Below are 227,951 nucleotides of genomic sequence, written 5' to 3'. Positions count from 1 at the left end.
TGCAGCGTGGCGGCCAGCGAGAAGACGGCCAGGGCGATCAGTGTCGGTTTTAATGCGGGAGAGGTACTGGTGCTGCGGTTCCGGCTAGTCATTGAATTTCCTTGTGATCTATTTGATTGGAAATGAAGCGCGCGTCCCAACGCGTTTTGATCATATGCGGATTCATTTCGCCCGGCGTACGCCGAGTACAAATAGTCAACTAGTTGATTGAGGAAATCTCAGGCGACCGTAGGCGCGCCCTGGTGCGCACGGGCGTCGCGTGGAATATCGATGACGAAGGTCGTGCCTTCCTGTGGGTTACTTGCAACAACGATGCTGCCGCCGTGGGCCTCGGCCACCTTGCGCGCAAACGGCAAGCCCACGCCCCAGCCCTGGGCCCGCTTGCCGCGCGCGGCGCGGCGGTACAGCTGGAAAATGCTTTCGCAGTCTTCCGGCGGGATGGGGTCGCCGTCGTTGTGCACGGCGATCTGCACGCGCTCAAGCTTGAGCGTGACTGCCAGCTTGACCGGCGCGCCGCGCCGGCCGTACTTGATGGCGTTGCCGACCAGGTTTTCCATGGCGCGGCGCAGCGTGTCGCGGCACCAGTGGCCGAACAGCGGCTCCTGCGGCAGTTCCAGCTGCACGCGCTGCGCTGCGTCGATGGCCCCGGCCACTTCGCGCGCCAGTTCGGCCAGGTCGAATTCGCCGATGCGCAAGGCCAGCTTGCCGCTGCCGCCGAACACAATCTTGTCGAGCAGCTCGCGGGTCATGGTGTCGATGCGCTGGGCGCTGCGCAAGATGGTCTGCGCCAGCTGGCGCACGTCGTCATCCCCGGCCATGCGCTCGATCAGCTCGGCCGCCATGCGCGCGTTCGACAGCGGCGTGCGCAGGTCGTGCGTAACGGAGGCCACGAACTGCTCGCGCAACGCCGCTTGCACCGCAGCAAAGGCGTTCGCGCTGTCCCGTATCATGTTGTCGATGCCGTTGGCGATCACGGCGCGCTGCCGCAGGTCCAGCGGCGTGTGCGCCCGCTCCATTTCGGCAAACAGCACCTGCTTGAATAGCTGCAACTCGTGGATCAGGGTGGTAATGTCGTACGGCGTCAGGCGCGCGCGCTCACCGCCGTGCTCGGTCGCCAGCGCGGTCAGGTCGCTCACGGCATGCGCTTGTTCGGACTCCGTCAGCAGTAGCGCCAGCGTATCGACGATGGCCGGCAAGGTGTTGCCCAGGATGGCCACATGCAACGCACCGGCCTTGGCCACCTCGCTGCGCACGGTGTCCATCCAGGCTTGCACCACCTGGTCCCGGCACGCCGTCATGGCGCGCGTAGCCGGGGCCAAGCCAGGCTGGCCAGGGTCCGTCGTGCCTGTCAGATTGGAACTCATGGCAGAAATATAGCGCAGCGTCCGGCGCGGCGACGCCCGTTTGGCGGCTTGCTGCAACGCACCACGCGGCAATTTTTGCCGCGATGAATTTGCAACGCCGGCGCAAGCTCGATTGACCGCCGTCCTGCTCAGGGGGATACTTGCATATCGGATAGCGCTGATGGCATAGGGACATGACCGAACTGCATGCTACGCTCAAGTGCGCGCACAAATTTTCGCTGAACTGGGGCTACCTCAATGCGATCGCCAGCGGCGTGTCCGCGATCGACCTGGGCGGGCTGGCGCTGCGCAATCTGCACGACGCGCGCCAGTTTGCGCTGGAATACGGCTTCGACCTGGCCCAGCCGGCCGCGCCCGCCGTCATTGCGCGCGCGCACCGGGAAGCGGTGGCCTTCATCGCCGGCACGTTTCTCGAGCCGGGCCAGGAAGCGCTGATACCGCCGGAGGTGCGCACCCCGGAAGATCCTTTGCAGCTGCTGGTGTATGCCTCGCGGCGCGGCCTGCAGGCGGACGCGCTGCGCATGTGGTCGTGCGCGGTGCTCAAAGTCATGCACGGCATTTTTTACATCGACAACAACCTGAAGCTGCGCCACTTCAACACCATCCGCGAGCAGGTGTTTGCTTCGCTGGACGAGGTGATACGCTGCGACGAGGGGCGCTACTTCCTCACCCACGGCGAGACCTGCTTGCCGCTGCTGCATTTCGACCGCAAGAACAACAAGGGCCGCAACAGCATCCTGCTCAAGCTGCTGCAAAAGGCGGCCTACCTGGCGGCCGACGTGTACGACCACCTGGGCGTACGCATGATCTTCAATACGCGTTTTGAATGCCTGCTGGCCCTGCAGACCTTGCAGCGCGCGCACCTGCTGTCGGTGACCAATGTCGATTCGCAGCGCACCCGCAACACGCTGCTGGACATGGAGGCGGCCAAGGAGGTGTTCTGCAAATACCGGCCCATGCTGGAACGCAGCGAGCGCTATCCGGCCGAGCTGCTGGCGCGCATGGACGCGGAGCTGATGGCGTGCTCGGAGCAGCAGACCCGCAGCGACAATCCGCACAGCGGCGAGGGCTTCAGCAGCATCCAGGTCACGGTGCGCAAGATGATCCACCTGCACGCCAACGACGCCGGCGGCAGCAGCCGCCCTATCTTCGCGGCGCAGGACGCGGCCGCGCAGGAATCGGCGGAGCCGGACTACGACGTGGGCTTTTTCTTCGAGTACGAAATCCAGCTGATGGACAAGGCCAGCTACGACCGCAGCCTGAGCGGCCCGGCCAGCCACGAGGCGTACAAGCGGCGCCAGGTGGAGACGGCGCGGCTGCGCGTGCTCGGGCGCGAGCTGCTGCGCTGGATGGAAGAACATAGCGGCGCCGCCGCCATCGCCTGACCGGACCGCCATGCTCCCGCCACCCCGCCGGCCCTGGATACCGCTGCTGCTTGCCATGGCGCTGGGCGGCGCCGCGCCGACGCCGGCCGGCGCCGGCCCGCTGCTGCTGCGCACCGCGGCGCAGGACAACAACACGCTGAAGTACGAACTAAACGCCAAGCACAAAGGCATTTGCGTCGACGTGATCAAGGCCATCGAGCAGGTGGCGCCGGGGCTGCGTTTCAGCGGCTGGACCCAGCCCATGTCGCTGCCGCGCATCGAGGCCGCGCTGGCGGAAGGCCAGCTGGACGTGTTCTGCGCGCTGATACGCACCAGCGCGCGCGAGGCCAGGCTCAACTTCATCGACATCCCGGTGTACACCGTGCGGCACAAGATCGCGGTGCGCGCCGACGACAAGGCCGCCATCAAAACGCTGGACGATATCCGCAAGCTGGGCACGGACAATGTGATCATCGTCTCCAGGGGCACGGCGCATGAGAGCATGCTGCTCGGCGAGCCGGGCCTGCACGTGGACGCCAGCAGCCGCGACACCGAAGTGAACCTGCGCAAGCTGCTCAACAAGCGCGGGCGCTTCTTCTACCACACCGAGAACGCGCTGCGGCGCTACATCGCGGACGAGCGCCTGACCGGCATGGTCAAGCTGCTGCCCACGGTGTTCAAGGAGGAGGCGCTGTACTTCGCGACCGCGCGCACGCTGGCGCCGGCCGCCGCCGAACAGCTGCGGCAGGCGCTGCAAACGCTGACGGACCGGGGCGAGCTGCAAAAGATCTACGCGAACTATAAGGAAAACTGAACCATGCTGAGCCGCCTGCGTCTCTGCCTGCGTCCATGCCTGCGCCTTGGCCCGCACCTGACCGGCTGCCTGCGCCTGCTGCCGCTGGCGGCGGCGCTCGGCCCGGCCGCGCCGGCGGGCGCCGCCGACACCGTGGCCGGCCGGCCCGCAGCGCTGGTGATGTGCTACGAGGACGTGGTGCAGCGGCCCTGGAGTTCGCCCGGCGCCACCGGCCTCAATTTCGAACTGCTGCGGCGGGTGGAGCGGCAGTTGGGCGAGCGCTTCGTGTATGCCGCCAAGCCCTGGCGGCGCTGCATCGAGGAGCTGCGCCTGGGCAGCGTGGACGCGGTGATCGCCACCGCCGACAGCAAAGCGCGCCGCAGCTTCGCCGCCTACCCGCTGCTGCCGGACGGCAGTGCCGACCCGGCGCGCGCCCTGTTCACGGACAGCGTCAACGTCTTCCTGCGCGCGGGAGGGCAAGGCAGCTGGGACGGGCACACGCTGGTGGCGCCCAACCAGGAAGTGGCCGTGCAGTCCGGCTATCTGGTGGGCGCCGTGCTGCGCGAACGCGGCTACCGTCCGCGCGAACTGGTGAAATCGGCCGACGACGGCTTGCGCCTGCTGCTGACCGGCATGTTCGACGTCGCCATCCTGCAAGGCATCGAAGCGAGCAGCCTGGCGCGCAGCGACCCGCGCTTCCAGGGCCACGTGGTGCAGGCCACGCCGCCGTACTGGGTGCTGTCCTTCCACCTGGCTTTCAACCGCGCCGCCTACCAGCGCAACCCGCGCCGCGCGGACGCCATCTGGAACGCCATCGCCGCGGTGCGCGGTTCGGCCGAATACCGCCAGCTGGCCGGCGAGGCCGGGGTCACGGCGCCCTGAGCGGGCTTGCCGGGCCGGCTGGTTTACTTTTTTTGCAACTCGCGCCGTGTTCTTGGATACAATGTAAATCCATGACCACTCCAACGCCACGGCCTTGATCGACGGCCGCCTCTCGCTGACCACGCCGGAAGGCACGCGCCTGCTGCTCACGCCTGCCGGACCGGCGCCGCGCGCCTGGGCCTGGGCGCTGGACACCACCTTGTGGCTTACCTTCATGGGACTGGCCACCTGGCTGCTGAGCGGACCGCGCATGGCGCAGGGCGTGCTGGCGGTGCTGGCCTTCCTCAGCTATTGGGGCTATCCCGTCATCTGCGAAGTGTATTTCCAGGGCCAGACCGTGGGCAAGCGCGCGCTCGGCCTGCAGGTGCGGCGCGACAACGGCCTGCCGGTGGGCTGGCGCGAATCGGCGCTGCGCAACCTGCTGCTGGCGGCCGACTTCCTGCCGCTGGCCTACGCCACCGGCCTGGCCTGCATGCTGTACGACCGCCAGTTCCGCCGCCTGGGCGACATCGTGGCCGGCACGCTGGTGGTGTACCGCGACCAGGCGCCGCCCCGGCCCGCCGTGCGCGAGGCGGCGCCGCTGCCGCTGCCCTTCCCGCTCACGTCCGTGCAGCAGCGCGCGCTGGCCGACCTGTTCGACCGCGAACAAGGCTTGCCGCCGGCGCGGTTGGAGGAACTGGGAAGCATCGCCGCGCCGCTCACCGGCGCCACCGGCGCGGCGTCGCTGGAACGCCTGCGCTCCTACGCGGCGGGGCTGAAGCAATGAGGCTGGAGCGATGAAGCAGACCCAGTTCGAACAGCAGCACGCGGCGCTGTGGGAAGCGGTCGACGCCATCCTGCAGAACCGCTCGGACGATGCGGCCGCCCTGCCGGCGCTGTACCGCCGCCTGTGCCAGTGCCTGGCCCTGGCCGGCCAGCGCGGCTACTCGCCGGCGCTGACGGACTACCTGCATGCGCAGGCTGCGGCCTGCCACCTGCGCCTGTACGGCAGCGTGGCCGAGCGTCCGCGCGCGCTGCTGCAGTGGATGCTGGTGGACTTCCCGCGCCGCGTGCGGGCCGAATGGCGCCTGCTGCTGGTGGCCGCGCTGGCCGTGTTCGGCGTGGCGCTGGCACTGGGCCTGCTGGTGTGGCAGCAGCCGCACTGGGCGCACAGCTTCATCGACCCGGCGCAGCTGGAAAAATACCGCCAGATGTACCGGCCGGGCCGCATCGATATCGGACGCGGGCAGGAAGGCGACCTGCAGATGTTCGGCCACTACATCTGGAACAATGTGTCGATCTGCTTCCGCACCTTTGCCGGCGGCGTGTTCGGCGGCCTGCCGTCGCTGCTCAGCCTGGCCTTCAACGGCATGCACATGGGCGTGATCGCCAGCTGGCTGAGCATGGACCCGCTGACGCGCACCAATTTCTGGTCCTTCGTGGTGACGCACTCCAGCTTCGAGATCACCGGCCTGGTGCTGGCCGGCCTGTCCGGCATGCGCCTCGGGCTGGCGCTGATCGCGCCGGGGCGTCTGAGCCGGCGCCACGCGCTGCACGCCACCAGCCGCGCCATGTTCCCGGTGATCGTGGGCGCCGCGCTACTGACCCTGCTGGCCGCTTTCGTGGAAGCCTTCTGGTCGGCCAGCGCGGCGGTGCCGCCGCAGGTGAAGTACGCGGTGGGCGGCGTGTGCTGGACGGCGGTGATCGCCTTCTTCCTGCTGGCGGGCCGCAGCGGGGGAGCACAGCATGCGAATTGACAAGCTGCAGATCGCGCTGCGTCCGCGCCCTGCGCCGCAGGCGCTGGACCTGGGCTTTGCCCTGCTGCGCGCGCACGCTGGCCCGGTGTACAAGGCGTGGCTGGCGCTGTGGCTTCCCTTGTGCGTGCTGTCCCTGGCGCTGATCAGGATTTCGCCCAACCTCGCGCCCTTGTGGATGCTGCTGCCGTGGTGGCTGCGGCCGCTGCTCGAGCGCGCGCCGCTGTACGTCTTGTCGCGCCATGTGTTCGGCGAGGACGTGACGTGGCGCCAGGCGCTGCGCGCGTGGCCACGCCAGCTGGGCGGCGGCTGGTTCCGGCTCATGACCTGGTGGCGGCTGTTCATGCCGGGACGCGGCCTGTACCAGCCGATCTGGCAACTGGAGCAGGCGCGCGGCGTCACCGCCAGCGAGCGGCGCCACGCCATCGGCCGCAACGGCACCGGCGCGGCAGCTTACCGTTTCGGCCTGGCCTGCGCGCACTTCGAGGCGGTACTCAATTTCGGGCTGGTGGCGCTGGTGGGGCTATTCCTCAGCGACGAACTGTCCATGAACCCCATGGCCTTCTTCTTCAAGGCCGGCAACGGCTTGTCGCTCGACCTGCTGGCCATGGCGGCGTATGCGGTCGCCGGCGGCATCGTCGGACCGGTCTACACCGCCTGCTGCTTCACGCTGTACCTGAACCGGCGCGCCACGCTGGAGGCCTGGGACATCGAAATTACGCTGCGGCAGATCCAGGCGCCAGCCGCGCGGCACCAGCCCCAGGCGGCGGCGCACTCGCCGGAGCTGGCACCGCAGTCCGCGCCGCAGTCCGCGCCGCAGCCCACGCCTCAGTCCGCGCCGGCCACGACGTCCACGCAGGCCGGCCGTGCCAGCGCGCTGTTGCTGGCCGTGCTGTCTTGCGCAGCGGCGGCGCTGGTGGCAGCGGCCGCCATGCTGGCGTCGCCGGCGCGTGCAGAGCCGCTGCAGGCAGCCTCCCCGCCGCCGACGCCGGCGTCCGGCGACCTGCAGTGCGCGCGTCCCAAGTTCCTGCCGGACCCGGTGGGCAAGCACGCGCCGCCCCGCAGTGCCGAACAAGCCGCGCTGCGCAAGGAACTCAGGCGGCTGTACGACAGCGACGACCTGCGCGGCTACAAGTGCGAGGAAAGCTGGCACCTCAAGGACTTCGACACGCCGCCGCGCGAAAAGCCCAAAAAGCTGCCCGACCTGAGCTTCCTGGCACTGGTTTTCAAGGTGCTGCTGATCGCTGGCGCCATCGGCCTGGTGGCGTGGCTGCTGTACCGCTACCGCGGCAGGTTCGCCTGGCTGCTGCCCACGCCCGCCATGGCGGCCGCCACCGAAATCGCCGGCCTGGACATCCGCGCCGAAAGCCTGCCCGAGGATGTGGCCGGCGCCGTGCGCGGCCTGTGGGAGCGAGGCGATCGGCGCGGCGCGCTGGCCTTGCTGTACCGCGCCACCTTGTCCCGCCTGGTGCAGCAGGACGGCTTGCAGCTGGCGCAAGGCGCGACCGAGGGCGACTGCCTGCGCACGGCCCGGCAAGCCGCGCTGCCGCCGGAGCGCTACCAGGTCGCCGCTACCGCCACCACGCTGTGGCTCAATGGCGCATACGGCGGCCGCTGGCCCGACAGCACCGCCTTGCTGGCCGCCTGCGCCGCTTGGCAGGCGCAGTTTGGGGGGCAATTCGGCGGACAGTTCGGTGGCCGGTCCGGCGAACAGTCCGGCGAACAGTCCGGTGCCCAGGTCGGCGGACAGTCCGGTGCCGAGGGCGCCGCAGCGGCACCCTCGTCTTCCGCCACGCCAGGAGCGTCCGCATGATGGCGCGGCGGCTGCTGATCGCGCTGGCCAGCGTGGCCGCTCTGGCGGGCTGCGTGTGGCTCTGGTACGCGGTCATGGAGCGTTCGCCCAACGCGGCGATCCATATCTCCCCGCTAGCCATCGACAACCCGATGCTGGCCGCCGGCACCTTGCTCCAGCAGCACGGCTACAAGGTGGAGGTCGAGAAGCGCCTGAGCGGCGCCGGCCTGGGCAGGCTGCCGGGCGGCATGCTGATCCTGGCCGACAATGGCGGCCAGATCGACCCGGTGCAGGCGGCGCAACTGCTGGACTGGGTCCGGCGCGGCAACACCCTGCTGCTGCAGCCCAAATGGGTGCCGCTGCAGCACGGCGGCGATGGCCAGGCGAGCCGCCTGAATCCGCGCGCGCGGCTCGCGCCGCTGACCGAACCCGACCCGCTGGGCGCGCGCTACGGCGTGGGCCTGAGCTACCGCAACAAGCTGCGCGCCAATTGCGACACCGTGAACGGCGCCGCAGCAGCCCTGCCGCCCGAAGACGACGAGGACAACGAGGACGACGGCGAGGAGGCCCAGCGCCCGGACGGCGCGGGTGGCAACGGCCGCGAACAGGACCTCCCGGCAGAAACCCGCGACGGCAGCGGAGCCGTCCCCGTCGCCCCGAAAGAGCTGCGCCAGCTCACCTGCGTCACCCTGCCCGGCGCCGCCTACCCGCTTTCGCTGGACACCGGCACCGAAGTGCTGCAGACCCTGCGCGCCGGCCGCCAGCCGCTGTGGAGCGATATCGACGCCATGTCCGTGCGCGTGTATGCGGAGGGGCGCGGCCATGTCGCCATGGTGTCGGACAACTACTTCAACAACCAGCGCCTGCCGCGCTTCGACCATGCCGAACTGCTACTCGGCCTGGCGCGCCTGAACCAGCAGGGCCGCAACGTGATGATGGTGCTGCACGCCGACGCCGCGCCGTGGTACGCCGTGCTGTGGCGCGCCGCATGGATGCCGTTGACCGCGCTAGCCTTGCTGCTTGCGCTGCTGCTGTGGCGCGCGGCCCTGCGCTTCGGCCCCATGCTGCCGGAACCGGCCACGGAACGCCGCTCGCTGATCGAGCACATCGAAGCGAGCGGCAACTGGCTGTGGCGCGCCAAGGGCGGCCGCGACGTGCTGCTGGCCGCCACGCGCCAGGAAACCCTGGCCCTGCTGCGGCGCCGCGCGCCGGAGCTGCATCCGCTGGGCGAGGACGAAAAGGCGGCCCGCCTGGCGCGCCTGTGCAACGTCCAGCTTATCGACATGCGCAGCGCGCTGCACGGCCCCGCCGCGTCCCAGCCGGCCGCGTTCACGCGCCAGATCCAGCTACTCCAACAAGTGAGAATCCACTATGAACGACAGTAACCCGCCGCTTCCCAACGACGACAACGGCAGCGCCATCGCCCCGGAACGCCTGCAGCAGGCACTCGACATCGCGCGCCGCATGGGCGAGGAAGTCCGCCGCGCCGTGGTGGGCCAGCAGGAGGTAATCGACCAGGTGCTGGCCTGCATGCTGGCCGGCGGCCACGTTCTGGTGGAGGGCGTGCCCGGGCTGGGCAAGACGCTGCTGGTGCGCGCGCTGGCCAAGACCTTCGCTGGCGAGTTCTCGCGCATCCAGTTCACGCCCGACCTGATGCCGGCCGACGTGATGGGCCACGCCGTGTTCGACCTGAAGAACCAGACCTTCAGCGTGCGCAAGGGGCCGGTATTCGCCAACCTGCTGCTGGCCGACGAGATCAACCGCGCCCCGGCCAAGACCCAGTCCGCGCTGCTGGAGGCGATGCAGGAAAGCCAGGTGACCATCGAGGGCGAGGCGCATGTGCTGGCGCCGCCGTTCATGGTGCTGGCCACACAGAACCCGCTGGAAAACGAGGGCACCTATCCGCTGCCCGAAGCGCAGCTGGACCGCTTCCTGATCAAGGTGCGCATCGCCTATCCGAGCGAGAGCGAGGAACAGGCCATGCTGCAGACGGTGACGCGCAACCGCGTCGGTGACGGCCTGGACGTGGCGGCCGTCGCCACGCTGGTCAAGCCGGAGACCGTGCTGGCGCTGCAGCAGCTGGTGGCGCGCATCCGCGTGGACGATAGCGTGGCCAACTACGCGGTGCGCCTGGTGCGCGCCACGCGCGACTGGCCCGGCATCGCCATCGGCGCCGGTCCGCGCGGCAGCATCGCGCTGGTGCGCATCGCGCGCGCGATGGCGCTGCTGGCCGGGCGCGACTACGTGACGCCGGACGACATCAAGCAGGCCAGCCTGCCGGTGCTGCGCCACCGCATCGCCATCTCGCCGGAAAGCGAACTCGATGGCCTGAACAGCGACCAGCTGCTGGCGGCCATGGTGCAGCAGATCGCCGCGCCGCGCGCATGACGCCGACGCGCCGCCTGCTGTGGCTGGTGCTGGCCTGGGCGGGCGCCGGCGCCATCTTTAGCGTGGCGCTGGCCTGGAGCGCCGCGTGGCCGGCCGCAGCACCGGCGTCCGCCGTGTCCGCCGTGTCCGCAACCTCCGCCGCGTCCGCCGTCCCTACCTGGCCCGGACCGGCGCTGGCGACGCTGCTGACCGGCGCCTGGTGGCTGGCCGGCGCCGCACTGCTGGCCGCCGCGCTGGCCGACGCCTGGCAGGCGCTGCGCGCGCCGCCGCTGCGGCTGGAGCGCCAGCTGCCCGGCGTGCTGCCGGTGGAGCTGTGGCAGGGCGTGACGCTGACCATGCACAACCTGGGCACCCGCCCGCTGCGCCTGGAGCTGTTCGACGACTACCCCGCCGCCTGGGCCATGGAAGGCATGCCGCACGCCTGCAGCGTGGACGGCGGCGCCGTCTGTCTCTGTGGCCTACCGCGTCAAGCCCGACCGGCGCGGCAACGCGGGCTTCGGCCAGCCGCACGTGCGCATCGCCACGCCGTGGGGCTTGTGGCAGCGCACGCGCCGCATCGGGCCGCAGCAGGAGGTGAAGGTATTCCCCGACTATTCTCGCCTGCTGGGCCAGACCCTGCAGGCCACCGACCGCCGCGCGCCGGCCACCGGCGCCATCCGCAAGCGGCGGCGCGGCGAAGGTACCGACTTCCGCCAGCTGCGCGAATACCGCCAGGGCGACAGCCTGCGCTCGATCGACTGGAAGGCCACGGCGCGCCAGCGCAAGCCCATTGCCCGCGAATACCAGGAGGAGCGCGACCAGCAGGTGGTGTTCCTGCTCGACTGCGGCCGCCGCATGCTGGCGCGCGAACAGGACGGCAGCGAACAGGGCAGCCATTTCGACCACGCGCTGCAGGCGGTGCTGACGCTAGGCTTCGTGGCGCAGAAACAGGGCGACGCGGTGGGCTTGATGTGCTTCGGCGGCGCGGGGACGGGCGCGGACGGGCGCTGGCTGGCGCCGGCCAAGGGCCGCGCCGGTTTCGACCGCCTGCTGGCGGGCGTGTATGATGTGCAGCCGGGTGAAACCGCGCCCGATTACACGCAGGCGGCGGGGGCGCTGATGAAGAAGCTGTCCAAACGCGCCTTCGTGGTGCTGATCACCAACCTGCGCGACGAGGACGACCTGGCCATGCGCAACGCCTGCGAGCTGCTCGGCACGCGCCACATGGTGCTGTGCGCCAGCCTGCGCGAGCAGGCGCTGGACCGCGCGGCGGCCGCGCCGGTGGCCGGCTTCCAGGACGCGCTGCGCCAGCCGGCCGCGATGCTGTACCTGCAGCAGCGGCGCGAAGCGATACGGCGCCTGGGCCTGCGCGCCAACGCGCTGGTGGACGTGGCGCCCGGCCAGCTGAGCGCCGCGCTGATCGGCCGCTACCTGGACATCAAGGAAAGCGGGCAGCTGTAAGGGGCCAGCTGTAAGCGGTCCGCGTCATCACAGGCCCTGGCTGCTCACGCCGCCCTGCGCCTTGATCTTGTACGACTGGTAGGCGGGAATGGTGACGGCGGCCATGATGCCGACGATAGACACGATGAACAGGATGGGGAACACCAGGCCGACCACCTTGATCATGGTGGTGTTGGGCGACGGCGCAGCGCCGAAATCGTTGGCGCCCTCGTCGCCGCGCGCGAAGATCAGGTACAGCGAGACGATGAAGTTCACCAGCGGCACCCACAGCAGCAGCGAGAACCAGCCGGAGCGGTTCACGTCGTTGAAGCGGCGCTTGGCCAGCACGAAGCTGAACACCAGCAGCGGCAGGTAGAACAGCGCGCTCAGGCCCACCAGCGCGTCCTGGTTCTGCGACAGGATGCCCGCCGCGCCCAGCAAGCCCATCAGGATGGTGACCGGCACCATGTTGAGGATGGATACAATGAACAGGTAGGCCATGTAGCGCAGGCGGCCGATGCGGCCGCGCCAGGCCCACAGCTTCGGCTCGTAAGTGTCCTTGCCGGACTCCAGGCCGGACAGGGCGGCGCCGGGCGCCAGATAGGGATTGGGGGTAGTCACGCTTGATGCTCCTGTAATGATTCAAAAAGAAGGGAAACTCTGTAATGGACCCGCAACAACTCGTCTACTTCATCAGCGCCCTGCTATCGCTGGGCGCCGCCTTGCTGATGGCGCTGGTCCTGTTCGACCGCCTGGCGCCGATGGCGGCCGCGCGCGCTGGCATCGCGCTGGAGCGGCTGCGCTCCGGCCTGCGCCTGCGCCAGGCCAGCGTGCCGGGCTTCAGCATGCCTTACCTGGAAGGCGGCAAAGGCGACACCCTGGTGCTGGTGCACGGCTTTGCCGGCGACAAGGACAACTTCACCCGCGTCGCGCGCTTCCTCACGCCGCACTACCGCGTGATCTGTCCCGACCTGCCCGGCTTCGGCGAGGCCGGGCGCGACCCGCAGGCCGGCTACGGCATGGCCGAACAGGCCGAACGCCTGCGCGCGCTGCTGGACCAGATCGCGCCCGGCAAGGTGCACCTGGGCGGCAATTCCATGGGCGGCTTCATCGCCGCGCAGTTCGCCGCCGCATATCCCGAGCGCGTGGCCAGCCTGTGGCTGCTGGACGCGGCCGGCACGCAGGCCTCGCACAGCTCGGCGCTGCTGCAGCAGTACGAGGCCAGCGGCGCCATGCCGCTGCTGGTGCGCGAGGAGCAGGAGTACGCCGCCCTGCTCGACGCCTGCACCCACGAGCGCCCTTTCCTGCCGCATTCCGTGCAGACCGCGCTGGGCCGGCGCGCGGCGGCCGACTTTGCGCTGCACACGGCCATCATGCGCCAGCTGGCCGACTCGCCGCTGCTGCAGCCGCAGCCGCAGTACGCGGCCATCCCCGCGCTGGTGGTGTGGGGCGAGCAGGACAGGATACTGCATCCGTCCGGCGCGGCCGCCTTCGCCGCCCTGTTCCCGCGCAGCCGCACGGTGATGATGCCGGGCGTGGGGCACCTGCCGATGGTGGAACAGCCCGGGCAGGCGGCGCGGGATTATCTGGCGTTCCGGCGCAGCCTACCGTGAGCGGCGGGTTGCGGCGCTGCGCGCCCAACCCGCCCTGCGTGCTTACTTGTCGGTGACGGTGAAGTCGCCGAATTCCTTGAGCTGGTCGGCGATGGCCTTCTGGTCGCCTACCACCACGACGGACTGGGTCTCGGGCGCGAAGTATTTCTTGCCCATCTCGCGCACTTGCTCGGCAGTGACCTTCTGGATCTTGGGCACGAAGCTGCCGAGGAATTCAGGCGGCAGGCCGACCAGCCAGTTCGACGCCAGGGTGGCGGCCACCGCACCCTGCAGCTGGTTGGTGATCAGGTAGGAGCCGGCCACGTAGCGCTTGTTCATGCTCATTTCCTCGTCGCTGGCCAGCTCGGTGCCCAGCTTGCGGTATTCCTTGAAGTATTCGCCCAGCGCGGCACCGGTCACTTCGTTGCGCACGTCCGCGCCGCCGACGATGGCGCCGCCGTTGCGGCTCATGCGCGCGCCGGCCGAGGCGCCGTAGGTGTAGCCCTTTTCTTCGCGCAGGTTGAGGTTGACGCGGCTGCTGAAGCCGCCGCCCAGGATGGTGCTGGCCAGGCGCAGCGGCACGTGCTCCTCCACGCTGGCGGCGGCGCCGGGACGGCCCAGGCGCAAGGTCGCCTGCACGCTGCCGGGGCGCTCGAGCAGCAGGCGCTGCGGCGGCATGGCGGCCGGCGCGGGCGGCGTTTCAGGCAAGGCCGGGCCGCTGGCCTTCCAGCTGCCGAAGGCCGACTCGGCCAGCTTCATGGCCTCCGTTTCCTTGATGCGGCCGGTGATCACCAGCAGGCTGCGCTCGGGACGGAAGCGCTTGGCATGCTCGGCGCGCAGCAGTGCGGCGTCGGTGCTGGCGATCGATTCGGCGGTGGCGGTGGTGCGGCTGTATGGGTGCTCGCCGTAGACCGCGCGCGAGATGGCGCGCTCGGCGCGGAAGCCGGGGCGCGCTTCGGCCGCCTTCAGCGCCTGAAGCGCGTTGGTCTTGGCCAGCTGCACTTCGGCGTCCGGGAAGGATGGTTCGCGCGCCACTTCGGCCAGCAGCGCGGCCATGGGCGCGGCGCTGCTGGCCAGCGCGTTGCCGAACACGGTGATGCCGTCGTTGGCGGCGGAGGCGCCCACGCTGCCGCCCATGCCCTGCGCCGCTTCGGCCACGGCGCGCGAGCTGCGCTTGGCGGTGCCTTCGTTGAGCAGGTTGGCCAGCAGGCTGGCGAAGGCGGGGTGCTGCGCGTCGTCGGCGGCGTAGCCGGCGCCGCGTACGGCCAGCACGTAGTCCACGCGCGGCAGGCCGGAACGCGGCACGACCCAGACTTCCAGGCCGTTGGAGAGCGTCTTCTTGGCGATCCTGGGCACGGGCAGCGGCTTGTCGGCGCCGTACGGCGGCACCTGGGAGGCGGCTGGCGAAGTGGCCGGCGCGGCGGAGGTCTGGGCATGCAGCAGCGGAGCGCACAGCGTGGAGATGGCCACGGCCAGTATCAGTTTCTTCATGATGTGGTCCTTATTTCGTGGCGGAGGCGGGAGCGGCGGCGGGAGCGGCCGGGGCCTCCTTCGGCGCCGGCTTGCGGTCGATCACGGTGCGGTTGGCCTTGGTCAGATAGGTGGCCGCCACGCGCTGGATGTCTTCCGATTTCACGCCCTCGATCCAACCGGGAATCTTGTTGACGACCTTGGCGTCGCCCCACAGCGTTTGCAGCTTGGCCAGCGTGTCGGCGCGGTTGATATAGCTTTCCAGCTTGTTGTACCAGTCGGCCAGCATGGCGGTCTTCACGCGCTGCAGGGTGGCCGCGTCCACGCCGTCCCTGGCCACCTTGGCGATCTCCTCGTCCATGGCGGCCAGCACGGCGTCGGCGCTGCTGGTGGGCTTGTACATGCTGAACACGGTAAACAGCGTCGGGCCGTCGTATTCCCACGGGCCGGTCAGGCCGTACAGCGGCGACAGGTTGAGCGCCAGCTCGCGGCCCTTGACCAGGCCCTGGTACAGCAGCGAGGCGTCGCCGCCGGCCAGCAGTTCGCCCAGCACCGCCATCGGCGCCTGGTCCTTGCTGCCGCGCGCCGGCATCTTCCAAGCCGCCGCCAGCGCCGGTACCTGCGCCAGCGCGTCGCTCTGCTCGACGCGCTTCTCGGCCGTGTTCAGGCCCTCGCTGAAATCGCCCGGGGCCGGCGTGGCGCGCTTCGGTATCGCGCCGAAGTATTTTTTGGCCAGCGCGTAGCCCTGCTGCGGCGTGACGTCGCCGGCGATGGCCAGCACCGCGTTGTTCGGGCCGTAGTAGTCGCGGTGGAAGGCGCGCACGTCGTCCAGGCTGGCGCCTTCCAGGTCCTGGAAGCTGCCGTACCCGTCGTGGTTGTTTTCCCATTTCTGGAACGCGTGCTGGCCGATGTCGATCCACATGAAGCCGCCGTACGGCTGGTTCTTCACGTTGACGCGGATTTCCTCCTTCACCACGTCCTGCTGGTTCTTCAGCGTTTTCTCGTTGAAGTCCAGCGTCTTCATGCGGTCCGCCTCCAGCCACAGGATGGCGTCCAGGGCGGAGGCCGGCGCGGTCTCGATGTAGTTGGTGAAGTCGGCGCGCGTGGAGCCGTTGTTGCGGCCGCCGCCGGTGGTGATGGTCTTGTCGAACACGCCCTTGGGCGCGTTGGGCGTGCCCTGGAACATCAGGTGTTCGAACAGGTGGGCAAAGCCGGTGCGGTTCTTCGGCTCCAGGCGCATGCCGACCCGGTACACCACGCTCACGCCCACGGTGGGCGAGCTGTGGTCTTCGGTGACGATGACGGTCAGGCCGTTGTCGAGCTTCTTGACGTGGACCGGCACGTCCCAGCGGTCGGCGCTGGCCGCGTGCGCGGACAGCGAGAGCGTGGCTGCGGCCAGCAGGGCGGGAATTTGGCGCATGCGCATAAAGTTGACCTTTCTTTTCAGGATGGAGCGATAGTGCCGCGCGGCTTTTTGCCGAACCAGCAATTTTGCCTGTTACGTAGCAAAAGATACTCACCAATTATTGCGAATGCCACTTTTTTTTTCGGCTAAGATGTATTCACATCCACAACGTTCGGAGCTGTGTCCATGAAACGACGGCTGATGCTGCAAACCCTGGGGGCCTCCCTGCTGCTGGCGCAATTGCCGGCCCGCGCCGCCGAACGCGGCACCGCCGACGAGGCCATGGCCATGGCGAAGAAAGCCATCGCCTACATCAAGGCGCACGGCAAGGAAAAGGCCTACGCCGAGATCAACGATCCGCACGGCCAGTTCACCGACCGCGACCTGTACGTGGTGGTGTATGACCTGAACGGCAAAAACCTGGCGCACGGCCAGAATGCGCGCATGATAGGCAAGGACCTGATCGACATCCGCGACGGCGACGGCAAGTACTACATGCGCGAGCGCATCGAGCTGGTGAAAACCAAGGGCAAGGGCTGGCAGGACTACAAATTCCTCGACCCGCTGACCAAGAAGATCGAGCCGAAATCGATGTATGTGGAGAAGGTGGACGACATCATCGTCGGCTGCGGCATCTACAAGCCGCAGTAGGGCCGCAGGGGGGCCCTCCCCCGCCCAAACCGTGACAGCATGCGGGTTTGCAGGTAACATGTCTGGTAAGCAACAACACCAAGAACAATCATGTTACTCGCCACGAAGGAGGGCTGCGATTGGCAGCGCTAAACGACGTCGCGCACTGGCGCGGCCAGATATTCAAGCGCATCCTGCAGTTTGTCCTGGGACTGGGCGTGGTCACGGCCGTGCCCAGCATCCTGCTCAGCATTTCCGAAAACCTGTGGTCGGTGGTGGTGCTGGACGTGGTGGCGCTGGTGTGGATCTTCGCCATCCTGCGTCTGCCCGGCATCTCCTACGGCACGCGCGTGCTCAACTTCCTGGCCGTCACCTTCCTCTTCGGCGTGGGGCTGCTGGTCAAGGTGGGGCCGGTGAGCCAGATCTACCTGATGGCCGTGCCGGTGCTGGCCGCGCTGCTGCTCGGCCTGCGCGCCGGCCTGTGGGCGCTGGGCATCGACACCGTGGCGCTGCTGGTGATCGGCTTCTACACCAACACCATCCCCGACCTGCAGGGACTGGAGCTGGCTTCCTTCCTCAAGTGGAGCGTGATCACCTCCAACTACCTGTTCATCACGGCGGTGCTGACCTTGTCGTGCGGCGTGCTGCTCAAGCGCCTGGAAAAATCCATCGGCGACCTGCGCGCTACCGCCGCCTCGCTGGAACAGGGGCAGCAGGAGCTGACCGCGCTGAACGCCGAGCTGCGCCTGACCGCGGCCGCCGTGGCGCGCCTGAACGACATGGTGAGCATCGCCGAAGTGGCCGGCACCGAGCAGCGCATCATCTTCGTCAACCGCGCCTTCGAGCGGCGCAGCGGCTACAACCGCGACGCCATGCTGGGCGGCAGCCTGCGCCTGCTGCAGGGGCCGGAGACCGCCACCGGCACGCTGGACCGCATCAACCAGGCCATGGCGCGCAGCGAGGCGGTGCGCGCCGAGCTGCTGAACTACACCCGCTACGGCGAGCCGTACTGGGTGGAGCGCGAGCTGGTGCCGATCTCGGACGAAGGCGGCAACAACACGCACTGGGTGGCGGTCGAGCGCGACATCACCGAGCGCAAGAAATCCGAGGACGACATCCACCGCCTGGCCTACTTCGACGTGCTGACCGGCCTGCCGAACCGGCGCCTGCTGATGGACCGCATCGACAAGCTGCTGGCCAGCTCCGAGCGCAACAGCCAGTACAGCGCGGTGATGTTCATCGACCTGGACAACTTCAAGTACATCAATGACGCGCGCGGCCACGCCACCGGCGACGCGCTGCTGAAGAACGCGGCGGCGCGCCTGGCGCAGCTGATGCGCAAGGCCGACACGGTGGCGCGCATCGGCGGCGACGAATTCGTGGTGCTGCTGGCGCACCTGAGCGGCGTGCACGCCACGGCGGCGCACTCGGCGCTGGTGGTGGCGGAGAAAATCCGCGCCACCATCGCGGAGGATTTCGTGATCGACGGCCAGACCTACAGCAGTTCGGCCAGCATCGGCGTGACCTTGCTGCCCAAGGGTGCGGCCGGCGCGGCGGGCGAACAGAACGCGCAGGACCTGCTGCGCGAGGCCGACATCGCCATGTACCGCGCCAAGGCGGACGGGCGCAACGGCATCGCGTTCTTCGAGGCGGCCATGCAGGCCGAGGTCGAGCAGCGCCTGAACCTGGAGCGCGACCTGGCGCAGGCGATCGAGAACCGCGAGCTGGCCATGCACTACCAGGCGCAGGTGGACTGCAACGGCGCCATCATCGGCGCCGAGCTGCTGATGCGCTGGCAGCGCGCGGACGGCAGCTGGGTGTCGCCGGCGCAGTTCATTCCGCTGGCCGAGGAATCGGGCCAGATCCTGACGCTGGGCGCCTGGGCCATGCGCCAGGCCTGCGACGCGGTGCTGCGGCTGACGGCGGCCGGGCACCGCGTGCCGCTATCGGTCAACGTCAGCCCGAGCCAGTTCCGCCAGCCGCAGTTCGTGGAACAGGTGCGCGCGCTGCTGGCCGAGACGGGCGCGCCGGCCGAACTCCTGATCTTCGAAGTGACCGAGGGGCTGCTGGTGGAAAAGCTGGAAGACACGGTGCTGCGCATGCGCCAGCTGGCCGCGCTGGGCATTCGCTTCTCGATCGACGATTTCGGCACCGGCTATTCCAGCCTGGCCTACCTGAAGAAGATGCCGCTGTACGAACTGAAGATCGACCGCAGCTTCATCCAGGACACGCCGACCGACGCCTCGGTGACGGCCATCGTGCAAACCATCCTGGCGATGGCGCACCACCTGGGCTTGAAGGTGGTGGCCGAAGGCGTGGAAACGCAGGCGCAGGCGGACTTCCTGATCAACAGCGACTGCCACGGCATGCAAGGCTACCTGTACGCCCGCCCCGCCCCGCTGGACGCGCTGTTGGCGCGGCTGGACGGCTAAGGAGACACGGAGATGGAATTACTGATCGTCGCGCTGATGGTGCTGGCAGGCGCCCTGGTGTACTCGTTGCGCGCCGCCGGCACCAAGCCGGTCAAGGGCAGCGATTTTTACGTGGTCTCGCGCGACGGGCGCGTGCTGCGCAACCGGGGGCCGCGAGTGAAGTGCCTGCGCGCGCTGGCCTTGCCGGAAGGGCTGCGCGTCACGCTGAGCAACGGCAGCCGCACCGGCCAGTTCTTCGTGCACGACCTGGTGGCCGAGGCGCACCTGCCCAACCCGAAAGGCCGCAGCAGCGTGCGCCACAAGGACGGCAACAAGCGCAACAACGCGGTGGCCAATCTGGAGTGGTGCTGAACCAGGCGATAGCCCCGCACGGACAAGCGGCTTAGCCCATCATTGCCGCATCCAACCCAGCCAATACCCACGGAAACAAAAGAACCCGCAACTAAGGCGGGTTCGGAACCAGGTCAGGTGTGGAACGGCACCCAGAACATCTTCACCTCCACGTTCAGCATGCCCGACTTCACGGTCGGGTCGTCGCTGCCGATGCGGATGGCTTCGTCCAGGTCGGCCGCCTTGAAGATGGTCATGCCGCCGTTCGCCAGCACGCCGTGCAGGCCGCCGGCCTTTTCCATGAAGGGGCCGCTGAGCACTGTGCGGCCCTCTTCCTGCAGCTTCAGCATATAGCCCACATGGTCCATGAACTCGGGCTGCTCGTTGTATTTCACGCCCTGTACCCAGTTCGGACCTGGCGACTGGAAGGCGACAAAGTAGTGCGGGCCGTTTTCGTCTATCATTTTTAACTCCGTATGCTTGGTTGTTCCGAGAACGCCTCGGGTAGGTACAAGATAGCGCCGCGCGGCACGCCGCGGTAGACGAGGCAGGGGCATACCAGCCATGCCTGGCCGGCATGCCCTGCTAGCGCAGGCCGAACGGCGTTTTCGCCAGCTGCTCCTCGACGAAGGCGATGAAGGCGCGCGCCTTCGGGCCGGCGTGCCGTCCGCCCGGCAGCACGGCCCACAGGTCCAGGCGGGGCATGTCCCAGTCCTCCAGCACCGCGCACACCTGGCCGCTTGCCAGCTCCTCCGCGAAGATCCACTCGGCCGCCACCGCCACGCCCAGGCCGGACAGCACCGCCGCGCGCACGCCCTCCAGCGCGCTGACGCGCAGGCGCGGCTTCAGCATCACCCTGCGCGAGCTGCCGTCCTTGTGGAAGGAGAATGCGTCGCCGCCCTCGGCGCGCGAAAACACGATGGAGGGATGGTCCGCCAACTCCTCCGGCAGCCCGGGCGTGCCGCGCCGCCGCAGGTAGTCCGGCGCGGCCACCACCACCCTGCGGCACTGGCCGATGCGGCGCGCGGTCAGCCCTGAGCTGGGCAGCTTGCCCATCCTGAAGGCCACTTCCACGCCCTCCTCGATCAGGCCCACGTTGCCGTCGTCCAGCAGCAGCTCGATTTCCAGGCCGGGTTGGCGGTCCAGGAAACCCGGCAGCTGCGGAATAATGTACTGGCGCATAAACGTCACCGTCCCGCCCACGCGCAGCTTCCCGGTCATGGCTTCGGGCTCGCCGTGCATGGCCTTCAGGGCCGCGTCGGCCTCGTTCAGCGTCCTCACGGCGTGCCGATAGAAGGTCTCGCCCGCGCCCGTGGGCGCCAGGCCGCGCGTCGAGCGCAGGAACAGCTTGGCCGCCAGCCGCTCCTCCAGCTGAGCAATCGACTTGGACAGCGTGGGCTGCCCCAGCCCCAGGCTCCTGGCGGCCATGCTGAAAGAGCCGGTCTCGTAGACGCGCACAAAGGTGCGCATGGCGCCGATCAGATCCATCGCCATTCCGATCCGGCATAAATGTTATTGCCGCCTGCTCCGTACCCACACAAAAACCTATCCACGATACTGGTCTCCCGCAAATCAAATGGAATACACAATGAAACTCTATGGTGACCCTGGCTCCGGCAGCACCCGCCGCGTTCTCGCCGCGCTGTACCACATCGGCGCCGAGTTCGACTTCGAGCAGATAGACCTGTTCAAGGGCGACAACCGCACGCCGGAATTCCTGGCGCTGAACCCGAACGGCACGATTCCCGTGCTGGTGGACGGCGGCACTGTGCTGTTCGAGGCATCCGCCATCAACTTCCACCTCGCCGAAAAATTCCGCTCCGACTTGCTGCCCGCCGTGGTGCACGCGGGCTTTATGGAGACCGATATCAACGCCCATATGCGCGACGCCATCAAGCCGTTGCTGCGGAACCTCTGCATCAAGCGCTTCGGCCGCCTGGACGAAGTGATCGCGCCCATCCTGTTCCTGGCCGGCCCGGCGGCGTCCTACATCACCGGCACCATCATCGACGCCGACGGCGGCTACAACGTCTGATCCTGGATGTCGAGCAGCACCTTGCCGCCGCGCTGGGCGTGCGCGATGGCGGCGGCGATGCGCGCCATCGGGTAGGTCGCGGCAACGGGCTGCTCCAGCTTGCCGGCGCGGATGAACTCCGCTGTTTCGCGCAGCAGGGTGTCCATCTGCGCGTCGTACTGCGGGCGCGCCTGGTAGAAAGCGTGCAGGCGCACGGCCTTGCGCAGCAGGGGCCGCAGGTCGGCCGGTATCGCCGGGTCGCCTCCCGAGAACGCATACGACACCAGCGCGCCGCCCTGCGACAAGCCGTCCAGCAGGCGCAGCGTGGATGCGCCGCTCACGCCATCCAGCGCCAGCCGCACCTGTCCGCTCTCGGTCAGCGCGCGCACCGTGGCCAGGCTGTCGTCCGTATCCAGCAGCACGATGTCGCCGCCAGCCGCCTGCACTTCGGCGATCGCCGATCCGCGGCGCACCAGGTTGATGGTCTTGATGCCGCGCGCCCGCGCGAACGCAATCACCGAGCGGCCCACGCCGGAGCTGGCGGCGTTCTGTATCACCCAGTCGCCCGGTTTCAGTTCGCCGTGCTCGCTCAGCAACAGCGCCGCCGTGGGCGGATTGATGCGCATCATGGCGGCCTGCTGCGGGCTGATACCATCCGGCAGCGCAAACAGGCCGGCGGCGGCTACCACCATGCGTTCGCGCCAGGTGTCGCTGTACAGCGGCGCCACCACGCGGTCGCCGGGCTTCAGGTGGACCACGCCCGCGCCCACGGCCAGCACCTTGGCCGAGCCTTCGTTGCCGACAGGGCTGGGCAGCTCGGGGCGGCGCGGGAAGGCGCCGCTGATCAGCAGCAGGTCATTGAAGTTCACAGGGGCGAACTCCATCCCCAGCAGGACTTCGCCCGCGCCCGGAGCGGCCGGTTCCGGCAGGTCGGCGAGGTGCAGATTGGTGTGGGGATTGCCGAAGGCAGTCAGCTGTATGGCGCGCATGGTGGTTCTCCGTATGGTTGCTTGGACGATTTGTCCATACGGAAGATAGGCGGCGCAGGCGGTACAGGGAAGACGGGCGGCCGGCATAGCTGCTATGCCCGCAAGGCATGCGCACCGGACTAGCGCACTTTCAGCAGCGGGGAGGCGGCAAACAGCTCCGCCAGATAGTCGACCAGCACGCGGGTCTTGCCGGCCAGGCGGCGGCTGCCGGGCCAGACGGCGTGGATGGGGAAGGGTTCGGGCGCGCAGTCCGCCAGCAGCGGCGCCAGGCGCCCGGCGGCCACGTCGCGCGCGTACAGCCAGGCCGCGTTGTGGCCTATGCCCAGGCCGGCCAGCACGGCGGCGCGTACATATTCGGCGTCGTTGCTGCGCAGCGGCCCTTGCGGGAAAAACTTCACGTCGCCGGTGGCGTCCGTGAACTCCCAAGGGCGTGGCGCGTCGCGCGCCATGAAGGCGATGCAGTGGTGCTGCCGCAGGTCCGCCACCGTGGCGGGCGTGCCGGAGCGCGCCAGGTAGGACGGCGCGGCAACGGTGAGGTAGCTCATGCTGCCGATGCGGCGCGCCATCATGGCGGAGTCGCTGAGCGGCCCCACGCGGATCGCCAGGTCCATGCCCTCTTCGACCAGGTTGACGTAGCGCTGGGAGACATGGAAGTCGATGCTGACGCCGGGGTAGCGCTCGAAGAAGGCCGGCAGGTGCGGCACGATCTCCATGCGGCCGAAGGCCGGCGACAGGGCCACCCGGACCACGCCGCTGGGCGCGGCGTCGCCCTGGCCGACGCTGCTCTCCAGGGCATCGACGCGCTCGACGATGTCGATGGCCGATTCGTAGAAAATCTGGCCGGCGTCGGTCAGGCTCAGCCCGCGCGAGGTGCGGCGCAGCAGCTGCGCGCCCAGCTTCGCCTCCAGGCCCGCCACCACCTTGCTCACCGTGGGCTGCGTGACTCCGGTGGCGCGCGCCACTTTGGAAAAATTCCCGGATTCGGCGACCCGGATGAACAGCCTCATGACATCGATACGGTCCATACGGGTGCGCCTTTCAGGGTATCACTGCTTGGTGTACTTGTTCAGCCAGTCCAGCACCGTATGGTGCCACAGCACGGAGTTGGCGGGCTTCAGCACCCAGTGGTTCTCGTCCGGGAACACCAGCAGCTTGCTGTCGATGCCCTGGCGCTGCAGCGCGGTGAAGGTGCCCAGCGCCTGCGCGGTCGGGATGCGGAAGTCCAGGTCGCCCTGCACCACCAGCATCGGGGTCTTCCACTTGGCCACGTGGTGCACCGGGTTGAACTTCTCGTGCGACTCGGCCGCCTTGTAGTACGGGCCGCCGTATTCCCACTCGGTGAACCAGATTTCCTCGGTCGAATAAGCCATGCCGCGGATGTCGAACACGCCGTCGTGGTTGACGATGCACTTGAAGCCGTCGGCCCAGTTACCCTCGATCCAGTTCATCATGTAGCCGCCGTAGGACGCGCCCAGCGCGCAGCTGCGTTCGCGGTCCAGCCACGGGAACTTGGCCACCGCCGCGTCCATGCCCTTCTTCAGGTCTTCCAGCGGCTTGCCGCCCCAGTCGCCGCTGATCGAATCGGTGAAGGCCTGGCCATAGCCGGTGGAGCCATGGAAGTCGATGAACACGGTGGCGTAGCCGGCGCCGGCGTACACCTGCGGGTTCCAGCGGTAGCTCCAGGAGTTGCCGAAGCTGCCTTGCGGGCCGCCGTGCACCAGGAAGGCGATCGGGTACTTCTGGCCCGGCTGCGCGTTCCACGGCTTCATCACGTGGCCGTACACGGTGTCGCCGTTGGCGCCCTTGAAGGAGAACTGCTCGTACTCGCCGAAGCGCACGTCGGCCAGCGCGGCCTCGTTCACGCTGGTCAGCTTTTCCGCTTTCGCGGCGGCGCCCAGCTTGAACTTGTACAGCTGCGCGCCCGAGGCCAGCGAGGCTTGCGCCATCACCACGGTGTCGCGCGCCACGCTGAAGGCGGACACATAGCCCGGGCCGCTGACGGCGCTGGCCTTGCCGCTGGCCGCGTCGATGCTGAACAGGCGGTGCTGGCCCACGTCGTCGGCGGTGGCCAGCAGGGTCTTGCCGTCCGGCGCCCAGCGGTAGTCGGCCACGGAGCGGTCCCACGCGCCGGTCAGCGCGCGCTTCTTGCCAGTGGCGACGTCCATCAGCACCAGGTGGAAGCGGTCGGCCTCGAAGGTCGGACGCTGCATGGCGGTGTAGGCCAGCGTTTTGCCGTCCGGCGAGAACTGGGCGCGGGTGTCCCAGGCCGGGTTGTCGGCGGTCAGGTTGCGCAGCTCGCCGCCAGTGGCCGGCACGCTGAACAGGTCGAAGTTGGTGGACCAGGCTTCGGTCTTGCCGGCCACCCGGGCCGAGAACACCACCGTCTTGCCGTCCGGGCTGAACTGGTATTCGTCGTGGTCGCCGAACGGTTTCGACGGCACGTCGCCGTCGATGGTCCCGCTCAGGCTCACCGGCGCGGCGCTGACCTTGCCGCTGCTGTCGATGGGCGCGCTGTACAGCACGTTGTTGCGGCCGTCGTTCCAGGTGTCCCAGTGGCGCACGAACAGGCGCTCGTAGACCTTGCCGGTGGCCTTGTTCTTCGCTTGCGCGTCCAGGCGCGCCTTGCTGCAGGCCAGGTCGGCGCAGTCGCGGAACACGGCCAGGCTCATGGCCAGGCGGTCGCCCTGCGGCGACAGGCGGAAGTTCTCCACGTCCACCGGCAGGTCGGTCACGCGCGCCGCTTCGCCGCCGGACAGCGGCAAGCGCCACACCTGGTTGCTGCCGCTGCGCGCGGACAGGAAGTAGACCGCGTCGCCGGACGGCGACCATTCAGGATCGGTGCTGCTGGCGTCGGCCTGGGTCAGGCGCACCGGCACGGGCTTGGCTGCGCGCAGGTCCAGCATCCACAGCTGGGTGTTGCCGCGGTTCTTGTCCATATTCGTGGCGCGCACCGTGTACACGACTTTCGACGCGTCCGGCGACAGCAGCGGGCTGCCGACGCGTTCCATTTTCACCAGGTCTTCCACGGTAAAGCCGCGCGGGGCGGCTTGTGCGTGCTGAGCACCGGACGCGGCAAGCGCGGCCGCCAATACCAGCAGACGTAATTTCATGCGGTTATCTCCGACATCGTTATAAAAAAGGCCAGCTTGTGGCTGGCAGTCGGACATGATACCAAGAATCGCGGACGAAAGAAGGCCGCCGGTCCCGTGGGAGCCGGCGGTAAAGGGAGACACCACGGGCGGCGGACACGCCCGCAGTTTGCTACAAAAGCTTAGCGCAGCGACACCAGCAGGTACTGCACCGGTTCGCCGGCGATGGCCGGGGTCTTGGCGATCAGCAGCTCGCCGCCCATCTGCCCGCTGTCCCTGGGTTCGAAGCGCATCTGCACGCTGCGGTCCAGCGCCACGAAGCTGTGCTGGGCGGTGCCGACGATTTCGGTGCGTTCGCCGTCGTCGAGCTGGGCAAACATGCGGCGGCCCTGGGAACTCAATTGCAGCACGCTACCGTTGCTCAAGTCGTAGGCGCCCTGGTAGGCGCCGAAGTCGATGGCGTAGCGGGGCATGCGCCGCGCCGGCACCTCGATGACCAAGGGCGCGTTGGCGGGGATTTTCACCGCGTCGAGCACTTGCGGCGACTGCTCGGTGGGGGCGGTTTGCTCGGTTTGCGCGACTGCGGCAGCGCCGCAGGCCAGGCCCAGCAATGCGAACAACAGCAGGTTCTTCATGATGGTCTCCTTGCAGGTCGCAGGGTGCGTTTGTACATCCCGCTAAGATTCAATATAGCGAGCTTTCGCGGCGCCGAGATAGTATTTTTCTCGCGCCCGCGCGCCGGGCATAGCGCCGCTGAATACCCGCGCCGGGCTTGCGCTACAATGGCAACCACACCCGTCCCACGCTCACATCACACCCATGAATATCGCCTTCGAAACGCCGGACCAGCCCGACATCATCGCCCTTATCGCCGACCTGGACGCCTACCAGTTGACGCTGTATCCGCCGGAAAGCGTGTACGCGCTGGATATGGCGTCGCTGAAGCAGCCCAACGTGCTGTTCGCCGTGGCGCGCGATGCGGACGGCGCGGCGGTGGGCTGCGGCGCGATGGTGGTGACGCCGGAATTCGCCGAGGTCAAGCGCATGTACGTGCGGCCGGAAGCGCGCGGCCAGGGCCTGGCCCGGCGCGTGCTGTCCATGCTGGAGCAGGCGGCGGCGCAGCGCGGCAGCACGCTGTACACGCTGGAGACCGGGCCGTCGCAGCCGGAAGCGATTGCGCTGTACGAACGGCTGGGCTACCAGCGCTGCGGTCCGTACGGCGACTACCGCGACGATCCGCTCAGCGTCTTCATGCGCAAGCAGGTGCGATGATGGCGCAGGACAGCCTGATCGAGTTGCGCGACCTGGCGCGCGCCTTCGCGGCGGAGCGGGACTGGGGGCAGTTTCATACGCCGAAGAACCTGGCGATGGCGCTGACGGTGGAGGCGGCCGAGCTGGCCGAGCACTTCCAGTGGCTGGCCACCGGCGCCGACCATGAACTGGACCAGCGCAAGCGCGACGGCATCCGCCACGAGCTGGCCGACGTGATGCTGTACCTGATCCAGCTGGCCGACAAGACCGGCGTGGACCTGCGCAGCGCGGTGCTGGAGAAGATGGAGCTGAACCGCGCCAAATACCCCGCCGAGCAGGTGCGCGGCGATATGCGCAAGTACAACGAATACTGAGTGCAGCGGCGGCGCAGCGGCGGGTTACGCGCTCTGCGCTAACCCGCCCTACGCCGGCGCCCCCGGATCGCCCGTAGGGCGGGTTAGCGCGACAGCGCGTAACCCGCCAACACCAGCCCCCCCGGCTCACCCGTACGGCGGGATAGCGCGACAGCGCGTAACCCGCCAACACCAGCGCCCCCCGGCTCACCCGTACGGCGGGTTAGCGCGGCGGCGCGTCACCCGCCAGCGCCTTGCGGATCTCTGCGTACACCAGCTTCCACGCCGGCGAGGTGGCGGCCACCTCGTCGTAATGGCTGGCGTTCGGCAGCACCACCACCTCGGCCGCATCGCCGGCCGCCTGCGCGCGGCGCGCGTAATCCTGCGCCACGCGCACCGGCGACACGTCGTCCAGCTCCCCCGTGACCAGCACCGTGCGCACGCCGGACGGCAGCAGCTCGGCCGGCGAGGTGTCGGCAAACACGTCCGGCCGCGCGGCGCTCGGCAGGCCGGCCAGCTGCACCATGTCGCGCTCGCAGCTGGTCTTGATCAGCCCCTCCTCGTTGCGCAAGTCCGCCAGCCCGCCCAGGCTGATCACCTGCGGGATGGCCTGCGGCGCGGCGCGCCACGCGGGGCTGGACTGCGGCAGCCGGTGGCGCGACGCGGCCCATTGCGCCAGGTGGCCGCCGGCCGAATGCCCGACGGCCACCACGCGCGCCAGGTCCAGCCCGTGCGCGCCCGCCTCCTGCCGCAGGCGGTCCACCGCCGTGGCCACGTCCTGGTACATGCCGGGATAGCCGCCGCCCTCCTCGTCCACGCGGCGGTACTCCACGTTCCACACGGCGATGCCGTTGCGGATCAAGTCCCCCGCCATGTTGTGCATCTGCGCGATGCCGCCGAAATGCACGGTCCAGCAGCCGCCGTGGATCAGGATCACCACCGGGAACGGCCCCGGCCCGGCAGGCTTGAACAGTTCCACGAACTGCGACGGCGCGCTGCCGTAGGCGATGCGCAGGTCCGGCGCGGGGCCGGACAGCGCCAGGTAATCCTGCAGCGTCATCGGGGCGGCGGCGTGGGCGCTGGTGCCGGCGGCGCCGGCCGCGCCGGCGATGGCGGCGGCGCACAGGGTCTTGCGGAGAGTGGTCAGCATGGGCGGTCCATAAAAAACGGGGCAAGGCGCAGCATACCGCGCCTTGCCCCCGCTGTCATGCCCGCTCAGAACTTGTAGCTGGCGCGCGCGTAGTAATAGCCGCCGTTGATGCCGAACGGCGAGAACGACGGGTACACCGTGACGGCCGAGTTGTCCAGGTTGGCGCGGTACACGGCCAGCAGCTGGGCGTTCACCTGGTCGGGATACTTGTTGAACAGGTTGTTGCCGCCCGCCGTCAAGGTCCAGCCGTTGCTCATGCGGTAGCTCACCTCCAGGTCCGTGATGGCGGTCACGCCGATCTCGGTCTTGTAGTAGGCCGCGCCGTCCGGCGTGCCCCATTCGGACGACTTGCCGTAGATCGCCTCGCGCAGGTTGACGCTCCACGCGCCCTTCTTCCACAAGGCGCCCAGGTTCAGGCGCGCCTTCGGCGACGCGGTCTCGATGTCCGAGATGGCGGTCTTGTCGAGCAGGGTTTGCGGCCGCAGCTGCACCGGCGCCTGGTTCACCTTGATGACCGTGACCTTGTTGTAGTTGGCCGCCGCCGACCAGTCCACGCGCCCGTAGTCGGCGTAGTTGCTGTTCAGCGTGGCCACGAACTCCAGGCCGCGCGAACGCGTGTTGACGGCGTTCGAGAAGATGTTGATGCCGGTCTGCACCACCGTCGGATCGAGCACATTGCCGTTGGCGAGGATGGCCGCCGTCACCGCCGGCGAATTGTCCGCGCCGCCCGAGCCGTACAGCGAGCCGCTGCCGACGATGCGGTCGCGGATCGTGATCTGGTAGGCGTCCAGCGTGAGCGCGACGTTGCTCGACGGGTTGAGCACCAGGCCGGCGCTGAAGTTGGTGGACTTCTCCGGCTTCAGGCCGTTTACGCCCACCAGGGCCGCGCCCGGCGAATTGGGCGCCAGCTGCACGAAGGCGCTGCGCGGCGACACATTGGTGGCCGAGTAGTACTGCTCGGCCAGCGTGGGCGCGCGGAAGCCGTTGCTGACCGTGCCGCGCAGCGCGAAGGCGGGCGTGAAATCGTAGCGGCCGGTGATCTTGCCCACCTTGGCGTTGCCGAAGTCGCTGAAGTGCTCGTAGCGCGCGGCCAGGTCCACCGTCAGCGCGTCCACCGGGAACACGATCAGGTTGGCGTACACCGCCTTGTTGTTGCGGTCATGCTTGCCGGCGTCGGTGAGCGAGAAGCCGGGATAGGACTGCGAGCCTTCCTTGTAGCGCGAGAACTCGTCGCCGGCCTGGATCTCGTAGCGGTCCACGCGGTGCTCCAGGCCGAGCGCGAAGGTGGCCGGCTTGGCGCCCACCAGGGCCAGCTCGCGGCTGAAGTCCAGGTTGTTGGTCCACTGGCTGGCGATGAAGGCGCCGGCCGAGAACACGGTGGGCGTGAAGCCCTTGTCCTGGTACAGCGACACGTTGGCCGAATCCTCGACGCCGATTTCGGCCTTGTCGCGGCCGTAGGTGGTGCTCAGCTCCCAGTTCCAGGCGCCGGCCAGCTTGCCCTTGGCGCCGGCGGTGAAGGCGTAGTCCTGGTCCTTGATGGTTTCCTTGGGACTGAAGCCGAGCGGATAGACCTGCGGCAGCCGGTCCGGCATGCGGTAGTTCTCGAAGGCGCGCGCCTCCTTGCGGCCCACGGTGCCGAAGGCGTACAGGGAAGTGTCGTCGTCGATCTCGTAGCCGGCGTTCAGGCCGAACACGGTCAGGTGGTATTGCGCGTCGCCGCTGATCTTGTTCAGGTTGGGGTAGCCGGGCGCTTGCAGCAGCGGCATCTTCTTGATGTTGGCCGCGTCCACCACGCGCGGATCGAGGCCGCCGCGGTTGCTGAAGTCGTGGTACTTCGATTCGGCGCTCAGGCTCACGAAGGCCTTGTCGAAGGGCGCGAAGCCGACGTTGCCCATGCCGTCGGCGGTCCTGCCGCCGCCGTCCGAGTAGCCGCCGCCGTTGACGTTGAAGGTGCCGCCCTTGCTGTTGGACTTGAGGATGATGTTGATGACCCCGGCAATGGCGTCGGTGCCGTACTGCGCGGCCGCGCCGTCCTGCAGCACCTCGATGTGGTCGATCATGGCCACCGGGATGTAGCTCAGGTCGGCCGCCGCGCCGCCCTGGAACGGCCCGCCCAGCACCGCCAGGTTGGAGGTGCCGTGGCGGCGCTTGCCGTTCACCAGCACCAGCGTATTGTTGGGGCTCAGGCCGCGCAGGCGCGCCGACAGCGTCAGGTTGGCGGTGTCGCCGCCGAAGGCCTGGGCCGTGAAGGACGGTAGGTTCTGCGCCAGCGCCTGCATCAGGTCGGGCTGGCCGGTGCGGGCCAGCGAGGCGTTGTCCAGCAGCTGGATGGGCGAGGCGCTGTTTTCCACTTTGAGGCCGCTGGCGCGGGTGCCGGTGACGATCACCGCGCCGGCCGACGAGGGCGTGACGGCGGCGCCGGCCACCGCTTCGGCCTGGCCGCCGCCGGCGCCTTCACCGGCCGCGAGCGACAGTCCCGAGTACAGCACCATGACGGCTGCTGCGCATGCTTTCAGTTTGGCCTTCTGCATAACGATACCCCTTCAATGTTGAGTGACTTTGTTGTGCTTTATTTTTTTGCGGCGACCACTTCGATTTCCACCAGCCAGCCCGGCACGTTCAGCGCGGCCACCTGCATCACGGCGCGCGCGGGCAGGTTGGGCTGGGAACCGCCGAAGTACTGGGTGTAGGCCTCCATGAAGCCCTTGATGTCGGCGCGCCCGCCCTTGGCCGGGTCGCCCACCAGGAAGACCTGCATCTTCACCACGTCGCCCATGGCCAGGTTCATGCCCTTGAGGATTTCGTCTATCTTCTTGAGCACGCCCATGGTCTGGGTGCGGGTGTCGCCGTAGGCGGCCAGCGAATCGGGCGCGGCGGCCTTGTCGACCACCGGCGGCACCTGGCCGCTGATGAAGTGGATGGTGGCGCCGGGCGGCAGGGTCACCGCCTGGGCGATCGGAAAGTCCGAACCGGGGATCTTGTGGCGGACGATGTCCTGCGCCTGCGCGGCGGCGTAGCCGGACAGCAGCGCCAGGACGGCGAAGGCGTTCGTTACGGTAGCTTTGTTCATGGTCTCTTTCAGTGTTTGTTGGACATCTGGCCGTTCGCGTATGGCGGCACGCCGAGGCGGCTGCGCAGCGTGCTCACTTCTTCTCCCTTCAGGGGCGGCGCCTGGTTGCCCCAGGTGCTGCGCGCGAAACTGAGCACGGCGGCGATCTCGTCGTCGCTCAGGCTGGCGCTGAAATCGGGCATGCCGCCGCGCCCCTGCAGCAGCACGGTGGCCACCTCCGGCGCCGGCCCCTGCACCAGCGGGTTGCCGGCCAGCGCGGGGAAGGCGCCGGGTATGCCCTTGCCGCTGGCCTGGTGGCAGGCGGCGCAGTTCTTCTGGAACAGCGCCTTGCCGTCGGCGCGCGCCGGCGGCGCCGCCAGCACGGCGGCGATCGACGCGGCCGCCGCCAGGCTTGCAATGGAAGGCTTCATGCGCTGGCCCTTTCATGGATCTTGGCCAGCTGCTGCCAGGCCGATTCGATGGCGCCGGCCTGCCAGCCGGTCAGGTAGCTCAGGTGTTCGCCGGCCAGCAGCACGCGGCCCTCGCCTTCCAGCAGCACCGGGTAGGCGTGCTTGCGGCTCTCCTCGTTCCAGTCGGCCCAGCCGCCCAGGTTGTACTGCACCCGGTGCCAGGCCACGGAGAAGGCGCTTTCGAACGACTCGCGGTAGGCCGGGAAAATCTTCTCCCCGGCCGCCACGGCGAATTCGGCGCGCTCGGCCGGCGTCATGGCGCTCACCTCGATGGCCGAAGTCTGGTAGTTGTAGTAGCCGAGCAGCACGCCCTTCTGCTTCTGCCAGTTCGACGACGGCAGCGAGATGGTGTTGATGCCCTTGATGTCGGTGAGCACGTGGCCGCCGTAGATCTGGTCGTCCTCCTCCCAGAAGCGGCGCTTCATCTGCAGGCCGATCTTGCCGACCGGCGCGTAGGCCACCTGCTTGATGGCGGCCTTGAACCTGGGCGAGAAGTCGGTCTCTATCATGCGCAGCACGGACAGCGGGATGGTGCACAGGCAGTAGTCGGCGTTCACGGTGGTGAACTTGCCGCTGGCGGTGTCCTTGTAGGTCACCGCCACGTGGTTTTCGCCGTGGCGTATGGTCTGCACCTCGGCGCGGTAGCGGATGGCTTTGCCGACGCGCTTTTCAAACGCCTTCGCGATCTGGTCCATGCCGCCCACCGGCTGGAACATGGTGTTCTGCATGGGGAAATCCTGCACGGCGCTGTAGATATGCCCACCTTCGATTCCAGCAGCTCCTTGAAGCCCAGCGGGTCTGACTCCTTGCCGGCGCCGGGCATCAGGCCCGCGCCCGGATTGACGGCGTAGCCGCGGCCGCTGCGCCCCTTGTAGCGCAGGTCGCCCGCGTCCAGCTGGCCCTCGTGCGCCAGGTAGTCCAGCAACAGGCGCTGGTCCTGCTCGGTGAGCGCCTGGTCGATCTGTTTCGCTTTGACCGACTTGGCCAGCAGCTCGGCCACGTGGCCGCGCATGTCGGCCTTGATCTGCGCCGGCCGCAGGCGCTGCTTCGACAGCGGGCCGCCGTTCTCCAGGTAGACGATGGAATGATCGTTGTCGTTGACCATCACTTCCAGCGGCACCTCGAACAGGCGCGTGTAGTGCAAGGTGGACTGGTGGTGCAGCGGAATGCGCCACGGGCCGTGGTTGATGTAGTGGCCCTGGTCGAACTGGCAGCGCTGCTCCTCGCCGCCCAGTTCCGTCAGCGCAAAGCCCTTGCGCGCCGTCTGGCAGCGCCCGCCGGCAAAGGCGCGCGCTTCCAGCACCTGGCACTGGTACCCCAGCTTGCCCAGCTCGAAGGCGGCGGTCATGCCGGCCAGGCCGGCGCCCAGGATCACCACCTTCTTGCCCTTGCCGCTGCCGCTCAGGGCCGGCGGCGCGGACATCGTCGATTCGATGCCCATGCCCCAGGCACTCATCGTGTTCAGCATCAGACCCGTGCCGCCGACCGCTGCGGCACGGTACAAAAAATCTCTCCTGCTTATCATCGGCAACCTCCTGGTAGTTGGAACTACCCTGTTGCCTTAGCAAACGCTGTGCCAATAAAACATAAATGTAATATTCATATGCAAAATAAAACAAAGATGCGGCGGCTGGGAAAAACAAAGTCGCTGCGGGCCGGCGCAGGCCCGCGCTGCGGCGCAGCGGCACGCGCCGCACGCGGCACCCAGCGGAGAAAGGAGACTTTTCGGCGCTTCAGCATTTTATTTTGCATTGCACCATTTCAGCCAACCATCGTCTCCCCCATAATGCAAAAGGCCGTGGCGGTATCAGCGCCACGGCCCTTGCATTGCCGCGTACTATTTTGATGCAACGCACCATGCGGATGCGCCGCGCAGGCGGCGGCTAGCCCGTCAGCGTCGCCACGATGCGCTCGAAACTGGCGTAGTGGCCATGCGGCGCGCTGTGTGGGCGGGCCGGGAAGTCGCCGGCGCGCAGCCGCGCCACCTCGGCCGACGACAGGCGCCGGTGCGCCACGCTGCGCTCGGCGATGTGGCAGGCGTGGAAGTGCATCGGCGCCTGCGGGTCCAGCAGGTAGACGGTGTCCAGGCTGGCGGTGTCGCACGCCACTTTCACGTGCCACTGGCCGCGCTGGGCGGCGCGCTCGAACCAGCGCCCTTCCTCGGCGCGCGCACAGCTGTAGTAAGTGCCGTTCAGGCAGATGCCCTCGGCCGTGACCACTGCGTCGTGCACCGGCAGCAGGCTGCAATGCACCAGCTCCTCGGCGTACTGGCGCAGCCCCGTGCCGCGCTGCGTCACGCCCCAGTCCCACAGTTGCTGCGGCGTGTGGCCGCCGTCCAGCGGCGCGTGATTGTAGGCCAGCACGCCGCTGATCGCCACGCGCGTGAACTGTTCCAGGTCCAGCACCGCGTCCAGGCGGCCGCAGGGCAGCGTCAGGCCGCCATCCCACTCGCCGCTGGCAGCTGCGGGACCGCCCGCCAGGCCGGCTGCGGGGGCTGCGACGGTGGCTGCGGGGCTGGCTGGGAGGCTGGCTGCGGGGCCGGCTGCGCAGGGCTGCAGCGCGAAGCGCTTGCCCAGCTCCGCGCTCCATGGCGACGGCGCTTCCTGCGGCGCCACCAGGCAGCGCACGTTGAAGTTGTTGAGCAGTGCGCCATCCGCGCCATCGTCCGCACTGCCCAGCAGCGCGGCGTCGGCGAACAGCAGCTCGGGCAGATGGCGCGACGGCCACGCGCCGGACGGGATATCCAGGCCGTGGCGCAGGCAATAGCGGCGCTTGTCGGCCGCGCTGTTGGCCAGTGCCATCAGCGCGTGCCGCCAGCTGGGCTGCTCCATGCTCACGTAGATGCCTGCCACCGCACTGCTGAAGATGTCCGTCACCACGTACAGATAAGGCTTGCCGGTGACCTGGCTGCGGTCCGCCCGCGACACCAGTTGCACGTCCGCCTGCATGGCCTCCACGCGGAAGGCGGCGCCCGGCCGGCCGGGCCGCGCGATGGCGCTGTCGGCCGCCAGCGCGGGTGCCATGCGCTGCGCTTCCATCAGGTGGTCCTGTTCCAGCCAGTAGCTGAACTGGCCGAAGGTGGGCAGCGCAGCGACCGGTTCATGGCGCTGCACCCGCAGCGTGCCCGGCGCGACGCTGCGCTCGCAGAAGAAGTCGCGCAGCATCTGGTCGAAGACGGCGCGGCGCGACAGCGGCGGATGCGTGACGGCGTGGCGCGCCACGGCAACGCGGAACACGGCCCGCATCTGCGCGTCCACGTTCACGCCCGGCGCGGCGCCCTCCTTGCGCGGCCGGCCGCGCTTGATGCCCTCGGATGCGGCGCGCGTCTTGCCGCGCCCGCCGGAGTTGGCGTAATCGGGCAGCAGCGCGTTCGGCGTCTGGCCGCGCTGCCAATAGCGGCGCAGGTAGCGGTAGATGGTGGGATGCGACACGCCGTGGCGCTGCGTGTACTCGGACACCAGCTGCCCGCGCCGGCGCGGCTCATAGATGGCCGGCTCCATGGCGGTAAGCTCGCGCACGATTTCCCAGGCGCGGGCGCGCAGCTGCAGGTGCTTCTCCGGCAGCAGGTCCTGGTTCACCACCACCATATAAGGGTCGTCCGGCAGGAGGCGCGCGCGGCCGGCGGCCAGGTCGGCCTCCAGCTCGGCCACGCGTGCCAGTTCCGCCTCGGCGCTAAGCGCCTGCACGTCGTACACATAGGCGGCGGTTCGCGCCGCGTCTATCCACAGTACGCGGATCGTTTTGCGATCCGGTCCCGTGTATTCAAGAAGGTCATTTCGTATTATCACGTCGCCCTCGCTGGCCAGGAAATAGTGCTGTAGAAGCAAATTCCAGGCCAGATGGCAAAAAACAGTGCTTGCGGGGCGTGGCGCCGCCGGCAGCGGCGACAGGTCCGCCCGGTGCCGTCTTGTTTTGGTGCGCAGCCGGCGCCGGCGCACCGCCGGCGTGCGCCGGCCCCAAGCTGTTTTTTCGGTTTTTACTAAAACCTGCTAACCACTACTACCTCGTGCTATTCGTCGATATTTCGTACTTTTTTTCGCGCAGCGGGAACTGAGCAGCGCTAAACGTGTCTAACAACATAAGCGAGGAGAAATTTTAGTAAACAATAGCGCGATGTAGTAAGCCTTAGCAGGAGTTAGCAGCGCTTAGTAAAATCCGATTTTTGGAGGCTCCCATGCCTGATCCTACAATGCCGGTCTTTATCCCCTTCAAGACGCTGGAAGCGCTGGGTGAACTCACCGGCAACTGGTGGTCCAATACCCTGGCCATGGAGCCGTTTATTCTCGAGGCGATAGAGAACTACATCAAGGCGCCGCCAGCCAGGCAGCAGCAACAGCAGCAACCGCCGGCGGCGCCGTCCGAGGCGGGATACCAATGGAAGCAGGTCTTCCTTCCGGAAGGAACCACGCTGCGCGCCTGCTTCGGCAAGCAGCCCTACTACGCCACGGTGGAAGGCGCGCAAATCAAGTATGGCGAGCACGCGGTGTCGCCGTCGTGCTTTGCCAATCTGTACGGCAGCGGCAATCGCAACGCGTGGAAAGCCGTCTGGCTACGCTTGCCTGGCAGCGATGAATGGTTGCTGGCCGATGTCTGCCGGTCCGCCCGGAAGGCGGCCATCGCGCGCTTGCTCGGCGACGCGGTGCCGGCCGGTCGCCCGGCGCAGGTGAAAGAAAAGCTGCCAGAGAAGCTGCCGCAGACGCGCGAAGACACACCACAGCTCCACAATCAGCATGCCGCCAGCTTCCCGCGCAGCGCGCTGACGACAAAGAAAAACAAGGGAAGTCAGCGCAGCTCCGGGCGAGGTCGCCGCCGTAAGCGCCGACAGTGAAACATCATCCCGGAAACCCGTGAGTAACCAAAAAAAGGGGCCTTGCGGCCCCTGGTGACTTACTTGAACTTATTGAACTTGCCCGGCTTGCGCAGCGGCTTGTCCATGCCCGGCACCTTCTTGGCCGGCGCCTTGCCCGGCGCGGCCTTCGGCGGCGTGTGCTTGGCCGATTCCGGCGGCATGGCGTCGGCGTGGCTGATGCGCAGCTGCTGGCCGCCCACCCACACTTTGCCCAGGTGCTGGAACACGTCGTCCGGCATGCCGTCCGGCAGTTCGAGCACGCTGTGGTCGTCGAAGATCTCGATGCGGCCGATGTACTTCGCCTCGATGCCCGCTTCGTTGGCGATGGCGCCGACGATGTTGGACGGCGTGGCCGCGTGCTTGCTGCCCACTTCGATGCGGAAGGCGCTCATCGGCAGCGTCACCTTGTGCTTGTCCTTCTTTTTCTTCTTCGGCGCGTCGTCGTCGAAGGCAGGTTCGCTGTCGTCGGCTTTCGGCGCCAGTTCCGGTTCAGGCTTGGCGGCCTTCTTCGGCGCAGGCGCGCGTTCGGCCGGGGCGGCGCGTTCGGCCGGCGCGGCGCGCGGCGCGGCCGGGGCGCGTGCCGGAGCCGGCGCGGCGGCTGCGGCCGGCGCCTGCTCGCCGTCGCGGCTCAGGCGGATGACCTGGCCGGCGATCTTCACTCCCTGCAGGTGGCTGATGGTGTCCTGCGCCAGGTCGCTCGGCATGTCGAGCACGCTGTAGTCGTCGTAGATCTCGATGCGGCCGATGAACTTGGAGTCGATGCCGCCTTCGTTGGCGATGGCGCCCACGATGTTGCCCGGCTTGACGCCGTGCTGGTAGCCCACTTCGATGCGGTAGGTCTGCATGCCCGGTTCCGGCTCGCGGATGACGCGCTCCTTTTTCGGGAAGGCGCGCTCGCCGCGGTCCGGACGGTCGGCGCGTTCAAAGCGGTCGCCACGGTCGAAGCGCTCGCGCTCCGGACGGTCGCCGCGCGCGGCCTGGGCCGCCGCAGCAGCCTGCGGGCTGTCGTGCCAGCCGGTTTCCTTCTTCTTGTCCAGCAGCAGCGACTTGCCGCCGCGCGCCATGCTGGCCAGTGCCGCCGCGATCTCGATCGCCGGCACGTTGTGTTCGCGCTCGTAGTCTTCGATCAGGCCCTGGAAGTGTTCCAGGCCGCCCTTGGCCAGCACTTCGGTGATCTCGTCCTTGAACTTGGCCACGCGCACGTCGTTTACCGCCTGCAGCGACGGCAGCTCCATCACCGACACCGGCTGGCGCGTGGCGCGCTCGATGGCCTTGAGCAGGTTGCGCTCGCGCGGGGTGATGAACAGGATGGCTTCGCCGCTGCGGCCGGCGCGGCCGGTACGGCCGATGCGGTGGGTGTAGCTCTCCGGATCGTGCGGCACGTCGTAGTTCACCACGTGGCTGATGCGCTCCACGTCCAGGCCGCGCGCGGCCACGTCGGTGGCCACAAGAATGTCAATCTTGCCATCCTTGAGCATGGAAATGGTGCGCTCGCGCGCGGCCTGCTGCATGTCGCCGTTGATGGCGGCAGCCGAGAAGCCTCTGGCGTTCAGGCGCTCGGCCAGTTCCTCGGTGCCCATCTTGGTGCGCGAGAAGATGATCATGCCGTCGAACGGCTCCGCCTCCAGGATGCGGGTCAGCGCGTCCAGCTTGTGCATGCCGCTCACCAGCCAGTAGCGCTGGCGGATGTTTTCGGCGGTGCCGGTCTTGGCGGCCATGGTCACTTCGGCCGGCTTGTTCAGGTAGGTGGTGGCGATGCGCTTGATCACCGACGGCATGGTGGCCGAGAACAGCGCGGTCTGGCGCGTGGCCGGCGTCTCCTTCAGGATGCGCTCGACGTCGTCGATGAAGCCCATGCGCAGCATTTCGTCCGCTTCGTCCAGCACCAGGGTTTTCAGCTTGGAGATGTCCAGCGAACCCTTGTCCAGGTGGTCGATCACGCGGCCCGGGGTGCCCACCACCACGTGCACGCCGCGCCGCAGCGCCGACAGCTGCGGGCCGTAGCTCTGGCCGCCGTAGATCGGCAGCACGTGGAAGCCGGGGATGTAGGCGGCGTAGCGCTGGAAGGCCTCGGCCACCTGGATCGCCAGTTCGCGGGTCGGCGCCAGCACCAGCGCCTGCGGCGCGGTCAGCTTGGTGTCGATCTGCGACAGGATGGGCAGCGCGAAGGCGGCGGTCTTGCCGGTACCGGTCTGGGCCTGGCCCAGCACGTCGCGGCCGCCCAGCAGATAAGGGATGGTCGCGGCCTGGATAGGCGACGGCGACTCGTAGCCGACCTCTTTCAGCGATTTGATCAGCGCGGGGCTGAGATTAAGGTCGGAAAATAGCGTAACTTCGGTATTCGGTGTTCCAGACATGGCGTCACTCACAAGTATGTTCGAATCGCCCAATGCGAAACAAAAGCGCTAGTTTACTCCCTCCGGGCCTAATAAGGCCAATTCGCACCGATTTCGGGCGAATCGGGCGCCCGGCTAGCGCCCGCGCGGCAGCGGGAAACTGCTCGACATTTCGGCAGCGGTGAAATGTTTCCGGGTGCGCGCCAGCAGCTCGCCGTCCCGGCTCAGCTGCTCCAGCATGGCCGCCAGCTGCGCCGCATCCTCCGGCGCGGTCTTGCGCGAGACGTAGACGCCGCTGGTGGAGGCCGGGATGCCGGCCAGCCGCGTATAGCGCACCCGCTGCCCGAGCGACGCGCGCAGCCCCAGCTCTTCCAGCGTGCCGGCAAAGGTAGTGGATGGCATGTAGGCATAGTTGGCGCGGCCGATCTCCATTTTGCGCACGACCGTCTGCGGGTCCTTCACGTATTCCAGCTTGCCTTGCTTGTCCAGGCGCGCCAGCAGCGCCAGGTAGGCCGGGCCGTAGTTATAGCTGCGCACCACGTTGAGGCGGATGCCGGCCCGCGCCAGCAGCTCGTCGGGGCTGCGCGGCGGATCGGGATCGGTTGAAATGAGCATCCATTCGGTGCCTATCATCGGGATGTAGCGGCCCCACACGTCGCGCTCGGGCACCTGCACCGCGCCCACCAGCAGGTCCGCGTCGCCCTGGCGCAGCATGGCTTCGGCGCGGGCGCGCGGCACCACGGGAAAGAAGAATTCACAGCCAACGCGGTGGCCGCGTTCGCGCAGCAGCTCGGGATAGACACCGCCCACTTCGCCGCTGACGGCGTTCACCGTCATCATCCGCCCCAGCGAGGACGCCGGCACCACGATGGGGCGCGAGCAGGCGGCGCCGGCGCGGCCGGGCAGCAGCGCGGCGGCGGCCAAGGCGGCGACGGCGAAAAGGGGCTTGCGGATCATCGGCGGAATGCTAACACGGCCCGTCCATGCGTGCAGGCGCATACCCGGTATAGCAACGGCCTGCGGTTCGGCGCCGCGCCCGCCCGGCATGATGGGCCTCCACAAAGGAGCCACCCATGAACATGAACACCATCTTCCGCCCCCCGTTCAGCGAAGAACAAGCTGCGGTGCTGGACCCGATCAACCAGTATTTCGCCGGCCACGCCAGCGACGACGCCAGCCATATGCGCGCCGCTTTCCTGCCCACCGCGCACATCGAGTCCATCCGCGAGGGAGTATTCACGTCCTGGCCGCTGAAGGTGTACTGCGAACGCTTCAAGGGTGCGCCGGCGGCCGACGAGGCCGAGCGCGAGCGCATCGTGGACTGGATCGACGTGCAGGGCAACGCGGCCTGCGCCCGCATCACGCTGGTGCACGGCGCCACCACCTTCACCGACTATTTCGTGCTGCTGAAGACGGAAGCGGGCTGGAAGATCGCCAACAAGGCCTTCCACGGCCAGCCCACCGGCCACTGACTCCCTTCCGCTCCCTGTTGTAAGATAGCCAGCCGGCGCCGCCCGCCATAGGAGGCGGCGCCGCCCCGACCTGTCAACCCGAACATGGAGCAGCAATGCCTCTGACCCCGCGCCTCACCACCCTCGCCATCGCCGCCGGCCTGACCCTGGCCGCCCACTCCGCCCAAGCCCAGCAAGCCACCGTGCGCGAAGCGCCGCTGCGCGCCCACCTGTCCTTTCTGGCAGACGACCTGCTCGAAGGGCGCGGTACCGGCCAGCGCGGCGGCGACCTGGCGGTGCGCTACCTGGAAACCCAGGCCGCGCTGATGGGACTGAAGCCCCTGGCCGACGGCAGCTACCGCCAGCCGGTGCGCTTCCAGGGCACCAAGCTGCTGCCGGGCAGCACCGTCACCTTCAACGCCGGCAGCGGCACGCGCCTGACGCCCATCCCCGGCCAGGGCATCGTGTACGGCACCGGCAGCGGCAAGGCCAGCGTGAACTTCGAGGCGCCGCTGGTGTTCGTCGGCTACGGCGTCAAGGCCGAGGAAGAGAACTGGGACGACTACAAGGGCGCGGACGTGAAGGGCAAGATCCTGGTCATGATGGTGAACGACCCGCAGCCCACCGCCGAGGAGCCGAACCGCTTCGCCGGCAAGGCCTACACCTACTACGGCCGCTGGCTGTACAAGTTCGAGGAAGCGGTGCGGCGCGGCGCGGCCGGCGTGCTGCTGATCCATACCACGCCGTCGGCGTCCTATCCGTGGTCGGTGCCGGCCAACGGCTTCAGCCACGAGCGCTTCCACCTGAACGGCGGCGGCAACAACATCGAAGGCTGGCTGCACGAAGACACCGCGCGCGACCTGGTGGGCGCTTCGGGCTTCGACCTGGACGAGCTGCGCCGCCGCGCCGAACGGCGCGACTTCCAGCCGGTGGACCTGAAAGCGACCGCGCGCGTGGAACTGCGCAGCGTGGTGCGCCAGGTGGAGCAGTTCAACGTGGCCGGCATCGTGCCGGGCACCGATCCCAAGCTGAAGGAACAGGCCGTGGTGTACTCGGCGCACTGGGACCACCTCGGCATCGACGAGGGCGTCAAGCGCGACGACAAGACCGACCACACCTACAACGGCGCCATCGACAACGCCTCCGGCGCGGCGGCGCTGCTGGCCATGGCGGCCGAAGCGGTCAAGCACCCGGCCCGGCGCACCCAGGTCTTCCTGTGGCCGGCCGCCGAGGAACAGGGCTTGCTGGGCAGCGCGGCCTACGTGGCCAACCCGGCCTGGCCGCTGGACAAGACCAGCGCGGACCTGAACCTGGACAGCATGAACTTCGCCGGCCGCACGAAGGACATCGGCGTGGCGGGCGCGGAGCGCAGCAGCCTGTACGAGACGGCGGGCCAGGTGGCAAAGAAGATGGGGCTGAAGCTGGCGCCGCTGATTCCCGACCTGTCGGGCGCCTACTTCCGCGCCGACCACTTCAATTTCGCCAAGGCGGGCGTGCCGGCGTTTAACGTGGGATCGGCCGTGTTCTCGGGCGACGGGCACTTTGAATTCAAGAAGAACCAGCAGGCGTCCAGCGACAAGCTGGTGGCGTTCAAGAAGGATTACCACCAGGTGAGCGACGAGTACCATGCGGACTGGGACCTGTCGGGCATGGTGCAGCAGGCGCAGTTCACGCTGAACCTGGGGTATGCGGTGGCCAATGCGCCTGCCATGGCGAGCTTCAAGAAGGGCGACGCGTTCGCCAAGGTCAAGCGCTAGCCGCGTCCTGGGCCGCGCACTCGGTCCGCACGCGCGCTTCCCATTCGTCGGGGTCGGGCGCGTACAGGCAGGCGGGCGGCGGCGGCGGGCCGTCGGCCGGGCCTGTGCGCTGGTACAGGAAGACGCTGGTCCAGGCCACGCTGTTGGACGGGAAGTGGTGCAGCAGCCGGAACGCCGGATGCGTCAGCGGGAAGGTGGTGCAGCTCACCAGGCAGCCCTGCGGCAGCTCGCGCGCCAGCTTGGCCGCCAGCGCGTCCATCAGCGGCGCGAAGCAGGTGCTGTAGATGAACACCAGGCTGGCGCGGCTGACGTCGGCCTCGAACATGTTTTGCTCGCGCAGCGCGATGCGCGCGTCCAGTTCCAGCAGATGGCGCAGCGTGGCGGCGTGGCCGCAGGGCAGCGCCAGCGGGGCATCCGGCTGCAATCCCGGCTGCAACCCCGGCTGCAACCCAGGCTGCAACCCAGGCTGCAACCCCGCCAGCAACTCGCCGGCGCGCGCCAGCAGCCGCGCGCGGCGCTCCGCGGCCATGGCGTGGCGGTAGCCCAGCAGCTCGACGCCGGTGCAGCGCGCGAACGGCAGGGCCAGCGCGGCCGACATCACCACTTTGCCCAGGCCGCTGCCCAGGTCGATCATCTCGCCGCCCGGCGTAACGTAGGGCGCAATGGCGTCAAAATAGTTTTCCAGCTCGTAGCGCTGGAATTCGCCGTAGATCAGGCTGCCGTCGTCCACCAGCCATTGCCGCAGTTCGGCCTCGCTCACCTGCTCCAGCTGCAAGGCGTCCGGCTGCGGCTGCGCTGGCTCGGGCGGCAGCATGCCGTGGCGCTGTATGCTGGCCGGCAGCGCGCCGATCACGTAGCGCAGATGCGGCTTCAGGCGGGCGATGAAATAGTCGCGCCGGGCCGGGTCGCGGAAGGCGCGCCGCAGCGCCAGGCCGATTTCGGCGAACCGCGCGAAGCGGCCGCTGTCGAGCAGCGCGCGCAGCGGCCGCACATGCAGCTCGCCCCCTTCCACGCTGTCGATCAGGGCCGCCAGCACGTCCCCCGGAGTGCCGCAGGCGCCGGCCGGCGCCGCCGCGCGGTTAGCGCGGTCCGCGCGGCGCCACTCCGGAGCATGCCGTCCGCTCACCGCCGCCTCAGAGGGTTTGGCCGGCCGCCTGGCCGGCCGCCGCATGCGCCTCGTTCTCCGCCAGCACCGCCTCGAAGGCGGCGGCGGGGACCGGGCGGCTGAAGTAGTAGCCCTGCATCTGGCGGCAGCCGTGCTGGCGCAGGAAGGCCATCTGCTCCAGCGTTTCCACCCCTTCCGAAATCACGTCCAGCTTCAGGTTGGCCGCCAGCGCGATGATGGTGGTGACGATGGCCGCGTCGTCCGGGTCCACCGTCAGGTCGCGCACAAAGGTCTGGTCTATCTTCAGCACGTCGATCTCGAAGCGCTTCAGGTGCGCCAGGCTGGAATAGCCCGTGCCGAAATCGTCGATGGCCAGCAGCACGCCCAGCTTCTTCACCTCGTGCATCACCGAGATGGCGTGCTCCACGTCGTTCATCACCTGGCTCTCGGTCAGCTCCAGCTCCAGGCACGAAGGCGGCAGGCCGGTTTCGGCCAGCACGGCCGCCACCGACTGCACGAAGTCCGGCTCGGCCATCTGGCGCGCCGACACGTTGACGGCGATGCGCAGCGCATCGCGCGCGCCGCCGGCCGCACCGGCGGCGCGCCAGGCCATCAGCTGCTGGCAGGCGGTGCGCAGCACCCACGCGCCCACCGGCAGGATCAAGCCGGTTTCCTCGGCCAGCGGAATGAAGCGGTTCGGCGCCACCATGCCCAGTTCCGGATGCTGCCAGCGTATCAGCGCTTCCATGCCGACGATGCGGCCGCTGGCCGTGTCCACCTGCGGCTGATAGTGCAGCACCAGCTCGCGCCGCTCCAGCGCCGTGCGCAGCGCGCCTTCAATCAGCATGCGCTCGCCCAGCTGCTCGTTCATGGCCGGCGTGTAGAACTGGTAGTTGTTGCCGCCCATTTCCTTGGCGCGGTACATGGCGATGTCGGCGCGCTCCATCAGCGCGCCCGGGTCGGCGCTGTCGGCCGGGTAGACCGCGATGCCGGCGCTGCAGGTGAAGAACAGCTCCTGGCCATCGATCAGCAGCGGCGCGGCCAGGCAGTCCAGCACGCGCTGCACTTGGTCGGCGCGCGGCGACAGCGCGCCCTGCTCCGGCAGCAGCATCAACGCGAACTCGTCGCCGCCGATACGCGCCACCGTGTCCACCGGGCGCAGCGCCAGCTGCAGCCGTTCCGCCACCGCCTGCAGCAGGCGGTCGCCGCCCTTGTGGCCGAGGCGGCTGTTGGTGAACTTGAAGCGGTCCAGGTCCAGCGACACCACCCACAGCGCATGGCCCTTGCGCTCGGAGTGCGTGATGGTCTGGCGCAGCCGGTCCAGCAGCAGCACGCGGTTCGGCAGCCCGGTCAGCGCGTCGTGCGTGGACTGGTGGTGCAGCTCGGTCTCGTAGGCCTTGATGGCGGTGATGTCGTGCATGAAGGAGACGAAATGCGTCACCTCGCCATGCTCGTCGCGCACCGGCGAAACGTAGACGTCGTTCCAGAACATGGTGCCGTCCTTGCGGTAGTGGCGCAGCACGGCGCGGCCTTCGCGCTGCTCGCGCACCGCCGCGATCACCTCGCTCACGCCCGGCTGGTCCACGTCCTCGCCGTGCAGCATGCGCGTGCTGCGGCCTATCATCTCGGCGCTGCTGTAGCCGGTGAGCCGCTCGAACGCCGGGTTGACGTAGGCGACCGTGTAGGCCGGCGCGCCCTCGGTGATGATGATGGCGTTGACGTTCGACTCGATGGCGCGGTCGTGCAGCCGCATGGTGCGGTTGACTTCCTTCAGCTCGGCGGTGCGCTGGTCGACGCGCTGCTGCACGTGGCGGTTGCGGCTGGCCAGCGAGTGCACATAGGCGGCGCCCAGCACGCTGACGATGGCGCCCAGCGCCAGCGTGAAGATGGAGGCCAGGTGGTCGCCGACCGGGGCGCCGGGCGGCTGGCTGGCCACCATCAGCCAGGTCTTGCCGGCCACGTCGAAAGGCTGCACCAGGCGCGCCGGCGCGGCCGGGTACAGCCAGCGCGGCAGCGTGTCCTGCGCCGGCGGCGGCTGCAGCGACTCGAACACCAGCGCACCCTCGTCCTGCTCGGCGCCGGCGTAGACGCGCAGGTTCAGGCCCATGCCGTCGCGCAGCCCGGCCGCCGCGTAGATTTTCTCTATCATGTCCGCAGGGCGCAGCACCATGGCCGTCTCGCCCACCAGGGCGGCACGGCGGGCGGCCGCGTCGGCCGGCTCGGCCCCGTAGCGGTACTCGGGCATGGAGACGATCACGCCCAGGCGCGGCTCCGGCCCCTGCGCCAGGCGCACCAGCTTGCCGGCGGTCGGCTGGCCGCTGTCGTAGGCTTGCTGGCGTGCACCGCCGTCCAGCACCGGATAGGCCGTGTCCAGGCCGAGCGCGTTCTGGTTGCCCGCCATCGGCTCGATGTATTCGATGACGCGGTAGCTGGCGCGCTCGCCGGCTACCGCCTGCTTGCCGTCGCGCATTTCCGTCAGCACGGTGCCGGGCACCACGGCGGCCAGCTCGGCCTCCAGCGCGGCGCGCTCGGCGTGGCTGATGATGCGCAGGTGGCTGATGCCCTGCACGTACGGGGCGCGCGCCAGGATGGGGCGGGTGTACAGGTGGAATTCCTTGCGGCTGACGTGCTCGCGGCTGGCGAACAGCTGGTTGACCGAGCCCAGGCCGGCGATGGCGCTGTCCACGCCCTGCTGCAGCACGAACAGGCGCGCGTGCGCGCGCTGCATGAAGGCGAGCGACACCTTGTCCTGCTCCAGCCGGCTCACGCCGGCGAACAGCAGGACCGTGCACCCCAGGCCGCACAGCAGGGCCAGCGCCATGGGGCGGTATTTCACCAACCTGCCTGGCAGCGGCTGGGCGGGAGCGGAATGGGAAGTGGGGGAAGCGCTAATCGGGTTCACCCGTGGTCGATGCCGGTAAAGCTGCAAGATTAGCATGGAATGCTGCGCCTGCGTCAGTGCTTCTGCGCTAGCATAGACGTTCTCCAACAGCTTTTTAAAGGGAACCGGCATGGACGGCACTTCCAAGTGGATCGAGATACAAGGCGACGACGGCGCCTTCGGCGCCTACCTGGCGCTGCCCCGCAAGCTCAGCGCCGGCGGCGGCGCGCCCGGCATCGTGCTGCTGCAGGAAATTTTCGGCGTCAATGAACACATCCGCGGCGTGGCCGAGCAGTACGCGGCCGACGGCTACGTGGTGCTGGCGCCGGACCTGTTCTGGCGCCAGGGCGCGCGCATCGAACTGGGCTACGACGACGCCGACTGGCAGCGCGCCGTCCGGCTCAAGCAGGCCAGCGACGTCAATCAGGCCCAGGCCGACATCCGCGCCACGGTGCAGGCCCTGCGCGCCCTGCCCGGCGTGGGCGCCAAGGTCGCCGCGCTCGGCTATTGCTACGGCGGCCTGCTGTCCTACCACGCGGCCGCCAACGGCGACGTGGACGCGGCCGTGGCCTACTACGGCGGCGGCATCCAGAACGCGCTCGACCGCGCCGACGCCATCCACGTGCCGCTGATGATGCACTTCGGCGCGCGCGACGCCCATATCCCGCTTGACGCGGTCAAGCACATCGCCGAGCGCTTCGACGACCGCGACAACGTCGAGGTGCACGTCTACACCGAGGCCGAGCACGGCTTCAACTGCAGCCACCGCGCCAGCTACCGCCAGCAGCCCGCCGCGCTGGCGCACGGCCACACGCTGGTGTTCCTGAGCGAGACCATCTAGCGTCTCTCTCCAATGGCGCATAGTATGCCGCCGCGCACGGCGGCATACTTCAGGCTATCGCTGAATGGAGAATCCACATGAGCACGCAAGCAACGACAGAACCGGTCCTGATCCTGATTAACGGCTGTTTCCACACGGTCGACAAATCCCAGCCCCAGGCCAGCGCGGTCGCCATCCAGGGCGGGCGCTTCCTGGCCGTGGGCGACGCCGACGAGGTGATGCGCCACCGCACCCCCACCAGCCAGGTGATCGACCTGAACGGCCGCAGCGTCGTGCCCGGCCTGAACGATTCGCACCTGCACCTGATCCGCGGCGGCCTGAATTACAACCTGGAGCTGCGCTGGGAAGGCGTGCCCTCGCTGGCCGACGCGCTGCGCATGCTCAAGGAACAGGCGCTGCGCACGCCCAGCCCGCAGTGGGTGCGCGTGGTGGGCGGCTGGAACGAATTCCAGTTCGCCGAAAAGCGCATGCCGACGCTGGACGAGATCAACGCGGCCGCGCCGGACACGCCGGTGTTCGTGCTGCACCTGTACGACCGCGCCCTGCTCAACCGCGCCGCGCTGCGCGTGGTGGGCTACGACAAGGACACGCCGAACCCGCCCGGCGGCGAAATCCAGCGCGACGCCTCCGGCAACCCGACCGGCATGCTGATCGCCCGCCCCAACGCCATGATCCTGTACGCCACCCTGGCCAAGGGTCCCGAGCTGCCGCTGGAGCTGCAGGTCAACTCCACGCGCCAGTTCATGCGCGAGCTGAACCGCCTGGGCGTGACGTCCGCCATCGACGCCGGCGGCGGCTTCCAGAACTATCCCGAGGACTACTCGGTGGTGGAGCAGCTGGCGCGCGACGACCAGCTCACCATCCGCATCGCCTACAACCTGTTCACGCAGAACAAGGGCAAGGAGCTGGAAGACTTCGAGAAATGGACGGAGATGGTGACGCCGGGCCAGGGCACGGACTTCTACCGCCACAACGGCGCCGGCGAAATGCTGGTGTTCTCGGCGGCCGACTTCGAGGACTTCCTGGAGCCGCGCCCGGACCTGAACCCCAGCATGGAAGCGGAGCTGGAAAAAGTGGTGCGCCACCTGGTGAGCAAGCGCTGGCCGTTCCGCCTGCACGCCACCTACGACGAATCGATCTCGCGCATGCTGGACGTGTTCGAGAAGGTGAACCGCGACATCCCCTTCGGCGACCTGCACTGGATGTTCGACCACGCCGAAACCATCAGCCCGCGCAACATCGAGCGCGTGAAGGCCCTCAACGGCGGCATCGCCATCCAGCACCGCATGGCCTTCCAGGGCGAGTACTTCGTGGAGCGCTACGGCGCCGAAGCGGCCAAGGCCACCCCGCCCATCAAGCGCATGCTGGAGAACGGCGTGCCGGTGGGCGCCGGCACCGACGCCACCCGCGTGGCCAGCTACAACCCGTGGACCGCGCTGTACTGGCTGGTGTCCGGCCGCACCGTGGGCGGCATGCGCCTGTACGACGCCGGCGCCAAGCTGTCGCGCGACACCGCCATCGAACTGTGGACGGCGGGCAGCGCCTGGTTCTCCAACGAGCAGGGCAAGAAGGGCCGCATCCAGGAAGGCATGCTGGCCGACCTGGCCGTGCTGTCGGCCGACTTCTTCACGGTGGACGAGGACAGCATCAAGTCCATCGAATCGGTGCTGACCATCGTCGGCGGCAAGATCGTCTACGGCCAGGCCGAGTTCACGCCGCTGGCGCCGCCGCCGATACCGGTGCTGCCGGACTGGTCGCCAGTGACGGCCACGCCGGGCCACTGGCGCAGGGTTGCGCCGGCGCAGGCATCCGCCGCCCTGCCGCACCAGTGCCAGGGACCGTGCGGCGTGCACGCGCACGCGCACGACCGCGCGCGCCGCTCGTCGGTGCCGGTGTCGGACTTCAGCGGCTTCTGGGGCGCGCTGGGCTGCAGCTGCTTCGCCTTCTGACGGAGGACGGCATGAACTACACGAAAATCGCGCTGGGACTGGTGCTGTCCTTCGTGGTGGGTGCCGGCTGCAAGCTGTTCGGCATCCCCGCCGCGTCGCCGCCGGTGCTCAGCGGCGCGCTGCTGGTGTTCGCCATGAGCAGCGGCTACTGGCTGGTGGACCGCTACCTGGCCCGCAGCCAGCACCGCAGCCCCGCGCAGAACAAGCAGCACTGCGGCGGCCACGCGCTGGGCAAGGAGAACGCCAAATGAGCCCCTTGCTGATCGGCGCCCTGCTGGGCCTGGCCGTGGGCGGCGTGTGCCGCTGGTTCGACATCCCCTCGCCCTCGCCGCCGACGCCGGTCGGCGCCCTGCTGGTGGTGGCCATGACGGCCGGCTACGTCGTCGCCGGCTTGATGTAGAGCAGCGTCCGCAGTTCCGGCACCGTGAGCGGCGCCGCCTCCGGCCCGCGCGCGCGCAGCGCGTTCAGGATGCCGATAATCTGCGCGGGCGTGCGGGCCGGGCTGAAGTACCAGCCCTGCACGCGCGTGGCGCCGCGCCCGGCCAGCCAGGCCAGGTCGGCCTCCTGTTCCAGGCCCTCGCACAGCAGTTCGGCGTCGAACAGTTCGGCGATGCCCTGGATCAGCCGGAACAAGCCCGCCACGCGCGGATTGTCGGCCACGCCGTGCACGAACTGCCGGTCCACCTTCAGGCGGTCGAAGGGGAAGCTGTTGATGGCGTCCAGGTTGGAATAGCCGGTGCCGAAATCGTCCACCGCGATGCGCACGCCCAGCGCGCGCAGCTCGTTCACGCGCGGCGACACCAGTTCCAGCGTTTCCAGCAGCTGGCTTTCGGTGATCTCGAATTCCAGCAGCTCGCCGGGGATGCGGTACTGCCGCAGCAGGCGCTTCAGGTCGGCGATCACGCCGGGATGCAGCAGCGAGCGGCGCGAGAAATTCAGCGACACCGGCACCACCGGCAAGCCGGCGTCCAGCCAGGCGCGCATGTCGCGGCAGACCTGGGTCAGCACCAGCAGGTCCACGCTGTAGATCTGGTCGCTGCCCTCGGCCACGGGAATGAAGCGGTCCGGCCCCACCAGCCCGCGCGCCGGGTGTTGCCAGCGCACCAGCGCCTCCAGGCCGATCAGCCGGCCCTGCGCGTAATCGACCTGCGGCTGGTAGTGCGCCACCAGCTTGCCGTGCGGCGCCGCCCCGCCGCGTCCGGACGCGGCGGCGTCCAGCGCGTCCTGCAGCTCGAACACCATGTGCGAGCGCGCCAGCAATTCAAACCCGTATTCCTTGACCGTGGTGCGCAGGTTGGCGCTGCTGATGGACGAGGCCGCCGTTTCGGCGGCGTCCAGCAGGCTGGCGGCCGAGCCCAGGTAGGGCGTGTCGTGGTGCTCCACGCCGATGCGGGCATGCACGGCCTGGGTGCTGCCGTGCTCCAGCGTGAACGGCGCGCTCAGTTCGCTCTTCAGCCGCTCCAGGCTGGCGGCCTGGTCTGCGCGCGCGCCGAACAGTGCGAAGGCGAACTTGTCGCCGCCCAGGTGGCCCACCAGGTTGCTGGGGCCGGCCCATTCGGTAAGCCGCTCGCCCAGGATGCGCAGCACCTGGTTGCCGGCGTCGCGCCCGAACACTTCGTTGAACTGGCGGAAACCGATCAGGTCGATATAGCCCGTCATCACGTGCGGCAGCCGGGTCTGGTCCAGGCCCAGCTGCAAGTGGTGCAGGAAGACGTTGCGGTTGGACAGGCCGGTGATGTCGTTGCAATAGCGCAGCTCCAGCGTGTCCACCACCAGCCGCGCCATACCCTTGAGCAACATCGCCTGGTCCGCCGTGAACACGCCCGGCTCGCGCCGCATCACCCACAGCGTGCCGAGCAGGTAGCCGCGCGCGCCGGCCAGCGGCACGGCGGCGTAGTGGCGGTAGTGCGGCGCGTGCGTCACCAGCGGGTTGTCACTGAAGCGCGGATCGGCGCTGGCGTCCGGCACCTCGAACCAGTCGCCCTCGGCGCCCACGGCCCAGGTGCAGAACGAACCCGAGCGCGGCACATGGCGCTCCTCCATGCCCACCCGCGACGGCAGCCAGATCTGCGACTGGTAGACGATGCTGATGCCGCCGATGTCGGCGCCCACCGAGCGGATCGCCAGTTCGGTGATGTAATCAAGGTTGGGGTCGCTGCGGTCCTGCGTCATCGCGTAATGCGACAATTCGGCCAGGCGGCGCTGCTCCGTTTCCCCGTCCGCACAGGACGGGGGCAGCGCTTCCAGGGTGCTGGCATCCATAACAGGGGTCTCCTCTCGCAGGTAACCCCATGGTGACATAAAAATACCTGTCTGACATCTGCCGGGCTAGGACTTGTTGTATCGGGGCGCCGCCGCGCTGCGCGACAGGTTCGGCTGCAGCGCCAGCCTGGCGTCCGTGTAGCGCTGCCAGTCGGCCATGTCGGGCAGCGAGGGGATGGTCACCGCCTCGCCCTGGTCCAGCCCCGACAGGGCGGCGTCCACCATGTCATCCACGCTCATCACCATGCCGGGCGGGAACGCGTTCAGGTCGATGCCGGCACGCTCCCAGATTTCGGTGCGGGTGGCGCCCGGCAGCACGGCTTGCACCCGCACGCCGCTTGTCGACAGTTCGGCTTGCATGGCGATGCTCAGGTTGAGCATATAGGCCTTGCTGCCGCTGTAGGTGCCGGAAAAGCTCTCCGGCAGCAGCGACGTGACCGAGCCCAGGTTGATGATGGTGCCGGCTCCCGCCACCGCCATGCGCCCCGCCGCCGCCTTGGCCAGCCGCGTGGGGGCGGTGATGTTCAGGGTCAGCATGTTTTCCACCTTGTCCATGTCCGAGCCGACGAAGCTGCCTTCGACCGTGCTGCCGGCGTTGTTCAGCAGCAGCGTGATGGCCGCGTCCCGCGCCAGGCGCTGCTCGACGCGGGCCAGGTCGGCGCGCGCGGTCAGGTCGGCCTGCAGGGTCTCGACTACCACGCCGTACTGCTGGCGCAGGCGGGCCGCCACGCCGTCCAGGCGCTGCTGGTCGCGCGCCACCAGCACCAGGCTGTAGCCGCGCCGGGCCAGGCGGTCGGCATAGGTGGCGCCGATGCCGGTGGAGGCGCCGGTGATGAGGGCGGTGCCGGGGGATGCGGTAGTTGCCATGGTGCTCTCCTTGCTTGTCTGGTTTATTTGCGCAGGCGCCGCACTTGCAGCGTGGCGCCGATGAGGAAGATCAGGAACAGGATGCCGGCCGCCGTCTTCAGCCATTCGGCTTCCGGGCTGTCGGCCAGCGGCCTGCCCACCGGCAGGCGCACGGCGGTTTCCGTCATGGCCGGGATCATGTGGAAGAAGAACGTGAGCGAGTAGCTCACCGTCATTACGGCGGCGGCCCTGGCGCCGAACAGGCTGCCGCGCGCGGCCAGCCAGGCCAGGCCCAGCACCAGCAAGGTCATCACACCCAGCGCATGCGGCTTGCCGAAGCCGCCGCGCTCGAAGATGCCGAAGCCGGTCAGGCAGGTCAGCACCGTGGCCCAGATGTAGACCTGGCCCAGGGTGTTGGCGGGATTGATGCCGCGGTCGCGGAAGAAGGCGATCAGGCCGGCGGCCACTGCGGCCAGGCTGATGGCGGTGTGGATGGCGCCGAGCGGGGTGAGTCCAAGCATGATGTCAGTCCTTAAACATGGTTGCGGGGAGCTGCAAGGCCATGCTAGTCCTGTTGGGCTGCGCCGTCTTATGGCAAAAGGCAGGGGGCGGCGGCACACTTGTAGCAGGCCGGAAATGGCAGCCTGCTGCGCGCCGCGGCGTGCGCCCGGCCGCTAAAATGGCCGCTACGGATATGGAGGCTGCCATGCGATCGACGACGCTGAGAGTGCTGGTTCTGTCCTTAGCCCTGGCCGGCGCGGCCGGGATGGCTGCGTGCGGCGGCGGTGGCGGCGGGATGGGCGCTGCGGCGCCGGAAACGTCGCCCGTAGTAACACCACCCGTGACGCCCCCCGTGACGCCCCCCGTCACACCGCCAGCCACCCTGCAGCTGGCCTTGCAGACCGTGGCCAGCGGCCTGTCGCAGCCGCTCTACCTGACCGCGCCGGCCGGCGACAGCCGCCTGTTCATCGTCGAGCGCCCGGGGCGCATCCGCATCGTGGCCAACGGCACGCTGCTGCCCACGCCCTTCCTCGACGTCAGCGCCCTGACCACCACCGACGGCGAACGCGGCCTGCTGTCCATGGCTTTCCATCCGCAGTACGCGCAGAACGGCAGCTTCTTCATCTATTACACCAACACCGACGGCGACATCGTGGTGGACCGCATGAAGGTATCGGCCAGCAACGCCAACGTGGCCGACCCGGCCACCGTGGGCCGCGTCATCACCATCCCCCACCGCGACTTCAGCAACCACAACGGCGGCCAGCTGGCCTTCGGCGCGGACGGCTACCTCTACATCGGCACCGGGGACGGCGGCGGCGGCGGCGATCCTCAGCGCAACGGCCAGAACCTCAATGCGCTGCTGGGCAAGATCCTGCGGCTGGACGTGGGCATCGTGGTGCCGGGCCAGACCTACGGCATCCCGTCCGGCAACCCGTACGCCGGCCAGGCCGGACGGCGCGGCGAAATCTGGGCCGCCGGACTGCGCAACCCGTGGCGCTTCGCCTTCGACCGCACCGACGGCCTGCTCTACATCGCCGACGTGGGCCAGGACCAGCGCGAGGAAGTGGATGTGGCCCCGGCCGCGCAGGGCGGCCAGAACTACGGCTGGAACATCATGGAAGGCACGGCATGCTACAACGCCGCCAGCTGCAACCAGGCCGGGCTGACCTTGCCCGTGTTCGAATACGTGCACGGCGCCAACGACGCCAACGGCTGCTCCATCACCGGCGGCTATGTATACCGCGGCGCGGCCATCCCCGAGCTGGCCGGGACCTACTTCTATTCCGACTACTGCAAGGGCTACCTGAAGAGCTTTGTGTACCGCAACGGCGCCGTCAGCGGGGCGCAGGAGTGGGCGGTAGACAACCCCGGCAACGTGCTGTCCTTCGGGCAGGACGCGCAGGGCGAGCTGTACGTGCTGGCCGGCAGCGGCCGGGTGTACCGCATCGTCCGGCGCTAGGCCTGCGCGCGAGGAGTAAAATAGCGGGCATCGCAACCCGCTTTATTGCCATGGCACGCTTGAAACTTGAATTCCCGGAAGACCAGTTTTACTTTTCCACCCAGCTGACCGTGCGCGTCACCGACATCAACGGCGCCAACCACCTCGGCAACGATTCGATGATCTCCATGATCTCGGAGGCGCGTGCACGCTTCCTGTACGAATTCGGCGTGCGCGAGACTGAAGGCGACGGCAACGGCATCATCGTCACCGACCTGGCCACCACCTACAAGGCCGAGGCGCATGCGCGCGACCATTTGCTGTTCGAGGTGGGCGTGATGGACTTCAACAAATACGGCGGCGACATCACCTTCCGCATCACGCGCCCGCAGGACCAGGCACTGGTGGCCATGGCCAAGTCGGGCTTCGTGTTTTTCAACTACAAGAGCAGCCAGGTGGTGCCGATGCCGGAGGACTTCCTGGCGAAGTTCCCCCGGGTAAACTGGCTGGATTAAGCGCGTTAACCGCGGTAGGTGCGCGCGCCGCGTACCTTGACCTCGAAGGTCTTGGCGAACCAGTCGTCCAGCATTTGCTTCTCGTAGCGCAGCGGCTCGTTGGCGGTGACCACGCGGGCGTTGTCCAGGTAGTTCATGTCGGACAGCTTGGCCTCGCCGCTGCGCAGCACCTTGCCGCCCTCTTCCAGCCGGTAGCGCAGTTCCATGCGCGGCCAGTCGGCCATGCCGCGCATGATGCGGATGTCGTTGCCGCTGCGGCGGCCGTAGTCGATGCGGCCGGCCAGGTCCAGGTCGGTCACTTCCACTTTCAGTTCCTGCCCCGGAGGCAGCAGTTTGCCCAGCTCGACGAAGTGCGAGGTCAGGTCTTCCAGCACGCGCTCGCGGTCGATGCGCGAGAACGGCAGGTCGGCGAATTTGTCGGAATCGATATAAGTGACGGTAGCGCCGCCAGCAAAGGCGCTGCCGCTGGCCAGCGCGGCCAGCCCCAGCACGGCGGCTGCGGCGGTATGACGTAGGGCACGCATGATGATCCTTTCAGATTAAGCATTGCACATGGCATTGCGGATCATCTCAATATACTCCGTTTGCCCAGGCTTGCCCCGGCCTGAAATGATTTCTTACGAATAATACAAAAGGCCGGCACCATCGCTGGCGCCGGCCCTTTTTCACGCGATAAACAGCTTAGCTGCCGATGCGGCCGCCGTCATTCTTGGTGATGACGATGGTGGCCGAGCGCGGACGCTTGCCGGCGCCGTAGCCGGCGTTCGATGGCCACTGGCTGGTGTACTTGCCTGGATCGGCCAGGTTGGCCTGGCTGGTGGTTTCGCCCGGGTGCTGGATATTGACGAACAGCGCCTTGCCGTCCGGCGTTTCGCAGATGCCGGTCAGTTCGCAATCCACCGGGCCGACCAGGAAGCGCTTCAGCGTGTCGGCGGTCGGGGCCTTGCCGACATAGGTGTCCACGGCCAGCGTGCCGGTGCCGGTGGTGGGGTAGCTCAGCGTGACTTTCTTGCCGTCGCCGACCTGGCCCGGCAGGCCCGCCAGCATCATGCAGTTGGTCACGTCGGTGTAGGCGCCGTCGTCGGTCTGTATCCAGCAGATGCCGGTCGACGGGCTGAAGGCCAGGCCGTCCGGGCTGGAGAAGTCCTGGTCGGCCGTCAGGCTGGACAGGTTGACCTTGCCCGCGTCGGCGCCGCTTTCCGCGCCGAACAGGTACACGTCCCAGGTGAAGGACAGCGCGGTCGAGCCGGCCAGCGCTTCCTTCAGGCGCAGGATGTGGCCGTTCGGGTTGCCGTTCTGCGCGGTGCTGCCCTTCATGTCGGTGTAGGCGCGCGGATTGGCGCTGTCCGGTGCCAGGGCGGACGCACCGCTCGGGGTCGGCGTGCGGTTGCTGTTGTTGGTCAGCGAGAAGTACACCTCGCCGTTGGCCGGGTTGACCGAGCACCATTCCGGACGGTCCATCTTGGTGGCGCCCACCGCGTCGCCGGCCAGGCGGGCGTTGACCAGCACGTCGGCCTGGTCGGCGAACTTGTAGCCGGCGTAGCCGGAGATCAGCGGGTTGCTGATGTTCAGCTCGATCCAGCTGCCGGAACCGTCGGCGGCGAACTTGGCCACGTACAGCTTGCCCGAGTCCAGGTATTTGTCGCCGGTGGCCAGCAGGTCGGCCGGGGTGGCGTCCGCCGCGCTCCACACGGCGGTGGAAACGAATTTGTAGATGTATTCGTTGCGCGAATCGTCGCCCATGTAGACGGCCAGCGCCTGGCCTGCCACCACCTTGCCGACGGCGGCGCTCTCATGCGCGTAGCGGCCCAGCGCGGTGCGCTTCTTGACGGCCTTGGCCTTGTTGTACGGATCGGCTTCCACGATGTAGCCCATGCCGTTCATTTCGTTGCGGTAGTCGTCGCTGCCGTCCAGCGAGGCGCCCAGCTTGCTGTTGTTCCAGCGCGCGTACTTGTCGTCGGCGCCGCCGCTTTCCCAGCCGTGGCGCGAGGCCGCGCCCTGGCTGCGGCCGTAGCGGTTCAGCGAGGCCACGCTCTTGTCGTTGCCGCGCGCGGCATTGTCGGCCGCGCCGCGCACGAAGTAGCCGGACCAGTTTTCTTCGCCGGACACGAAGCTGCCCCACGGGGTCTTGCCGGTGCCGCAGTTGTTCAGGGTGCCGCGCGTCTTGGTCGCGTCCTTCGAGTACTTGGTCACCAGCAGCGCATTGCCGCGCGCCGGGCCGGAAATTTCGCATTCGGTCAGGCAGGTGACGCGGCGGTTGAAGGCCGAATCCTTCACGTATTCCCACTTGGCGCCGCTCTTGCGCACTTCGACCATGGACAGGCCGTGCAGCGCGGTTTCGCGGTCGATTTCGGCGGCCGGGCGCGGCAGCGTGTTGCTGCCGCCGTTGGCGTGGATGAAGAAGGAGGACAGCTGCTGGTTGGTGGTCGCTTCGTGGTTGATGGCCAGGATGCCGCGCTCCACCGCGCTGCTGGACGCCTTGCCGTCGGCGCTCAGGCCGAAGAATTCCATGCCGTCGTGGTGGTCGCCGGCGCGGTTTTCAAAGTCGGCGTCGGTGCCGTCGTTCTTGAAGGCGGTGGCGCCGCCGGTGATCGGGTCGCCCAGCGCGTACAGCACGCTGGCGGTGTAGCCGGCCGGCACGGTGACCACGTCGGCCAGGCTCTTGGCTACGGCGGTAAAGCTGAGCAGTTTTTCTGCCGGCGGCGGCGGGGTCACCGGGTCCGGCACGGTCGGCGAGACGATGTTGTCGCCGCCGCAGGCGGTCAGGCCCATCGAGCCGAGCACCACGCTGGCCGCGCCGGCGGCGCCGCCGCGCAGCAGGTTGCGGCGGCTGATACGCTGTTCCAGCACGGTGCTGAAATGTTCGTTCGGCGTATCGTTGTAGCCGATGTCGTCTGGATCGATGGAAGCTGGCACGCGGTCTTTGCTGTTCATGGTTCTTCGTCTTGTAAGAGTGGAGGGGCTGGGACGCCGGCCATTCTATGCAAGGAAAATGACAACATTGTGACTTCGCTTTGTGTGTTCGCTTTGTGTGTTCGCGCACGGCGGACACAAGCGCTGCAAGCGCACACTGGGCCATCGCACAGCGGAGGCGCCATGCCGGAAGGTCCATCCATCGTCATCCTCAAGGAAGAAGCGGCCGGCTTCACGGGCCGCACCATCGCCGCCGCCGCCGGCAACAGCAAGGCGCTGGACTACCCGCGCCTGGTGGGCCAGAGCGTGGTGGCGCTGCGCAGCTGGGGCAAGCACTTCCTGATCGAGCTGCAGGACCTGACGCTGAAGATCCATTTCCTCATGTTCGGCAGCTACCGCATCAACGAGCGCAAGGACGCGCCGCCGCGCCTGAGCCTGCAGTTCGACGGCGGCGGGGAATTCAATTTCTACTCATGCTCGATCAAGCAGCTGGAAGGCGAACTGGACGCGCTGTACGACTGGCGCGCGGACGTCATGTCGGACCAGTGGAAACCGGCCCTGGCGCTGAAGAAGCTGCGCGCCGCCCCCGCCATGCTCGCTTGCGACGCTTTGCTGGATCAGAATATTTTTTCCGGAGTGGGAAATATTATTAAAAACGAAGTATTGTTCCGCTTGTCTATACACCCGCTATCCGAGGTGGCGCACTGCCGGCGGTAAAGCTGCGCGCGCTGGTGAAACAGGCCAGGGAATACAGTTTTGAATTCAAAGCCTGGAAGCAGGCCTACGTGCTGAAGAAGCACTGGCTGGTGCACACGAATACAATGTGTCCTCGATGCAAGACCCCTTTAACAAAAGGGCACCTGGGCCTGACGAGGCGGCGTAGCTTTTACTGCGAACGTTGTCAAAAAATGTATAAAAATTCGCCGTAGCGGCTGGATTGTTGTTAAGCTTGCGTGTAATGTTTATTGCCAGTTGTTAATTCGCTGGCTGTGGGACTACAATCAAAAGAGTGCGCCTAAAAATTGCGCATACAAGTGTTTATTTGCGGAAATACGCCTTATGTCTTTTCTGTCCTCACCGTCGCCCAAGCTGGCCCCATGGAAAGTCCTGCTGGTCGATGACGAACCCGATATCCACGACGTCACCAAGCTCACGCTGAGCCGCTTCCGCCTCGACGGCCGCGCCCTCAGTTTCGTGCATGCCTACAGCGGCGCCGAGGCCAAGGAAGTGCTGGCGCGCGAGCAGGACATCGCGCTGGTGTTCCTGGACGTGGTGATGGAGCAGGAGGACAGCGGCCTGGAAGTGGCGCGCTGGATGCGCCAGGAGCTGGACAACCAGTTCACCCGCATCGTGCTGCGCACCGGCCAGCCGGGCCAGGCGCCGGAAGAGCGCGTGATCGTCAATTACGACATCAACGACTACAAGGAAAAGACCGAGCTGGACCGCACCAAGCTGTTCACCACCACCTTCGCCGCGCTGCGCGCCTACCGCGACATCATGAAGGTGGAGGAAGCGCGCATTGCGCAGCTGAACTACCGCGAAGGCCTGGAGCGCGTGATCGCCGCCTCGGCCCACATTTTCCAGCAGCGCAACCTGAAAGACTTCGCCAACGGCCTGCTGCAGCAGGTGGTGGCGCTGCTGCGCCTGGAGAACAGCATGCTGCTGCGCCTGCGCGCGGCCACCGCCATCAGCGGCGAGCACGAATACGAAATCCTGGCCAAGATCGGCGACGAGGAAAACATCCTCACGCCCGAACTGCTGGCCCAGCTGGACGACGCCAAGAGCAACCGCATCTCCAAGGTGCAGGGCGACACCTACGTCGGCTACTTCCCCAACAGCAGCGGCAAGGCCTCGCTGCTGGTGCTCAAGGGCGTGGAGGAAATCTCCGACATCGACACCAAGCTGCTGGAAGTATTCTGCTCGGGCGTGGCGATCGCCTTCGACAACATCCTGCTGACGCAGGAAATCACCGACACCCAGGCCGAGCTGATCCTGCGCCTGGGCGACGTGGTGGAGTCGCGCTCGAACGAAGCGGGCAACCACGTGCGCCGCATGTCCGAAGTATGCCACCTGCTGGCGGTGGCGGCCGGGCTGCCGGAAGACGAAGTGGCCGTGCTGCGCCACGCCGCGCCGATGCACGACATCGGCAAGATCGCTACGCCGGACGCGGTGCTGCTCAAGCCGGGCAAGCTGGACGCGGCCGAATGGGAAATCATGAAGCAGCACCCGGCGGTGGGCCTGTCCATCCTGGACGGCTCGCAGCGCCCCATCCTCAAGGCGGCCGCCGTGATCGCGCACCAGCACCACGAAAAATTCGACGGCAGCGGCTACCCGCAAGGCCTGAAGGGTGAGCACATCCACCTGTACGCGCGCATCGTGGCCGTGGCCGACGTGTTCGACGCGCTGATGCACAAGCGCTGCTACAAGGACGCCTGGCCGGTCGACCAGGTGGTGACGCATTTGCGTGAAGTGGCCGGCCACCACCTCGACCCGGTCTACGTCGAGCACCTGATCAACAATATCGACAAAGCGCTGGCCATCAACGAACGCTTCCCCGACTAAGTCCGCGCATGCCGCGCAGAAAAGACCGGCGGGCGCCGGTTTTTTTTCGTATTGCTACCGAGGTTTTGCATGTCCCGCCAGCTCCGCCTTCTGTCCGCAATCGGCCTCAGCCTCGTCCTGTGCGGCGCCGGCCGCGCAGCCGAGCTGAAGGTTTATACCGAAGAGTCCGCGCCCTACCACTTCACGCGGGACGGCAAGGTCGTCGGCATCGCCACCGACTTGCTGAAGCTGGCCTGCAAGCGCGCCCGGATACACTGCGAGATCCACATGGTGCCGTGGGCCAGGGCCTACGCGCAGACGCGCAGCACGCCCAATACCCTCATTTACTCCATGGTGCGCAACCCCGAGCGGGAGCGGGATTTCCTCTGGATCAGCCCCATCGCGACGGAAACCATGTGGCTCTACGGCCGTCCGGACTCGCCGCCGATCAAGGCCCTGGCGGACCTGAAGACCATGCGCACCGGCGCCATCAACGGCAGTTCCGGCGCGGCGCTGCTGCAAAGCGCCGGCGTGCCTGCCAGCGCCATCGACCTCGCCAATTCGACCGAGCTAAATTTCCGCAAGCTCGAAGCGGACCGCATCCAGTTCCTGGTCAGCACCGAGAGCCGCATGCAGACCGAGCTGACGCGCTTCCAGCTGCCCTTCCCGCTCGCCAAGCGCCTCAAGCTGCAAGAAGCGACCAGCTACTACGCCATGAACCGCCACTCCAGCCCAGCCCTCGTGCGCTCCCTGCGCCAAGCCCTCGCCCGCGTCGCCACCGCCAAAACGATGGCCGACCTCCAGTCCAAATACCAGCCCAAATAGCAAAACGCCGCCACCGCCCCACCCCCGGGGTCAGATCCGGCATCACGCCACCCGCCGCCAGCCCCCCGCCCCACCCGCCGGGGTCAGATCCGGCATCGCGCCACGAACTCAAGCAGATAGCGGCTGAGGCCGTGTCGCGATGCCGGATCTGACCCCGCAGTAGGGGGGGCTTCGCCGGGGGCTGGACGTTTTGGGGTCAGGCTTGGGGCTTGCCTTGCTGGACGCGGGGGAAGCGCAGGTTGTAGTGCAGGCCCATGTTGGGGGCGCTGGCCACTTTGACCGTGCCGCCCAGCGGCCCCGTCACCAGGTTGTACAGGATGTGCGCGCCCAGGCCGCTGCCGCCGGAGCCGCGCTTGGTGGTGAAGAAGGGGTCGAACAGCTGGCTCAGCGTGCCGGGGTCCATGCCGATGCCGTCGTCGCTGTAGTCGAACTGCACGTGGTCGCCTTCCACCCGGCCCTTGATCTTGATGGAACCGGACTGGCCGTCGCCGAAGCCGTGCACCAGGGAGTTGACCACCATGTTGGTGACGATCTGCGAGACCGCGCCCGGGAAGCTTTCCATCTGGATGTCCGGCGGGCAGTCCACTTCCACTTCGATCGGCTTGCCCTTGAGCTTGGGCTGCAGCGACAGCAGCACTTCGTCCAGGTATTTGCGCAGGTTGAAGCTGCGCACATTGTCGGACGACTGGTCCACCGCCACCTGCTTGAAGCTGCGCACCAGCGCGGCGGCGCGCTGGGTGTTGGTGGTCATGATGCGCAGCGACTGGTCGACAATGTCGAAGAACTGGTTCAGGCCGTCCTCGTCCAGCGCGCCGTTGGCCAGGTCTTCCTTGGTCAGCTTGAGTTCCTGCACCAGGTGGCTGGTGGCGGTCACGCAGATGCCCAGCGGGGTGTTGATCTCGTGCGCCACGCCGGCCACCAGGCGGCCCAGCGAGGCCAGTTTTTCCTGCCGCACCAGCTCGCCCTGCGCCGCCTGCAGCTGCGTCAGCGCCGTGTTCAGCGCCGCGTTCTGCTCTTCCAGCGCGCTCTTGGCGCGGCGGATGGCGCGGTCGGCCTGCAGCCGCGATATCACCACCGCCACGTGGCTGGCCATGAAGGCCAGCACGTCCAGGTCGGACTGCGAGTACATCACGTCTTCGTCGTAGCTCTGCACCACCAGCACGCCGTAGGCATAGTCATTCAGCAAAATCGGCGCGCCCATCCAGCTGACGATGTCTTCGTTGCCCAGCGGCCGCTCGACTTCGCCGGAGGCCATCAGCGCCAGGTAGCCGTCGCGGTCCAGCAGCACCGGTTGGCGCTGCTTGAGGATATAGGACGTCATGCCGACGCCGTAGGAGAAACTGGTGCACGGCGCCGTCGGGTCTTTCTCGTCGACGAAGTAGGGTACGGTGATTTCGTTGTTGCTGGGGTGGTAGAGCGCGATCAGGAAATTGCGCACGGTCAGCACTTCGCTGATGGCCTGGTGCAGGCGCTGGTACATGGTGTTGCGGTCCCAGGAGCCGCCCGACAGGCTGGCGATCTCGTACAGCGCGCGCTGCAGGTTTTCGGCGCGGCGGCGCTCGGCCACTTCGTATTCCAGCGCGGCGGTGCGCTCGTGCACAGCGCGCTCCAGCCGGTCCATGCTCTGCAGGCCCTGCAGCGCGCCGGACACGTGGTTGGCGATCAGCTGGAACAGCGCCTGGTCTTCCTCGTTGAAGGTGTGCTGCTTGTCGTAGCTCTGGATCACCATGGCGCCCAGCACCTGGTGGTTGTGGTCCACCAGCGGGCAGCCCATCCAATGCTCGGCCGTGGTGCCCAGGCCCCAGCTGCTGCCGTCCACGCCGCGCGAGTTGTGTTCCTCGGCCGTCATGATCAGGCGCTGCCGGTTCAGGATCACCCAGGCGGTGGGCGACTGCTCTGGCGAGGCCAGCTCCACCACTTCGCTGCGGTCAGGCGCGTCGTCCACTTCATCGACGAAATAGACGAAGCGCACCGAGTTGGGCCGGCCCTCGTCACTCAGCGCCACGTAGAAGTTGGACGCGTACATGATGCGCCCCAGCGCTTCGTGCACCGCCTGCAGGAATTCCGCGATGTCGGTGCAAGTGCTCGATTTCTGCCCGATTTCGAGCAAGATGCTTTGTACGGCTTCCAGGCGGCTGAGACGGCTTTCCATCGGTTTTTCCTATGTGCAAGTTAGCACAGGAATGGTAACAGTTCAGGCTGGCCGGCGGTAGCCGCTTTCTATCCACGCTGTGGCGCTTGCCACACTGAGCTTGAAGGTCGGCAGCGCGCGCACCTGCGCCAGTTCCTCGCCGTAGGGGTCGAAGGCGGTCAGCGTGGCGTAGGGCTCGTCCTCGTCCGGCGTGATGTCGAAGTTGACGGTGATGTAGGCCGCGCCTTCGGTGTTTACGCGCACGCTCTTGTGCAGCTGGGCGTGCAGCTGCTGCTCGTGGCGGCGCAGCACTTCGTTGGCGGTCTTGACCAGGGTGTTGAAGGCGTTGACGTCGAGCGGCTTGGGATTCTTCTTGTCGCGGCCCATGGTCCACGGCCCCACCAGCGCCGGCTCCGGCTCGCCGTCCTTGATCATGGCCACGGCCCAGCCCTCGTCTTCGTCGTTCTTGATCACGCGCGCGGTCCAGCCGTTGGCTTGCCACAGGCGGTCTTCCTGCACCAGGTTGTCCTGCTCGTCGTCGGAAAGGAGAATCTCGTCAGTCATGGGGAGCTCGCTTTACTGGATATATATACAGTTAAAAACCGTATCATATCGCAATTTACGCAATTTAGCTGCTCCGTGGAACGGTTGTTGAATGGCGCACCACAAGTTCGGGTTTCAGGCGGATTTCCACCTGGCCGTCCTCGTTCTCGCGCAGGCGCCGCAGCACCAGCTGGGCCGCCTGCACACCCATGGCGTGGTGGCCGATGCGGATTGTCGTCAGCGGCGGGTTGACCATGTCGACAAAAGGCATGTCGTTGTGGCCCACCACCGACACGTCCTCCGGGCAGCGCAGGCCGCGCTCGCGCAGCGCGTCGTAGCAGCCCAGCGCCAGCAAGTCGTTGCCGGCCAGGATGGCGGTCGCCTCGGGATAGCGCTCCAGCGCGCCCAGGCAGCCGGCGCGGCCCGCCTCGCGCGTGTAGGCGCTGCAGTCGAACAGCCACATGTCCTCGCGCGCCACGCCGTGCGCGGCCAGCGCCAGCTCGTAGCCCTCGCGGCGCAGGTGGCCGGTGGACAGCGTCTGCGGCCCCACCAGGTGCACGATGTGGCGGTGCCCCAGCGCCAGCAGGTGCTCGACCGCCAGCCGCATGCCCGCGTACTCGTCGTTCACCACGCTCGACACGCGGCCGCGGTCCTCGCTGCGGTTGACCGTCACCACCGCCACGCCGGCCTCCAGGCAATGCGCGATGACGGGGTCGTCGCGCGTGGCGGTGGCCAGGATCAGCGCATCGACCTGGCGCGCCAGCAACTGGTCCACCACGAAGCGCTGCTGGCCCGGGTCTTCTCCGGCGTTGGTCACCAGCGCCACGTAGCCGTGCTTGCGTAGTTCGTCCTCGATGCCGAGCACGATGGGCGGGAATACCGGATTGGTGATATCGGGCAGCATCACGCCGACGATGTTGGAGCGCCGCGTGCGCAGCGCCGCCGCCATCTTGTTGGGGCGGTAGCCGTGCTTGGCGGCTTCCTTCAGCACGCGCTGCGCCACTTCCTCGCCCACCATGTGCCGCGTTTCCGGGTCCATGACGCGGCCCACCGTGGAGGTGTGCACGCCCAGGATCTCTGCCAGGCCCTTCAGCGTCATCTTTTTCTGCTGCATAGCGTCTTCCGTTAAGCGATGTCGTATTTTCGCACGCCGCCGCTGCCCAGCGTAAACGGCAAATTCAATGCGAACGTTCGCAAATATTTTCGTAAGCAGCTTGAGTTTACCTTTTGTTCTGCTACTATCAAGTCAATGCGAACGTTCGCACCATTTCAAAAAAGCCTGAAGGAGACCGCAAGTGGACATGAATACCGCCAACATCATCGACGGCGAAGCATCCGTCACCGCCGTGGCGCACGCCGCCATGGCCCGCACCCCGGACCCGCGCCTGCGCCAGCTGGTGGCGGCCTTTGTCGATCATATGCACGCGCTGATCCGCGAAGTGAACCTGACCGAGGCCGAGTTCGATACGGTGCTCAAGTTCGTCACCGACATCGGCCAGCAGACCAACGACGCGCACAACGAAGTGGTGCTGGCGGCCGACGTGCTGGGCATCTCGACCCTGGTGGCGCTGCGCAACAATCCGCAAAACCAGGGGCAAAGCGCAGCCGCCCTGCTCGGCCCGTTCTGGCGCGCGGCCGCGCCGCTGTGCGCCAACGGCGACTCGATCGCGCGCGGCGACACGCCGGGCACGCCGATGCAGGTGTTCGGCCAGGTACGCGGCCTGGACGGCCAGCCCATCTGCGGCGCCAAGGTGGACGTGTGGCAGGCCTCGCCGGCCGGCCTGTACGAGAACCAGGATGAACAGCAGCCGGAGATGAATTTGCGCGGCTACTTCATCACCGGCGAGGACGGCCGCTACAGCTTCCGCACCGTGCGCCCATCCGGCTATCCGGTGCCCACGCACGGCGCGGTGGGCGTGCTGCTGCGCCTGCAGCAGCGCCACTGCATGCGGCCGGCGCACGTGCACTTCATGGTCTCGCACCCGCGCTGCAAGACGCTGATCACCCAGGTGTTCGCGGACGACTGCGACCACCTCGGCAGCGACGTGTCCTTCGGCGTGACCAAGCCGCTGGTGGGCCGGTTCGTGCGCCATACCCCGGCCGGCGAGGACGAGTACTACACGCTCAATTACGACTTCGTGCTGGAAGCGGGCGAAAGCTGCTTCCCTGAAGCGCCCATCAAATAAGGACATACGCATGCCATCACCACTTCCACTCGACGGCCAGGTGGCCGTCATTGCCGGCGGCGCGGGCGCCATCGGCTACGCCAGCGCGCAGCGCCTGGCCGCACAGGGCGCGCGCATCGTGCTGCTCGGCCGCGCCAGCGGCGACGCCCACGCCAAGGCCGCCGCGCTGCCCGCCCCGCCGTCCGCTGCGCATGCTGCCGCCGGCGCCCACCGCGCCATTGAAGCCGACCTGACCGACAGCGCCGCGCTGGCGCGTGCCGCCGCCGAAGTGCGCGAGCGCTATGGCCGCGCCGACATCCTGGTCAACTCGGCCGGCTTCACGCAGCCGGTGCCGCACGCCGACCTGGACGCGCTGGACGACGCGCTGATCGACGCCATCTTCACCGCCAACTGGCGCGCGCCGTTCGCCGCCATCCGCGCCTTCGCGCCGCTGCTGCGCGCGTCCGGCCATGGGCTGGTGGTGAACATCTCGTCCATCGCCGCCAGCACCGGCATCGGCAGCAACGTGGCCTACTGCGCCGCCAAGGCCGGCCTGGACACCATGGCCAACTCGCTGGGCCGCGCGCTGGCGCCGCATATCCGCGTCATCAACGTCTCGCCCGGCGTGGTGGACAGCCACTTCGTACCCGGCCGGGACGCCGCCTTCAACGACAAGCAAGCTTCCACCACGCCGCTCAAGCGCATCGGCCAGCCGGACGACATCGCCGCCGCCGTGGAAGCCTGCGCCACCACGCTGCTGTTCGCCACCGGCAGCGTGATCCGCATCGACGGCGGCCGCCACCTCGGCGCAGCGTAAGGAGGCCACCATGAGCGACCGCAAGACCATCATCACCTGCGCCGTCACCGGCAACATCGTCAAGCCGGAGCAGCATCCGGACCTGCCCATCACGCCGGCCCAGATCGCGCAAGCCTGCCTGGACGCCGCGGACGCCGGCGCCGCCGTGGTGCACATCCACGTGCGCGACCCGCGCACGGGCCTGCCATCGATGGAGCTGGACCACTACGCGGAAGTAATGCAGCGCATCCGCGAGCAGAACCGCGAACTGGTGATCAACCTGACCACCGGTCCCGGCGGCCGTTTCATCCCCGGCGCGGACGACCCGCAGGTGGCGGCCCCCGGCAGCACGCTGATGGTGCCCGAAAAGCGCGTATCCCACATCGCCGCGCTACGCCCGGACATCGCCACGCTGGACCTGAACACCATGAACTCCGGCGCGGACGTGGTGATCAACACGCCGGCCAACGTGCGCCGCATGGCCAAGGTGATACGCGAAGCGGGCGTGCTGCCGGAAATCGAGATCTTCGACTCCGGCGACCTGCACCTGGCGCGCGACCTGATCGCCGACGGCACGCTGGCCGGGCCGGGACTGTTCAGCTTCGTGCTGGGCGTGCACTACGGCTTCAACGCCAGCCCGGAGACCATGGCCTATGCGCGCGGCCTGCTGCCGCCGGGCGCCACGTGGACCGGCTTCGGCATCGGCCGCCATGAATTCCCCATGGTGGCGCAGGCATGGCTGCTGGGCGGCCATGTGCGCGTCGGCTTCGAAGACAACCTGTACATCGCCAAGGGCAAGCTTGCGCGCGACAACGCCGAACTGGTGGCGCGCGCCCGGCTGATCGTCGAATCGCTGGGCGGCGCGGTGGCCAGCGCCGCCGAAGCCAGAACCATGCTGGACCTGTAGGGCGGGTTAGCGGCATGGCCGCGTAAGCCGCCGAGCGCCGCCGAGCGCCGCCGCAACGCAAGCACGGCGGCTTACGCGGCTGCGCCGCTAACCCGCCCTACGAAATATTGACTACAACGAGGAGAAAACCTATGAACACCGTACGCGTCACCGAGAAAGCCGCCAGCATCGACCTGCTGGCCCCTACCCTGTCCACCACGGAGCGCCCGCAAGCGCTGCCCGGCCAGTGCGTCATCGAAGTCCACAGCGCCGGCGTCAACCCGAGCGACGTGAAGGCCGCACTGGGCGCGATGCCGCACGCGGTCTGGCCGCGCACCCCGGGCCGCGACTACGCCGGCGTGGTGATCGACGGCCCGGCCGAATGGGTCGGCAAGGAAGTGTGGGGCAGCGGCGGCGAACTGGGCATCCGCCGCGACGGCACCCACGCGCGCTACCTGGTGCTGGACACCGCCGCCGTGCGCGCCAAGCCGGCCGCCGTGTCGATGCTGGAAGCGGGCGCCGTCGGCGTGCCCTTCATCACTGCCTACGAAGGCCTGCGCCGCGCCGGCCTGCCGCAGGCGGGCGACGTGGTGCTGGTCATGGGCGGCAACGGCAAGGTGGGCCAGGCCACGATACAGCTGGCCACCCGCGCCGGCGCGCGCGTGTTCGCCGTGGAGCGCAGCAAGGAAGCCTATATCGGCCATGCCAGCGGCGCGGTGGACATGATCGCCGCCGACACCCAGGACATCGCCGCCTACGTGCGCGACAAGACCGGCGGCCACGGCGCGGACATCGTCTACAACACCGTCGGCAGTCCCTACTTCGAGCAGGCCAACGCGGCGCTGGCCACCGGCGGACGGCAGATCTTCATCTCCACCATCGAGCGTGCCGTGCCCTTCGATATCTTCGCTTTCTACCGCGGCCAGCACACCTACGTCGGCATCGACACGCTGGCGCTCGATTCGCTGGCCTGCGCCCGCATCCTCGACGCGCTGGCGCCCGGTTTCGCCGACGGCACGCTGAAACCCTTCCCCGTGCTGGCCGACACCATCTACGCGCTGAAGGACGCCGTGCAGGGCTACCGCGCGGTGCTGGGCGGCGCGCGCGAACGGGTGGTGCTGCAGCCGGCCCTGCAGCCATGAAGCTGACCCGCTACCGCGACGCCCCCGCCTACTTCCCGCCCAACCACGAAGGCATGCACTGCCTGCGGCTGCAAGGGCATGAAGCGGGGCCGTCGGACACGCTGTGGCTGGGCATGTCGCACCTGCTGCCCGGCGGCGGCACCACGCTCGATGCGTCCGGCGTGGAAAAGCTGTACGTGGTGCTGGAGGGCGAAGTGACGATCGCCACCGAAGAAGGCGAGCAGGTGCTGCGCCGTTACGATTCCGCGCGCCTGGCGCCCGGGGAAAAGAGAGCCTTGAGGAACAACACCAATCATCCGGCCAGCATCCTGCTGGCCATGCCATACCAGTCAACAAGCAGCAAACAATAAGTTGCAAACAATAAGCTGGACCTTGATCGAAGCACACGACGAAGTATTGGAGGAGACACATGATTACCACCAGCCCCACCGGCCCGGGCACAGGCGCGCTGCCGCCCGCGGTCCGCACCCGCAAGCCCTTTTACGCCATCCTGTACGTGCAGGTGCTGTTCGCCATCGCGCTCGGCATCCTGCTCGGCCACCTCGACGCCAAGCTGGCCGTCGACATGAAGCCGCTGGGAGACGGCTTCATCAAGCTGATCAAGATGCTGATCGGCCCCATCGTGTTCTGCACCGTGGTGAGCGGCATCGCCGGCATGCAGGACATCAAGAAGGTCGGCCGCATCGGCTGCAAGGCCCTGCTCTACTTCGAGCTGGTATCGACCTTCGCGCTGTTCATCGGCATGGCGGTGGGGAACTGGCTGCGTCCCGGCGACGGCTTCAACGTCAACCCCGCCACGCTGGACGCCAAGGCCGTCACCGACTACGTGGGCAAGGCCAAGAGCATGACGCCCACCGACTTCTTCCTCAACATCATTCCCAACACCGTGGCGGACGCCTTCGGCAAGGGCGACGTGCTGCAGGTGCTGCTGATCTCCCTGCTGTTCGGCTTCGCGCTGTCGGCCATGGGCAGCCGCGCCAAGCCGGTGACGGAGCTGATCGACATGGGCTCGCAAGCCGTGTTCGGCGTGATCAACTTCATCATGCGCTTTGCCCCCATCGGCGCGTTCGGCGCCATGGCTTTCACGGTCGGCAAATACGGCGTGGTGTCGCTTGGCCCGCTGCTCAAGCTGATCGGCACCTTCTACCTGACCTCGGCGCTGTTCGTGCTCATCGTGCTGGGGATCATTGCGCGCCTGGCCGGCTTCAGCATCGTCAAGTTCCTGGTCTACATCAAGGAAGAGATTTTCCTGGTGCTCGGCACCAGCTCGTCCGACACCGCGCTGCCCACGCTGATGGCCAAAATGGAGAGGCTGGGCTGCTCCAAACCGCTGGTAGGCCTGATCGTCCCCACCGGATACACTTTCAACACCGACGGCACCAGCATCTACATGACCATGGCGGCGCTGTTCGTGGCCCAGGCCACCAACACGGAACTGAGCCTGCTGCAGCAGCTGGCCATCTTCGGCGTGGCCATGCTGACCTCGAAAGGGGCCAGCGGCGTGCAGGGCGCATCCTTCATCGCGCTGGTGGGCACGCTGGCCGTGGTGCCCACCATCCCGGTGGCCGGCATGGCCCTCATCCTCGGCATCGACCGCTTCATGAGCGAAGCGCGCGCCCTGGTCAACATGATAGGCAACGGCGTCGCCACGGTGGTCATGGCGCGCTGGGAAGGTGAACTGGACCGCGAACAACTTGCCGTCATCCGCTAAGGAACAACAACATGAAACACACCGCATTCCCGCTCGGCCTGGGCGCCCTGGCCTCGGCCCTGTGCCTGGCTGCCGGCCACGCCGCCGCGCAAAGCAACGTCACCGTCTACGGCCGCCTGAACGTGGCCATGGAACACATGGAAACCTCGGCCGCCGGCGCCGCAGCCGGCGGCAAAGGGCTCAGCATCACGCGCCTGGTCAACAACCGCTCGGTGTTCGGCTTCAAGGGCACGGAGGACCTGGGCGGCGGCAACAAGGCCATCTTCCAGATCGAGGGCACGCTCTCGCCCGACACGGGCGAAGGCAGTCCGGCCCAGCGCGATACGCGCGTGGGCCTGGAAGGCGCCTACGGCCAGCTGTTCCTGGGCCACTGGACCACGCCCTACAACAACAGCACGTCCGGCCTGGACCCGTTCTACCCCACCACGGCCGGCTATATGAGCATCATGGGCAACGGCGCCGGCTCCACGGTGGACAACGTGAGCAATGTGTCCTCCTTCGACCGCCGCCAGCAGAACAGCATCAGCTGGTATTCGCCGTCCTGGAACGGCTTCACCCTGCGCACCGCGCACGGCATCAGCGAGGAACGGCCGGCCGGCGGCGCCAAGCCTTCGCTCACCTCGCTGGCCGGCGTGTACGAGCAGGGGCCGTGGTACGCCGCGCTGGCGCACGAGCGGCACCACGATTACCAGGGCAAGGGCCGCGACGACGACGGCACCAAGCTGGCCGCCGCCTACCGCTTCGGCAACCGGCTGGGTGAGGCGCGGCTGGCCGTGATCGCCGAAAAGCTCAGGTACGAGACTGCCACCGGGAAGCTGGAACAGACCGCGTTCTATCTGTCGGCCACGCAGCAGATCGGCCCGCACGGCCTGCGCCTGGGCGTGGCCCGCGCCGGCGACGGCAAGGGCAGCTCCACGCAGAAAATCGGCTACATCAAGCGCGGTCCGGATACCGGCGCCAGCCATGTGACGCTGGGCTACGACTACGCGCTGTCCAAGCGCAGCAGCCTGTACGCCTATTACACGCGGCTGGACAATGAAGCGAACGCGCTGCACGACTTTGCCATCAATGCGCTCACGGTGAGCGCCGGGGCCACGCTCAAGGGCGCGGCCTTCGGCATGCGGCACGCGTTCTGACCACGCTGCCCGCGTTGCCGCCGCGTTGACGCCGTGTTGCCATTAACGACGAAGCCCGCATGATGCGGGCTTTTTATTTGGTGGGTTTATTCCCGAATGTCTGCGCTAGGCAGCCAGTAGCGACATAGCAGGCCGGGGCGGCGGTGCGATCGGCGGCCCCAGCGGGGTGCGGCGCGGATCAATCGCCGGCTCCGGCATATGGTAGGTGTAGGGATTGATAATGATCGGCGGAATGGTAGGCGGCGCCGATGGCGGCCCTTTGGGTCCGCTCGAACACTCAGTCGCGCTACGCTGGCGCATTGCACTGCCGAATCCCGAGGATATCGATTGACCCTCGCTCAGTTCTAGCCAAGCCATATTGCCCTCCATGTGCAAGATAGGTATTCAGTATAGGCAACCATATCTTTAATTCAAGGCCGGAACTGCCGGTTTTTTTGGCAGCCGCGTCAAATTTGCAGTTTATCGGCGCCGTCCGCCACTGATCCCGCGAAATCTGCGCTCTATCGCAATCCGATGGCCCGGCGCCCCACGGCACCGTAAAGTTGAACCATACCAACCACGAAACATGACTTTACGGGGAACCTCAAATGAAAAAACTGCTCGCCTTCACCCTCATCGCCCTGCTCTTTATTGCCGCCTGGAACACACTGGATACGGGCGACATGGTGGTTCACCTGGGTGACGAAGAATTTGACGGTCCGCTGGGCGTGTTGCTGGGCGTTACCTTCGGCGGCCTGGGCCTGTTGATCGGCGCCGTGGTCATGGTCTGCGTGGCGGTGTTCCTGGGCTTCCTGTTTGCCGGCCTGGGCGTGCTGATGGTGGCCGGCCTGCTGATGCTGGCGGTGGTGCTGCTGGCCGTGATGTCGCCGCTGATGCTGCCGGTGCTGATTCCTGCAGCCATCATCTGGTTCATCGTGTCGCGCAACCGCAAGCTGCGTGCCCGCGCCGCCGATCCGAAGGACGTGGCCAAAGACATGGACGGCCACGTCGCCATCTGAGCCGGTCCCCGAATCCCCCCACGCGGCCGGAGCCTAGTCCTCCGGCCGCGCCGTTTCCGGCCTGCCCGGTTCGCACTGCAGCACTTGCTCCACCCGGTTGCGCCCGCCCCGCTTGGCGCAGTACAAGGCCTTGTCGGCCCGCACCAGGGCCGCGTCGCCGCTGCTGTCGCCCGCATCCAGCGCGGCTATGCCGATGCTTACCGTGACCGCCAGCAGGCGCCCGTCCACCTCCAGCGGCGTGCCGGCGATGCGCTGGCGCAGCCGCTCGGCGAAGGCCGCCGCGTTGGCCATGTCGGCGCCCGGCAGCAGCACCGCAAATTCCTCGCCGCCCACCCGGCCCAGGGTGTCGATCTTGCGCTGGCTGTCGCGCATCAGGCCGGCCATGTGGCGCAGCACCGCGTCGCCGGTGGCGTGGCCGTACTCGTCGTTGATGCGCTTGAAATGGTCCAGGTCCAGCATCAGCACCGCGCCCCGCTCGCTGATGTCGCGCTGCAGGCGCGCCTGCTCGTCGTCCAGGCGCGCCATGAATTCGCGCCGGTTCGGCAGGCCGGTCAGGAAATCAGTGGTGGCCAGCACCAGCAATTCATCGTTCATGCGCTTGCGCTCGGTGATGTCCACGGTGGACACGATGACGAAGTCCAGGCTGTGCGTGTGGCCCGGCATCACCAGCAAGGTCAGCTCGTTCTGGCGCTGCACCCCGTCCAGCCGCTCGAAGCTGCTTTCGCAGGCAAACAGGTGCGCGCCCTGGGCCAGCGCGCCCAGCGCCTGGGCAAAGGCTGGCATGGCGCCGGCGTCGAAATTCTGCGCCAGCGTCAGCGCGACGGTGTCCTTGCTGCCGGGCGGCGCGCCCACCTGGGCCAGCGCGGCCGCGTTGACGTCGATGATGCGCACCACGCCAGCCAGCCGCGCCACCTGGCTGGGGTTGGCGCGCAGCCAGCCAGGCACATCGTCCACGCCGGAGCGCTCCAGTTCGGCCAGCTCGGCGCGCACCGCCGACCAGTCCTGCTCCCACAGCGCCACCGGCGCGTGGTCGTACAGGCTGCGGAAGCGTTCCTCGCCGGCGCGCAGCGCAATCGCCGCCTGGGCCTGCTCGATGGCGATGCCGGCCAGGCGCGACGCCTGCTCCATCAGCGCCAGCTGGGCCACGCTGGGCGCTTGCGCGGCACTGGGGAAAATGGCGAAGGTGCCCAGCACGGCGCCGCTGGCCGCGCGGATGGGCTCGGACCAGCACGCATGGACGCCGGCCTGGCGCGCCAGGTCGCGGTATTGCGACCACAGCCCATCCTGGGCGATGTCGGCCACGATCACGCGCCGCCCCAGCTGCACCGCCTGCCCGCAGTAGCCGTCCGGCTGGTCCACCGACTGGCCGTCGATGGCCGCGCTCAGGAACGGCGGCAGGCTGGGCGCGGCGCGCACGTGCAGGCGGCGGCTTTCCTCGTCCAGCAGCAGGATGGCGCAGCGCAGGCCGGGCTGGCCCTCCTCGACGCCGTGCACCACGCTGTCGAGAATGGTTTGCAGCGGGGCGCCGGTGGCCAGCAGCTCCAGCACCCGGCGCCGGGTCTGCTCGCGGCGCTCGCCCAGCGTGCGGTCGGTGATGTCGCGGAAGGACCACAGCCGTGCCGGCGCGCTGCCCAGCCGCAGCCCGCGCGTGAACTGTTCAATCACGCGGCCGTCGCGCAAATGCAGCAACTCCTGCTGCACTTCGTTCTCGCCCGGACGGCGCGCTACCGCCGCCAGGAACACCGCCGGCTGCGCCACTTGCTCGGCCACCTGCTGCAGCAGGATGGCGCCGTCGTGCCGCCAGTCCAGGTGTTCGGGCACATTCCACAGCTCGCGGAAGCGGCGGTTGGAATTGAGCACGCCGCCTTCGAAATTGTCGACCAGGATGCCGTCCACGGTGGAGTCGAGGATGCTGCGCAGTACCGCCTGGCTGCGCTGGGCGCTGTCGGCCATGGCCAGCAAGCTGGCCTGTCCCTCCTGCAGCTCGGCTGCCAGCAGGCGCTCGCGGTCCAGCGCGCGGCGCGCCTTCAGGTTGCTGCGCGCCAGCAGCCAGGCCAGGGCCGCCAGCAGGCCGCTGATCAGCACGCCGGCGCTGCCTATCATCTGCACCTTGTCGTCGCGCTCGGCGCCCACGCCGCTGCCCGGCACGCCGCTAATGCGCACCGTCCAGCGGTGCCCGGCCAGGCTGATCTTCTGCATGGTGTGGCGCATGCCCGGCTGCGGCGGGCCGGGCCGGCTGTCGTACATGCGGCTGGCCGCGCCCAGCTCGTCGCCGTCGTAGATTTCCACGTCCAGCCTGGCGGCGCGCTCGCCGCCCAGGCCAGCCATCACGTCGCCCAGCCGGAACGGCGCGTACACCCAGCCGGTCAGCGCGGCGCGGCGCTGTTCGATGGTGTTCTGCGGCTGGCCGTTGTGGTACACCGGCAGCACCAGCAGGCAACCGGCCTGTTCCTCGCCTTCGCGCTGGTCCTCCTGCACCAGGCGCACCTTGCCGCTCATGGCCGGCAGGCCGGAATCGCGCGCGCGCTCGAGCGCCGCGCGCCGCACCGGCTCGGACATCGCATCGTAGCCGAACGCTTTCAGGTTGCTGCCGCTGAACGGCTCGATATAGACGATGGGCGCATATTGCGGCCGCTCTCCCGGCGGGCGCATGCTGTAGTCGGGGAAGCCGTCGTTGCGCATGGCCAGCGTGTGCAGCTCGCGCTGCCCGCCACCCACCAGGCGCATATAGCCCACGCCCTGGATGCCGGGGAAGTGCTGCTGCAGGTGCTGGCTGTCCAGGTAGCGGTGGAACTCGTCGCGGTCGACGAAATCGGAGCTGATGTACAGGCCCTGCACGCCGTACAGCACCTGCTCGTAGGTCTGCATGCGCTGCGCGATGCTGTTGACCAGCTCGCGCACGCGGAAGTCGAAATCGGCCTGGATATCCTGCGCCGCATCGGCGCTGGCATTGCGCCACAGCCACCAGGTCGAGCCCAGGCACACGCCCAGCACCACGCCCGCCACGATAGCCGGGCTCAGCAGATCCTGCAGCGTCCGGCGGGGCTGGGGCCGGGAGTCGGTCGGGTCCATGGTCTTCGCGGGGAAAACAGCGGTGGGACGGGAATACCAGTGTGGTTGATAGTACGTTACCCAAGCCGCCCCGCGCAACGGCCTGTTGTGGATTATCGGCAATGAAATATGCCGAATTACCATTACCAATCGGACTGCCGAGCCCGATTGTAGGGGGAACCCTTATAGCCCTTAACCGTTATAGCCCTTATTGCTGCTGGGCCGCCTTGCCGTCCGCGTATTGCCGGTAGCCGCGCGCGCGCAGGGCGCAGGCCGGGCAGGTGCCGCAGCCATAGCCCCAGTCGTGCAGCGCACCGCGCTCGCCCAGGTAGCAGGTGTGCGTGGCGGCGCGGATCAGGTCCACCAGCGGCGCACCGCCCAGCTGCTCGGCCAGGGTCCAGGTTTGCGCCTTGTCCAGCCACATCAGCGGCGTTTCCAGCTTGAGGCGGGTGTCCATGCCCAGGTTCAGCGCCACTTGCAGCGCCTTCATGGTGTCGTCGCGGCAGTCCGGGTAGCCGGAGAAGTCGGTTTCGCACATGCCGCCCACCAGCACATTCAGGCCGCGCCGGTAGGCCAGGGTGGCGGCCACGGTCATGAACATCAGGTTGCGGCCGGGCACGAAGGTGTTCGGCAGGCCGTTTTCCTGCATCACGATCTCGATATCCTCGGTCATCGCCGTTTTCGACAGCGCCGAGATCAGCGACAGGTCCACCGTGTGGTCTTCGCCCAGGCGCGCCGCCCACTCGGGCTTGTGCGCGCGCAGCGCTGCCAGCACCTGCGGGCGCACCGTCAGTTCGATGGCGTGCCGCTGGCCGTAGTCGAAGCCTATGGTCTCAACCCGGCTATAGCGTTCCAGCGCCCAGGCCAGGCAGGTGGTGGAGTCCTGGCCGCCGCTGAACAGGACCAGCGCCGCATCTGTAGTGATCATTTTATTTGCCTTCAATAAATCTTAGTAGTACGCCATCTTTTGGGACTATCCGGTAACATGCGGGGTAGCTTTCCCTATCAAAAGAACCGGCAGGACCTCGAATTTTGGCACAACTCATCACAAAAGCAATGGGCAAGCGTGCCTGGGCCGCCCTGCAGTTCGGCTTGGCCCTGCTCGCCTGCGCCTTGCCTGGCGCCGTGCTGGCGCAAGGCATGCAGTACAACGTGCGCGTGAACGCGCCGGGCCGCCTGGAAGAACTCCTGACCGACAACCTGGACCTGCTGCGCTTCCGCGGCAATCCGCGCATCGACCGCGAACAGCTGCAGCGCATGGCGCGCAGCGCGCCGGAGCAAGCCAAGACCCTGCTGGCCACGGCCGGCTACTACTCCCCCGTGATCAGTACCCGCATCGACGGCCTGCGCGACGGCGAAGGCGGCACCCCCACTGTGGTGGTGGACGTGCAGCCCGGCGAGCCGGTGCGCGTGGGCAGCGTGGAGATCGTGCTGCAGGGCTTTGCCTCCAGCAGCGATACCCCGTTCGACAAGGCCGCGCTGCAGGCAGCGTGGACGCTGCCCAAGGGCGACATCTTCCGCCAGGACGCGTGGGAGCAGGCCAAGCGCGCGCTGCTGCGCCAGGTGGTGCAGACGCGCTACCCGCGCGCCCAGCTCAGCGACAGCCTGGCCACCGTGGACCCGGACCAGCACAGCGCCGCGCTGCGCGTGGTGCTGGACAGCGGCCCCGAACTGCGCTTCGGCGAACTGCGCATCGAAGGCCTGAAGCGCTTTCCGGCCTCCATCGTGGCCAACCTGAACCAGATCAAGCCGGGCGACTACTACAGCGAAGCGGCGCTGCAGGCCTACCAGTCGCGCCTGCAGGACACCGGCTACTTCGCCAGCGTGGACGTGAGCGCCGACCTGAGCGCCATCCTGGACGAGCAGCTGGAAGCGGGGGCCGAGAAGCGCGCCGACGCCGCCGCGCCTGCTGCCGTCCCCGCCCCCATGGCGCCGCTGCCGCTGCTGGTGCGCGTGGTGGAAAACAAGCGCCGCAACGTGAGCGCCGGTCTCGGCTACAGCACCAACACCGGCAACCGCGCGCAGCTCAACTACGACGACCTGGCCATCTTCGGCCTGAAGATGAAAAGCGCGCTGACGCTGGAAACCAAGAAGCAGACCGCGCGCGGCGACTTCTACTTCCCTGTCACGCCGGACGGCTACAGCGACAGCTTCGGCGGCGCCTACGAGCGCAGCGACATCGAAGGCGAGGAAACCACGGTGTTCACCGTGTCGGCCAAGCGCGCCTGGGGCACGCCGCTGCTCGAACGCAGCCTGGGCGTGGAACTGCTGACCGAACAGAAGACCGTGGCCGGCCAGCCCAGCGTGCGCAGCACCAGCCTGCCGCTGACCTATTCCGTCACGCGCCGCAAGCTGGACAACCTGCTGTTCCCCAGCAAGGGCCACGTGGTGAACTGGCAGATCGGCGGCGCGCTGCTGCCGCTGCTCACCGATGAACCCTTCATCCGCGCCAGCACCAAGGCCATGTGGTACATCCCCTTCGGCGCGAAAAGCACGGTGATACTGCGCGGCGAACTGGGCGCGCTGGCGTCCAAACAGAAGGACGGCGTGCCCGCCATCTACCAGTTCCGCGCCGGCGGCGACCAGTCCGTGCGCGGCTACGCCTACCAGGAACTGGGTGTGCGCAAGGGCGACGCCACCGTGGGCGGGCGCTACCTCGCCACCGGCAGCGCCGAGTACCAGTACTGGTTCAAGCCGTCCTGGGGCGCGGCCGTGTTCTACGACGCGGGCAACGCGTCCGACTCCTTCTCCGGCCTGCACCCCAAGTCCGGCTACGGCGTGGGCGCGCGCTGGAAAAGCCCGGTCGGCCCGATCAACGTCGACGTCGCCTACGGCCACGCCGTGAAAAAAGCGCGTCTGCACTTCTCACTGGGGTTCACCTTCTGATGGCCGAGATGACTGTACCCAATCAAGACGGCGCCGCAGGCACGCCGCCGGGCGGCCCGGGCGCCGGCGGCAAGCCGCCGCGCCGCTGGCTGCGCCGGGCGCTGATCGCGCTGGCGGCGCTGTTCGTGCTGCTGGCGGGCCTGGTGTGGCTGCTGGGCCGCGAGGCCACCTTGCAGACCATCGTGCAGCGCGTGGCGCGCGCCAGCGGCGGGCAGATCGTCGCCACCGGCGTCACCGGTTCGCTGTACGGCCGCATGCATATCGACCGCATCGTGCACCGCACGCCGGAAAGCGTGCTGACGGCGAACGACACCACCATCGACTGGTCGCCGCTGCAGTACTTCAGCGAAGGCATTGCCATCAGCGAGCTGCACATCGCCAGCGCCGTGTCGCAGACGCTGAAGCCCGGCGAACCCGCCAAGCTGCCCGAGACGCTGGCCCCACCCTTCCGCCTCAGCGTGGCCGACGCCCGCCTCGACAAACTGACCCTGCTGGGCGCCACCGACACCGCCGCCAGCACCGGCACCGTCATCAGCGCCATCCGCCTGAAACTGGACGGCGACAGCCAGTCCTGGCGCGTGCGCGGCGCCAGCGCCATGACGCAGGTCGGCCGCGTGGCCCTGGACGGCAGCGTGGGCGCGCAGCGCCCCTTCAAGCTGGACGCCAGGGCCAGCCTGACGCAAACCACCGGCATACCCGCCGGCGCCAAGCCTGCGCAGCTCGCGCTCGCTGCCGGCGGCAACCTGTCGCTGGTCGAACTGGCCGCGCAAGGCAGTTCCAGCAACGCCAGCGGCGACGGAAAACTAACCCTGGCTCCATTTGATCCGATCATCCTGCGCATGGCCGACATCAAGGGCCGCGGCATCAATCCGGCGCTGTTCGATCCAGCCTGGCCGCAGGCCGACCTGAGCGTGCAGCTGCAGGCGCAGATCGCGCCCAGCCAGGCCGTGAGCGGCAGCCTGGCAGTGCAGAACCAGGGCGCGTCCGGCCCGCTCGACCACCACCGCATTCCGCTGCACGCCATCACCGGCCGCCTGGGCGGCACGCTCACCGCCACCACCATCGACCAGGTGCTGATCGACCTCGGCGCGGCCGGCAAGTTCGCCGGCGGCGGCCGCGTGCAGCGCGTGGCCATCGACGGCGGCGTGGACGCGGCGACCTTCCAGCTGCATACCGACCGGCTGGATCTGCATGCCATCCACGGCGCCGTCAACGCTACCAAAATCGCCGGCGACATCGCGCTGGGCAGCACAGGCAAGACGCAAACGCTGACGGTGAACCTGGCGCAAGCGGGCCTGCGCCTGGATGCCCAGGCCACGCTGGCGGACGCGTTGCTGCGCGTGAAGCAAGCCCGCCTCGCGGTGGGCAAAGGCAGCATCAACGTCAGCGCGGAAGCGAACCTGAAGGACAAGCAGCCCTTCAAGGCCAGCGCCGGCATCGTCCGTTTCGATCCGTCCGCGCTGGGCGCGCTGCCGGCGGCGGACCTGAACGGCGAGATCAACGCCAACGGCACGCTGGCGCCGGCATGGCAGGTGGCGGCGGACTTCAAGCTGGGTGCCAGCCGCTTGCTGGGCCAGCCGCTGTCCGGCGCCGGCAAGCTGCAGGCCGACGCCGCGCACCTGAGCGGCGTGGACGCCAAACTGGCGCTGGGGCAGAACACGCTGGACCTGCGCGGCGGCTTCGGCGCGCCGGGCGAGCGGCTGGTGTGGCGCGTGGATGCGCGCCAGCTGTCCGCCGTTCACAGCGGCCTGCTGGGCGCACTGGCGGCAAACGGCGTGGCCAGCGGCACCTATGCCGCGCCGCGCAGCACCTTCGAAGCGGACGCGAAAGGCCTGGGCCTGGTGCAAGGCAAGAGCACCGCCAAGCACCCGGCGCCGGACAGCGTGCTGCACGCGGCAGGCGAGGTCTGGCTGGCGGGCAAAACCGGCGAGCTGAAAGTAGCGGGCACCGCGCAGCACTTCAACCCGGCCGCTTTCGGACCGTACACGGCGGGCAGCATCAACGCGGACTTCAGCGGCAGCGGCAGGCTGGCGGCGGACTGGCGCGGCGCGCTGGACCTGAAGCTGCAGCCGTCCACCTTGTCCGGTACGGCGCTGTCCGGCTACGCCAGGGTGAGCGCGGACAGCAAGCGCATCGAGAATACCGACATCGACCTGCACCTCGGCGCCAACAGCGTGCAAGCCAAGGGCGCCTTCGGCACGGCGCGCGACCGGCTGGACTGGAAGGTGGACGCGCCGCAGCTGAACACCCTGGGCGCGGGCTTCGGCGGCGTACTGCGCGGCACGGGCTCGCTCACCGGCACCATGGCGCAGCCGGCGCTGGCGTTCAGCATGGACGGCAACAACCTGCGCCTGTTCACCGAGCACCAGATCAAAAGCATCAAGGCCAGCGCCAGCATCGGCACCGGCTTCGGCGGCGCCGATCCGCTGACCAGCGAGGTGGAACTGGCTGGCTACGTGTCGCCCGGCCTGACCATCGACAAGGCGCGCTTCCAGTCCACCGGCACGCGCGCCGCGCACACGCTGCAGCTCAGCGCCAGCAATCCGCAGTTCGACGCACTCGTGAAAGTCCACGGCGGCAGCAGCGCCGGATCGGCCGGCGGCGCTGCGGCCGGCAGCATCGCCGACGACAGCGTCTGGACCGGCACCATCGACACGCTGCAGAACAAGGGCCGCTACGCCTTCACGCTGCAAGCCCCGGCCGCGCTGCGCATCGCCGGCGCGGCGGGCGGCGGCGCGGCCGGACTGGCCAAGCCCGAGCAGCTGTCGCTGGCCGGCGCCGTGATCAAGCTCCCGGACGGCAGCATCCGCATCGACACGCTGGACAAGAACGGCCCGCGCTGGCGCAGCAAAGGCTCCGCCGCCGGCGTGCCGGTCAGCTACCTCGCGCAACTGTCCGAGCTGTGGCGCGACAACGTGGTGAGCGACCTGACACTGGGCGCCGCCTGGGCACTCGACCTGCAAGCCGCCCCGAACGCCGCTGTCGCAACGCCGCCGGCACGCGGCGCAGCGCCGGCCATCGCCAACATCGAAGGCATGCTGCGCGTGTACCGCGAAGCCGGCGACGTCACCGTCACCAGCGGCGACAAGCCCATCGCCCTCGGTCTGCGCCAGTTCGAACTGCGCGCCGATGTGATCGGCGGTGCGCTGCGCACGCAGCTCAACCTGGACGGCACGCGCGCCGGCCAGGCCCGCATCGACGCCACCGCCCAGCTGCAGAACGGCCGCGTCGCCAACAGCAGCCCGCTGACCATGACCGGCAGCGTCAACATGCCCTCCATCGCCTGGCTGGCGCCGCTGTCCGGCGTGTTCGGCCTGGAGCTGGACGGATCGCTGAAAGTGTCCGCCAGCGGCAGCGGCACCGTTGCCGACCCGGTGCTGAACGGCGACATCGCCGGCGACAAGCTGGTGGTCAACTGGGCCGAGCAAGGCATCAAGCTGCGCAACGGACAGCTGCAGGCCAAGCTGGCGGGCGACCAGCTCAACCTGCAGAAGCTGTCCTTCGACGGCGAACAAGGCCGCGCCCAGGCCGACGGCTGGGTCAAGCTGGCGAACGCCGAGGCCACCATGCAGCTCAAGCTGGTGGCCGACAAGCTGCTGGTGCTGGCCCGTCCCGACCGCACGCTGGCCGTGAGCGGCCAGGCCACGCTGGTGCGCGACCAAAAGCACTTCCAGCTGGATGGCAAGCTGAAAGCCGACCGCGCCCGCATCGAACTCGGCTCCGAAAACAGCCCCACCATCAGCGACGACGTGGTGGTGCTGGGACGCGGCAAGCCGCCCGGCAAGGTGGCCGCCGTGCAGGCCATGCCGCTCAACGTGGACCTGGAAGCAGACCTCGGCAACGATTTCCACTTGAAGGGCAAGGGCCTGGACGCCGACCTGGCCGGCACCGTGCACCTGCGCATCGTGGACCGCCGCCCACCGCGCGTCACCGGCAGCATCCGCGTGGACAACGGCACCTACAAGGCCTATGGCCAGAACCTCAGCATCGAACGCGGCGTGCTCAATTTCACCGGCGCTTACGACAACCCCGGCCTCAACATCCTGGCCGTGCGCAAGCGCCCCGAAGGCGAACAGCTGAGCGAAACGAATGTGGAAGCGGGCGTGGAAGTGCGCGGCACGGCGCTGGCACCGCAGGCCAAGCTGGTATCGACGCCCAGCGTGCCGGACAGCGACAAGCTCTCCTGGCTGGTGCTGGGCCACGGCATCGCGGACGCGGGCGGCAATGAGATGGCGCTGCTGGGCACAGCGGCCGGGGCACTGTTCGGCGGCACCGGCGGCGGCATCGCGGGCAAGCTGGGGCTGGATGAGCTGGGCGTATCGCAAGCGGCCGGCAGCTCGCAGGCCAAGGGCTTGGAAAACACCGTGGTGACGGTCGGCAAGCGGCTGTCGTCGCGCGCCTATCTCAGCTTTGAGCAGGGCGCGGGCACGGCCACCAGCCTGGTCAAGCTGCGCTACAAGCTCAATCCGCGCATCACGCTGCAATTCCAGACCGGCACCAACAACGCGCTCGACGTGCTGTACACCTGGGCCTTCGACTAGGCATAACTGGGGTTGTGGTCCGGCACCGGATCGTCCTGCGGCACAGGAGGATTCGGATGGTGGGGATGGGCCGGCACGGGTTCCGGCATCGGGTCATCCACCGGCACGGGGTCGGGCGCGCGGTGGGCTTGAATGAAATCTGGGGCCATGGTTCACTCCGAAAGTAAACAATGGCCCCATTCTACGCCCCCTGGCGGAGGCGCTCGGTTCCTTACTGCTTGGCAGCCTTTACATACTTTTCCAGCCAGCTGTTGGTTTCATACAGCATCTGCATGATGGACTCGCGCGCGCGGTAGGCGTGCGACTCGTTCGGCAGCATCACCAGGCGCGCCGTGCCGCCCAGGCCTTTCACCGCCTGGAACATGCGCTCGCTCTGGATGGGGAAGGTGCCGGAGTTGTTGTCGTCGGCGCCGTGGATGAGCAGCAGCGCGTCCTTGATCTTGTCCGCGTTATTGAACGGCGACATGGCCTGGTACACATCCTGCGCCTTCCAGAACGGACGGTCTTCGGACTGGAAGCCGAATGGCGTGAGCGTGCGGTTGTAGGCGCCGCTGCGCGCGATGCCGGCCTTGAACAGGCGCGTATGCGCCAGCAGGTTGCCGGTCATGAAGGCGCCGTACGAGTGGCCGCCGATGGCGATGCGGTGGCGCTCGGCCACGCCGCGCCGCACCACCTCATCCACCGCCGCTTCCGCGTCCGCCACCAGCTGCGGCAGATAGGTGTCGTTCGGCTCCTGCTCGCCCTGGCCCACGATGGGGAAGGACGGATTGTCCAGCACCGCGTAGCCCATGGCCAGGAAGGCCGCCGGCCCCCAGTAGCTCACCGCGTTGAACTTGTACGGCGAACCGGTGGTCTGGCTGGCCGCTTCGGCCGACTTGAACTCCTGCGGGTAAGCCCACATCAGCATCGGCAGCGGGCCGTCGCGCTTGGCGTCGTACTTCGGCGGCAGCAGCAGGGTCGCGGTCAGGTCCACGCCGTCCTTGCGCTTGTAGCGGATCTGCTCCTTCTGCACGTCCTTGAGCTGCGGCAGCGGATGCGGGAAATGCGTCAGCGCGGTGAGCTGCGCGTCGCCCTGCAGCGCCAGGTTGCGCACGTAGTAGTTCGGACGCTCGGTGGGCGATTCGCGCGTGGACAGCAGCTTGCTGCCGTCCTCGTTCAGCACCGCCACCACGTTCTCGTAATACGGCGCGGCGCTCTGGAACAGGCGCTCCTTCTTCCTGGTGGACAGGTTCAGGCGGTCGATGAAGGGGCGGTCGCCTTCCGGCGTGGCGCCCGCGCCGTCCAGCAGGATGGCGTTGTCGGCGCTGATGAGCAGGCGCGGCAAGCCGGCCGCGTCGGCGCGCATCACCGGTGAGCCGGGATTGTTGTAGCGGTCTTCGGCGGAGCCCTGGTAGATCAGCTCGGGCGCGGTATCCGGCTGGTCCGGCGCGATCTTCCACTGCTTCACGGCGCGCGTCTTGTACCAGCGTTCGTTGAGCAGCGCCACGTCGCCGCGGCCCCAGGCGATGCCCGCGTAGCGCGAACCCAGCTTGGCCAGCACGGTGGGCTGGGCCGTGAACGGCGCCGCCTGCGTGTAGACGATGTCGCGGATCTCGGCGGCCTTGGCCGGGTCGCCGCCGTCCTGCGCTTCGGCCCACACCAGCGTGGCCGGCGCGTCCACGCGCCAGCTGATGTGGCGCTGGCCGGGCGGCACGGCGTCGTTCCCCGGCGGCAGGCCTTCGCGCAGCGGCAGCTTGGCCACGGTGTGCTGCAGCTTGCCGTCCAGCTCGCGCACTTCGATGTCCTCGCCGAAGCTCGATACCGGCACGATGTAGGAATACGGACGCGCAATGCTGGAGGTGAGCAGGTATTTGCCGCCCGGCGCCAGCGAGGCGCGCGAATACTGGCCCTGCTTGCCGATCAGGCGCGTCTTGCCCGACAGGTCCACCAGCGCCAGCTGGGACGTGATGTAGTGCTCGAACAGCTTGGCGTCTTCCTCGTTCTTCAGCAAGTCCGGGTAAGTGCGGATCAGCCGCGTGCCGGCGCCGGGCTGGCTGTCCTGCGCGGCGGGGCCGGATGGAATGCCGGTCAGCTGCGGCGCGGCGCCCTGGCCTGCGGGACGCAGCTGCACCAGCAGGCCCTTGCCGTCCGGCTGCCACTGGAAGCCGCGGCTGAACACGGCGGACAGCGGCTGCGATGTCAGTTTCTTCGCGCTGCGCGCGGCCACGTCCACCAGCCAGAGTTCCACGCCGGCGCCCTTGCCTGCGGCATCGCCGTAGTTGGTGTGGCTGAACGCCAGATAGCGCTGGTCCGGCGACCAGGCCAGTTCCGTCACGCGCACGCCCTTCGGCAGGCCGGCGATCTTCATTTCCTTCTGCGTGTCGATGTCGAGCAGCGTCAGGTCGGTGCCGAACGAAAAGCGGCTGGCGGCATAGGTGCGCGGGTTGACGCGCAAGCCGGCCAGCTTCAGCTCCGGCTGCGCCACTTCGGCGATGCCCGGCAGCGCAGGCTGGGCCACCATCACGGCCAGGTTGCGCTTCGGGCTCAGGTTCAGCAGCGGCGCGCGCGGCGCGTCGACGATGGCTTGCAGCGGCGCGGGCGGCAGCTGGTAGCCGCCGTTCTGGGCGCCGGCCAGCGGCGATGCGGCCATCAGGCCCAGGGCCAGCGGCAGCAGGGAATTCCGTACGGTCATTGTTATCTCGTGGACAAGTCAGAGGACCGATTATATTGCTTACGGATAACTTGAAAGTCAATCAACGGCGTGTATCGATTTGTGGCACAGGTGGATGGCGCACCGCCTTGCTTTACAATCGTGCTTTTGCGCGCCGAGAACAACCCTATGGAAATGACCACGATCGCCCTGCTTGTCCTGATACCGCTGCTGGTATGGCGCATTTATTCGCGCATCAAGAGCATGCTGAAACGGCAGGAATCGCTGGTCTGGCGCCACTGGCTGTCGGCCGTGGCCTTCCCCGTGCTGCTGGCGTGGCTGGCGCTGTCCATGCTGGACAATGTGCTGGGCCTGTCCTGCCTGGCGGCCGGCGCGCTGGGCGGCGCGTGGCTGGGCGTGTTCGGCCTGAAGGGCACGCGCTTCGAAACCATCGGCAAGCGCTACTTCTTCACGCCCAACCTGCGCATCGGCATCACGGTGTTCATGCTGTTCGCCGCGCGCATGCTGTACCGCGGGCTGGAACTGTACATGATCAGCCGCGTCGAGACGCCCAACCTGATGTCGCAAACCGAATTTGTGCAAAGCCCGGCCACTACCGTGGTCCTGGGCCTGGTGGCCGGTTATTGCGCCGCCTTCTCGATCGGCATGATACGCTGGCGCCGCGCGCAGCAGCCGCTGCCCGAGCCGAAAGAGCTGAACTGAGCTACTTCCCCAGCAGCGCGGCCAGCGCGCCGCGCAAGTCTTGATAGCGGAACCGGAAGCCCTCTTCCAGCAGCCGCGCCGGCGCCACGGTCTGCCCCTCCAGCAGCAGATCCGCCTGTTCCCCCAGCAGCAGCCGCACCGGCCAGCCCGGCGTCGGCACGAAGCACGGCCGTCCCAGCAGCGACGCCGCCGTGCGGCTGAATTCCGCCTGCGATACCTGCTCCGGCGCGGTGAAGTTGTACGCCGCCCGCAGCGTGACGCGCCCGCCCCCGCCGCCACCGGCGCCGGCACCGTTGCCGTTGCCGACGCCCGTACCCGCTGCGCGCGCGGCCGCTTCCCATTCCTGGCACAGCTGCGACATGAACACCGGCTGCGGCGGCGCATCTTCGGCCAGCGGCGTCGTGTCGCCCATAGCCTGCACGCCGTAGTAGCCGATGGCCGACGCCGACAGCATCAGGCGGGGCTTGTGCTCCGCCCTGGCGATCCACGCCACCACGCGCTCCGTCAACGCCACCCGGCTGCGCCTTAGTGCCGCCTTGCGCGCCGCAGTCCAGCGCCAGCCGAGGATGCGCGCCCCCGCCAGGTTGACCACCACATCGATCCGCTCCGACGGCGCCAACGCATCCAGGCTATCCACGCAGCGCACCGCGCCGCTGAACAGCGATGCCGCCTGCTGCGGCGAGCGTGTCAGCGCGACGACAGCATGCCCGTCGTTCAACAATGCCCTCACCAGCAAGCGCCCGATAAATCCCGTCGCGCCGGTGACCAGCACGCGCTGCTGCGGCCCCGCGAACAGCAGCGGATCGCCCTCCTGCATTGACGTCGCCATGGCATGGCTCCTTAGTTTTTGTCGTCCGAGCCGAGGAAGCGCGCCACGGTGCCGCCCATTTTCAGGAAGCGCAGCATGGTGGCGGGCGGCAGGTTCTTGTAGTCGTTGTAGGTGGCGCCCAGCATCTCCATGAACTCCAGCACGTCGTTCATGCGGTCCTTGGTGGCGGGCTCCAGGGCGGTGTCCTGCTCGGCCTCGATGGCGCACTCGCGCAGCACCGACAGGGTGGGATCGATTTCGCGCCGCTTGCGCTCCTCGATGATGACGCGGAAGATCTCCCAGACATCCTGCAGCGCCAGGAAGTGGTCGCGCCGGTCGCCCATCACGTGGCTCACGCGGATCAGGCCCCAGCTCTGCAACTCCTTCAGGCTGTTGCTCACATTCGAGCGCGCCACGTTCAGCGTTTCCGCGATGTCCTCGGCGGTCTGCGGCGTGTTCGCCAGGAACAGCAGCGCATGGATCTGCGCCACGGTGCGGTTCACGCCCCAGCGCGTCCCCATCTCGCCCCAGTGGAGGATGTACTTCTGCATGGTCGGCGTCAGTTGCATGATTTTCCTTTATTTCTGTTATTACAGAAATTAAAGACCATCCGCGCACGAAAGTCAAGGCAAGTCAGCAGAAGGAATAAAAAGGGGTCAGGTCCGGCAATCGGACACGGGCTCAGCCATTACTGGCTGAGCCCGTGTCCGATTGCCGGACCTGACCCCGCTTGGGGGGAGGGTTGGGTTACGCCGCGGCCTTGTCGGGCGTGCGGCGCTGGAGCACGAAGATGGGTTGAGCCCACTGCGTGTCCTTTTTCTTTTTGCTGGTGATCAGCGTCAGCTCGGAGGGGTCGTAGACGTCGGTGTTGTGGGTCAGCGGCGTCGTCATCAGATACTGGGCTTCGGTGTTCTTCAGGAACTCGCCGACCAGCTGGATGTTGCGGATGTCCAGGTGGGCGAACGGTTCGTCGATGAACACGAAGCCGCCGGAGCCGTCTTCGGACTTGAGCAGGCCAATCAGCAGCACCAGCGATTTCATCACCTGCTGGCCGCCGGACGCTTCGCCGTCGTTCATGCCGATCGGACCCTTGCCGTCGAACTTGAAGCGCACGTGCAGGCCCGCTTGCGACAGCGCCAGGTCGTCGTTCTCCAGCTTGACCGGGTCGGTGTGCACTTCGATGTTGGCCAGCTCGCCCAGCTCCTTGATGTTCTTGCTGTACGTTTTGATCGTGTAGCGCAGCCGCTCCATGTAGGCGCCGCGCGCGTTCGTGGTCGCTTCGATGGCGCGGTTGTTCTGGTAGCGCCGCTCTTCGGTCTCGGTTGCGCGGTTTCTCAGCTGGTCGTTCAGGCGCGCGTACTGGTCGATCACCGTCGCGTCCAGTTCCCAGTCGCTGCGCGCCAGGCTCGCTTCCAGGGCGTGGATGCGCAAAATGGTCTGGTGCGCGTTGACGTATTCGGCCACCAGGCGCTGGCGGCGCGCAGGACGGCGCCAGTTGTACGGCATGTGGCGCCACTGGCGGCGCAGCGCCAGCAAGGCCTTGGCGTGCTCGGCGCGCTGCTCGATCACGCGCTTGTGGTTCAGGCGCAGGCCGGCTTCGGATTCGGACAGGTTGAAGCGCGCGTTCTGCCACGTGCTGTCGGCGCGCGTGCGCGCAATGGTCGCGTTCTTGATCAGGCCTTGCAGCTCGCCGAGGCGCGAACCGACTTCGGTGCGCTCGGCTTTCAGCGGCACCGAGGCGCGCGCCGCTTCGTCGAATTCTTCCTGCCGCGCGCTCAGTTCCTTGGCCGCATCCACGCCGGCCAGGCGGGCTTTGAGCGCGCTCACCTCGGAGGCCAGCTTGCTGATGGCGAGCGTGAAGGTGTCTTCCTGCGCTTCGAGCGCCGGCAGGTTCTTCAGGATCGCTTCCATGCGCTGCGATTTGCCGGCCGCGCCAAAGCGGTAGCGCGACGCTTCCACGAACAGCGAGCGGCCGCCGCGGCGCTCTTTGTGGTAGGCCTCGGGCGTGATCCACTCTTCGATATGGCTCTGGCGCGCGCCCTCTTCCACCGAGTCCACTCGGGTGATGCGCATCAGCTGTTCGATCAGCCAGCCCGGCGCCTTGTCGGAGAACTTCACCACCGACATCAGGCTGTCGCCCTTGGTGCTTGGCGCGGTGATCAGGTCCGGCACGATGAAGTGGCGGTAGCGTTCCTTCTCCGCCAGGCGGTAGGCGGCAGCGGCGTCGCTGGCTTTATCCAGCAGCACCACGGAGGCGTAGCCGCCCAGCACGCCTTCGACTGCGCCCTGCCATTTCGGGTCCGTCACCTCGACGATGTCCGACAGCATGGCGTGGCCGATCTTGGCGTCGTTCAGCGCGCGGCGCATGGCGCGCACGTTGTCCGGCTCCGGCATGGCGGTCTTGCCCTGCAGCGCGGAGATGGTTGCCTTGTCTTGCGCGATGCGCGACATGACCGCGTCGCGGCCCTGCTTCTGGCGCGCCAGCTCGGCTTCCTTCTGCTCCAGCTGCGCGCTCACTTCGGCAATGTCCGCGCCCGAATCGGCGGCCAGCTTTTGCAGGCGCGCCTTCTGTTCCAGCAGGCTGTCCAGCGGTTTCAGCCTGGCGTTGATGGAGTTGAGGCGGCTTTGCAGCGCGGTCGCTTCCTGCTCGAGCACCGTCTCGTGCTGCTGCGCTTCGGTGAACGCCTGCGCCTGCGCGGCCACGTGGGCGCGCTTGTCCGACAGCTGCTGGTCGGCCAGCAGCAGCGGCTTGCGCGCTTCGCGCAGCTGGCGCGTGATGTTGGCCTGCTTCTCGCGCGCCTCGTGGTATTCCAGCGTCGGCAGCACTTCTTCCTGCAGCTCGCGGCGTTCCTTGGTCAAGCCTTCCCACTGGTGGTAGTTGGCCACGCGCAGGCGCAGGCCCTCCAGGTTGGTCTTGGAGCCTTCCAGTTCGGCCTCGAAGCGTTTCAGCTCGATTTCCGTGTCGCGCTGGTGGCGCTTCGCCTCGTCGTACGCGTCCAGCACTTCCTTGTCGCCGAACACCTGGAACACCAGGTCCAGCAACTGGCGCGGCGCGTATTCGCACAGCTTGTCGGTTTCGCCCTGCTCGAGCGCCAGCACTTTCGCCATCGCCGGCGACAGGCCGGCGTTGGCCAGGCGCTTGCGGTAGTTTTCCACGCCGAGGAAGTCGTTCGCCTCGGTCACTTCCTCGATCTGCACATTCCCCGGACGCATCAGGTACTGGCGCTTCCAGTCGCCGCCGTTCTTCTGGATCTGGCAGAACAGCGTCACCTCGTCTTCCGAGAAGAAGCCGGAGCTGCGGAACGGACGGTTCGACAGCTGCTTGCCCATGGCCTTGTTGTCCACCACGGCGCGCAGCCAGGAGGTTTGCTGTCCCGCGTGGCGCGCGTAGTGCTTATAGGTGCGGCCCATCGAGCAATCGAGGCCGAACAGGGTGCGCAGCGCGTCCAGCAGGGTGGTCTTGCCGGAGCCGTTCTGGCCCGCGATGGTGATGATCTTCGCATCGAGCGGAATGTTCTTGATGCGCTGCCAGTAATCCCAGTGGACCAGTTCTAGCGATTTGATATGAAACATGGCTTAGTCTCGGTTCGGGGTGTCGGAGGGGGCATCGGCGGCTGCATCGGCTGCATCGGCGGCGGCGGCGATGGCGGCGTTTTCAGCGGCGGCCGAGGCGGCCGCTTCGGCCAGCGCGGCGCGCGGAATATGCACCACTTGCGCCGGCGCGCGCTTGAATACTTCCGACAGCGCGCCGTTGATGATGCGCTCTTTCAGCAGGTCGGTATCCATCAGCAGGTCCAGCAGCGGGCCTTCGACGATGATGTCGCCGCGCCGCTCGATGAAGCCCAGCTTGCCCAGGATGCCCAGGTTCATGTCCATGCGGGTTTTCTTGCCCAGCTTGTCGCCGAAGTCGGCCAGCAGGGCCTTGTACGGGATGCCGATGGAGGTGTCTTCCGCGCGCGGCAGCGGCTTGTCGATGCCGAACATGTCGTTCTGGTCGTCTTCCGCGTGGGTGTGGGTTTCCTGGCGCTCGCGCTTGGGCAGGATGATCTGCGCCCACAGCACCACCAGCAAGGCCACGCCGTCGCGCGCCAGGCCGAAGTTATTGTTCTGCCAGACGTCGCGCGCGCCGAATATCTTCGGCTCGATGGTGCGCGACAGCGCCAGCGTCACGTGGTCGGCATAAACGTTGTCGAGCAGCTTCATGCCGCAATTGGCCAGGCGCAGGTCCACTTCGGCGCGGAACAGTTCGTCCGACAGCACGCGCTTGACCAGGCGGTCGTCGCGGCGCAGCGTCTGGTGCGTCAGCAGGCGCGCGATCAGGATCTGGGAATCGTCATTCATCTTGGGTTCCCTTGTCCACGGATTGTTCTAAGTTCAAATCTAAGTTAAGCGACAGCGAGGCGATACTCATGGCGGCCACCTCGGGGTCGGCCAGCTGCACCATGTCGTCGGTCGGGTCGAAGGAAATCGGCAGGCGCGCCAGGTTGCCGGTGGCGCCTTGCAGGCTCGCTTCGGACTGGTCGCCCAGCAGCGGCAGCAGCGAGGCGCGGTAGGACGCCACGGCGAAGCTGGCGGGCAGCAGCGATTCGTGCGCCTGCACCGCTTTCGGCGCCTCCTCGCCCACGCTGGGGAAATTGCCCAGCGCGGCGAAGTCGGACAGGCGTTCCAGCCAGTCGTCCAGCTCCTTCTGCATGGCCGGTGCGTCGTTGACGGTGGTGGGCGCGTCCTGCCCGCTCGGCAGGCCGCCCGGCGCCTGGTTGTTGGCGCGGTCGGACAGTAATTCGGTTTCAGCCACGTCGATCATCTCGGCAGGGGTAATAAACAGCGGCACCACGGGCTGGTCGATGGCATCTTCGGCCAGCTGGGCCAGGTCTTCATGGGCCAGCAGCCAGCGCTTGATGTCGGTGGTGGACAGGCCGGACTGGCCCAGGTGCACCCGCTGGCGTTCAATCTGGTTCAGCGCGCGCGAGAACATGCCCTGCATGTTCAGCAGCGCGCTCTGGGCACGGCCGATGGCCTGCGCCGCGCGGTGCGTGGCCGAGTCGGCCCGCTCGTCGGAGGTGATGGCGCGCAGGATCTCGGACCCCTTCTCCACCCAGTCGCAGGCCATATGCCATTTTTCCTGCGAGGCGCGCAGGCGGAACTCGGAGCCGGAAGCGATGGCGTCGCGGAATTCCTCGGTCAGGTCCACCAGGCGGCCCAGCAGGTGCTGCAGCTGCTCCACGGTGACGCCGCCCACGGCCTGGGCGCCGGCCACCTGCGACAGCAGGAAGCCCATTTCGGCTTCGTCTTCGTTCTGGTTCAGGTTCAGCAGGCTGTCGATGGCCGACAGCACGTTGCGCGCCATCGGCGTGACGCGGTACACGGCTTGCTGCGCGTCCCAGGCCAGCAGCTGGTTGGTGCGCAGGCGCATCAGCACCGTCTCCAGGCTTTCCGGCAGCAGGTAGGCCAGGCGCGTGTTGATGTCGGCGCGCGAGAAGGTCGAAGAAGCGGTGTCGGACGCCAGCTCGCGCAGCACCAGCAGGCGCACGGCCACACCCTCAAAGCCGCCGTGGAACAGGGCTGTGAAGACTTGCAGCAGGGGCTGGGCGCGCTTCAGGTGGTAAACCTGCTCGATCTCGTCCACTGCCACGTGCGGCTGGAAGTGCGCCTGCAGGGCGTCCTGCGTGGCCTGGTCGTTGGGGTTTGCGTCTGCGGCCTGGGCCGCATTTGCCATTATGTCTATCATTCTGCTCCGGGTTGCCATTTTGTACACGCCGCGCAGGCAATGCTCGCGGGGGGCGTCAGTATAGCAGTTTGCCGAGCCCGGTCCGGCTACTTGCGCGTCACCTTGTCCAGCAGCTGGTCCACCGTGTCGCCGTCGTCGTCGAACAGGATGCGCACCGGATACCAGTCGAGCGACGGCGCCAGCCACAGGTCCACCTGCTGGCCCTGGTCGCCCTTGGGCGGGGACTTGGTGAAGTGCACCGCCTGCAGTTCGCCCATGCCGGTCTGCACCGCCTCGTGGCGCACCACCTTGAAGATCCACGGCTCGGCGTCGCGCCGGCCGGCCACGAAGAAGGCCCACTCGGAGCCGGGCGTGAACTTGTCCGGCGCACTGCGGGCGATGGCGGCCAGCTGCCACGGCGCGCTGGTGCGGTCCTGCTCGCCGCCCTTGATCGGGTAGCTCTCGTCGCCCTTGCTGAAGGTGATGGTTTTGGCGTCGCGGTTAAAGGTGGCGGTGGTGGCTTCCTTGCGGAAGCGCTTTTCGTGGAAGGTGGACGGCGCCAGGCCGTAACTGTCCACCGCGCCTTCGCTGCGGTTTTCCAGGATCTTGCCGAAAATGCCAGCATGGCTTTCGGTGGCGATGCTGTATTTGCCGTCGCCCTGGCGCCACTGCACGAGGGCGTCGCCGCTGATGGCCATGCCCTTCTGGCGCGCCTTGATGGTGTAGCTCAGGTCCGCCGAGGGCGGCAGGCTGAAGGCGCGCTTGGCGCTCGGGTGCTCGGCTGCCGCTACTGCCGCTGCTGCGGCGGCGGCATTCGGGGCCGCTGCCTGCGCCGACATCGTTGCGGCAGCCGAAGCCAGGACAATACTGATTACTGTGATTGCTGTGTTGCGCATATTTACTTTCCAGCGTTGCCGCTCAGGGTGATCTTGGTGATGGTCTGCGTCGTCAGCGCACCATTCGCCTCGGTATTACGGATCTGCACCGGGAACCAGTTCATGCCCGGCGCCAGCCAGATGTCCAGCCGCGCCGAGTAGGAACCCGGCTTGGGCGGACGCGCCAGGTGCCACGTGACGATGCGGCCCAGCTGCGTGTCCAGTTCTTCCTCGCCCACCAGCAGGAAGCGGTAAATACTGGCGTCCTTCTCGTCGCCCACCAGGATGTCGATGTCCGAGCCGAACTGGTTCACGTCGGCCCGGCCGATGGCGCCCAGCTGGAACGGCACGGTGGCCTTGTCCTGGGCGCCGGCCAGCAGCGGGTAGCTGCGCTCGGTGGCCGAGAAGGTGATGCGGCCGTCGCTGCGCGCAAAATGCGTGGCGGTCTGCGAACGGCCGCGCCGCTTCTCGGTGAATTTCAGCGGCGCGATGCCGGCGTCGTCGATCTCGCCTTCGCTGCCCAGCACCAGCAGGTTCACGCGCGCCACCAGCATGCTGATGCCCGCTTCCATGGCCACCTTGTACTTGCTGCCGTCGGTCTGCCAGGACATGTGCGCCACGCCGCTCCACTTGGTGCCGTTAGCGTCGGTGCGCTTCAGCTCCATCTCGAAGTCGGCCGACGGCGGCAGGTCCACCTTGTAGCGGCGCGTGGACAGCGGCGCCGGCGGCGGCTCGGCGGCTTGCTTGTCGCTGGCGCCGGGAGCGGCCGGCGTGGCTGCAGCCGCTTGCGCGGCGTCCGGCGCGGATTGTACGGCAGCCGGCGCGGAAGCGGCGCCCGGCTGCGCCAGCTCGGGCGGCGCCGCCAGCGCCTGTTCGATGCCGGCCAGCGGATCGGACAGCGCGCCGCTGTCCTGCGCGGCAGGCTCGGCCACGGCCGACTGCTGCGGCTGCGGCGCCGGACGCAGCGTCCTGCGCGCGGGCGGTGCGGCCGGTGCTGCAGGATCCACCGGTTTCACTTCGGGCGGCGGCTCGCTGGACGCGGTGCGGCGCGGCAACGCCAAACGCAATTGCGCCTGCATGACGGACGGCGCGGGCTTGACTGCAGTGCTCTGCTGCGGGCCGAGGCGAGAACCCAGCCAGTCTATCGTCACAACGTGCAGGGCCGCGGTGGCCGCGCACAGGGCGAGTACGCGGCGGCGCCGGGAAAGGAAAGAAACGATCGTCATGACGCTAGTTTAACGCTTGTCAAGCCCGGTCCGCTGACAGCCATGGTCAAATCTGCTACGCTAACCTACCATCCCTATAGGAGACCTGCTATGGCCATGCCTCAAATGCCCAACATTCCGGGCGCCGGTGTTATGACGGACACGCTCGATTTCGTGAAGAACCTGTGGGGCAGCATGGGCGTGGTGCCAGGCATTGCCGCGCCGACGCTGTCGGTGGATGAACTGGACAAGAAGATCAACGACCTGAAGGCCGTGGAGGCCTGGCTGAACCTGAATTCGAGCATGGTGCGCGGCAGTATCCAGGCGCTGGAAGTGCAGCGCAATACCATCGCCACCTTGAAATCCATGGGCAAGACGCTGGCGGACGCGGTGCAGCAACCGGGCGCGGCGAAGGAAAAGTCGCTGTTCGAATCGATTCCGTATGCATCGGCGTTCTTCCAGCATGCGGCCGATGCGCTGTCGCCGAGCGCGGCGGGTGCGGCGCCGGCCGGCGATCCGTTCAGGATGGCGGCCAAGGCGCCTGCCGCCGCACCGGCCCCTGCGCCGGCGGCGCCTGCCACCGAAGCGCCGACGGAAGCGCCGGCGGCAAAGGCGGCGCCCGCGGCGGCGGCGATGTCGGATGCGGAGGCGGCAGCCGCTGCGGCGGCGCCGATGGTGAATGCGGCAGCGTGGTGGAATCTGCTGCAGGAGCAGTTCAAGCAGGCAGTGACCACGGCCATGACCACGGACGTGGTCAGCGGCGCGGCAGCACGCGCGACGGAAGCGGCCAGCAAGTTCGCGGCGGCGGCGAGCAAGCCGGTGGCCAAGGCGGACAAGGGGAATTTGCCGGCGGAGCAGGAGCAGGACAAGCCGGCGGGCAAGAAGGCCAACGGCAATGGCAGCGGCAAGAACGGCGCCGCCACCGACAGCGCCGCGCGCAAGGCGCCGGCCAGGAAGGCCGCAAGCGCAAAGCCGGGTAAGGAATAAGGCCGGTAGTGCAGGCGGCGCACGATGCCTACCGCGTGCGCGTAGGGCGGACTAGCGCCGCAGGCGCGTAACCCGCCGGTGCCGCCAGCGCCTTACGGCTTGGCCTGCGCGCTCCCCGCCTTGCCGGCGGCCGACGCCACACCCGGCTTCAGGTACTTGTCGAGAAACTCCAGCATCTTGGCATTGGCCACGATCTGGTTTTTCTTCTTGCTGAAGCCGTGCCCTTCATCGTCGAACACCACATACTCCACCGGCACGTTGTTCTTCTTCACCGCTTCCACGATCTCGTCGCTTTCCGGCTTGATCACGCGCGGGTCGTTCTTGCCCTGGATGACCATCAGCGGCTTGCGGATCTCCTTGGCATGGAACAGCGGCGAGGTCGCCACCAGGAACTCCTTGTCCTTCACCGGATCGCCCACTTCCTGGTACAGCGCCTTGCGCTGCGATTCCCAGTACGGCGGAATCGATTCCAGCGTGCGCACCCAGTTGCTCACGCCGAAGATGTCGATGCCCACCTTGAACGCTTCCGGCCGGAAGGCCATCGCCGCCAGCGTCATGTAGCCGCCGTAGCTGCCGCCCATGATGCCGATGCGGTCCGGGTCGATATTGCCCAGGCTGACCAGGAAGGTCTTCGCCTCCACGCAATCCCACAGCGGTTCGCGGCCGTGCTTGCCATCGTCTGCCGTGTTGAAGGTCTTGCCGTAGCCCGAGCTGCCGCGGTTGTTAATGCCCAGCACCGCGTAGCCGTGGTTGGCCAGGTACTGCATCAGCGCGCTGTAGCCGCGCCGCGTCTGGCCGCCGGGACCGCCGTGCACGAAGATCACCGCCGGGGCTTTCGCGCCGGGCGCCAAGCCTTTCGGCTTGTAGTAGATGGACGGGATTTCCATGCCGTCGAAGGACTTGAAGCGCACCACTTCCGCTTCCACCAGATCGTCCGGATTGATTTCCTTGTTCAGGCTCTGCGTCAGCTGCCGGGTCTTTTTCGTCGCCAGGTCGTACACGAACAGATTGCTCGGCGCGCGGTCGCCGTTCAGGTAGAAGGCCATCAGCTTGCCGCTCGGCGAGAAGGTCACGCCGCGCATTTCGCCGCCGGGCAGCTTGGGCAGCGCCACTGGCCTCTCGTCCGGGCCTTCCACCACGCGCACCACCTGGCTGCCGTCGTGGTCCACCACCGTGGTGCGGAAGCGGCCGTCGCGCGAATAGCCGGAACCGAACACGTCCCAGTCCGCCTTCTCGTGCACGGCGATGGCGCCGGTGGCCAAGTCATAGGTGCGCAGCGTGTTGAACTCGCCGCCTTCGTTGGAAGTGAAGAACAGGCGCTTGGAGGCCGGATCGAAGGTAGACGCGTTGTAGCTGGCCGTGCCCTGGTGCGGCGTGATGTGCTTCAGTTCCTTCTTCTGCAGGTCGTACAGATAGATGTCGCTGTCGGACGTGGTGTTGGGCTTGGACAGCGCAATCCAGCGCTCGTCGCGGCTCAATTCGCTCGGCGTCATGCCGTTCTCGTTCTGGTACAGCATGGTGCGCTCGTAGCTCTTCGCGTCGTAGCGGTACAGGTCGAAGTACTTCGGATCGCGTTCGTTGGTGAGCGCGTAGAAGGCGCTGCCGTTTTCCGACCAGCCGCCGAAGATGGCCTTGAGCTTGTCGCCCGGCGTCAGGTCTTTTTCGCTGCCGTCCAGCTCGCGCACATACAGGTGGTTCTGCTCATTGCCGCCCTTGTCGCGCGTGAACAGGATGCGGTCGTCGTTACGGAAATAGCCCACCGCGTAGGTGCTGTCGGTGGTGGACTTGGTCAGCGCGACCGGCTTGCCGCCGCCCACCGGCTGCATGTAGACGTTGGGGATGCCGCTCTCGTTGCTGGTGAACAGGATGTTCTTTTCATCGCGGCTGAAGGAGGCGCCCGAGATGGTCGTGGTCGCCATGAACTGCTCGATGGTGTACTGCTTGGGAGGCTTGGCTGCCGCCATGGCGCCGGGAAGGGCTTGCAACATCAACGCCAGCACGGTGAGCCGCGCTGCGGTTTTGATACGACGCATATTCGCTCCTGTCTAGATGGGCTGCCGCCACGATGACGGCAGCGCCAGCCAGTGTTGCAAGAACGAACTACGTTGTCAAATCATAAATTACGACAGCCGCTGGATGCGAATGGCGTCGATCAGGCCGTCGTCCTGCCGTTGTATTTTTACAATCTTGATCAAGCCCTCGTCGGCCAGGGCCTTGGCGCCGTCGTGCGCCGACTGGAACGATTCCAGCGTGTCCCCCTTGACGGGCACCGGCCTGATCCAGGCGGCGGCGCCGATTTTCATTTTTTCGTAGACCTCTTTGGCGATGTCGCGCATAGGTTCTCTCCTCATTGTGGTTTTAGTGTAATCATTGAAATGCCGGGAAACAAGTCATCCATGGGGACGGCTACTCTTCCGGCTCTGCCTCTGCTTCGTCCTCGGCCTGCGCGTCCTCCGCGGCAGGCGCCGGCTGGCGCGCCGGCATCAGCAAGGCCAGCTGCTCGATCAGCTGCGCGAAGCGCTGCTGGCCCGGCGCCACGCGGTCCACATGCATCAGCACGCCGTTCGCCTCGTCCATCAGCGCTTGCGTAAAGCCGTTCTGCTGCATGTGCGAGATCAGGATCTGCGCCGAGTTGAACAGGATGCGCATATTGTTCGGCAGCGCCTCGCGCGCCGTGCGCATCCACGCCACCGCCTCGCCCAGCTTGCCGGTTTTCCACAGCAGCACGCCCTTGTTCATCATGTCCGCCGCTTCCTTGCGCGAAGCCTGGATCAGCGCCGCGCCCTCCTCGCTCATGCGCGCCTTGTCGAATATCTTCTGCACTTCCTCCAGCAGCAGCGTGTTGTCGTGGTTGTTGCGGATGACGTAGCACAGCAGCTCGGCCGGCGCGTCCTTCACGCCGACGGCAAACAGCAGCGTCGCCATTTCAATGCAGGTGTCCGTGTCCGGGCGTTCCGGGTCCTCGTTCAACATGGCCTCCAGCTCGTCGCCGGACTTGCGCGCGCGGCGGTAGTCGCCGCTCTCGTGGTACACCAGGCCCTCGGTGATCTTGGCGCGCAGTTGCACCTGGTCGCCGGTGAACTCGCGCTGCGCCGTGGCCAGCACCTGCAGCGCTTCCTTGGTATCGTTTTTCTGGCCGCACACGCGCGCCAGGCCGAAGTAGGCGTCCACGGTCTTCAGCACCGAGTACTCGCCGATGGCGATGCACTTGCGGAAGGCGCGCTCGGCCAGCGGGATATTGCCCAGCTTGAGCGCGGCGTTGCCCAGGTTGCGCTGGCGCGGCACCGAGTTGGGCGACAGCTTGGCCGCCTTCTCCAGCACGTCGCACGACTCCTCCAGCTTGCCCATCAGCTGGAAGGCCGTGGCCAGCTGGTCGTAGGCGTCGATGTAGAAGCGGTTGTCGGCGATCACGCCCTGGAACATCTGGCGCGCCGCCTCGTGGTCGCCGTTGCCCATGCGGATCTTGGCCAGGCCGGTGCGCGCCCAGTTGTAGTCGCGGTCCTCCAGCACCTGCTCGTACACCGCGCGCGCCTTGGCCGGCTCGCCGGCCTTCAGCAGCAGCGTGGCCTTCATGCGCAGCAGGTCGATCTCGTGCAGCTTGTTGCCGGCGATCTGCTCGTCGCACAGGCGGGCGGCGCGCAGGTAGTCCTTCTCCACGAAAGCCTGGTCGATGTCGCGGAAGATCTGCTTCTTCTGCCACACGCGGTTCAGGCGCGTCAGCAGCACGCCCTCGGTGATGGGCTTGATGATATAGGCGTCCGGCTGGTGCTCGGCGGCGCCCATGACCGACTCCACGCTCTTCTCGGCCGACACCATCAGCCACACGCTGGACGGCGTCATCAGGTTGCGGATGCGGCACTCTTCCAGCACCTGCTGGCCGTTCTTGCCTTCGCCCAGGTTGAAGTCGCACAGCACCACGTCGTAGTGGGTCTTGGCCAGCATGATCATGGCCTCGCCGCCGCTGGCGGCCTGGTCGATGTGCTTGGCGCCCAGGTTGCGCAGCGATTCGCGCAGCAGCTGGCGGATGCCGACGAAATCGTCGACGATCAGGTATTGCTTGTCGGTCCAGTCCACGGCGGCGATGGCGGCCGTGACGTTGTCGGGCACGGTGGGGGCGACGGTAGGGAAAGACATCTCGCCTCCGCTCACGGCAAACGCAGCACGAAGCAGCCGCCGCCCAGGGTGCCGCCGTTTTCAAGATGGACGCTGCCGCTGCGCTGGCGGTGCTTGTGCATTTTCGCCACTTCGCAGGCAAAGTACAGGCCCAGGCCGCTGCTGTTGGTGAGGAAGTTTACGCCGCTGGTGTTGCCGCTCATGGCCGACGCGCCGGCGTCGATCAGCGCTTGCGGGAAGCCCGCGCCATTGTCTTCCACGCGCAGCTCCAGGTAGCCGTCGCGCTCGGCGATGGCCAGGCGGATGGTGTCGCTAGTGTAGCGCACGGCATTGTTGATGGCGTGCGCCAGCATGCCGATCACCAGGTCTTCATCGAGCGTCCAGATCAGGCCGGCCGGGAAATCGGTCTGCAGCGTGATGTGTTTCGAGGCCAGCAGCACCTTGGCTTGCGAGCTCACCTGCTGCACCAGCTCGGCTACCTGCTGCGGGCGCGGATCGAAAGGATAGGAAGGCTTGCCCACTTCCTTGTACAGCGCCAGCAACTGCATCAGGTTGTCGTTCAGGCGCTTGGTCTGGTACAGCATCTGGGCCAGGCTGGGATAAGCGGGATGGTTCGCGTCGTTCTCGTCGGCATTGCCCAACAGGTTCTCCAGCGTGCCGCTGAGGACGCTGATCGAATTTTTCATGTCATGGGCGGTTGAAGCCAGGAACAGGAACAGCTCGGGCGAGCCCGCTTGATCTTCCATAGATGAGGCCTCCACGGGGCAATTGTTTCTAAATAGCGATTATACCTGCCCGCCCCGACGGGATTTAAGCAGAAAACGCGCGGGATCAAGCGCGGCGGCCAGGCCGGCCTCCAGCGGCAGCGGTTCGTGTTCCAGCTGGGCGGCCAGCAGCTCGGCCGCCAGCGGCGCCCAGATCAGGCCGCGCGAGGCGTAGCCCAGCAGGCCGTACAGCCCGGCGTGGCGGGGCACGTCGCGCAGGCGCTCCATGCGGTGGGGAGCGCCGTAGTCGGGCAGCGGTCCCACCAGCGGCAGGCGGTCCGGCGCCATGCAGCGGAAGCCGACGCGGCCGGCCAGCGGCGGCTCGTGCCGCAGCGCGCCAGGCAGGATGTCGCGTGCGCGAGACAGATTCTCTTGCTGGCTAGCGTGGCGCAAGGCGGGGTCCGTGTCACTGTCATAGGTGGCGCCGACGCTGATGATGCCTTGCACGGGCGGAGTCATATAGGCCTCGCGGCACACCACCAGGGGCAGGCTGGGGAAATCCTGCTCCGTCAGATGCGTGACCTGGCCGCGCATGGTGTACAGCGGCAAGCCGGCGGTCTGCGCGATGGACAGCGCGCCGGCGCCGTTCGCGAGAATGACGTGGGGCGCCTCGGCCAGCACGGCGCCGGCCTGGGCCCGGACTTGCCAGTGCCCGCCGGCGCGCTCCAGCCGCAGCGCTTCCGCATGGAAGACGCGGGTCAGGCGCTCGCCGCAAGCGTCCAGCATGGCGCGGCAGATGGACGCGGGGTTGGCCCAGCCGCCCTGGCTGAACAGCCAGCCGCCGTCCGGCGTGGGCGCGCCCAGCAAGGTGCCGGCCTCCCGCGCATCGACCCAGCGCACGAATTCAGGCGGATAGTTCCACTGCGCAGCCACCTCCTGCTGCAGCAAGGCATGCTCCGCATCGCGCGCCAGCTGCAGCACGCCGCACTGCGCGCCGATAACCGGCAGTTCTCCGCCGGCGTCCAGCCCGCCCAGACGCTGCCAGCGGCGCATGGCATACAGATAGGCAGCGCGGCTCAAGCGCGTGGGAATGTTGTCATCCCTGGACAACAGCGGCATGAAAATGCCCGCGCGGTTGCCCGACGCCTCTTGCGCCGGCTGCGCGTGGCGCTCGAGCAGCGTCACCTCCCAGCCGCGCGCAGCCAGGCGTTCGCAAGCCGCCGCCCCCGCCATACCGGCGCCGACCACCACCGCCCGCCGCACCGGCTCCGGCGCACGCGGCGGCTGCGGCTTCCTGCTCGTAAACACCGCCCGCACACGCATCGCCCCATTCAAAGCGAGCTGAGCCGCAATTTCGGGGTCTGACCCCGAATGCGGCTCAGGCTGCCACTCGAAGCCGGCGGAGCGCAGGGCTTTCAGGGCGGACTCGTCGGCGCCGTGCAGGTCGAGGGTGGCGCCGGGGAGGGCCAGCTTGGCGAGGGCGCGCATGGGGGCGATGGGCGCGGGCAGGTGGAAGGCGTCGACGCGCGCTTCGACTTGCGGGAGGGTGGCGTCCAGCTCGCCGACCGCCAGGTCGAGTACCACGCGGCCGTTGTCGAATTCGAGCCTGTGCATGCCGGGGACGTTGACGGGCCAGCCGGCGCGCAGCTCGGGAGCGACGGCTTGCGCGGCCGGCAAGCCGGGGAGCAACGCTATGTAGTGCAGTATGGCGTCTGCGGGGCAGGCGGGCGGCGAGGCGGCGGGAGCGGCGGCGCGGTGGTGCCAGGCAGCCAGCGTGGCGAGGAAGTGTTCGCCGGCGCCGAAACCGGTCGCGAGGACGACGTGGCGCGGACGCTTGCGGACGGACTCGGCAACGCTCACGGCTGCTGGCATTCGGCGTGGCGGAAACAGGCCTGGTCGTGGTCGTTGATCATGCCGATGCCTTGCATGTAGGCGTAGATGATCGTCGAGCCGACGAACTTGAAGCCGCGCTTGGCCAGATCCCTGGAGATGCGGTCGGACAGCTCGGTCTTGGCCGGCCGGTCGCCCTGCTTGAGTATCTTGTTGACGATGGGCTGGCCGCCCACGTAAGCCCACAGGAACCGGTCCAGGCAGCCGCCCTCCTCCACCAGCCGCAAATACGCCTGGGCATTGGTGATGGCTGCCGCCACTTTGAGCTTGTTGCGTACGATGCCGGGATTGGCCAGCAGCTCGGCTACCTTGTCCGGCCCGTAGGCGGCGATCTTGCGCGCGTCCCAGTTGTCGAAGGCGGCGCGGTAGCTTTCGCGCTTGTTGAGGATGGTTTCCCAGCTCAGCCCCGCCTGCGCGCCTTCGAGGTTGAGCATCTCGAACAGGCGCAATTCGTCGTGGCACGGCAGGCCCCACTCCTGGTCGTGGTAGGCGATGTATTTGGGATTGGCGGGGTTGGCCCAGCTGCAGCGGTGTAGGTTCATGGACGCAGTTTACATTAAGATATGGGCTTGGCGAACCACCGGGAGCAGGCATGCAATTCGAAGCGAAACTGGAGTGGCAGCGCAACGGGCAGGATTTCCTTGATCAGCGCTATAGCCGCGCCCATGAATGGATCTTCGACGGCGGCCTGCGCGTGCCGGCGTCGTCCTCGCCGCTGTCGGTGCCGCTGCCGATGTCGAACGCGGACAATGTGGACCCGGAGGAGGCGCTCATCGCGGCCGCATCCAGCTGCCATATGCTGTTCTTCCTGTCCATCGCGGCCCGGCGCGGGCATGTGGTGGAGAGCTACGCGGACCATGCGGTGGGCTTGCTGGAGAAGGATGAGCGCGGCCGCATGGCGATGACCAGCATCACGTTGCGCCCCGCCATCGTGTTCGCCGGCGGCGACTGGCCGGACGAGGACGAGCTCGCGGCCATCCACCACGAGGCGCACGAGAAGTGCTATATCGCCAATTCGCTGCGCGCGGAAATCACGATTGAGCCGCCGGTGTGATGGCGGGTTAGTGATGGTACGCCCGGCAGCATACGTAGGGCGGGTCAGCGCAGCGTAACGCGCCGGCCTACGCCAGGTCGCTGGACAGCCCGACGCGGCGCCGTTCGCCGCCCAGGTTGGGCGGCTGCACCAGGTTGGTGACGATCTTGACCTGGCCGCTGGCCACGGTCTGCTCCAGCTGTTTCATCAGGCGCGGGAACAGCTTGTCCGGCTGCGTGGCGGGAGTGCTGTACAGCGCGGCCCAGGCGTCGCGCCCGGAATGCTTGGCGATGTACAGGCCCATGTCGGCCAGCTCCACCACCTGCGACCAGGTGAGCAGGCGCGGCTGCGACGGCAAAAAGGGGAAGCAGGCGTAGCCTATCGAGCAGGTCTTGCGCAGCGGGCTGCCGTCCGGCAGGCGGAATTCGCGCAGCGCCACGGCGCTGCGGATGCGCTCGGCCACCACCTTGGCTTCTTCCCGGTCGGTGGCGCGCGCCAGCACCAGGAATTCCTCGCCGCCCCAGCGTATTAGGTAGTCCGATTCGCGGAACACTTCGCGCAAGCGCTCCTGCATCTGCACCAGCACCGCGTCGCCGGCCGCGTGGCCGTAGCGGTCGTTCACTTCCTTGAAATGGTCCAGGTCCACCATGAAGAACACCAGGTCCTTGTCCATGCAGGCCAGGCGCTCGCTGTCCGCGCCATCCGGGCAGTCGTACTGGCGCAGCGTCATGGCCACGTCGGCGTCCACATGCTGCAGGAAGAAGCGGCGGTTGCGCAGGCCGGTCAGCTGGTCGGTCAGGCTCACTTCTTCCAGCGCCTTGTAGGCGCGCTCCAGCTCCACGTTCTTTTCCAGCAGCTGCGCCTGCGTGGCCGCCACCTGGCGGTAGGCACTCGCGTTGTCGAGCGCGATGGCGCCGTAGGCGCACAGGGTGCGGAAGATCAGCCGTTCGCGTTCGCCGTAGGCATGCGCGTGCAGCGACTGCACCGTCATCACGCCCAGCACGCGCTCGCCCACGGCCAGCGGCGCGAACAGCAGGGTCAGTGTCGGCAAGGTGCCGGGGATCAGGTTGGGCGTGGCGCCGTCCTCGTCGATCTCGATCAGGATCTCGCGCCGCTCGCGCACGCTGCGCACCGAGTTGGCGTTGGGGTCGGACAGCGCGAAGCGCGAGGCCGGCAGTTCCTGGCCCGCTTCGATGCCGAAGGCACAGCGCAGGTGCTCGCCGTCCGGCTCCAGCATGAAGATGGAGAAGTGGGTGGCGTCCAGCAGGCCGTGCACGTGGCGGTCCAGCGCGCGGAACACGGCCGCCGCGTCCAGGTGGGCCGTGATCTCCTGGCCGATGGCGCTCAGGTGGGCCAGCGTGGCATTGGTCTGCTGCAGCACTTCGGCGCGCTGCGCCTCGGCCGCCGCCAGCTGGCGATGGTGCTCGCCTTCGGTCTGCGCGCGCGTCGGTCTGGTGCTGCACCTGCATGGCGACGGCGCGGTTGGTGGCTTCCTGGCTGTGCGTGCGGTCGCGCGCGGCGTTGGCCTGCACGGCGATCTGGTAGGCGCGCGCATGGTCGCCGGTGGCGGCGTATTCGCGCGCGGCCGCGTCCAGCAGCGCGGCCGGCACCGCGTAGCCGCTGATGGTGCCGGCCAGGTTCATGGCCAGCTGCAGGTAGTGCAGCACGGCGTTCGGCGCCGCCATGCCCAGCGGCTGCGGCAGCCGGTGGCGCGCGTGGATCTGCGCCAGCACGCGCAGCGCGGCGATCTGGTTGTACACGTCGCCATGCTCGCTCGACAGCGACAGCGCGGACAGCGCCACCGACAGCGCTTCCTGCGGCCGGTCCAGCTGCGACAGCGCGTGCGCCTGGCCGCGCCGCGCGCCGCTCTTGAAGTCGCTCTGGCCCAGCGAGTCGCCGCGCTGCTCCAGCAGGGTGAAGCTGCGCAGCGCGCCGGGCGCGTCGCCCAGGTCCAGCGCCAGGTCGCCCTGGTATTCGAGCGACACGGCGTAGGCGCGCGAGCCGGACAGCGGCTCCAGCAGCGCGATCGCTTCGCGCAGCAGTTCCTGCGCCGCTTCGCGCTGGCCCAGCTGGCGCAGCGTTTCGGCGGTCTGCATCAGGCAGGAGCCGGTGCTCATCGGCCAGCCGGTGGGACGCGCCAGCGCCAGGCCGCGTTGCATCCACTCCAGCGCGGCGTCGTGCGCGTTCAGGCTGGTGAAGCCGTTGCCGATGTTGGCGGCGATGATGATGGCGCGCCGCACCTGGCCGGTGGCCATGGCCGCCTCGAAGGCCACCATCAGGCGGCTCACGGCGCGGCCGAAATCGGCTGCCTGGAAGGCGGAGATGCCGTCGTAGTCGCTGATCCAGCCGGACACCGCCGGGTGGATGCCGGGCGCCAGCGCGGCGTCTTCCGGGAAGCGCTGGCCCCAGCGCTGCCTGGCTTCCTGCAGGCTGTGGAAGACGCTGAAGATGGCGGCGGCGGCGTCGATGATGTCGGTGCGCACCAGGTCGCCGCCGGCGCGCGCCTCGGCCGAGGCGATGGCCAGTTCGGCGTCGCTGACGGCGGAATCGCCGCGGTCGGTGGCGATCCAGGCCAGCAGCCAGTGCGCGTCCGCGCAGCCGGGCATGTCGCCCAGGCGTTCGAAGGCGTGCAGCGCCTGCGTGGCCTGGGCCTGGCCGGCGTCCAGCGCGCCGTGCAGCCACTGGGCCTCGGCCTCGATGAGCTGGAAGCGCGCCGCCAGCGCGGCGCCCTGGGCCGGGTCGAGCAGCGGCAGCAAGGGCGCCGCCTCGGCCACCAGCTGCCGTGCGCGCGCAACGTCGCGCTGGCGCAAATGCCAGGCCAGGTCGGCCAGGCACAGCACGCGCAAATCTCCCTGCAAGGAAGGCAATTCCGCGTCCCAGCGCACCAGCTCGTCATCCAGCGCAAACATGTCCACTACATCGTGTCCTTCTCTACCGTATTGCCGCAGCGCACTACGCGCGATGCGGCATTATTCCACAGTTCAGCGCAGCAGAGCGACGGCCGCCGAAAATGTTAAAAACGACAAGCTGGTTGAAACCAGGATGATGCGCGCGATGCGGCCGGTATTGGCGCCGAAGCGCTCGGACAGCAGCGCCACATTGCTGGCCCCGGGCAGGCACGCCACCAGCACGATGACGGTCAGCGCGGCCGGATCGAGCGGCAAGCCGAGCGCAATGGCGGCCTGGCCGGCCCCCGCCACCAGCAGCGGATGCAGCAGCAACTTCATCAGCGCCAGCGCAATATAGTCGTGCCCGCCAGAGTCGCGCCCGCCGGGGGCGCCCGCCTGCATCTGCGAGCGCGCCAGCACCGCGCCGATGGTAAACAGCGCCACCGGCGAGGCCGCGTCCGCCAGCAGGCCCACCGTCTGCATGGCCGGCCTGGGCAAAACCAGCCCGGCCGCCGAGCTGAGTCCGCCCAGCGCGATGGCCCAGGGCATGGGATTGCCGGCGATGCCGCGCAGCGCGCGCCCCAGCGCTTCCCGCCCCGCGCCGCTGCCCATGCGCGACAGCGCGATGCACAGCGAGCTGGTAATGATCATGTCCACCACGATGGCGACAATGGCCGGTCCGGACGAGCGCGGCCCGAGCAGCGCCAGCAGCAGCGGCACGCCCATGAAGCCGGTGTTGGGAAACGCCGCCACCAGGGCGCCGAAGGCGCCGTCGTTCCAGCCGCTGCGGCGCACCGTGGCGGCCATGGCCGCGCCCACCATGGCCAGCGCGCACAGCAGGTAGACGCTGAACACCCCCACGTCCAGCAGCTGGGCGATGGGGGTGGCCGCACCGAAGCGGTACAGCATGCAGGGCAGCGCGAAGTACAGCACGAAGCTGTTCAGGCCGGGAATCGCCAGTTGCGGCAGCATGCCGCGCCGCACGGCCACGTAGCCGCACAGCACCAGCGCAAAGAAAGGAAAAGTGACGGAAAGAATGGCAAGCATGGGCACCCATTGTACCCATGCTTGCCGTGCCGCACTTCCCGTTATTTAACCGGCGCGGGCGGCTGCGTGGTCGGATTCTGCTTGTTCTGCGGGTTGTCCGTATTGCCGCTGGCCTTGTCGGGCATGGCGCCGGGCCGCTTGGCCGCGCCGGACTGGTTGTCCATGCCGCTGCCGGTGGCGCCTGCGGTGCCGCTGCTGCCGCTGGCGGTGCCCTTGCTGCCCTTGATGCTGGCGCTCAGCTGGGTCACGTGGGTCAGATGCTGGGCCACCGTGGGTTCAAGCTTGGCGGCCAGCGCCTTCACGTCGGCATCCTTGGCCTTGGTCTGCACCTTCTGCACCAGCGCATGCGTTTTCTTGTGATCGGACACGCCGGCCTGGTCCAGGTAGGTGCGGTCGAACGCGTCGCCGGACAAGTTGTTGAGTTTGCTCGCCATGGCCTTGTGCTTGGCGTCCGGCTCGCTCGGCAAGGTCACGCCCTTGCTCTGGGCCACGCTTTGCACTTCCTGCAGCCCCTTGGTGTGGTCGTCTATCATTTGCTGCGCGAAGGCCTTCACCTCGGTATTCTGCGACTTCTGCAACGCAATCTTGCCTGCTTCGATTTCCGCCATATTGCCTTGCGCCAGTTGCTCCAACATCTGCTGGTCGGACTTGGCCAGGTTCTGCGCCTGCGCCGACAGTGCGCCCAGCAGGGCCGCCGTCATCAATGCCAGTTTTGCCTTGTTCATGTGGATCTCCTATGCTTGAAGGTGTGGAGAAAAATTTTACGCGGGATGGAATAAACGGGCCGCAGCTTACGTATACGCAATTGTTGCACCCTCACACTCAACCAGGAGACACCCATGAAAACCATGATCGCCCTCGCCGCCCTGCTGCTCACCGGCTCGGTAGCCCACGCCCAGGACCTGAAAAAAGACGGCGGCGTGCTCGTCACCGCCTCCGGCATGACCGTCTACACCTTCGACAAGGACGTGGCCGACAGCGGCAAGAGCGCCTGCGCCGGTCCGTGCATCCAGAACTGGCCGGCCGTGGCCGCGCCGGACAAAGTGGCCGCGCCCTACTCGGTGATCACGCGCGAGGACGGCAGCAAGCAGCTGGCCTACAAGGGCAAGCCGCTGTACACCTTCGTCAAGGATGCCAAGGCCGGCGACCGCGCCGGCGACAACTTCAAGGACGTGTGGCACGTCGTGAAGGATTAACCGGGTCCGCCATGCAAGACGACAGCGCCAGCCTCACTGCCTGCATTCCGCGCCTGCGCCGCTACGCGCGGGCGCTGCTGGGCGACCGCGCCAGCGCCGACGACCTGGTGCAGGACACCATGGAGCGCGGCTGGCACAAGCTGCCGTCGTGGCGGCGCGGCGGCGACATGCGGGCCTGGCTGTTCGGCATCATGCACAACCTGCATGTGGACCGGCTGCGCCAGCCGGCGCTGTCCACGGTGGAGCTGAGCGAGGAACTGCACGGCTCGCTGCCCGCCCCCGCGCCCGGCGACCGCCTGGAAATCCGCGACATGCAAGCGGCGATCCAGCTGCTGCCGGCCGAGCAGCGCGAAGTGCTGCTGCTGGTGGCGCTGGAGGAACTGAGCTACGAGGAAGCGGCCGCTGTCCTGAACATACCGCCCGGTACCGTGATGTCGCGCCTGTCGCGCGCGCGCGAACGGCTGCGCCTGCTGATGCTGGGCCAGACGCCGGTGTCCACCTTGAAAGTCGTGAAATGAAGGCGATGCCATGAATCCCGTCACCGAAGCCGAGCTGCAGGCCTGGGTCGACGGCCGCCTGGCGCACGAACGGCGCGCCGACATCGACCGCTACCTGGAACACCATCCGCAGGAAGCGGCGCGGCTGCGCGCCTACCGCCAGCAGAACGTGGCGCTGCGCGCGCTGTACAGCCCGGTGCTGGACGAAGCCATCCCGCGCAGCATGCTGCGCCCGCGCCGCTGGCAGCGCTACGGCTGGCCGCTGCAGCGCTACGCCGCCAGCGTGGCGCTGATGCTGTCGAGCGCCGCGCTGGGCTGGGTGGCGCACGGCAGCTTCGGCAACCCGCCCGGCGCGGACGGCACGCTGGCGGCCGACGCGCGCGGCGCGGCGGGCCGTTCGGGCGAGCGCGCACTGCCGCGCAGCCCGGCGGACGTAGCGCAAGCCGGCACGCCGGCCAGCCTGGCGCACCGCGCCGCGCTGGCGCACCGCGTGTACGCCCCCGAGGTCAAGCATCCGGTGGAAGTGGGCGCCGACCAGCAGGAACACCTGGTGGCCTGGCTGTCGAAACGGCTGGGCACGCCGCTGCACCCGCCCCGGCTGGCGCCGCTGGGCTACGAGCTGGTGGGCGGGCGCCTGCTGCCGGGCGACAGCGGCCCGGTGGCGCAATTCATGTACACCGACGCCAGCGGCCAGCGGCTGACCCTGTACGTGTCGGCCGGCCAGGCCGGCAACCGCGACAGCGGCTTCCGCTACGCCCAGGATGGCGCGCTCAGCGTGTTTTACTGGATAGACGGGAGCTACGGATACGCGCTCTCGGGCGCGCTGGGGAAGGCTGAGCTGTCGCAGATCGCAAACGCGGTCTACGAACAGCTGCAGCCGTAAAACAACGCAATGAAGCGCTCACCGGAGCGCTTCATAGCTGCGCTTACTGCACGCCGCGGCGGCCCATGTCGTCCAGGCGCATGCGCATCAGCTCATTGGCGGCCGGACCGGGCGCGAACATATAGTCCTCGTCGTTGATGGCCAGGCCGGTGCGGGCATCGACCAGCACCTGGTCGGCCGGCTTGCCGGTTTCGCGGCTCACCACCAGCAGGCTGGCGCCTTCCGGAGCCAGATGGTCGTTGCCCCAGGCGACGAAGGCCAGCAGCACCGGCTTGAAGTCGCGGCCGGCCTTGGTCAGCACGTACTCGTAGCGCGGAGGACGGGCGCTGTACTGGCGGCGCTCCATCAGGCCGCCCTCCACCAGGCCTGCCAGGCGGCGGGTCAGCATGTTGGGGGCAATCTTGAGGCTTTTCTCAAATTCGTCGAAGCGCGTCAGGCCATAAAAGGCATCGCGCAGGATGAGGATGCTCCACCATTCGCCTACTTTGCCGAGGCTACGTGCGATGGGGCATGGCATACGGCCAAAGTCAGTGTGTTTCATTTGCAACTCCTTCGATCAAGATTAAAAAACCGGACCCTGCGACCACCTGGCCAGCCGGACCTTCGCTAACTTGCATCTTGGGTGCTGCATGCACCTTCTTTTTCCATATACAGACAGTGAACCTAGAGTAACTAAGTTTACGAGCCGAAAATTGATTGCATCGGCTCAACACTCTATTCAATTATTGTCGATCCTGAGAAACTACGCTTTTGCTAGACGCGACAGATGTTTTGCGAGCGGAGAAATCTATTAAATAAATTTAAAAGATAGGCATAATATGCAACAGCGGTAGCACCAACTTCTTCCAGCCAACCATGTATTTGACCAGTGACGCGAATGTACGCAGCATCCTGATCGTGGACGATTCCGCGTTCGAGCAGCGCATGCTGGTAGACCTCCTGAGCGAACTGCCGTACCGCGTGTCGGTGGCGTTCAACGGCATGCAGGGCTACCAGCTGGCGCTCGCCAACCAGCCGGACCTGATCCTGCTGGATGTACGCATGCCCAATATGGACGGCTACACCTGCTGCCGCCTGCTCAAGGCCAATCCGGCCACCTACGACATCCCGGTGATCTTCCTCAGCGGCGCCGACGCGGCCGAGGACCGCATCATGGGCCTGTCGATCGGCGGGGTGGACTATGTGGCCAAGCCCTTCACGCCGGGCGAACTGGCGGCGCGCATCCACGTGCACCTGAACTTGATGCGGCGCACGCGCGGCGACGCGGCGCCGACCGTGGAAGGGGCCACGCCACCGCCCGCGCCGCCGCCCAACCCGGACGCGGTGATCGTCAACGCCGCCAAGCGTCTCATTTCCGACAACCTGGCCGCCCTCCCCAGCCTGGCCGAGATCGCCCGCAGCGTGGGCACCTACCGCGAAAAACTGTCGCAGCTGTTCCGCGAGCAGACCGGCATGACGGTGTTCGCCTTTATCCGCGAAGAGCGCATCGCGCGCGGCGTGCAACTGTTGCGCGAGACCGACATTGATGTCCAGGACATCGCGCTGCTGATCGGCTTTAACAACGCCGGCAACTTCGCCACCGCCTTCCGCGAGCGCATGGGCGTCACGCCCAGCGCCTACCGGCAGGCGCAGGCGCAAGGCCAGGACCATAACCAGAATCAGGACCAGGATCAGGATCAGAACTTGTAGTTCACCTTGACCGCCGCCGTGCGCCCGCGCGGGTCCGCCTGCGTGAAATCGAAGAAGGCGGTCGACGAGTCCCACGATGGGCGCTTGTCGCCCAGGTTCTGCACGATGAAGCTCACCGTCGCCGCCGGCGTCACCTTCCACGCCACGTTCGCGTCCAGCGTGCCGACCGGCTTCACGCGCTCACGCGCTTGCTCACCCGCACGCGCAGTCTGGTCGTAGCCGTCCACGTAGTTCCAGGTCAGCGTGCTGGCCAGCGCGCCCAGCTCCCAGGTGGCGCTGGTGACGCCGCGCCATTTCGGGATGGAGCCGAAGTAGTTGTTGCCGGCGCCGTTGGTGAGCGCTTCGCCCACCGCCAGCGGCGCTTCAAACTTGAACACGTGGCTCAGCTGCGCGTTCAGCGCCAGCTTGCCCCACTGGCGCAGGCCGACGCGGTGGCGCAGGTCGATGTCGATGCCGGACACCAGGCGGTCGCCCTGGTTGGCGTACTGGCGGTACAGGGTCAGGATGCGGCCCTGCGCGTCGCGCACCACTTTTTCCGGCGCGGTCTTTTCGTTGGCGATGATGTTGTCCGCGCTCTCGGTGTCGATGACGCCCTTGGTGCGGATGCGGTAGTAGTCCAGGCCCACGCTGCTGTCCGCGTTCGGCGCGACGACGAAGCCGAGGTTCAGGTTGCCCGAGCGTTCGGGGCGCAGCTCGGCGTTGGCGATGGTGAGATTGGTGACGCCGCGCGCCTGGGTCGGCGTGACCGGGTCGCGCGGGTCGATCACGCTGCCGTAGCTGACCGAAGTGGAATTGGTGATCTCCGGCAGCGACGGCGCGCGGAAGCCGCGCGACGCGGTGCCGCGCAACAGCAGCCACCGGGCCGCCTGGTAGCGCACGCTGGCTTTCGGCGAGAAGGCCGAGCCGAAGTCGCTGTAGCGGTCCGCGCGGCCGGCCAGGTTCACGTTCAGGTCTTGCACGACGGGCACGTTGAACTCGGCGAACAGCGCGGCCACGTCGCGCCGGCCCTGGATGATGTTGATGGCCGGGCGCAGCTCGGTGCCGCTCAGCACGGCGGTGGAGGTCTGCGAATCCATCTCCTCGCGGCGCCACTGCGCGCCGAAGGCAAAGCCCAGCGGGCCGGCCGGCAGCTCGGCCAGCTCCTTCGACGCGTTGAGGTCCACCGTGGTCAGGGACGACTCGGCCGGGCGCAAGGTGGACAGGCGCAGGCGCTTGCGCACCGCCTCGCTGTTCTTCGACTGGTCGGCGAAGTCGTAGCTGCCGTCGGCCAGCGCCTTTTCGAATTCGTAGCGGTTGACGAAGTTGTTCACGGTCTCGTCCAGCTTGCTGCCGGAGCGGCCCACGGACGCGTCGTAGTCCCAGCCCGCCAGCGCGCCTTTCACACCGGCCAGCGCGCGGAAGAAGTCCACGCTGTCGCGCTTGGTGCGCGCGCCCAGGTCGAACAGGGTGGCGGTGAACGGCAGCGGCGCGGCGCCCGGATTGTTCGGATGGCCCACCGGCAGCACCACGCTGATGTTGTCGAGCTGCTGCCTGGCGTTGTTCCACGCGCGCAAGCCGCTGCCCACGGTGAGCGGTGCGCCGAAGGTCTGGTCGGCGCGCGAGTGGCCGTACAGGATGTCGGCGTAGGCCTCGCTGCCCTCGTTCAGCTTGAGCGTGCCGCGCAGAGAGGAATGGATGCGGCTGATGGCCGGGATCAGCGTCTTGTACTGCGCGTTGTTATACGCCTGCACCGTGCCGCTCTTGCCGGGCGTGATGGCGCCGTAGGGCTGCAGCTGCAGCGGGCCTTGCAGGCCGCCCAGCAATTTGGTGGGATCGTTGTTCAAGTAATTGGCCGGCACCCAGGCCAGCGCACCGTTGGCGTTGCCGCGAAAATCGCTGCCGGCCATCCATGCCACCTGGTCCTGCTGCAGCTTGTCACGCTGCTGCGCGTCGAGCGAGAACACCACGCTGTAGCCGTCCCTGGCCAGGCTGCCGAAGCCGGTCTGCAGCGCCGCGCTTTTTTCCGACTGGCCGGTGCCCTCGGTGGAGCTGCCGTATTGCGCGCTCACTTCCGTGCCCTTGAACTCCTTGTACAGGATGATGTTGACCACGCCGGCTACCGCGTCGGAACCGTACACGGACGAGGCGCCGTCCTTCAGCACTTCGATGCGCTGCACCGCCGCCATCGGCAGGCTGTTCAGGTCCACGAACACTTCCTGCAGGTCCTGCGCCGTGGCATACGGGCTGACGCGCTTGCCGTTCACCAGGATCAGCGTGTTCTTCTGGCCGATGCCGCGCAGCGACAGGCCCGCCGTGCCGGCCGAGAAGCTGCCGGTGTACTGCTCGTTGTAGCTGTTGCCGCTGTTGGCGGAGATGGAGCGGATCACCTCGGCGATGCTGGCCTTGCCGCTGGCGGCGAGGTCTTTGGCGCTGATCACCTGGACCGCGCTGGCGCCCTCCTTCTGCGTGGTGCGGATATTGGAACCGGTGACGACGACGCGCTCCAGTTCCTGCGCTGCAGCGAAAGTTGGAAAGGCGGCGGCGACGGCGAGTGCAATGCTAAGTGGTTTGAACATGGGCTTTCCTCTTGGTGGGAATGAGAACGGACCGGGTTCGCGTTGAACCAGGGTGAGCGCAGCCATCCCGGCCTGGTGGGGCCGGAGCGGGATGCAGCAAGGGCTTGGGGTTGTGTTTAGAGCGAGGCGGAGCCGCACATGCACTGAGCCATGCAGAGCATGTACAGCACGTGGCGGCTAGGAACGACGGACAGCGGAGCGGAACGGAACATAAACAAAATCAATCGGGGCGATGCGGGAGGAAGCACTATACCGGCGCCGCTTCCAGGACGGAACGAATTAAAGCTGCATAGCTTATGCAGCCTGGCTATAAGCCTGCGCGCCGGTATGCCGTCAGGCTGCGCGCGGCCGCAGCGCCGGCTGCGTGGCCAGCCGCAGGTCCTTGCGTACGCCGGCTTCAACCAGCGCGGCAGGCGCAAAGCGGCGCAGCAAGCGCAGGCGGCCGGCCAGCGCGCCCGAGGTGTAGCGCACCCTGGGCGACGCGTCCAGGGCCACCTGCACCACCGTGCGGGCCACCACCTCCGGGCCGTCCGCGCTCTCCAGCGCTTCCTTCACGCGCAGCTCCAGCCCCGCGCGCAGGTCGCTGTATTCGTCCAGCGCCTCGTCGGGCCGCAGCTGGTTGGCCTCGAACGGCGACTTGATGTAGGCCGGCTCCACCAGCGACACGCGGATGCCCTGCGTGCGCAGTTCCTGGTCCAGCGATTCGGAATAGCCTTCCATGGCATGCTTGCTGGCCGAGTACAGCGCCACGTAGGGCATGGGCAGGAATCCCAGCACGGAGCTGATGTTGATGATGCGCCCGCTGCCGCGCCGGCGCATGTGCGGCACCACCGCGCGCACCATGCGCACCATGCCGAAGAAATTGGTGTCGAAGATGGACTGCGCCAGCTGCATGGAACTCTCCTCCGCCGCGGCGGGCGCCACGCCGAAGCCGGCGTTATTGACCAGCAGGTCGATGCGCCCTTCCCGCTGCAGCACCTGGTTGACGGCGGCCGCCACCGACGCATCGCTGGTGACGTCCAGCGCCAGCATCTCGAACGCGCGCGGTCCTCCCTGCGCACCGCGCCGGCTGGTGCCGTACACCTTGTAGCCGGCCTTGGCCAGCTGTTCCGCGGCGGCTTGGCCGATCCCCGACGACGCGCCGGTCACGATTGCGATTTTGCTGTTCATTTTCCCTCCGAATATGATGATCATCATATTGTTGTTCAAAAAAAACCCGCGTGGCGGGCCGCCTTACTTTGTGCCGCCTTACTTTGTGCCGCCGGACAGGTACTTCAGCGCCGATTCGCGCAGCGTGCGCGACAGGGCGGGGTCGTCCACCGCGCGCGCCATCACCATGGCGCCTATCATCGAGCTGACCATGAAGACGGCCTGCTCGTGCGCTTCCGGCGTGCCCCAGTTGGGCAGCTGGCGCGCTACCAGATCGATCATTTCCTTGATGTGGCGGGTGGCCACGTGGCGCACTTCCGGCGCCTGGCGGTGCATTTCCGAACCCAGCGCGGACACCGGACAACCCAGCTCCACCGCCTCCATGTGCTGCTGCGACAGGTAGGCTTGCAACAAGGCCTGCAGCGCCTTGCCCGGTCCGGCGGCAGCGGCGATATCGGCCGACACGCGCACCGCTTCGGCGCCGGCGCGGTCGGCCGCTTCGGCCAGCAGCGCCTCGCGCGAAGCGAAGTGCGCGTAGAAGCCGCCGTGCGTGAGTCCGGCTTCCTTCATGATGTCCGCCACGCCGGTGCCGGCGTAGCCGCTGCGGCGAATGGCACGCGAGGCCACCTCGACGATGCGCTCGTGCGTCTCTTCCTTGCGGCTGGAAGGCGCGCGGCGGGCGCGCGGCCTGGCTTTTTTATCTGACATGACGATCATCATATACTAATTTCGGGCGCGGCGTGCATTTGCTTGCGCCACCAGCGCCACGAAATGAGCGCGTTGACGAAGTAGCCGGCGTACAGCGCCGCGGTCAGGTACAGGCCCCGGCTGGTGTACAGCGGCACCGACACCGCGTTCACCAGCAGCCATACCGGCCAGGTCTCCACCCGGCGCGCCATCAGCAGCAACTGGGCGATGATGCTGAATGCCAGCACGGCCGAATCGACAAAGGGCGCGTAGGCGCTGGTGTAATAGTGCAGCATCAGCCCGTAGACCACGGTGCCGGCCACGCCCGCCGCGCCCATCCACGCCAGCGTGCCGGTGCGCGCGGAGGTGATGGGCAGGGCCGCGCCGCCGCCGCCGCGCGCCCACTCGTACCAGCCGATCAGGCAGGTGATGATGAAGAACAGCTGCAGCGCCACGTCGGCGAACAGCTGCACGCCGTAGAACAGCGCGCCGAACAGTGCGCAGCCGACGATGCCGATCCACCAGGAATGAATGTTGTTGCGTCCGGCCAGCACGATCGACAGCGCCATCACCGCGTTGGCGGCCAGTTCCAGGTTAGTGGTCAAATGGAATCCCGGGAGGGTGGTTGCTCTGGCATTCGGGCGGCAGCAGCCGGGCCGGAATGTCCTCGCCGGCACAGCGCCAGGCGACGCGCTTATTCTCTGCCAGCGCGGGCGTGAAGGCAATAGCCTTGCCGCGCAGCGCAAAATCGGCCGGGTAGATGCGCACCACGCCGCTGTCGCCGTCGACGCGGGCGTCCACCACGGCCAGGCCGGGATCGGCCAGCGCGAAGCCGGCCTCGCGCAGGGTGAGCGGATTGCGGCCGTTGGCGTAGTAATAGCGGTCCACCGCCGCCGTCGCGTCCTGACCCACGCGCACGGCGCGCGCCAGCTGGCGGCGCACGTGGTATTCGTCCAGGCGCGGCAGGGCCAGCGTGGCGGCGGCGCCCAGCAGCGCCAGCGCCAGCAGGCCGCCGGCCGCACCGGCCGCGCCCAGGCGCGGCACCAGCAGCGCCGCCAGCCAGGCCAGCCGGTGGCGCGCGGCCGGCGCCGCCTCGGCGCCCATGGCCAGCGCGCGCAGCGCCGCCATGCGCTTGACCAGCCAGGGCTGGCCGTTGACCAGTTCGTAAAACGACATCCAGAAGCCGGACGCCAGCTGCGCCTGCGCCGCGTAGCCGTCCACATTGAGCTGGCGCCAGCGCCGTCCGCCCGCCGCCAGCGCGGCCAGGCCGCTCTGCGCGCTGCGCAGGTCGTCGCAGGCATACAGGCCGTGGCGGTCGCAAGTGTAGGCGCAGGCGCGCGCGTACGCCGCGCCCAGCAGCGGCAGCGCGGCCGACGGCAACAGCAGCGGCAGCCAGCGCTGGTGGCGCCGCGTGATGTGGCCGATTTCGTGGCCGATGTAGAAATTGATGGCATCGGCCTTGTCCTCCAGCGCATCGAGCACGGCGGACTGCAGCACGATGTAGCGCCGTCCCAGCGGCATGGCGGTCAGGGGGCTGCGCCGGCGCAGCACATAGGCTTCCGGCACGCGGTCCAGCCCCAGCCGGCCGCAGCAGACATCGACGCGCGCTTTCAGGTCCGGAAACTGCTGGTAAGTAATATGAACGCCGGTACCCTTCAAATAAGCGGCCAGGGCCGACTGCACCAGAATAGTTATCACGAAAATAAAAACCAGATACAGCAGCGCCGTCCCGAGCGTGGCCAGCGCCAGCCCGGTCCAGATCAGCAGCGAGGCCGCCAGCAGCGCCCTGAGCAGCACGCGCTCGTGTTTATAGACCAGTTCCACTCGTAATCCCCAATTCCGTGCGGCATTCTAGATTAGTTTTCAAAAAAATAAAGCTTTGTAACAACTTTTTAAACAATCTTTAAACCTCGCCGCGACGCATCCCCGCTACTCATCGCCCTACTGATACCGAACTGAGACCGCGCTGGCCTGTCTTCCGCGTGCGCGCGTCCGCATACTGGCGCCATCCCCATACCACCAGATTCCGCCATGCTGCTGCACCATCCCGACACCGCCGCCGAAGCCATCGCCACCCCGCCCTGCCCCACCCACGGCGGCCGCCGCTTCCACACCTTCCTGCCGATGAACCAGATCCTGCAAGTGGGCGACAGCATCGTGTCGGCCAACGGCCTGTTCTTCGCCACCCTGCTGGGCGACGGCACGCTGCGCGTGTACCGGGGCATGGACAGCGACGATGAACAGGGCCTGCTGTGGAGCAGCCGCAAGGCCGGCGAGCGCGGCCGCTACTTCGCGCTGGTGCAGAGCGACGGCAATTTCTGCGTCTATCAGGGGTCCGACCTGGCGCACAACTGCGGCTGGCACTGGGGCACGCAAGCCACCGCGCAGGGCCAGGAGTTCTACGCTGCCATGCAGGACGACGGCAATTTCTCGGTGCGCGCCGGCAACGGCCCGGACGACAGCCGCGGCGCGGTGTGGGCCTCCACCGTCACCGACCGCGTGCTCAGCATCGAGGAAGTGCTGCACATCGAGTACGATTTCAGTGCGGCCTGCGTGCTGCGCACCAGTCCCGCCAGCCAGTACAGCGAAACCGTCACCAACCACGCCGGCGTGGCGTCGGTGCACACGCTGGCCGGTTCCATTGCCGTAACGGAAACATCGTCCTGGACCAACACCCCCGCCGCCACGCTGGGGCCGGACGTGGAATATTTCTACACCGTGCCGGCCGTCTCGGGCGACGAATTCGTCATGTCCGACAGCGCCGTGTTCTACGTCGCCAACGCCGCCGCCACCCGCATGACCGACTGGGCGTTCGACACGCCCTACACCGTGGCGCCGCACACCTCGATGCGCGCCGCCATCGCGCTGACCTACTCCACCGTCTCCGTGCCCTACGTGCTGGTGGGCCAGTTGCGCTTCGAATCGGGCGCACGTGTTGTAGGCGCGATACGCGGAAACTACTTAGGCACCAACGCCCACAGCCTCACCGCCAGCTTCACGCCGCACGACCCCACGCCCAATCACAGCAAGCGGATTTTGCGTCCCCTGCGGCCGCTGGCAGGCATGGTAGCCTACTGACATTGCCGGTTCGCAACGCACGCCAGGCAGGCGCCGTGCCGCATTGCAATGCTATAGTGGCAGAGCCATGAGTCTGGATCTGCCCTCTTACCACCCCGCCGAAACACCGCTGCCGCAGGACGGCCGCGTGCTGCTGGATGCCACCCTGCTGAAGCGGCTGCGCAAGACGCGCGGGCTGAGCCAGGAAGCGCTGGCGGATTTGTGCTTCCAGCAACAATTGTGCGTTTCGATCGCCTCCATCAAGCGCGCCGAGACCGGCAAGATCGTGCTCTACCGCACCGCGCGCCACCTGGCGCAAGTGTTCGGGGTGGCGCTAGAAGACCTGACAATCGAGCAAGCCGCGCCCGCCCCGTCCCCCCAGTCCGCCGCCGCCTCGGCAGCGGCCTTGCCGCCCGCGCCGCCCGGCTTTGTGGCAGGCGCCGCGCCGTACGCGGCCGGCCAGTTGCCAGGCCACGTAGCCGTCCCCATGCCTGCCGGCCTGCCCGCCGCCCAGGACGACGTGTTGCGCCACGTGGTGATGCTGGAGGTGGAGCTGGCCGCGCCGCAGAGCGCAGGCAGCGCCGCGGTGCACGAACTGGCCTACGTGGTGCAGCAGTTCGGCGGCCGCGTAGCGCAAGTGGACGGCTGCCGCATCTCCGCCGTGTTCGGCCTGCCGCAAGCCTTCCGCAGCGACGCCGAGCGCGCCATGCGCTGCGCGCTGGAACTGAACCGCCATTTGCTGACCCATGGCGGCCGCGCCATGGCCATGCGCCTGGCGCGCTGGGAGCGCGGCGCCGTTGCCGCCTCCGCCGCTCCCGTGCCCGACCTGCGCCACTACGACGTGCCGCATGCCGCCGGCGTGCGCCCCTTCCGCCTGCCGCTGTACGTGGAGCGCAACCTGCTGCCGCTGCTCGACCACCGCTTCCTGTTCGAACAGGAAGACGACCGCTATCCCGGCTATCTCGCCTTCAGCAAGCCGGCCGCCAGCGACGCCAGCCAGCTGCCGCCGCTGATCGGCCGCTACGCCGAAACGCGCCAGTTCAAGGCCGTGGTGGAAACCACGGAGGAAAGCCAGTGCGGCCACATCATCTACCTGCGTGCCATGGCGGGCGTGGGCAAGAGCCGGCTGGCGCAGGAATTCGCGGACATCGCGCGCCAGCACGGCATGCGCTGCCACCGCGCCGAGGTGCAGGACCTGGGCGCGGACGCCGGCTGGAGGGCGCCGCTGGAACAGCTGGCGCGCAGCCTGCTCGGCCTGGGTTCGCCGCTGGCGCACGCCAATGCGGAAGCCATCGCCGACACCGTGGCGCGGCTCTACCTGCCGGCCGATTCCGCCCTGTTCTACCACGTGCTGGCAGGCGTGCCGCTGAGCGCCGAGCAACAGTCGCTGTACTCGGCCATGAGTCCCGAGGTGCGCGAGCAAGGCTGGTCGCACGCGCTGCAAACGCTGCTGCTGCGCCTGGCCATGACGGAGCCGCAACTGGTGGCGCTGGAAGACGTGCACTGGGGCGACCCCTATCTGTTCGAGGCGCTCGGCCCGCTGCTGTCGCTGTCGCGCGAAGCGCCCGTGCTGTGGGTGATCACCTCGCGCGTGGAAAACGACCCGCTCGAATCGGCGCTGCGCCAGCAGATGGACGACCTGGGCCTGTCCGTGTTCGACCTGGCGCCGATGGCGCCACGCGAAGCGGCCGTGCTGGCCGACCAGTTCGGCGACGTGGACCCGGCCTACCGCGCCCGCTGCGTGGAGCGCGCGCAGGGCAATCCGCTGTTCCTGACCCAGCTGCTGGCCAGCCCCGGCCAGCACCTGCCGGACAGCCTGCGCCACCTGATCCAGGCGCGCCTGGACGGCCTGCCGCGCGTGCACGCGCAGGCGCTGCGCATGGCCTCCGTGCTGGGCCACCGCTTCGACCTGGGGCTACTGCGCGCCGCGCTCGGCCAGCCCGATTACGAACCGCAGGCGGCCGGCCGCGACAGCCTGCTGCGCGCGCTGGGCAGCGCCGGCGCCTACGGCTTCGTGCACGACCTGGTCATGCACTGCATCTACGATGCCATCGACCCCGCCCAGCAGCGCCAGCTGCACCTGCAGGCGGCCGAAGCCTGGCGCGGGCAGGACGCCGTGCAATGCGCACACCACCTGTACCGCGCCGCCGATCCCGGCGCGCTCGATATGATGCTGTCGGCCATCCGCATCAAGCTGGACCAGCACCAGTTCGAAGCGGCGCTCGACTTGACGGCGGCCTGCAATACGGCCGACTCCACCAGTTTCAGCAGCTTCCCGCTTGCGCTGCTGCGCGCGCATGCCAGCGCCGGCATGGGCCACATGGGCAATGCGCGCCGCTACTACCAGCACGCCATGATGCTGGCCGGCCGGCCGCAGGACAAGATCGAAGCCGTGGTCGGCCTGGCCGCCACGCTGAACGTGCTGGAGGAGCTGGAGGAAGAAGAGCGCCTGCTCGACGAGACCGTGCCGCTGGCCCTGGAGATCGGCGCCGAAGCCGCGCTGGGCAAGCTGCTTTACCTGAAGGGCAATATCTACTTCCCGCGCGGGAACTACAACGAATGCCGCCGCCTGCATGAAGACGCGGCGCGCTACGCGCAGGCGAGCGACATGCGCGAAACGCAGGCGCGCGCGCTGAGCGGCGTGGGCGACTCCTACTACGCGCAAGGCCGCATGCGCAAAGCCTACGACTTGTTCGAGCAATGCCTGGCCATGTGCGAACAGGACCGCTTCGTGCAGATCGAAGCGTCCAACCGCGCCGCGCTCGGCTCCACCCGCATCTACCTGGGCGACGCCGCCGGCGCCGTGCGCGACGCGCAAGCGTCCGCCGCCATCGCGCGCAAGGTCGGCAACCGGCGCGCCGAAACCTTCGCCCGCATGACCGCCGGCTGGGCGCTGGTGGCGAACGGCCTGCTGGAGCAGGCCACGGAAGAAGTGGAAAGCGGCCTGCATCTGGCGCGCTCGCTGGGCAGCTCGCGCTTCGAAACCTTCCTGATGGAGAGCCAGGCCCGCATCACCTGGCTGCGCGGCGACCGCGCGCTGGCCGAGCGCCAGATCACGCTGGCGGCGCAGCAGATGGAGCGCCTGCAGCTGCACAACTTCATCGGCCCCTGGGTGCTCGGCACATTGGCCCTGTTCTCGCAGGACGCCGCCGTGCGCAAGCGCGCCTTGCTGCAAGGCGCAGCCCACCTGACGCGCGACTGCCTGGCGCACAACGCCTATCGCTTCCACCTGAGCGCGGCCGAAGTATCGCTGCTCGACGGCGACACCGTGGCCGCCGAGTTCTACGCCGGCCAGCTTGCGGCGTACGCGTCGCAAGAGTCCTGCAACTGGATCGAACACCACACCGCGCTGATCCACGCCTACGCCGACTGGCTGCGCGCCCCGTCCGAAACCTTGCGCTCCCATCTCGCGCTGCTGCACGCCCAGTCGGCGCAATACGGCTACACCCACGCGGCGCCCCGCCTGCACCTGGCGCTGCAAGCGCTGGCCTGACACCACAACCTAGCCGAACTCGAGCTGCTGCAAGCGCTATGGCCGCTGGGTGCGGCCATCGTCAAGCAGGTGCACGAGGCCATGCAGCTCGAACGGCCCGACCTGGCCTACGGCACCGTGCTGCGGCTGATGCAGATCATGCACGGCAAAGGGCTGCTGATCCGGGACGAAAGCCAGCGTTCGCATACCTACGCGCCGGCCCAGGCGAAGGATGCGATGCAGACCAACCTGCTGCAGGACTTGCTGCAGCGCGCCTTTTCCGGCTCCGCCAAGGCGCTCATGCTGGCAGCGCTGCGCAACGGCATCTCGAAGAAGGAACGCGAAGAAATCGAACAACTGCTGAAGGACGACAAGCAATGAGCGCCGCCATCCAGGCCTTGTGCTGGTCGCTGCTGCATTTCGTCTGGCAGGGAACGGCCATCGGCGTCGGCACCGCGCTCACGCTGGCCCTGATGCGCCGCGCCAGCCCCGAACAGCGCTACCTGGTGGCTTGCGGCGCGCTCGCGCTGTGCCTGGCCTGCCATGGACCTGGTCCAGCGGCTGGCGGCCCCGGACACCGCCAACGCCGCACTGCGGCTGCCCGGAGTCACTGCGCCGGACCGCCTGGGCGAAGGCTCCCTGATCCCGCAGCAACTGCGGCTATGGCTGACTACCGTGGCAGCCCATGCGCAGGCCCTGGTGCTCTTGTGGGCCGCCGGTGTGACAGCGCTCAGCCTGCGCGCCGCCGCCGGCATCTGGTGGATAGGCCGCGCCGCGCGCCACGGCAGCACGGACAGCGCCTGGCAAGAGCGCTTGTCGCAACTGGCGGCGCGTGCCGGCATCCGCCGCGCGGTCCTGCTGCGCGTGACCACGTCGCTGGCCAGTCCCGTCACGGCAGGATGGTGGCGACCGGTGGTGCTGGTGCCCGCCGCGCTCCTGGCGCGCATGCCGCCCGACCTGCTGGAAGCATTGCTGGCCCATGAACTGGCGCACGTGCGCCGCCACGACTACCTGATTAACCTGCTGCAGAACGCCATCGAGACGCTGCTGTTCTTTCACCCTGCCGTATGGTGGATTTCCTGCCGCATCCGTCGCGAGCGCGAACTGATTGCAGACCACATCGCAGCAAGCAAGCTCGGCGAACCGCGGCGTCTGGCCCTTGCTCTTTCCGAACTGGAGCGACTCCAGTTCTCAACGCCGCACCTGGCCATAGCAGCCAATGGAGGAGATCTCATGGTACGCATCAAGCAACTGGTACAACCCGAAGTCCGCAGCACCGGCTGGAAAGCCGTCGTCCCCGCCCTGATCCTGGCCGCCGCAGGCATCGGCGTGCTGGCCAACGCCAGCGCAACTGCCGACGCCGGCCCCGGCGCCGTACCGAAGGACTCGTCCGCCCACATGCTGTTCGATCAATGCAGCAAGCCCGCCTGACGTGTGGGTGCCCGACTAAGTAATTGCAGCGAATTTTTCGATCGGCGGATGCGGCCTTTGCGCCGCATGCCACAAGTCGTAATCTGCCCGTGTCGCGATAATCAAACCCAGGTGTTGAGGCTCATCAGGAGAGCTTGAAGAAGACTGCAACCAGGCCGCTGATGTCCTGGGCGTCGTCCTTGCGCAGCACTTGGCCGGTGATGCTGCGCGCCTGGAAGCCGTGGGCTTGCGCCAGCGCTTCCAGGTAGGCGCGGGAGTGGGCGTAGCGGCCGGTAGGGCGCAGCGCGTAGTCGCCGGCTTCCTGCGCCTCGACCGTGAAGGCGAAGGCGCCGCCCTCCGCCAGCACGCGGCGGGCGGCGCGGAAGACGGGCTGCAGGTCGCCGAAGTAGACCAGCACGTCGGCCGCGACCAGCAAATTGCAGGGCGCTGCGCGCGCCTGCAGATACTCGACAATGTCGGCGCATGCCAGCTCGTCGTACACGTCGCGGCGGCGGGCCTGTTCCAGCATCTGCGGCGACAGGTCCACGCCCGCCAGTGTGCGCGCGTAGGGCCGCAGCAGCGGGCCGCACAGGCCGGTGCCGCAGCCCAGGTCCAGCGCGTCGATGTCTCCGGCCAGCATGCCTGCTTCATCCAGCGCAGCGAGCAGCAGCGGCGGCGCGCGGTATTGCAGCACGTACTGCAGGTGGTGGTCGAAGTCGTCGGCGTACTGGTCGAACAGCGCGGCGACGTATTGCGGCGGCGGCATGGCGGGTGCGGCTTCCTCGCCCAGCGCGGCCAGCTGATAGGCCACCGATGCGGCATCGGCGCCGCAGGCCAGCGCATCGCGGTAGGCGGCCGCCGCCTCGCTTGGGCGGTCCAGCGCGCGCAAGGCGTTGGCGCGGTGCAGGTGCGCTGGCGCGCTGCCCGGACGCAGCGACAGCGCATGCTCATGGCAGTCCAGCGCACCTTCATAGTCGCCGCTGCGCTGCATCAGCGTGCCGTAGCTGGTCCACGCGTCCGCATAGGAGGGTTTGGCCTCGATCGCGTTGCGGTACGCTTCGCTGGCCTCTTCATGCCGGCCCAGGCTTTGCAGCGTGACCGCCGCGCCGCAGTAGGATTCGGCGAGGTTGGGATTCAACGTGAGCGAGCGGCCGAAACTGTCCAGCGCCTCGGCGCGCCGGCCCAGCAGATGCAGCGCGATGCCGCGATTGCCGAGCGCTTCCGGATAGGCCGGCTGCAGCGCCAGCGCGGCGTCGTAGCTGGCCAGTGCTTCTTCCAGGCGGCCCAGCTTGCGCAGGGCGTTGCCGCGATTGGCCAGCGCCATCGGATACGCGGGCTGCAAGGCCAGCGCACGCTCGTAGCTCGCCAGTGCCTCCTGCTGCCGCCCCGCGTCCTGCAGGGCCGCGCCCAGGTTGCAATGGGCGATGGCCTTGCCCGCATCGAGCGCAATGGCGCGGCCGATCAGCTCCACCGCCGCTTCCGGCGCGCCGCCCTGGCGGGCCAGTACGCCCATCAGGTGCAGCGCATCGAAGTTGTCCGGCTCGCGGCGCAGCACCTCGGCGTACAGCGCCTCCGCCTGCGCCAGGTCGCCGCGCTGGTGCAGTCCCACGGCTTGTTGCAGCAATTGGCTGGTGGTGTGGCTTGGTGATGGCATGGCGCGGCTTGGGGACGGACAAAAACAGCACCATACCAGACTGGCCGTCCAGTTGACTTTGCTCCGCAAGGATTCTATTATTTCTGTAACGACAGAAATTTAAGAAACCAATCATGCGAATTCTGGTTCTCGGCGCCACGGGCCTGATCGGCCGCCATCTGCTGGCCGCGCTGCACAAGGCGGGCCACCATGCCATCGGCGCGAGCCGCAGCGCCCCCGCCGCATCGGCGGCGGACCGTACCGGCGGCGGTCCGGCATGGCGTGAACTGGACTTTGGCGCCCTCACCAGCGTGGAAGCGTGGCTGCCGCACCTGGCAGGCGTGGATGCGGTGGTCAACTGCGTCGGCATCTTGCGCGAGCGGCGCCCGGGCGACTACGAGCGCCTGCACCACCTCGCGCCATCGGCCCTGTTCGACGCCTGCGCGCGGGCCGGCATCCGGCACGTGATTCACCTGTCCGCGCTGGGCAGCGCAGTGGACGCCCCCACCGCGTACTGGCGCAGCAAGGCGGCGGGCGACAACGCGCTGGCGCGGCACGCTGCACTGAACACAGCACTGAGCGCCACCGTCGTGCGGCCATCGCTGGTGTACGGCGCGGATGGCGCCAGCAGCAAACTGTTCCTCGCACTGGCCACGCTGCCCGCCGCCGCCCTCCCCGCAGCCCACAGCTCGCGTGTGCAGCCCATCCATATCGGCGATCTGTGCGACGCGCTAATCGCGCTGCTCGCGTCCGCGTCCGCACCCGCAGCGGCGGCGGCAACGACACCGGCAGCGCCAGTGCGGCTGCGCGAGTTGGCCGCTGTCGGCCCGCGCGCGATGAGCATGGCGGCCTACCTGGCCTGCCTGCGTGAGGGCATGGCGTCCCGGGCGGCGGCGTTGGTGGTGGACATGCCACTGCCGCTGGCCCGGCTGGCCGCGCGCGCGGCGGCACTCCACCCTGCCAGCGCGCTGACGCCCGACTCGCTCACGATGCTGGCCGCCAGCGCCCATGGCTGCAACACCGCCGACGCCGCACCGGTACGCGCACTGCTGGCAGGCCGCCCGCTGCGCGACCCCGCCGCCTTCGCCGCACCGGCGCAAAAACCCGCCGCCGTGCTGTCCTGGGCCATGCCGCTGGCAACGGTGGTCATGGCCGCGCTCTGGCTGTGGACCGCTTACGTCTCCTGGTTTGCCTGGCCGCACGCCGACAGCATCGGCTGGCTCGCCGCCTGCGGCATCCCCCTCGCTTGGGGCGAACCTGCGCTGGCTGCCGCCAGCCTGCTGGACGCATCGATCGGCTGCGCCCTGCTGCTGCGCCCGCGCCGCTGGCTGTGGGCGCTGCAACTGGCCCTGGTGGGCGGCTACACCCTCGCCATGACCTTCTGCCTGCCCGAAGTCTGGCTGCATCCCTTCGGCCCGCTGAGTAAAAACCTGCCCATCCTGGCGCTGCTGCTGGCGATGTGGCGCCTGGACGAAAGAAAGTGATATGGAATACCTGACGATCAAATGGCTGCACATCCTGTCCGCCACGCTGATGTTCGGCACCGGCTTCGGCACCGCCTTCTACATGTTCGCCACCAACCGCAGCGGCAATGTTCAGGCCATCGCCGTGGTGACGCGCTGGGTGGCGCGCGCGGACTGGTGGTTCACCACGCCGTCCGTCATCATCCAGCCGCTGTCCGGCTTCTGGATGATCCACCTGGCCGGCTATCCGCTCGCGTCCCGCTGGATCATGTGGTCGCTCGCGCTATATGCGCTGGCGGGCGCCTGCTGGCTGCCGGTGGTGTGGCTGCAACTGAAAATGCGCGACATGGCGGCCCGCGCCGCAGCGGCGGGCGAAGCGCTCCCCGCGCGCTACTGGCGCTACGAAAAATGGTGGACCGCGCTCGGCTTCCCGGCCTTCGGCGGCCTGCTGGTGGTGTACTGGCTGATGGTGAACAAGCCAGCCTAATTCTGTTCCGGGCGCCACACCGCCAGCAGCGCCTTCATCTTGGTCCAGAACGGCAAACGCTCGTCCGACAGCACGTCCAGGAAATCCGACAGGCGCTTGGACTTGATCATGGTATAGGCCGTGAGCACCGTTGTGACGGCGAACACCGCGCCGAAAATCCACAGGCGCCGGCTGATCGGCGCGTCCGCCTCGGCCAGCAGGTTCATGCCGAGGAAGCCCGTGGTGACGGTGCCGATCAGGCCGAAAATCGTCACCACCGTCAGCCGCACCACCGTGTTGGCCTGGCGGCGCAGGCTGTCCGCTTCCAGGTAGCCATTCATGTCCTCCACCCGCACTTTCACCTCAGCGTGCAGCCGCTCCAGCCCCAGCTGGCTGGCGCACATCTGGTACAGCGCGCGCACCAGCGTCTGCTCCGAAATGTCCCGGAACCAGTAGCGGTGCGTGAAGCGCAGGAAGCCTTCGAACGAGGAACGGATGCGGCGCTTGAAACGGCGCACGCTGTTCGCGTCCACCACGTTCAGGCAATTCAGCGCTTCCGCCAGCCGGTCCGAGAACATCAGCAGCGAGGACTTCTGCAAGTGCGCGATCAGGAACAGCAGGAAGTGCTGGTGGCGGAACTGCGCCAGCACGCCGCGGTCGCGGCAGCAGAAAAAGTCCGAGCCGGCCGCGCCGACCACCACCAGCGACAGGCCGCTGCACAGGTAGCGCGTGTCCGGCGCGGCGCCGCTGCCGCCCCAGAAACGGTCGTAGCACACTTGCTGCTCGAAGTCGTTCAGGTGCTGCTCCGAATAAGGCAGCGAGCCGCGTCCCTGGCCGGTGACCAGGCCGAGGCGGATGAAGTCCTCGCGCGACAGGGCGCGCGGGTCCTCCAGCGACAGGTAAGCCATCACCGGCATGCGGTAGTACTCGATCTGGCGGTAGCGCAGCGGTCCGGGTTCGTCGCTCAGGTCGTACACCAGCGGCTCCAGCATGAACTGCCAATGCGCGGCGATACGCGGCGCGCGCTTCTCGCACACGTGCGACAGGTAGGTGTCGCGCTGCTGGGCGTCGGAGCGCGACAGCATATGGTCCTGCGCGTCCAGCCACTCCACGCTGTGCATGCAGTGCAGCGCCTTGCCATCGCCGTCCCAGCCCGCCGGATAGCCCCGGCCAAAGCGGTACAGCAGCTCCTGCGCCTCTTCCAGCGCCAGCTCGTCCGCGCTGACCTCCAGGTTAAGCATCACCACGTCGACGTCGAAGAAGAAGTACAGGTCGGTGTGGACGATGGACAGCGTGATGGGCGCATCGCCGGCGCGCGCCACGACCCGCACCTTGGCCAGGTCGCGGCGCCGAAACACGCGCATGCCCGCGCCCGAGGTTTCGCCGCGCCCGCTGCGCGCCTCGCCGTACAGGAAACGCTGAACATAGGGCAGGAAAGTGACGAATTCGTTGTAATGGCGCTCGTGGAAATTGGCCGCGTCGCCATTGAATTCATCGACCACTTCGCGCCACGGCGAACCGCCGCCGGCATCGGCCAGCCCGCGCAGCACTTCCCAGGGCCGCTGGTGGGTATGGTCCGCGCCGCTGGCGGGCATCAGGCGCAAGGGCCAGAGCAGCACCTGCCGCATGTGATGGACGTGGGTTCCCGTTGGAGCTGTGGTCTCTGTCATGCCCTCGCCTCCTGCTTTTGTTTGAACCCATTCTAACGGAATGGCGATACCAAAGCCGATATCGCTTGCCGAAAAAATGTGATTGGTGGCGCGCGCGCCAGCAAGCCTAAGCTGGCAGCGCAACACATAAAAACCATACGGAGACCCTGATGAAAAAACTGCTGGCACGATTGTGCCTGGCGCTGTGCGCGCTCGCTTCCCCCGCTTCCCACGCCATCAACCTTGGCGGCCTGCAGAACGCCCACGATCCGGGCACGCTCACCAAGGACGGCGACACGTGGTTCAACTTCACCACCGGCACCGGCATCTGGTACTCCCAGTCCACCGACATGCTGAACTGGCAGGGTGGCCCGGGGCCGGTGTTTACCACCTACCCGTCCTGGATCGCCGCCAAGGTGCCCAACTTCAGCGGCTCGTTCTGGGCGCCCGACGTGATCCACATGAATGGCTACTATTACCTGTACTACTCGGTATCCACTTTCGGCACCTCCACCTCCGCCATCGGCGTGGCGCGTTCGGCGTCGCTGAAAAACCCCAGCTGGACCGACCTGGGCATCGTGGTGGAATCGTTCGGCGGCGCCAGTGAAATCAACGCCATCGACCCGGCCCTGTTCCGCGACCATGACGGCAAGGTCTATATGTCCTACGGCTCATTCTTCGGCGGCATCGGCGTGGCCGAGATCAACCAGGCCACCGGCAAGCTGGCCGGCAATGTCACGCCCATCCTCGGCGGCGGCGGGGTGGACATGGAAGCGCCCTATATCGTGCGCGAAGGCGGCTACTACTACCTGTACGTGAACCGGGGCGCCTGCTGCAAGGGCGCCGACAGCACCTACTATGTGCAGGTGCAGCGCGCCACCAGCGTGACCGGCCCCTACACCGGCACGCGCACCATGCTGCCCAACGTGGACGGCAAGTACAAAGGCCCGGGCCACGTGGGCGTGCTGAAACAGGACGGCTGCAACTTCGCCGCCATCCACTACTACGACCTGAACGACGGCGGCAACGCCAAGCTGGACATCCTGCGCCTGACCTACAGCGGCGGCTGGCCCGTCATGACCCGCAACTTCAGCGACTTCAATGGCTGCGGCGGCCTGAGCGACGCGCGCTATGTGCTGACCTCGCGCCTGAGCGGCAAGGCGCTGGCCGTGGCCGGGTCGTCCACCGCCAACGGCGCCATGGTGCAGCAGCAGACCTACGGCGGCGCCAAAAACCAGCAGTGGTACGCGGTGGCGCACGGCGATGGCCAGTACAGCTTCATCAACGCCAACAGCCTGCTCAGCCTGGACAACTACGGCAACTCCACCACCGCCGGCACCAATATCGCGCAGTGGGGCTACTGGGCTGGCAACGGCCAGCACTGGAGCGTGTCCAGCCCGGCCACGGGCTACTACGTGGTGAAGAACCTGCTGAGCGGCATGGTGCTCGATGTGGCCAACAAGAGCACCGCCGAGAACGCGCAGATCATCCAGTACACGCAAAACAACGGCAGCAACCAGCAATGGACGCTGACCCGGCCCTGAGGCGATAAGCAGGCCGTCCGGCTCGCCAGCTTGACTTTCCGGCCGGTTCTGTCACATTGAAGCTTTGCCGGCTGGCGATTTCCGACATGTACGCCCGCATCCTCTTTTTCGCCGCCGCGCTGTGCCTTTCGGGCACGGCCGCGCGGGCGTGCAGCCTGAAGATGGCGCCCGAGGCCTGGCCGCCCTACATCTTCGTCAATGGGCAGGGCAGGCTGTCCGGGCTGGATGTCGAACTGGCGCAAGCCATCATGAAGGAAGCCGGCTGCACGCTGCAGCTGGCTACCGAGCTGCCGTCGCTGCGGCGGCAGCTGCTGTTCAGGCAGGGCCAGATCGACCTGATGCTGGCCGCCTCCGACACGCCCGAGCGGCGCGCCTACGCGCGCTTCAGCACTTCCTACCGTAATGAAACCGTGGGTCTGTTCAGCAGCCCCGAAAACGCCGCGCGTTTCCGCAGCCTGACCACTTTCGACGCCATCGTGGCGCGCGGCGTGACGCTGCTGGCGCCGCGCGCCGGCTGGTATGGCGCCAGTTACGAGCAAGCCATCCCCAGCCTGGACGCGGCCGCGCGCCGCAGCACCTTCGGCAGCTTCGAGCAGGGCGTGCTGATGTTCAAGGCGGGACGCGGCCAGCTGATCATGGGCGACACCGCCGCCGTGCGGCACGAAGCGCGCCGCCTCGGCGTGGCGCTGGCGGCGCTGCCCTACGTCCCCTTCCGCGCGCCGGTGCACCTGATGCTCAACGCGGCCAGCACCACGCCGCAGCAACTGGAGCGCATCAATGCCGCCATCGCCCGCCTGGAACACGACGGCACGCTGCCCGCGATCCGCATGCGCTACGGCGTGCGCTGAGCAGCGCCGAACGCTTGCAAGCTTGACATTCCGAGCCGTTCTGGCACATTGGGACTTTTCGTCAAGCGGCACAAACATGAGCGGACGCACCTTATTGCTATCAGCGGCACTCTGGTCCCTGGCAGCACCCGGTTACGCCTGCACCCTGAAAACGGCACCGGAGCCCTGGCCTCCCTATATTTTCATCGATGAACGCGGCGGCGTGTCCGGCCTCGATGTCGAACTGGCACAAGCTATCTTGAAAGAAGCCGGCTGCACGCTGCAGGTGGAGATGGCGCTGCCGTCGCTGCGGCGGCAGATGGAATTCAGGCAGGGCAGGCTCGATCTGACGCTGGGCGCGTCGGACACGCCCGAGCGGCGCGGCTTCGCCCGTTTCAGCCTGCCCTACCGCAACGAGACGGTGGGCCTGTTCACCACGCCCGCCAACGCCGCGCGCTACCGCAGCCTGGACAGCTTCGACGCCATACTCAGGCAGCGCATCATGCTGCTCACGCCGCGCGGCGGCTGGTACGGCGACAGCTACGCCCGCGCGCAGCCGGAACTGGACGCGCTCGGCAAGCGCAGTCCCTTCGGCAGCTATGAGCAAGGCATGCGCATGTTCAAGGCAGGCCGGGCCGAAGTCATCATGGGCGACGCCGCCGCGCTGCGCCACGAGGCGGAACGCCAGCGCGTGCAGCTGGCCGCGCTGCCGTGGGTGCCCTTCCGCGCGCCGGCGCACCTGATGCTGAACGCCGCCAGCACCAGCCCGGCGGAACTGAACCGCATCAATGCGGCCATCGCGCGCCTGGAGCAGAGCGGCGCGCTGGCCGCCATCCGCGCGCGCTACGGCTTCAACTGACCGCTGCGGTGCTGGCGCCGGTAGCGGCGCTCGGCCTCGGTCAGGTGGCTCACCAGCAGGTGGGAAACGATGTTGATGCCGACCCCGGCGAACAGCGCCGGCACCAGGTACAGCGCCAGCGATACGCCGGAGGCGAACAGCTGGTCGTCCAGCAGCGACGGCGTGTGCGCGGTCAGCTCGGCCAGGCGCCGCAGCACCGCCACGTTCACGCCCGCCAGCACGATCAGGCTGATGCCGAAGCCGAAAATCGCCAGCCGCGACAAGGCGCGCTTCCACATCATGTAGCCGTAGATCGCTGCCGGCAGCAACAGCGACAGTACGATCAGCAGAAAAAAATCCAGCTCCACAAACACCGATTGACTCACCGCCATATGGCCTCCATGCCGCGTCTCCATCCCGCGCCGTTCAGGCGATTATAGACAAGCAGGCACGGATCGCTGTGTCCACAGCGGCGGCGAATGTAAGCAAAAGCTACCGGCGGCGCAGCCCTAGCGCAGGCTTATTTCAAACCAAAGCGCCTGCTCTTCCACGCTGGTCTTGAACTGCTTGCGCGCAGCGGGCGACAGCTCGGCCAGGCTGGCATCGCCGGGACGGGCCTCGTCGGCAACCAGCAGGCGGCCAAAGGTCTTCTCCCTCAACCGTTCAAGCAGGGGATTGAAGGGCATGCCCATCCAGCGGTTCTTTTGGGCTTCCGTTCTCGACACGGGAATGAAGGCGATCAGGTCTTCGCTCGTCATTTGCTCCAGCCCCTTGTCGCGCAGCGTCGCATTGTGGCTGCCATGGTGGCCCACCTTGTAGAACACGGTGCGCGCCAGCAGCTCGGGGCCGGTCACAACGCCGGCCCCGACCTTCCAGCGCAAGTCTTGCCATGACAGCCAGTTGCCGACCTGGGCGTCCGCCGGGAACAGCATCACTTCGCCGGTATCGATGAATTCGAAGGCCAGCACCAGGCAGGTATTGTTGGTGTGGCTGTCCAGGTTCAGCGCCAGCGTTTCCGCCGCTTGTGTCCAGTCTTCCTCGATCTTGCGCCAATCGTCGCCCGGCGCCTGCCATACGCCGGCAAACAGCTTGGCCAGTGCCGGCGAATGGCGCTGGCCCGCCCGCATGCCCCGCCGCAAGCCGGGGTCGAAGGGGCAATCGTCAAAACTGTCGCCGTCGCCGCCGCCTGGGCCGAGGCGCAGGAAGGCGGCATCGAGATTGCTTGCCAGCTGCAGCTCCGAAGCCAGCTCGTAGACTTCGCGCCCCTTCCTGGTCGGCGCGCTGCGCTTGATCATGCCCTCATCCGGCGGCGGCCCAAGGACATACACCCGCACATTGGGCGCGCCCGCCAGTGTGCGCGGGGCCTGCCTGGGCGACAGGTAGCGCGTTTTCACGTCCTGCTTGCCCTGCAGGTATTCGAAGGCCTCGCGCGTCTTGCCGATCCTGGGGCTCCCGGCGTCCACCTGCTCGCCTGCTGCGAGGCCGAAAAAGCCCAGCATACGCCCCAGCTCAGTACCGCGCGCCTTCATGCCGGGCGAAGGGGAATCCTTGAAGACCGCGACTGCGGTGGCAAGCGCGTTCAGCTTGGCGGCACGTTCGGCGCGCAGCCGCTGGCCCAGTTCATTGCGCGGGTCTTCGGTCCAGCCGTACCAGACTTCGCCGATGTCCATCGAGGCGAACACGTCGCGCGCCTGCGAGGAATGGAAGCCGGAGACATGGTCCCAGTGTTCGTGCGTCATCACCACCACGTCGAGCCGGCCATTGCAGGCTGCGCGGATGTCGTTCGCCACGTCCAGCATCTTGTCTTTCGGCCTGTCGGCGACCGTGATCAGGCCGCAATCGATCAGCACATTGAACGTCTCGCCGCCGTCCTCCCCGGCGAAGCGCAGCAGCATGCAGTCGCCCAGGCCATGGCGGTACAGGCGGATGCGTACCCGGGCACTGGCGGCGGCCTGCTTGCCCGAGCTTGCGGCAGCGGCGGCTTGCCCGAGCGGCGCGCCGGGGCGCGACTTGGCCCGCGCAGCCAGTGGAACAGTAGGTGAATTCATGGCAGCACCTTAGTGGTTTCTTAGTGGTTTGAGTGAAGCATGCAGAAAGGCTCGGCGCTATCGGCTTCCGTGTTGAAGTATGTCGAGCGCAGGGCAACGCCGGTGTCGTAGCGCATGCTGCGGTGCGCGCGCACCACGGCGAGGCGCTTGTCATCAATCAGCGGACGCTTGATCGCGTAGCGCAAAGTCGGGATGACGCCGCCGCTATCCTGGACGTCGCCTTCCAGGTCGAACACCAGGGTGCAGCCGCCCGGGAAGTCGAAACTGCCCATGGCCTTATTGTCCAGGTTCGCCGGCAGCTTGCGCCGGCGCTGGGTGATCGAGATGATCAGCTGCTTGAGGATGTCGCCGTCGGGCATGACGCGCAGGGTGGGCTGCACCGCGTGGACTTCGAAGCTTGGCAGGCCATCGCGGTCATAGTGCAGTCCCTCCACTTTGCCGTTGCGGCGCAGTTCCAGCCCCGTCACGCGCATGAATTCCATGCACCGCACAGTATCGCTGGACTTCATCATGTCCTCGATGTAGGCATGCGCGCGGATGCGTGCCCGCCACAGCGTTTCATACACCTTGCTGCGCTTGCGCTGGTACAGGGAATCCTGCACCAGGCCGCTCAGTTCCAGGGCCAGCGCCGTGAGCACGCTGGTCGGATCGGGACTGCCATCGGCCAGTTCGATGCGGGCGTAAGGCCAGCGCAGCTGCTCCTCCGACAGGGTCTTCAAGCCGTCGGGCAGAATGCCCCAGCGGCGGAACGATTCGATCAGCGCAACACGGTAGCCATGGCGGTCATTCGGCACCATGTCGTAGTCGGCCGTGACCAGGGCGCGCAGGTAGTCGCCAAAGGTGATGTCGAATGGCGGGCAGTAATCCAGCGCGCGGATCGCCATGTGCAGGAAATGGCGCGCGGTCTTGGTTGCCACCGACGCCAGTTCGTCGACCAGCACCGGATGCAGGGCGCCGTCGGGCAGCTTGCCGGTGCCCGAGCTGGCCAGGCACACGATGCCGACGCTGCGCAACTTGTACATTTCGAGGAAGGCCGAGAACATGGCCGCCACCAGGATGGAGCCGCGTTCATGGGGTTCCAGTGCCTGCGCCAGGCGCGCCGGATCGGGCTGCACCGGCTGCCACGCGCCTTTGTCGTCCGTGTCCCCGATGGCGCTGCGCAAGGCGCCATAGCGGCCGGTGGCGACACCGAATTCGTGGGCCAGCTCGCTGAGCAGCGACTGCGCTTCCAGGTTGCCGCGCGTGCGGGAAATCTGGTGCTTGAGCACCTCCGGGAACGTGAAGTGCTGGAACAGGGCGACCAGGTCGGCAAAGGCCTCGTGGAAAGCCAGCGTATCGGGATGGTTGTCGCCGATATAGCGGCGGTGCATGCCATCGAGCAGCGCGTGCGTGGTTTCGTGCGTAACGATGTCCTGCGACAGGCAGGAAAACACCATCCCGTTCGGGCCCTGGAAATAGCCGAACAGCAGCGCCTTCTTCTGCGGGCTGTAATAGGCGTTGGCAGCGCGCAGCGCGTGCGGATAGATGCGCAGGGTTTGCACGAATTCCTCGCGCTTGCTGGCGTCCTCGCGCGACGACCATTGCACCTGGCGCCCCAGCGCCTTTTCGAAATTGCAGATGGTGTTCATCGCTACCGCGTACACCATCTGCTGGTGGAATTGCGGATTGCCCTCGGATGGCGGGTGGCCGTCCTGCGCCAGCAAGTTCGGGTCGTTGAGGTCCACCGGCTCGTACCAGCAATCGCTGGCCGGATCAAAGTCGATCACTTCCAGGTATTCCCCGCGCGGGCCTGGCTGCAATTCGCTTTCCCACGGGATGTTGAAAATGCGCTGGTTGATGGCGGCGGTATCCAGCTTGAGCGACAGGCTGGGATCGAAAGCGTAGCCGCGCAGGCGGCGGAAAGGCGGCCGCTTGGTGCCCTGTTCTATCGCCTTCTGGCTGTAGTCCTGGCTGCTGGTCGATGAATACATGGCGTCCCTCCTATTGTGCGAGTTCCGGCGCCCAGCGCCCGATACGGGCCGCCACCAGCGCCGCGCCATGGCGCGCCAGCACGGCGCGCTCGGCATCCCTGAGCGCCCTCAGGCCGGTGTCGATGGATGAGGCAAACACCGCGTCGCCCGGCACCTGCTCGCCGTCGTGGCTGTCGATGGAGAACCACATCGGCTTCGGCCCGGCCATGGCTTTATAGCGGTGCTCCATGCGGTCGAACTGCAGGCCCCGGATCTGCTCCATCATGATGTCGAGGCCTTCCTTCAGCACCAGCGCCCCCGATTCGGTCGGCTCGCTCTTGATCGAATACGGCTTGCCGCCGTCGCTGACCAGCAGGTAATCGAGCTGGTTCAACGCCGCCAGGCCGGGATTGACGCCGAGGTTGTCGTACAGGCCGCCATCGCTGAGCGTGACATAGTCGCACTGGGCCGCATGCTTGTAGACCTTTTCGTCCAGCCGCAGCGGCGGAAAAACGGGCGGAAAGGCCGACGATGCGGCGACCGCGCGCGCGATCGGGAAATTGGCGGCCTCGACAAAGCCCAGCTCATAATCGCCCAGCTCGCTCTTGCCCTTGCCGCCGGCAATGAAGGAGAACATATTGCCGGTGGCGAGATTGGTGCTGTTCAGGTAGATGCGCGGGCCTTCCGACAGGTCGCCCAGCTTTTTGCCATGGAACAGGTCGCGCTCGTAGGTATCGGCCAGCTTGTCGAGCCGCGAATGGAAGGGGTCCAGCGCGCCGCCTATGACCAAGCCGGCCGCGATCGAGCGCGTGGCGAGGTAGCGGTCCAGCTTCTCGAGCACTTGAGGGTCGCGCCAGTTCAGGGCGAGAAAGGCGCCGGCGATGCTGCCGCCGCTGACGCAGGAAATCAGGTCTACCTTATCCAGCAGCTTGCGGGACTGCAGTTCGGTCAGCACGCCCAAATGAAAAGCGGCAGCTCGAAAGCCGCCGCCGGACAAGGTCAAGCCGATGCGCTTGCCGGCGCCATTGATCGAGATTGCCATGGGACACCTCCGTAGGAAAGTGCTGGCCCAAGGCGTAAGGAAACATCCATTACGTTAGGGCGATTCATACAGAGTAGGCAAAAAAAAGGCCGGGAAATACGCAAATTGTCACTTCCCGGCCGGCTTGGCTCCACTTAGTTGAACTGGCTGAAGTCCGGCTTGCGCTTTTCAAAGAAGGCGGTGAAGGCTTCCTTGGCTTCCGGCGCCAGCAGCATCTGGCCGAACAGCTGGCCTTCGGTTTCGATCACGGCCTGCACTTCGCTGGCGCGGCCGGCCTTCATCAGGCGCTTGGTGTTGCGCACGGAGGTGGCGGGCAGCGCGGCCAGCTTGGCGGCCTGGCCTTGCGCGTAAGCCAGCACCTCGGCGGCCGGCAGCACTTTCGACACGATGCCCATGTCGTACGCTTCCTGTGCCAGGAAAGGCTCGCCCAGCATCAGCTTCTCGGCCGCGCGCGCGTGGCCGGCGGCCTGCGTCATCAGCAGGCTGGAACCGAACTCCGGGCACAGGCCGAGCTGCGCGAACGGCACCGAGAACTTGGCGCTGTCGGCCGCGTACACCAGGTCGCAGTGCATCAGCAAGGTGGTGCCGATGCCGATGGCCGCGCCGGACACCGCCGCCACCACGGGCTTGCTGGTGCCGCTCAGCGCGCGCATGAACTGGAACACGGGACGCTCGGTGAAGGCGGCGCCGTCGGCCGGCTTGGCGGTCTTCAGGAAGTCGTCCAGGTCGTTCCCGGCGGTGAAGATCTCCGGCTTGCCGGTGATGAGGATGGCGCGCACCGAGGCGTCCTGCTCGGCGTCCTTGATGGCGTCGGCCATGGCCTGGTACATCACGGTGGTGATGGCGTTCTTGCGCTCCAGGCGGTTGAATTCGATGGTGAGGATGCCGTTGGCTTTGCTGCTCAGAATATCCATGAAGGGGTCTCCGTTTTAATATGAAAAAAGGCGCCGGGGTTGTGCCGCGGCGCCTTCAGTTAGTATGCAGCGATGCTTATACGCGTTCGATGATACCAGCCGCGCCCATGCCTGCGCCTACGCACATGGTGACCATGCCGTATTTGAGGCTGTTGCGGCGCAGCGCGTGCACCACGGTGGCGGCGCGGATAGCGCCGGTGGCGCCCAGCGGGTGGCCCAGGGCGATTGCGCCGCCCATCGGGTTGACCTTGGAGGTGTCCAGGTCCAGGTCGCGGATCACAGCCAGTGCTTGCGCTGCGAACGCTTCGTTCAGTTCGATCCAGTCCAGCTGGTCCTGGGTGATGCCGGCCGCTTTCAGGGCGGCAGGGATCGCCACTTTAGGGCCGATGCCCATGATTTCCGGCGGCACGCCGCGCACGGCGAACGAGGAGAACTTGGCCAGCGGGGTCAGGTTGTGCTCGCGCAGGATTTTTTCCGACACCACGATCAGCGCGCCGGCGCCGTCGGACATCTGCGACGAAGTGGCGGCGGTGACGGTGCCCTTGGCGGCGAAGACCGGCTTCAGCTTGCCCATGGTTTCCATGCTGGCGTCGGCGCGCGCGCCTTCGTCCTTGTCCACCACGCGCTTGGAGACCTTGATCTCGCCGGTGCGCAGGTCCGGGGTGCGGGTGATGATTTCAACCGGGGTGGTTTCGTCCTTGAAGAAACCGGCTTCCTGCGCGGCGATGGCCTTGCGGTGCGATTCCACGCCGAACGCGTCCTGGTCTTCGCGCGAGATCTTCCACTGCTGCGCCACTTTCTCGGCGGTCAGGCCCATGCCGTACGCCAGGCCGATGTTCTCGTCCTTGAAGGTGTCCATGTTGATCGACGGGTGGTGGCCCATCATCGGCACCATGGACATCGATTCCACGCCGCCGGCGATCATCACGTCGGCTTCGCCCACGCGGATGCGGTCGGCCGCCATGGCCAGGGCGGTGATGCCCGAGGCGCAGTAGCGGTTCACGGTGACGCCGCCCACGGTGTTCGGCAGGCCCGCCAGCACCACGGAGTTACGGGCGATGTTGAAGCCCTGCTCGGCTTCCGGGAAGGAGCAGCCGATGATGGCGTCGACGATCAGCGCCGGGTCCAGGCCGGGCACGGCGGCCATGGCGCCCTTGATGGCGGCGACCAGCAGGTCGTCCGGGCGGGTCTTGTTGAACATGCCGCGCGGCGCCTTGCCGATCGGGGTGCGGGTCGCTGCGACGATGTATGCGTCTTGAAGTTGTTTGCTCATTTTCTGCTTTCGAATATTGTGTGATCGATTAGCCGTCTATCGTTTAGCCGAGAGATACCAGTCCACCTGTACTTGCGCCGCCAGCGTGCCGTGCTCGTCGTGGATGTCCACATCCACCGGGAAGGCCACCTTGCCGTCCGCCGCCAGCTGCGCCTTGAGCGCGGCCAGGTCGCCGGGCACGCGGCCGCTGGCGCGCGTGGCGCCCTTGGCCAGCTTCTGGTACTGGATGCGCGACTCCTTGGCCACCGGCCGCATGTCCGCAATCAGCTCGGCGAAGCCGCCCGCCATGGCCGCGCCGGAAGCCGTTTCGGCCAGCGTGAACAGGGCGCCGGCGTGCGGCGTGCCGAGGTGGTTGTGCAGCTTCGCGTCGTCCGGCATGGACACCTCGGAGGTGCCGCTGCCGATGCTGTCGATGCGGATGCCGAGCAGCCGCACCATCGGCAGGGTATCCATCATTTGCTGCTTGATGCGGTCATAAACCATGCTCGGTTTCACTTTCAACAGGACTTTGAAGGCCAGTGACAGGAAGGACATCGGGGCTGCTTAGTTGCGCACCGGCTTACCGGTTTGCAGCATGCCCATGATGCGCTCTTGCGACTTCGGATGGTTCAGCAGCTCCAGGAAAGCCTTGCGTTCCATGTCCAGCAGCCACTGCTCGCTCACCACGCTGCCCTGGTCGATATCGCCGCCGGAGACGATTTCAGCAATCATGTCGCCCAGCTTGAAGTCGTGCGCGGAGATGAAGCCGCCGTCGCGCATGTTCACCAGCTGGCCCTTGATGGTGGCCCAGCCGTAGCGGCCGGTCACGGTCACCGGACGCTGGATAGGTGCGCGGTAGCCCGCGTCGAACATGGCGCGCGCGGTCACCTTGGCCACGTGCAGCAGTTCGTACGGGTTGAACACGATCACGTCGTCTTCCTTCAGGTAGCCCATGGCCTTCGCTTCCAGCGCGGACTTCGATACCTGCGCGGTGGCGGCGTTGGTGAAGCCGGTCTTCAGGAATTGCAGAATGTCGTTGCCCTTGGCTTCCTTGAAGGCGCGTACCGCCGCCTCTTTCAGGCCGCCGCCGGCAGGAATCAGGCCCACGCCCACTTCCACCAGGCCGATGTAGGACTCGATCGAGGCCACGCGCTTCGATGCGTGCAGCGCCATTTCGCAGCCGCCGCCCAGAGCCAGGCCCGCCACTGCAGCCACTACCGGCACGTTGGAGTACTTCATGGCCTGGAAAGTGTCCTGCAGTTCCTTGATGATAGGGTCCACTGCCTTGGCGCCGCCCTGCATGAACGCAGGCAGTGCCGATTGCAGGTCGGCGCCGGCCGAGAACGCGCCGCCGTCGGCCGCGTCCGCGCTCCAGATCACCAGGCCCTTGAAGTTCTTGCCGGCTTCTTCCAGGCCCATTTTCAGGCCCTTGATCACGCCGTCGCCGATCACGTGCATCTTGGTCTTGAGCGAGATCACCAGCACTTCGTCGCCGGAGTGCCACAGGCGCACCGAGTCGTCCTCGAACACGGTGGTGCCGGCCTTGGTGCCGTCGATGGCGCCGCTGCCGAACAGGCCGGCGCGGAATTCCTGGCGCTTGTACACGTCCAGCGTCGAGCGCGGCACGTAGCCGTTCGATGCTGCCGAGTAGGAGCCTTCAGGGGTGTGCACACCCTTCTCCGCCACCTGGCCTTCGAATACCCATGCCGGCAGCGGTTCGCTGCACAGTGCCTGGCCGGCGTCGATGTCGGCTTTCACCCACTCGGCGATCTGCGACCAGCCTGCGGCTTGCCAGGTTTCGAACGGGCCGGATTTCCAGCCGAAGCCCCAGCGCAGCGCGAAGTCGATGTCGCGCGCGTTGTCGGCGATGTCCTTCATGTGCACGGCGATGTAGTGGAACATGTCGCGGAAGATCGCCCACAGGAACTGGCCTTGCGGGTTGGTCGATTCGCGCAGCGCCTTCATCTTCTTGACCGGGTCCTTTTCCTTCAGGATGCGGGCGATGATGTCGGCAGCCTTGGCGCCGCCTGCCACGTATTCGCCGGTGGCGAAGTCCAGGCGCATGATGTCCTTGCCGACCTTCTTGTAGAAGCCGGCGCCGGTTTTGGAACCCAGCGTGCCTTTTTCCACCAGCTTGCTCAGTACTTCAGGCGTCTTGTAGATAGTGGCAAACGGATCGTTCGGCAGGTAGTCCTGCATGGTCTTGATCACGTGACCCATGGTGTCCAGGCCCACCACGTCCGCGGTGCGGAAGGTGCCGGAACTGGCGCGGCCCAGCTTGGAGCCGGTCAGGTCGTCCACCACGTCCACGGTCAGGCCGAATTTTTCGGCTTCGTGGATGGTAGCCATCATGCCGAACACGCCCACGCGGTTGGCGATGAAGTTAGGCGTGTCCTTGGCGCGTACCACGCCCTTGCCCAGGGCCGAGGTCAGGAAGGTTTCCAGCTGGTCCAGGATTTCCGGCTTGGTGTCGGTGGTCGGGATCAGTTCCACCAGGTGCATATAGCGCGGCGGATTGAAGAAGTGCACGCCGCAGAAGCGCGCCTTCAGGTCCGCGTCGAAGCCTTCGGCCAGCTTGTTGATCGACAGGCCCGAGGTGTTGGAGGCGAAGATGGTGTTGGCGGCGATGTGCGGCGCGACCTTCTTGTACAGATCGTGCTTCCAGTCCATGCGCTCGGCGATGGCTTCGATGATCAGGTCGCAGCCGGCCAGCAGGTCCAGGTTGTCTTCGTAGTTGGCCACCTGGATCAGTTCCGCGTCGGCCTTGTCGCCGAACGGCGCCGGCGACATCTTCTTCAGGTTCTCGATGGCGCGCAGGACGATGCCATTTTTAGGCGTTCCCTCTTTTCCAGGCAGGTCGAACAGCACCACAGGCACTTTGGCGTTGACGCAGTGGGCGGCGATCTGCGCGCCCATGACGCCGGCGCCCAGCACGGCTACTTTTTTAACGGTGAAATTGGTCATATCGGTCCTCTAAGCTCTTAGAACAGGTCGGCGTCGAGCGCCATCAGGCTGGCGGCGCCGGAGCGCGCCTGGCGGATCAGGGTTGCCGTTTCCGGCTGCAGGCGGGCGAAGTAGAAGCGCGCCGTGGCCAGCTTGGCTTTGTAGAAGTTGTCGCCGGAGTCCTGCTTTTCCAGCGCGATCTTGGCCATCTGCGCGAAGAAGTAGCTGTACACCAGGTGGCCCACCACGCGCAGGTAAGGCACGGCGGCCGCGCCCACTTCGTCCTGGTTCTGGAAGGCCTTCATGCCGATTTCCATGGTCAGCTTGCCGACTTTTTCGCCCAGGTCGCCCAGCGGGGTGATGAACTCGGACATCGCTTCATCGGTGCCGTTTTCTTCCACGAAGGCGCGGATCTTGTCGCCGAACTTGCGCAGCTTGGCGCCGTTGTCCATCAGGATCTTGCGGCCCAGCAGGTCCAGCGACTGGATGGTGTTGGTGCCTTCGTAGATCAGGTTGATGCGCGCGTCGCGCACGTACTGCTCCATGCCCCACTCGGAGATGTAGCCGTGGCCGCCGTACACCTGCATCGCTTCCGAAGTGGCGATCCAGCCGTTGTCGGTGATGAAGGCCTTGACGATAGGGGTCAGCAGCGCCACTTCGTCGGCGCACTCCTTGCGCACTTCCTCGTCAGGGTGGTTCAGTTCGCGGTCGATCTGCAGCGCGATGTAGGAGGTGAAGGCGCGCGCGCCTTCGGCGTAGGCCTTGGCGGTGAGCAGCATGCGGCGCACGTCCGGGTGCACGATGATAGGGTCGGCGGCCTTGTCCGGTGCCTTGACGCCCGACAGGGAGCGCATCTGGATGCGGTCCTTGGCGTAGGTCAGCGCGTTCTGGTAGGCGATCTCGGTCAGGCCCAGCGACTGCATGCCCACGCCCAGGCGGGCCGCGTTCATGAACACGAACATGGCGTTCAGGCCCTTGTTCGGCTGGCCGATGATCCAGCCCTTGGCGCCGTCCAGGTTCATCTGGCAGGTGGAGTTGCCGTGGATGCCCATCTTCTCTTCGATGGCGCCGCAGGTGATCGGGTTGCGCGCGCCGACGGTGCCGTCCGCGTTCGGCAGGAACTTCGGCACCAGGAACAGCGAGATGCCCTTCGAGCCTTCCGGCGCGTCCGGCACGCGGGCCAGCACCAGGTGCAGGATGTTGTCGGACATGTCGTGCTCGCCGGCCGAGATGAAGATCTTGTTGCCGGTGATGGTCCAGGAACCGTCCGCCTCGGGGATGGCTTTCGAGCGCAGCAGGCCCAGATCGGTGCCGCAGTGCGGCTCGGTCAGGCACATGGTGCCGGTCCATTCGCCGGAGACCAGCTTGGGCAGGTACAGGCGCTTCTGTTCGTCGGTGCCGTGTTCCTTCAGGCACTCGTAGGCGCCGTGCGACAGGCCGGGGTACATGGTCCAGGCCTGGTTCGACGAGTTCAGCATCTCGTAGAAGGAGTTGTTCAGCACGACCGGCAGGCCCTGGCCGCCGAATTCCGGATCGCAGGCCAGCGCGGCCCAGCCGCCTTCAACGTACTGCTTGTAGGCTTCCTTGAAGCCTTTGGGAGTGGTCACGGTCTTGTTGACCGGATCATGGGTGCAGCCTTCGCGGTCGCCCGAGTGGTTCAGCGGGAACAGCACTTCCGAGGTGAACTTCGCGCCTTCGTCGAGCACGGCGTTGATGATGTCGGCGTCGGTTTCCGCGTGGGCCGGCAGTTCTTTCAGCTGCTCTTCAACCTTCAAGAACTCGTGCAGCACGAATTGCATGTCCCGGATTGGTGCGACGTATTGACCCATGATTTTCTCCTGATGGCGCAAACTAAAAAGTAAGCTAAATTAGTAAAAGCGCTGCGGCGGACCGCGGCTGCTCGTGCATTCCTCGCACCCAGCCTGGGCTAGGTGCGGTAGTTTTCAATCAAGCGGTTGAAGCCGATGCGCGCCCGTTCCACGCTGCCCGGCGTGCGCAGGAAGCGCGCGTCGTGATGCACCGCCAGGATCAGGCCGTACATCTCGTACACCAGCTGCTGCGCGTCGGTATCCTGCTTCAGGTCGCCCGTGTCGATGGCTTGCTGCACACTGCGCAACAGCGCGCTCTGCCAGGCAGTCACCATGCCCACCAGTTCCTCGCGGATCGGGCCGGGGCGGTCGTCGTATTCGACGGCGCCGCTGATGTAGATGCAGCCCGAGGCGATCTCCTCGCTCACGCGCGAGATCCAGCGCGCAAACATCGCGCGCAGACGCGGCAGGCCGCGCGGCTCCTTGATGCTGGGGAAGAACACTTCCTGCTCGAAACGGTGGTGATACAGTTTCAGCACTTCCAGCTGCAAGTCCTCGCGCGAACCGAAGTGGGCGAACACGCCCGACTTGCTCATGTTCATCTTGTCCGCAAGCAAGCCGATCGTCAGGCCTTCCAGACCGTCCCGGCTGGCCAGCTCCAGCGCCATATCCAGGATGGCTGCGCGGGTCAGTTCGCCCTTGCGCATAAATTTGATTGAAGTATTAATAGTTGCCACTCAAAGTAGTAATCCAGTCAGGGGAGTTCTATTTTCTCCCACCTGGATTTTCTTCGTGTGAAAAGAATTGCGAACGCTCGTACTATTATCCACGCAAGGGTAAATGTCAAACGCCTTCGTTAGAGGCGGCGTTCTATTGATGCAGTGCAGCACGAAAAATGGGGTCAGGGTTAATATTCCGCTGTGCGGAAAACTAACCCTGACCCCATTTCCGGGCCTGTTTGGGATTATTCGTCGTGGAAACGGCCCAGTTGGCGGCGGTCGCGCTTGGTGGGGCGGCCTTTGAGGTCGGCGCCGGGTTCGTGGAACAGTTTGCGGCGTTCGTGCTCCGCAGCGCGGCGCGCCACGCTGCCCTCGGTTTCCTGGTACAGCAGGCGCGCCACGGGGGCGCCGCCGCGCTTGTCTGAAATCCCCAACACCCGCACTTCCCATTCGTCCGAGCCGTTGTCGATGGCCAGCTTGTCGCCCACCCGCACCGCGCGCGCGGGCTTGATGCGCCCGCCGTCCAGTTTCACTTTGCCGGTCTCGACCGCGTCGGAGGCCAGCGAACGGGTCTTGAAGAAGCGGGCCGCCCACAGCCATTTGTCGATGCGTACAGTGTCCATCAAGCGTATTTTCCTACGGCAAAAATTCTCATCAGCAGTTTGTAGAAGACGAAAGCCACTTCGTAGCCGATGCGGCGCACCCGGCCCACGTGGGCGAAGTCTTCGGCGTGGATCACCACGCCGTCGGCGATGCCGCGCTCGATGTGCTCGCGCAGGCTGCGCGCGAAGTCGGCGTCCTTGATGACCACGTTCGCTTCCTGGTTCAGGAACAGGCTCAGGCCGTCCACATTGCTGGAGCCGACCGTGGCCCAGTCGTCGTCGATGACGGCCACCTTGGCGTGCAGCTGGGTCTTGCGGTACTCCACCACCTTGACGCCGGCCGCCAGCAGCTTGGGGTAGAAGGAATGGGCCACCGCGTCCTGCAGCCAGATTTCGCCCACGCCGATCAGCAGCACCACTTCCACGCCGCGCTGGGCGGCGCGCGCCAGCGCGTGGCGGAATTTGCGGCCGGGGGCGAAATACGGGTTGGCAATCAGCACGCTCTTGCGCGCGCGGCCCAGCGCCTGCAGGTAGGCGCGCTGGATGGTGGCGCGGTTGCGCAGGTTGTCGCGCACCACGAAGCCGGCTTGCACCGTGCTCTGGCGCGCGATCTTGTTGACCCTGCGCATTTCATTGAACAGGCCGATGCGCTTGATGATGCTCATCTTGCCCAGGCGCTGCCACTGCGTCTGCGCTTCCTGCTGGATGGACGCCACCAGCGGGCCGCGCACGGCCACCGCGAAGTCCCAGCGCGGCGCGGCCAGGCACACGTCCGGCTTGGTGTCGCAGAACATGTCGTCGTTGATGTTGATGCCGCCCACGAAGGCGATTTCGCGGTCCACCACGCAGATCTTGCGGTGCGTGCGCGTGACGCCGCGCCGGAACCAGGGATTGAAGATGCGGTGTTCGACGCCGGCCGCCAGCAGCTGCTCGTGCATGCGGCTGACCTGGCGGTGGCCGGTGCCGAACCAGTCGGTGATCATGCGCACTGCCACGCCGCGTTCGGCGGCCCGCACCAGCGCGCCCAGCACGGACTGGCCGGTCTGGTCGCCGGCGAAGATGTAGGTTTCAAAATAGATCTCGTACTGCGCCGCGTCGATCGCTTCCCGCAGGGCCGGGAAGTAGTCGGTACCGCAATGCAGGAGCTTGACTTCGTTGTCGGCGATGAAATTGACTGAGCGCATACGGCGTCAGTTTAACCCCAGTGTCGCCACGATGGGAGAGTGGTCCGACAATCGTGCCCACTCGGGGCCGTGCAGCACCTGCGCGGCCTCGACGCTGAAGCCGCGCACATAGATGCGGTCCAGCCGGAACACGGGCAAGGCGGCCGGGAAGGTGCGGGCCGGATGCAGGGCCGCCTTGCGCCGCGCCAGAGTACGGACCAGGTCGCCCAGCGCGGAGGGCGGGCGGATCTCATCGAAGACCTCGACCACTCCCAGTGCCTTGCGCAGTGTGGCGCTCAGGGTGTTGCGCCAGTCGTTGAAATCGCCGGCGATGATGACCGGCTCGTTGTCGGGTGCGGTTTCCTTGACCGCGTCGATCAGCGCCTGCGTCTGGCGCGTGCGGCCCGCCTCGAACAGGCCCAGGTGCACCACATAGCAGTGCACCGGCGTCTCCGGCGTGTCGATAATGCAGTGCAGGATGCCGCGCGCCTCGTAGGCGTGGTCCGAGATGTCGGTATTGGTCCACTTGGCGATGGGGAAGTTGCTCAGCAGCGCGTTGCCGTGGTGGCCGTGGTCGTATTTGGCGTTCATGCCGTACACGGAGTGGCGGCCGTCGCCGAAGAACTCGTGCTGCGCCGTGGTGGGCCAGTGGCGGTGGCCATTGGTCTCTTCCCCGAACTTCTCGGCAATGCGGTCGTGCTTGCCCTGCACTTCCTGCAGGAACACCACGTCCGCGTCGAACTTGCCGATGGCCTGCTTGAGCGCATGTACGCGCGGCTGGCTGCGGTAAGACATGCCCTTGTGGATGTTATAGGTGGCGACTCGGATTTTCATGGGAATGATTCTACTCCCAACAGTCCGCTTGCCGCACGGCTATTGTGCGGTAGCGACTATGTGCGGTATGGTACAGACGCCCCGGCGCGCCGGACGGCTCAGGCGCCGCGCAGCGAGGCGAGCTGGCGCGGCAGCTGCAGGATGGCTTCGGCGTTGGAGGAGGAGAAACACTGGTCGGCCGCTTCCAGGTAGGGCAGCCACACGTATTGCGTGTGCTCGCGCGGGCTGAGCAGGATGGGGATGTCGCGCGGCACTTCCACGCTGAACACGTGCTCGGTGTTTTGCGTCACGCCGGGGGCGTAGCGGTGGCGCCAGACGGGGTAGATTTCGTAGATGTTGGACAGCTGCCAGTCGCGCAGCACGATGGTCTCGCCGTCGGCGACGATGCCGGTTTCCTCGAACAGCTCGCGCGTGGCGGTGGTGAGCAGCGGCTCGTCCGGCGCGTCCAGCGAGCCGGTGACGGATTGCCAGAAGCCGGGATTGCCGGCCCGCTCGATCAGCAGCACTTGCAGGTCGGCCGTGTGGATCACCACCAGCACCGACTCGGGTATCTTGTATGGCTTCATAGTGACGATAAAAGAAAAGGCGCCGCGGCGCCTTTTCCATTGCTGCCTTAGCCGGCGACTTTCGGCTCGGCGGTGCGCAGGCGGATGTGCAGCTCTTTGAGCTGCTTCTCGTCCACTTCCGACGGTGCGTGGGTCAGCAGGTCTTGCGCGCGCTGGGTTTTCGGGAAGGCGATCACGTCGCGGATCGAATCGGACTTGGTCATCAGGGTCACGATACGGTCCAGGCCGAAGGCCAGGCCGCCATGCGGCGGCGCGCCGTATTGCAGCGCGTCGAGCAGGAAGCCGAACTTCAGGCGCGCTTCGTCGGCGTCGATCTTCAGCGCGCGGAACACCTTGGACTGCACTTCTTCGCGGTGGATACGGATCGAACCGCCGCCCAGTTCCCAGCCGTTCAGCACCATGTCGTAGGCCTTGGCGATGCAGGCGCCCGGATTGGTTTCCAGCATGTCCTCGTGGCCGTCCTTCGGCGCGGTGAACGGGTGGTGGGTCGCGGTCCAGCGGTCCGACTCTTCGTCGTATTCGAACATCGGGAAGTCGATCACCCACAGCGGCGACCAGACGTCGTCGAACAGGCCGGCTTTCTTGCCGAACTCGGAGTGGCCGATCTTCACGCGCAGCGCGCCGATGGCGTCGTTCACCACTTTCGCCTTGTCGGCGCCGAAGAAGATCAGGTCGCCGTCCTGCGCGCCCGTCAGTTCCAGGATCTTGGCCAGGGTGGCGTCGTCGATGGTCTTGACGATAGGCGATTGCAGGCCGTCGCGGCCTTTCGCTTTCTCGTTGACCTTGATGTAGGCCAGGCCCTTGGCGCCGTAGATGGCCACGAACTGGGTGTAGGCGTCGATTTCCGAACGCGGCATCGAGCCGCCTTGCGGCACGCGCATGCCGACCACGCGGCCGTTAGGCATGTTGGCGGCGGCGTTGAAGATCTTGAACTCGACGTTTTTCACGACGTCGGTCAGTTCCGTGAATTCCAGCTTGACGCGCATGTCCGGCTTGTCCGAACCGTACTTGCCCATGGCTTCGGAGAAGTTCATCACCGGGAACGGGTTCGGCAGGTCCACTTCCATGGTGTTCTTGAACACCAGGCGGATCATGTCTTCGAACAGGTCGCGGATCTCCTGCTCGGTCAGGAAGGAGGTTTCGCAGTCGATCTGGGTGAATTCAGGCTGGCGGTCGGCGCGCAGGTCTTCGTCGCGGAAGCACTTGGTGATTTGGTAGTAGCGGTCGAAGTTGGCCACCATCAGCAGCTGCTTGAACAGCTGCGGCGACTGCGGCAGCGCGAAGAAGTTGCCGGCGTTGACGCGCGACGGCACCAGGTAGTCGCGTGCGCCTTCCGGGGTGGACTTGGTCAGCATCGGGGTTTCGATGTCGATGAAGCCCAGCGCGTCCAGGTATTTGCGCACTTCCATCGTCACCTTGTAGCGCAGGCGCAGGTTGTTCTGCATCTGCGGGCGGCGCAGGTCCAGCACGCGGTGGGTCAGGCGGGTGGTTTCGGACAGGTTGTCGTCGTCCAGCTGGAACGGAACTGCCACGGAGGCGTTCAGCACTTCCAGCGCGGAGCAGATCACTTCGATCTTGCCCGACTTCAGGTTGTTGTTGATGGTGCCGGCCAGGCGGTCCTTGACCACGCCGGTCACGCGCAGGCAGAACTCGTTGCGCACGGACTCGGCCGCCTTGAAGACTTCAGCCTGCTCGGGGTTGCAGACGATCTGAACCAGGCCTTCGCGGTCGCGCAGGTCGATGAAAATCACGCCGCCGTGGTCGCGGCGACGGTGTACCCAACCGCACAGGCTGACGGTTTGGCCGAGCTGGGCTTCAGTGGTGAGGCCGCAGTAGTGAGTGCGCATAGACATGGTTATTTCTCAGTTCAGGTTAATTTGGTTCATTCGGGCGCAACCACGCCCATGGAAACGATGTATTTCAGGGCGGCATCGACGCTCATATCGAGCTCGATGACATCTTTCTTGGCCAACATCAGGAAAAATCCCGAGGTCGGGTTCGGCGTGGTGGGCACGTACACGCTGACGTACTCGCCCTCCAGGTGGTTTTTCACGTCGCCGCCGGGCACGCCGGTCAGGAAGGCGATGGTGCGCGAATCCTGGTGCGGGTACGGGATCAGCACGGCCTTGCGGAAGGCGTTGCCGGACGAGGAAAACAGCGTGTCCGACACCTGCTTGACGCTGCCGTACAGCGAGCTGACCACCGGAATGCGGTGCAGCAACTTTTCCCACATGCGCACGATGTAGTTGCCAACCAGGTTGTTGGTCAGCAGGCCGGTGACGAACACGATCAGCACGGTCAAGATCGTGCCCAGGCCGGGAATGTCGAAGCCGAACAGGGCCAGCGGGCGGTAGCGCTCGGGCACCAGCAGCAGCGACTGGTCCATGGTGCTGATGACGAGGTTCAGCACCCACGCGGTAATCGCGATGGGGACCAGGATCAGCAGGCCGGTAATGAAGTATTTGCGCATTGGGTCAGGCCGGGGTGGTGGGGCTGGCCGGCGCGGCTGCCGGTGCGGCGGCCGTACTGTCGGACTTGGCGTCCGCCTTGGCGTCGGCAGGCCCGGTGGCCACGCCGGTGGCTGGCGGCGTGCCGCCGCGGAAATCGGTGGCGTACCAGCCCGTTCCCTTCAGCTGGAAACCGGCAGCGGTCAGCTGCTTCTTGAAGGTTGCCTTGCCGCAAGTAGGGCAATCGGTCAGGACCGGATCGGACATCTTCTGCAAAACATCCTTGGCAAAGCCACAGTCGTCGCAGCGGTAAGCGTAGATCGGCATTCAATTACTCCGCAAAAATCATCAAAACCCTGAATTATAAAGCCTTTTCCAGCCCGTAATGCGAATTACAGCCGCCGCCAGGCCATCCAGCGCTCCTTGCCCTCGAAAACCGGCATGGAATCGGACACCGCTTCGTCGGCCACGCAGCGGAAATGCGGCGCGAGCAAGGCGTCCAGCTGCTCGCGGGCGATGCCGAAGGGCGGCCCCTTGGGATTGTTATCAAAGAAGAAATAGCCGGCCAGCAGCGCGCCGGACGGCAGCAACGCGGCCCAGCGCGCCGCCACCTGCGGCCACATGGCGCGCGGCAGGGCGCACAGGAAGGCGCGCTCGTAAATCACGTCCAGCGGCGCGGCGGGCTGGTAGTGGAAGAAATCGGCTTCCACCACCCTGCCCTGCCATTGCGGGCCGACGGCCTGGCGCGCGGCGGCCACGGCCGCCGGGGAGAAATCGATGGCGGTTGCGTCCCAGCCGGCTTCGGACAGGAAGGCCAGTTCGTAGGCGGAGCCGCAGCCGGGGATCAGTACCGTGGGCAGGCCGTGCAGTTCGCGGGCGAACTGGCGCAGGCGCTCGGGCACGCCGCCTCGGTCCCAGGGCGTGTAGCCTTTTTCAAAACGCTCGTCCCAGAAGGCCGGGGCGAGCGGGTCGCGCGCGTCGAAGCTCGGGGCGGCGCCGGGCGGCGCACTCGGCGGAGCACTTGGCGACGTCGTTGGCGGCGTCTTTGGCGGCTGCGTCATAGCATGCCCCGCCAGCGCAGGATGGCTTGCAGGCCCAGCGCGCCGACCGCGAAAGCGCCGGCGAAATAGACCACGAAACTGATCAGGCGGTTGGTGCGCTGCTGCTCGGCGATGAGCACGCGCAGCAGTTCGTTGTTGGTGTTGTCCGGCTCGCCGGCCACGGTGAGCGCGCGGTGCATCAGGCGCGGCAGCTGCGGCAGCACGTGGGTGTAGCGCGGCGCTTCGGCTTTCAGGCGCTCCAGCATGCCCTGCCAGCCGACCTGCTCGGCCATCCAGTTTTCCAGGTAGGGCTTGGCGGTCTTCCACAGGTCCAGGTCCGGGTCCAGCTGGCGGCCCAGGCCTTCGATGTTGAGCAGGGTCTTTTGCAGCAGCACCAGCTGCGGCTGCACTTCCACATTGAAGCGGCGCGAGGTCTGGAACAGGCGCAGCAGGATCTGGCCGAAGGAGATGTCCTTCAGCGGCCGGTCGAAAATGGGCTCGCAGCACGCGCGCACGGCCGACTCCAGCTCGTCCACGCGGGTTTCCTTGGGCGCCCAGCCCGATTCGATGTGGGCCTCGGCCACGCGCTTGTAGTCGCGGCGGAAGAAGGCCAGGAAGTTCTGCGACAGGTAATCCTTGTCGAAGTCGTTCAGCGTGCCGACGATGCCGAAGTCCAGCGCGATGTAGCGGCCGAAGGTGGCCGGATCGATGGACACCAGGATGTTACCGGGGTGCATATCGGCGTGGAAGAAGCCGTCGCGGAACACCTGGGTGAAGAAAATTTCCACGCCGTCGCTGGACAGCTTTTTCAGGTCCACGCCCGCTTCCATCAGGCGGTCGATCTGCGACACGGGGATGCCGTGCATGCGCTCCATGACGATCACGCTGGACGAGCAATAGTCCCAGTACATTTCCGGCACCAGCAGCAGCTTGCCGTCGGCAAAGTTGCGGCGCAGCTGGCTGGCGTTGGCCGCCTCGCGCATCAGGTCCAGCTCGTCGTGCAGGTATTTGTCGAACTCGCCCACCACCTCTTTCGGCTTCAAACGCTTGCTGTCGGCCCACAGGCGGCCGATCCAGTCGGCGGCGATGTGCATCAGCGCCACGTCCTCGTCGATCAGCTTCTTCATGCCGGGGCGCAGCACCTTGACGGCCACTTCCTTGCCATCCTTCAAGGTGGCGAAGTGCACCTGCGCGATGGAGGCCGAAGCCACCGGGATGCGCTCGAAGCTGGCGAACAGGCGGTCCGGATGGTCGCCCAGCGAACGCTGGATCTGCGCGATGGCCAGGTCGGAATCGAACGGCGGCACGCGGTCCTGCAGCAGCGCCAGTTCTTCCACGATGTCGAGCGGTATCAGGTCGCGCCGGGTGGACAGCACCTGGCCGAATTTCACGAAGATCGGCCCCAGTTCCTCCAGCGCTAGGCGCAGGCGCAGGCCGCGCGGCGCGGTAATGTCGCGCCAGAAGAAGAAGGTGTCGATCAGCTTGGCGGTACGCGGCACGCGCAGGCCGGAAAAGGCGATTTCGTCGAGTCCGTACTGGACGGCCACCCGCAGGATTTTCAGCAGGCGCAGGAATTTCAAGATCATGTAGGGTCCCCGGCGCCCTGCGCCAGTTTCTTTTCCAGGTTGGCCAAGCGCTTGGCGAAGCGCTCGGTGTCGTCGCGCAGGCGGCGCACGTCCGCGCCGAACTGCTCGGTCACGGCCGGGCGTACCAGCAAGGGGTTTTCTTCAAGGAAGTATTCGGCCGCGTTCTCGGCCAACTTGCGCTGCCCGGTCTTCAAGGCTTCGAAGGCGGCTTTGGCGCCGCCCACCAGGCGCGTGGCGGCGATGGGGCCGACCACTTTTTCCAGGTCGTGCTCGGCTTCCCAGCGCAGCGACTTGGACAGCTGCGAGATGGCGTTGGCGAATTCGGCGTCGCCCTCGATCTGCACGTAGGAAAAAGCGCGCTCGCGGTTTTGCGCGATCAGCGGCAGGTCGGACAACTTGAGGCGGATGGTGACGCTGGCGGCGGCGTCGGCCGGCGCCGGCTCCACCATGCCGTCGGCGGTCACGCCCAGGCGCAGCTCGACCGGGGCGGCGGCAATGCAGGCCACCTTGCCAGCGTGCAGGCGCAGCGCGGCGCGCGCCCACGGTTCCTGGGCCAGCAGGTGGTTGATGGTGGCGGCGACGGGCGCCAGCGGGGTAGGCAGATTGGGTATGGTCGTTGGTGGCATGCGTGCGGGCGCTTAAAAAAACAAAACCGCCCAGTTTGCCTGGGCGGTTTTGATCTTACCAGTTCACAGCTCAGGCAAGTTGCTGAATGCCGGCCAGCAGCCAGCCGCCGTTGCCGGAAACCGGCTTGGTCAGGTTCCAGACTTCCTGGAACGGCTCGGCCAGCGCATCCGGCGCGGGCTTGATGGAACCATGGAATTTCACGCTGGCCAGGTAATCCTTGCCGTCGTTCTCGATGCCCAGCAGCTCGGCGTCGATGGTGACCACGTCGGTGTAGTCCGCTTGCGCGCCGCGTTCGGCGATCTGCATCTTCAGCTCGGCGAACACTTCCGGGGTGGTGAATTCGCGGATGTCAGCCGAATCGCCCTTGTCCCACGCCGCTTGCAGGCGGATGAAGTTGCTCTTCGCGTGGCGCAGGAAGGACGAGGTGTCGAAGTCGGCCGGCACGCCCCATGGGGTGTGGGCGGCCGGGGCCGGCTTGTCCAGGTTCAAACCGCCCGATACCGGCTGCAGCGGCGGCAGGCCGGAACCGATTTCCGGCGTGCGCGCGGCTGGCTGCTGCGGCTGAGGCTGCCAAGCGTTGCCGCCGAAGTTGCCGCCGGCAGCGGCCGGCTGCGGCGAGGTCTTGCGGCGGATCAGGCTGAAGATGAAGTAGGCCACGCCGGCGATCAGCACGATGGTGAGCAGCGAGCCCAGCATCGATGCCATGGCGCCGCCCAGGCCGAAGTGCGAGAACAGCGCGCCCAGGCCGAGGCCCAGCAGGGCGCCGCCCAGGATGCCCTTCCACGGGCTGGCTGGCTTGGCAGGAACCGGAGCCGGTGCGGCAGCCGGGGCCGCAGCAGGGGCGGCCGGGCGCGCAGCCTGACTAGGCGCCGGCGCAGGCTGGGCCGGCATGCGGCTCACGCTTTGCGACTGGCGTCCGATCGAACGGCCGCCGCCCATCGGACGGGCGATCGCCTCGGCCAGCATGGAGGTGGCGGACAGCGCCAGCATGGCGCCGATCAGAAATTTCTTCATGTTCATGATAGTTTCCTGCTTACAGTTTGATACCGGTGTGCAAAGCGGCCACACCCGCCGTCAGGTTGTAATACTGGACCCGCTCCAGTCCCGCATCCTGCATCATCGTTTTCAGGGTTTCCTGATCGGGATGCATGCGGATCGATTCTGCCAGGTAACGGTAGCTTTCCGCGTCACCGGCAATTTTCTGTCCCAGCCAAGGCAGCACCGAGAACGAATACAGATCATACGGCTTTTGCAACGGTTCAGCGACTTTCGAGAACTCCAGCACCAGCAGCTTGCCGCCCGGCTTCAGCACGCGGCGCATTTCCGCCAGCGCCTGGTCCTTGTGCGTCATGTTGCGCAGGCCGAAGGCCACGCTGACGCGGTCGAAATAATTGTCCGGGAACGGCAATTTTTCCGCGTCACACAGCAAGGTGGGGGTGACCAGGCCGCGATTCAAGAGGCGGTCGCGGCCGACGCGCAGCATGGACTCGTTTATATCGGTCAGCCACACCTCGCCGGTGGGGCCGGCCTGCCTGGCGAAGGCCTTGGCCAGGTCGCCGGTGCCGCCGGCAATGTCCAGGCACTTGAAGCCGGGGCGCACGGCCGCGTTGGCGATGGTAAACGTCTTCCACAGGCGATGCAGACCAGCCGACATCAGGTCGTTCATCACGTCGTACTTGGCGGCCACCGAGTGGAACACCTTGGCGACTTCCTTCACTTTATCGTCTTCGGAGACGGTCTTGTAGCCGAAATGGGTGGTATTGGTCATGGTCAGGGAAGCTGTGGATTTGCCTGCATTATACAAGCGCAGGGTCCGAATGCAGGAGAAGGCTGGCGCCGGGCTCAGGAAGCCCGCTCGGCCGGCAGCAGGTGGCGCCGCGCATAGTCGAACAGGCCGAGCCGGTTGCTGACGCCCAGCTTGGCGTAAATCGCGGTCAAGTGGTTGCGCAGGGTGCGCTCGCTGATGCCCAGGCGGGCGGCGATGTCGGCCGAGGTGGCGCCCGCGTCGCGCGCCACCTCGGCCACCGTCAGGCGTTCCTTGCGCGTCAGGCGCGCCAGGCGTTCGCGTTCCGGCTGCGCATTGGCCTTGCTGCGCGCCATGGAGGCGAGGATGCGCATGGTGGCCAGGCGGTCCATCCAGAATTCGCCGGCGCACACTTTCTCTATCGCTTTGAACAGCATGTCCACCGGCTCGCTCTTGCACACCATGCCGTTGGCCCCGGCCAGCACGGCGGCGTCCGCGTGCGACGGCTCGCGTGAACTGCCCACCACCAGCACTTTGCAGCCCTGGCCGGCCAGCAGTTCGGCGATCAGGCCCAGCACGTTGGCGCCGTCGACGTCGTACACCACCACGTCGGCGGCTTGGCGGCGCAGGCTTTGTTGCGCCTCCGACACAGTGCGCACGCTCCCGGTCAGTGCCAGCGCCGGCTGGCGCGACAAAATCAGCTGTTCCAGCCCCCAGGCCGCGATCGGCAAATCGCACACCAGCAGCACCCGGATGGGCTGGCCGGGCGTGCTATGGCCGGGGGGCATGGCCGCGCTTCCAGCTGGCACCGCAATCAGGGCTGAGCATCGTCGACTCCTGGGAGATTTGTCACACTTTTATCATAGGAAATAGCGAATTGCTACTAAAAAGTAAGGGCATTCCTCTCATGCAAAATGCATTGCGCAGGCGTCAAATAAGTGACCGGACGAACATTTAAATTTCCCCTTGTCACCTACTCCAACGAGAGAAATCATGGCCACTATCCGCACCGTCTTCATCGATACCGCGTTGTCCGCCTATGCCGCACTGGCAGCCGAGTATGACACCGCCCTGTTCAATATCGTGCTGATCGACAACGCCTCGCCCGGGCCGCAGCAGATCCAGAACTGGCTGTCGGGCCATGATGCCAGCGCAAGCCAGATCAATGTGGTGTCGGCCAGCGGCAGCCTGAACGGCCTGTTCACGCCGCGCGTGATTTTTGTCGATCCGGGCGTGGCGGACTATCAGAGCCTGATTGCCTCCACGCCGGCCAACGCCACCATCGTCGTGCTAGACGCGGGGCGCGACGGCGTGCAGCAGATACAGCAATTTCTCGAACACAACAGCGGACTGGTGGCGGCGATCGACATCGTCACCAACCTGAGCAGCATGGACGTGGTGTCCCACGGCGCGCCGGGCCAGATCCAGCTGGGGTCGGCGGTGCTCAGCAGCGACACGCTGGCCAGCTACAGCGACGTGCTGGCCGCCATTGGCAGCCACCTGACGGGGGGCGCCGACATCCTGCTGTACGGCTGCGATGTCGGCGCCGGCGCCACCGGCCAGCAATTCATCGCCGGCCTCGCCGCGGCCACCGGCGCCGACGTGGCCGCCTCTACCAACCTGACCGGCAGCGCGGCCGCCGGCGGCGACTGGGTGCTCGAAGCGCAGACCGGCAGCATAGAAACCGCCGCGCTCAGCAGCGCCACGTATGGCGGCACGCTGGACACGGCCATGAACGTATCCGCGTTTTCCCTGTCGGCCGACACCGGCACCTCGTCCAGCGACTTCTTGACGCGGACGGCCGCGCAGACCATCAGCGGCAACTTCACTGCCAGCACCAATAACTCGCAGGCCCCGGTCGTCTATGTCTCCACGGACGGCAGCGGCACCGCCCGGACCGCCGCCACGGTCACCTACACCGACGATGCCGGCAGCGGCACGTTCACCGTGAACGTGACGCTGGCCAGCGGCGCCGGCAAGTCCATCCAGTTCTGGAGCGCGGCGACCGGGAACAATTCCATCAGCACTGCGCGCAGCTACACCTTGGACACCACGGCGCCCAGCACCGCGGTCAGCAGCGCCATCTTCTCCAACGACAGCGGCGCCAGCAGCACCGATCTTATCACCGCCACGGCAGCACAAACCATTTCCGGCACGCTCAGCGCGGCGACCGCCAGCGGCGAAGTGGTGCGGGTCTCGCTGGACGGCGGCAATACCTGGCAAACCGCCAGCAATGCCGTTGGCACCAGCACGTTCAGCCTGTCCGGCGTCACCCTCAGCGGCAGCAACACGCTGAAGGTGCAGGTGGAGGATGCGGCCGGCAACGGCGGCCCCGCCTTGTCGCGCGCCTATGTGCTCGATACGGCGGCGCCTGCCGCCGGCACCCTGGGCTTCAGCAACCTGACCGACACCGGCACACCTGGCGACGGCATCACCAGCGACAACATCTTCAACCTGGCGCTGGCCGGCAGCGAGGGTGGCGCCACAGTTGTGTACCAAATTTCCACCAACGGCGGCGGCGTCTGGACCACCACCAGCACGGCCCAAAGCAATCTGGCCAACGGCGCCTACCAGTTTCGTGCACACGTCACCGATGCAGCCGGCAACACATCCACCAGCAATACTGTCAGTGTCGTGGTAGACGCCAGCGCGCCGGGCGCCCCGGCCATCACCGGCTTCAGCGCCAACAGCGGTTCCACGCTTGACACCCTCACCAACGACAGCACACCGACGCTGACCATCAACGCCGAAGCCAACGCCACGGTCACCGTGTTCCAGGCTGGCGTGGCGATCGGCACGGCCACGCAAACCGCGCCCGGCAGCGGCAGCTACACCTTCACCAGCAGCGTGCTGGCCGACGGCAGCTACAGCTTCACCGCCAAGGCCACGGATGCCGCCGGCAACGTCAGCGCAGCGTCCGTCGCGCAAAGCATCGCAATCGACACGACAGCCGACGCGGGAGGCAACCTGGCCGTGCAAGTGGCGGACAGCTTGATCAGCAACGCTGAGAAAGGTGCCGTCGCCTACACCGTCGCTGGCCTCGACAGCGATGCCACCGCCACTGTGACCTTCAAGGACGCCGCCAACCATACCGTCACCGGCAGCAACGGCACCGCCGACCTATCGACGCTGACCGATGGCCCCATCACGGTCTCCATCTCGGCCACCGATGCGGCTGGCAACAGCGCAAGCGGAACCAGTGCCGCCACTGTGCTCGATACCACAGCCGACGTCGGCCATGACCTCGCCGTGCAGGTCGCTGACAGTCTGGTCGGCAACGCTGAGAAAGGTGCCGTCGCCTACACCGTCGCTGGCCTCGACGCCGACGCCACCGCCACCGTGACCTTCAAGGACGGCGCCAACCACACCGTCACCGGCAGTAACGGCGTCGCCGATCTCAGCACGCTGAGTGATGGCCCCATCACGGTCTCCGTCTCGGCCACCGACACCGCCGGCAACATTGCCTCGGGCACCGGTGCTGCCACCGTGCTCGACACCAACGCCGACGTCGGCCAAGACCTCGCGGTGCAAGTTGCCGACAGCCTGGTCGGCAACGCTGAGAAAGGTGCCGTCGCCTACACCGTCGCTGGCCTCGACGCCGACGCCACCGCCACCGTGACCTTCAAGGACGGCGCCAACCACACCGTCACCGGCAGCAACGGCACCGCCGACCTATCGACGCTGACCGATGGCCCCATCACGGTCTCCATCTCGGCCACCGATGCGGCTGGCAACAGCGCAAGCGGAACCAGTGCCGCCACCGTGCTCGATACCACAGCCGACGTCGGCCACGACCTCGCCGTGCAGGTCGCTGACAGTCTGGTCGGCAACGCTGAGAAAGGTGCCGTCGCCTACACCGTCGCTGGCCTCGACGCCGACGCCACCGCCACCGTGACCTTCAAGGATGCAGCCAACCACACCGTAACCGGCAGCAACGGTGTCGCCAATCTCAGCACGCTGACCGATGGCCCGATCACGGTCTCGATCTCTGCCACGGATGCGGCGGGCAATAGTGCCGCCGGTACCGGCACCGCTACCGTGCTGGACACCACTGCCGACGTCGGCCATGACCTCGCCGTGCAAGTCGCTGACAGTCTGGTCGGCAACGCTGAGAAAGGTGCCGTCGCCTACACCGTCGCTGGCCTCGACGCCGACGCCACCGCCACCGTGACCTTCAAGGACGGCGCCAACCACACTGTCGCCGGTAGCAACGGCCTCGCCGATCTCAGCGCCCTGACCGATGGCCCCATCACGGTCTCCATCTCGGCCACCGACACTGCCGGCAACACCGCCTCGGGCACCGGCACAGCCACTGCCCTCGACACCAACGCCGACGTCGGCCAAGACCTCGCGGTGCAAGTTGCCGACAGCCTGGTCGGCAACGCTGAGAAAGGTGCCGTCGCCTACACCGTCGCTGGCCTCGACGCCGACGCCACCGCCACCGTGACCTTCAAGGACGGCGCCAACCACACTGTCACCGGCAGCAACGGCCTCGCCGATCTCAGCGCCCTGACCGATGGCCCCATCACGGTCTCCATCTCGGCCACCGACACTGCCGGCAACACTGCCTCGGGCACCGGCACAGCCACTGTCCTCGACACCACCGCCGACGTCGGCCATGACCTCGCGGTGCAGGTCGCTGACAGTCTGGTCGGCAACGCTGAGAAAGGTGCCGTTGCCTACACCGTCGCTGGCCTCGACGCCGACGCCACCGCCACCGTGACCTTCAAGGACGGCGCCAACCACACCGTCACCGGCAGCAATGGCACCGCCGACCTATCGACGCTGACCGATGGCCCCATCACGGTCTCCATCTCCGCCACCGACACTGCCGGCAACACCGCCTCGGGCACCGGCACAGCCACTGTCCTCGACACCACCGCCGACGTCGGCCACGATCTCGCCGTGCAGGTCGCCGACAGCTTGATTGGCAATGCCGAGAAAGGTGCAGTTGCCTACACCATCACTGGCCTCGACAGCGACGCCACCGCCACCGTGACCTTCAAGGACGGCGCCAACCACACCGTCACCGGCAGTAACGGCGTCGCCGATCTCAGCACGCTGACCGATGGCTCCATCACCGTCGCCATCTCTGCCACCGACACCGCCGGCAACATTGCCTCGGGCACCGGTGCTGCCACCGTGCTCGACACCAACGCCGACGTCGGCCAAGACCTCGCGGTGCAAGTTGCCGACAGCCTGGTCGGCAACGCTGAGAAAGGTGCCGTCGCCTACACCGTCGCTGGCCTCGACGCCGACGCCACCGCCACCGTGACCTTCAAGGACGCCGCCAACCATACCGTCACCGGTAGCAATGGCACCGCCGACCTATCGACGCTGACCGATGGCCCCATCACGGTCTCCATCTCCGCCACCGACACTGCCGGCAACACCGCCTCGGGCACCGGCACAGCCACTGTCCTCGACACCACCGCCGACGTCGGCCACGATCTCGCCGTGCAGGTCGCCGACAGCTTGATTGGCAATGCCGAGAAAGGTGCAGTTGCCTACACCATCACTGGCCTCGACAGCGACGCCACCGCCACCGTGACCTTCAAGGACGGCGCCAACCACACCGTCACCGGCAGTAACGGCGTCGCCGATCTCAGCACGCTGACCGATGGCTCCATCACCGTCGCCATCTCTGCCACCGACACTGCCGGCAACATTGCCTCGGGCACCGGTGCTGCCACCGTGCTCGACACCATCGCCGACGTCGGCCATGACCTCGCGGTGCAAGTTGCCGACAGCCTGGTCGGCAACGCTGAGAAAGGTGCCGTCGCCTACACCGTCGCTGGCCTCGACGCCGACGCCACCGCCACCGTGACCTTCAAGGACGGCGCCAACCACACCGTCACCGGCAGCAACGGCACCGCCGACCTATCGACGCTGACCGATGGCCCCATCACGGTCTCCATCTCGGCCACCGATGCGGCTGGCAACAGCGCAAGCGGAACCAGTGCCGCCACCGTGCTCGATACCACAGCCGACGTCGGCCACGACCTCGCCGTGCAGGTCGCCGACAGTCTGGTCAGCAATGCCGAAAAGACTGCGGTCGTCTATACCGTCACCGGTCTAGACGTCGACGCCACTGCCACCGTCACCTTCAAGGATGCAGCCAACCACACCGTAACCGGCAGCAACGGTGTCGCCAATCTCAGCACGCTGACCGATGGCCCGATCACGGTCTCGATCTCTGCCACGGATGCGGCGGGCAATAGTGCCGCCGGTACCGGCACCGCTACCGTGCTGGACACCACTGCCGACGTCGGCCATGACCTCGCCGTGCAGGTCGCTGACAGTCTGGTCGGCAACGCTGAGAAAGTTGCCGTCGCCTACACCATCACTGGCCTCGACGCCGACGCCACCGCCACCGTGACCTTCAAGGACGGCGCCAACCACACTGTCACCGGCAGCAACGGCCTCGCCGATCTCAGCGCCCTGACCGATGGCCCCATCACGGTCTCCATCTCGGCCACCGACACTGCCGGCAACACCGCCTCGGGCACCGGCACAGCCACTGCCCTCGACACCACCGCCGACGTCGGCCATGACCTCGCGGTGCAAGTTGCCGACAGCCTGGTCGGCAACGCTGAGAAAGGTGCCGTCGCCTACACCGTCGCTGGCCTCGACGCCGACGCCACCGCCACCGTGACCTTCAAGGACGCCGCCAACCATACCGTCACCGGTAGCAATGGCGTCGCTGATCTCAGCACGCTGACCGATGGCTCCATCACGGTCTCCGTCTCGGCCACCGACACCGCTGGCAACACCGCCTCGGGCACCGGCACAGTCACTGTCCTCGACACCACCGCAGACGTCGGCCATGACCTCGCCGTGCAAGTTGCCGACAGTCTGGTCAGCAAGGCTGAGAAAGGTGCCGTCGCCTACACCATCACTGGCCTTGACGCCGACGCCACTGCCACCGTGACCTTCAAGGACGGCGCCAACCACACCGTCACCGGCAGCAACGGCACCGCCGACCTATCGACGCTGACCGATGGCCCCATCGCGGTCTCCATCTCGGCCACCGATGCGGCTGGCAACAGCGCAAGCGGAACCAGTGCCGCCACCGTGCTCGATACCACAGCCGACGTCGGCCATGACCTCGCCGTGCAGGTCGCTGACGGTCTGGTCGGCAACGCTGAGAAAGGTACCGTCGCCTACACCGTCGCTGGCCTCGACGCCGACGCCACCGCCACCGTGACCTTCAAGGACGGCGCCAACCACACCGTCACCGGCAGCAACGGCACCGCCGACCTATCGACGCTGACCGATGGCCCCATCACGGTCTCCATCTCGGCCACCGATGCGGCTGGCAACAGCGCAAGCGGAACCAGTGCCGCCACCGTGCTCGATACCACAGCCGACGTCGGCCATGACCTCGCCGTGCAGGTCGCTGACAGTCTGGTCGGCAACGCTGAGAAAGGTGCCGTCGCCTACACCGTCGCTGGCCTCGACGCCGACGCCACCGCCACCGTGACCTTCAAGGACGGCGCCAACCACACCGTCACCGGCAGTAACGGCGTCGCCGATCTCAGCACGCTGAGTGATGGCCCCATCACGGTCTCCGTCTCGGCCACCGACACCGCCGGCAACATTGCCTCGGGCACCGGTGCTGCCACCGTGCTCGACACCAACGCCGACGTCGGCCATGACCTCGCCGTGCAGGTCGCTGACAGCCTGGTCGGCAACGCTGAGAAAGGTGCAGTTGCCTACACCATCACTGGCCTCGACAGCGATGCCACCGCCACCGTGACCTTCAAGGACGCCGCCAACCATACCGTCACCGGTAGCAATGGCGTCGCTGATCTCAGCACGCTGACCGATGGCTCCATCACGGTCTCCGTCTCGGCCACCGACACCGCCGGCAACATTGCCTCGGGCACCGGTGCTGCCACCGTGCTCGACACCATCGCCGACGTCGGCCATGACCTCGCGGTGCAAGTTGCCGACAGCCTGGTCGGCAACGCTGAGAAAGTTGCCGTCGCCTACACCGTCACCGGCCTTGACGCCGACGCCACTGCCACCGTGACCTTCAAGGACGGCGCCAACCACACCGTCACCGGCAGCAACGGCGTCGCCGATCTCAGCACGCTGAGTGATGGCCCCATCACGGTCTCCGTCTCGGCCACCGACACCGCCGGCAACATTGCCTCGGGCACCGGTGCTGCCACCGTGCTCGACACCAACGCCGACGTCGGCCATGACCTCGCGGTGCAAGTTGCCGACAGCCTGGTCGGCAACGCTGAGAAAGGTGCCGTCGCCTACACCGTCGCTGGCCTCGACGCCGACGCCACCGCCACCGTGACCTTCAAGGACGCCGCCAACCACACCGTCACCGGTAGCAATGGCGTCGCCGATCTCAGCACGCTGACCGATGGCCCCATCACGGTCTCCATCTCGGCCACCGATGCGGCTGGCAACAGCGCAAGCGGAACCAGCGCCGCCACCGTGCTCGATACCACAGCCGACGTCGGCCATGACCTCGCCGTGCAGGTCGCTGACAGTCTGGTCAGCAACGCTGAGAAAGGTGCCGTCGCCTACACCGTCGCTGGCCTCGACGCCGACGCCACCGCCACCGTGACCTTCAAGGACGGCGCCAACCACACCGTCACCGGCAGTAACGGCGTCGCCGATCTCAGCACGCTGACCGATGGCCCCATCACGGTCTCCGTCTCGGCCACCGACACCGCCGGCAACACTGCCTCGGGCACCGGTGCTGCCACCGTGCTCGACACCATCGCCGACGTCGGCCATGACCTCGCGGTGCAAGTTGCCGACAGCCTGGTCGGCAACGCTGAGAAAGGTGCCGTCGCCTACACCGTCGCTGGCCTCGACAGCGATGCCACCGCCACTGTGACCTTCAAGGACGGCGCCAACCACACCGTCACCGGTAGCAATGGCGTCGCTGATCTCAGCACGCTGACCGATGGCTCCATCACGGTCTCCATCTCGGCCACCGATGCGGCTGGCAACAGCGCAAGCGGAACCAGTGCCGCCACCGTGCTCGATACCACAGCCGACGTCGGCCATGACCTCGCCGTGCAAGTCGCCGACAGTCTGGTCAGCAATGCCGAAAAGACTGCGGTCGTCTATACCGTCACCGGTCTAGACGTCGACGCCACTGCCACAGTCACCTTCAAGGATGCAGCCAACCACACCGTAACCGGCAGCAACGGTGTCGCCAATCTCAGCACGCTGACCGATGGCCTGATCACGGTCTCGATCTCTGCCACGGATGCGGCGGGCAATAGTGCCGCCGGTACCGGCACCGCTACCGTGCTGGACACCACTGCCGACGTCGGCCATGACCTCGCCGTGCAAGTCGCCGACAGCCTGATTGGCACCGCCGAGAAAGGTGCCGTCGCCTATACCGTCACCGGCCTCGACAGCGACGCCAGCGCTACGGTTACCTTCAAGGACGGCGCCAACCATACCGTCACCGGCAGCAACGGCGTCGCTGATCTCAGCACCCTGACCGATGGCCCGATCACGGTCTCGATCTCGGCCACGGATGCGGCGGGCAACAGTGCCGCCGGTACCGGCACCGCTACCGTGCTGGACACCTCGGCCGATGTCGGCCATGACCTCGCCGTGCAAGTCGTCGACGGCCTGGTCGGGAACGCCGAGAAGGGCGCCGTCGTCTACACCGTCACTGGCCTCGACAGCGATGCCACCGCCACGGTCACCTTCAGCGACGGTGTCCACAGCAGCGTCGGCAACAACGGCATCGCCGACCTGTCCGCGCTGACCGATGGTCCGATCACGGTCTCCGTTTCGGCAAGCGACACTGCCGGCAACACGGCAGCGGGTACCAGTGCAGCCACCGTGCTCGACACCACGGCCGATGTCGGCCACGACCTCGCCGTGCAAGTCGCCGACAGCCTGGTCGGCAACGCCGAGAAAAGTGCCGTCGCCTACACCGTCACCGGTCTCGACAGCGACGCTACCGCCACCGTCATATTCAAAGACAGCAACAACCACACCGTCACCGGCAGCAACGGCATCGCCAACCTGTCCACCCTGACCGATGGCCCAATCACCGTCTCCATCTCGGCCACCGATGCCGCCGGCAACAGCGCCACGGGCACCGGCGCCGCTACCGCGCTCGATACGAGCGCCGACATCGGCGGCAACCTCGCCGTCCAGGTTGCAGATGGCCTGGTCAGCAATGCCGAGAAAAACGCGGTTGCCTACGCCATCACAGGCCTGGACAGTGATGCCACCGCCACCGTGACCTTCAAGGACGCGGCCAACCACGTCGTCACCGGCAGCAACGGCATGGCCAACCTGTCCACCTTGACCGACGGTCCGATCACCGTTGCCATCTCGGCCACGGATACGGCCGGCAACACCGCCACCGGCACCGGCGCCGCCACGGTGCTCGACACCACTGCCGATGCGGGCGGCAACCTCGCCGTCCTGCTGGCCGACAGCCAGATCAACAATGCGGAAAAAGGTGCCGTCACTTACGCCATCACCGGCCTGGACAGCGATGCCGGCGCCACCGTCACCTTCAAGGACGCCAGCAACAACACCGTCATCGGCAGCAACGGCAAGGCCGACCTGAGCACGCTGGCTGACGGCCCGATCACCGTCGCCATCACCGCGCTCGACGCGGCCGGCAACACGGCGCAGGGCGCCGGCGCCAGCCTGGCGCTCGACACGCACGGCGCGACGTTCAGTTCCGGCACCGCCGCCACGCTGGCGGAAAACGCCGGCGCCAACCTGGTGGTGTACACGGCGGCAGCCAGCGACCCGCATCCTGTCAGCTACAGCCTGCTCGCCAACAATGGCGACGATGCCGCCGCGTTCTCGATCGCCGCCAACGGCAACGTCACCCTCATTGGCAATCCGGACTACGAAACCAAGAACAACTACCACTTCACCGTGCAGGCCACCGACAGCTTCGGCAATCTCAGCCAGCGCGCCGTCACGCTGGGCATCACCGACGTCAACGAGGCCCCCAGCGCCGCGCCGGTCGGCCTGACAACCGTCGAGGCGGCGGTCATCACCACCTCCATTGCCAGCGCGGTTCTGGACGTGGACAACGGCGACGTGCTCACCTTCAGCCTGATGAACAGCACCTCGGCGCTGACCTGGGGCGCCGACTCCAATTCGCAGGCCCTGATCAACCCCGTCACCAACGCCGCCGTGAACCTGGCCTCGCTCAACGTGCAGGCCGCCCTGTCGGCCGACGGCAACACGCTGAACCTGACGCCGTCAGCCGAGCTGAGCTGGCTATCCACCGGGCAGTCGCTGCGCGCCACGTTCAGCTACAAGGTCACCGACAAGGGCGGCATGGTCAGCACCGATACCATCGCCCTGCTGATCACCGGCTCCACCGGCGACCAGGGCCTCAAGCTGAACGGCGGCAACGGCAACGACATCATGTCCGGCAACGCCAGCAACAACGCCAACGACGTGCTGCAAGGCGCCAACGGCGACGACCTGCTGAACGGCTACGGCGGCACCGACGCGCTGTACGGCGGCAATGGCGACGACAAACTGCAGGGCGGCGCCGGCATCGACTACCTGTACGGCGACACCGGCAACGACACGCTGGATGGGGGCACCGAAGGCGACTATCTGCTGGGCGGCAAGGGCAACGACGTGCTGACCGGCGGCACCGGCGCCGACAAGTTCGTGTTCGAGCCGCAGTACGGCAGCGACCGCATTACCGACTTCCGCATCGCCGACGGCGACCGCCTGTACTTCGCCGACTTCTTCTCGACGCCGATGACAGCCGACGCCTTCGTGGCGAAATATGTCACCGACACCGGCAATGACTTGCTCATCAGCCTGCCGGGCGGCTCGATCGTGCTGGTGGGCGTGCCCAGCATCAGCGGACTGGCCGCTGCCATCAGCTTTGGCATGCCGTCGTAATGGGGCAGCAGCAAGGCGCCTGCGCTACAAACTGGCGCTGCGGGCCTGCAGGTAGTGCCGCTCGACGTCGTTGGTGGCCAGTTCGCAGGCACGGGCATATGCGGCCCGCGCGGCGGCGGGGCTGCCGGCGCGGCGCAGCAGTTCGGCCTTGGCCGCGTGCAGATAGTGGACATGGGCCAGCTGGCCGCCCTGCTCCAGACGCCCTATCCAGGCCAGCCCGTGCGCGGGGCCGGCCGACATGCCGAGCGCAACGGCGGCGTTCAGCTCCACCATGGGCGTGGGCAGGTAGCGCAGCAGCGTGCCGTACAGGGCCGAGATCTGCCGCCAGTCGGTGGCGGCGGCGCTGGTCGCCTTGGCGTGCAAGGCCGCGATAGCGGCCTGGATCTGGTAGGGGCCGGGGCGGCGCAGCGGCAAGGCGGCGTCCAGCACGGCGATGCCTTCGGCGATGGCGGCCCGGTCCCACAGCGCGCGGTCCTGCGTTTCCAGCGTCATCAGCTCGCCACCGTCGGAAACGCGGGCGCCGCTGCGGGCATGGTGCAGCAGCATGAGGGCCAGCAGGCCCTGCACTTCGGCGTCGCGCGGCGCCATCTCGGCCATCAGGCGGCCGAGGCGGATGGCTTCGCGGCACAGGTCAGTGCGCACCAGGCGCTGGCCGCTGGTGGCGCCGTAGCCTTCGTTGAACACCAGGTAAATCACTTGCAGCACCAGCGCCATGCGCGCCGGCAGCTCGTCCTGGGCCGGGACGATGAAGGGGATGCGCGCCTCGGCGATCTTGCGTTTGGCGCGCACCAGGCGCTGCGCGGTGGTGGCTTCCGTTTCGCAGTAGGCGCGCGCGATTTCGCGCGTGGACAGGCCGCACAGCGTGCGCAAGGCCAGCGCCGTCTGCGCGCCCGGCGCCAGGGACGGATGGCAGCAGATGAAGATCAGGCGCAGGCGGTCGTCGTTCACGGCCAGGCTGTAGCCAGCCGGGGAGACGGCGCCTTGCGGGCAGGAAGGCCGCCCCTCGGCCGGTGCCGCGGCGGCGGTGCGCTCGTCCTCGTCCCGGTGCGCGAGTTCTTGCTCCTGCTCCTGCTCCAGGCGGGCCAGCACGCCGGAGGAATCGTCCAGCGTGCGGGCGGCGCGGCGCACGTAATCGAGGCCGGCGTTGCGGGCCACCGTGGTCAGCCAGGCGGCGGGATTGGCGGGCAAGCCGTCGCGCGGCCAGCGTTCCAGGGCCTTGCTGTACGCATCCTGCAGCAAGTCCTCGGCCAGGCTGAAGTCGCCGAAGCGGCGTATCAGTCCCGCCAGCACGCGGCCGCCCTCGCGGCGGCACACCTCCTCCACCGCCCGCGTCAACATGCTAGCGAGCTGAGCCGCATTCGGGGTCAGACCCCGAATGCGGCTCAGTCTGCTGGAGCGGGGGCATGAGGGTTAGCCGTTCTTGATTTGCGGACGGACTTCCATCGAGCCGACGCCGGCGGAGGGGCATTTGGCGGCCCATTGGATCGCTTCGTCGAGGTTGGCGCAGTCGATTAGGTAGTAGCCGCCCAGCTGCTCTTTGGTTTCGGCGAAGGGGCCGTCGGTGCAGGCGATTTTGCCGTCGCGTACGCGCACGGTGGTGGCGGTGTGCACGGGCGCGAGCTCGGAGCCGCCGCGCAGCACGCCGGCGGCGATCAGTTCCTGGGTGTAGTCGCCGTAGGATTGCATCAGCTCGCCCAGCTGCTGCTCGCTCATGCCGCTGTACAGTTTTTCATCGGCGTAGATCAGGATCATGTATTCCATGTCGTTCTCCTTAAAAGTCGCCCGGACAGCCCGGACTCCACCACGACGAACGGTTTTGCGTATTTCGACAGCATTTCGACATCTGCGCGCAAAAAAAAACCCCGCGCAGGCGGGGATCGCATCAGTGCTGGTGGCCGCAGCCGTGCGCCTTCGGCGCGGTGGGCAAGGCGGCGCCGGATTCGCGTCCGCTGTCGCCGTCGAAGCCGGCGGCGTGCAGGCGGTCCATGTAGTCGCGCCACAGCTGGTCCTGCTCGGCGCCCAGCTTGTACAGGTAGTCCCAGGTGTACAGGCCGGTGTTGTGGCCGTCCGAGAAGGTGGGCTGCAAGGCGTAGTTGCCGACCGGTTCGATGCCGGCGATGCCGACTTCGCGCTTGCCGACCTGCAGCACTTCCTGCCCTGCTCCATGGCCCTTCACTTCGGCCGAGGGCGAGTACACGCGCAGCAGCTCGAACGGCAGGTTGAAGGTGGCGCCGTCGTCGAAGCTGATTTCGAGGATGCGCGATTTGTTGTGGACCGTGAGGCCGGTAGGCTGTTTCATGATGCTGTACTCAGGTTGGCGGCGATGGCGGCGCGCAGCTGCGGCAGCAGCGCGCTACGGGCGGCAATGGCGGCCGCGTCCGGCGCGCGCTGCGCCTCGCCCCAGGTGGGGTTCGGGAAGTGCACGTCGTCAGTGTAACGCGGGATGACGTGCCAGTGCACGTGCGGCGTCATGTTGCCGAAGCTGGCCAGGTTGACCTTGGCCGGCGCCATCACCGCGCGCACCGCCGCTTCCACCTGCCAGACGGCGTTCATCACGTGGGCGCGGTCGGCCGGCGCAAGGTCGGTCATTTCCTTCACGTGGCCGTTCCACACCACGCGCGCGAAGCCGGGGTAGCCGGCTTCGTTGACCAGCACCACGCTCAGCTTGTCGTCGCGCCAGACCAGCGCGTCGGACGGGGCGGACAGCAGCTTGCACAGGTCGCAAGTAGCTGCCTGCGTCATACCAGCACCCGCTCGATGCCGCCGTTGTTGGCCTTGGCCACGTAGTCCGGCATCCAGTTTTCACCCAGCAGGTGCTTGGCGATTTCCACCACGATGTAGTCGGCCGTGGTGCCCGCGTCTTCGCTGTAGCGCGATACGCCGCCCAGGCAGGCCGGGCAGCTGGTGAGCACCTTGACTTCGCCGGTGAAGCCGTCGGCGCGCAGCTTGTCGGCGCCCTTGACCATTTCCTCTTCCTTGCGGAAGCGGACCTGGGTCGAGATGTCCGGACGTGCCGCCATCAGGGTGCCGGAGTCGCCGCAGCAGCGGTCGTTCTTCTCGATCTTGGTGGCGTCCACGGTGGTGATCAGCGAGTTCACCGTTTTCAGCGGGTCCTGCATCTTCATCGGCGAGTGGCAAGGGTCGTGGTACATATAGCGGGTACCGGTGACGCTTTCCAGCTTGACGTTCTTCTCCAGCAGGTACTCATGGATGTCCATGATGCGGCAGCCGGGGAAGATCTTCTCGAATTCGTAGGACGCCAGCTGGTCGTAGCAGGTGCCGCAGGACACCACCACGGTCTTGATGTCGAGGTAGTTCAGGGTGTTGGCCATGCGGTGGAACAGCACGCGGTTGTCCGTCACCATCTTGTCGGCCTTGTCGAAGTCGCCGGCGCCGCGCTGCGGGTAGCCGCAGCACAGGTAGCCCGGCGGCAGCACGGTCTGCACGCCCACTTCCCACAGCATGGCCTGGGTGGCCAGGCCCACTTGCGAGAACAGGCGCTCGGAGCCGCAGCCGGGGAAGTAGAACACGGCTTCGGTGTCGGCCGTGGTTTTCTTCGGGTCGCGGATGATGGGGATCATCTTGTTGTCTTCGATGTCCAGCAGCGCGCGCGCGGTCTTCTTGGGCAGGTTGCCCGGCATCTTCTTGTTGATGAAGTGGATCACCTGCTCTTTGATCGGCGGCTTGCCGACCGTCGGCGGCGGCGCCTTGGTCTGGTTCCTGGCGAATTTCTTCAGCACGTCGTTGCCCAGGCGCTGGGCCTTGTAGGCCACGCCCACCATGCCCTGGCGCACCGTGTTGATGGTGGTCGGATCGGTGGCGTTCAGGAAGAACATGGCGGCGGCCTTGCCGGGATTGAAGCTGCGCTTGTCCATCTTGCGCAGCAGGTTGCGCATGTTCATGGACACGTCGCCGAAGTCGATGTTGACCGGGCATGGGGTGACGCATTTGTGGCATACCGTGCAGTGGTCGGCCACGTCTTCGAATTCTTCCCAGTGCTTGATGGAGATGCCGCGCCGGGTCTGCTCTTCGTACAGGAAGGCTTCGATCAGCGAGGACGTCGCCAGGATCTTGTCGCGCGGCGAGTACAGCAGGTTGGCGCGCGGCACGTGGGTCGAGCACACCGGCTTGCATTTGCCGCAGCGCAGGCAGTCCTTGACGCTGTTGGCGATCTCGCCGATATCGCTTTGCTGCATGATCAGCGATTCGTGGCCCATCAGGCCGAACGACGGCGTGTAGGCGTTGGACAGGTCGGCGTCCATGCCCGGCAGGTTGAGCAGCTTGCCCTTGTTGAAGCGGCCTTCCGGATCGACGCGCTGCTTGTAGGCGCGGAAGTTGACGATTTCCTCTTCGGTGAGGAATTCCAGCTTGGTGATGCCGATGCCGTGCTCGCCCGAGATGACGCCGTTCAGCGAACGGGCCAGCTTCATGATGCGCGCCACGGCCTTGTGCGCCAGCTGCAGCATCTCGTAGTGGTCCGAGTTCACCGGCAGGTTGGTGTGCACGTTGCCGTCGCCGGCGTGCATGTGCAGCGCCACGAACACGCGCCCGCGCAGCACGCGCTTGTGGATGGCGGCCGCTTCGTCCAGGATCAGCTTGAAGGCGGCGCCGTTGAAGATCTGGCGCAGCACGGCGCGGATTTCCTGTTTCCAGCTGATGCGCACGGTGCGGTCCTGCACCACGTCGAACAGGGTGGCGTCCGGCTGGCGCGCCAGGCGCTCGTCGAAGGCCGCGTCCAGCGCGCCCAGGCCCAGCGCGCGCAGTTCCTCGCGCACGGCGGACAGCGGCTGGTCCAGCTTGTCCAGCGTGTAGGTCCAGCGCTGCTGCACCTGGTCCAGCAGGGCCAGCGCCTGCTGCGCGCGGTCGCCCAGCATTTCGGCGTCGCCCACCTTGTCGTCGGACGCGTCGTCGCTCTTGCCGACCGGCAGATTGCCCGCTGCGAAGAAGTCGCGCAGTTCGGCCGCCAGCTGCAGCTTGTTGGTGATGGACAGTTCGACGTTGATGCGCTCGATGCCGTCGGTGTATTCGCCCATGCGGTTCAGCGGGATCACCACGTCTTCGTTGATCTTGAAGGCGTTGGTGTGCTTGGCGATGGCGGCGGTGCGGGCGCGGTCCAGCCAGAACTTCTTGCGCGCTTCCGGGCTCACGGCCACGAAGCCTTCGCCCACGCGGGTGTTGGCCAGTCGCACCACTTCGGAGGCGGCGATGGCCACCGCGTCCTCGTCGTCGCCGACGATGTCGCCGAACAGCGCCATCTTCGGCAGCACGCCGCGCTTCGACTTGGTGGCGTAGCCCACCGCGCGCAGGTAGCGTTCGTCCAGGTGCTCCAGGCCGGCCAGGCGCAAGGTGGCGAATTTCTCGCCGGTGGCGGGCAGGCCGTCCAGGTAGTCCTTGATTTCAACGATGGATGGAATCGCGTCGCGCGCCTGGCCGAAGAATTCCAGGCACACGGTGCGGGTGTGCTTGGGCATCTTGTGCAGAATCCAGCACGCCGACGTGATCAGGCCGTCCGTGCCTTCCTTCTGGATGCCAGGCAGGCCGGCCAGGAATTTGTCGGTCACGTCCTTGCCCAGGCCTTCCTTGCGGAACACGCGGCCGGCAATCTCCAGGATCTCGGTCTTGAACGGCTCGCCTTTCGATTCGCCGCGCGCGTTCGGATGGGTCCATTCGAGCTTGAAGCGGGCCAGCGGCGTGTCGTGGATCTTGGACAGGTTGTGGTCCAGGCGCGTGACTTCCAGCCAGTCGCCGTTCGGATCGACCATCTTCCAGGAAGCCAGGTTGTCCAGCGCGGTGCCCCACAGCACGGCCTTCTTGCCGCCCGCGTTCATGGCGATATTGCCGCCGATGCAGGAGGCGTGCGCCGAGGTCGGGTCCACGGCGAACACGAAGCCGGCCTTCTCGGCCGCTTCGGACACCTTGTTGGTGATCACGCCGGCGCCCGAGTAGATGGTGGCGTATTCCTTGTCCAGGCCCGGCAACACCTTCATCTCCACCTTGCCCAGGTCGAGCAGCTTTTCGGTGTTGATGACGGCCGACAGAGGCGTGAGCGGGATGGCGCCGCCGGTGTAGCCGGTGCCACCGCCGCGCGGGATGATGGTCAGCCCCAGTTCGATGCAGCCTTTCACCAGGCCGGCCATTTCGTCTTCGGTGTCCGGCGTGAGCACCACGAAGGGGTACTCCACGCGCCAGTCAGTGGCGTCGGTCACGTGCGAAATGCGCTTCATGCCGTCGAAGCAGATGTTGTGCTTCTCGGTGTAGCGGCCCAGCACCTTGGTGGTGCGCTTGCGCAGGTCGTAGGTCTGGCGGAATTCTTCGCCGAACGCTTCCACCGCCTGGCTGGCGGCCTTGAGCAGTTTTTCCACGTTCTGGCTGCGGGTCTTGTCGTCCTCGGCGCCATCGACGCTGACGCGGCGCTTGTCCACCTCGGCCAGGCGGTGGTGCAGCGCGTCGATCAGCTCCTGGCGGCGTTTCGGGTTATCCAGCAGGTCGTCCTGCAGATAGGGATTGCGGCGCACGGCCCAGATGTCGCCCAGCACCTCGTACAGCATGCGCGCCGAACGGCCGGTCTGGCGCGCGCTGCGCAGTTCGTCGAGCAAGCGCCATGACTCCTCTCCCAGCAGCCGGATGACGATCTCGCGATCGGAAAACGACGTGTAGTTGTATGGGATTTCACGCAGGCGAGTGGCTGCGGGACCGTCTGGCGTTTCGGCGAGGAGAGCTTGGATTTGTGCGGGGGCGTTCATTGTTTAATCTGCTGCGGACTGACCCTAAGGAAGGACATTCTATCTTATTGCGCCGCACCACGCCCCAACAGCCTTAGACCGCCACAGGGTTACGCTAACGTCAAACAGCCGATAAAAATTCGAAAAAATAGTATTTTCAAACAATTTCCTGCCTTTTGACGCACTTTCACCAATTTTCATGCGACAAAAGCGCGCATGAACCAAATTCATCCGCCCAGGGCATTGGCGATTGTTTTCCAGACGCCGTCCGGCACATACAGCAACAGCGAGGTCATGGTGAGGTAGCGCGCGCACTTGCCGATGGCCATGTAGGCGATCGACGGCCAGAACGGCAGCTTGAGCCAGCCGCCCAACGTGCACAGCGGATCACCAATGCCCGGGACCCAGGACAGCAGCATGGTCTTGGCGCCATAGCGGGCCAGCCAGCGGAACCAGCGGCTTTCGCGCTCCTTGGCGAAGGCCACCTTGGCGCGGTAACCTATCCAGTAATCGACCGCGCCGCCCAGCGTGTTGCCCACGGTGGCGACGGCAAGGGCGGGCCAGAACAGCTCGGGATTGGCCTTGATGGTGGCGAACACCATCGGCTCGGAACCCATGGGCACCAACGTGGCGGAGACAAAGCTGACAAAGAAGACCGAAGTCAGGCCGACTTCCGGCGCGGACAACTGCTCCAGCAGCCACTGGATGGTGGATTCAATCATATTCCCATTATAATGAGTCGGCATGGCGCGTGAGGTACTACACAACAGTACGCTGTCTAGCGCCCGCCCCTTCCCGGTTACCCGCCGTTGAAAAGCAAGTCCTTGCAGCACGCACCAGGGCTCCGCCCCAGACTAAACCATGCAGACTATGACTATCGACTACCTGAAGAAAATCCTGACCGCCCGCGTCTACGACGTGGCCCACGAAACGCCGCTTGAGCTGGCGCCGACCCTGTCGCAGCGCTACCAGAACCGAATTTATTTCAAGCGCGAAGACATGCAGGATGTGTTCAGCTTCAAGATTCGCGGCGCCTACAACAAGATGGCGCACCTGAGCGAGGGGCAGCTGAAGCGCGGCGTGATTTGCGCCTCGGCCGGCAACCACGCCCAGGGCCTGGCCTTCTCGGCCAACCGGATGGGCTGCCGCGCCGTCATCGTGATGCCAACCACGACGCCGCTGGTGAAGGTCGATGCGGTGCGCGCGCGCGGCGGCGCCGGCGTGGAGGTGATCCTGCACGGCGAGTCGTACACGGACGCCTACAACCATGCGCTGACGCTGGAAAAAGAACAGAACCTGACCTTCGTCCACCCCTTCGACGACCCGGACGTGATCGCCGGCCAAGGCACCATCGGCATGGAGATCCTGCGCCAGCACGCCGGCCCTATCCACGCCATCTTCGTGCCGATCGGCGGCGGCGGCCTGCTGGCCGGCATCGCCGCCTACGTCAAGCAGGTGCGGCCTGACATCAAGATCATCGGCGTGCACACCTTCGATTCGGACGCCATGGGCAAGAGCCTGAAGGCAGGCGAACGCGTGACGCTGGCCGACGTGGGCCTGTTCGCGGACGGCACCGCCGTGCGCCTGGTGGGCGAGGAAACCTTCCGCCTGGCGCAGCTGTACGTGGACGACATCATCATCGTCGACACGGACGCGGTGTGCGCCGCCATCAAGGACGTGTTCACCGACACGCGTAGCATCCTGGAGCCGTCCGGCGCGCTGGCCATCGCCGGCGCCAAGGCCTATATCGAGCGCGCGGAGCTGACCAAGGACCCGATCAAGAACGAAACCCTGATCACCGTGGCCAGCGGCGCCAATATGAACTTCGACCGCCTGCGCTTCGTGGCCGAGCGCGCGGAGCTGGGCGAGTCGCGCGAGGCGGTGTTCGCGGTGACCTTGCCGGAACAGCGCGGCAGCTTCAAGCGTTTCTGCTCGCTGATCGGCCCGCGCAACGTCACCGAGTTCAACTACCGCATCAGCGACGAGAAAGAGGCGCACGTGTTCGTGGGCGTGCAGATATCCGACCGGGGCGAGTCCGGCGCCGTGGCGCGCAGCTTTGAAGCGGCCGAATTCAAGACGCTGGACCTGACGCACGACGAGCTGGCCAAGTCGCACTTGCGCCACCTGGTGGGCGGCAAGAGCGCGCTGGCCAGGGACGAACTGCTGTACCGCTTCGAATTCCCCGAGCGTCCGGGCGCACTGATGCGCTTCCTCGATTCGATGGCGCCGAACTGGAACATCTCGCTGTGCCACTACCGCTCGCAAGGCGGCGACGTGGGCCGCATCCTGATCGGCCTGCAGGTGCCGCCGGACGAGATGGACGAGTTTACCCAGTTCCTGGCCAACCTGGGCTACCGCTACTGGGATGAGTCGCAGAACCCGGTCTACAAGCTGTTCCTGGGCTAAGCGGACCAGGCTGTCGTTGCTGCCCCGGCTGCCGGGGCGGCGGCTCAGCGGTCATAGTTGTGCGGCTTGCCACGGTTGCCGACATTGCCGCTGCCAGTGCCGGCGGTCTGGCCGCTGGGTTTTTCGGGCGCCTTGTCCGTCACGGTCTCGGAACCCGCACCGGCCTGGCCCGCCGTGCCCGAGGTCCCCGATGTGCCTGTCGCGCCCGCAGCGCCGGAGCTGCCCGGCGTTTGCGCCGCCGCGGTTGCCGCGCCCGTTCCCGCTGCGCCGGGCGACGTTGCAGTGCCGGCCGTCATGCCCGACTCGGAATTGCCAGCGCCCGTGGTCGGCGTATCCGGCTGGCGGTCCTTGCAGCCGGCAATCGAAAAGGCCGCAATGGCGGCAGCGCAAATCAGTGCGTTGATCTTGTGCTTCATGGTGTGCTCCCGGATAGTGCGAATAGTGGATGGTGTTTTTCATCCACTGTAAGCCGCACGTCCGACGCTGCCCATAGGATAGTCCGAATGGCCACTGTAGGACGCCATCCAGCGCAGTTGCAGGCGGATTACTTCCGGCCCGCGTACGCCCCCAGCGCCAGCCCCGCGCCGAACGCGGCGTACACCAGCACCAGCGACGCTTTGGACAAGCGTTGCTCATAGCCGGGGTGCAGGCGCTGCGGCGTCAGCTTGTAGTCCACCGCGCAAGCCACCGCCGCCATCGCGGTGCCCGCCAGTGCAGTCGGCGCCACGCTGCCTTGCGCCAATGTGCGTCGGAACCACCGTTCGAACAGCACGCCCCAGAATACCGAGCTGGCGTGGTGGATACCGTAGCCCAGCAGCGTATAGCGCATGCTGGGCTGGTCATGGCTGGCGGCCTTGTCGCCCCATAGCCAGTGGCTGACAGCGTTCATGGCGCTGAACGGGCTGCGGTTTTCGCTGTGGCTGCACAAGGCCAGCGCCAGCGCCGAGGTGGCGCTGGCCACCGTTCCCGTAACGGCGCCGCGCCGCAATGCATCGCTCCAGTTTTCCAAGATGGGTCCTCCTGTCGAATGTCTAAACGATACCCAAATCGGCCGTGCTCCGCACGCGCAGCGCGCCAGCGGTACGCACGCGCCAGCGTGAAATGGCGCACGGAGCACGCGCCGCAAGCGCCCCCACAATGCGTGCAGGGTGCGCGGGGCGCGATGTCACGCTGCAGCGCCACAACCCTGCCCGCCTGCCGTCTGCACTGACCGTCTTCGTCGCCAGGAGGCCGTATGCACGCTGGACACGTCCCTCACATCCTGATCACCGGCGCCAGCGGCTTCGTGGGGCGGCACGTCGTGCAGGCCCTGCTGGCGAAAGGCTGCCGCGTGACGGCGGCCGGGCGTACGCCGGTGGCCGACGCCCGCATCGCCTTCGTCGCCGCCGATTTCTCGCATGACACCAGCGCCGCCGCCTGGCTGCCGCGCTTGCAGGGCGTGGACGTGGTCATCAACACGGTGGGCATCATCCGCGAGCGCGGCGGCCAGCGTTTCGACCGGCTGCACGTGGCCGCGCCGCGCGCGCTGTTCGCCGCCTGCGCCAAGGCGGGCGTGCGGCGGGTGATCCAGCTGTCCGCCCTGGGCGCGGACGAGAACGCGTTCACCGCATACCACCTGAGCAAAAAGGCAGCCGACGACTACCTGGCCGCGCTGCCGGTGAACGCGGCCATCGTGCAGCCGTCGCTGATCTACGGCCCCGGCGGCGGCAGCGCAGAGCTGTTCAAGACCCTGGCCGCCATGCCGCTAGGCATCCGCTTCGGCAGCTCGCCGCAGCCGGTGCAGCCCATCCATATCGACGACGTGACCGAAGCCCTCACCCGGCTGGCGCTGCAGCAGGCCGATGCGCCTCATGCGGCCCCGGCGCCCCCCCGGCGGCGCAACGCATCGCGCTGGTCGGCCCGGAGCCGATGCCGCTGCAGGCTTATCTCGCGGCGCTCCGGAACGCGCTCGGGCTGGGTAAACAGCGCGTGCTCACCTTGCCAAACTTCATCGCGCGCGCTTTCGCCTGGCTGGGCAGCGTGCTGCCTGGCCTGCCCATGGACAGCGACGCCTTGCGCATGCTTGAGCGCGGCAACACCGCCGATCCCGCCGCCGCCACCGCCCTGCTCGGCCGGCCGCCCAAAGCGGTGGCCGACTTCATCAGCCCCGACCGCCGCCGCGCCGAACGCACGCAAGCGCAACTGAATTGGCTGCTGCCGCTGCTGCGCCTGAGTATCGCCGCCGTCTGGATCGCCACCGCCTGGGTCTCCGCCCTGGCCTATCCGGCAGCGGAGAGCTATCGCCTGCTGGAACGCACCGGCGTGCCGGCCGCCCTGGCGCCGCTGATGCTGTACGGCGCCGCCGGCCTCGACCTGCTGCTGGGCGTGGCCACGCTTGCCCTGCCGCGAGGCAAGCGCGGCCCGCTGTGGCTGGCGCAGATCGCGCTGATCGCCTTCTACTCGCTGCTGATCGCCTGGCGCCTGCCGGAGTTCCTGATCCATCCCTACGGACCGCTGACCAAGAACCTGCCCATGCTGGCCGCCATCTGGCTGCTGTACGAGCTGGAGAATGCCGAAAAGGCGGAGAAAGGCAAACGCTGATGGAATACTTCGTCATCAAGTGGCTGCACATCCTGTCCTCCACGCTGATGTTCGGCACCGGCATCGGCTCGGCCTGGTATCTGCTGTTCGCCAGCATCAGCCGCGACACGCGCGCGGCGGCCGTGGTGTGCCGCAACGTGGTGCGCGCGGACTGGCTGTTCACCGCCACCACCATGATCGTGCAGCCCGCCACCGGCTACTACCTGGCCCACCTGGCCGGCTACCCGCTGCGCAGCCACTGGATCGTGTGGTCGCTCTGGCTCTACCTGATCGCCGGCGCCTGCTGGCTGCCGGTGGTATGGCTGCAAATGCGCTTGCGCGACGTGGCGGCCGCAGCCGACGCCGCCGGGCAGCCGCTGCCGCCCCTGTACTGGCGCTATTTCCGCTGGTGGGTGGCGCTCGGCATACCAGCTTTCTTTGCCTTTGTCGCGGTGTTCTACCTGATGGTCGCCAAGCCCGCTTAACGCTCGCCGCCGCGTGCCGCCGCGCCGCATTTGCGCTACCATGCACCCTTCGCTCTTCGCTTTGACCTCATCGTTGCCATCATGACCAATACCGCCGACCTGTCGCCCCTGGGCAAAAACTCCGCCTACCGCACCGATTACGCGCCGGAACTGCTGTTCCCCATCCCGCGCCAGGGCAAGCGCGACGAACTGGGCTTGCAGGGCACGCTGCCCTTCTTCGGCGTGGACATCTGGAACGCCTACGAACTGTCGTGGCTGAACATGCGCGGCAAGCCGCAAGTGGCGGTGGCGAAAATCACCTTCCCGGCCGATTCGCCCAACATCATCGAGTCGAAGTCCTTCAAGCTCTACCTGAACTCCTTCAACCAGACCCGCTTGGCCAACGAAGAAGCGCTGCGGTCGCTGATGGTGCAGGACCTGTCAGCCGCCGCCGGCGCCAGCGTGCACGTCGTCATTACCTTGCAGGAAGACTTTGGCAAGCTGGAAATGGGCGAACTGCAAGGCCTGCTGCTGGACCGGCTGGACATCGACGTGGACAACTACGCGCCGCAGCCGGAAGTGCTGAAAGCCAACTTCGACGACCTGCCGGTGGAGGAAGTGTTCATCTCCCACCTGCTCAAGTCGAACTGCCTGGTCACCGGCCAGCCCGACTGGGGCAGCGTGCAGATCAGCTACGCCGGCCCGCAAATCGACCAGGAAAGCCTGCTGCGCTACCTCATCGGTTTCCGCGAGCACAATGAATTCCACGAGCAGTGCGTGGAACGCATCTTTACCGACATTCTCCGCCATTGCAAACCGACCCAGTTGGCCGTATATGCCAGGTATACGCGGCGCGGCGGGCTGGACATCAACCCCTGGCGCGCCAACTACAGTACCGGCACCAAGCCATCCAATCTGCGCAATGCCCGTCAGTAACATGCAGCAGCTTCGCGGGCCATGTGCGGAATCACGTATCACTTGGCCCGGATTTGTCTTACAATGAATCAATAAAGGTTGCGCTTTTCAAAGCATCAGCCGATATCCGTAAAAGACATTCAAAAATCGGCGAATCCGCGTAGTCCCTGACAAAAAACTGGCATTTGTCTTGTATTCGACGCGGAAATAGCTAATATCTCTGCCAGTGCTTATTTAACAACGCTACGGCCTGCCCCAAGCGGACTGCGGCGGATTGCGGAGCCAGCCATGGCGCATGCGAATTCAAGTTACACGGCAAAAAAACAAGCCTATAATTCTGCTCGCAAGCCACATTTGTGCGCCGCACCATTCCACGTCGCGTTATGAACAACCTGAGCAAAATCCTATCCCTCGAAAACGTCCAGCTCGATCTGGAAGTTTCCAGTAAAAAGCGCGCTTTCGAGCAAGCCGGCCTGATTTTTGAGAACAACTGCGGTATCGCCCGCTCCACCGTGTCGGACAACCTGTTCGCGCGCGAGCGCCTGGGCTCCACGGGCCTGGGCCACGGCGTGGCCGTGCCGCACGGGCGCATCAAGGGCATGAAGAGCCTGAAGTCGCCGCTGGCGGCCTTCGTGCGCCTGGCCGAGCCGATTCCGTTCGAGTCGCCGGACGGCAAGCCGGTCAGCCTGCTGTTCTTCCTGCTGATTCCGGACCACGTGACGCAGCAGCATCTGGAAATCCTGTCGGAGATCGCCGAAATGTTCTCGGACGACGGCTTCCGCATCGCGCTGGCCAGCGATCCGGACCCGCAGTCGGTGTACAGCCGCATCGTGAATTGGCAACCCAGCTTGCAAGCTGCAGGTTAAAAGCAGGTTACACTAAGGCGTCTGCCACCCTGAATAGATAAGCCATGCTGCAAACGCCCCTGACGATACAACGCCTGTACGACGATAATCGTGAAACGTTGCAGCTCGGCTGGTTCGCCGGCTTCCCCGGCGGCGAGCGCCTGATCTCGGGCGATGTGGCCTCGGCGGCCGACCAGGTTGGCCACCTGAACACCATCCACCCGGGCCGCATCCAAGTGTTCGGGCACCAGGAAATCAATTACTACCAGCGCCTCAAGTCGCTCACGCGCGCGCACGTCATCAGCGAACTGATCGCTGGCGGCCCGCCTGCGCTGATCATCGCGCAAGGCCTGGAAACGCCGCCCGACATCCTGGCCATCTGCGACGAAAAGAACATTCCGCTGTTTTCCACGCCGCTGCCGGCGGCGCAGGTGATCGACTTCCTGCGCGTGTACCTGTCGAAGAAGCTGGCGCAGCGCATCATCATGCATGGCGTGTTCATGGACGTGCTGGGCGTGGGCGTGCTGATCACCGGCGATTCGGGTCTGGGCAAGTCGGAACTGGGCCTGGAACTGATTTCGCGCTCGCACGGCCTGGTGGCCGACGATGCGGTGGAGTTCGCGCGCATCGCGCCCAATATGATCGAGGGCCGCTGCCCCGCGCTGCTGCAGAACCTGCTGGAAGTGCGCGGGCTGGGGCTGCTGGACATCAAGGCCATCTTTGGCGAGACGGCCGTGCGGCGCAAGATGCGGCTCAAGCTGATCGTGCACCTGGTGCGGCGCTCGGCGCTGGAAGAGGAAGTGGAGCGCCTGCCGTTCCAGTTCCCCACCGAGGACGTGCTGGGGCTGCCGATCCGCAAGGTGGTGATCCCGGTGGCGGCCGGCCGCAACATCGCGGTGCTGCTGGAAGCGGCGGTGCGCAACACTATCCTGCAACTGCGCGGCATCGATACGCTGCAGGAATTCATGGAACGCCAACGGCAGGCCATGAGCGGGGATTAGCCGCAACGCGACGCAGGCACGGCGGGTGACGCTGCGCTAACCCGCCCTACAGCTTTGATATGTTCGCTAACGCACCTATCGCGTAGTCTTGATGTATCATCTTTAGCTATGCGTATCGTTCTCATTACCGGCATCTCCGGCTCCGGAAAATCCGTCGCCCTCAACGTCCTCGAGGACACGGGCTATTATTGCGTGGACAATCTGCCGCCGGCCTTGCTGTCGCAGCTGGTGTCGCAACTGACCGACGAAGGCACGCAAGCGCTGGCCGTGGCGGTCGATGCGCGCAGCGCCGAGTCGCTTACCAGCCTGCCGGACGCCGTGCAGGCCTTGCGCCAGCAGGGCCACGACGTGAAGATCATGTACCTGACGGCGAACACCCATTCGCTGGTGGCGCGCTTCTCGGAGACGCGCCGCAGCCATCCGCTGTCGCACGAACTGAAGCCGGGGCAGAACCCGGCCGCGCGCCGCACGTTGATCGAATGCATTTCGGAGGAACGCGAGCGGCTGTCGGCCATCGAGCAGCTGGGCCACGTGATCGATACGTCGGAACTGAGCGCCAACAAGCTGCGTGCCTGGATCAAGGATCTGGTGCAGAGCGAAAACGCGCCGCTGACGCTGTTCTTTGAATCGTTTGCCTTCAAGGTGGGCGTGCCGCTGGATGCGGACTTTGTGTTTGATGTGCGCGCGATCCCGAACCCGTATTACGACCTGGCGCTGCGTCCGATGACGGGCCGCGATGCGCCGGTGATCGCCTTTCTGGATGCGCAGCCGAGCGCGGACGAGATGTTCAAGGACATCCGCGATTTCGTGGCCAAGTGGCTGCCGTCGTTCAAGACCGATAACCGCAGCTACCTGACGGTGGCGGTGGGTTGCACGGGCGGCCAGCACCGCTCGGTGTATATGGCCGAGCGCCTGGCGCGGCATTTCCACCCGACCGAACAGGTTGTCCTGCGCCACCGCGAGCAGTCGTGATCGGCGGGTTACGGCGTTCGCCTAACCCGCCCTACGGTTCGACGGTTTCGACGGTTCGACGGTTCACGTAGGGCGGGTTAGCGCGGGACGCGCGTAACCCACCATCACAGGTGCCGCAGCGGATGCGCGTGCGCCGGCCACGGCGGCGCGAAGAACGCCGCCACCATCTCCGGCGTCACCTCCTCCAGCGTCCCTGGCGACCAATTCGGCGCATTGTCCTTATCGATCACCAGCGCGCGCACGCCTTCCAGCACTTCCCCATGTTCGAAATTGCGCCGCACCAGGTTGCGCTCCATGCGCAGGCAGTCCGCCACGTCCAGCGCGGCGCCGCGCCTCAACAGCTCCAGCGTCACGCACATCATCAGCGGCGAGCGCGTCTGCATGGCCTGCAGCGCCTTCTGCGCAAACACATTCTCGTCACCGGCCAGCGAGGCCATGATGTCCGCCACGCTGTCCAGCGCGAAATGGCGCTCGATGGTGGCGCGCTCGGTCTCCAGCACGCCGGGGCCGGCCCGGAACCGCGCGCTATAGGCTTCAATCGCGTCGCGCAGCTCGCCGCCCGGCACCGCCTCCAGCAAGTCGCGCAGCGCTTCCCAGGCATCGGTCGGCACGTAGTGGTCCGCCAGGCCGACGTAGAGCGCGTCCGCCGCGCCCACGGTCAGGCCGGTCAGGCCCAGGTAGCGCCCCAGGCTGCCGGGCGCGTGCGACAGGAAATGGCTCCCGCCCACGTCCGGGAACAGGCCGATGTTTACTTCCGGCATGGCCATCTTGGTGCGGTCCGTCACAATGCGCACGCCGCAGCCGGGGCCGCCCTGCGAGATGCCCATGCCGCCGCCCATCACCACGCCGTCCATTAATGCGATATACGGTTTAGCGTAATAGTGGATCAGGTGGTTGAGCGCGTATTCTTCGGTGAAGAAATCCTCCAGCAGCGCGCTGCCGCCCTGCGGCGTGGCCGTGCCCACTTCGTGGAAGAAGCGGATGTCGCCGCCGGCGCACAGTGCTTTTTCGCTGCTGCTGCGGATCACCACGGCGGCTACGGCGCTGTCGTTGCGCCAGGCCATCAGTGCGGCCGTCAGGCTGCGCACCATGCCGAGGGAGAGGGAATTGAGCGCCTTGGGGCGGTCGAGGGTGATGAAGCCGGTGCCGTTGGCAACCGTGGTCAGGACGTGCTCGCTCATGCTGGATGTCTCTATGATTGTTAGAGCTCCATTTTAGCGCGGGCGCAAAAAAGGGCGCCAGATGCGCCCTTTGTTGGAGTGCCGGTGACCGTATTATGCGGTGGCGGCGGGTTCGTAAGTGTCGGGGAGGTGTTTGATGGCCGCGTGGCCATGCTCCTGCACTTTCGACTTGTATTTCATGACTTGGCGGTCCAGTTTGTCGACCAGCGTATCGATGGCAGCGTACAGGTCTTGCGACAGGCTTTCCACGTACACGGTCTTGCCGGACATTCGCAGATTGATCTCCGCTTTCTGCCTTTTCTCTTTCTCGGTGAGGTTATCTACAGTCAGGATGACAGCAATATCAATAACTTGATCGAAGTGGCGTTTGACCCGTTCCAGCTTGTTCTGCACGTATTCACGGATGGCGGGGGTCACTTCGAGATGATGTCCACTGATGGTGAGATTCATACACACTCCTAAAGATAAGGGCTCGTACGCTGTCGAATGTTATTGGAGCGCAGGGGAACCCAAGTAAAACTACAAAGCTTTACGCAGACTTACCGGAGGGATTTTCAAGGCTTCGCGATATTTGGCAACAGTCCGTCGCGCAATTACCATGCCCTGTTCACCCAGCATGTCCGCAATCTTACTGTCGGATAAAGGATTTTTCGGGTCTTCAGCTCCTGTCAATTGCACAATCAGCGCCCGTATCGCCGTCGAGGATGCTTCTCCTCCTGCTTCGGTGGCGACGTGACTGCCAAAGAAATATTTCAACTCAAACATCCCATGCGGAGTCAGCATGTATTTCTGAGTTGTTACGCGAGAAATAGTGCTCTCGTGTAGTCCCAGTGTATCAGCAATTTCACGCAACACAAGGGGTCTCATGGCAACCGCGCCATGGCTGAAAAAGTTCTTTTGTCTTTCTACTATCGCTTGTGCGACGCGCAGTATCGTGTCGAAACGCTGGCGCATATTCTTGATCAGCCACTTCGCTTCCTGCAGCTGCGCACCCATCGCGGTTTCGCCTTTGCCCTGCTTGAGCATGTTGGCGTACAGCGCGTTCACGCGCAGGCGCGGCATCACGTCGTTGTTCAGCGTGACCTGCCAGCCATTGCGCGCCTTCTTCACGATCACGTCCGGCACCACGTAGTCGGACACGTCGGAAGCGAACTCGGCGCCCGGATGCGGATTGCACTGGCGGATCACCGCCTGCGCTTCGCGCAAGTCTTCGTCGTCGCAATCGAGGGCTTTTTTCAGCTTGTTGAACTCGCGCTGCGCGAACCAGGCCAGGTGCTTTTCCACGATGCAGACAGCCATGCGGCGCGTCACCAAGGGCACGCCGGGCATGCGCTTGATCTGCAGCGCCAGGCACTCGGAGGCGCTGCGCGCGCCCACGCCGATGGGGTCGAAACTTTGCAGCAGGGTCAGCGCCGTCTGCAGTTCTTCCAGCTCCACGTCCGCCTCTTGCGGCAGGCGCGCGTGGATTTCCTCCAGCGGCTCTTCCAGGTAGCCGTTCTCGTCCAGCGCGTCGATGATCAGTTCCATCAGCACGCGGTCGCGCGGCTCCTGCACGGTCACGCGCATCTGCTCCATCAGGTGTTCGCGCAAGGTGCAGTGGCTCGCTTCGAGCTGCGGGCGCGCATCGTCGTCGTCCGGCGCCTTGCTGCGGCCGGCGTCGCTCCAGTCGGTGTCGGCTTCGGCGCCGCTGGCGCTGTCGCCTTCGCCGGTGGCGCCCTCGAAGGGATCGCCCTCGGCGGCCGGGGCGCTGTCCTGCGCGGGCGCGCCGACCTCGGCCGGAGAAGCGTCCGCGCCGTTAGGCTGGGTCTGGTTGATGGCGCCGTCGCTCAGCAGGCGCAGCGAGCGGTCCAGCGGGTCGTCCAGCCGCTCCAGCAAGGGGTTCTCGCCCAGCAGCTGTTCCAGTTCCTGGTGCAGCTCCAGCGTGGACAACTGCAGCAACCGGATCGATTGCTGCAGCTGCGGCGTCAGCGCCAGGTGCTGAGAGGTGCGGAGTTGCAGTGACTGTTTCATGGCGTCTTACATGCGGAAGTGTTCGCCCAGGTAGACGCGCCGCACCGATTCGTCGGCGATGATGTCGTCCGGACGGCCGGACGCCAGCACGCTGCCCTGGTTGATGATATAGGCGCGGTCGCAGATGCCCAGCGTCTCGCGCACGTTGTGGTCGGTAATCAGCACGCCGATGCCGCGCTCCTTGAGGAAGCGCACGATGCGCTGGATCTCGATCACGGCGATCGGGTCCACGCCGGCGAACGGCTCGTCCAGCAGCACGAAGCGCGGATTGGTGGCCAGCGCGCGCGCGATCTCCACCCGGCGGCGCTCGCCGCCCGACAGCGACAGCGCCTGGTTCTCGCGCAGCTTCTCGATCTGCAGGTCGGCCAGCAGGCGGTCCAGGCGTTCGTCGATCTCGGCCTTGCTCAGCGTTTTGCCGTTGACCTTCTGGATCTCCAGCACGGCGCGGATGTTCTCCTCCACCGTCAGCTTGCGGAACACCGACGCTTCCTGCGGCAGGTAGGACAGGCCCAGCGTGGCGCGCTGGTGTATCGGCATGCTGGACACGTCCACGCCGGCGATATCGATGCTGCCCGCGTCGGACGGCACCAGGCCCACGATCATGTAGAAGGAGGTGGTCTTGCCGGCGCCGTTAGGCCCCAGCAGGCCCACCACTTCGCCGCATTCGACCTGCAGCGACACGTCGTGCACCACCTGGCGCTTGCCGTAGGTTTTCTGCAGGCCGCGCACCACCAGGGTGCTGGTGCAGCCGTCCATGTTCTGCGTTATCTGCGTTGCTTCGGCCATCGTCATTTCCCCGCTGGCGGTTGCTGCGCCGGCGCGTCCGGCGGCGGGCGCTTGGTGGACGGCTGGATCACCATGGTGCCGCGGCCGCCGCCCGGCTTGCTCTCGCCGGTCGCGCTGTTTTTCACGCTGAAGAATTCCTTGCGGCTGTCGTAATAGATGAACTCGCCCTGCACTTCGTCGCTGGGCTTGCTGCCTTCCAGGCGGCGCACCTTGGCCTTGTTGAACAGCTTGACCAGCTCGATCTTGCCGTCGTACTCGATGCGTTCGGCTTCGCCCTCGACCCACTGGTCGCCCTCGCCGTCGCGCTTCTGGCGGAAGGTGGCCGGCGTGCCGGGCACGCTGGTCAGGGTGACGTACTGGTAGCCTTCCGGGTCCTGCGTGACCACCGCTTTCGATGACTTCATCAGCAGCGTGCCGCGCGTGAGGATCACGTTGCCGGTAAAGGTGCGGATCTGCTTCACGTCGTCCACGTCCACCTGGTCGAACTTGATTTCGGTGGGCTTGTAGGAGTCGGCCTTTTCAGCCTGGGCCAGCCCGGCTGCGCACAGCAGCAGGGCCGAGATCAGAATTTTTTTCATCGTTTATCCATTTTCTTGTTTGGTCTTGGCGGGCGCGTTTCGGGGCGGATACACGATCGTGCCGCGGCCCAGCAACTGCACCTGGCGCGTGGCGTTGTTGGCCTTCATGCCGGTGCCGGTCGCCGTGGCGCCGCCCTGCACGATCTGCACCGGCTGGTCGGTTTGCATGCGGTCCTCGTCCGGGTAGACGGTGAGCGCCTGCGTCGTCATCTGCATCGCCGGGCTCTTGCCCTGCGCCGCGCGGTCTATCTTCACGTTGCCCTTCAACTGCACGCGCGTGTTGTTCTCGTCCACGCGCGCGCGCTCCGCCGTCATGTCCATCGGCGGATGGGTGCTGCTCAAATTGCGCACCACCGGCTTGTCGATCTCGGACGCGTCGTCGATCGGGCGGTGCACCAGCTTGTCGCCGGCCACGATGTAGCTCGGCTTGCCGTCCTTGGTCATGCGCACCACGCTGAAGCGCTCGATGATGTAATCCGGCTCGTTCAGGCGCTTGTCGGCCAGCATCTCTTCTTCGCCGCGGTTCAGCAGCTGCACCAGCCAGAACGTGCCGCACGCAACGAAGACCCCGATCACCAGGGTCATGCTCAAGCGCCAGCGGTGCGCGGTTCGTTTACGCATAACTATGTACTTTCTCAGACCAGGAACTGGGCCATGACCTTATCGTAATTGCCGGTCGCGCGCAGCACGAATTCGCATACTTCGCGCACCGCGCCGCGCCCGCCGTGGGCGTCGGTCACGTGGTGTACGCGGCTGAGCACGTCGGCGCGGCCGTTCGGCACGCCCACCGCGAAGCCCACGCGCTTGAGGATCACCAGGTCCACCACGTCGTCGCCGATGAAGCACACTTCCTCGGCCGACAGGCCGGTCTTGGCCAGCAGCTCGTTGAACGGGGTCAGCTTGTCGTGGCCGCCCTGGTGCACGAATTCGATGCCCAGGTCGCGCGCGCGCGCCGTCACCTGCGGCGAACGGCGCGCGCTGATAATGGCGGTGAGGATGCCCGCTTCCTGCAGCAGCTTGATGCCCAGGCCGTCCTGCACGTTGAAGGTCTTCATCATTTCGCCGTCCGGGCCGTAGTGCAGGCTGCCGTCGGTGAGCACGCCGTCCACGTCGAAAATCACCAGCTTGACCCTGGCCGCGCGCGCCACATTTTCCAGATTGTAGGCCTTGTTCATCAGATCACCTTGGCGCGCGTCAGGTCGTGGATGTGCAGGGCGCCGGCCAGCTTGCCGTCGGCATCCACCACCAGCATCTGGTTGATGCGGAACTGCTCCATGATGGCCACCGCGTCCACAGCCAGCTTATCAGGCGAAATGCTGCGCGGGTTGGCATGCATCACATCGCGGATGATTACCTTGCTGAAGTCCTGCACTTTTTCGATCATGCGGCGCAGGTCGCCGTCGGTGAACACGCCGACCGGGCGGTTGTCGGCGTCGACCACGGCCGTCATGCCCATGCCCTTCTGCGTGATTTCCAGCAGCGCGTCCGGCAGGCGGGTGTCCAGGCCGACCGAGGGAATGGCGTCGCCGCTGCGCATCACGTCGCGCACGTGGGTCAGCAGGCGGCGGCCCAGGGCGCCGCCCGGGTGCGAGCGGGCGAAGTCTTCTTCCTTGAAGCCGCGCAGGTCCAGCAGCGCCACGGCCAGCGCGTCGCCCAGCGCCAGCGTGACGGTGGTGCTGGCGGTGGGCGCCAGGTTCATCGGGCAGGCTTCCTTGGCCACCGACACGTCCAGGTGCACGTCGGCCAGCTTGGCCAGGCTGGAGCCGGGCTTGCCGGTCATGGAAATCAGCGTGCTGCCCATGCGCTTGACCACCGGCAGGATGGCCATCAGCTCCGAACTCTCGCCGGAATAGGAAATGGCGATGAAGGCGTCTTCGGCCGTCACCATGCCCAGGTCGCCGTGCGCGGCTTCGGCCGGATGCACGAACAGGGCCGGCGTGCCGGTCGAGGCCAGGGTGGCGGCGATCTTGCGCGCGATATGGCCGGATTTGCCGATGCCGGACACCACAACGCGGCCTTTGCAGTTGAGCAACAGCGCCACGGCCTTGCCGACGCTGTCGTCGGTGGCCAGGCGCGCGTGCATGGCGGTAATGGCGTCCGCCTCGATCTGCAGGGTTTCTCGGGCCAGCGCCAGTGCGCGTTCGGCCGTGTTGTTGTCAAAAGCTTTCAGCATGGGATTTCCATCGGTTACACTCATGCCGGAAGTATAGCCGAATTGCGAAAGCAAAAAACTTGCCAGTCCCAACAAACAACGGGATGGGCCACCCAAATGGAAGCGCCGCATGTTTTCACCGCTTGAACTGACCCTTTTGCTGCTGGGCAGCGCCGTGCTGGGCGTGGTGGCGTTCCGCATGATGCATCTGCCGCCCATGCTGGGCTACCTGGCGGTGGGCATCATCATCGGCCCGCACGCGCTGGGGCTGGCCGAGCAGAGCGAAGCGAGCCATATCCTGGCCGAGTTCGGCGTGGTGTTCCTGATGTTCTCCATCGGCCTGGAATTCTCGCTGCCCAAGCTGATGGCCATGCGCAGCATCGTGTTCGGGCTGGGCATGGCGCAGGTGGTGGCCACCATCATCGCCACCATGGGGCTGGGCTGGCTGCTGGCCACGCAGGTGCCCGGCCTGCACATCGGCTGGCAAGCCTCGTTCGCGCTGGGCGGCGCGCTGGCCATGTCGTCCACCGCCATTGTGGTGAAAATGCTCACCGAGCGGCTGGAGCTGGAAAGCGAGCACGGCCGCAAGATCATCGGCATCCTGCTGTTCCAGGACCTGGCCGTGGTGCCGCTGCTGATCCTCATCCCTTCCCTGTCCAAGAATCCGGACGACCTGCTCGAAACGCTGGCCTGGGCAGCCGGCAAGGCGGCCATCGTGCTGGTGCTGCTGCTGTTCGTGGGCCAGAAGCTGGTGCGCGGCTGGTTCACCATCGTGGTCAAGCGCCGCTCGCAGGAACTGTTCATGCTGAACCTGCTGCTGATCACCCTGGGCGCGGCCTGGATCACCGAGAAGGCCGGGCTGTCGATGGCGCTGGGCGCCTTCGTGGCCGGCATGCTGATCTCGGAAACCGAATACAAGCACCAGGTGGAAGAAGACATCAAGCCCTTCCGCGACGTGCTGCTGGGGCTGTTCTTCATCAACGTCGGCATGCTGCTCAACCTGCGCCTGGTCATCGAGCACTGGTGGCTGGTGCTGGTGCTGCTGGCCGGGCCGGTGCTGCTCAAGTTTGCGCTCATCGCCGGGCTGGCCAAGCTGTTCGGCTCGTCCGACGGCGTGTCCATGCGCACCGGCCTGGCGCTGGCGCAGGCCGGCGAATTCGGCTTCGTGCTGCTCAACCTGGCCGGCGGCATGGCGCTGATGGACCCGTTCATCATCCAGGTGGTGCTGGCGTCCATGGTGCTGTCGATGCTGCTGGCGCCGTTCATCATCGCCAAGTCCGACCAGCTGGTGATGAAGGTGTCCAGCAATGAATGGATGATGCAGTCGCTGGCACTGACCAAGATCGCCACACGCACCATGAGCACGCAGAAGCACGTGATCGTGGCCGGCTTCGGGCGCAGCGGCCAGAGCCTGGCCACCCTGCTCAGCGAAGAGGACATCGCCTACCACGCGCTGGACCTGGACCCGGAACGGGTGCAGGAAGCGCAGACGGCGGGCGCCAACGTGTCCTACGGCGACGCCGGGCGGCGCGAAAGCCTGGTGGCGGCCGGCATCTACCGCGCCAGCGCCGTGGTGATCACCTACGCCAGCACGCCCTCGGCGCTGCGCGTGCTGCACCTGGTGCACGAGCTGGCGCCGGCGCTGCCGGTGATCGTGCGCAGCCACGACGACACCGACCTCGACCGCCTGAAAGCGGCCGGCGCGGCCGAAGTGGTGCCGGAACTGATGGAAGGCAGCCTGATGCTCGCCTCGCACGCGCTGGTGATGCTGGGCGTGCCGCTGCGGCGCGTGGTGCACCGCGTGCAGGCCGCGCGCGAGGCGCGCTACGCCTCGCTGCGCGGCTGGTTCCACGGCGCCAGCGACGCCGGCGGCGACGACGAGATGCTGCGCCTGCACTCGGTCACGCTGGGCGAGGACGCCAGCTGCGTGGGCAAGACGCTGGCCGAACTGGAAGTGGAAACGGCGGGCGCCGAAGTGGCCTCGATCCGGCGCGGCAAAGGCGGCGTGGAGGTGGCGCCCGCCACGGTGCTCGAAGCCGGCGACGTGGTCGTGCTGCGCGGCGCCGCCGACGCCGTCGCCCGCGCCGAAAACCAGCTCCTCGCCTGAACCTTGAACCTTGGCCTGAACCAAAGTCTGCTTCACAAGCAAGCTGAGCCGCATTCGGGGTCTGACCCCGAATGCGGCTCTGTCCGGCTGCGGGCGGCGGGCGGAGGCGCTTAGGCGCCGGGGCGGTAGGTGATGACGCGGTTGCGGCCGCTGTCCTTGGCTTGATAGAGCGCGGAGTCGGCCTGGGCGATCAGCTCGTTGGCCGAGGTTTCGGGGGTGACGCTGGGGTCGCTGCGGTCCAGGCAGGCCACGCCGATCGAGGCGGTGATGGAGACGCGCACGCTGGGCGACACGTCTATCATGCTGGCGGCGATGCCGGCGCGGATGCGCTCGGCCACGAAGGCGGCGCTGTCCAGGTCGGCATTGATCAGCAGGACTACGAATTCTTCGCCGCCAAAGCGCGCCAGCGCGTCCGACAGCCGCAGCTCGGCCTTGATGCGCTGCGCCACTTCGCGCAACACTTCGTCGCCGCCCTGGTGGCCCACCGTGTCGTTGACCCGCTTGAAGTGGTCGATGTCGATGTACATGAAGGAGATGTCGTAGGCCTGGCGCCGCGCGCGCGAAATCTCTTCCAGCAGGCGCCGGTCCATATAGCGCCGGTTGTAGACGCCGGTCAGCGAGTCGGTCAGCCCGATGTATTTGAGCATCTCGTTGGAGATCACATTCTCCAGGCAGATGGCGATGATGGAGGCCATGTGCTCGATGAAGTCGGTGCCCAGGCTGGGCGTGAAGCGCGTGGGGTCCACGCTGCCCAGGTTCAGGCTGCCGATAATGCGCTTGTTGCGCAGCAGCGGCACCAGCGCCACGCTTTGCAGCCCGTCCGGCGGACGCGGGAAGGCGTGGCCGTGCTTGAAGGCGTCGTACATGCCGAGCAGCGGACGCGGCGTGGGCGAATAGGCGTTGCGGCGGCCCAGGTCGAAGCCCAGGCTGTCCACGTCTTCCACAAAAATCAGGTCCGGGAACTCGGTGAAGTTCACGCCCAGCTTGCCCATCACGGTGTGGATGTCGCCGCCTTCGTCGATCAGGGTCAGGGTCACCGCTTCCAGTTCCGAAATGATGGGCAGCGTGCGGAAGATGGTGCCGACCAGTTCGGGAAAGGTGGAGGCGCTGACGATTTCCAGGTCGAAGGCCTGGTGCCGCATCATGATGTTGTGGTTGCGCTCGGCCTGTTCCAGCAGATAGGCCATGCGCGTGCGCAGCGCCTGGTTTTCCGCCTCCAGGTTGTGCGCGTCGGGCTTTTTGATGGGCATCATGGCATCAGAACGCCAGGTTGACGGCGATTTCCTGGCCCACGCGCAGTTCCTGGCCTTCGCCTTCGATCAGGATGCTGTTCATGCCGAAGCACAGCGCGCCCTCCACTTCGGGCTTGGCGCGGTAGCCGGCCATGATGTCGAGCGGGTCGGGGCCGAACTCGCCGGTGGCCTGGTCGATCGACGGCATGGGGCAGCGCGGGCAGGGTTTGACCGGCTTGAGCACGGCGCTGCCGGCGCGGAAGTCTTCGGCGTAGTCTTCCTCGAAGGCTTCTATGCCGTCCAGCACCAGGTTGGGGCGGAAGCGGTTCATGGGGATAGCCTGGCGGCCGGCCTTGACCAGCTTGTCGTTCAGGTCGGCCAGCGAGGCGCTGCCGGCCACCAGCATGGGGTAACCGTCCGAAAACATGGTGGTCGCCTCGACGCCCTTGGTCCATTTCTGGGACACGGCGCGGGTGGCGTTGGCGTGGAAACGCACCAGGCGGCACGGCAGGCCGAGGAAATTGCTGAACCAGGTCGCCGTGGTGGCGTCGCAGTCGTAGGCCAGCACCTGGTCGTCCCACACTTGCACGGTGCGCCTGGGGGCCAGTTCCGGGTCCGGCAGGCCGAGTTCGATTTCCAGGCGCAGCATGCCGGGGGCGCGCAATTCCAGCGTGTCGGCCTTCAGGCGCGGCACGATGAGGGCCATGCGCGGATGTTCGCGCTGGGTCAGCGCCAGACCTGCTTCGTCGACCACCATCCACTCGCGGTCGTAAATCTGCTCTTTCATCAGTCCGGCGCTGGTCAGCGTGGCTGAACGCAGGGACATGCCGGCGCAGGATTTGATGGGGTAGAGGTTGATTTCGGAGAGGATAGCCATGCTGACCGCCGCAGGCAGCGTGAACGGCCGCTGCCAAAATGTTATTCAAGTTGGCAGTATGGCAGCAAAGTGTCTTTCAGTAAATCAGGGAAGCCGCGGCGTTGCGCTACGGCGCAGCGAAAAGCCGGGATTGGGCGCAAATCCGGAAGCGGTTTGCGCAGGGCGACGGCGGCACGCGCGCCGCCGGGACAGCGCTGGCGGCAGCGGCCACGCTCCATCAGCGACGCGGACTTGCCGCGCCGCGTACGATTACTGCGCTTCGGCCTTGCGCGGACGACGCGGGCCGCGCGCAGCCGGCTTGCGGGCCGGCTTGGCTTCGCCGGACGCGCCGTCTGCTGCTTCGCCCTGGCCGGCCGATGCCGGCTCCGGTGCGAGCGCCACAGCGGGCGCCGGCGTTGCCTTCGGCTTGGCCTGCTTGGCCGCTGCCGCGCCACGGCGGCCGCCGCGCGCTGGTGTTGCCTGTTCGGCGTCAGCCTGCGGGGACGCGGCCGGAGCGCTGGTCGGCGCTACCACCGGCGCCTCGGTCGCCGCGGCAGCTTCCGCTGCGGCGGCGGTGATGCGCGATTCGCCGGCCTTGGCACGGCCCTTGGCAGGCGCGCGTGCACGGCCTTTGGCCGCTGGCTTGCCCGCCGCCATGGCTTCGGTGCCCGGCTCTGCACCGGATGGCGCCGATTGCGCCGATTGCGATGCGTGGTCCGGCGCAACTACCGGGACCACTGCGGCCGCCGGGATCGCCGCAGCCGGCGCGACAGCTGCCTGAGACAGCGCTGCCTGCGATGCGGCTGATGGCGACACGGCGGCCGGAGCCATAGCGGCGCCGCCACGCTGCCCTGCCCTGCCTTGCCCACCTTGCTTGCCACGGCCATCGCCGGAAGAGGCGGACTGCGCGGCCTTCACCTTGGCAGCCTTGGCCTGGCGGGCCGGGATCTTGGGCGGCTTGCGCTTGCCCTGCTGGCCTTGCTGCGCAGCGCGCGCGCCCGCCGTGCTGTTGGCATTGGCGATGGCGGCCGCAGCGGCGTCGAGCGCGCGCTCTTCCTCGTCGCGGTCGTCCTGCTCGCTGTCCGCGTCCACGTCGGCATCCGCATCGGCCGCTTGCGCGTCCGGCTCGTCAGCGTGCTGCGTGAGAACTACCTGCTGCGCGTAGGAAGCATCTTCGGCCGCATGCACGGCTTCCGCTTCCGCGTACGCGTTCTCGTCCTGCGCCAGCTGCAGCTCGGCCGACACTTCCTCGGGCACCGGCTCATGGCTCGCGTGGCGGTCGCCGCCACGGTTGCGGCCACGGCCACGGCCGCGACGGCCTTCATGGCGGCCCTCGCCCGCTTCGTGCTGCACCGGCGCCGTGGGCGCGGATGCCTGCGAACCTTCGCCCGCCACGCCCTGCTCGCCTACGCCCGCGCCGCTGCTACGGTATACATAGGCGCCGGATTTCTCGTCGCGGCCGAATTCCAGCAGGCCGCGCGCCTTGGCTTCTTCCAGCAGGTTGCCGAACGTGCGGAAACCGTAATAGGACTCGCTGAAATCCGGCTTGCGGCGCTTGATCGCCTCTTTCAGCACGGAGGCCCAGATCTTGCCGGAATCGCCACGTTCGGCCACCAGCGCTTCGAAGGTCTCGAACGCCATGTCCACCGCTTCGCGGCGACGCTTGTCCATTTCCTCGCGGCGGCGTTTTTCCTCCTCCGGGGTGCGCTTGACGGCGGGCTGGCCTTCGCGGGTGTCGCGCTTGGCGGCCGCGCGGCGCACTTCGCGTACCAGGTCGTCATAGAAGATGAACTCGTCGCAGTTGGCCACCAGCAGATCCGACGTGGATTGCTTGACGCCCACGCCGATCACTTTCTTGTTGTTCTCGCGCAGCTTGGAGACCAGCGGCGAGAAGTCCGAGTCGCCGGAAATAATGACGAAAGTGTTAACGTGGGACTTGGTGTAGCACAGGTCCAGCGCGTCCACCACCATGCGAATGTCGGCCGAGTTCTTGCCCGATTGGCGCACGTGGGGGATTTCGATCAGCTCGAAATTGGCCTCGTGCATGGGCGCCTTGAAACCCTTGTAGCGGTCCCAGTCGCAATACGATTTTTTGACCACGATGCTGCCTTTGAGCAATAAACGCTCCAGCACGGGCTTGATGTCGAACTTTTCGTAATTGGCGTCGCGCACGCCGAGGGCGACGTTTTCGAAGTCGCAGAACAGCGCCATGCTGACGTTATCGTTGGATGAAGCCATGAGATTTCGTTTTCTGTGGTGAGGAGAAGCTAAAGGGCCGGTGGACGGCGAACTTGACGATTATACAGCCAGCCTCGCCCATCGCCCGCCCTGGTGTATGCTCGCTTTACTAAATTTTCCGGAGCCCCCATGAAGCAATTGCTTGCCGTCCTCGTTTTTTTCCTGATGAGCGCCACCGCCGGCGCACAATCGGCCGACGCCGACGCTGCTTTCCGCCAGCAGGTCAATACCTTTATGGATCAGTGGCATAAAGACGCCGCCAATGCCGATCCGGTTTATTTCGACAAAATGGCGGCCAACGGTATTTATATCGGCACCGACAAAACTGAAATATGGACGCGCGACCAGTTCAAAGTCTGGGCCAAGCCATTCTTCGACCGGAAAAAAGCTTGGTCATTCACGGCAATTAAACGCAATGTCTATTTCTCTCGGGATAAAAGCTATGCCTGGTTCGATGAGCAGCTGAATACGCAGATGGGTATTTGCCAGGCCAGCGGCGTGCTCCACCGCACCGCCCAGGGATTTGAAATCGAGCACTACCAGCTGTCGCTCGCTGTTCCCAATCCACTGATGGACCAGTTCACCAAAGCCGTGAAAGACTTCGAAGCCAGGCAGTAACTCCGGCCCGGCGACCATTTTACGGGGCTGGCACGACTTATTCATGCCAGTTTCTGGCTTGTTCGCGCCAGATTTGAGTGTGCCATGGCCGCAGTGATGGGTACGGGCGAAAAAAAAAGCCGCGATCGCTCGCGGCTTTTTTACTGCGGCCGAGGCCGCTGAAGTATTTAGACGTTGAACAGGAAGTTCAGCACGTCGCCATCCTTGACGACATATTCCTTGCCCTCGGCGCGCATCTTGCCGGCTTCCTTGGCGCCCGATTCGCCCTTGTAGGCGATGTAATCGTCATAGGCGATGGTCTGCGCGCGGATAAAGCCGCGTTCGAAGTCGGTGTGAATCACACCCGCCGCTTGCGGAGCGGTATCGCCGATATGAATCGTCCAGGCGCGCACTTCTTTTACGCCGGCGGTGAAATAAGTCTGCAGGCCCAGCAGTTTATATGCAGCGCGAATCAGGCGATCCAGGCCAGGCTCTTCCATGCCCATATCGGACAGGAATTCCGTTTTATCGGCGTCGTCCAGATCGGCGATTTCTGCTTCAATCGCGGCGCAAATGGCAACGATAGGCGCATTCTGCGATTTCGCGTATTCGGTCAATTGATCCAGCAGCGGATTATTGGTGAAACCGGTATCGGAAACGTTGGCCACATACATGGCGGGCTTGGCGGTAATCAGGCACAGCGGCTTGATGAGCGCCATTTGATCCGCATCCAGGCCCATGGCGCGCACAGGTTTGGCTTCATTCAGTTGCGGGATAATTTTTTCCAGCAGCGTGACCAGTTTCTGCGCATCCTTGTCGCCGGAACGGGCTTTTTTATTTTCGCGGTGCAGGGCTTTTTCAGCAGTACCCAAATCGGCCAGCGCCAATTCGGTTTGAATCACTTCGATATCGTCCAGCGGGCTAACTTTACCGGCAACGTGAATCACATTCTCGTCTTCGAAGCAGCGCACTACGTTGACGATGGCGTCGGTTTCGCGGATGTGCGACAGGAACTGGTTGCCCAGGCCCTCGCCCTGCGATGCGCCAGCCACCAGGCCGGCGATGTCGACGAACTCGACGATGGCGTTGACCATGCGCTCGGGCTTGACGATGTCAGCCAGGGCGGCCATGCGCGGGTCCGGCACTTCCACCACGCCGACGTTCGGCTCGATGGTGCAGAACGGATAGTTTTCAGCCGGGATGCCGGCCTTGGTCAGTGCATTGAAAAGAGTGGACTTGCCGACGTTAGGCAGGCCGACGATGCCGCATTGGAGACTCATGAAAAACCTTTAATGATGGTATTGTTTTGCTGCGCCGATTGCCCGCGCGTAAGGATCAATTGTACCTCAGAACCAGGAGCTTCCATGACGATGCGCGACGCTACCCGCTCGCAGTTCCCCATTTTCTGTCCATTCCGACGCGCTGGATGGACAACGATGTGTATGGCCATGTGAACAACGTTGTTTATTATTCCTATTTCGACACGGCCGTGAACCAGTTCCTGATCGAGCGCGGCGTGCTGGACATCCATCAGGGCGACGTGGTCGGCTTCGTGGTCGACAGCGGCTGCGCCTACTTCAGCTCGATCTCCTTCCCCGACACGGTGCACGCCGGCATCCGCGTGGCCAAGCTGGGCAATTCAAGCGTGCGCTACGACATCGCCCTGTTCCGCAATGACGATCCGCAGCCCTGCGCGGCCGGCCACTTCGTCCATGTCTACGTCGAACGCGCCAGCAACCGCTCCGTGACCATCCCCGGCGCCGTGCGGCAAGTACTGGAAACCCTGTCGGGGACCGAGGCGTGAACCCGTTTCCCCTGGTGCGCAGCACCAAGCGCCACCCGTCGGCCGTGCTGCTGCTGACGCAATTGCTGGGCATGCTGCTCTATCCCTTTATCGAAAGCGTGCGCGGCGGCCACATCATTTTCAATGTGTTCGGCATCCTGGTGCTGGTGGTGGCCACGCGCATGGTGCGGCGCACGCCGGGCCATGCCTGGGTCAGCGCCAGCATCGCCGGGCCGGTCGTGGTTCTGCTGGGGCTGCAAATGGCGTTCGGCCTGCCCGGGCTGCTGCCCTGGTCCTCCGCGCTGGAAGCCGCCTTTTACTTCTATGCGGCTGGCAGCCTGGTGGCCTATATGATGGAAGACCGCCTGGCCACCACCGACGAACTGTTCGCAGCGGGCGCCGCCTTCACGCTGCTGGCATGGGCTTTTACGCACGTATTCATCCTGATCCAGGCGCTGCAGCCCGGCACGTTCGGGGCGGCGCTGAACGCCGCAGAACCGCGCACGTGGACCGAACTGAACTACCTGAGCTTCGCGCTGCTGTCGAGCACCGGCATCGGCGACGTCATCCCGCTGACCTCCCATGCGCGGGCGATCGCCAGCGTGGAGATGCTGGTCGGCCTGATGTACCTCGCAGCAGTCGTGGCGCGCCTGATCGGCTTTACGCTGCAATCCAACAAGCAAGCCGACTAACAAGGGTAATTTTCTTCAATACAGCAGCACGGCAGCGCGCATACGATGCCTTTTCGACTACTTCGAAAGGAAAAGTATGCAGACCACGAATTTGATGGCGCAGGCCGCCGACTGCCTGCGCGCTTTGGCGCTCAACGAGCAGGCAAAAGAGCGCTTCTGCCGCGATCCGCTGCTGCGGCCCTATATGCGGCGCGTGGCCGGGCGCTACGTGGCGGGGCAGACCGTTGCGGATGTGGTGCGGCATCTGCACGGCGTGGCCGCGCGCGGACACGCGGGCTCGGCCGAATATGTGGGCGAAAGCTGCCGCGACGAGGCTACCGCGAACAGCGAAACCGCTGTCTTCCTCGATCTGGTGGCGGCGCTCGCGCATGAAGGCTTGCAGTGCTCCGTGTCGCTGGATTTGTCCCACATCGGCTCCCTGGTCGATCCCGAACTTGGCTACCGCAACGGCAGGCGCATCGCCACGGCTGCCGCCGGCGCCGGCCGGGAAGTCATGATTTCCATGGAAGGGGCGGACCGGGCCGCCAATATCTACGCGACTTACCAGCGCCTGCACGCCGAAGCCGGGCTGCACAACGTCGGCATCACGGTGCCGGCCAAGCTGCACCGCAGCGCGCAGGATCTGCCGCGGCTGATGGAGTATCCGGGCCGTATCCGCCTGGTCAAGGGCGCCTTTCTTGAATCCCCGGCGATTGCCTGGGACCGCCACAGCCCGGAACTGGCGGCCGCCTACCGCCGCTATGCGCGGACCTTGCTCGGCGCCGGGCACGCTTGCTCGCTGGCGACGCACGACGCGCAGCTGCAGGAGGAGTTGGCCGGGTCCATCGTGCAGAACGCGGAATTCGAAACCTTGCACGGCCTGGGGGCCGAGGGGCTGGACGCGCTGCGCCGGCGCGGCTTCCAGACGCGCGAATACGCCATCTTCGGCGAGGAGTATTTCCTGTACGTGTTGAACCGGATCGCGGAAGAGCCTGCCCGGCTGTTCCAGGCCGTGGTGGACCCTATCGGCCCCGGTACTGCCCCGGCGTTGCAGCCAGGTGCTGCTTGAACGCGCGCTGGAAGTGGGACTGGTCGGCGAAGCCGCTTTCGAGGGCGGCATCGGCAATGGCGGCGCCGCGCTTCAGGCGCGCCTGGCCGTACTGCACGCGGCGGTTGACCAGGTAGGCGTGCGGCGTCATGCCGAACTGGCCCTTGAAGGCGCGGATCAGATAGGCCGGCGACAGGCCGGCGGCCGCGCAGATGTCGTCCAGCGCCAGCTGGCGGGTGCAATTGTCGCTGATGAATTCGGCGGCGCGCAGCAGCTTGCCGTTCGCGTCCACCAGCGGCGCGGGCGCTGGGTCCAGCGCCTGCTGCACGTCCATGAAAAAGCCGACCGCTGCGCTTTGCTTCTGCAGGGCGTCGGCGTGCCGGCTGGTCAGCGTGGCGTACAGTGCGTTCAAGCCGGCAAACAGCGTGGTGTTGGACGTGCTGGAGAAGGGCCTGAAGTCCGCGTTGCGGCTGAAACCGAGTTCGTGCTGCAGACCGGCCAGCCAGTCCACATCGACATAAAACATGCGGTAGGACCAGGGCTGGGCGGCGGCGGGATTGCAGGCGTGCGCGTCCTCCGGGTTGATCACCACCACGCTGCCGGCAACGATGGTTTCCTTGCTGCGCCGGTTCCAGTACGTGCTCACGCCGCCGGTGACCGCGCCGATGGAGAAGGTGTCGTGCGTATGCCGCGCGTAGCACAGGTCGCGACCGCCCCGGATGGCGCGGGCCTCGATGAAGGGCAGCGCGGCGTCGCGCCAGAACACGGGCTGCATGGCCTGCCCGCTAGCGCGCCAGCGCGCCCAGCACCGCCAGGCTCATGGCCTGCGCCGCCGTCTTGATGGATGGCTCGGGCACGGGCGCGTAGAACGGCGAGTGGTTGAAGGCCAGCGGCTTGCCGCCGGGGGCTTCGGCTTCGGCAACGGCCTTGGCGGGGTAGACGCCGGTGAAGAAGAACATGCCGGGCACGCCCTGGTTGACGTACTCGGAGAAGTCTTCGCTGGCAGTCATCGGCGCGATCAGGCCGACATTGGCGGCGCCCAGCGCATCCTTCAGCACTGCCTCGGTCTTGCGCACCAGCGCCTCGTTGTTGACGATGGCCTGGCCGCCGGACTTGAGCTCCACGTCCGGCGCGGGCGCGCCCGCCATGGCCGCCGACGCATTGGCCACGCGCCGCACGCCTTCCAGCAGCTTGGCGCGCACGGCCGGGCTGTAGGAGCGGATGGTGCCGCGCACCACCACGCTGTCGGGAATGATGTTGCCCACGGTGCCGCCCTGGATGGCGCCTATCGTGACCACGCCGAACTCCTTGGGATCTTTCTCGCGGCTGACCACGGTCTGCACGTCCACCACGAAGCGCGCGGCAATGGTGATCGGGTCCAGCGCCTTGTCGGGAGCCGAGCCGTGGCCGCCACGGCCTTTGAATACGATCTCGATCGAGTCCGAGTTGGACGACACCGCGCCGATGTTGTAGCCCACGGTGCCGTGCGCGGTGGGCCAGGAATGCAGTGCGAAGGCCACGTCCGGCTTGGGGAAGCGCTTGAACAAGCCGTCGGCCAGCATGGCCTTGGCGCCGGACACGGTTTCTTCGGCAGGCTGGGCGATGAACATCAGGCTGCCCTGCCATTGCGATTTCAGTTCAACCAGGGTGCGCGCCGCGCCCAGCCAGCTGGCCATGTGGATGTCGTGGCCGCAGCTGTGCATCACATAGGTCTCGCCGCCGCCGGACTGGGTGCGCGCCTTGCTGGCGTAGGGCAAGCCGGTTTTCTCCTCCATCGGCAGCGCGTCCAGTTCGGTGCGCACCATGACGGTGGGGCCTGGGCCGTTCTTGTAGATGGCCACCAGCCCGGTCTTGCCGACGCCTTCGGTCACCTCGAAGCCCAGGGCACGCATCTCGGCGGCCAGTTTGGCGGCGGTGCGCACTTCCTGGAAGGCGATTTCGGGATGGGCGTGCAAGTCCTTGTAGACGGTTTCCAGCTGCGGATACATGGCGTTGACGCGGCTGGCGACTTGCGCCTTGAGCGGCGCGCCGTCCTGCGCTTGCGCGCCCGGTGCGGCCGAAGCCAGCGTCGCCGCCAGCGCCAGGGGGAGATAGGCAAGGGGCTTTTTCATAACCCTTATCTTCGCACGTTAATTGCCGGCCAGGCGCCAGCGGTCGCCGGATTTTTTCAGATAGTGGTCGAACACGTAGCGCCAGGGCATGGCCAGCGGAACCAGCACCACCACCATGCAGGCGATGGTGTTTTCCAGCACCGCCTGGCTCATGGTGCCGGAGCGCCAGGCGGGCAGTGCCACCAGCGACAGCCACAGCACTTTCCAGATCAGCTCCCACATCAGCACCGGCAGCATTTGCAGCGGATAGCGCAGGCCCAGCGCGCACAGCAGCGAGAACGCGGCCAGCATGCACACCACCACGCCCTCCATCAGCTCCCACGGCTTGCTGTGATGAAGAATGCCGGGCCAGATAACCAGGGCCAGGCCGACCACCACCAGCAAATACACCGCGCGCAGCGCGTACAGCCGGAACAACGAGACTTCATTCATGGACCGCCTCCAGGTTATTGATTTGATATGTCAATAATATCTGACAGGTGTAAGAAGTCAAGCACGCATTGCAAAAAAATCAGGGCAGCTCGTAGTCCAGTTCATAGCGATGCTTGCGGTCCGCCTGCTTGAGCGACATCCGGCCGCTGATGCCGGCCAGTTCGCCGGTGCCGGAATCGGGCACGATGGTTACCGACAGCCGGCTGTCGCCGCCGCGCATGGTGCCGGCGTGCTGGACCACGAAACTGCCCGCCTTGCCCTTGAGCGTGCCGGTGATGCGCTCGATGGCGACATAGGCGGCGGAGCCCTTGGTGTCCGTCATGGCGGTCAGCATTTCGCCCTTGCCGGCGGCTTGCAGCTCGCCGGAGTATTGTTTTTCAAGTAACATGCGCCCGGTGGCGGTGCGGCCCTCATGTTCCGGCGCCGAGGCGGGCGACATCTTGATGTCGAATGCCCCTTCCACGTGTTCCGCATGGGCGGACAGGCAGGCGAGATTGGCGGCGATGGCGAGGCAGGCATAACGTAGTTTCATGGCACTCTTTCGTGTGAGGATGGAAGCGCCACTGTATTGTTGCAACGGGAGAAAAGATTGGAAAAAACCGACAGCGCCCCGCGCATGCCCAAGGGCGTGGTCGATCCGGCCGGCGCGGCGCGCCGCATCCGGCTGGCCACTTATCCGCCCTCGCCCGCGCTGCAGCCCTTTGTCGACTACCACTGGGTGGTGCAATGGGACCTGGACGGGCGGCCGCCGGAAACCCAGCGCGTGCTGCCCTACCCCAATGCGCACATGGTGTTCGACCGGGGCTGCACCGCCATCCACGGCGTGGTGCGCGGCGCGTTCGAACGCAAGGTGGAAGGCGCGGGCAAGGTGCTGGGCGTGCGCTTCAAGCCGGGCGGGCTGCGGCCTTTCCTGCCGCATCCGCTATCGCGCCTGGCGGACCGTACCATGCCGGTGGACGAGGTGCTGGGCGTGCCAGGCGCCGAGGCCGAATTGCGCGTGCTGGGCGACGTTCCGGGCAGCGCCGGCGGCGATGCCCACGGCGACAGCGCCATGGTGGCGGCCGCCGAAGCCATGCTGGACGCACGGCTGCCGCCGGTGGACGAACGCGCGCTGCTGGCGCAGCAGGCGGTGGAGGCGGCTGCCGCCGCGAACGGCCCCGTCAGCGTGGCGGCCTTGTCGGCGCAGCTCGGCATCGAGGAGCGCAGCTTGCAGCGGCTGTTCAGCAACTACGTGGGCGTGTCGCCGAAGTGGGTGATCCAGCGCTACCGCCTGCAGGAGGCCACCTGGCGGCTGGGCCGCGCAGCGCCACCGGACCTGGCCGACCTGGCAGCGCGGCTGGGCTTCTTCGACCAGGCGCATTTCACGCGCAGCTTTACGCTGCTGGTGGGCAAGCCGCCGCTGGAGTATTGGAAGTCCCAGCAAGCCGGCTGACATCCAGCGGCGCGGAAAACAGGATCACGGCGCCGCCGCTGATGGACACTTGCTGCGGCGCGCCCTGCGCTATCGCCACTTCGACATGCACCACGCCGTCGCGGCCCAGCGCGCGGCCCTGCTGGCCGTCGAAGCGCAGCAGCTTGCCGTCGTGCGGCATCAGGCCGTGGCGCACCAGGTAGGCGCCGAGCGGGCCGTTGGCGTTGCCGGTGACCGGGTCTTCGGGTATGCCAATGGCGGGCGCGAACATGCGGCCGTCGGTGGCGCGCCCGCAGGGGCGCAGCTGGAAGGGGAACCAGCCGTTGCAGCCAATTTCAGCGCTGAGCGCGGCCAGCGCAGCCTGGTCGGGCGCAATCGCGTCCAGCGCCACGCCGGGCCGCAGCGGCACCATCACCTTCGAATGGCCGGTGGAGACGATCTGCAGCGGCAGACCCGGCGCAAAATCGCCCTCGCCCAGTCCCAGCGCGCCGGCCACCGCGCCGCGCAGCGCAGCGGACAAGGGTTCGCCGAAGGACAGCGGCCCCTGGCGCATGACGATGCGGTAGTCGCCGTCCGCCTGCCGCTCCACGCGGATGCGCTGCACGCCGGCGCCGGTCTTTTGTCTCAGTTCCACCGTATCCAGCCCCAGCGACACGGCGCGCGCATAGTGGGCGGCGATGGTGGCGTGGCCGCAGATAGGCACCTCCGTGGTCGGCGTGAAGTAGCGGATGCAGAGGTCGTGCGCATCCTCGCCGCCGCCATGCGGCCGGGGCGCCGTGACGAAGGCGGTCTCGGAGTGCTTCAGCTCGCGCGCCAGGTCCTGCATCTGGCGCGCGCTGAGGCTGTCCGCGTCCAGCACCACGCCGGCGGGGTTGCCACGGAACGGGATGCGCGTGAAGGCATCGATATGGAATAGTCGGGTCATGGCGCACAGTGTAACTATGGCGATGGCTGCTGATAATACCCACGGAATCAATTCATCCATTCCCTGCAGGACCGAATGCGCCGGCAACGCCGCCGCCGGACACGGGCCATAAATACCCGTGGCAATACTTCTCGTATACACTGAGGGGATAAATTTGCATAACCACAACTTTTGCATTGCTAGCCTGTAGGGGGTGCCAAGTTGGATGAGTTGACGGTTACGATGGACCAGCTGTGCGTGGGCCTGTATGTGGAGCTGGACCTGAAGTGGTTCGAGCACCCGTTCGCGTTCAGCTGTTTCAAGATCAAGTCCGAGGACCAGATCAGCACCTTGCGCAGCCTGGGCCTGCGCTCGGTGCGCTACAAGCCGGAACTGAGCGACGTGACGCCACAGGAAGACGCGCCGCCACCGGGCGCGTCGCCCGCCCGGCCCATCGAGGCGGCAGCGGCGGCGGCAGCAGCGGCGGCGACGGCGCAGTCGCCCGCACTGCAAGCCAAGCGCGCCATGATGGCGCGCATGCAGCAGCGCCGCGCGGACGCCGAACGCGTCGAGCGCGCCTTTACCACCACCGCGCGCGCCATCCGCGAAATCGAGAAGAACCTGTTCTCGCGGCCCGAGGAATCGGTGAACCAGGCCACGCAGCTCGTCACCCAGATCACCGACGCCGTGCTGTCCGCGCCCGAGCTGGCGATCCATGTGATGGGCGACACCGCCGGCAACGAGGAACTGTATTTCCATTCGCTCAACGTCACCATGCTGGCCATGATGATCGCGCGCGAGGTGAACCTGCCGCCCGAGGTTGCCAATTTGCTGGGCCTGGGCGCGCTGCTGCACGATATCGGCCGCAAGAACATTCCGGACAAGATCCTCACCAAGCCGGAAGCCTATACCACGGCCGAGCAGAACCTGTACGAGATGCACGCCCAGTACGGCGCGGAAATGGCGCAGCGCCTGCAGTGCATGCCGGCGGTGGCGGCCGTGATCCACGACCACCACGAGCTGTTCGACGGCAGCGGCTATCCGCGCAAGCTGAAGGGGGAAGGCATAGGCGTGCTGGCGCGCATCGTGGCCATCGCCAATTACTACGACGAGCTGTGCAACCCGTTCAACGTGGCGCACGCGCTCACGCCGCACGAGGCGCTGTCGATGATGTTCGCCAAGCACCGTCCCAAGTTCGATCCGCGCCTGCTGCAGATGTTTATCCGCTGCCTGGGCGTGTATCCGCCGGGCACCGTCGTGCAGCTGTCGAACGGCATGACGGGCATGGTGGCCACCGTCAACACGGAGCGGCCGATGAAGCCGATGCTGGTGGTGTACGACCAGGACGTGCCGCGCCTGGAAGCCATCATGGTGGACCTGGACCTGGAAACCGACCTCAACATCGTCAAGGCGCTGCGGCCCAGCCAGGTGCCGCAGGACGTGTATGCCTATCTCAGCCCGCGCAAGCGGGTCAGCTACTACTTCGACGCCAGCAAACCGGCGCCGGAGGCTGCCGCCGCCTAGGCCGTGTGCAGCTGCGTGGTGGCCAGCGGGAACTTGCCCTCGCACACCAGCGGGATGATTTTCAAACTTTTCTCGATGGCCTCATCGATCAGCAGCTGCTCGTCGCGGCGCGGCCGGTGCAGCACGAAGTCGGCCACCGCCTGCTGCAGGCTCAGCGTGCGCGGATGGCCGATGCCGATGCGCAGGCGCCAGTAGTCCTGCGTGCCGAGCGCGGCGGTGATGTCCTTCAGGCCGTTGTGGCCGCCCGAGGAGCCACCCTTCTTCAGCTTGGCCGCGCCGGGCATCATGTCCAGCTCGTCGTGCACGACCAGCACCTCGTCCGGGTTGATCTTGTAAAAACGCGCCAGGCCGCCCACCGACTGGCCGGAGCGGTTCATATAGGTTTGCGGCTCCAGCAGCCACAGCTCGTTGCCGCCGACGGCAGTCTTGGCCATCAGCGCGTTGAAGCGGGTTTCGCGCTGCAGGCGCGCACCCAGGCTGTTGGCCAGGTTGTCGACCAGCCAGAAGCCGGCGTTGTGGCGGGTTTGTTCGTAGTCGGGACCGGGGTTGCCGAGGCCGACGATCAGGCGGATGGACATAAGCGGATGGACATAAGCTATTCTCGGGATGTAAAAAAACCCCGCGAGCGGGGTTTTTTATTTTACTGCATGGGAAGTAAAAGATTACTTCTTGCCTTTGGCTGGCTTGGCATCGGCGGCTGGAGCAGCAGCGGCTGCGGTCGCTTCAGCGGACACGTGGCCGGCTGGTACCGAAGCGGTGGCAACGGTCTGGTTCTTGCCGTGGGTCACAGCGGTCACGCCTTTTGGCAGGGCCAGGTCGGACACGTGGATCGAGTGGCCAACGTCGATGTTAGCCAGGTCAACGGTGATGAACTCAGGCAGTTCGCTGGCAACGCAGGAAACGTCCAGATCGGCGATCACGTGGCTGATGGTGGCGCCGTGCAGTTTGACTGCTGGCGATACGTCGGCGTTGATGAAGTGCAGGGCCACTTTCTTGTGCAGCTTGGTGTTGGCGTCAACGCGCTGGAAGTCAGCATGCAGTACCAGTTGCTTGTAAGCGTGCATCTGGAAGTCGCGCAGCAGAACTTGCTGGGTCTTGCCGTCGATTTCCAGGTCCAGGATGGACGAGTGGAACACTTCTTTTTTCAGCGCGTGGTACAGCGCGTTGTGGTCCAGGGAGATGGTGATCGGGGCTTCAGCGCCGCCGTACACGATGCCTGGGGTTTGGCCGGAAATACGCAGGCGGCGGCTCGCACCCGTGCCCTGCAGTTCGCGTTTGAATGCAACTACTTTCATTTGAGACTCCAATAATAAACAAGGCTCGCGCCCTGTTGTGAAGAAGCGCCCCGCGACCAGGGCGCTCCGGAAAAACAGCGGCGCAACCGGTCAAAAACCGGTCGCGCCGCCGCTAAAAACTGGGTGTTTTACCGAACTGAGTTGAACTTAGTCGATGAACAGGGAGATCACGGAATCGCCCTTGATGATGCGTTTGAACGTCTCGGCCAGCAGCGGTGCGCAGGTCAGCTGACGGATCTTGCCGCAGGCTTTGGCAGCCTCGGACAGCGGGATCGTGTCGGTGACGACCAGTTCATCCAGCGAGGAACCGGAAATGCGGTCGATCGCAGGGCCGGACAGCACGGCGTGGGTGCAATACGCCACCACTTTCTTGGCGCCGCGCTCTTTCAGTACTTCCGCTGCTTTGACCAGGGTGCCGGCGGTGTCCACCATGTCATCCATGATGACGCAGTTGCGGCCTTCGACTTCACCAATGATGTTCATCACTTCGGAAACGTTGGCTTTCGGACGGCGCTTGTCGATGATGGCCAGGTCGCAGCCCAGGCGTTTTGCCAGGGCGCGGGCACGGACCACGCCGCCAACGTCCGGCGACACGACCAGCAGGTCTTCGTTGTCCTTCTTCTGCAGGTCGCCCAGCAGGATAGGGGAAGCGTAGATGTTATCGACCGGAATATCGAAGAAGCCCTGGATCTGGTCTGCGTGCAGGTCCATGATCAGGACGCGCTCGACGCCGGCGCTTTCCAGCATGTTGGCCACCACTTTTGCCGAGATCGCAACACGCGCCGAACGTGGGCGGCGGTCCTGGCGGGCGTAGCCGAAATACGGGATGGCGGCAGTGATACGGCCAGCGGAGGCGCGTTTCAGTGCATCGACCATCAGAATCAGTTCCATCAGGCTATCGTTGGTCGGTGCGCAGGTCGATTGCAGCACGAACACGTCTTTACCACGAACGTTTTCGTTGATTTCGACCATGACTTCGCCGTCCGAGAATTTCGAGACGACTGCTTTGCCGAGAGGAATGCCGAGGTTTTTTGCGACTCCTTCAGCCAGCGCAGGATTAGCGTTGCCGGTAAAAACCATCAGGTTTTCGTAAGCCATGGGGAGTCCCAGAGAAGTAAGCGTTGATATCTTGATTGACTGCCGGACAAACCTCTATCCGGCGCTGCGTGCTTCGGCGCCGTGGGCACCTGTATTTTATCTTGACTGGACGCTGATGCATCGACAGACTCAAGAAAAATTAAGTGGCAGGGGAACAAGGATTCGAACCTTGGTATGCCGGAATCAAAATCCGGTGCCTTAACCAGCTTGGCGATTCCCCTGCTGAAACTTGCTGCTTGTCGTTACGACGGCGAGTATTATACTACCGAACTAACGAAAAGCAAAATCTTTTTTTCCATCACAACATTTCGAAGATCGGATGCTGCTTCAGCGCCCTGGCCTTCCAGGCAGTCCAGACACCCTGCGCTCTTTCGAGTACCGCATCGGCCTGGCCTTCATCTGCAAAGGCACAAAACACACAAGCACCGGAACCAGTCATCCTGGCATCTCCGTAAGCTCCCAGCCATTCTATCGCCTTTGCTACCGGCTCATATAATCTGGTTGCTACTTGTTGCAAATCATTCTTGCCAAACTGCTTCAAATCGTTTCGATTTTCGTAGTGGCTGGAAAAGTCCGCTATTATGATCGGCGCAGTGTTTCTTGTCAAATGCTCGGAGCAAAATATTTCCGCCGTGGGCACGGCCACGCCGGGCTCGATGACAACATACCAACAGTCCGGCGCGGCCACAGGCTGCAGCGCTTCCCCTACGCCTTCGGCAAACGCAGTCCGGCCGTAGATGAAGAACGGGATGTCCGCGCCCAGTGGCAGGCCCAGGTCCATCAGTTCCTGCTGGTCCAGGCCTGCGTTCCACAGCTTGTTCAGCGCCATCAGCGTGGTGGCCGCGTCGGACGAGCCGCCGCCCAGGCCGCCGCCCATGGGCAACACCTTCTCCACCGTGATGTCGGCGCCGTGCAGCACGCCGCTGCGGCGCTGCGCTTCGGCCTGCAGCAGCCTGGCCGCGCGGATCACGAGGTCCTGCTGCTCGGGCACGCCGGGGATGTCGTTGCTGCGGCGCAGCTCGCCGTCGCCGCGCACGCGGATGTGCAGCACGTCGCCGCGGTCGATCAGCTGGAAGGCGGTTTGCAGCATGTGGTAGCCGTCCGCGCGGCGGCCGGTCACGTGCAGGAACAGGTTCAGTTTGGCGGGGGCCGGCAGGTTCTTCAGTTCGGTCATGCGGTGACGATGTGCGTGATGATGTTTGTGTATTTATGTCTGCGGCGCATCGAGGACGATGCGGATGGACATGTCGTCGAGCTTGCCGATGGGGCCATGTTCGGCGTCGATGCGCTTGGGGCGCGCCGGCTCGCCGGGGGCGCCGTCCTGCCAGGAAACGTAGGTGATGCGCCAGCCGTCGGCAGTGGTGACGGTGCTGGCGCCAGGGCTGGCGACGAAGCGCTGGCCGGCGGCCGTGGTGGCGTAGCCCTGCAGCCATTCGCGCAGGCCGGCCACGGGCATGGTCCAGCCCAGCGTTTGCGCGCTCAATTCGGCGATGTCGGCGGCGCGGCGCGGCGGCTTGCCGCTCTCGGTGAGCACCGCTTCCTGCGGCGTGACGCTGATGGTGGCCACGGTCTGGTTCAGCGGCGGCGCGGTGATGGCGACGTCGGTGCGTTCAGGGCGCTGCTCCCAGGTGAAACGCACGTGGCTGGAATCCTGCTTGCCGTCCCGGCTGTAGGTGACGGACAGCTTGCCGGCCAGGTCCAGCGTGTCCCGGTACGGCGCCACGGCGGCGCCGGGGGCGGGCTGCACGGCGGCGGCACCGCTGCGGGACGCGCCGCCCAGGCTGGCGCAGCCGGACAGCAGTGCGCCCGCTATCACGCCCGTTATCATGATGGCGGCCGGTGCGCGCATGGCAAAGTTCCTCATCACAAACTCGTATTCAAGCGCGCCAGCGTGCTTTTCAGCGCGTCGTTCTGCGGGTCCTTGGCGCGCGCTTCGCGCCACAGCTTCTGCGCGCCGCCCTGGTCGCCCTGCGCCCACAGCACTTCGCCCAGGTGCACGGCGATTTCGGGGTCGTTGCGCAAGGTGTAGGCCTGGCGCAGCAGCGCCTCGGCTTCCTTCAGCCGGCCCATGCGGTACTGCACCCAGCCCATGCTGTCCATGATGAAGGGATCGTTGGGCGCCATCTGCATGGCCTTCTCCACCAGCGTGAATGCTTCGTCCAGGCGCAGGTTGCGGTCTGCCAGCGAGTAGCCCAGCGCGTTGTAGGCATGGTGGTTGTCCGGTGCGATCTCCATTACCTTGCGCAAGCTCGTTTCCATCAGCTCGACCTTGCCCAGCTTCTCGGCCGCCAGCGCGAAGTCGTACAGCAGGTCCGGGCTGTTCGGATAGCGCAGCACGCCGTCCTGCAGCACGGTGTAGGCTTCCAGGCTGCGGCCGGCATCGCGCAGCAGCTGGGCGTCGGTCTGCGCCACTTGCGCCAGCTCGGCCGGGTCTTCGCTCTTGATCTCGGTGAGCTGCTTGCGCGCGCCGTCCAGGTCGCCCATGCGCGCGGCCAGCTGGGCGCGCTTGAGCTTCACGGTCAGCAACAGGCGCGGTTCGCCGCCGTCGATCTTTTCCAGCCAGTCCTGGGCGGCGGCAAAGTCGCCGCGCTCCTCGGCGATCTGGGACAGGATCAGCAGCGCCTTGGTCGGGTCGCGCTCGTCGCCGCCCTCCTTGTCCACCACTTCCACGAAATGCTTGAAATAGCCCTCGGCGGCCACCGCGTCGTTGGCCTGCATGGACATGATGCCCAGCGCGTACAGCGTAGCCGGATTGTCGGGCTGGCTCTTAAGCAGGAACTGGAACTGCTCGCGCGCCTTGTCGTATTGTTTCTGCTCGACCAGCATGCGCGCGTACGCCGCGCGCACTTCGCGCGAGTTCGGGTATTTGGCGAGGAAGCCGGTCACCAGCCTGGTCACGGCGTCCGCGTCCGGCGTCACCTGCGCCATGGTCAGCAGGGCCAGTTCGGAATCGGGCTTGATGCGCATGGCTTGCTGCGCTTCCTTCGCGGCGCGCTCGGTGTCGTTGTTGGCGTAGGCGCCCTGCGCCAGCACCAGGTGCGCTTCCAGCGACTGGCCGTACGGTGCCAGCACGCGCTCCATCAGCGCAAAAGCGGCCGCCTTGTCCTTGGCGCGCAGCAGGAACTGCTGCATCTGGAACATGGCCAGGCCGCGCGAATTGGCAGGCGCGGCCTTCAGGCGTTGGGCGAACACCTGCTCGGCTTCGCTCAGGTCGTCGCCCAGCACGGAAAAGCCGAGGAAGTACTGCGCCGCCTCGTCCGATTCGGGCGCCAGTTCGCGCCACAGGCGGATGGCAGCCATCGCTTCGCCGCCCTGCTTGGCGGCCAGCGCCATTTCGGCCGAACGCTGGGCCAGGCGCGGGTCGCGCGTCTGCTGGGCCAGCACCATCATGGTCACGTAGGCGCTCTGCCACTGGCCGCGCTTGAAGTCCAGCTCGGCCTTGGTGAGCTTGTAGAACAGGTCGCTGGTCAGCTCGACGCTGGGCAGCGGCTCGGTGGCTTGCACGGCCGCTGCGGCGGCCACGGCCTGCATGGCGGGCGTATCCTGGGCTTCCGGCGCGGCCGGCGCCACGCCTGGCTGGCCGGTGGCGTCTGCCTGTTTTTGCGGCGCAACGGAGCAAGCGGAAAGCACTGCAGAGAGGGTTACAATGACGAGTGCGTTTTTCAAAGGATAGTCCTGATGGTCGGAAACTAACCCTGATTTTACGCCAACCCACCGCCATCGTCCGTTTGCAGGTGTAACGAAAGTTATTTAAAGCCATTCATGCCAGAATTACCAGAAGTCGAAGTCACCCGGCGCGGGGTCGCGCCCCATATCGAAGGCCGCACCGTGCGCGGCGTGGTGCTGCGCCGCAGCGGCCTGCGCTGGCCGTTCCCGGCCGGCCTGGAACAGGCGCTGGCCGGCCGCAAAGTGGCCGCCACCGGGCGGCGCGGCAAATACCTGCTGCTGCGCTTCGATAACGGCACGCTGATCATCCACCTCGGCATGTCCGGCCATCTGCGCGTGCTGCCGCCGGATATCCCGCCGCAAAAGCATGATCATTTTGATCTCATCGTGGACGCCGGCGCGGCCGGCGAAGCGGCGCAAGTGCTGCGCATGACCGATCCGCGCCGCTTCGGCGCAGTGCTGTGGCACGCCAGCGCGGACGGCGACCTGGAAGAACACCTGCTGCTGCGCGGCCTGGGCGTGGAGCCGCTGGAGGGCGCGTTCACCGGCGAACTGCTGCACCGCATGACGCGCACGCGCGGCGCGGCCATCAAGCAGGTGCTGCTGGCGGGCGATATCGTGGTGGGCGTGGGCAATATCTACTGCTCGGAGAGCCTGTTCCGGGCCGGCATCAACCCGAAGACGCCGGCCCGGCGCATCAGCCTGGCGCGCTACCAGAAGCTGGCGCAGGCCATCCGCGACGTGCTGGCCGAAGCCATTGTCCAGGGCGGCAGCACCTTGCGCGACTTTATCAGCGTGAATGGCCAGTCCGGCTATTTCCAGCAGAGCTATTTCGTCTATGATCGTACCGGCATGCCTTGCCGCGTGTGCGGCACGCCGGTGCGCCAGGTCAAGCAGGGGCAGCGTTCGACCTTCTATTGTGTGCAGTGCCAGAAATAAGAGGGAAGCATGGTCAGGGATCTTGAACAGTACAGTGCGTGGCGCCACGGCGTGGTGGTGGCGCTGCAGCAGTACCAGGCATGGCTGCACGGCGCCGAGCTGGCCGACGCCGCCACCGAGCAGCGCCTGGCGCGCACCCTGGCGCGGCTGGCCGACGACAAGCTGTCGGTGGCCTTCGTGGCGGAATTCTCGCGCGGCAAATCCGAACTGATCAACTCCATCTTCTTTGCCGACTACGGCCAGCGCATCCTGCCCTCGGCGGCCGGGCGCACCACCATGTGCCCCACCGAGCTGATGTACGACCCGGCGTGGCCGGCCTGCATCCGCCTGCTGCCGATCGAAACCCGGGCCGACAACCTGTCCACCAGCGACTACCGCGACAACGCCTCGGCCTGGACCATGCTGCCGCTGGACCTGGACTCGCCGGCCGCCATGCACGAGGTGTTCCGCCAGGTGAGCCTGACGCGCCACGTGAACGTGGAGGAAGCCAAGCGCTACGGCCTGTACGACGAGGACGACCCGGACATGCCGGTGACGCTGGACGACAATGGCTTGGTGGAAATCTCGCTGTGGCGCCACGCCATCATCAACTTCCCGCACCCGCTGCTCAAGCAGGGCCTGGTAATCCTCGATACGCCCGGGCTGAACGCCATCGGCACCGAGCCGGAGCTGACGCTGAACCTGATCCCGCACGCGCACGCCGTGCTGTTCATCCTGGCCGCCGACACCGGCGTGACCAAGAGCGACATCGAGGTGTGGCGCAAGCATATCGGCAACGGCGCCGGCCGCCTGGTGGTGCTGAACAAGATCGACAGCATGTGGGACGAGCTGCGCAGCGATGCCGAGGTCAACGCCGAGATCGCACGCCAGCAGGAGCATGCCGCGCACATGCTGGCCCTGGAACCGCGCCAGGTGTTCCCGGTATCGGCGCAGAAGGCGCTGGTGGGCAAGATCAACAACGACGCGGCACTGCTGGACAAGAGCCGCTTAGGCTTGCTGGAGAAGGCGCTGTTCAACGAGCTGATTCCGGCCAAGAAGGACATCATCCGCAAGCAGCTGGCGCGCGAGCTGGGCACGCTGAGCGGGGCGCAGCAGGCGCTGGTGGGTGCGCGCATGCGCGGCATCATGGAGCAGCTGCACGAGCTGAAAAGCCTGCGCGGCAAGAACCAGAGCGTGGTGGCGCACATGATGCGCCGCATCGATGTGGAGAAGAAGGAATTCGACAGCAGCCTGTTCAAGCTGCAGGCCACGCGCGCGGTGTTCACGCGGCTGTCCACCGAGCTGTACACCAGCCTGGGCATGGACATCCTGCGCGACCATGTGCTGGGCGTGCGCGCCGCCATGGACCGCAGCCGCTTTTCCACCGGCATGCGCGAGGCGGTGAAGGTATTCTTCGACGAGATCAAGCGCGACCTGCAGGCCTCGGAGCAGAAGACCACCGAGATCCGCGAGATGATGGAAGTGATGTACCGTAAATTCTCCAGCGAGCACGGGCTGACCCTGGCGCCGCCGATGGCGTTTTCGCTGGAGCGCTACCGCGACGAAATTGCCGACATCGAGGAGGTCTATGACGCGCAGTTCGGCACCGTGACCTTGCTGGTGACCAGCCGGGTGGTGCTGATGGAGCGTTTCTTCGACTCCATCGCCTCGGCCGTGAAGCGCTGCTTCAAGGCGGCCAACGCGGACGCGGAGGCGTGGCTGAAGGTGATCATGGCGCCGCTGGAGGCGCAGATCCGCCAGCACAAGGCCCAGCTCAAGCACCGCCTGGCGTCGATCCAGCGCATCCATGATGCGACCGACAGCCTGGAGCAGAAGATCGAGGCGTTCGAGCGCAGCCAGGCCGAGCTGGAGCAGCTCAAGGCGCGGTTGACTGAATTGTCGGGCAATATCAGCATTGCCATCAATGCGGAGTATGTGGCGCTGGACGCGGCCGCGTAATGGCGGGTTACGCTGCGCTAACCCGCCCTACCTGCCCTACCCGCTCGCGCATTGTCCGCGCATTGTCGTAATTCGCCGCAACACAAGGAACCGAATGAAACGCTTGACCCATCCGCTGGCGCCCGAAGGCGCGGCGGACTATACCGATCCGACTTTTTCCGCCGACCTGATCGCCTGGCAGCAGCAGCACGGCCGCCACACGCTGCCGTGGCAGAACACACGCGACGCCTACCTGGTGTGGCTGTCCGAAATCATGCTGCAGCAGACCCAGGTGTCCGCCGTGCTGGGCTACTACGCGCGCTTCCTGGAGCGCTTCCCTACCCTGCGTTCGCTGGCCGAGGCGCCGGTGGAGGACGTGATGGCGCAGTGGAGCGGCCTGGGCTACTACACCCGCGCGCGCAACCTGCACAAGTGCGCGCAGCGCGTGCTGGCCGAATACGGCGGCGTATTCCCTTCCGACCCGGCGCTGCTGGCCGGGCTGCCCGGCATCGGGCGCTCGACGGCGGCCGCCATCGCGGCCTTCTCCAGCGGCGCGCGCGCGGCCATCATGGACGGCAACGTCAAGCGCGTGTTCGCGCGCGTGTTCGGCATCGACGCGTATCCGGGCGAGAAGAAGGTGGAGCAAGCGATGTGGCTGCGCGCCGAGGCGCTGCTGCCGGAACAGGGCATCGAAGCCTACACGCAGGGCCTGATGGACATGGGCGCCACCTTGTGCACGCGCAGCAGCCCGGACTGCGGCCGCTGCCCGATGCAGCCGCGCTGCGTGGCCTACGCCACCGGCCGCGTGAAAGACCTGCCGGTGCGCAAGCCGAAGAAGGCCTCGCCTGAAAAGCACGCCACCATGCTGGTGATTATCGACCAGGGCCAGGTGCTGCTGGAACAGCGGCCGTCCACCGGCATCTGGGGCGGCCTGCTGTCGCTGCCCGAGCTGGACGGCCACACCCTGGCCGAGGACGACGACATTCCGCCGGCCGACGAAGCGGCGCTGCTGGCTGCGGTCAATGTGTTCGGGGAGATGGAGTCGCACGAGCGGCTGATGACGGTGACGCATGTGTTCACGCACTACAAGCTGCACATCGCGCCGCTGCTGGTGACGCTGGCGCGCCGCGCCCCGTTCGCCGCCGATGGCCGCCACGTCTGGCTGGACGCGGCCCGCGTGGCCGACGCCGCCCTGCCCGCCCCCATCAAGAAGCTGCTGCTGGAACTGCTGGGCGACAGCGCCGCCGCGCAGGCGCGCATGTTCTAGTTGAGTAATTTGGCAACCGTCAGCGTGGCACTGAACGTCACCAGCGACATGGCAGTTGCAGTGCCGACAAACCATTTGATCAGGCGCTTTGCCAGCGCCTCCAGGTCTGCCTTGGTGGCGTAGCTGGAGCGTATCACCGCGACATCGATTTCCAGCGAACGCAGCCGGAGTTCGATCTCGCCGAGGCGGCGATCGACATCAGTGAACCGCTCCTTGGTCTCGTCGTCCATGGCGCACCTCCATCCCGTCATGATGCGCCGCGCGGGAGCCGACATCAAGCGAGCCGCGCGCGGTGCTTGAGACGCGTCAACGGCGCTACAGTTCCTCGAGCGAGAACAGGCGGCGGTGTTCGCGGATGGCGTAGCGGTCGGTCATGCCGGCGATGTAGTCGGCGATCTTGCGCGCCTGCGCGGTGGCGTCGCCGGAGGCGTCCACGTAGTCGGGCGGCAGCAGCACCGGGTCGGCCATGAAGGCCTGGAACAAGTCGCGCAGGATGCGGCTGGCTTTCACGCGCATGCGGTTGACCTTGTAATGCCGGTACAGATTGGCGCGCAGGAAGCGCTTGAGCTCGGTGGCATCCTTGCGCATCTGGTCCGAGAAGCGTATCAGCGGCGGCGCGTGGCGCACGTCGTCCAGGTTCTTCGGCGCCGCGTCCAGCAGCAGCTGGCCGGAGGTGGCCAGCAAATCGTCGGCCAGCGCGGTGATCAGGCGGCGCAGGGTCTCGTAGATGGCGCGCCGCCCGCTCAGGCCGGGATGCACGCGCTGCACGTCATGCCACAGGCGGGCGAAGAAATCGACCTGCTCCAGCTGCTCTATCGTGATCAGCCCGGAACGCAGGCCGTCGTCGATGTCGTGGCTGTTGTAGGCGATCTCGTCGGCCAGGTTGGTCAGCTGCGCCTCCAGCGACGGCTGGGTGCGGTCGATGAAGCGCTGCGCCACCGGCCCCAGCAATTTGGCATTGGCCAGCGAGCAGTGCTTGAGTATGCCTTCGCGCGTTTCGAACATCAGGTTCAGGCCGTCGAAGGCGCCGTACTGTTCTTCCAGCGTATCGACCACGCGCAGGCTTTGCAGGTTGTGCTCGAAGCCGCCATGCTCCTGCATGCATTCGTTGAGCACGTCCTGGCCCACGTGGCCGAAGGGCGTGTGGCCCAGGTCGTGCGCCAGCGCCACGGCCTCCACCAGGTCCTCGTTCAGGCGCAGGTTGCGCGCCAGCGAGCGGCCCACTTGCGCCACTTCCAGGCTGTGCGTCAGGCGGGTGCGGAACAGGTCGCCCTCGTGGTTGAGGAAGACCTGGGTCTTGTACTCCAGGCGGCGGAAAGCCGTCGAATGGATGATGCGGTCGCGGTCGCGCTGGTACTGGCTGCGCGAGGCGTGCGGGGTTTCCGGGTAGCGGCGCCCCACGCCCTGGTCCGAATGCACGGCGTACGGGGCGAGGTGGGCTTCGCTGCTCATCATTGCGTCTGGACGCAGGCGGCCAGGGTTTCCAGCAGCAGCTCCTGCGGCGCGTTGGTGATGCTGGGGCTGCCGAGCGGCTTCAGCAGGATGAACTTGATGGCGCCGCCTTCGTTCTTCTTGTCCACCTCCATCAGCTCCAGCCAGCGCGCCGTGCCCAGGTCCGGCGCCACGGTGGGCAGGCCGGCGGCGGCCACCAGCTTGCGCACGCGCGCGACGGTTGCCTCGTCCACCAGGCCCATGCGGCGCGACAGGTCGGCCGCCATCACCATGCCGCAGCCGACGGCTTCGCCGTGCAGCCAGTTGCCGTAGCCCAGGCCGTTTTCGATGGCGTGGCCGAAGGTGTGGCCGAAATTGAGGATGGCGCGCAGGCCGCCCTCGCGCTCATCCTGGCGCACCACGTCGGCCTTGATTTCGCACGAGCGGGCGATGGCGTAGGCCAGCGCGCCCTTGTCGCGCGCCACCAGCAGGCCGATGTTCGCTTCAATCCAGTCGAAAAACTCGGCGTCGATGATGGCGCCATGCTTGATCACCTCGGCCAGGCCGGCCGACAGTTCGCGGTCCGGCAAGGTTTCCAGGGTGGAGGTGTCGGCGATGACCACGCGCGGCTGGTAGAACGCGCCTATCATGTTCTTGCCGAGCGGGTGGTTGATGCCGGTCTTGCCGCCGACCGAGGAATCGACCTGGCTCAGCAAGGTGGTCGGCACTTGGATAAAGTCCACGCCGCGCATATAGCTGGCGGCCGCGTAGCCGGTCAGGTCGCCGATCACGCCGCCGCCCAGCGCCAGCAGGGTGGTCTTGCGATCCGCCTTGGCAGCCAGCAGGGTGTCGAACACCGTCATCAGGCTGTCCCAGGTCTTGTACTCTTCACCGTCCGGCAGGATGATCTCGATGACCTGCTTGCCGTGCGCCTGCAGCGCGCTGCGCACCGTGTCCAGGTAGAGCGGCGCGACGGTGGTGTTGGTGACGATGGCGACCTTGCTGCCGGCGACGTGGCGCGCCAGCAGCGCGCCGTCGGCCAGCAGCGACGGTCCGATGGAAATGGGGTAGCTGCGCTCGCCCAGCTCGACGTTCAGGAGGATGGTGGTTTGTTCGTTCATCGATGGTTGTGCCGTGGTGACACAGTTGGGCGCAGCCTGGCAAGCCAGCGCGTCCAGCTGGTTCAGAATTGAGTGAACCATCGATTGTACGTTAGGTCGGCCGGTATCGACGATGATGTGGGCCATTTCCTCGTACAGCGGCTCGCGCTGGGTCATCAGTTCTTCCAGCTTCTTGCGCGGGTCGGCCGTCTGCAGCAGGGGGCGGTTCTTGTCGTGGGCGGTGCGGGCCAGGATGCTGTTGATGCTTGCGCGCAGGTAAATCACGGTGCCGCGCTCGCGCAGCAGGGCGCGGCTGTCGGGATTGAGGATGGCGCCGCCGCCGGTGGCCAGCACCAGGCCTTGCTGGGCGGTCAGTTCACGGATTACCTCGGCTTCGCGGCGGCGGAAGCTCTGCTCGCCCTCGATTTCGAAGATCCACGGGATGGAGGCGCCGGTCCGGGCCTCGATCTCGTGGTCCGAGTCAACAAAGGTCAGACCCAGCTTGCGGGCAAGGATGCGGCCTATGGTGGTCTTTCCCGCCCCCATCAGTCCGACCAGAAAAATATTACTGCCGTTAGTATCAGCCACTAGTGATCCAATTTTCAGTTAAGCGGCGCCGGCCTGGGCCGGCGCCGCAGCCGCCTCCTTACGGGCAGCTGAACCGCAGTTTAAACGGATAACTGGTTACATTGTTGCGCGGCGTGGTGATAGTGACGTTGAAAGTTGCATTTAATGGCGTCAGGCAAGGTTTTGGCTGCACGCTGCCCACGGTGACCACGTGCGAGGAACCCACGCGGATGGTGTTGCTGTCGATGCCGGTGCCGGCGAACACGTTCAGCACCGCAGCCGGCGACACGCCGGTGGCGGCCGCATTGACCGGGTTGGAAATGTCCACCCGGGTGCCGGCCGGCATCGGGTTGTTGTTGATGTCGTTCAGCTGCAGGGTGAACACGCGCGAATCGTTGGCGCCCACGGTGCCCAGGTCGAACTCGCCGCCGTTCAGGCGGACCGGGGTCGGGCTGGCGGTGTCGGAGAACCACACGTTGTCGGCGAAGCTGCCGCTCAGGAAGATGCCGGTCTTGGCGAACAGGGTGTTGACGCCGTCGGTGGTGCTGGCGCAGATGGTGGCCAGGCCGGTGCGGGTGCTGTCCGGGCTGACGGCGGCGCTGCTGCCGGTGTTGCACGGCGTGACCGGGAAGTTGGGCGACGCGGTGCGCGGGTTCTGGGTGCGGAAGTCCACCGAGCAGCCGCCGTTGACGGTGTTGCAGGCGCCCTTGCTGGACGAGCCGATCGACGCCAGGTTGCTCTGGAATACCACCGGCAGGCCGTCCGGCACCGGGTTGCCGGCCTGGTCGGCGACCAGGATGCTGACCGTCGTGGCCGGGGTGACCGGGCCGCTGTCGAAGGTCCAGCCTTCCACGTTCGGGCTGCCCACGCTCAGCGAGAAGGCTTGCTGCACCGGCTTGCCGGTGGTGACCACGATGGAGTCCGAAATGGTGGACACGGTGGGGTTGGCCGCCAGGGTGGCGGTGATGCGGAACGAAGTCGGCGTGCTGCCCGAATTGACGGTGGTGATCACTTCGCCGTTCGCATCGGTGCTGTCGCTGGCCTTGTTGATGGTCACATCCACGCCGGCGGCCTTGCTGAAGTTGACCTGCTGGGCAGCCAGCGGCTTGCCGAAGATGTCCACCACCTTGAACGTCAGGGTGGCCGTTTCGGTACGGCCGAAGCCGCCTTCGCCCTTGATGACGATGGACTGGCTGACCGGGGTGGCGCCGACGAACTGCACCGAGGCGGCCGACGGGCTGGCCACGGTCAGCGTGGCGCTGGCGGTGGCCGGGGTGGCCGCGCCGCTGTTCAGCGTGGCGGTGATGACGTCGTTGTTGCCGCAGCCCTGGTCGCGGAACACCACTTGCGCGGTGCCGTTGCTGGTGGGCGCGGTGGCTGCCAGCGTGGCCTTGCCGGCGGTGGCGCAGGCCGACGTGAAGTTGACCGTCATTTGCTGCTCGGTGTACTTGGCGGTGCCGCTCAGCACGTCAACCGAGATGACCGACGAGCCGTAGGCGCCGATGGAAGCCGGCGACAGGCGCAGGCTGCTCAGCGTGATCGAGGTGGCGCCCACGCTGTAGTTGGCGTCCGCCGACACTGCGGTGCCGCCCACGGTGCTGGAGGCGGTGACGGTGCCGGCGCCGCTGACGACCAGGCTGGCCGGGCGCATGGTGACGGTGGCCACGCCGTTGGCGTCGGTCAGGGTGGTGCCGGCCGATGGCGAGAACACCACCAGCGGCGTGCCGCCCGGCGCGGCGTTGGAGGCGAAGGTGACCAGCGCGTTCGGCACCACTTTGCCGTCCTTGTCCTTGACGGTGGCGCGCGCGGTCAGCGGCGCCACGCTGCTCAGCGTATTGCTGGCCGTGCCGGCGCTATTGACCAGGGTTACGGAAATGGTGGGCGCCTGGACCACGGGATTGGTGGTACCGCCACCGCCGCCCCCGCCCGTACTGCCGGGGTTGCCGCCGCCGCCGCCACAGGCGGCCAGCAGGCCCGATACCAGCGCCAGGGCCAGCCATTGCTTCATTTTTTTCATCATGCTGTTTTCCGTTGTAATCATAAATAATCTCAATGGCAACATTATCGGGCCGAAAGGCGTTCTGCGACTATCTTCGGCGTGATAAAGACCAGCAACTCCGTCTTGTCGTTGGTGCGCGTGTCGCTGCGGAACAGATAGCCCAGCACCGGCACGTCGCCCAGCAGCGGCACCTTGCTCACGGTGTTGCGCTCGATCTGCTGGTAGATGCCGCCCAGCACCACGGTGCCGCCGTTGTCCACCATGACCTGGGTTTTCACGTGCTTGGTGTCGATGGCGAAGCCGGCCCGGGTCTCCTGGCCCACGCTGTCCTTGTTCACGTCCACGTCGATCACCACGTTGCCGTCCGGCGTGATCTGCGGCGTCACTTCCAGCCGCAGGTTGGCCTTGCGGAACACGATGGAAGTGGCGCCGCTGCTGGTGGCCACCTGGTAAGGCAGCTCCAGGCCCTGCTCGATGATGGCCACCGCCTTGTCGGCCGTCACCACGCGCGGGCTGGACACGATCTTGCCGGTGCCGTCCGCCTCCAGCGCCGACAGTTCCAGGTTCAGGAAGCGGTTGGCGGCCGAGGAGAACAGGCTGATGGCCAGGCTGCCGGCGGCGGCGCCGTTGATGGGCGCGGCCGGCAGGTTGACGAACTGCGAATTGTTGAACGCGTCGGCCGTGCTGCCCACGCCGACCTGGCCGGTGGTCTGGCCGACGCCGGTCAGGTTGCCGCCGATGCCGATGCGGGTATTGCCGCCGCCCAGCTGGTAGCCCGAGTCGCCGCCGCGGATGGTGCGCAGGTCGGCAAAGCCCAGCTTGGCGCCCAGGTTGCGCGTGAAGGAGTCGCTGGCCTCGACGATGCGGGCCTCGATCAGCACCTGCTTGGAGGCGATGTCGGTCTTGGCGATCAGCTTGCGGATGTCCTCCAGCTTGGAGGCGATGTCGGTGACGAACAGCTGGTTGGTGCGTGGCTCGATGATGGCGCTGCCGCGGCGCGACAGCACGCGGTTCTTGGAATCGGCGCCGCCGTCCAGGCCGAACACGGTCTTGAACGATTCAGCCTTCTGGTAGTTGAGCTGGAAGATTTCCGACTTCAGCGGTTCCAGGTCGGCGATCTGCGCGCGCTGCTCCAGCTCCAGCTTTTCCTTGGTCAGCAATTCTTCCTTGGGCGCGATCCACAGCACCGAGCCGTTCTTGCGCATGTCCAGGCCCTTGGCCTGCAGCACCACGTCCAGCGCCTGGTCCCACGGCACTTCCTTCAGGCGCAGGGTCAGGTTGCCGGCCACGCTGTCGCTGGTGATGATGTTCAGGCCCGAGATGTCGGCAATGGCCTGCAGCGCCGCGCGCACTTCCACGTTCTGGAAGTTGAACGACAGCTTTTCGCCGCGGTAGCCCTGGGTGCCCTGGGTCAGCTTGTTCGGGTCTTCCTTGATCGGCTTGACGTCCACCACCAGCTGGGTGTCGCTCTGGTATACGCTCTGTTCCCACAGGCCCTTGGCCTCGATGGTCATGCGCACATTGTCGCCCTGCGGCACGGTGGTGATCTGCGACACGGGGGTGCCGAAGTCGGTCACGTCCAGGCGGCGGCGCAGCGATTCGGGCATGCCGGTCTTGAGGAAGTCCACCACCACGCCGGCGGCGGTGGGACGCACGTCGACCGCCACCTGGCTGTTCGGGAGGTCCACCACCACGCGGCCTTCGCCGTTGGCGCCGCGCCGGAAGTCCAGGTCGCGCAACTGCTGCTTGCCGGCCGGTGCCGCCGCGCCCTGGGCCGCCTGCGCCGGCTTCACCGGCAGGCCCTTGGCATCCACCGCCGTGGCCACGCCGCCGGAACCGTCGATGGTGAGGATGACGGCATTGCCGTCGATGGCGGTGGCGTAGTTCAGGCTGCGCTTCAGGTTGAACACCAGGCGCGAGCGTTCGCCGGCCTGTACCACGTTCACGCTGCGCAGCTCGCCCTGGTTGATCTCCTGGGTGGTCTTGCCGGTGGCGTTGACGGTGGCGCCGAAGTCCAGCGCGATGCGCGGCGGGTTGGTGATGGCGAAGCCGATCGGCAGTTTTTCCGGCGCGTTCTTCAGCGCGATCTTGACGATCACGTTGGCGCCCTGCTGGTTGCTGGTGATGGACTCGATGGCGTTGCCCGGCTGGGCGTGGGCGCGGCCCGGCGCCAGCACGGCGCAGCACAGCGCCAGCAGCGGCAGGAACGCGGCGGCGCCGAGCGCCTGTCGGAACGCGGAAATATTCAGGCGGTTCATTTTTGGCTCTCCTTGCTTTCCTGCAGTTCCAGCTTAGACATGCGCTCGACCCAGTCGCCGGTGGCGTCCTGGACGATTTCCTTGACGCTGACGGCGTCCTCGGTGATGCCGGTGATCAGGCCGAAGTTCTGGCCCACGTGCTGGCCGGCGCGCACCTGGTACACCGATTTATCCACTTGCAGCAGGGCATACATCACCCTGGCCTTTTCCATCGTGCCCACCATCTTGACGGTGTCGAGCGGGAAGGTTTCCAGGAACTCCTTGCGGCGGTCCATGTCCGGTTTCAGGCCGCCGCCCGGCTTGCGGTCCAACCGCGCCAACTCGGCCAGCAGCTTGTTGGCGCTGAAGGGGTCGATTTCCTCCTGCGAAGCGTAGGCAAAGGGAATGAACGTCTTGGGCGGGCTGATGGGCGTGACCGCCACATGGGCCGAGCTGTCCACCTGCTTCATCCAGGTGCGCACTTCCTGCACGTCGCTGTCGCCGCAGCCGGCCAGCGCCAGCAGGGCCGCCAGGGTGGCGATGAGATGGCGCTTGCTCATTTTTTGGCCGCCTTTTTCTTGTCGGCGGCGGCCTTGCGTTGCGCCGCCACTTCGTCGGGATCGAGGTAGCGGAACGTCTTGGCCACCGCGTCCAGGGTCAGGTTGCCGTCCTTGCCGGCCGTCAGGCCCATATTGTTCAGCGTGACGATGCGCGGCAGGTTGGCCATGTCGCTGGCGAAGGCGCCGATGTCGTGGTAGTTGCCGGACACCTTGATGTCGATCGGCAGTTCGGCGTAGTAATCCCGCACCACCACCTGGCCCGGCTTGAACAGCTCGAACTGCAGGCCGCGCCCCAGGCCGGCCTGGTTGATATCCGACAGCAGCGCGGCCATTTCAGCCTTGCTCGGCAGCTGCTTCTGCAGCCGCTCCACGTACTGGTCCACCTGCTGCTTCTGGGCGCGCAGCGCGTCCAGGTTGACCGCCTGGCTGGTCTTGACCGTGTATTCGTTGCGCAGCTTCTGCTCTTCGGCCGCCAGCGCATCCTGGGTTTCGAACTGGCTGCTCCAGTAGGCAAAGTAGCCCAGCACCGACACCGCCACCACCACGCCCACCGCGCACAGCAGGCGCGGCGCCAGCGGCCACTGGCCGGGATGGCGGCCGTTCAGCCCGCGGAACTGGTCCGCCAGCGCGGCGCCTGCTTCTTTCAGATCTATCGCCATGTGCGCCTCAGTGGTTGGCCGCAGCCGTTGCAACGGCGTCGGGCTTGGGGGCGGCCTTGCCGTCCGGTTTGCCGTCGGCCGGCTTGTCCTTGTCGCGCGGCCGCTTGATGCTGACGATCATGTTGAATTCCACCACTTTCTTGGCGGTCTTGCCTTGGCCCAGGCCGGTGGACTTGACTTCGATCAGGTCCGGCTTCTCCAGCCACGGCGACACGCCGGCCACGTTGCGCAGCAGCTCGGAGACGCGCTCCTGCGACTGCGCATAGCCCAGCAGCGTGACCTTCTGGCCGTCCTGCCTGAAGGATTTCAGGTACACGCCCGGCGGGGTCTGCTTGACCAGTTCGTCCAGCAGGTAGACCGGCTGGTTGCGGTCGCCCTGCAAGTCTTCCACGGCCTGCTGGCGCGCCTTCAGCGCCTGGATTTCCTGCTTCAGCGTGGCGATCTCGGCGATCTTCTTGTCCAGCACCACGATGGCATCCTTGAGCACCTTGTTGCGCTGTTCCTGGATGGAGATGGCGCGCGCGTTGTAGCCGCCCACCGCCAGCACGACGGCCGCGCCGATCAGCGCGCCCAGCACCAGCAGCGCGTAGAACGCCGACTTCTTTTGCTTGCGCCTGGCCTCGCGGTGCGGCAGCAGATTGATATGGATCATCAGCCAAACCTCCGCATGGCCAGGCCGCAGGCAACCAGGTAGGCCGGCGCCTCGGCGCGCAAGGCTTGCTCACGCACGCCCGGTCCCAGCTGCATGCCCTTGAACGGCGAAATGACGGCGCTGGAAATCTTGCTGCGCGCGGCCACGATGTCCAGCAGGCCGGGAATCAGCGCGCAGCCGCCGGCCAGGAACAGCTGGTCGACCCGCGTGTAGGGCGTGGACGTATAGAAGAACTGGATGGCGCGCGTGACTTCCAGCGCGGCGCTTTCCAGGAAGGGCGTGAGGATCTCGGCGGTGTAATTGTCCGGCAGTTCGCCGGACTTCTTGCGCGTTTCAGCCTCGTCGAAGGACATGCCGTAGTGGCGCACGATTTCCTGGGTCAGCGTATTGCCGCCGAAAGGCTGCTCGCGCTCGTAAATGGTGGCGCCGTCGAGCAGCACCGAGATATGCGTGACCTGGGCGCCGATCTGGAACAGCGCCACGATCTGGCCGGCGCCGCCTTCCGGCAGCTGCACCAGGATGCGGTCCAGCGCGGCGCGCGCGGCATAGGATTCCACGTCCATCACGGTGGCCTTCAGGCCGGACGCTTCGGCTATCGCCACGCGGTCTTCCACTTTCTCGCGGCGCGAGGCGGCCAGCATCACTTCGATGTCGTCGGGGGAATTGGGGGCCGGGCCGATCACGTCGAAGTCCAGGCTGACCTCGTCCAGCGCGAACGGGATGTACTGGCTGGCTTCGGACTCCACCTGCACTTCCAGCTGGTCTTCGGCCATGCCGGCCGGCAGTACGATCTTCTTGGTGATGACGGACGCGGGCGGCATGCCGAGCGCGGCCAGCTTGGCGCGCGTGCCGCTTTTCTTCCACACGCGGCGCAGCGCATCGACCACCTGCTCCATGTTCTCTATATTGCCGTCCACCACGGCGCCGCGCGGCAGCGGTTCGGCGGCGTAGCGCTCCAGCCGCCAGCCTTCCTTGCCCGCCTGCGACAGTTCCACCAGCCGCACGCTGGAAGTGCTGATGTCCACGCCAATCAACGGCGGATTGCCGCCGCCGAACAGGGTACCGAGATCCAGGTTCATATGGCAACACCTGTGGTTGAATGCATAAGGGAACTCGTTTGAAAACCAGCGTTTAGGAGACAGAAGTGAGACGGTACATTAAATCCTAGCAATAAGGTGAATCCAGTGTAAAGGTATTTCTACTGTGCACAATTGCGCGTTTGTGAGGCTTACGCCACACTTTTTTCGCCCTGTCGTGACCTCAAAAACAACTAAGTTATTTAGTTGCTCACGATAAACATTTCC

The 227,951-nt window shown here is 66.7% G+C and carries 195 protein-coding genes and 1 tRNA gene (1 of these 196 running past the window's edge); 74 read left to right on the top strand and 122 right to left on the bottom strand.

The genetic code is table 11. The annotated features are described in order from the left end of the window. Together ACFJI2_RS30330 and ACFJI2_RS30325 are read right to left on the bottom strand one after the other, a co-directional pair. A protein-coding gene (locus ACFJI2_RS30330; RefSeq protein ID WP_377703143.1) for a TonB-dependent receptor crosses the window boundary here: on the bottom strand, positions 1–92 show its 5' end (the start). Its footprint begins 2,896 nt before the window's first position; only the first 92 of its 2,988 coding nucleotides appear in the window; its start codon is at positions 90–92; its stop codon lies off the left edge, out of view. Between the two features lie 126 nt (positions 93–218). Further along, positions 219–1,298 carry an ATP-binding protein gene (locus ACFJI2_RS30325; protein WP_377703142.1) on the bottom strand — a complete coding sequence of 360 codons (1,080 nt, stop codon included), beginning with the start codon at positions 1,296–1,298 and terminating at the stop codon, positions 219–221. Positions 1,299–1,537: 239 nt separating this feature from the next. Here ACFJI2_RS30325 and ACFJI2_RS30320 point away from each other — a divergent pair, with 239 nt between their 5' ends. The 9 genes from ACFJI2_RS30320 to ACFJI2_RS30280 all read left to right on the top strand — a co-directional run bounded on the left by ACFJI2_RS30320 (position 1,538) and on the right by ACFJI2_RS30280 (position 11,756). Then, a complete protein-coding gene (locus ACFJI2_RS30320) occupies positions 1,538–2,749 on the top strand; it encodes a TIGR04552 family protein (protein WP_377703141.1) in 1,212 nt (403 codons plus the stop codon). Between the two features lie 10 nt (positions 2,750–2,759). Further along, a complete protein-coding gene (locus tag ACFJI2_RS30315) occupies positions 2,760–3,542 on the top strand; it encodes a substrate-binding periplasmic protein (RefSeq protein WP_377703140.1) in 783 nt (260 codons plus the stop codon). A 3-nt stretch (positions 3,543–3,545) separates the two neighbouring features. After that, entirely contained in the window at positions 3,546–4,403 is an 858-nt protein-coding gene (locus ACFJI2_RS30310) for a hypothetical protein (RefSeq protein ID WP_377703139.1), read from the top strand. Between the two features lie 94 nt (positions 4,404–4,497). After that, complete coding sequence (locus tag ACFJI2_RS30305; RefSeq protein WP_377703138.1) at positions 4,498–5,169, top strand: RDD family protein; 672 nt, start codon at positions 4,498–4,500, stop codon at positions 5,167–5,169. A gap of 10 nt (positions 5,170–5,179) precedes the next feature. After that, the gene (locus ACFJI2_RS30300; protein WP_377703137.1) at positions 5,180–6,139 is read left to right on the top strand and encodes a stage II sporulation protein M; all 960 of its coding nucleotides are present in this window, start codon (positions 5,180–5,182) and stop codon (positions 6,137–6,139) included. After that, a complete protein-coding gene (locus ACFJI2_RS30295) occupies positions 6,129–7,949 on the top strand; it encodes a hypothetical protein (RefSeq protein ID WP_377703136.1) in 1,821 nt (606 codons plus the stop codon). The genes ACFJI2_RS30300 and ACFJI2_RS30295 overlap by 11 nt, the downstream gene beginning before the upstream one ends. Beyond that, positions 7,946–9,313 carry a DUF4350 domain-containing protein gene (locus ACFJI2_RS30290; RefSeq protein WP_377703135.1) on the top strand — a complete coding sequence of 456 codons (1,368 nt, stop codon included), beginning with the start codon at positions 7,946–7,948 and terminating at the stop codon, positions 9,311–9,313. Before ACFJI2_RS30295 ends, ACFJI2_RS30290 begins: the two co-directional genes overlap by 4 nt. Further along, positions 9,300–10,316, top strand: coding sequence for an AAA family ATPase (locus tag ACFJI2_RS30285; protein WP_377703134.1), 1,017 nt, complete (start codon positions 9,300–9,302; stop codon positions 10,314–10,316). The genes ACFJI2_RS30290 and ACFJI2_RS30285 overlap by 14 nt, the downstream gene beginning before the upstream one ends. A gap of 453 nt (positions 10,317–10,769) precedes the next feature. Beyond that, a complete protein-coding gene (locus tag ACFJI2_RS30280) occupies positions 10,770–11,756 on the top strand; it encodes a DUF58 domain-containing protein (RefSeq protein WP_377703133.1) in 987 nt (328 codons plus the stop codon). Positions 11,757–11,783: 27 nt separating this feature from the next. On the opposite strand, the gene ACFJI2_RS30275 is transcribed toward ACFJI2_RS30280, so the two are convergent. Beyond that, the gene (locus ACFJI2_RS30275) at positions 11,784–12,356 is read right to left on the bottom strand and encodes a DUF805 domain-containing protein (protein WP_377703132.1); all 573 of its coding nucleotides are present in this window, start codon (positions 12,354–12,356) and stop codon (positions 11,784–11,786) included. A 44-nt stretch (positions 12,357–12,400) separates the two neighbouring features. Between ACFJI2_RS30275 and ACFJI2_RS30270 the strand changes: the two genes are divergently transcribed. After that, positions 12,401–13,348: an alpha/beta fold hydrolase gene (locus tag ACFJI2_RS30270; protein ID WP_377703131.1), complete on the top strand. Its 948-nt coding sequence runs from the start codon at positions 12,401–12,403 to the stop codon at positions 13,346–13,348. Between the two features lie 42 nt (positions 13,349–13,390). On the opposite strand, the gene ACFJI2_RS30265 is transcribed toward ACFJI2_RS30270, so the two are convergent. After that, entirely contained in the window at positions 13,391–14,818 is a 1,428-nt protein-coding gene (locus ACFJI2_RS30265; protein WP_377703130.1) for a M16 family metallopeptidase, read from the bottom strand. A gap of 10 nt (positions 14,819–14,828) precedes the next feature. After that, on the bottom strand, positions 14,829–16,223 hold the full coding sequence (locus ACFJI2_RS30260; protein ID WP_107875828.1) for a pitrilysin family protein: 1,395 nt from the start codon (positions 16,221–16,223) through the stop codon (positions 14,829–14,831). A 165-nt stretch (positions 16,224–16,388) separates the two neighbouring features. Here ACFJI2_RS30260 and ACFJI2_RS30255 point away from each other — a divergent pair, with 165 nt between their 5' ends. The 3 genes from ACFJI2_RS30255 to ACFJI2_RS30245 all read left to right on the top strand — a co-directional run bounded on the left by ACFJI2_RS30255 (position 16,389) and on the right by ACFJI2_RS30245 (position 19,615). Next, the gene (locus ACFJI2_RS30255; RefSeq protein WP_377703129.1) at positions 16,389–16,853 is read left to right on the top strand and encodes a cache domain-containing protein; all 465 of its coding nucleotides are present in this window, start codon (positions 16,389–16,391) and stop codon (positions 16,851–16,853) included. A gap of 119 nt (positions 16,854–16,972) precedes the next feature. Continuing rightward, on the top strand, positions 16,973–19,264 hold the full coding sequence (locus tag ACFJI2_RS30250) for a putative bifunctional diguanylate cyclase/phosphodiesterase (RefSeq protein ID WP_377703128.1): 2,292 nt from the start codon (positions 16,973–16,975) through the stop codon (positions 19,262–19,264). A gap of 12 nt (positions 19,265–19,276) precedes the next feature. After that, positions 19,277–19,615 (top strand): HNH endonuclease, encoded by a 339-nt coding sequence (locus tag ACFJI2_RS30245; RefSeq protein WP_377703127.1) that lies wholly within the window; start codon positions 19,277–19,279, stop codon positions 19,613–19,615. Positions 19,616–19,728: 113 nt separating this feature from the next. Here the strand turns inward: ACFJI2_RS30245 and ACFJI2_RS30240 are convergent, their stop codons facing one another. Both ACFJI2_RS30240 and ACFJI2_RS30235 read right to left on the bottom strand, forming a co-directional pair. After that, complete coding sequence (locus tag ACFJI2_RS30240) at positions 19,729–20,058, bottom strand: YciI family protein (RefSeq protein WP_377703126.1); 330 nt, start codon at positions 20,056–20,058, stop codon at positions 19,729–19,731. A gap of 121 nt (positions 20,059–20,179) precedes the next feature. Continuing rightward, the gene (locus ACFJI2_RS30235) at positions 20,180–21,082 is read right to left on the bottom strand and encodes a LysR family transcriptional regulator (protein WP_377703124.1); all 903 of its coding nucleotides are present in this window, start codon (positions 21,080–21,082) and stop codon (positions 20,180–20,182) included. A 100-nt stretch (positions 21,083–21,182) separates the two neighbouring features. Here ACFJI2_RS30235 and ACFJI2_RS30230 point away from each other — a divergent pair, with 100 nt between their 5' ends. Further along, positions 21,183–21,629 carry a glutathione S-transferase family protein gene (locus tag ACFJI2_RS30230; RefSeq protein WP_377703122.1) on the top strand — a complete coding sequence of 149 codons (447 nt, stop codon included), beginning with the start codon at positions 21,183–21,185 and terminating at the stop codon, positions 21,627–21,629. Here ACFJI2_RS30230 and ACFJI2_RS30225 read toward each other — a convergent pair. The 4 genes from ACFJI2_RS30225 to ACFJI2_RS30210 form a co-directional block, all read right to left on the bottom strand. Next, positions 21,617–22,597 carry a zinc-dependent alcohol dehydrogenase family protein gene (locus ACFJI2_RS30225; RefSeq protein WP_377703120.1) on the bottom strand — a complete coding sequence of 327 codons (981 nt, stop codon included), beginning with the start codon at positions 22,595–22,597 and terminating at the stop codon, positions 21,617–21,619. The genes ACFJI2_RS30230 and ACFJI2_RS30225 overlap by 13 nt on opposite strands. A gap of 119 nt (positions 22,598–22,716) precedes the next feature. Beyond that, complete coding sequence (locus tag ACFJI2_RS30220) at positions 22,717–23,622, bottom strand: LysR substrate-binding domain-containing protein (protein WP_377703119.1); 906 nt, start codon at positions 23,620–23,622, stop codon at positions 22,717–22,719. A gap of 21 nt (positions 23,623–23,643) precedes the next feature. Further along, on the bottom strand, positions 23,644–25,707 hold the full coding sequence (locus tag ACFJI2_RS30215) for a prolyl oligopeptidase family serine peptidase (RefSeq protein ID WP_377703118.1): 2,064 nt from the start codon (positions 25,705–25,707) through the stop codon (positions 23,644–23,646). A gap of 161 nt (positions 25,708–25,868) precedes the next feature. Next, a complete protein-coding gene (locus tag ACFJI2_RS30210; protein WP_107875818.1) occupies positions 25,869–26,321 on the bottom strand; it encodes a hypothetical protein in 453 nt (150 codons plus the stop codon). 184 nt (positions 26,322–26,505) lie between these two features. Between ACFJI2_RS30210 and ACFJI2_RS30205 the strand changes: the two genes are divergently transcribed. Together ACFJI2_RS30205 and ACFJI2_RS30200 are read left to right on the top strand one after the other, a co-directional pair. Then, positions 26,506–26,958 carry a GNAT family N-acetyltransferase gene (locus ACFJI2_RS30205; RefSeq protein WP_377703117.1) on the top strand — a complete coding sequence of 151 codons (453 nt, stop codon included), beginning with the start codon at positions 26,506–26,508 and terminating at the stop codon, positions 26,956–26,958. Then, complete coding sequence (locus ACFJI2_RS30200) at positions 26,955–27,311, top strand: nucleotide pyrophosphohydrolase (protein ID WP_377703116.1); 357 nt, start codon at positions 26,955–26,957, stop codon at positions 27,309–27,311. Before ACFJI2_RS30205 ends, ACFJI2_RS30200 begins: the two co-directional genes overlap by 4 nt. Before the next feature lie 202 nt (positions 27,312–27,513). On the opposite strand, the gene ACFJI2_RS30195 is transcribed toward ACFJI2_RS30200, so the two are convergent. The 7 genes from ACFJI2_RS30195 to ACFJI2_RS30165 all read right to left on the bottom strand — a co-directional run bounded on the left by ACFJI2_RS30195 (position 27,514) and on the right by ACFJI2_RS30165 (position 35,747). Continuing rightward, a complete protein-coding gene (locus ACFJI2_RS30195) occupies positions 27,514–28,440 on the bottom strand; it encodes an alpha/beta hydrolase (protein ID WP_377703115.1) in 927 nt (308 codons plus the stop codon). Between the two features lie 65 nt (positions 28,441–28,505). Beyond that, complete coding sequence (locus tag ACFJI2_RS30190; protein ID WP_377703114.1) at positions 28,506–30,971, bottom strand: TonB-dependent receptor plug domain-containing protein; 2,466 nt, start codon at positions 30,969–30,971, stop codon at positions 28,506–28,508. A gap of 38 nt (positions 30,972–31,009) precedes the next feature. Then, complete coding sequence (locus ACFJI2_RS30185) at positions 31,010–31,510, bottom strand: RidA family protein (protein ID WP_377703113.1); 501 nt, start codon at positions 31,508–31,510, stop codon at positions 31,010–31,012. A gap of 8 nt (positions 31,511–31,518) precedes the next feature. Next, positions 31,519–31,920, bottom strand: coding sequence for a cytochrome c (locus ACFJI2_RS30180; RefSeq protein WP_107875806.1), 402 nt, complete (start codon positions 31,918–31,920; stop codon positions 31,519–31,521). Continuing rightward, a complete protein-coding gene (locus ACFJI2_RS30175; RefSeq protein WP_377705931.1) occupies positions 31,917–32,654 on the bottom strand; it encodes a flavin monoamine oxidase family protein in 738 nt (245 codons plus the stop codon). Before ACFJI2_RS30175 ends, ACFJI2_RS30180 begins: the two co-directional genes overlap by 4 nt. Continuing rightward, entirely contained in the window at positions 32,552–33,463 is a 912-nt protein-coding gene (locus ACFJI2_RS30170; RefSeq protein WP_377703112.1) for a flavin monoamine oxidase family protein, read from the bottom strand. Before ACFJI2_RS30170 ends, ACFJI2_RS30175 begins: the two co-directional genes overlap by 103 nt. Before the next feature lie 379 nt (positions 33,464–33,842). Next, entirely contained in the window at positions 33,843–35,747 is a 1,905-nt protein-coding gene (locus tag ACFJI2_RS30165; RefSeq protein ID WP_377703111.1) for a hypothetical protein, read from the bottom strand. A 386-nt stretch (positions 35,748–36,133) separates the two neighbouring features. On the opposite strand from ACFJI2_RS30165, the gene ACFJI2_RS30160 reads away from it, so the two are divergent. Then, positions 36,134–36,787 carry a hypothetical protein gene (locus ACFJI2_RS30160; protein ID WP_377703110.1) on the top strand — a complete coding sequence of 218 codons (654 nt, stop codon included), beginning with the start codon at positions 36,134–36,136 and terminating at the stop codon, positions 36,785–36,787. A gap of 59 nt (positions 36,788–36,846) precedes the next feature. On the opposite strand, the gene ACFJI2_RS30155 is transcribed toward ACFJI2_RS30160, so the two are convergent. Together ACFJI2_RS30155 and ACFJI2_RS30150 are read right to left on the bottom strand one after the other, a co-directional pair. Continuing rightward, a complete protein-coding gene (locus tag ACFJI2_RS30155; protein WP_377703109.1) occupies positions 36,847–39,165 on the bottom strand; it encodes a DEAD/DEAH box helicase in 2,319 nt (772 codons plus the stop codon). Between the two features lie 114 nt (positions 39,166–39,279). Beyond that, positions 39,280–40,101 carry a substrate-binding periplasmic protein gene (locus ACFJI2_RS30150; RefSeq protein WP_377703108.1) on the bottom strand — a complete coding sequence of 274 codons (822 nt, stop codon included), beginning with the start codon at positions 40,099–40,101 and terminating at the stop codon, positions 39,280–39,282. Positions 40,102–40,217: 116 nt separating this feature from the next. Between ACFJI2_RS30150 and ACFJI2_RS30145 the strand changes: the two genes are divergently transcribed. Both ACFJI2_RS30145 and ACFJI2_RS30140 read left to right on the top strand, forming a co-directional pair. After that, positions 40,218–40,616 (top strand): nuclear transport factor 2 family protein, encoded by a 399-nt coding sequence (locus ACFJI2_RS30145; RefSeq protein ID WP_377703107.1) that lies wholly within the window; start codon positions 40,218–40,220, stop codon positions 40,614–40,616. 95 nt (positions 40,617–40,711) lie between these two features. Continuing rightward, positions 40,712–42,352, top strand: coding sequence for a M28 family peptidase (locus ACFJI2_RS30140; protein ID WP_377703106.1), 1,641 nt, complete (start codon positions 40,712–40,714; stop codon positions 42,350–42,352). On the opposite strand, the gene ACFJI2_RS30135 is transcribed toward ACFJI2_RS30140, so the two are convergent. Together ACFJI2_RS30135 and ACFJI2_RS30130 are read right to left on the bottom strand one after the other, a co-directional pair. After that, positions 42,342–43,478, bottom strand: coding sequence for a histone methylation protein DOT1-like protein (locus ACFJI2_RS30135; protein ID WP_377703105.1), 1,137 nt, complete (start codon positions 43,476–43,478; stop codon positions 42,342–42,344). The two genes, ACFJI2_RS30140 and ACFJI2_RS30135, sit on opposite strands and share 11 nt — an antisense overlap. 7 nt (positions 43,479–43,485) lie before the next feature. Beyond that, on the bottom strand, positions 43,486–46,293 hold the full coding sequence (locus ACFJI2_RS30130) for an EAL domain-containing protein (RefSeq protein WP_377703104.1): 2,808 nt from the start codon (positions 46,291–46,293) through the stop codon (positions 43,486–43,488). A 175-nt stretch (positions 46,294–46,468) separates the two neighbouring features. Between ACFJI2_RS30130 and ACFJI2_RS30125 the strand changes: the two genes are divergently transcribed. From ACFJI2_RS30125 to ACFJI2_RS30110, 4 genes are all read left to right on the top strand, one after another. Further along, entirely contained in the window at positions 46,469–47,179 is a 711-nt protein-coding gene (locus tag ACFJI2_RS30125) for a dienelactone hydrolase family protein (RefSeq protein WP_377703103.1), read from the top strand. A 77-nt stretch (positions 47,180–47,256) separates the two neighbouring features. After that, a complete protein-coding gene (locus ACFJI2_RS30120; protein ID WP_377703102.1) occupies positions 47,257–49,128 on the top strand; it encodes an amidohydrolase in 1,872 nt (623 codons plus the stop codon). Positions 49,129–49,139: 11 nt separating this feature from the next. After that, positions 49,140–49,379 (top strand): DUF1427 family protein, encoded by a 240-nt coding sequence (locus ACFJI2_RS30115; RefSeq protein ID WP_107875783.1) that lies wholly within the window; start codon positions 49,140–49,142, stop codon positions 49,377–49,379. Continuing rightward, a complete protein-coding gene (locus ACFJI2_RS30110) occupies positions 49,376–49,528 on the top strand; it encodes a DUF1427 family protein (protein WP_107875781.1) in 153 nt (50 codons plus the stop codon). Before ACFJI2_RS30115 ends, ACFJI2_RS30110 begins: the two co-directional genes overlap by 4 nt. Here the strand turns inward: ACFJI2_RS30110 and ACFJI2_RS30105 are convergent. From ACFJI2_RS30105 to ACFJI2_RS30095, 3 genes are all read right to left on the bottom strand, one after another. Then, a complete protein-coding gene (locus ACFJI2_RS30105) occupies positions 49,504–51,390 on the bottom strand; it encodes an EAL domain-containing protein (RefSeq protein ID WP_377703101.1) in 1,887 nt (628 codons plus the stop codon). The genes ACFJI2_RS30110 and ACFJI2_RS30105 overlap by 25 nt on opposite strands. Before the next feature lie 66 nt (positions 51,391–51,456). After that, positions 51,457–52,257 carry an SDR family NAD(P)-dependent oxidoreductase gene (locus ACFJI2_RS30100; RefSeq protein WP_377703100.1) on the bottom strand — a complete coding sequence of 267 codons (801 nt, stop codon included), beginning with the start codon at positions 52,255–52,257 and terminating at the stop codon, positions 51,457–51,459. Positions 52,258–52,280: 23 nt separating this feature from the next. Beyond that, positions 52,281–52,757: a hypothetical protein gene (locus ACFJI2_RS30095; protein WP_377703099.1), complete on the bottom strand. Its 477-nt coding sequence runs from the start codon at positions 52,755–52,757 to the stop codon at positions 52,281–52,283. A gap of 332 nt (positions 52,758–53,089) precedes the next feature. Here ACFJI2_RS30095 and ACFJI2_RS30090 point away from each other — a divergent pair, with 332 nt between their 5' ends. Next, positions 53,090–54,199, top strand: coding sequence for a PQQ-dependent sugar dehydrogenase (locus tag ACFJI2_RS30090; protein WP_377703098.1), 1,110 nt, complete (start codon positions 53,090–53,092; stop codon positions 54,197–54,199). A 50-nt stretch (positions 54,200–54,249) separates the two neighbouring features. Continuing rightward, positions 54,250–54,693 (top strand): thioesterase family protein, encoded by a 444-nt coding sequence (locus ACFJI2_RS30085; protein ID WP_377703097.1) that lies wholly within the window; start codon positions 54,250–54,252, stop codon positions 54,691–54,693. 5 nt (positions 54,694–54,698) lie between these two features. Here the strand turns inward: ACFJI2_RS30085 and ACFJI2_RS30080 are convergent, their stop codons facing one another. Then, positions 54,699–55,217 (bottom strand): DUF3016 domain-containing protein, encoded by a 519-nt coding sequence (locus tag ACFJI2_RS30080; protein WP_377703096.1) that lies wholly within the window; start codon positions 55,215–55,217, stop codon positions 54,699–54,701. A gap of 157 nt (positions 55,218–55,374) precedes the next feature. Next, positions 55,375–57,627 (bottom strand): PhoX family protein, encoded by a 2,253-nt coding sequence (locus ACFJI2_RS30075; protein WP_377703095.1) that lies wholly within the window; start codon positions 57,625–57,627, stop codon positions 55,375–55,377. Between the two features lie 162 nt (positions 57,628–57,789). Here ACFJI2_RS30075 and ACFJI2_RS30070 point away from each other — a divergent pair, with 162 nt between their 5' ends. The 3 genes from ACFJI2_RS30070 (at position 57,790) to ACFJI2_RS30060 (ending at position 60,972) form a co-directional block, all read left to right on the top strand. After that, positions 57,790–58,323, top strand: a complete 534-nt coding sequence (locus ACFJI2_RS30070; RefSeq protein WP_377703094.1) for a DNA-formamidopyrimidine glycosylase family protein — start codon at positions 57,790–57,792, stop codon at positions 58,321–58,323. Positions 58,324–58,665: 342 nt separating this feature from the next. Further along, the gene (locus tag ACFJI2_RS30065) at positions 58,666–60,168 is read left to right on the top strand and encodes a response regulator (protein WP_107981216.1); all 1,503 of its coding nucleotides are present in this window, start codon (positions 58,666–58,668) and stop codon (positions 60,166–60,168) included. A gap of 69 nt (positions 60,169–60,237) precedes the next feature. Continuing rightward, positions 60,238–60,972 (top strand): substrate-binding periplasmic protein, encoded by a 735-nt coding sequence (locus tag ACFJI2_RS30060; RefSeq protein ID WP_377703093.1) that lies wholly within the window; start codon positions 60,238–60,240, stop codon positions 60,970–60,972. A gap of 196 nt (positions 60,973–61,168) precedes the next feature. On the opposite strand, the gene ACFJI2_RS30055 is transcribed toward ACFJI2_RS30060, so the two are convergent. The 3 genes from ACFJI2_RS30055 to ACFJI2_RS30045 form a co-directional block, all read right to left on the bottom strand. Continuing rightward, positions 61,169–63,124 carry a GAF domain-containing protein gene (locus tag ACFJI2_RS30055; protein WP_377703092.1) on the bottom strand — a complete coding sequence of 652 codons (1,956 nt, stop codon included), beginning with the start codon at positions 63,122–63,124 and terminating at the stop codon, positions 61,169–61,171. A 42-nt stretch (positions 63,125–63,166) separates the two neighbouring features. Further along, the gene (locus ACFJI2_RS30050; protein ID WP_107875762.1) at positions 63,167–63,667 is read right to left on the bottom strand and encodes a hypothetical protein; all 501 of its coding nucleotides are present in this window, start codon (positions 63,665–63,667) and stop codon (positions 63,167–63,169) included. 64 nt (positions 63,668–63,731) lie between these two features. After that, entirely contained in the window at positions 63,732–64,760 is a 1,029-nt protein-coding gene (locus tag ACFJI2_RS30045; protein WP_377703091.1) for a LacI family DNA-binding transcriptional regulator, read from the bottom strand. Between the two features lie 187 nt (positions 64,761–64,947). Between ACFJI2_RS30045 and ACFJI2_RS30040 the strand changes: the two genes are divergently transcribed. The 8 genes from ACFJI2_RS30040 to ACFJI2_RS30005 all read left to right on the top strand — a co-directional run bounded on the left by ACFJI2_RS30040 (position 64,948) and on the right by ACFJI2_RS30005 (position 72,480). Continuing rightward, complete coding sequence (locus ACFJI2_RS30040; RefSeq protein ID WP_377705930.1) at positions 64,948–65,832, top strand: dioxygenase; 885 nt, start codon at positions 64,948–64,950, stop codon at positions 65,830–65,832. A gap of 10 nt (positions 65,833–65,842) precedes the next feature. After that, positions 65,843–66,628 carry an SDR family NAD(P)-dependent oxidoreductase gene (locus tag ACFJI2_RS30035; protein WP_377703090.1) on the top strand — a complete coding sequence of 262 codons (786 nt, stop codon included), beginning with the start codon at positions 65,843–65,845 and terminating at the stop codon, positions 66,626–66,628. 10 nt (positions 66,629–66,638) lie between these two features. Further along, positions 66,639–67,514, top strand: coding sequence for a 3-keto-5-aminohexanoate cleavage protein (locus tag ACFJI2_RS30030; RefSeq protein ID WP_377703089.1), 876 nt, complete (start codon positions 66,639–66,641; stop codon positions 67,512–67,514). 131 nt (positions 67,515–67,645) lie between these two features. Next, positions 67,646–68,635 (top strand): zinc-binding alcohol dehydrogenase family protein, encoded by a 990-nt coding sequence (locus ACFJI2_RS30025; RefSeq protein WP_377703088.1) that lies wholly within the window; start codon positions 67,646–67,648, stop codon positions 68,633–68,635. After that, positions 68,632–68,985 carry a cupin domain-containing protein gene (locus tag ACFJI2_RS30020; protein WP_107875754.1) on the top strand — a complete coding sequence of 118 codons (354 nt, stop codon included), beginning with the start codon at positions 68,632–68,634 and terminating at the stop codon, positions 68,983–68,985. Before ACFJI2_RS30025 ends, ACFJI2_RS30020 begins: the two co-directional genes overlap by 4 nt. 59 nt (positions 68,986–69,044) lie before the next feature. Next, entirely contained in the window at positions 69,045–70,346 is a 1,302-nt protein-coding gene (locus ACFJI2_RS30015; protein WP_377703087.1) for a dicarboxylate/amino acid:cation symporter, read from the top strand. Between the two features lie 11 nt (positions 70,347–70,357). Beyond that, a complete protein-coding gene (locus ACFJI2_RS30010; RefSeq protein ID WP_377703086.1) occupies positions 70,358–71,482 on the top strand; it encodes a porin in 1,125 nt (374 codons plus the stop codon). A 587-nt stretch (positions 71,483–72,069) separates the two neighbouring features. Beyond that, entirely contained in the window at positions 72,070–72,480 is a 411-nt protein-coding gene (locus ACFJI2_RS30005; RefSeq protein ID WP_377703085.1) for a hypothetical protein, read from the top strand. Positions 72,481–72,513: 33 nt separating this feature from the next. Here ACFJI2_RS30005 and ACFJI2_RS30000 read toward each other — a convergent pair whose 3' ends face one another. After that, on the bottom strand, positions 72,514–75,552 hold the full coding sequence (locus tag ACFJI2_RS30000; RefSeq protein ID WP_377703084.1) for a CHASE domain-containing protein: 3,039 nt from the start codon (positions 75,550–75,552) through the stop codon (positions 72,514–72,516). A gap of 187 nt (positions 75,553–75,739) precedes the next feature. Continuing rightward, the gene (gene queC, locus ACFJI2_RS29995) at positions 75,740–76,459 is read right to left on the bottom strand and encodes a 7-cyano-7-deazaguanine synthase QueC (RefSeq protein WP_377703083.1); all 720 of its coding nucleotides are present in this window, start codon (positions 76,457–76,459) and stop codon (positions 75,740–75,742) included. 128 nt (positions 76,460–76,587) lie between these two features. On the opposite strand from queC, the gene ACFJI2_RS29990 reads away from it, so the two are divergent. Then, positions 76,588–78,417 carry an autotransporter assembly complex family protein gene (locus ACFJI2_RS29990; RefSeq protein ID WP_377703082.1) on the top strand — a complete coding sequence of 610 codons (1,830 nt, stop codon included), beginning with the start codon at positions 76,588–76,590 and terminating at the stop codon, positions 78,415–78,417. A gap of 8 nt (positions 78,418–78,425) precedes the next feature. Continuing rightward, complete coding sequence (locus tag ACFJI2_RS29985; RefSeq protein WP_377703081.1) at positions 78,426–82,958, top strand: translocation/assembly module TamB domain-containing protein; 4,533 nt, start codon at positions 78,426–78,428, stop codon at positions 82,956–82,958. On the opposite strand, the gene ACFJI2_RS29980 is transcribed toward ACFJI2_RS29985, so the two are convergent. Together ACFJI2_RS29980 and ACFJI2_RS29975 are read right to left on the bottom strand one after the other, a co-directional pair. Next, on the bottom strand, positions 82,955–83,107 hold the full coding sequence (locus ACFJI2_RS29980) for a hypothetical protein (protein ID WP_377703080.1): 153 nt from the start codon (positions 83,105–83,107) through the stop codon (positions 82,955–82,957). The two genes, ACFJI2_RS29985 and ACFJI2_RS29980, sit on opposite strands and share 4 nt — an antisense overlap. Before the next feature lie 62 nt (positions 83,108–83,169). Continuing rightward, complete coding sequence (locus ACFJI2_RS29975) at positions 83,170–85,629, bottom strand: prolyl oligopeptidase family serine peptidase (protein WP_377703079.1); 2,460 nt, start codon at positions 85,627–85,629, stop codon at positions 83,170–83,172. Positions 85,630–85,776: 147 nt separating this feature from the next. Here ACFJI2_RS29975 and ACFJI2_RS29970 point away from each other — a divergent pair, with 147 nt between their 5' ends. Continuing rightward, positions 85,777–86,310 (top strand): hypothetical protein, encoded by a 534-nt coding sequence (locus ACFJI2_RS29970; protein WP_377703078.1) that lies wholly within the window; start codon positions 85,777–85,779, stop codon positions 86,308–86,310. A gap of 1 nt (position 86,311) precedes the next feature. Here the strand turns inward: ACFJI2_RS29970 and ACFJI2_RS29965 are convergent, their stop codons facing one another. The 7 genes from ACFJI2_RS29965 to ACFJI2_RS29935 form a co-directional block, all read right to left on the bottom strand. After that, the gene (locus ACFJI2_RS29965) at positions 86,312–87,139 is read right to left on the bottom strand and encodes a DUF1731 domain-containing protein (RefSeq protein WP_377703077.1); all 828 of its coding nucleotides are present in this window, start codon (positions 87,137–87,139) and stop codon (positions 86,312–86,314) included. A gap of 11 nt (positions 87,140–87,150) precedes the next feature. Further along, positions 87,151–87,687 (bottom strand): MarR family transcriptional regulator, encoded by a 537-nt coding sequence (locus ACFJI2_RS29960; protein WP_132138754.1) that lies wholly within the window; start codon positions 87,685–87,687, stop codon positions 87,151–87,153. Between the two features lie 178 nt (positions 87,688–87,865). After that, positions 87,866–90,691: an ATP-binding protein gene (locus tag ACFJI2_RS29955; RefSeq protein WP_377703076.1), complete on the bottom strand. Its 2,826-nt coding sequence runs from the start codon at positions 90,689–90,691 to the stop codon at positions 87,866–87,868. Between the two features lie 3 nt (positions 90,692–90,694). Further along, the gene (locus ACFJI2_RS29950) at positions 90,695–91,459 is read right to left on the bottom strand and encodes a hypothetical protein (RefSeq protein WP_377703075.1); all 765 of its coding nucleotides are present in this window, start codon (positions 91,457–91,459) and stop codon (positions 90,695–90,697) included. Continuing rightward, on the bottom strand, positions 91,452–92,834 hold the full coding sequence (locus tag ACFJI2_RS29945) for a hypothetical protein (protein ID WP_107875729.1): 1,383 nt from the start codon (positions 92,832–92,834) through the stop codon (positions 91,452–91,454). Before ACFJI2_RS29945 ends, ACFJI2_RS29950 begins: the two co-directional genes overlap by 8 nt. Positions 92,835–92,932: 98 nt before the next feature. Beyond that, complete coding sequence (locus ACFJI2_RS29940; protein WP_377703074.1) at positions 92,933–93,721, bottom strand: DUF3108 domain-containing protein; 789 nt, start codon at positions 93,719–93,721, stop codon at positions 92,933–92,935. Positions 93,722–93,723: 2 nt separating this feature from the next. Continuing rightward, positions 93,724–94,926, bottom strand: coding sequence for a DUF3108 domain-containing protein (locus ACFJI2_RS29935; protein ID WP_377703073.1), 1,203 nt, complete (start codon positions 94,924–94,926; stop codon positions 93,724–93,726). 90 nt (positions 94,927–95,016) lie between these two features. On the opposite strand from ACFJI2_RS29935, the gene ACFJI2_RS29930 reads away from it, so the two are divergent. Further along, positions 95,017–95,892, top strand: a complete 876-nt coding sequence (locus ACFJI2_RS29930) for a PhaM family polyhydroxyalkanoate granule multifunctional regulatory protein (RefSeq protein ID WP_377703072.1) — start codon at positions 95,017–95,019, stop codon at positions 95,890–95,892. Positions 95,893–95,984: 92 nt separating this feature from the next. On the opposite strand, the gene ACFJI2_RS29925 is transcribed toward ACFJI2_RS29930, so the two are convergent. The 6 genes from ACFJI2_RS29925 to ACFJI2_RS29900 form a co-directional block, all read right to left on the bottom strand. Beyond that, on the bottom strand, positions 95,985–97,925 hold the full coding sequence (locus ACFJI2_RS29925) for an alpha/beta fold hydrolase (RefSeq protein WP_377703071.1): 1,941 nt from the start codon (positions 97,923–97,925) through the stop codon (positions 95,985–95,987). An 87-nt stretch (positions 97,926–98,012) separates the two neighbouring features. Then, the gene (locus ACFJI2_RS29920; protein ID WP_107875719.1) at positions 98,013–98,228 is read right to left on the bottom strand and encodes a hypothetical protein; all 216 of its coding nucleotides are present in this window, start codon (positions 98,226–98,228) and stop codon (positions 98,013–98,015) included. 70 nt (positions 98,229–98,298) lie between these two features. Next, positions 98,299–100,026 (bottom strand): tetratricopeptide repeat protein, encoded by a 1,728-nt coding sequence (locus ACFJI2_RS29915; RefSeq protein ID WP_377703070.1) that lies wholly within the window; start codon positions 100,024–100,026, stop codon positions 98,299–98,301. An 11-nt stretch (positions 100,027–100,037) separates the two neighbouring features. Then, entirely contained in the window at positions 100,038–100,751 is a 714-nt protein-coding gene (locus ACFJI2_RS29910; protein WP_377703069.1) for a sensor histidine kinase, read from the bottom strand. Positions 100,752–100,790: 39 nt separating this feature from the next. Then, entirely contained in the window at positions 100,791–102,581 is a 1,791-nt protein-coding gene (mnmC, locus tag ACFJI2_RS29905) for an FAD-dependent 5-carboxymethylaminomethyl-2-thiouridine(34) oxidoreductase MnmC (protein ID WP_377703068.1), read from the bottom strand. Next, the gene (locus ACFJI2_RS29900) at positions 102,566–103,141 is read right to left on the bottom strand and encodes a DNA-3-methyladenine glycosylase I (RefSeq protein WP_377703067.1); all 576 of its coding nucleotides are present in this window, start codon (positions 103,139–103,141) and stop codon (positions 102,566–102,568) included. Before ACFJI2_RS29900 ends, mnmC begins: the two co-directional genes overlap by 16 nt. A gap of 50 nt (positions 103,142–103,191) precedes the next feature. Between ACFJI2_RS29900 and ACFJI2_RS29895 the strand changes: the two genes are divergently transcribed. Then, positions 103,192–103,653: an OsmC family protein gene (locus ACFJI2_RS29895; RefSeq protein WP_107875709.1), complete on the top strand. Its 462-nt coding sequence runs from the start codon at positions 103,192–103,194 to the stop codon at positions 103,651–103,653. Between the two features lie 67 nt (positions 103,654–103,720). On the opposite strand, the gene ACFJI2_RS29890 is transcribed toward ACFJI2_RS29895, so the two are convergent. Then, positions 103,721–105,013, bottom strand: a complete 1,293-nt coding sequence (locus ACFJI2_RS29890) for a diguanylate cyclase (RefSeq protein ID WP_377703066.1) — start codon at positions 105,011–105,013, stop codon at positions 103,721–103,723. Here ACFJI2_RS29890 and ACFJI2_RS29885 point away from each other — a divergent pair. Then, on the top strand, positions 104,991–106,649 hold the full coding sequence (locus ACFJI2_RS29885; protein WP_377703065.1) for a hypothetical protein: 1,659 nt from the start codon (positions 104,991–104,993) through the stop codon (positions 106,647–106,649). The two genes, ACFJI2_RS29890 and ACFJI2_RS29885, sit on opposite strands and share 23 nt — an antisense overlap. On the opposite strand, the gene ACFJI2_RS29880 is transcribed toward ACFJI2_RS29885, so the two are convergent. Further along, positions 106,614–107,567: an AEC family transporter gene (locus tag ACFJI2_RS29880; RefSeq protein WP_377703064.1), complete on the bottom strand. Its 954-nt coding sequence runs from the start codon at positions 107,565–107,567 to the stop codon at positions 106,614–106,616. The two genes, ACFJI2_RS29885 and ACFJI2_RS29880, sit on opposite strands and share 36 nt — an antisense overlap. 41 nt (positions 107,568–107,608) lie before the next feature. After that, complete coding sequence (locus ACFJI2_RS29875) at positions 107,609–108,292, bottom strand: DUF4142 domain-containing protein (RefSeq protein ID WP_377703063.1); 684 nt, start codon at positions 108,290–108,292, stop codon at positions 107,609–107,611. Positions 108,293–108,406: 114 nt separating this feature from the next. Between ACFJI2_RS29875 and ACFJI2_RS29870 the strand changes: the two genes are divergently transcribed. From ACFJI2_RS29870 to ACFJI2_RS29860, 3 genes are read left to right on the top strand one after another with little or no spacing between them, the layout of a single operon-like run. After that, positions 108,407–108,763: a hypothetical protein gene (locus ACFJI2_RS29870; RefSeq protein ID WP_377703062.1), complete on the top strand. Its 357-nt coding sequence runs from the start codon at positions 108,407–108,409 to the stop codon at positions 108,761–108,763. Positions 108,764–108,774: 11 nt separating this feature from the next. Beyond that, positions 108,775–109,281, top strand: coding sequence for an RNA polymerase sigma factor (locus ACFJI2_RS29865; RefSeq protein WP_107875698.1), 507 nt, complete (start codon positions 108,775–108,777; stop codon positions 109,279–109,281). Positions 109,282–109,291: 10 nt separating this feature from the next. Beyond that, the gene (locus ACFJI2_RS29860) at positions 109,292–110,143 is read left to right on the top strand and encodes an anti-sigma factor family protein (RefSeq protein WP_377703061.1); all 852 of its coding nucleotides are present in this window, start codon (positions 109,292–109,294) and stop codon (positions 110,141–110,143) included. 43 nt (positions 110,144–110,186) lie between these two features. On the opposite strand, the gene ACFJI2_RS29855 is transcribed toward ACFJI2_RS29860, so the two are convergent. Further along, positions 110,187–110,684 carry a helix-turn-helix domain-containing protein gene (locus ACFJI2_RS29855; protein WP_056404007.1) on the bottom strand — a complete coding sequence of 166 codons (498 nt, stop codon included), beginning with the start codon at positions 110,682–110,684 and terminating at the stop codon, positions 110,187–110,189. A 314-nt stretch (positions 110,685–110,998) separates the two neighbouring features. Between ACFJI2_RS29855 and ACFJI2_RS29850 the strand changes: the two genes are divergently transcribed. Then, the gene (locus ACFJI2_RS29850) at positions 110,999–111,832 is read left to right on the top strand and encodes a response regulator (protein ID WP_377703060.1); all 834 of its coding nucleotides are present in this window, start codon (positions 110,999–111,001) and stop codon (positions 111,830–111,832) included. Here ACFJI2_RS29850 and ACFJI2_RS29845 read toward each other — a convergent pair. The 5 genes from ACFJI2_RS29845 to ACFJI2_RS29825 form a co-directional block, all read right to left on the bottom strand. Then, positions 111,820–114,387 carry a TonB-dependent receptor gene (locus ACFJI2_RS29845; protein WP_377703059.1) on the bottom strand — a complete coding sequence of 856 codons (2,568 nt, stop codon included), beginning with the start codon at positions 114,385–114,387 and terminating at the stop codon, positions 111,820–111,822. The genes ACFJI2_RS29850 and ACFJI2_RS29845 overlap by 13 nt on opposite strands. 333 nt (positions 114,388–114,720) lie before the next feature. Beyond that, positions 114,721–115,557 carry an oxidoreductase gene (locus ACFJI2_RS29840; RefSeq protein WP_377703058.1) on the bottom strand — a complete coding sequence of 279 codons (837 nt, stop codon included), beginning with the start codon at positions 115,555–115,557 and terminating at the stop codon, positions 114,721–114,723. 78 nt (positions 115,558–115,635) lie between these two features. After that, positions 115,636–116,256 carry a TetR/AcrR family transcriptional regulator gene (locus ACFJI2_RS29835; RefSeq protein ID WP_377703057.1) on the bottom strand — a complete coding sequence of 207 codons (621 nt, stop codon included), beginning with the start codon at positions 116,254–116,256 and terminating at the stop codon, positions 115,636–115,638. Then, positions 116,253–116,828, bottom strand: a complete 576-nt coding sequence (pnuC, locus tag ACFJI2_RS29830; RefSeq protein ID WP_377703056.1) for a nicotinamide riboside transporter PnuC — start codon at positions 116,826–116,828, stop codon at positions 116,253–116,255. The genes ACFJI2_RS29835 and pnuC overlap by 4 nt, the downstream gene beginning before the upstream one ends. Beyond that, complete coding sequence (locus ACFJI2_RS29825; RefSeq protein WP_377703055.1) at positions 116,818–118,047, bottom strand: M48 family metallopeptidase; 1,230 nt, start codon at positions 118,045–118,047, stop codon at positions 116,818–116,820. Before ACFJI2_RS29825 ends, pnuC begins: the two co-directional genes overlap by 11 nt. A gap of 207 nt (positions 118,048–118,254) precedes the next feature. Between ACFJI2_RS29825 and ACFJI2_RS29820 the strand changes: the two genes are divergently transcribed. The 4 genes from ACFJI2_RS29820 (at position 118,255) to ACFJI2_RS29805 (ending at position 124,183) form a co-directional block, all read left to right on the top strand. Continuing rightward, positions 118,255–119,301, top strand: a complete 1,047-nt coding sequence (locus ACFJI2_RS29820) for a hypothetical protein (protein ID WP_377703054.1) — start codon at positions 118,255–118,257, stop codon at positions 119,299–119,301. Positions 119,302–119,368: 67 nt separating this feature from the next. After that, positions 119,369–122,773 (top strand): AAA family ATPase, encoded by a 3,405-nt coding sequence (locus tag ACFJI2_RS29815; RefSeq protein ID WP_377703053.1) that lies wholly within the window; start codon positions 119,369–119,371, stop codon positions 122,771–122,773. Positions 122,774–122,797: 24 nt separating this feature from the next. After that, positions 122,798–123,133, top strand: coding sequence for a BlaI/MecI/CopY family transcriptional regulator (locus ACFJI2_RS29810; protein WP_377705929.1), 336 nt, complete (start codon positions 122,798–122,800; stop codon positions 123,131–123,133). Positions 123,134–123,295: 162 nt separating this feature from the next. Continuing rightward, positions 123,296–124,183, top strand: a complete 888-nt coding sequence (locus ACFJI2_RS29805) for a M56 family metallopeptidase (RefSeq protein ID WP_377703052.1) — start codon at positions 123,296–123,298, stop codon at positions 124,181–124,183. A 124-nt stretch (positions 124,184–124,307) separates the two neighbouring features. Here the strand turns inward: ACFJI2_RS29805 and ACFJI2_RS29800 are convergent, their stop codons facing one another. Next, the gene (locus tag ACFJI2_RS29800; protein WP_377703050.1) at positions 124,308–125,816 is read right to left on the bottom strand and encodes a tetratricopeptide repeat protein; all 1,509 of its coding nucleotides are present in this window, start codon (positions 125,814–125,816) and stop codon (positions 124,308–124,310) included. Between the two features lie 113 nt (positions 125,817–125,929). Between ACFJI2_RS29800 and ACFJI2_RS29795 the strand changes: the two genes are divergently transcribed. Continuing rightward, on the top strand, positions 125,930–127,279 hold the full coding sequence (locus ACFJI2_RS29795; RefSeq protein WP_377703049.1) for an SDR family oxidoreductase: 1,350 nt from the start codon (positions 125,930–125,932) through the stop codon (positions 127,277–127,279). Position 127,280: 1 nt separating this feature from the next. Further along, positions 127,281–127,745, top strand: a complete 465-nt coding sequence (locus ACFJI2_RS29790; RefSeq protein ID WP_377703048.1) for a DUF2269 family protein — start codon at positions 127,281–127,283, stop codon at positions 127,743–127,745. Here ACFJI2_RS29790 and ACFJI2_RS29785 read toward each other — a convergent pair. Further along, positions 127,742–129,394, bottom strand: a complete 1,653-nt coding sequence (locus ACFJI2_RS29785; protein ID WP_377703047.1) for a hypothetical protein — start codon at positions 129,392–129,394, stop codon at positions 127,742–127,744. The two genes, ACFJI2_RS29790 and ACFJI2_RS29785, sit on opposite strands and share 4 nt — an antisense overlap. Positions 129,395–129,543: 149 nt before the next feature. Here ACFJI2_RS29785 and ACFJI2_RS29780 point away from each other — a divergent pair, with 149 nt between their 5' ends. The 3 genes from ACFJI2_RS29780 to ACFJI2_RS29770 all read left to right on the top strand — a co-directional run bounded on the left by ACFJI2_RS29780 (position 129,544) and on the right by ACFJI2_RS29770 (position 132,603). After that, complete coding sequence (locus ACFJI2_RS29780) at positions 129,544–130,917, top strand: family 43 glycosylhydrolase (RefSeq protein WP_377703046.1); 1,374 nt, start codon at positions 129,544–129,546, stop codon at positions 130,915–130,917. Between the two features lie 86 nt (positions 130,918–131,003). Beyond that, complete coding sequence (locus ACFJI2_RS29775; protein WP_377703045.1) at positions 131,004–131,765, top strand: substrate-binding periplasmic protein; 762 nt, start codon at positions 131,004–131,006, stop codon at positions 131,763–131,765. 76 nt (positions 131,766–131,841) lie between these two features. Continuing rightward, positions 131,842–132,603: a substrate-binding periplasmic protein gene (locus ACFJI2_RS29770; protein WP_377703044.1), complete on the top strand. Its 762-nt coding sequence runs from the start codon at positions 131,842–131,844 to the stop codon at positions 132,601–132,603. Here ACFJI2_RS29770 and ACFJI2_RS29765 read toward each other — a convergent pair. From ACFJI2_RS29765 to ACFJI2_RS29655, 23 genes are all read right to left on the bottom strand, one after another. Continuing rightward, entirely contained in the window at positions 132,588–132,974 is a 387-nt protein-coding gene (locus ACFJI2_RS29765) for a hypothetical protein (protein ID WP_377703043.1), read from the bottom strand. The genes ACFJI2_RS29770 and ACFJI2_RS29765 overlap by 16 nt on opposite strands. Positions 132,975–133,091: 117 nt before the next feature. Further along, positions 133,092–134,630, bottom strand: coding sequence for an MBL fold metallo-hydrolase (locus tag ACFJI2_RS29760; protein ID WP_377703042.1), 1,539 nt, complete (start codon positions 134,628–134,630; stop codon positions 133,092–133,094). Positions 134,631–134,650: 20 nt separating this feature from the next. Then, positions 134,651–136,600, bottom strand: a complete 1,950-nt coding sequence (locus ACFJI2_RS29755) for a hypothetical protein (RefSeq protein ID WP_377703041.1) — start codon at positions 136,598–136,600, stop codon at positions 134,651–134,653. Positions 136,601–136,610: 10 nt separating this feature from the next. Beyond that, positions 136,611–137,621, bottom strand: coding sequence for a patatin-like phospholipase family protein (locus tag ACFJI2_RS29750; protein ID WP_377703040.1), 1,011 nt, complete (start codon positions 137,619–137,621; stop codon positions 136,611–136,613). Between the two features lie 134 nt (positions 137,622–137,755). Further along, positions 137,756–138,535, bottom strand: a complete 780-nt coding sequence (locus ACFJI2_RS29745; RefSeq protein ID WP_377703039.1) for an enoyl-CoA hydratase — start codon at positions 138,533–138,535, stop codon at positions 137,756–137,758. A 76-nt stretch (positions 138,536–138,611) separates the two neighbouring features. After that, on the bottom strand, positions 138,612–139,808 hold the full coding sequence (locus tag ACFJI2_RS29740) for an acetyl-CoA C-acyltransferase (RefSeq protein WP_377703038.1): 1,197 nt from the start codon (positions 139,806–139,808) through the stop codon (positions 138,612–138,614). Positions 139,809–139,844: 36 nt separating this feature from the next. Continuing rightward, positions 139,845–140,342 carry a PaaI family thioesterase gene (locus tag ACFJI2_RS29735; RefSeq protein ID WP_228894615.1) on the bottom strand — a complete coding sequence of 166 codons (498 nt, stop codon included), beginning with the start codon at positions 140,340–140,342 and terminating at the stop codon, positions 139,845–139,847. Positions 140,343–140,351: 9 nt separating this feature from the next. Continuing rightward, the gene (locus ACFJI2_RS29730; RefSeq protein ID WP_377703037.1) at positions 140,352–142,751 is read right to left on the bottom strand and encodes a 3-hydroxyacyl-CoA dehydrogenase/enoyl-CoA hydratase family protein; all 2,400 of its coding nucleotides are present in this window, start codon (positions 142,749–142,751) and stop codon (positions 140,352–140,354) included. Between the two features lie 17 nt (positions 142,752–142,768). Then, positions 142,769–144,559, bottom strand: coding sequence for an acyl-CoA dehydrogenase C-terminal domain-containing protein (locus ACFJI2_RS29725; protein ID WP_107875649.1), 1,791 nt, complete (start codon positions 144,557–144,559; stop codon positions 142,769–142,771). Between the two features lie 98 nt (positions 144,560–144,657). Continuing rightward, complete coding sequence (locus tag ACFJI2_RS29720) at positions 144,658–145,245, bottom strand: TetR/AcrR family transcriptional regulator (RefSeq protein WP_107875647.1); 588 nt, start codon at positions 145,243–145,245, stop codon at positions 144,658–144,660. Positions 145,246–145,502: 257 nt separating this feature from the next. Next, positions 145,503–145,880, bottom strand: coding sequence for an RNA-binding S4 domain-containing protein (locus ACFJI2_RS29715; RefSeq protein WP_377703036.1), 378 nt, complete (start codon positions 145,878–145,880; stop codon positions 145,503–145,505). Further along, the gene (gene clsB, locus ACFJI2_RS29710; protein WP_377703035.1) at positions 145,880–147,043 is read right to left on the bottom strand and encodes a cardiolipin synthase ClsB; all 1,164 of its coding nucleotides are present in this window, start codon (positions 147,041–147,043) and stop codon (positions 145,880–145,882) included. The genes ACFJI2_RS29715 and clsB overlap by 1 nt, the downstream gene beginning before the upstream one ends. A gap of 6 nt (positions 147,044–147,049) precedes the next feature. Continuing rightward, the gene (locus ACFJI2_RS29705; protein ID WP_377703034.1) at positions 147,050–147,856 is read right to left on the bottom strand and encodes an endonuclease/exonuclease/phosphatase family protein; all 807 of its coding nucleotides are present in this window, start codon (positions 147,854–147,856) and stop codon (positions 147,050–147,052) included. Positions 147,857–147,954: 98 nt separating this feature from the next. Next, positions 147,955–148,422 (bottom strand): dihydroneopterin triphosphate diphosphatase, encoded by a 468-nt coding sequence (gene nudB, locus ACFJI2_RS29700; RefSeq protein WP_377703033.1) that lies wholly within the window; start codon positions 148,420–148,422, stop codon positions 147,955–147,957. A gap of 47 nt (positions 148,423–148,469) precedes the next feature. Further along, the gene (aspS, locus tag ACFJI2_RS29695) at positions 148,470–150,275 is read right to left on the bottom strand and encodes an aspartate--tRNA ligase (RefSeq protein ID WP_377703032.1); all 1,806 of its coding nucleotides are present in this window, start codon (positions 150,273–150,275) and stop codon (positions 148,470–148,472) included. A gap of 29 nt (positions 150,276–150,304) precedes the next feature. Further along, positions 150,305–150,892: a DUF502 domain-containing protein gene (locus ACFJI2_RS29690; protein ID WP_107875634.1), complete on the bottom strand. Its 588-nt coding sequence runs from the start codon at positions 150,890–150,892 to the stop codon at positions 150,305–150,307. 4 nt (positions 150,893–150,896) lie between these two features. Beyond that, positions 150,897–151,196, bottom strand: coding sequence for an FmdB family zinc ribbon protein (locus ACFJI2_RS29685; RefSeq protein ID WP_377703031.1), 300 nt, complete (start codon positions 151,194–151,196; stop codon positions 150,897–150,899). A 65-nt stretch (positions 151,197–151,261) separates the two neighbouring features. Next, entirely contained in the window at positions 151,262–151,930 is a 669-nt protein-coding gene (locus ACFJI2_RS29680; protein WP_377703030.1) for a methyltransferase, read from the bottom strand. Next, positions 151,927–153,495, bottom strand: coding sequence for a ubiquinone biosynthesis regulatory protein kinase UbiB (gene ubiB / locus ACFJI2_RS29675; protein WP_377703029.1), 1,569 nt, complete (start codon positions 153,493–153,495; stop codon positions 151,927–151,929). Before ubiB ends, ACFJI2_RS29680 begins: the two co-directional genes overlap by 4 nt. Then, a complete protein-coding gene (locus ACFJI2_RS29670; RefSeq protein ID WP_377703028.1) occupies positions 153,492–154,121 on the bottom strand; it encodes an SCP2 domain-containing protein in 630 nt (209 codons plus the stop codon). Before ACFJI2_RS29670 ends, ubiB begins: the two co-directional genes overlap by 4 nt. 70 nt (positions 154,122–154,191) lie before the next feature. After that, positions 154,192–155,142, bottom strand: a complete 951-nt coding sequence (locus tag ACFJI2_RS29665) for a Tim44 domain-containing protein (protein ID WP_377703027.1) — start codon at positions 155,140–155,142, stop codon at positions 154,192–154,194. Between the two features lie 13 nt (positions 155,143–155,155). After that, on the bottom strand, positions 155,156–155,890 hold the full coding sequence (gene ubiE, locus ACFJI2_RS29660) for a bifunctional demethylmenaquinone methyltransferase/2-methoxy-6-polyprenyl-1,4-benzoquinol methylase UbiE (protein ID WP_107875624.1): 735 nt from the start codon (positions 155,888–155,890) through the stop codon (positions 155,156–155,158). 74 nt (positions 155,891–155,964) lie between these two features. After that, positions 155,965–156,654, bottom strand: a complete 690-nt coding sequence (locus tag ACFJI2_RS29655) for a response regulator transcription factor (RefSeq protein ID WP_377703026.1) — start codon at positions 156,652–156,654, stop codon at positions 155,965–155,967. A gap of 205 nt (positions 156,655–156,859) precedes the next feature. On the opposite strand from ACFJI2_RS29655, the gene ACFJI2_RS29650 reads away from it, so the two are divergent. After that, on the top strand, positions 156,860–167,755 hold the full coding sequence (locus ACFJI2_RS29650; protein ID WP_377703025.1) for an Ig-like domain-containing protein: 10,896 nt from the start codon (positions 156,860–156,862) through the stop codon (positions 167,753–167,755). A gap of 24 nt (positions 167,756–167,779) precedes the next feature. Here the strand turns inward: ACFJI2_RS29650 and ACFJI2_RS29645 are convergent, their stop codons facing one another. The 6 genes from ACFJI2_RS29645 to ACFJI2_RS29620 all read right to left on the bottom strand — a co-directional run bounded on the left by ACFJI2_RS29645 (position 167,780) and on the right by ACFJI2_RS29620 (position 175,199). Continuing rightward, positions 167,780–169,093, bottom strand: a complete 1,314-nt coding sequence (locus ACFJI2_RS29645; protein WP_377703024.1) for an RNA polymerase sigma factor — start codon at positions 169,091–169,093, stop codon at positions 167,780–167,782. A 72-nt stretch (positions 169,094–169,165) separates the two neighbouring features. Next, positions 169,166–169,516, bottom strand: coding sequence for a YciI family protein (locus ACFJI2_RS29640; RefSeq protein WP_132133056.1), 351 nt, complete (start codon positions 169,514–169,516; stop codon positions 169,166–169,168). 121 nt (positions 169,517–169,637) lie between these two features. Then, complete coding sequence (locus tag ACFJI2_RS29635) at positions 169,638–170,054, bottom strand: gamma-butyrobetaine hydroxylase-like domain-containing protein (protein ID WP_377703023.1); 417 nt, start codon at positions 170,052–170,054, stop codon at positions 169,638–169,640. Then, the gene (locus ACFJI2_RS29630; protein ID WP_377703022.1) at positions 170,051–170,497 is read right to left on the bottom strand and encodes an HIT family protein; all 447 of its coding nucleotides are present in this window, start codon (positions 170,495–170,497) and stop codon (positions 170,051–170,053) included. The genes ACFJI2_RS29635 and ACFJI2_RS29630 overlap by 4 nt, the downstream gene beginning before the upstream one ends. Then, positions 170,494–174,498 (bottom strand): DUF3683 domain-containing protein, encoded by a 4,005-nt coding sequence (locus ACFJI2_RS29625; RefSeq protein WP_377703021.1) that lies wholly within the window; start codon positions 174,496–174,498, stop codon positions 170,494–170,496. The genes ACFJI2_RS29630 and ACFJI2_RS29625 overlap by 4 nt, the downstream gene beginning before the upstream one ends. A gap of 206 nt (positions 174,499–174,704) precedes the next feature. Continuing rightward, complete coding sequence (locus ACFJI2_RS29620; protein WP_107870032.1) at positions 174,705–175,199, bottom strand: YqaA family protein; 495 nt, start codon at positions 175,197–175,199, stop codon at positions 174,705–174,707. A gap of 148 nt (positions 175,200–175,347) precedes the next feature. On the opposite strand from ACFJI2_RS29620, the gene ilvA reads away from it, so the two are divergent. Beyond that, complete coding sequence (ilvA, locus tag ACFJI2_RS29615; RefSeq protein ID WP_377705928.1) at positions 175,348–176,883, top strand: threonine ammonia-lyase, biosynthetic; 1,536 nt, start codon at positions 175,348–175,350, stop codon at positions 176,881–176,883. Between the two features lie 44 nt (positions 176,884–176,927). On the opposite strand, the gene ACFJI2_RS29610 is transcribed toward ilvA, so the two are convergent. Continuing rightward, a complete protein-coding gene (locus tag ACFJI2_RS29610) occupies positions 176,928–177,299 on the bottom strand; it encodes a hypothetical protein (protein WP_377703020.1) in 372 nt (123 codons plus the stop codon). Between the two features lie 128 nt (positions 177,300–177,427). Next, the gene (locus ACFJI2_RS29605; RefSeq protein ID WP_377703019.1) at positions 177,428–177,892 is read right to left on the bottom strand and encodes a hypothetical protein; all 465 of its coding nucleotides are present in this window, start codon (positions 177,890–177,892) and stop codon (positions 177,428–177,430) included. A 225-nt stretch (positions 177,893–178,117) separates the two neighbouring features. Here ACFJI2_RS29605 and ACFJI2_RS29600 point away from each other — a divergent pair, with 225 nt between their 5' ends. The 7 genes from ACFJI2_RS29600 to rapZ all read left to right on the top strand — a co-directional run bounded on the left by ACFJI2_RS29600 (position 178,118) and on the right by rapZ (position 183,639). Next, on the top strand, positions 178,118–179,068 hold the full coding sequence (locus ACFJI2_RS29600; protein WP_377703018.1) for an NAD-dependent epimerase/dehydratase family protein: 951 nt from the start codon (positions 178,118–178,120) through the stop codon (positions 179,066–179,068). After that, positions 179,011–179,463 (top strand): DoxX-like family protein, encoded by a 453-nt coding sequence (locus ACFJI2_RS29595; protein ID WP_377703017.1) that lies wholly within the window; start codon positions 179,011–179,013, stop codon positions 179,461–179,463. Before ACFJI2_RS29600 ends, ACFJI2_RS29595 begins: the two co-directional genes overlap by 58 nt. After that, a complete protein-coding gene (locus ACFJI2_RS29590) occupies positions 179,463–179,927 on the top strand; it encodes a DUF2269 family protein (protein ID WP_377703016.1) in 465 nt (154 codons plus the stop codon). The genes ACFJI2_RS29595 and ACFJI2_RS29590 overlap by 1 nt, the downstream gene beginning before the upstream one ends. Before the next feature lie 81 nt (positions 179,928–180,008). Continuing rightward, positions 180,009–180,842: an NADPH-dependent 7-cyano-7-deazaguanine reductase QueF gene (gene queF / locus ACFJI2_RS29585; protein WP_377703014.1), complete on the top strand. Its 834-nt coding sequence runs from the start codon at positions 180,009–180,011 to the stop codon at positions 180,840–180,842. A 362-nt stretch (positions 180,843–181,204) separates the two neighbouring features. Continuing rightward, a complete protein-coding gene (locus ACFJI2_RS29580) occupies positions 181,205–181,687 on the top strand; it encodes a PTS sugar transporter subunit IIA (protein ID WP_377703013.1) in 483 nt (160 codons plus the stop codon). Positions 181,688–181,731: 44 nt separating this feature from the next. Next, positions 181,732–182,667, top strand: coding sequence for an HPr(Ser) kinase/phosphatase (gene hprK, locus ACFJI2_RS29575; protein WP_056404135.1), 936 nt, complete (start codon positions 181,732–181,734; stop codon positions 182,665–182,667). A 108-nt stretch (positions 182,668–182,775) separates the two neighbouring features. After that, a complete protein-coding gene (gene rapZ, locus ACFJI2_RS29570) occupies positions 182,776–183,639 on the top strand; it encodes an RNase adapter RapZ (protein WP_377703012.1) in 864 nt (287 codons plus the stop codon). A gap of 104 nt (positions 183,640–183,743) precedes the next feature. On the opposite strand, the gene ACFJI2_RS29565 is transcribed toward rapZ, so the two are convergent. The 8 genes from ACFJI2_RS29565 to ACFJI2_RS29530 all read right to left on the bottom strand — a co-directional run bounded on the left by ACFJI2_RS29565 (position 183,744) and on the right by ACFJI2_RS29530 (position 190,367). Beyond that, positions 183,744–184,820, bottom strand: coding sequence for an enoyl-CoA hydratase/isomerase family protein (locus ACFJI2_RS29565; protein ID WP_377703011.1), 1,077 nt, complete (start codon positions 184,818–184,820; stop codon positions 183,744–183,746). Between the two features lie 93 nt (positions 184,821–184,913). Continuing rightward, entirely contained in the window at positions 184,914–185,270 is a 357-nt protein-coding gene (gene hpf, locus ACFJI2_RS29560; protein WP_107870022.1) for a ribosome hibernation-promoting factor, HPF/YfiA family, read from the bottom strand. A 69-nt stretch (positions 185,271–185,339) separates the two neighbouring features. Further along, positions 185,340–186,830, bottom strand: coding sequence for an RNA polymerase factor sigma-54 (locus tag ACFJI2_RS29555; RefSeq protein ID WP_377703010.1), 1,491 nt, complete (start codon positions 186,828–186,830; stop codon positions 185,340–185,342). Positions 186,831–186,836: 6 nt separating this feature from the next. Next, positions 186,837–187,616, bottom strand: coding sequence for an LPS export ABC transporter ATP-binding protein (lptB, locus tag ACFJI2_RS29550; RefSeq protein ID WP_377703009.1), 780 nt, complete (start codon positions 187,614–187,616; stop codon positions 186,837–186,839). Between the two features lie 2 nt (positions 187,617–187,618). Further along, a complete protein-coding gene (gene lptA, locus ACFJI2_RS29545) occupies positions 187,619–188,194 on the bottom strand; it encodes a lipopolysaccharide transport periplasmic protein LptA (RefSeq protein ID WP_377703008.1) in 576 nt (191 codons plus the stop codon). Positions 188,195–188,197: 3 nt separating this feature from the next. Continuing rightward, positions 188,198–188,815: an LPS export ABC transporter periplasmic protein LptC gene (gene lptC / locus ACFJI2_RS29540; protein ID WP_377703007.1), complete on the bottom strand. Its 618-nt coding sequence runs from the start codon at positions 188,813–188,815 to the stop codon at positions 188,198–188,200. A gap of 14 nt (positions 188,816–188,829) precedes the next feature. Continuing rightward, entirely contained in the window at positions 188,830–189,369 is a 540-nt protein-coding gene (locus ACFJI2_RS29535) for a KdsC family phosphatase (RefSeq protein WP_377703006.1), read from the bottom strand. Beyond that, positions 189,369–190,367: a KpsF/GutQ family sugar-phosphate isomerase gene (locus ACFJI2_RS29530; RefSeq protein WP_107870017.1), complete on the bottom strand. Its 999-nt coding sequence runs from the start codon at positions 190,365–190,367 to the stop codon at positions 189,369–189,371. The genes ACFJI2_RS29535 and ACFJI2_RS29530 overlap by 1 nt, the downstream gene beginning before the upstream one ends. Before the next feature lie 109 nt (positions 190,368–190,476). Between ACFJI2_RS29530 and ACFJI2_RS29525 the strand changes: the two genes are divergently transcribed. After that, complete coding sequence (locus tag ACFJI2_RS29525) at positions 190,477–192,453, top strand: cation:proton antiporter (RefSeq protein WP_377703005.1); 1,977 nt, start codon at positions 190,477–190,479, stop codon at positions 192,451–192,453. Between the two features lie 110 nt (positions 192,454–192,563). On the opposite strand, the gene ACFJI2_RS29520 is transcribed toward ACFJI2_RS29525, so the two are convergent. The 3 genes from ACFJI2_RS29520 to ACFJI2_RS29510 all read right to left on the bottom strand — a co-directional run bounded on the left by ACFJI2_RS29520 (position 192,564) and on the right by ACFJI2_RS29510 (position 196,779). Then, positions 192,564–193,706, bottom strand: a complete 1,143-nt coding sequence (locus ACFJI2_RS29520; RefSeq protein WP_377703004.1) for a DUF484 family protein — start codon at positions 193,704–193,706, stop codon at positions 192,564–192,566. A 4-nt stretch (positions 193,707–193,710) separates the two neighbouring features. Beyond that, positions 193,711–194,562, bottom strand: coding sequence for an MOSC domain-containing protein (locus ACFJI2_RS29515; RefSeq protein WP_377703003.1), 852 nt, complete (start codon positions 194,560–194,562; stop codon positions 193,711–193,713). 249 nt (positions 194,563–194,811) lie between these two features. After that, the gene (locus ACFJI2_RS29510) at positions 194,812–196,779 is read right to left on the bottom strand and encodes an NYN domain-containing protein (RefSeq protein ID WP_377703002.1); all 1,968 of its coding nucleotides are present in this window, start codon (positions 196,777–196,779) and stop codon (positions 194,812–194,814) included. 129 nt (positions 196,780–196,908) lie between these two features. Between ACFJI2_RS29510 and ACFJI2_RS29505 the strand changes: the two genes are divergently transcribed. Next, on the top strand, positions 196,909–197,397 hold the full coding sequence (locus tag ACFJI2_RS29505; RefSeq protein WP_377703001.1) for a nuclear transport factor 2 family protein: 489 nt from the start codon (positions 196,909–196,911) through the stop codon (positions 197,395–197,397). 167 nt (positions 197,398–197,564) lie between these two features. Here ACFJI2_RS29505 and ychF read toward each other — a convergent pair whose 3' ends face one another. After that, positions 197,565–198,656: a redox-regulated ATPase YchF gene (gene ychF, locus ACFJI2_RS29500; protein ID WP_107870012.1), complete on the bottom strand. Its 1,092-nt coding sequence runs from the start codon at positions 198,654–198,656 to the stop codon at positions 197,565–197,567. Positions 198,657–198,787: 131 nt separating this feature from the next. Here ychF and ACFJI2_RS29495 point away from each other — a divergent pair, with 131 nt between their 5' ends. From ACFJI2_RS29495 to ACFJI2_RS29485, 3 genes are all read left to right on the top strand, one after another. After that, positions 198,788–199,180 carry an acyl-CoA thioesterase gene (locus ACFJI2_RS29495; RefSeq protein WP_377705927.1) on the top strand — a complete coding sequence of 131 codons (393 nt, stop codon included), beginning with the start codon at positions 198,788–198,790 and terminating at the stop codon, positions 199,178–199,180. Next, positions 199,177–199,851 carry an ion channel gene (locus tag ACFJI2_RS29490; RefSeq protein WP_377703000.1) on the top strand — a complete coding sequence of 225 codons (675 nt, stop codon included), beginning with the start codon at positions 199,177–199,179 and terminating at the stop codon, positions 199,849–199,851. Before ACFJI2_RS29495 ends, ACFJI2_RS29490 begins: the two co-directional genes overlap by 4 nt. 76 nt (positions 199,852–199,927) lie before the next feature. Beyond that, entirely contained in the window at positions 199,928–200,899 is a 972-nt protein-coding gene (locus ACFJI2_RS29485) for a proline dehydrogenase family protein (RefSeq protein WP_377702999.1), read from the top strand. Here ACFJI2_RS29485 and ACFJI2_RS29480 read toward each other — a convergent pair. From ACFJI2_RS29480 to ACFJI2_RS29465, 4 genes are all read right to left on the bottom strand, one after another. Continuing rightward, the gene (locus ACFJI2_RS29480; RefSeq protein ID WP_377702998.1) at positions 200,853–201,653 is read right to left on the bottom strand and encodes an AraC family transcriptional regulator; all 801 of its coding nucleotides are present in this window, start codon (positions 201,651–201,653) and stop codon (positions 200,853–200,855) included. The two genes, ACFJI2_RS29485 and ACFJI2_RS29480, sit on opposite strands and share 47 nt — an antisense overlap. 10 nt (positions 201,654–201,663) lie before the next feature. Beyond that, complete coding sequence (locus ACFJI2_RS29475) at positions 201,664–202,989, bottom strand: amidohydrolase (RefSeq protein WP_377702997.1); 1,326 nt, start codon at positions 202,987–202,989, stop codon at positions 201,664–201,666. 18 nt (positions 202,990–203,007) lie between these two features. Further along, positions 203,008–203,421, bottom strand: coding sequence for a hypothetical protein (locus tag ACFJI2_RS29470; RefSeq protein WP_107870008.1), 414 nt, complete (start codon positions 203,419–203,421; stop codon positions 203,008–203,010). 79 nt (positions 203,422–203,500) lie between these two features. Continuing rightward, positions 203,501–203,953 (bottom strand): DUF3224 domain-containing protein, encoded by a 453-nt coding sequence (locus ACFJI2_RS29465; RefSeq protein ID WP_377702995.1) that lies wholly within the window; start codon positions 203,951–203,953, stop codon positions 203,501–203,503. A 57-nt stretch (positions 203,954–204,010) separates the two neighbouring features. Between ACFJI2_RS29465 and ACFJI2_RS29460 the strand changes: the two genes are divergently transcribed. Next, positions 204,011–204,853, top strand: coding sequence for a DUF6597 domain-containing transcriptional factor (locus ACFJI2_RS29460; RefSeq protein WP_377702994.1), 843 nt, complete (start codon positions 204,011–204,013; stop codon positions 204,851–204,853). On the opposite strand, the gene ACFJI2_RS29455 is transcribed toward ACFJI2_RS29460, so the two are convergent. Next, the gene (locus tag ACFJI2_RS29455; protein ID WP_377702992.1) at positions 204,795–205,757 is read right to left on the bottom strand and encodes a PhzF family isomerase; all 963 of its coding nucleotides are present in this window, start codon (positions 205,755–205,757) and stop codon (positions 204,795–204,797) included. The genes ACFJI2_RS29460 and ACFJI2_RS29455 overlap by 59 nt on opposite strands. 222 nt (positions 205,758–205,979) lie before the next feature. On the opposite strand from ACFJI2_RS29455, the gene ACFJI2_RS29450 reads away from it, so the two are divergent. Continuing rightward, positions 205,980–207,260, top strand: coding sequence for an HD-GYP domain-containing protein (locus tag ACFJI2_RS29450; RefSeq protein ID WP_377702991.1), 1,281 nt, complete (start codon positions 205,980–205,982; stop codon positions 207,258–207,260). Here the strand turns inward: ACFJI2_RS29450 and pth are convergent. From pth to ACFJI2_RS29415, 7 genes are all read right to left on the bottom strand, one after another. Next, positions 207,257–207,838 carry an aminoacyl-tRNA hydrolase gene (pth, locus tag ACFJI2_RS29445; RefSeq protein WP_377702990.1) on the bottom strand — a complete coding sequence of 194 codons (582 nt, stop codon included), beginning with the start codon at positions 207,836–207,838 and terminating at the stop codon, positions 207,257–207,259. The genes ACFJI2_RS29450 and pth overlap by 4 nt on opposite strands. Positions 207,839–207,922: 84 nt before the next feature. Continuing rightward, a complete protein-coding gene (locus ACFJI2_RS29440) occupies positions 207,923–208,555 on the bottom strand; it encodes a 50S ribosomal protein L25/general stress protein Ctc (RefSeq protein WP_107870002.1) in 633 nt (210 codons plus the stop codon). A 147-nt stretch (positions 208,556–208,702) separates the two neighbouring features. After that, complete coding sequence (locus ACFJI2_RS29435; RefSeq protein ID WP_056404184.1) at positions 208,703–209,653, bottom strand: ribose-phosphate pyrophosphokinase; 951 nt, start codon at positions 209,651–209,653, stop codon at positions 208,703–208,705. Between the two features lie 144 nt (positions 209,654–209,797). Further along, positions 209,798–209,874: transfer RNA gene (locus tag ACFJI2_RS29430), tRNA-Gln, on the bottom strand. Between the two features lie 77 nt (positions 209,875–209,951). Next, the gene (gene ispE / locus ACFJI2_RS29425; protein WP_377702989.1) at positions 209,952–210,827 is read right to left on the bottom strand and encodes a 4-(cytidine 5'-diphospho)-2-C-methyl-D-erythritol kinase; all 876 of its coding nucleotides are present in this window, start codon (positions 210,825–210,827) and stop codon (positions 209,952–209,954) included. 33 nt (positions 210,828–210,860) lie between these two features. After that, entirely contained in the window at positions 210,861–211,517 is a 657-nt protein-coding gene (locus ACFJI2_RS29420) for an outer membrane lipoprotein LolB (RefSeq protein ID WP_107870000.1), read from the bottom strand. Further along, a complete protein-coding gene (locus ACFJI2_RS29415; protein WP_377702988.1) occupies positions 211,517–213,319 on the bottom strand; it encodes a tetratricopeptide repeat protein in 1,803 nt (600 codons plus the stop codon). Before ACFJI2_RS29415 ends, ACFJI2_RS29420 begins: the two co-directional genes overlap by 1 nt. A 96-nt stretch (positions 213,320–213,415) precedes the next feature. On the opposite strand from ACFJI2_RS29415, the gene mutM reads away from it, so the two are divergent. The 3 genes from mutM to mutY all read left to right on the top strand — a co-directional run bounded on the left by mutM (position 213,416) and on the right by mutY (position 217,442). Next, positions 213,416–214,258: a bifunctional DNA-formamidopyrimidine glycosylase/DNA-(apurinic or apyrimidinic site) lyase gene (gene mutM, locus ACFJI2_RS29410; RefSeq protein WP_377702987.1), complete on the top strand. Its 843-nt coding sequence runs from the start codon at positions 213,416–213,418 to the stop codon at positions 214,256–214,258. 9 nt (positions 214,259–214,267) lie between these two features. Beyond that, the gene (locus tag ACFJI2_RS29405; protein ID WP_377702986.1) at positions 214,268–216,196 is read left to right on the top strand and encodes a dynamin family protein; all 1,929 of its coding nucleotides are present in this window, start codon (positions 214,268–214,270) and stop codon (positions 216,194–216,196) included. Positions 216,197–216,290: 94 nt separating this feature from the next. Further along, complete coding sequence (gene mutY / locus ACFJI2_RS29400) at positions 216,291–217,442, top strand: A/G-specific adenine glycosylase (protein WP_377702985.1); 1,152 nt, start codon at positions 216,291–216,293, stop codon at positions 217,440–217,442. Here mutY and ACFJI2_RS29395 read toward each other — a convergent pair. The 9 genes from ACFJI2_RS29395 to ACFJI2_RS29355 form a co-directional block, all read right to left on the bottom strand. After that, positions 217,439–217,672 carry a hypothetical protein gene (locus ACFJI2_RS29395; RefSeq protein WP_377702984.1) on the bottom strand — a complete coding sequence of 78 codons (234 nt, stop codon included), beginning with the start codon at positions 217,670–217,672 and terminating at the stop codon, positions 217,439–217,441. The genes mutY and ACFJI2_RS29395 overlap by 4 nt on opposite strands. 85 nt (positions 217,673–217,757) lie before the next feature. Then, positions 217,758–218,894: a deoxyguanosinetriphosphate triphosphohydrolase gene (locus ACFJI2_RS29390; protein WP_377705926.1), complete on the bottom strand. Its 1,137-nt coding sequence runs from the start codon at positions 218,892–218,894 to the stop codon at positions 217,758–217,760. Beyond that, positions 218,894–220,561 carry a bifunctional shikimate kinase/3-dehydroquinate synthase AroKB gene (gene aroKB, locus ACFJI2_RS29385; protein ID WP_377702983.1) on the bottom strand — a complete coding sequence of 556 codons (1,668 nt, stop codon included), beginning with the start codon at positions 220,559–220,561 and terminating at the stop codon, positions 218,894–218,896. The genes ACFJI2_RS29390 and aroKB overlap by 1 nt, the downstream gene beginning before the upstream one ends. 58 nt (positions 220,562–220,619) lie before the next feature. Continuing rightward, positions 220,620–222,560: a hypothetical protein gene (locus ACFJI2_RS29380; protein WP_377702982.1), complete on the bottom strand. Its 1,941-nt coding sequence runs from the start codon at positions 222,558–222,560 to the stop codon at positions 220,620–220,622. Between the two features lie 41 nt (positions 222,561–222,601). Further along, positions 222,602–224,797, bottom strand: coding sequence for a type IV pilus secretin PilQ (pilQ, locus tag ACFJI2_RS29375; protein ID WP_377702981.1), 2,196 nt, complete (start codon positions 224,795–224,797; stop codon positions 222,602–222,604). Then, positions 224,794–225,336, bottom strand: a complete 543-nt coding sequence (locus ACFJI2_RS29370) for a pilus assembly protein PilP (protein WP_377702980.1) — start codon at positions 225,334–225,336, stop codon at positions 224,794–224,796. Before ACFJI2_RS29370 ends, pilQ begins: the two co-directional genes overlap by 4 nt. Then, the gene (locus tag ACFJI2_RS29365; protein WP_107869989.1) at positions 225,333–225,995 is read right to left on the bottom strand and encodes a type 4a pilus biogenesis protein PilO; all 663 of its coding nucleotides are present in this window, start codon (positions 225,993–225,995) and stop codon (positions 225,333–225,335) included. The genes ACFJI2_RS29370 and ACFJI2_RS29365 overlap by 4 nt, the downstream gene beginning before the upstream one ends. Positions 225,996–226,002: 7 nt before the next feature. Then, on the bottom strand, positions 226,003–226,647 hold the full coding sequence (locus ACFJI2_RS29360; RefSeq protein ID WP_377702979.1) for a PilN domain-containing protein: 645 nt from the start codon (positions 226,645–226,647) through the stop codon (positions 226,003–226,005). Beyond that, entirely contained in the window at positions 226,647–227,726 is a 1,080-nt protein-coding gene (locus ACFJI2_RS29355) for a pilus assembly protein PilM (protein WP_377702978.1), read from the bottom strand. The genes ACFJI2_RS29360 and ACFJI2_RS29355 overlap by 1 nt, the downstream gene beginning before the upstream one ends. Between the last annotated feature and the right edge of the window lie 225 nt (positions 227,727–227,951).

The sequence above is a fragment of the Pseudoduganella sp. UC29_71 genome, assembly GCF_042693265.1.
Taxonomy (GTDB): domain Bacteria; phylum Pseudomonadota; class Gammaproteobacteria; order Burkholderiales; family Burkholderiaceae_D; genus Rugamonas.
The sequence above is the reverse complement of the archived record's forward strand: the minus strand, read 5'-3'. Positions and strand labels throughout refer to the sequence as shown.

Excerpts from the sequence above, each read along its gene's own strand:
- ACFJI2_RS29650 (WP_377703025.1), top strand. The coding sequence starts at position 156,860 with ATGGCCACTATCCGCACCGTCTTCATCGATACCGCGTTGTCCGCCTAT.
- ACFJI2_RS29840 (WP_377703058.1), bottom strand. The coding sequence starts at position 115,557 with ATGAACAGCAAAATCGCAATCGTGACCGGCGCGTCGTCGGGGATCGGC.
- ACFJI2_RS30190 (WP_377703114.1), bottom strand. The coding sequence starts at position 30,971 with ATGCAGAAGGCCAAACTGAAAGCATGCGCAGCAGCCGTCATGGTGCTG.
- ACFJI2_RS29980 (WP_377703080.1), bottom strand. The coding sequence starts at position 83,107 with ATGGCCCCAGATTTCATTCAAGCCCACCGCGCGCCCGACCCCGTGCCG.
- ACFJI2_RS29465 (WP_377702995.1), bottom strand. The coding sequence starts at position 203,953 with ATGAAACTACGTTATGCCTGCCTCGCCATCGCCGCCAATCTCGCCTGC.
- ACFJI2_RS29705 (WP_377703034.1), bottom strand. The coding sequence starts at position 147,856 with ATGAAAATCCGAGTCGCCACCTATAACATCCACAAGGGCATGTCTTAC.
- ACFJI2_RS30000 (WP_377703084.1), bottom strand. The coding sequence starts at position 75,552 with ATGGACCCGACCGACTCCCGGCCCCAGCCCCGCCGGACGCTGCAGGAT.
- ACFJI2_RS29715 (WP_377703036.1), bottom strand. The coding sequence starts at position 145,880 with ATGGACACTGTACGCATCGACAAATGGCTGTGGGCGGCCCGCTTCTTC.
- ACFJI2_RS30040 (WP_377705930.1), top strand. The coding sequence starts at position 64,948 with ATGAATACCGCCAACATCATCGACGGCGAAGCATCCGTCACCGCCGTG.
- ACFJI2_RS29750 (WP_377703040.1), bottom strand. The coding sequence starts at position 137,621 with ATGGCAATCTCGATCAATGGCGCCGGCAAGCGCATCGGCTTGACCTTG.
- ACFJI2_RS29745 (WP_377703039.1), bottom strand. The coding sequence starts at position 138,535 with ATGGATATTCTGAGCAGCAAAGCCAACGGCATCCTCACCATCGAATTC.
- clsB (WP_377703035.1), bottom strand. The coding sequence starts at position 147,043 with ATGCGCTCAGTCAATTTCATCGCCGACAACGAAGTCAAGCTCCTGCAT.
- ACFJI2_RS29790 (WP_377703048.1), top strand. The coding sequence starts at position 127,281 with ATGGAATACCTGACGATCAAATGGCTGCACATCCTGTCCGCCACGCTG.
- ACFJI2_RS29770 (WP_377703044.1), top strand. The coding sequence starts at position 131,842 with ATGAGCGGACGCACCTTATTGCTATCAGCGGCACTCTGGTCCCTGGCA.
- ACFJI2_RS30285 (WP_377703134.1), top strand. The coding sequence starts at position 9,300 with ATGAACGACAGTAACCCGCCGCTTCCCAACGACGACAACGGCAGCGCC.
- ACFJI2_RS29985 (WP_377703081.1), top strand. The coding sequence starts at position 78,426 with ATGACTGTACCCAATCAAGACGGCGCCGCAGGCACGCCGCCGGGCGGC.
- ACFJI2_RS30150 (WP_377703108.1), bottom strand. The coding sequence starts at position 40,101 with ATGATCCGCAAGCCCCTTTTCGCCGTCGCCGCCTTGGCCGCCGCCGCG.
- ACFJI2_RS29630 (WP_377703022.1), bottom strand. The coding sequence starts at position 170,497 with ATGACGCAGGCAGCTACTTGCGACCTGTGCAAGCTGCTGTCCGCCCCG.
- nudB (WP_377703033.1), bottom strand. The coding sequence starts at position 148,422 with ATGAAGCCATACAAGATACCCGAGTCGGTGCTGGTGGTGATCCACACG.
- ACFJI2_RS29690 (WP_107875634.1), bottom strand. The coding sequence starts at position 150,892 with ATGCGCAAATACTTCATTACCGGCCTGCTGATCCTGGTCCCCATCGCG.
- ACFJI2_RS29520 (WP_377703004.1), bottom strand. The coding sequence starts at position 193,706 with ATGATGCCCATCAAAAAGCCCGACGCGCACAACCTGGAGGCGGAAAAC.
- ACFJI2_RS30145 (WP_377703107.1), top strand. The coding sequence starts at position 40,218 with ATGAACATGAACACCATCTTCCGCCCCCCGTTCAGCGAAGAACAAGCT.
- lptA (WP_377703008.1), bottom strand. The coding sequence starts at position 188,194 with ATGAAAAAAATTCTGATCTCGGCCCTGCTGCTGTGCGCAGCCGGGCTG.
- ACFJI2_RS29800 (WP_377703050.1), bottom strand. The coding sequence starts at position 125,816 with ATGCCATCACCAAGCCACACCACCAGCCAATTGCTGCAACAAGCCGTG.
- ACFJI2_RS30180 (WP_107875806.1), bottom strand. The coding sequence starts at position 31,920 with ATGAAGCCTTCCATTGCAAGCCTGGCGGCGGCCGCGTCGATCGCCGCC.
- lptB (WP_377703009.1), bottom strand. The coding sequence starts at position 187,616 with ATGGCCGAAGCAACGCAGATAACGCAGAACATGGACGGCTGCACCAGC.
- ACFJI2_RS30110 (WP_107875781.1), top strand. The coding sequence starts at position 49,376 with ATGAGCCCCTTGCTGATCGGCGCCCTGCTGGGCCTGGCCGTGGGCGGC.
- ACFJI2_RS29620 (WP_107870032.1), bottom strand. The coding sequence starts at position 175,199 with ATGATTGAATCCACCATCCAGTGGCTGCTGGAGCAGTTGTCCGCGCCG.
- ispE (WP_377702989.1), bottom strand. The coding sequence starts at position 210,827 with ATGACCGAACTGAAGAACCTGCCGGCCCCCGCCAAACTGAACCTGTTC.
- ACFJI2_RS30020 (WP_107875754.1), top strand. The coding sequence starts at position 68,632 with ATGAAGCTGACCCGCTACCGCGACGCCCCCGCCTACTTCCCGCCCAAC.
- ACFJI2_RS29665 (WP_377703027.1), bottom strand. The coding sequence starts at position 155,142 with ATGAACATGAAGAAATTTCTGATCGGCGCCATGCTGGCGCTGTCCGCC.
- mutY (WP_377702985.1), top strand. The coding sequence starts at position 216,291 with ATGAAACGCTTGACCCATCCGCTGGCGCCCGAAGGCGCGGCGGACTAT.
- ACFJI2_RS29365 (WP_107869989.1), bottom strand. The coding sequence starts at position 225,995 with ATGGCGATAGATCTGAAAGAAGCAGGCGCCGCGCTGGCGGACCAGTTC.
- ACFJI2_RS30025 (WP_377703088.1), top strand. The coding sequence starts at position 67,646 with ATGAACACCGTACGCGTCACCGAGAAAGCCGCCAGCATCGACCTGCTG.
- ubiB (WP_377703029.1), bottom strand. The coding sequence starts at position 153,495 with ATGATCTTGAAATTCCTGCGCCTGCTGAAAATCCTGCGGGTGGCCGTC.
- rapZ (WP_377703012.1), top strand. The coding sequence starts at position 182,776 with ATGCGTATCGTTCTCATTACCGGCATCTCCGGCTCCGGAAAATCCGTC.
- ACFJI2_RS30215 (WP_377703118.1), bottom strand. The coding sequence starts at position 25,707 with ATGAAATTACGTCTGCTGGTATTGGCGGCCGCGCTTGCCGCGTCCGGT.
- ACFJI2_RS30205 (WP_377703117.1), top strand. The coding sequence starts at position 26,506 with ATGAATATCGCCTTCGAAACGCCGGACCAGCCCGACATCATCGCCCTT.
- ACFJI2_RS30100 (WP_377703100.1), bottom strand. The coding sequence starts at position 52,257 with ATGGCAACTACCGCATCCCCCGGCACCGCCCTCATCACCGGCGCCTCC.
- ilvA (WP_377705928.1), top strand. The coding sequence starts at position 175,348 with ATGACTATCGACTACCTGAAGAAAATCCTGACCGCCCGCGTCTACGAC.
- ACFJI2_RS30260 (WP_107875828.1), bottom strand. The coding sequence starts at position 16,223 with ATGCGCATGCGCCAAATTCCCGCCCTGCTGGCCGCAGCCACGCTCTCG.
- ACFJI2_RS29670 (WP_377703028.1), bottom strand. The coding sequence starts at position 154,121 with ATGCCACCAACGACCATACCCAATCTGCCTACCCCGCTGGCGCCCGTC.
- ACFJI2_RS29515 (WP_377703003.1), bottom strand. The coding sequence starts at position 194,562 with ATGGCTATCCTCTCCGAAATCAACCTCTACCCCATCAAATCCTGCGCC.
- ACFJI2_RS30060 (WP_377703093.1), top strand. The coding sequence starts at position 60,238 with ATGTCCCGCCAGCTCCGCCTTCTGTCCGCAATCGGCCTCAGCCTCGTC.
- ACFJI2_RS29590 (WP_377703016.1), top strand. The coding sequence starts at position 179,463 with ATGGAATACTTCGTCATCAAGTGGCTGCACATCCTGTCCTCCACGCTG.
- ACFJI2_RS29565 (WP_377703011.1), bottom strand. The coding sequence starts at position 184,820 with ATGAGCGAGCACGTCCTGACCACGGTTGCCAACGGCACCGGCTTCATC.
- ACFJI2_RS30240 (WP_377703126.1), bottom strand. The coding sequence starts at position 20,058 with ATGATAGACGAAAACGGCCCGCACTACTTTGTCGCCTTCCAGTCGCCA.
- ACFJI2_RS29530 (WP_107870017.1), bottom strand. The coding sequence starts at position 190,367 with ATGCTGAAAGCTTTTGACAACAACACGGCCGAACGCGCACTGGCGCTG.
- pilQ (WP_377702981.1), bottom strand. The coding sequence starts at position 224,797 with ATGAACCGCCTGAATATTTCCGCGTTCCGACAGGCGCTCGGCGCCGCC.
- ACFJI2_RS29485 (WP_377702999.1), top strand. The coding sequence starts at position 199,928 with ATGCAGACCACGAATTTGATGGCGCAGGCCGCCGACTGCCTGCGCGCT.
- ACFJI2_RS29360 (WP_377702979.1), bottom strand. The coding sequence starts at position 226,647 with ATGATCCATATCAATCTGCTGCCGCACCGCGAGGCCAGGCGCAAGCAA.
- ACFJI2_RS30225 (WP_377703120.1), bottom strand. The coding sequence starts at position 22,597 with ATGCGCGCCATACAGCTGACTGCCTTCGGCAATCCCCACACCAATCTG.
- ACFJI2_RS29805 (WP_377703052.1), top strand. The coding sequence starts at position 123,296 with ATGGACCTGGTCCAGCGGCTGGCGGCCCCGGACACCGCCAACGCCGCA.
- ACFJI2_RS29730 (WP_377703037.1), bottom strand. The coding sequence starts at position 142,751 with ATGACCAATTTCACCGTTAAAAAAGTAGCCGTGCTGGGCGCCGGCGTC.
- ACFJI2_RS30320 (WP_377703141.1), top strand. The coding sequence starts at position 1,538 with ATGACCGAACTGCATGCTACGCTCAAGTGCGCGCACAAATTTTCGCTG.
- ACFJI2_RS30195 (WP_377703115.1), bottom strand. The coding sequence starts at position 28,440 with ATGCTGACCACTCTCCGCAAGACCCTGTGCGCCGCCGCCATCGCCGGC.
- hprK (WP_056404135.1), top strand. The coding sequence starts at position 181,732 with ATGCTGCAAACGCCCCTGACGATACAACGCCTGTACGACGATAATCGT.
- ACFJI2_RS29910 (WP_377703069.1), bottom strand. The coding sequence starts at position 100,751 with ATGGAAGATCAAGCGGGCTCGCCCGAGCTGTTCCTGTTCCTGGCTTCA.
- aspS (WP_377703032.1), bottom strand. The coding sequence starts at position 150,275 with ATGTCTATGCGCACTCACTACTGCGGCCTCACCACTGAAGCCCAGCTC.
- pth (WP_377702990.1), bottom strand. The coding sequence starts at position 207,838 with ATGTCCATCCGCCTGATCGTCGGCCTCGGCAACCCCGGTCCCGACTAC.
- ACFJI2_RS29475 (WP_377702997.1), bottom strand. The coding sequence starts at position 202,989 with ATGAAAAAGCCCCTTGCCTATCTCCCCCTGGCGCTGGCGGCGACGCTG.
- ACFJI2_RS30290 (WP_377703135.1), top strand. The coding sequence starts at position 7,946 with ATGATGGCGCGGCGGCTGCTGATCGCGCTGGCCAGCGTGGCCGCTCTG.
- ACFJI2_RS29785 (WP_377703047.1), bottom strand. The coding sequence starts at position 129,394 with ATGACAGAGACCACAGCTCCAACGGGAACCCACGTCCATCACATGCGG.
- ACFJI2_RS29855 (WP_056404007.1), bottom strand. The coding sequence starts at position 110,684 with ATGAAACACACTGACTTTGGCCGTATGCCATGCCCCATCGCACGTAGC.
- ACFJI2_RS29525 (WP_377703005.1), top strand. The coding sequence starts at position 190,477 with ATGTTTTCACCGCTTGAACTGACCCTTTTGCTGCTGGGCAGCGCCGTG.
- ACFJI2_RS30050 (WP_107875762.1), bottom strand. The coding sequence starts at position 63,667 with ATGACTGACGAGATTCTCCTTTCCGACGACGAGCAGGACAACCTGGTG.
- ACFJI2_RS29875 (WP_377703063.1), bottom strand. The coding sequence starts at position 108,292 with ATGAACAAGGCAAAACTGGCATTGATGACGGCGGCCCTGCTGGGCGCA.
- ACFJI2_RS30140 (WP_377703106.1), top strand. The coding sequence starts at position 40,712 with ATGCCTCTGACCCCGCGCCTCACCACCCTCGCCATCGCCGCCGGCCTG.
- ACFJI2_RS29765 (WP_377703043.1), bottom strand. The coding sequence starts at position 132,974 with ATGGCGGTGAGTCAATCGGTGTTTGTGGAGCTGGATTTTTTTCTGCTG.
- ACFJI2_RS29420 (WP_107870000.1), bottom strand. The coding sequence starts at position 211,517 with ATGAGGAACTTTGCCATGCGCGCACCGGCCGCCATCATGATAACGGGC.
- ACFJI2_RS29900 (WP_377703067.1), bottom strand. The coding sequence starts at position 103,141 with ATGAACCTACACCGCTGCAGCTGGGCCAACCCCGCCAATCCCAAATAC.
- ACFJI2_RS29755 (WP_377703041.1), bottom strand. The coding sequence starts at position 136,600 with ATGTATTCATCGACCAGCAGCCAGGACTACAGCCAGAAGGCGATAGAA.
- ACFJI2_RS30070 (WP_377703094.1), top strand. The coding sequence starts at position 57,790 with ATGCCGGAAGGTCCATCCATCGTCATCCTCAAGGAAGAAGCGGCCGGC.
- ACFJI2_RS29950 (WP_377703075.1), bottom strand. The coding sequence starts at position 91,459 with ATGAATGACGATTCCCAGATCCTGATCGCGCGCCTGCTGACGCACCAG.
- ACFJI2_RS30125 (WP_377703103.1), top strand. The coding sequence starts at position 46,469 with ATGGACGGCACTTCCAAGTGGATCGAGATACAAGGCGACGACGGCGCC.
- ACFJI2_RS29955 (WP_377703076.1), bottom strand. The coding sequence starts at position 90,691 with ATGTTTCATATCAAATCGCTAGAACTGGTCCACTGGGATTACTGGCAG.
- ACFJI2_RS29775 (WP_377703045.1), top strand. The coding sequence starts at position 131,004 with ATGTACGCCCGCATCCTCTTTTTCGCCGCCGCGCTGTGCCTTTCGGGC.
- ACFJI2_RS29850 (WP_377703060.1), top strand. The coding sequence starts at position 110,999 with ATGTATTTGACCAGTGACGCGAATGTACGCAGCATCCTGATCGTGGAC.
- ACFJI2_RS30210 (WP_107875818.1), bottom strand. The coding sequence starts at position 26,321 with ATGAAGAACCTGCTGTTGTTCGCATTGCTGGGCCTGGCCTGCGGCGCT.
- ACFJI2_RS29440 (WP_107870002.1), bottom strand. The coding sequence starts at position 208,555 with ATGAAAGTAGTTGCATTCAAACGCGAACTGCAGGGCACGGGTGCGAGC.
- ACFJI2_RS30080 (WP_377703096.1), bottom strand. The coding sequence starts at position 55,217 with ATGCGTGCCCTACGTCATACCGCCGCAGCCGCCGTGCTGGGGCTGGCC.
- ACFJI2_RS29860 (WP_377703061.1), top strand. The coding sequence starts at position 109,292 with ATGAATCCCGTCACCGAAGCCGAGCTGCAGGCCTGGGTCGACGGCCGC.
- ACFJI2_RS30255 (WP_377703129.1), top strand. The coding sequence starts at position 16,389 with ATGAAACGACGGCTGATGCTGCAAACCCTGGGGGCCTCCCTGCTGCTG.
- ACFJI2_RS29610 (WP_377703020.1), bottom strand. The coding sequence starts at position 177,299 with ATGAAGCACAAGATCAACGCACTGATTTGCGCTGCCGCCATTGCGGCC.
- ACFJI2_RS29915 (WP_377703070.1), bottom strand. The coding sequence starts at position 100,026 with ATGTCTTTCCCTACCGTCGCCCCCACCGTGCCCGACAACGTCACGGCC.
- ACFJI2_RS30120 (WP_377703102.1), top strand. The coding sequence starts at position 47,257 with ATGAGCACGCAAGCAACGACAGAACCGGTCCTGATCCTGATTAACGGC.
- ACFJI2_RS29760 (WP_377703042.1), bottom strand. The coding sequence starts at position 134,630 with ATGAATTCACCTACTGTTCCACTGGCTGCGCGGGCCAAGTCGCGCCCC.
- ACFJI2_RS30265 (WP_377703130.1), bottom strand. The coding sequence starts at position 14,818 with ATGAAGAAACTGATACTGGCCGTGGCCATCTCCACGCTGTGCGCTCCG.
- ACFJI2_RS30230 (WP_377703122.1), top strand. The coding sequence starts at position 21,183 with ATGAAACTCTATGGTGACCCTGGCTCCGGCAGCACCCGCCGCGTTCTC.
- ACFJI2_RS29685 (WP_377703031.1), bottom strand. The coding sequence starts at position 151,196 with ATGCCGATCTACGCTTACCGCTGCGACGACTGTGGCTTTGCCAAGGAT.
- ACFJI2_RS30175 (WP_377705931.1), bottom strand. The coding sequence starts at position 32,654 with ATGGACCAGATCGCGAAGGCGTTTGAAAAGCGCGTCGGCAAAGCCATC.
- ACFJI2_RS30005 (WP_377703085.1), top strand. The coding sequence starts at position 72,070 with ATGAAAAAACTGCTCGCCTTCACCCTCATCGCCCTGCTCTTTATTGCC.
- ACFJI2_RS30200 (WP_377703116.1), top strand. The coding sequence starts at position 26,955 with ATGATGGCGCAGGACAGCCTGATCGAGTTGCGCGACCTGGCGCGCGCC.
- ACFJI2_RS30105 (WP_377703101.1), bottom strand. The coding sequence starts at position 51,390 with ATGGATGCCAGCACCCTGGAAGCGCTGCCCCCGTCCTGTGCGGACGGG.
- ACFJI2_RS29370 (WP_377702980.1), bottom strand. The coding sequence starts at position 225,336 with ATGAGCAAGCGCCATCTCATCGCCACCCTGGCGGCCCTGCTGGCGCTG.
- ACFJI2_RS29390 (WP_377705926.1), bottom strand. The coding sequence starts at position 218,894 with ATGAGCAGCGAAGCCCACCTCGCCCCGTACGCCGTGCATTCGGACCAG.
- ACFJI2_RS29640 (WP_132133056.1), bottom strand. The coding sequence starts at position 169,516 with ATGGAATACATGATCCTGATCTACGCCGATGAAAAACTGTACAGCGGC.
- ACFJI2_RS29795 (WP_377703049.1), top strand. The coding sequence starts at position 125,930 with ATGCGAATTCTGGTTCTCGGCGCCACGGGCCTGATCGGCCGCCATCTG.
- ACFJI2_RS30315 (WP_377703140.1), top strand. The coding sequence starts at position 2,760 with ATGCTCCCGCCACCCCGCCGGCCCTGGATACCGCTGCTGCTTGCCATG.
- ACFJI2_RS29820 (WP_377703054.1), top strand. The coding sequence starts at position 118,255 with ATGCTGCTGCACCATCCCGACACCGCCGCCGAAGCCATCGCCACCCCG.
- ACFJI2_RS30095 (WP_377703099.1), bottom strand. The coding sequence starts at position 52,757 with ATGCTTGGACTCACCCCGCTCGGCGCCATCCACACCGCCATCAGCCTG.
- ACFJI2_RS29470 (WP_107870008.1), bottom strand. The coding sequence starts at position 203,421 with ATGAATGAAGTCTCGTTGTTCCGGCTGTACGCGCTGCGCGCGGTGTAT.
- ACFJI2_RS30270 (WP_377703131.1), top strand. The coding sequence starts at position 12,401 with ATGGACCCGCAACAACTCGTCTACTTCATCAGCGCCCTGCTATCGCTG.
- ACFJI2_RS30010 (WP_377703086.1), top strand. The coding sequence starts at position 70,358 with ATGAAACACACCGCATTCCCGCTCGGCCTGGGCGCCCTGGCCTCGGCC.
- ACFJI2_RS30085 (WP_377703097.1), top strand. The coding sequence starts at position 54,250 with ATGGCACGCTTGAAACTTGAATTCCCGGAAGACCAGTTTTACTTTTCC.
- ACFJI2_RS29865 (WP_107875698.1), top strand. The coding sequence starts at position 108,775 with ATGCAAGACGACAGCGCCAGCCTCACTGCCTGCATTCCGCGCCTGCGC.
- hpf (WP_107870022.1), bottom strand. The coding sequence starts at position 185,270 with ATGAATCTCACCATCAGTGGACATCATCTCGAAGTGACCCCCGCCATC.
- lptC (WP_377703007.1), bottom strand. The coding sequence starts at position 188,815 with ATGCGTAAACGAACCGCGCACCGCTGGCGCTTGAGCATGACCCTGGTG.
- ACFJI2_RS29355 (WP_377702978.1), bottom strand. The coding sequence starts at position 227,726 with ATGAACCTGGATCTCGGTACCCTGTTCGGCGGCGGCAATCCGCCGTTG.
- ACFJI2_RS30115 (WP_107875783.1), top strand. The coding sequence starts at position 49,140 with ATGAACTACACGAAAATCGCGCTGGGACTGGTGCTGTCCTTCGTGGTG.
- ACFJI2_RS30310 (WP_377703139.1), top strand. The coding sequence starts at position 3,546 with ATGCTGAGCCGCCTGCGTCTCTGCCTGCGTCCATGCCTGCGCCTTGGC.
- ACFJI2_RS29505 (WP_377703001.1), top strand. The coding sequence starts at position 196,909 with ATGAAGCAATTGCTTGCCGTCCTCGTTTTTTTCCTGATGAGCGCCACC.
- ACFJI2_RS30055 (WP_377703092.1), bottom strand. The coding sequence starts at position 63,124 with ATGGAAAGCCGTCTCAGCCGCCTGGAAGCCGTACAAAGCATCTTGCTC.
- ACFJI2_RS29815 (WP_377703053.1), top strand. The coding sequence starts at position 119,369 with ATGAGTCTGGATCTGCCCTCTTACCACCCCGCCGAAACACCGCTGCCG.
- ACFJI2_RS29625 (WP_377703021.1), bottom strand. The coding sequence starts at position 174,498 with ATGAACGCCCCCGCACAAATCCAAGCTCTCCTCGCCGAAACGCCAGAC.
- ACFJI2_RS29450 (WP_377702991.1), top strand. The coding sequence starts at position 205,980 with ATGGACCAGCTGTGCGTGGGCCTGTATGTGGAGCTGGACCTGAAGTGG.
- ACFJI2_RS29510 (WP_377703002.1), bottom strand. The coding sequence starts at position 196,779 with ATGGCTTCATCCAACGATAACGTCAGCATGGCGCTGTTCTGCGACTTC.
- ACFJI2_RS30220 (WP_377703119.1), bottom strand. The coding sequence starts at position 23,622 with ATGGACCGTATCGATGTCATGAGGCTGTTCATCCGGGTCGCCGAATCC.
- ACFJI2_RS29740 (WP_377703038.1), bottom strand. The coding sequence starts at position 139,808 with ATGAGCAAACAACTTCAAGACGCATACATCGTCGCAGCGACCCGCACC.
- ubiE (WP_107875624.1), bottom strand. The coding sequence starts at position 155,890 with ATGACCAATACCACCCATTTCGGCTACAAGACCGTCTCCGAAGACGAT.
- ACFJI2_RS30045 (WP_377703091.1), bottom strand. The coding sequence starts at position 64,760 with ATGCAGCAGAAAAAGATGACGCTGAAGGGCCTGGCAGAGATCCTGGGC.
- ACFJI2_RS30235 (WP_377703124.1), bottom strand. The coding sequence starts at position 21,082 with ATGGATCTGATCGGCGCCATGCGCACCTTTGTGCGCGTCTACGAGACC.
- ACFJI2_RS29835 (WP_377703057.1), bottom strand. The coding sequence starts at position 116,256 with ATGATGATCGTCATGTCAGATAAAAAAGCCAGGCCGCGCGCCCGCCGC.
- ACFJI2_RS30295 (WP_377703136.1), top strand. The coding sequence starts at position 6,129 with ATGCGAATTGACAAGCTGCAGATCGCGCTGCGTCCGCGCCCTGCGCCG.
- mutM (WP_377702987.1), top strand. The coding sequence starts at position 213,416 with ATGCCAGAATTACCAGAAGTCGAAGTCACCCGGCGCGGGGTCGCGCCC.
- ACFJI2_RS29645 (WP_377703024.1), bottom strand. The coding sequence starts at position 169,093 with ATGTTGACGCGGGCGGTGGAGGAGGTGTGCCGCCGCGAGGGCGGCCGC.
- ACFJI2_RS30035 (WP_377703090.1), top strand. The coding sequence starts at position 65,843 with ATGCCATCACCACTTCCACTCGACGGCCAGGTGGCCGTCATTGCCGGC.
- ACFJI2_RS29600 (WP_377703018.1), top strand. The coding sequence starts at position 178,118 with ATGCACGCTGGACACGTCCCTCACATCCTGATCACCGGCGCCAGCGGC.
- ACFJI2_RS30300 (WP_377703137.1), top strand. The coding sequence starts at position 5,180 with ATGAAGCAGACCCAGTTCGAACAGCAGCACGCGGCGCTGTGGGAAGCG.
- ACFJI2_RS29895 (WP_107875709.1), top strand. The coding sequence starts at position 103,192 with ATGCAATTCGAAGCGAAACTGGAGTGGCAGCGCAACGGGCAGGATTTC.
- ACFJI2_RS29655 (WP_377703026.1), bottom strand. The coding sequence starts at position 156,654 with ATGCCCCCCGGCCATAGCACGCCCGGCCAGCCCATCCGGGTGCTGCTG.
- ACFJI2_RS29455 (WP_377702992.1), bottom strand. The coding sequence starts at position 205,757 with ATGACCCGACTATTCCATATCGATGCCTTCACGCGCATCCCGTTCCGT.
- ACFJI2_RS29935 (WP_377703073.1), bottom strand. The coding sequence starts at position 94,926 with ATGACGATCGTTTCTTTCCTTTCCCGGCGCCGCCGCGTACTCGCCCTG.
- ACFJI2_RS29930 (WP_377703072.1), top strand. The coding sequence starts at position 95,017 with ATGGCCATGCCTCAAATGCCCAACATTCCGGGCGCCGGTGTTATGACG.
- queF (WP_377703014.1), top strand. The coding sequence starts at position 180,009 with ATGACCAATACCGCCGACCTGTCGCCCCTGGGCAAAAACTCCGCCTAC.
- ACFJI2_RS29920 (WP_107875719.1), bottom strand. The coding sequence starts at position 98,228 with ATGCGCGACATCGCCAAAGAGGTCTACGAAAAAATGAAAATCGGCGCC.
- ACFJI2_RS29405 (WP_377702986.1), top strand. The coding sequence starts at position 214,268 with ATGGTCAGGGATCTTGAACAGTACAGTGCGTGGCGCCACGGCGTGGTG.
- ACFJI2_RS29845 (WP_377703059.1), bottom strand. The coding sequence starts at position 114,387 with ATGTTCAAACCACTTAGCATTGCACTCGCCGTCGCCGCCGCCTTTCCA.
- ACFJI2_RS30160 (WP_377703110.1), top strand. The coding sequence starts at position 36,134 with ATGCCTGATCCTACAATGCCGGTCTTTATCCCCTTCAAGACGCTGGAA.
- ACFJI2_RS29435 (WP_056404184.1), bottom strand. The coding sequence starts at position 209,653 with ATGGCTTACGAAAACCTGATGGTTTTTACCGGCAACGCTAATCCTGCG.
- ACFJI2_RS29945 (WP_107875729.1), bottom strand. The coding sequence starts at position 92,834 with ATGGCAAATGCGGCCCAGGCCGCAGACGCAAACCCCAACGACCAGGCC.
- ACFJI2_RS30245 (WP_377703127.1), top strand. The coding sequence starts at position 19,277 with ATGGAATTACTGATCGTCGCGCTGATGGTGCTGGCAGGCGCCCTGGTG.
- ACFJI2_RS29990 (WP_377703082.1), top strand. The coding sequence starts at position 76,588 with ATGGGCAAGCGTGCCTGGGCCGCCCTGCAGTTCGGCTTGGCCCTGCTC.
- ACFJI2_RS30065 (WP_107981216.1), top strand. The coding sequence starts at position 58,666 with ATGTCTTTTCTGTCCTCACCGTCGCCCAAGCTGGCCCCATGGAAAGTC.
- queC (WP_377703083.1), bottom strand. The coding sequence starts at position 76,459 with ATGATCACTACAGATGCGGCGCTGGTCCTGTTCAGCGGCGGCCAGGAC.
- ACFJI2_RS29870 (WP_377703062.1), top strand. The coding sequence starts at position 108,407 with ATGAAAACCATGATCGCCCTCGCCGCCCTGCTGCTCACCGGCTCGGTA.
- ACFJI2_RS29880 (WP_377703064.1), bottom strand. The coding sequence starts at position 107,567 with ATGCTTGCCATTCTTTCCGTCACTTTTCCTTTCTTTGCGCTGGTGCTG.
- ACFJI2_RS30325 (WP_377703142.1), bottom strand. The coding sequence starts at position 1,298 with ATGACGGCGTGCCGGGACCAGGTGGTGCAAGCCTGGATGGACACCGTG.
- mnmC (WP_377703068.1), bottom strand. The coding sequence starts at position 102,581 with ATGCCAGCAGCCGTGAGCGTTGCCGAGTCCGTCCGCAAGCGTCCGCGC.
- ACFJI2_RS30015 (WP_377703087.1), top strand. The coding sequence starts at position 69,045 with ATGATTACCACCAGCCCCACCGGCCCGGGCACAGGCGCGCTGCCGCCC.
- ACFJI2_RS29925 (WP_377703071.1), bottom strand. The coding sequence starts at position 97,925 with ATGCGTCGTATCAAAACCGCAGCGCGGCTCACCGTGCTGGCGTTGATG.
- ACFJI2_RS29480 (WP_377702998.1), bottom strand. The coding sequence starts at position 201,653 with ATGCAGCCCGTGTTCTGGCGCGACGCCGCGCTGCCCTTCATCGAGGCC.
- ACFJI2_RS29965 (WP_377703077.1), bottom strand. The coding sequence starts at position 87,139 with ATGGCGACGTCAATGCAGGAGGGCGATCCGCTGCTGTTCGCGGGGCCG.
- ACFJI2_RS29680 (WP_377703030.1), bottom strand. The coding sequence starts at position 151,930 with ATGACGCAGCCGCCAAAGACGCCGCCAACGACGTCGCCAAGTGCTCCG.
- ychF (WP_107870012.1), bottom strand. The coding sequence starts at position 198,656 with ATGAGTCTCCAATGCGGCATCGTCGGCCTGCCTAACGTCGGCAAGTCC.
- ACFJI2_RS29380 (WP_377702982.1), bottom strand. The coding sequence starts at position 222,560 with ATGATGAAAAAAATGAAGCAATGGCTGGCCCTGGCGCTGGTATCGGGC.
- ACFJI2_RS29975 (WP_377703079.1), bottom strand. The coding sequence starts at position 85,629 with ATGACCGTACGGAATTCCCTGCTGCCGCTGGCCCTGGGCCTGATGGCC.
- ACFJI2_RS29780 (WP_377703046.1), top strand. The coding sequence starts at position 129,544 with ATGAAAAAACTGCTGGCACGATTGTGCCTGGCGCTGTGCGCGCTCGCT.
- ACFJI2_RS29960 (WP_132138754.1), bottom strand. The coding sequence starts at position 87,687 with ATGCAACTGACGCCGACCATGCAGAAGTACATCCTCCACTGGGGCGAG.
- ACFJI2_RS29555 (WP_377703010.1), bottom strand. The coding sequence starts at position 186,830 with ATGAAACAGTCACTGCAACTCCGCACCTCTCAGCACCTGGCGCTGACG.
- ACFJI2_RS30185 (WP_377703113.1), bottom strand. The coding sequence starts at position 31,510 with ATGAACAAAGCTACCGTAACGAACGCCTTCGCCGTCCTGGCGCTGCTG.
- ACFJI2_RS30075 (WP_377703095.1), bottom strand. The coding sequence starts at position 57,627 with ATGAACAGCAAAGACCGCGTGCCAGCTTCCATCGATCCAGACGACATC.
- ACFJI2_RS29580 (WP_377703013.1), top strand. The coding sequence starts at position 181,205 with ATGAACAACCTGAGCAAAATCCTATCCCTCGAAAACGTCCAGCTCGAT.
- ACFJI2_RS29735 (WP_228894615.1), bottom strand. The coding sequence starts at position 140,342 with ATGTCCTTCCTGTCACTGGCCTTCAAAGTCCTGTTGAAAGTGAAACCG.
- ACFJI2_RS29395 (WP_377702984.1), bottom strand. The coding sequence starts at position 217,672 with ATGGACGACGAGACCAAGGAGCGGTTCACTGATGTCGATCGCCGCCTC.
- ACFJI2_RS29720 (WP_107875647.1), bottom strand. The coding sequence starts at position 145,245 with ATGCGCAAGGGCGAACTGACCCGCGCAGCCATCCTGGATATGGCGCTG.
- ACFJI2_RS30030 (WP_377703089.1), top strand. The coding sequence starts at position 66,639 with ATGAGCGACCGCAAGACCATCATCACCTGCGCCGTCACCGGCAACATC.
- ACFJI2_RS29635 (WP_377703023.1), bottom strand. The coding sequence starts at position 170,054 with ATGAAACAGCCTACCGGCCTCACGGTCCACAACAAATCGCGCATCCTC.
- ACFJI2_RS29970 (WP_377703078.1), top strand. The coding sequence starts at position 85,777 with ATGGAAATGACCACGATCGCCCTGCTTGTCCTGATACCGCTGCTGGTA.
- ACFJI2_RS29535 (WP_377703006.1), bottom strand. The coding sequence starts at position 189,369 with ATGAACAAGGCCTACAATCTGGAAAATGTGGCGCGCGCGGCCAGGGTC.
- ACFJI2_RS30155 (WP_377703109.1), bottom strand. The coding sequence starts at position 39,165 with ATGTCTGGAACACCGAATACCGAAGTTACGCTATTTTCCGACCTTAAT.
- ACFJI2_RS29725 (WP_107875649.1), bottom strand. The coding sequence starts at position 144,559 with ATGGGTCAATACGTCGCACCAATCCGGGACATGCAATTCGTGCTGCAC.
- ACFJI2_RS29940 (WP_377703074.1), bottom strand. The coding sequence starts at position 93,721 with ATGCGCAACACAGCAATCACAGTAATCAGTATTGTCCTGGCTTCGGCT.